This is a genomic window from Streptomyces sp. R-07 (assembly GCF_049913175.1).
Taxonomy (GTDB): domain Bacteria; phylum Actinomycetota; class Actinomycetes; order Streptomycetales; family Streptomycetaceae; genus Streptomyces.
Genome location: NZ_CP183978.1, coordinates 1,592,723 through 1,819,197, shown reverse-complemented (window position 1 = coordinate 1,819,197; position 226,475 = coordinate 1,592,723). Strand labels below are relative to the sequence as shown.

204 protein-coding genes, 3 rRNA genes, 1 pseudogene and 1 riboswitch (2 of these 209 running past the window's edge) are annotated in these 226,475 nt (G+C 72.9%); of the genes and pseudogenes, 126 read left to right on the top strand and 82 right to left on the bottom strand.

Annotated features, from left to right (window positions below):
* Positions 1–532, bottom strand: the 5' portion of a protein-coding gene (dapA, locus tag ACN9M0_RS08145) for a 4-hydroxy-tetrahydrodipicolinate synthase (RefSeq protein ID WP_426403362.1). The gene continues 353 nt to the left of window position 1, outside the view; 532 of the gene's 885 nt are visible here — the first part of the coding sequence; its start codon is at positions 530–532; its stop codon lies beyond the left edge, outside the window.
* 133 nt (positions 533–665) lie between these two features.
* On the opposite strand from dapA, the gene ACN9M0_RS08140 reads away from it, so the two are divergent.
* Positions 666–1,403, top strand: a complete 738-nt coding sequence (locus tag ACN9M0_RS08140) for an SDR family NAD(P)-dependent oxidoreductase (protein ID WP_426403361.1) — start codon at positions 666–668, stop codon at positions 1,401–1,403.
* Here ACN9M0_RS08140 and ACN9M0_RS08135 read toward each other — a convergent pair.
* The gene (locus ACN9M0_RS08135; protein ID WP_366037254.1) at positions 1,400–1,843 is read right to left on the bottom strand and encodes a GNAT family N-acetyltransferase; all 444 of its coding nucleotides are present in this window, start codon (positions 1,841–1,843) and stop codon (positions 1,400–1,402) included. The genes ACN9M0_RS08140 and ACN9M0_RS08135 overlap by 4 nt on opposite strands.
* 93 nt (positions 1,844–1,936) lie before the next feature.
* Between ACN9M0_RS08135 and ACN9M0_RS08130 the strand changes: the two genes are divergently transcribed.
* Positions 1,937–2,650: an antibiotic biosynthesis monooxygenase gene (locus ACN9M0_RS08130; protein ID WP_366037255.1), complete on the top strand. Its 714-nt coding sequence runs from the start codon at positions 1,937–1,939 to the stop codon at positions 2,648–2,650.
* A 16-nt stretch (positions 2,651–2,666) separates the two neighbouring features.
* Here the strand turns inward: ACN9M0_RS08130 and ACN9M0_RS08125 are convergent, their stop codons facing one another.
* A complete protein-coding gene (locus ACN9M0_RS08125) occupies positions 2,667–4,520 on the bottom strand; it encodes an endonuclease/exonuclease/phosphatase family protein (RefSeq protein ID WP_366037256.1) in 1,854 nt (617 codons plus the stop codon).
* Between the two features lie 210 nt (positions 4,521–4,730).
* Between ACN9M0_RS08125 and ACN9M0_RS08120 the strand changes: the two genes are divergently transcribed.
* From ACN9M0_RS08120 to ACN9M0_RS08105, 4 genes are all read left to right on the top strand, one after another.
* Positions 4,731–6,194, top strand: coding sequence for a hypothetical protein (locus ACN9M0_RS08120; protein ID WP_426403360.1), 1,464 nt, complete (start codon positions 4,731–4,733; stop codon positions 6,192–6,194).
* Between the two features lie 145 nt (positions 6,195–6,339).
* On the top strand, positions 6,340–7,770 hold the full coding sequence (locus ACN9M0_RS08115) for an alkaline phosphatase PhoX (RefSeq protein ID WP_366037258.1): 1,431 nt from the start codon (positions 6,340–6,342) through the stop codon (positions 7,768–7,770).
* Positions 7,771–7,824: 54 nt separating this feature from the next.
* Complete coding sequence (locus ACN9M0_RS08110; RefSeq protein ID WP_426403359.1) at positions 7,825–8,646, top strand: GntR family transcriptional regulator; 822 nt, start codon at positions 7,825–7,827, stop codon at positions 8,644–8,646.
* 54 nt (positions 8,647–8,700) lie between these two features.
* Positions 8,701–9,717 carry a 1-aminocyclopropane-1-carboxylate deaminase gene (locus ACN9M0_RS08105; RefSeq protein ID WP_366037260.1) on the top strand — a complete coding sequence of 339 codons (1,017 nt, stop codon included), beginning with the start codon at positions 8,701–8,703 and terminating at the stop codon, positions 9,715–9,717.
* Between the two features lie 14 nt (positions 9,718–9,731).
* Here the strand turns inward: ACN9M0_RS08105 and ACN9M0_RS08100 are convergent, their stop codons facing one another.
* Both ACN9M0_RS08100 and ACN9M0_RS08095 read right to left on the bottom strand, forming a co-directional pair.
* Positions 9,732–10,985, bottom strand: a complete 1,254-nt coding sequence (locus ACN9M0_RS08100; protein ID WP_399696381.1) for a TerD family protein — start codon at positions 10,983–10,985, stop codon at positions 9,732–9,734.
* A gap of 36 nt (positions 10,986–11,021) precedes the next feature.
* On the bottom strand, positions 11,022–11,261 hold the full coding sequence (locus tag ACN9M0_RS08095; protein WP_366037262.1) for a hypothetical protein: 240 nt from the start codon (positions 11,259–11,261) through the stop codon (positions 11,022–11,024).
* 96 nt (positions 11,262–11,357) lie between these two features.
* Between ACN9M0_RS08095 and ACN9M0_RS08090 the strand changes: the two genes are divergently transcribed.
* On the top strand, positions 11,358–12,296 hold the full coding sequence (locus ACN9M0_RS08090; RefSeq protein ID WP_366037263.1) for an AraC family transcriptional regulator: 939 nt from the start codon (positions 11,358–11,360) through the stop codon (positions 12,294–12,296).
* Between the two features lie 314 nt (positions 12,297–12,610).
* Here the strand turns inward: ACN9M0_RS08090 and ACN9M0_RS08085 are convergent, their stop codons facing one another.
* Positions 12,611–13,420, bottom strand: a complete 810-nt coding sequence (locus tag ACN9M0_RS08085) for an NAD-dependent epimerase/dehydratase family protein (RefSeq protein WP_366037264.1) — start codon at positions 13,418–13,420, stop codon at positions 12,611–12,613.
* Between the two features lie 228 nt (positions 13,421–13,648).
* Between ACN9M0_RS08085 and ACN9M0_RS08080 the strand changes: the two genes are divergently transcribed.
* Positions 13,649–14,581, top strand: a complete 933-nt coding sequence (locus ACN9M0_RS08080; protein WP_366037265.1) for a 5-dehydro-4-deoxyglucarate dehydratase — start codon at positions 13,649–13,651, stop codon at positions 14,579–14,581.
* Positions 14,578–15,711: a hypothetical protein gene (locus ACN9M0_RS08075; RefSeq protein WP_366037266.1), complete on the top strand. Its 1,134-nt coding sequence runs from the start codon at positions 14,578–14,580 to the stop codon at positions 15,709–15,711. Before ACN9M0_RS08080 ends, ACN9M0_RS08075 begins: the two co-directional genes overlap by 4 nt.
* Here ACN9M0_RS08075 and ACN9M0_RS08070 read toward each other — a convergent pair.
* Complete coding sequence (locus ACN9M0_RS08070) at positions 15,708–16,430, bottom strand: hypothetical protein (protein ID WP_426403358.1); 723 nt, start codon at positions 16,428–16,430, stop codon at positions 15,708–15,710. The genes ACN9M0_RS08075 and ACN9M0_RS08070 overlap by 4 nt on opposite strands.
* Positions 16,431–16,453: 23 nt before the next feature.
* Positions 16,454–17,149: a GntR family transcriptional regulator gene (locus ACN9M0_RS08065; RefSeq protein WP_366037268.1), complete on the bottom strand. Its 696-nt coding sequence runs from the start codon at positions 17,147–17,149 to the stop codon at positions 16,454–16,456.
* Positions 17,150–17,348: 199 nt separating this feature from the next.
* On the opposite strand from ACN9M0_RS08065, the gene ACN9M0_RS08060 reads away from it, so the two are divergent.
* Both ACN9M0_RS08060 and ACN9M0_RS08055 read left to right on the top strand, forming a co-directional pair.
* Complete coding sequence (locus tag ACN9M0_RS08060; protein ID WP_426403357.1) at positions 17,349–18,590, top strand: amidohydrolase; 1,242 nt, start codon at positions 17,349–17,351, stop codon at positions 18,588–18,590.
* Positions 18,587–20,059, top strand: coding sequence for an APC family permease (locus ACN9M0_RS08055; protein WP_426403356.1), 1,473 nt, complete (start codon positions 18,587–18,589; stop codon positions 20,057–20,059). Before ACN9M0_RS08060 ends, ACN9M0_RS08055 begins: the two co-directional genes overlap by 4 nt.
* A 42-nt stretch (positions 20,060–20,101) precedes the next feature.
* Here ACN9M0_RS08055 and ACN9M0_RS08050 read toward each other — a convergent pair whose 3' ends face one another.
* The 7 genes from ACN9M0_RS08050 to ACN9M0_RS08020 all read right to left on the bottom strand — a co-directional run bounded on the left by ACN9M0_RS08050 (position 20,102) and on the right by ACN9M0_RS08020 (position 31,674).
* The gene (locus ACN9M0_RS08050) at positions 20,102–21,313 is read right to left on the bottom strand and encodes an amidohydrolase (protein ID WP_366037272.1); all 1,212 of its coding nucleotides are present in this window, start codon (positions 21,311–21,313) and stop codon (positions 20,102–20,104) included.
* Positions 21,314–21,548: 235 nt separating this feature from the next.
* The gene (locus ACN9M0_RS08045; protein WP_366037273.1) at positions 21,549–24,335 is read right to left on the bottom strand and encodes a SpoIIE family protein phosphatase; all 2,787 of its coding nucleotides are present in this window, start codon (positions 24,333–24,335) and stop codon (positions 21,549–21,551) included.
* On the bottom strand, positions 24,332–26,401 hold the full coding sequence (locus tag ACN9M0_RS08040) for a SpoIIE family protein phosphatase (protein ID WP_366037274.1): 2,070 nt from the start codon (positions 26,399–26,401) through the stop codon (positions 24,332–24,334). Before ACN9M0_RS08040 ends, ACN9M0_RS08045 begins: the two co-directional genes overlap by 4 nt.
* A gap of 99 nt (positions 26,402–26,500) precedes the next feature.
* Entirely contained in the window at positions 26,501–27,694 is a 1,194-nt protein-coding gene (locus ACN9M0_RS08035; protein ID WP_426403355.1) for an MFS transporter, read from the bottom strand.
* A 52-nt stretch (positions 27,695–27,746) separates the two neighbouring features.
* Entirely contained in the window at positions 27,747–29,693 is a 1,947-nt protein-coding gene (locus tag ACN9M0_RS08030) for a HEAT repeat domain-containing protein (protein ID WP_426403354.1), read from the bottom strand.
* The gene (locus ACN9M0_RS08025) at positions 29,686–30,069 is read right to left on the bottom strand and encodes a hypothetical protein (protein ID WP_426405289.1); all 384 of its coding nucleotides are present in this window, start codon (positions 30,067–30,069) and stop codon (positions 29,686–29,688) included. Before ACN9M0_RS08025 ends, ACN9M0_RS08030 begins: the two co-directional genes overlap by 8 nt.
* 156 nt (positions 30,070–30,225) lie before the next feature.
* A complete protein-coding gene (locus tag ACN9M0_RS08020; RefSeq protein ID WP_366042815.1) occupies positions 30,226–31,674 on the bottom strand; it encodes a peptidoglycan D,D-transpeptidase FtsI family protein in 1,449 nt (482 codons plus the stop codon).
* Positions 31,675–31,819: 145 nt separating this feature from the next.
* Here ACN9M0_RS08020 and ACN9M0_RS08015 point away from each other — a divergent pair, with 145 nt between their 5' ends.
* Positions 31,820–32,902, top strand: coding sequence for a hypothetical protein (locus ACN9M0_RS08015; RefSeq protein ID WP_426403353.1), 1,083 nt, complete (start codon positions 31,820–31,822; stop codon positions 32,900–32,902).
* Positions 32,903–32,998: 96 nt separating this feature from the next.
* Here ACN9M0_RS08015 and ACN9M0_RS08010 read toward each other — a convergent pair whose 3' ends face one another.
* The 3 genes from ACN9M0_RS08010 to ACN9M0_RS08000 are packed head-to-tail and all read right to left on the bottom strand — an operon-like array spanning position 32,999 to position 35,882.
* Positions 32,999–33,616, bottom strand: a complete 618-nt coding sequence (locus ACN9M0_RS08010; protein WP_399696589.1) for a response regulator — start codon at positions 33,614–33,616, stop codon at positions 32,999–33,001.
* A 38-nt stretch (positions 33,617–33,654) separates the two neighbouring features.
* A complete protein-coding gene (locus tag ACN9M0_RS08005) occupies positions 33,655–34,890 on the bottom strand; it encodes a sensor histidine kinase (protein ID WP_426403352.1) in 1,236 nt (411 codons plus the stop codon).
* Positions 34,887–35,882: a hypothetical protein gene (locus tag ACN9M0_RS08000; RefSeq protein ID WP_366042811.1), complete on the bottom strand. Its 996-nt coding sequence runs from the start codon at positions 35,880–35,882 to the stop codon at positions 34,887–34,889. Before ACN9M0_RS08000 ends, ACN9M0_RS08005 begins: the two co-directional genes overlap by 4 nt.
* A gap of 197 nt (positions 35,883–36,079) precedes the next feature.
* On the opposite strand from ACN9M0_RS08000, the gene ACN9M0_RS07995 reads away from it, so the two are divergent.
* Positions 36,080–36,577: a cupin domain-containing protein gene (locus ACN9M0_RS07995; protein ID WP_189802450.1), complete on the top strand. Its 498-nt coding sequence runs from the start codon at positions 36,080–36,082 to the stop codon at positions 36,575–36,577.
* Positions 36,578–36,585: 8 nt separating this feature from the next.
* On the opposite strand, the gene ACN9M0_RS07990 is transcribed toward ACN9M0_RS07995, so the two are convergent.
* Complete coding sequence (locus ACN9M0_RS07990) at positions 36,586–37,356, bottom strand: IclR family transcriptional regulator (RefSeq protein ID WP_366042810.1); 771 nt, start codon at positions 37,354–37,356, stop codon at positions 36,586–36,588.
* A gap of 150 nt (positions 37,357–37,506) precedes the next feature.
* Between ACN9M0_RS07990 and ACN9M0_RS07985 the strand changes: the two genes are divergently transcribed.
* On the top strand, positions 37,507–39,000 hold the full coding sequence (locus ACN9M0_RS07985; RefSeq protein WP_426403351.1) for an aldehyde dehydrogenase (NADP(+)): 1,494 nt from the start codon (positions 37,507–37,509) through the stop codon (positions 38,998–39,000).
* Between the two features lie 3 nt (positions 39,001–39,003).
* On the opposite strand, the gene ACN9M0_RS07980 is transcribed toward ACN9M0_RS07985, so the two are convergent.
* Complete coding sequence (locus tag ACN9M0_RS07980) at positions 39,004–40,011, bottom strand: zinc-dependent alcohol dehydrogenase family protein (RefSeq protein ID WP_426403350.1); 1,008 nt, start codon at positions 40,009–40,011, stop codon at positions 39,004–39,006.
* A 90-nt stretch (positions 40,012–40,101) separates the two neighbouring features.
* On the opposite strand from ACN9M0_RS07980, the gene ACN9M0_RS07975 reads away from it, so the two are divergent.
* Positions 40,102–41,016: an AraC family transcriptional regulator gene (locus ACN9M0_RS07975; RefSeq protein ID WP_366041748.1), complete on the top strand. Its 915-nt coding sequence runs from the start codon at positions 40,102–40,104 to the stop codon at positions 41,014–41,016.
* 141 nt (positions 41,017–41,157) lie between these two features.
* Here ACN9M0_RS07975 and ACN9M0_RS07970 read toward each other — a convergent pair whose 3' ends face one another.
* Positions 41,158–41,571, bottom strand: a complete 414-nt coding sequence (locus ACN9M0_RS07970) for an SgcJ/EcaC family oxidoreductase (RefSeq protein WP_399696367.1) — start codon at positions 41,569–41,571, stop codon at positions 41,158–41,160.
* A 380-nt stretch (positions 41,572–41,951) separates the two neighbouring features.
* Here ACN9M0_RS07970 and ACN9M0_RS07965 point away from each other — a divergent pair, with 380 nt between their 5' ends.
* The gene (locus ACN9M0_RS07965) at positions 41,952–42,491 is read left to right on the top strand and encodes an EF-hand domain-containing protein (RefSeq protein WP_426403349.1); all 540 of its coding nucleotides are present in this window, start codon (positions 41,952–41,954) and stop codon (positions 42,489–42,491) included.
* A 146-nt stretch (positions 42,492–42,637) separates the two neighbouring features.
* On the opposite strand, the gene ACN9M0_RS07960 is transcribed toward ACN9M0_RS07965, so the two are convergent.
* Positions 42,638–43,999 carry an MFS transporter gene (locus ACN9M0_RS07960; protein WP_426403348.1) on the bottom strand — a complete coding sequence of 454 codons (1,362 nt, stop codon included), beginning with the start codon at positions 43,997–43,999 and terminating at the stop codon, positions 42,638–42,640.
* A gap of 70 nt (positions 44,000–44,069) precedes the next feature.
* Here ACN9M0_RS07960 and ACN9M0_RS07955 point away from each other — a divergent pair, with 70 nt between their 5' ends.
* The 3 genes from ACN9M0_RS07955 (at position 44,070) to ACN9M0_RS07945 (ending at position 47,024) form a co-directional block, all read left to right on the top strand.
* Entirely contained in the window at positions 44,070–45,071 is a 1,002-nt protein-coding gene (locus tag ACN9M0_RS07955; RefSeq protein WP_366041752.1) for a GlxA family transcriptional regulator, read from the top strand.
* A 79-nt stretch (positions 45,072–45,150) separates the two neighbouring features.
* Positions 45,151–45,858, top strand: coding sequence for a DsbA family oxidoreductase (locus ACN9M0_RS07950; protein ID WP_366041753.1), 708 nt, complete (start codon positions 45,151–45,153; stop codon positions 45,856–45,858).
* 107 nt (positions 45,859–45,965) lie between these two features.
* Complete coding sequence (locus ACN9M0_RS07945; RefSeq protein WP_366041754.1) at positions 45,966–47,024, top strand: aminotransferase class V-fold PLP-dependent enzyme; 1,059 nt, start codon at positions 45,966–45,968, stop codon at positions 47,022–47,024.
* A 9-nt stretch (positions 47,025–47,033) separates the two neighbouring features.
* On the opposite strand, the gene ACN9M0_RS07940 is transcribed toward ACN9M0_RS07945, so the two are convergent.
* On the bottom strand, positions 47,034–47,558 hold the full coding sequence (locus ACN9M0_RS07940; RefSeq protein ID WP_426403347.1) for a MarR family winged helix-turn-helix transcriptional regulator: 525 nt from the start codon (positions 47,556–47,558) through the stop codon (positions 47,034–47,036).
* Between the two features lie 114 nt (positions 47,559–47,672).
* Between ACN9M0_RS07940 and ACN9M0_RS07935 the strand changes: the two genes are divergently transcribed.
* Positions 47,673–48,743 (top strand): alkene reductase, encoded by a 1,071-nt coding sequence (locus tag ACN9M0_RS07935; protein WP_366041756.1) that lies wholly within the window; start codon positions 47,673–47,675, stop codon positions 48,741–48,743.
* A 94-nt stretch (positions 48,744–48,837) separates the two neighbouring features.
* Here ACN9M0_RS07935 and ACN9M0_RS07930 read toward each other — a convergent pair whose 3' ends face one another.
* Complete coding sequence (locus tag ACN9M0_RS07930; protein WP_366041776.1) at positions 48,838–49,935, bottom strand: pyridoxal-phosphate-dependent aminotransferase family protein; 1,098 nt, start codon at positions 49,933–49,935, stop codon at positions 48,838–48,840.
* A 211-nt stretch (positions 49,936–50,146) separates the two neighbouring features.
* On the opposite strand from ACN9M0_RS07930, the gene ACN9M0_RS07925 reads away from it, so the two are divergent.
* Both ACN9M0_RS07925 and ACN9M0_RS07920 read left to right on the top strand, forming a co-directional pair.
* On the top strand, positions 50,147–51,136 hold the full coding sequence (locus tag ACN9M0_RS07925) for an LpqB family beta-propeller domain-containing protein (protein ID WP_399696364.1): 990 nt from the start codon (positions 50,147–50,149) through the stop codon (positions 51,134–51,136).
* 76 nt (positions 51,137–51,212) lie between these two features.
* Positions 51,213–52,298 (top strand): amidohydrolase family protein, encoded by a 1,086-nt coding sequence (locus tag ACN9M0_RS07920; RefSeq protein WP_366041757.1) that lies wholly within the window; start codon positions 51,213–51,215, stop codon positions 52,296–52,298.
* 102 nt (positions 52,299–52,400) lie between these two features.
* Here the strand turns inward: ACN9M0_RS07920 and ACN9M0_RS07915 are convergent, their stop codons facing one another.
* Together ACN9M0_RS07915 and ACN9M0_RS07910 are read right to left on the bottom strand one after the other, a co-directional pair.
* Positions 52,401–52,961 (bottom strand): GNAT family N-acetyltransferase, encoded by a 561-nt coding sequence (locus tag ACN9M0_RS07915; RefSeq protein ID WP_366041758.1) that lies wholly within the window; start codon positions 52,959–52,961, stop codon positions 52,401–52,403.
* Complete coding sequence (locus ACN9M0_RS07910) at positions 52,958–55,282, bottom strand: penicillin acylase family protein (protein WP_426403346.1); 2,325 nt, start codon at positions 55,280–55,282, stop codon at positions 52,958–52,960. The genes ACN9M0_RS07915 and ACN9M0_RS07910 overlap by 4 nt, the downstream gene beginning before the upstream one ends.
* A gap of 393 nt (positions 55,283–55,675) precedes the next feature.
* Here ACN9M0_RS07910 and ACN9M0_RS07905 point away from each other — a divergent pair, with 393 nt between their 5' ends.
* Positions 55,676–56,665: an SCO1860 family LAETG-anchored protein gene (locus ACN9M0_RS07905; RefSeq protein WP_366041760.1), complete on the top strand. Its 990-nt coding sequence runs from the start codon at positions 55,676–55,678 to the stop codon at positions 56,663–56,665.
* 114 nt (positions 56,666–56,779) lie between these two features.
* On the opposite strand, the gene cobC is transcribed toward ACN9M0_RS07905, so the two are convergent.
* Positions 56,780–58,363, bottom strand: a complete 1,584-nt coding sequence (gene cobC / locus ACN9M0_RS07900; RefSeq protein WP_399696360.1) for an Rv2231c family pyridoxal phosphate-dependent protein CobC — start codon at positions 58,361–58,363, stop codon at positions 56,780–56,782.
* 66 nt (positions 58,364–58,429) lie between these two features.
* On the opposite strand from cobC, the gene ACN9M0_RS07895 reads away from it, so the two are divergent.
* A complete protein-coding gene (locus ACN9M0_RS07895; protein WP_426403345.1) occupies positions 58,430–59,158 on the top strand; it encodes a ZIP family metal transporter in 729 nt (242 codons plus the stop codon).
* A gap of 2 nt (positions 59,159–59,160) precedes the next feature.
* Here ACN9M0_RS07895 and ACN9M0_RS07890 read toward each other — a convergent pair whose 3' ends face one another.
* From ACN9M0_RS07890 to ACN9M0_RS07860, 7 genes are all read right to left on the bottom strand, one after another.
* The gene (locus ACN9M0_RS07890; protein ID WP_426403344.1) at positions 59,161–60,573 is read right to left on the bottom strand and encodes a cobyrinate a,c-diamide synthase; all 1,413 of its coding nucleotides are present in this window, start codon (positions 60,571–60,573) and stop codon (positions 59,161–59,163) included.
* Complete coding sequence (cobO, locus tag ACN9M0_RS07885) at positions 60,567–61,175, bottom strand: cob(I)yrinic acid a,c-diamide adenosyltransferase (protein ID WP_365321810.1); 609 nt, start codon at positions 61,173–61,175, stop codon at positions 60,567–60,569. The genes ACN9M0_RS07890 and cobO overlap by 7 nt, the downstream gene beginning before the upstream one ends.
* Positions 61,175–63,217 (bottom strand): putative cobaltochelatase, encoded by a 2,043-nt coding sequence (locus ACN9M0_RS07880; protein ID WP_426403343.1) that lies wholly within the window; start codon positions 63,215–63,217, stop codon positions 61,175–61,177. Before ACN9M0_RS07880 ends, cobO begins: the two co-directional genes overlap by 1 nt.
* Before the next feature lie 46 nt (positions 63,218–63,263).
* Positions 63,264–64,772, bottom strand: coding sequence for a cobyric acid synthase (locus ACN9M0_RS07875; RefSeq protein WP_366041765.1), 1,509 nt, complete (start codon positions 64,770–64,772; stop codon positions 63,264–63,266).
* Entirely contained in the window at positions 64,769–65,743 is a 975-nt protein-coding gene (locus ACN9M0_RS07870; protein WP_426403342.1) for a cobalamin biosynthesis protein, read from the bottom strand. Before ACN9M0_RS07870 ends, ACN9M0_RS07875 begins: the two co-directional genes overlap by 4 nt.
* A 35-nt stretch (positions 65,744–65,778) precedes the next feature.
* Positions 65,779–65,918: riboswitch (cobalamin riboswitch) on the bottom strand.
* 127 nt (positions 65,919–66,045) lie between these two features.
* Positions 66,046–66,267 (bottom strand): hypothetical protein, encoded by a 222-nt coding sequence (locus tag ACN9M0_RS07865; RefSeq protein WP_366041767.1) that lies wholly within the window; start codon positions 66,265–66,267, stop codon positions 66,046–66,048.
* A gap of 16 nt (positions 66,268–66,283) precedes the next feature.
* Entirely contained in the window at positions 66,284–67,549 is a 1,266-nt protein-coding gene (locus ACN9M0_RS07860) for an inorganic phosphate transporter (protein ID WP_366041768.1), read from the bottom strand.
* 431 nt (positions 67,550–67,980) lie between these two features.
* Between ACN9M0_RS07860 and ACN9M0_RS07855 the strand changes: the two genes are divergently transcribed.
* The gene (locus ACN9M0_RS07855; RefSeq protein WP_366041769.1) at positions 67,981–69,108 is read left to right on the top strand and encodes an alpha/beta hydrolase; all 1,128 of its coding nucleotides are present in this window, start codon (positions 67,981–67,983) and stop codon (positions 69,106–69,108) included.
* Between the two features lie 138 nt (positions 69,109–69,246).
* A complete protein-coding gene (locus ACN9M0_RS07850; protein ID WP_399696357.1) occupies positions 69,247–70,656 on the top strand; it encodes a hypothetical protein in 1,410 nt (469 codons plus the stop codon).
* A gap of 52 nt (positions 70,657–70,708) precedes the next feature.
* Here ACN9M0_RS07850 and ACN9M0_RS07845 read toward each other — a convergent pair whose 3' ends face one another.
* Positions 70,709–71,110 (bottom strand): VOC family protein, encoded by a 402-nt coding sequence (locus ACN9M0_RS07845; RefSeq protein WP_366041770.1) that lies wholly within the window; start codon positions 71,108–71,110, stop codon positions 70,709–70,711.
* A 58-nt stretch (positions 71,111–71,168) separates the two neighbouring features.
* Positions 71,169–72,059, bottom strand: a complete 891-nt coding sequence (gene ypfJ, locus ACN9M0_RS07840) for a KPN_02809 family neutral zinc metallopeptidase (protein ID WP_399696356.1) — start codon at positions 72,057–72,059, stop codon at positions 71,169–71,171.
* A gap of 269 nt (positions 72,060–72,328) precedes the next feature.
* On the opposite strand from ypfJ, the gene ACN9M0_RS07835 reads away from it, so the two are divergent.
* The 3 genes from ACN9M0_RS07835 (at position 72,329) to ACN9M0_RS07825 (ending at position 75,458) form a co-directional block, all read left to right on the top strand.
* Positions 72,329–73,927: an ABC-F family ATP-binding cassette domain-containing protein gene (locus ACN9M0_RS07835; RefSeq protein ID WP_366041772.1), complete on the top strand. Its 1,599-nt coding sequence runs from the start codon at positions 72,329–72,331 to the stop codon at positions 73,925–73,927.
* A 375-nt stretch (positions 73,928–74,302) separates the two neighbouring features.
* Positions 74,303–74,524: a helix-turn-helix domain-containing protein gene (locus tag ACN9M0_RS07830; RefSeq protein ID WP_006123601.1), complete on the top strand. Its 222-nt coding sequence runs from the start codon at positions 74,303–74,305 to the stop codon at positions 74,522–74,524.
* A gap of 133 nt (positions 74,525–74,657) precedes the next feature.
* On the top strand, positions 74,658–75,458 hold the full coding sequence (locus tag ACN9M0_RS07825; protein ID WP_366041774.1) for an enoyl-CoA hydratase/isomerase family protein: 801 nt from the start codon (positions 74,658–74,660) through the stop codon (positions 75,456–75,458).
* Between the two features lie 110 nt (positions 75,459–75,568).
* Here the strand turns inward: ACN9M0_RS07825 and ACN9M0_RS07820 are convergent, their stop codons facing one another.
* The gene (locus ACN9M0_RS07820; protein ID WP_426403341.1) at positions 75,569–76,258 is read right to left on the bottom strand and encodes a hypothetical protein; all 690 of its coding nucleotides are present in this window, start codon (positions 76,256–76,258) and stop codon (positions 75,569–75,571) included.
* Between the two features lie 93 nt (positions 76,259–76,351).
* On the opposite strand from ACN9M0_RS07820, the gene ACN9M0_RS07815 reads away from it, so the two are divergent.
* From ACN9M0_RS07815 to amaP, 5 genes are read left to right on the top strand one after another with little or no spacing between them, the layout of a single operon-like run.
* Positions 76,352–76,837, top strand: coding sequence for an Asp23/Gls24 family envelope stress response protein (locus ACN9M0_RS07815; RefSeq protein WP_366040788.1), 486 nt, complete (start codon positions 76,352–76,354; stop codon positions 76,835–76,837).
* Between the two features lie 42 nt (positions 76,838–76,879).
* Positions 76,880–77,071, top strand: a complete 192-nt coding sequence (locus ACN9M0_RS07810) for a hypothetical protein (protein ID WP_359679261.1) — start codon at positions 76,880–76,882, stop codon at positions 77,069–77,071.
* Between the two features lie 9 nt (positions 77,072–77,080).
* Positions 77,081–77,458 carry an Asp23/Gls24 family envelope stress response protein gene (locus tag ACN9M0_RS07805; RefSeq protein WP_366040787.1) on the top strand — a complete coding sequence of 126 codons (378 nt, stop codon included), beginning with the start codon at positions 77,081–77,083 and terminating at the stop codon, positions 77,456–77,458.
* Entirely contained in the window at positions 77,455–78,117 is a 663-nt protein-coding gene (locus ACN9M0_RS07800; protein WP_366040786.1) for a DUF6286 domain-containing protein, read from the top strand. The genes ACN9M0_RS07805 and ACN9M0_RS07800 overlap by 4 nt, the downstream gene beginning before the upstream one ends.
* Positions 78,114–78,701 carry an alkaline shock response membrane anchor protein AmaP gene (amaP, locus tag ACN9M0_RS07795; RefSeq protein WP_426403340.1) on the top strand — a complete coding sequence of 196 codons (588 nt, stop codon included), beginning with the start codon at positions 78,114–78,116 and terminating at the stop codon, positions 78,699–78,701. Before ACN9M0_RS07800 ends, amaP begins: the two co-directional genes overlap by 4 nt.
* A 3-nt stretch (positions 78,702–78,704) precedes the next feature.
* Here the strand turns inward: amaP and ACN9M0_RS07790 are convergent, their stop codons facing one another.
* From ACN9M0_RS07790 to ACN9M0_RS07765, 6 genes are all read right to left on the bottom strand, one after another.
* Entirely contained in the window at positions 78,705–79,460 is a 756-nt protein-coding gene (locus ACN9M0_RS07790) for an SDR family NAD(P)-dependent oxidoreductase (RefSeq protein ID WP_366040784.1), read from the bottom strand.
* 4 nt (positions 79,461–79,464) lie between these two features.
* Positions 79,465–81,249, bottom strand: a complete 1,785-nt coding sequence (locus ACN9M0_RS07785; RefSeq protein ID WP_366040783.1) for a glycoside hydrolase family 15 protein — start codon at positions 81,247–81,249, stop codon at positions 79,465–79,467.
* A 52-nt stretch (positions 81,250–81,301) separates the two neighbouring features.
* Positions 81,302–82,099 (bottom strand): SURF1 family protein, encoded by a 798-nt coding sequence (locus tag ACN9M0_RS07780; protein ID WP_426403339.1) that lies wholly within the window; start codon positions 82,097–82,099, stop codon positions 81,302–81,304.
* A gap of 73 nt (positions 82,100–82,172) precedes the next feature.
* The gene (locus ACN9M0_RS07775) at positions 82,173–82,406 is read right to left on the bottom strand and encodes a hypothetical protein (RefSeq protein ID WP_366040781.1); all 234 of its coding nucleotides are present in this window, start codon (positions 82,404–82,406) and stop codon (positions 82,173–82,175) included.
* 63 nt (positions 82,407–82,469) lie between these two features.
* Positions 82,470–83,456, bottom strand: coding sequence for a DEDDh family exonuclease (locus tag ACN9M0_RS07770; RefSeq protein ID WP_426403338.1), 987 nt, complete (start codon positions 83,454–83,456; stop codon positions 82,470–82,472).
* Complete coding sequence (locus tag ACN9M0_RS07765; RefSeq protein WP_366040779.1) at positions 83,453–84,121, bottom strand: TetR/AcrR family transcriptional regulator; 669 nt, start codon at positions 84,119–84,121, stop codon at positions 83,453–83,455. Before ACN9M0_RS07765 ends, ACN9M0_RS07770 begins: the two co-directional genes overlap by 4 nt.
* A 96-nt stretch (positions 84,122–84,217) precedes the next feature.
* Between ACN9M0_RS07765 and ACN9M0_RS07760 the strand changes: the two genes are divergently transcribed.
* The 8 genes from ACN9M0_RS07760 (at position 84,218) to ACN9M0_RS07725 (ending at position 91,964) form a co-directional block, all read left to right on the top strand.
* Positions 84,218–85,015: an acetoacetate decarboxylase family protein gene (locus ACN9M0_RS07760; RefSeq protein ID WP_366040778.1), complete on the top strand. Its 798-nt coding sequence runs from the start codon at positions 84,218–84,220 to the stop codon at positions 85,013–85,015.
* Positions 85,015–85,899, top strand: a complete 885-nt coding sequence (locus ACN9M0_RS07755; protein WP_366040777.1) for an SDR family NAD(P)-dependent oxidoreductase — start codon at positions 85,015–85,017, stop codon at positions 85,897–85,899. The genes ACN9M0_RS07760 and ACN9M0_RS07755 overlap by 1 nt, the downstream gene beginning before the upstream one ends.
* A gap of 11 nt (positions 85,900–85,910) precedes the next feature.
* On the top strand, positions 85,911–87,203 hold the full coding sequence (locus ACN9M0_RS07750; protein ID WP_366040776.1) for an amidohydrolase family protein: 1,293 nt from the start codon (positions 85,911–85,913) through the stop codon (positions 87,201–87,203).
* Complete coding sequence (locus ACN9M0_RS07745) at positions 87,200–88,426, top strand: amidohydrolase family protein (RefSeq protein WP_366040775.1); 1,227 nt, start codon at positions 87,200–87,202, stop codon at positions 88,424–88,426. Before ACN9M0_RS07750 ends, ACN9M0_RS07745 begins: the two co-directional genes overlap by 4 nt.
* A gap of 24 nt (positions 88,427–88,450) precedes the next feature.
* A complete protein-coding gene (locus tag ACN9M0_RS07740) occupies positions 88,451–89,164 on the top strand; it encodes a VIT1/CCC1 transporter family protein (protein WP_366040774.1) in 714 nt (237 codons plus the stop codon).
* Between the two features lie 203 nt (positions 89,165–89,367).
* On the top strand, positions 89,368–90,237 hold the full coding sequence (locus tag ACN9M0_RS07735) for a sterol desaturase family protein (protein WP_426403337.1): 870 nt from the start codon (positions 89,368–89,370) through the stop codon (positions 90,235–90,237).
* On the top strand, positions 90,234–90,902 hold the full coding sequence (locus ACN9M0_RS07730) for a lysoplasmalogenase (RefSeq protein ID WP_366040772.1): 669 nt from the start codon (positions 90,234–90,236) through the stop codon (positions 90,900–90,902). Before ACN9M0_RS07735 ends, ACN9M0_RS07730 begins: the two co-directional genes overlap by 4 nt.
* A gap of 18 nt (positions 90,903–90,920) precedes the next feature.
* Positions 90,921–91,964 carry a zinc-dependent alcohol dehydrogenase family protein gene (locus ACN9M0_RS07725; protein ID WP_366040771.1) on the top strand — a complete coding sequence of 348 codons (1,044 nt, stop codon included), beginning with the start codon at positions 90,921–90,923 and terminating at the stop codon, positions 91,962–91,964.
* Between the two features lie 24 nt (positions 91,965–91,988).
* Here ACN9M0_RS07725 and ACN9M0_RS07720 read toward each other — a convergent pair whose 3' ends face one another.
* Both ACN9M0_RS07720 and ACN9M0_RS07715 read right to left on the bottom strand, forming a co-directional pair.
* The gene (locus ACN9M0_RS07720) at positions 91,989–93,287 is read right to left on the bottom strand and encodes a CoA transferase (RefSeq protein WP_426403336.1); all 1,299 of its coding nucleotides are present in this window, start codon (positions 93,285–93,287) and stop codon (positions 91,989–91,991) included.
* Between the two features lie 74 nt (positions 93,288–93,361).
* Positions 93,362–94,894 (bottom strand): S8 family peptidase, encoded by a 1,533-nt coding sequence (locus tag ACN9M0_RS07715; protein WP_366040769.1) that lies wholly within the window; start codon positions 94,892–94,894, stop codon positions 93,362–93,364.
* A 273-nt stretch (positions 94,895–95,167) separates the two neighbouring features.
* Between ACN9M0_RS07715 and ACN9M0_RS07710 the strand changes: the two genes are divergently transcribed.
* The 3 genes from ACN9M0_RS07710 to moaA all read left to right on the top strand — a co-directional run bounded on the left by ACN9M0_RS07710 (position 95,168) and on the right by moaA (position 98,306).
* Positions 95,168–95,542 carry a DUF485 domain-containing protein gene (locus tag ACN9M0_RS07710; protein ID WP_366040768.1) on the top strand — a complete coding sequence of 125 codons (375 nt, stop codon included), beginning with the start codon at positions 95,168–95,170 and terminating at the stop codon, positions 95,540–95,542.
* On the top strand, positions 95,539–97,164 hold the full coding sequence (locus tag ACN9M0_RS07705) for a solute symporter family protein (protein WP_366040766.1): 1,626 nt from the start codon (positions 95,539–95,541) through the stop codon (positions 97,162–97,164). Before ACN9M0_RS07710 ends, ACN9M0_RS07705 begins: the two co-directional genes overlap by 4 nt.
* Before the next feature lie 152 nt (positions 97,165–97,316).
* Entirely contained in the window at positions 97,317–98,306 is a 990-nt protein-coding gene (moaA, locus tag ACN9M0_RS07700) for a GTP 3',8-cyclase MoaA (RefSeq protein WP_426403335.1), read from the top strand.
* Here the strand turns inward: moaA and ACN9M0_RS07695 are convergent.
* Both ACN9M0_RS07695 and ACN9M0_RS07690 read right to left on the bottom strand, forming a co-directional pair.
* Entirely contained in the window at positions 98,289–98,507 is a 219-nt protein-coding gene (locus ACN9M0_RS07695) for a hypothetical protein (protein ID WP_366040764.1), read from the bottom strand. The two genes, moaA and ACN9M0_RS07695, sit on opposite strands and share 18 nt — an antisense overlap.
* A gap of 134 nt (positions 98,508–98,641) precedes the next feature.
* Entirely contained in the window at positions 98,642–98,968 is a 327-nt protein-coding gene (locus ACN9M0_RS07690) for a DUF3099 domain-containing protein (protein WP_366040790.1), read from the bottom strand.
* Positions 98,969–99,137: 169 nt separating this feature from the next.
* Here ACN9M0_RS07690 and ACN9M0_RS07685 point away from each other — a divergent pair, with 169 nt between their 5' ends.
* On the top strand, positions 99,138–99,413 hold the full coding sequence (locus ACN9M0_RS07685) for a GlsB/YeaQ/YmgE family stress response membrane protein (protein ID WP_366040763.1): 276 nt from the start codon (positions 99,138–99,140) through the stop codon (positions 99,411–99,413).
* Positions 99,414–99,475: 62 nt separating this feature from the next.
* Here ACN9M0_RS07685 and tyrS read toward each other — a convergent pair whose 3' ends face one another.
* The 3 genes from tyrS to ACN9M0_RS07670 form a co-directional block, all read right to left on the bottom strand.
* Positions 99,476–100,741 carry a tyrosine--tRNA ligase gene (gene tyrS / locus ACN9M0_RS07680; protein WP_366040762.1) on the bottom strand — a complete coding sequence of 422 codons (1,266 nt, stop codon included), beginning with the start codon at positions 100,739–100,741 and terminating at the stop codon, positions 99,476–99,478.
* Between the two features lie 57 nt (positions 100,742–100,798).
* Positions 100,799–102,190: a metallopeptidase TldD-related protein gene (locus ACN9M0_RS07675; protein ID WP_399696351.1), complete on the bottom strand. Its 1,392-nt coding sequence runs from the start codon at positions 102,188–102,190 to the stop codon at positions 100,799–100,801.
* A gap of 82 nt (positions 102,191–102,272) precedes the next feature.
* A complete protein-coding gene (locus ACN9M0_RS07670) occupies positions 102,273–103,796 on the bottom strand; it encodes a TldD/PmbA family protein (RefSeq protein WP_366040760.1) in 1,524 nt (507 codons plus the stop codon).
* A gap of 1,899 nt (positions 103,797–105,695) precedes the next feature.
* Here ACN9M0_RS07670 and ACN9M0_RS07665 point away from each other — a divergent pair.
* The 6 genes from ACN9M0_RS07665 (at position 105,696) to ACN9M0_RS07640 (ending at position 114,164) form a co-directional block, all read left to right on the top strand.
* Positions 105,696–110,237: a hypothetical protein gene (locus tag ACN9M0_RS07665; RefSeq protein ID WP_426403334.1), complete on the top strand. Its 4,542-nt coding sequence runs from the start codon at positions 105,696–105,698 to the stop codon at positions 110,235–110,237.
* A 1-nt stretch (position 110,238) separates the two neighbouring features.
* Entirely contained in the window at positions 110,239–111,216 is a 978-nt protein-coding gene (locus tag ACN9M0_RS07660) for a hypothetical protein (protein WP_426403333.1), read from the top strand.
* Positions 111,125–111,931 (top strand): hypothetical protein, encoded by an 807-nt coding sequence (locus ACN9M0_RS07655; RefSeq protein ID WP_426403332.1) that lies wholly within the window; start codon positions 111,125–111,127, stop codon positions 111,929–111,931. Before ACN9M0_RS07660 ends, ACN9M0_RS07655 begins: the two co-directional genes overlap by 92 nt.
* A 150-nt stretch (positions 111,932–112,081) precedes the next feature.
* Positions 112,082–112,801, top strand: coding sequence for a 3-oxoacyl-[acyl-carrier-protein] reductase (fabG, locus tag ACN9M0_RS07650; RefSeq protein WP_030691676.1), 720 nt, complete (start codon positions 112,082–112,084; stop codon positions 112,799–112,801).
* Positions 112,802–112,806: 5 nt separating this feature from the next.
* On the top strand, positions 112,807–113,583 hold the full coding sequence (gene fabI / locus ACN9M0_RS07645; protein ID WP_366040757.1) for an enoyl-ACP reductase FabI: 777 nt from the start codon (positions 112,807–112,809) through the stop codon (positions 113,581–113,583).
* 158 nt (positions 113,584–113,741) lie between these two features.
* Positions 113,742–114,164 (top strand): hypothetical protein, encoded by a 423-nt coding sequence (locus tag ACN9M0_RS07640; protein ID WP_366040756.1) that lies wholly within the window; start codon positions 113,742–113,744, stop codon positions 114,162–114,164.
* On the opposite strand, the gene ACN9M0_RS07635 is transcribed toward ACN9M0_RS07640, so the two are convergent.
* Positions 114,097–114,822, bottom strand: a complete 726-nt coding sequence (locus ACN9M0_RS07635) for a FadR/GntR family transcriptional regulator (RefSeq protein ID WP_366040755.1) — start codon at positions 114,820–114,822, stop codon at positions 114,097–114,099. The two genes, ACN9M0_RS07640 and ACN9M0_RS07635, sit on opposite strands and share 68 nt — an antisense overlap.
* A gap of 63 nt (positions 114,823–114,885) precedes the next feature.
* On the opposite strand from ACN9M0_RS07635, the gene ACN9M0_RS07630 reads away from it, so the two are divergent.
* From ACN9M0_RS07630 to ACN9M0_RS07615, 4 genes are all read left to right on the top strand, one after another.
* Complete coding sequence (locus tag ACN9M0_RS07630; RefSeq protein ID WP_399696348.1) at positions 114,886–116,235, top strand: CynX/NimT family MFS transporter; 1,350 nt, start codon at positions 114,886–114,888, stop codon at positions 116,233–116,235.
* A gap of 17 nt (positions 116,236–116,252) precedes the next feature.
* The gene (locus tag ACN9M0_RS07625; RefSeq protein ID WP_366040753.1) at positions 116,253–116,369 is read left to right on the top strand and encodes an SGM_5486 family transporter-associated protein; all 117 of its coding nucleotides are present in this window, start codon (positions 116,253–116,255) and stop codon (positions 116,367–116,369) included.
* 136 nt (positions 116,370–116,505) lie between these two features.
* Positions 116,506–116,709: a hypothetical protein gene (locus ACN9M0_RS07620; RefSeq protein ID WP_366040752.1), complete on the top strand. Its 204-nt coding sequence runs from the start codon at positions 116,506–116,508 to the stop codon at positions 116,707–116,709.
* 35 nt (positions 116,710–116,744) lie between these two features.
* A complete protein-coding gene (locus ACN9M0_RS07615; protein ID WP_366040751.1) occupies positions 116,745–117,263 on the top strand; it encodes a SixA phosphatase family protein in 519 nt (172 codons plus the stop codon).
* Between the two features lie 76 nt (positions 117,264–117,339).
* Here ACN9M0_RS07615 and serB read toward each other — a convergent pair whose 3' ends face one another.
* Entirely contained in the window at positions 117,340–118,557 is a 1,218-nt protein-coding gene (serB, locus tag ACN9M0_RS07610; protein WP_366040750.1) for a phosphoserine phosphatase SerB, read from the bottom strand.
* Between the two features lie 197 nt (positions 118,558–118,754).
* Here serB and ACN9M0_RS07605 point away from each other — a divergent pair, with 197 nt between their 5' ends.
* A complete protein-coding gene (locus tag ACN9M0_RS07605; protein ID WP_426403331.1) occupies positions 118,755–121,355 on the top strand; it encodes an FHA domain-containing protein in 2,601 nt (866 codons plus the stop codon).
* Between the two features lie 74 nt (positions 121,356–121,429).
* On the opposite strand, the gene ACN9M0_RS07600 is transcribed toward ACN9M0_RS07605, so the two are convergent.
* The 3 genes from ACN9M0_RS07600 to ACN9M0_RS07590 form a co-directional block, all read right to left on the bottom strand.
* Complete coding sequence (locus ACN9M0_RS07600; RefSeq protein ID WP_366040748.1) at positions 121,430–122,206, bottom strand: transglycosylase SLT domain-containing protein; 777 nt, start codon at positions 122,204–122,206, stop codon at positions 121,430–121,432.
* A 288-nt stretch (positions 122,207–122,494) separates the two neighbouring features.
* On the bottom strand, positions 122,495–123,673 hold the full coding sequence (locus tag ACN9M0_RS07595; RefSeq protein WP_426403330.1) for an S-adenosylmethionine:tRNA ribosyltransferase-isomerase: 1,179 nt from the start codon (positions 123,671–123,673) through the stop codon (positions 122,495–122,497).
* Positions 123,670–124,368: an SDR family NAD(P)-dependent oxidoreductase gene (locus ACN9M0_RS07590; protein ID WP_426403329.1), complete on the bottom strand. Its 699-nt coding sequence runs from the start codon at positions 124,366–124,368 to the stop codon at positions 123,670–123,672. Before ACN9M0_RS07590 ends, ACN9M0_RS07595 begins: the two co-directional genes overlap by 4 nt.
* A 185-nt stretch (positions 124,369–124,553) precedes the next feature.
* Between ACN9M0_RS07590 and ACN9M0_RS07585 the strand changes: the two genes are divergently transcribed.
* The 3 genes from ACN9M0_RS07585 to ACN9M0_RS07575 all read left to right on the top strand — a co-directional run bounded on the left by ACN9M0_RS07585 (position 124,554) and on the right by ACN9M0_RS07575 (position 126,735).
* Positions 124,554–125,699, top strand: coding sequence for a GAF domain-containing sensor histidine kinase (locus ACN9M0_RS07585; RefSeq protein ID WP_426403328.1), 1,146 nt, complete (start codon positions 124,554–124,556; stop codon positions 125,697–125,699).
* Positions 125,692–126,336, top strand: coding sequence for a response regulator transcription factor (locus ACN9M0_RS07580; protein WP_366040743.1), 645 nt, complete (start codon positions 125,692–125,694; stop codon positions 126,334–126,336). Before ACN9M0_RS07585 ends, ACN9M0_RS07580 begins: the two co-directional genes overlap by 8 nt.
* A 153-nt stretch (positions 126,337–126,489) precedes the next feature.
* Entirely contained in the window at positions 126,490–126,735 is a 246-nt protein-coding gene (locus tag ACN9M0_RS07575; RefSeq protein WP_366040742.1) for a chaplin, read from the top strand.
* 115 nt (positions 126,736–126,850) lie between these two features.
* Here the strand turns inward: ACN9M0_RS07575 and ACN9M0_RS07570 are convergent, their stop codons facing one another.
* Complete coding sequence (locus ACN9M0_RS07570; protein WP_366040741.1) at positions 126,851–127,642, bottom strand: hypothetical protein; 792 nt, start codon at positions 127,640–127,642, stop codon at positions 126,851–126,853.
* A 135-nt stretch (positions 127,643–127,777) separates the two neighbouring features.
* Between ACN9M0_RS07570 and ACN9M0_RS07565 the strand changes: the two genes are divergently transcribed.
* The 4 genes from ACN9M0_RS07565 (at position 127,778) to ACN9M0_RS07550 (ending at position 130,978) form a co-directional block, all read left to right on the top strand.
* Entirely contained in the window at positions 127,778–128,575 is a 798-nt protein-coding gene (locus tag ACN9M0_RS07565; protein ID WP_366040740.1) for an ABC transporter ATP-binding protein, read from the top strand.
* Positions 128,576–128,651: 76 nt separating this feature from the next.
* Positions 128,652–129,080 carry an NfeD family protein gene (locus ACN9M0_RS07560; protein WP_426403327.1) on the top strand — a complete coding sequence of 143 codons (429 nt, stop codon included), beginning with the start codon at positions 128,652–128,654 and terminating at the stop codon, positions 129,078–129,080.
* A 93-nt stretch (positions 129,081–129,173) separates the two neighbouring features.
* Entirely contained in the window at positions 129,174–130,112 is a 939-nt protein-coding gene (locus ACN9M0_RS07555) for an SPFH domain-containing protein (protein WP_366040738.1), read from the top strand.
* A 92-nt stretch (positions 130,113–130,204) separates the two neighbouring features.
* Positions 130,205–130,978 carry a sulfite exporter TauE/SafE family protein gene (locus ACN9M0_RS07550; protein WP_366040737.1) on the top strand — a complete coding sequence of 258 codons (774 nt, stop codon included), beginning with the start codon at positions 130,205–130,207 and terminating at the stop codon, positions 130,976–130,978.
* A gap of 71 nt (positions 130,979–131,049) precedes the next feature.
* Here ACN9M0_RS07550 and ACN9M0_RS07545 read toward each other — a convergent pair whose 3' ends face one another.
* The 3 genes from ACN9M0_RS07545 to ACN9M0_RS07535 form a co-directional block, all read right to left on the bottom strand.
* Complete coding sequence (locus tag ACN9M0_RS07545; protein ID WP_366040736.1) at positions 131,050–131,556, bottom strand: HNH endonuclease; 507 nt, start codon at positions 131,554–131,556, stop codon at positions 131,050–131,052.
* Between the two features lie 164 nt (positions 131,557–131,720).
* The gene (locus ACN9M0_RS07540) at positions 131,721–132,257 is read right to left on the bottom strand and encodes a YbhB/YbcL family Raf kinase inhibitor-like protein (protein WP_366040735.1); all 537 of its coding nucleotides are present in this window, start codon (positions 132,255–132,257) and stop codon (positions 131,721–131,723) included.
* A 44-nt stretch (positions 132,258–132,301) separates the two neighbouring features.
* Complete coding sequence (locus ACN9M0_RS07535) at positions 132,302–133,084, bottom strand: sporulation protein (RefSeq protein ID WP_366040733.1); 783 nt, start codon at positions 133,082–133,084, stop codon at positions 132,302–132,304.
* 88 nt (positions 133,085–133,172) lie between these two features.
* Here ACN9M0_RS07535 and ACN9M0_RS07530 point away from each other — a divergent pair, with 88 nt between their 5' ends.
* The 6 genes and pseudogenes from ACN9M0_RS07530 (at position 133,173) to ACN9M0_RS07505 (ending at position 141,646) form a co-directional block, all read left to right on the top strand.
* A complete protein-coding gene (locus tag ACN9M0_RS07530; RefSeq protein ID WP_366040732.1) occupies positions 133,173–133,835 on the top strand; it encodes a DNA-3-methyladenine glycosylase in 663 nt (220 codons plus the stop codon).
* Positions 133,836–134,336: 501 nt separating this feature from the next.
* Positions 134,337–135,862, top strand: a 16S ribosomal RNA gene (locus ACN9M0_RS07525).
* Between the two features lie 287 nt (positions 135,863–136,149).
* A 23S ribosomal RNA gene (locus tag ACN9M0_RS07520) occupies positions 136,150–139,269 on the top strand.
* 106 nt (positions 139,270–139,375) lie between these two features.
* Positions 139,376–139,492 (top strand): 5S ribosomal RNA (gene rrf / locus ACN9M0_RS07515).
* The 16S, 23S and 5S rRNA genes sit together here, the layout of an rRNA operon.
* A 243-nt stretch (positions 139,493–139,735) precedes the next feature.
* A pseudogene (locus tag ACN9M0_RS07510) lies at positions 139,736–140,812 on the top strand (hypothetical protein); the annotation flags it as partial.
* 75 nt (positions 140,813–140,887) lie between these two features.
* On the top strand, positions 140,888–141,646 hold the full coding sequence (locus ACN9M0_RS07505) for a hypothetical protein (protein WP_366040565.1): 759 nt from the start codon (positions 140,888–140,890) through the stop codon (positions 141,644–141,646).
* 63 nt (positions 141,647–141,709) lie between these two features.
* Here ACN9M0_RS07505 and ACN9M0_RS07500 read toward each other — a convergent pair whose 3' ends face one another.
* A complete protein-coding gene (locus ACN9M0_RS07500) occupies positions 141,710–143,005 on the bottom strand; it encodes a DUF1015 domain-containing protein (RefSeq protein WP_426403326.1) in 1,296 nt (431 codons plus the stop codon).
* 78 nt (positions 143,006–143,083) lie between these two features.
* Here ACN9M0_RS07500 and ACN9M0_RS07495 point away from each other — a divergent pair, with 78 nt between their 5' ends.
* On the top strand, positions 143,084–144,160 hold the full coding sequence (locus ACN9M0_RS07495; RefSeq protein WP_426403325.1) for an HAD hydrolase-like protein: 1,077 nt from the start codon (positions 143,084–143,086) through the stop codon (positions 144,158–144,160).
* Between the two features lie 111 nt (positions 144,161–144,271).
* On the top strand, positions 144,272–145,138 hold the full coding sequence (locus tag ACN9M0_RS07490) for an ABC transporter ATP-binding protein (protein WP_366040521.1): 867 nt from the start codon (positions 144,272–144,274) through the stop codon (positions 145,136–145,138).
* A gap of 34 nt (positions 145,139–145,172) precedes the next feature.
* Here the strand turns inward: ACN9M0_RS07490 and ACN9M0_RS07485 are convergent, their stop codons facing one another.
* Entirely contained in the window at positions 145,173–145,520 is a 348-nt protein-coding gene (locus ACN9M0_RS07485) for an SCP2 sterol-binding domain-containing protein (RefSeq protein WP_366040522.1), read from the bottom strand.
* 42 nt (positions 145,521–145,562) lie between these two features.
* Here ACN9M0_RS07485 and ACN9M0_RS07480 point away from each other — a divergent pair, with 42 nt between their 5' ends.
* The 6 genes from ACN9M0_RS07480 (at position 145,563) to ACN9M0_RS07455 (ending at position 151,383) form a co-directional block, all read left to right on the top strand.
* The gene (locus tag ACN9M0_RS07480; RefSeq protein WP_399697994.1) at positions 145,563–145,832 is read left to right on the top strand and encodes a hypothetical protein; all 270 of its coding nucleotides are present in this window, start codon (positions 145,563–145,565) and stop codon (positions 145,830–145,832) included.
* A 7-nt stretch (positions 145,833–145,839) separates the two neighbouring features.
* Positions 145,840–146,655: a TlyA family RNA methyltransferase gene (locus ACN9M0_RS07475; protein WP_366040524.1), complete on the top strand. Its 816-nt coding sequence runs from the start codon at positions 145,840–145,842 to the stop codon at positions 146,653–146,655.
* Positions 146,652–147,575 carry an NAD kinase gene (locus ACN9M0_RS07470; protein ID WP_189805501.1) on the top strand — a complete coding sequence of 308 codons (924 nt, stop codon included), beginning with the start codon at positions 146,652–146,654 and terminating at the stop codon, positions 147,573–147,575. The genes ACN9M0_RS07475 and ACN9M0_RS07470 overlap by 4 nt, the downstream gene beginning before the upstream one ends.
* A gap of 96 nt (positions 147,576–147,671) precedes the next feature.
* Positions 147,672–149,414, top strand: a complete 1,743-nt coding sequence (gene recN / locus ACN9M0_RS07465; RefSeq protein WP_426403324.1) for a DNA repair protein RecN — start codon at positions 147,672–147,674, stop codon at positions 149,412–149,414.
* Positions 149,411–150,112: a hypothetical protein gene (locus ACN9M0_RS07460; protein ID WP_426403323.1), complete on the top strand. Its 702-nt coding sequence runs from the start codon at positions 149,411–149,413 to the stop codon at positions 150,110–150,112. Before recN ends, ACN9M0_RS07460 begins: the two co-directional genes overlap by 4 nt.
* Positions 150,113–150,303: 191 nt before the next feature.
* Entirely contained in the window at positions 150,304–151,383 is a 1,080-nt protein-coding gene (locus ACN9M0_RS07455) for a glycosyltransferase family 4 protein (RefSeq protein ID WP_366040527.1), read from the top strand.
* Positions 151,384–151,413: 30 nt separating this feature from the next.
* On the opposite strand, the gene ACN9M0_RS07450 is transcribed toward ACN9M0_RS07455, so the two are convergent.
* Positions 151,414–153,063 (bottom strand): PucR family transcriptional regulator, encoded by a 1,650-nt coding sequence (locus ACN9M0_RS07450; RefSeq protein WP_426403322.1) that lies wholly within the window; start codon positions 153,061–153,063, stop codon positions 151,414–151,416.
* A 161-nt stretch (positions 153,064–153,224) separates the two neighbouring features.
* On the opposite strand from ACN9M0_RS07450, the gene ACN9M0_RS07445 reads away from it, so the two are divergent.
* Both ACN9M0_RS07445 and ACN9M0_RS07440 read left to right on the top strand, forming a co-directional pair.
* Positions 153,225–154,739, top strand: a complete 1,515-nt coding sequence (locus ACN9M0_RS07445; protein ID WP_366040529.1) for an APC family permease — start codon at positions 153,225–153,227, stop codon at positions 154,737–154,739.
* A 27-nt stretch (positions 154,740–154,766) separates the two neighbouring features.
* Entirely contained in the window at positions 154,767–156,401 is a 1,635-nt protein-coding gene (locus ACN9M0_RS07440; protein ID WP_399697987.1) for a flavin monoamine oxidase family protein, read from the top strand.
* A 6-nt stretch (positions 156,402–156,407) separates the two neighbouring features.
* Here the strand turns inward: ACN9M0_RS07440 and ACN9M0_RS07435 are convergent, their stop codons facing one another.
* Both ACN9M0_RS07435 and ACN9M0_RS07430 read right to left on the bottom strand, forming a co-directional pair.
* Positions 156,408–157,790 (bottom strand): FAD-binding oxidoreductase, encoded by a 1,383-nt coding sequence (locus tag ACN9M0_RS07435; protein ID WP_366040531.1) that lies wholly within the window; start codon positions 157,788–157,790, stop codon positions 156,408–156,410.
* A gap of 68 nt (positions 157,791–157,858) precedes the next feature.
* Positions 157,859–159,661: a glycoside hydrolase family 15 protein gene (locus ACN9M0_RS07430; protein WP_399697981.1), complete on the bottom strand. Its 1,803-nt coding sequence runs from the start codon at positions 159,659–159,661 to the stop codon at positions 157,859–157,861.
* Positions 159,662–160,088: 427 nt separating this feature from the next.
* Between ACN9M0_RS07430 and ACN9M0_RS07425 the strand changes: the two genes are divergently transcribed.
* The 14 genes from ACN9M0_RS07425 to ACN9M0_RS07360 all read left to right on the top strand — a co-directional run bounded on the left by ACN9M0_RS07425 (position 160,089) and on the right by ACN9M0_RS07360 (position 174,926).
* Positions 160,089–161,738 (top strand): CTP synthase, encoded by a 1,650-nt coding sequence (locus ACN9M0_RS07425; RefSeq protein WP_366040567.1) that lies wholly within the window; start codon positions 160,089–160,091, stop codon positions 161,736–161,738.
* A gap of 76 nt (positions 161,739–161,814) precedes the next feature.
* Positions 161,815–162,441 (top strand): NUDIX hydrolase, encoded by a 627-nt coding sequence (locus ACN9M0_RS07420; protein ID WP_366040533.1) that lies wholly within the window; start codon positions 161,815–161,817, stop codon positions 162,439–162,441.
* A 161-nt stretch (positions 162,442–162,602) separates the two neighbouring features.
* Entirely contained in the window at positions 162,603–164,588 is a 1,986-nt protein-coding gene (locus tag ACN9M0_RS07415) for an AAA family ATPase (protein ID WP_366040534.1), read from the top strand.
* A 146-nt stretch (positions 164,589–164,734) separates the two neighbouring features.
* On the top strand, positions 164,735–165,850 hold the full coding sequence (ald, locus tag ACN9M0_RS07410) for an alanine dehydrogenase (protein ID WP_366040535.1): 1,116 nt from the start codon (positions 164,735–164,737) through the stop codon (positions 165,848–165,850).
* A gap of 459 nt (positions 165,851–166,309) precedes the next feature.
* Complete coding sequence (locus tag ACN9M0_RS07405; protein ID WP_037631020.1) at positions 166,310–167,335, top strand: ParA family protein; 1,026 nt, start codon at positions 166,310–166,312, stop codon at positions 167,333–167,335.
* Entirely contained in the window at positions 167,320–167,823 is a 504-nt protein-coding gene (locus ACN9M0_RS07400) for a hypothetical protein (RefSeq protein WP_366040536.1), read from the top strand. Before ACN9M0_RS07405 ends, ACN9M0_RS07400 begins: the two co-directional genes overlap by 16 nt.
* A gap of 45 nt (positions 167,824–167,868) precedes the next feature.
* Positions 167,869–168,936 carry a segregation and condensation protein A gene (locus tag ACN9M0_RS07395; RefSeq protein WP_426403321.1) on the top strand — a complete coding sequence of 356 codons (1,068 nt, stop codon included), beginning with the start codon at positions 167,869–167,871 and terminating at the stop codon, positions 168,934–168,936.
* A complete protein-coding gene (scpB, locus tag ACN9M0_RS07390) occupies positions 168,933–169,535 on the top strand; it encodes an SMC-Scp complex subunit ScpB (RefSeq protein WP_366040538.1) in 603 nt (200 codons plus the stop codon). Before ACN9M0_RS07395 ends, scpB begins: the two co-directional genes overlap by 4 nt.
* Positions 169,535–170,929, top strand: a complete 1,395-nt coding sequence (locus ACN9M0_RS07385) for a pseudouridine synthase (RefSeq protein ID WP_426403320.1) — start codon at positions 169,535–169,537, stop codon at positions 170,927–170,929. Before scpB ends, ACN9M0_RS07385 begins: the two co-directional genes overlap by 1 nt.
* A 130-nt stretch (positions 170,930–171,059) precedes the next feature.
* Positions 171,060–171,257, top strand: a complete 198-nt coding sequence (locus ACN9M0_RS07380) for a hypothetical protein (protein ID WP_426403319.1) — start codon at positions 171,060–171,062, stop codon at positions 171,255–171,257.
* On the top strand, positions 171,254–172,342 hold the full coding sequence (locus ACN9M0_RS07375; RefSeq protein WP_366040540.1) for an AAA family ATPase: 1,089 nt from the start codon (positions 171,254–171,256) through the stop codon (positions 172,340–172,342). Before ACN9M0_RS07380 ends, ACN9M0_RS07375 begins: the two co-directional genes overlap by 4 nt.
* A complete protein-coding gene (locus ACN9M0_RS07370) occupies positions 172,339–173,118 on the top strand; it encodes an NUDIX hydrolase (RefSeq protein ID WP_366040541.1) in 780 nt (259 codons plus the stop codon). Before ACN9M0_RS07375 ends, ACN9M0_RS07370 begins: the two co-directional genes overlap by 4 nt.
* The gene (locus ACN9M0_RS07365; RefSeq protein ID WP_366040542.1) at positions 173,115–174,146 is read left to right on the top strand and encodes an ADP-ribosylglycohydrolase family protein; all 1,032 of its coding nucleotides are present in this window, start codon (positions 173,115–173,117) and stop codon (positions 174,144–174,146) included. The genes ACN9M0_RS07370 and ACN9M0_RS07365 overlap by 4 nt, the downstream gene beginning before the upstream one ends.
* A gap of 3 nt (positions 174,147–174,149) precedes the next feature.
* Entirely contained in the window at positions 174,150–174,926 is a 777-nt protein-coding gene (locus tag ACN9M0_RS07360; RefSeq protein ID WP_366040543.1) for a nucleotidyltransferase domain-containing protein, read from the top strand.
* Here ACN9M0_RS07360 and ACN9M0_RS07355 read toward each other — a convergent pair.
* On the bottom strand, positions 174,923–175,612 hold the full coding sequence (locus tag ACN9M0_RS07355) for a nucleotidyltransferase domain-containing protein (protein WP_426403318.1): 690 nt from the start codon (positions 175,610–175,612) through the stop codon (positions 174,923–174,925). The genes ACN9M0_RS07360 and ACN9M0_RS07355 overlap by 4 nt on opposite strands.
* Positions 175,613–175,622: 10 nt before the next feature.
* Positions 175,623–176,066: a Rieske (2Fe-2S) protein gene (locus tag ACN9M0_RS07350; RefSeq protein WP_366040546.1), complete on the bottom strand. Its 444-nt coding sequence runs from the start codon at positions 176,064–176,066 to the stop codon at positions 175,623–175,625.
* A 162-nt stretch (positions 176,067–176,228) separates the two neighbouring features.
* On the opposite strand from ACN9M0_RS07350, the gene ACN9M0_RS07345 reads away from it, so the two are divergent.
* The 6 genes from ACN9M0_RS07345 (at position 176,229) to der (ending at position 181,580) form a co-directional block, all read left to right on the top strand.
* A complete protein-coding gene (locus ACN9M0_RS07345; RefSeq protein WP_426403317.1) occupies positions 176,229–176,666 on the top strand; it encodes a YidB family protein in 438 nt (145 codons plus the stop codon).
* A gap of 129 nt (positions 176,667–176,795) precedes the next feature.
* The gene (aroH, locus tag ACN9M0_RS07340) at positions 176,796–177,158 is read left to right on the top strand and encodes a chorismate mutase (protein WP_366040548.1); all 363 of its coding nucleotides are present in this window, start codon (positions 176,796–176,798) and stop codon (positions 177,156–177,158) included.
* On the top strand, positions 177,155–178,243 hold the full coding sequence (locus ACN9M0_RS07335; protein ID WP_426403316.1) for a prephenate dehydrogenase: 1,089 nt from the start codon (positions 177,155–177,157) through the stop codon (positions 178,241–178,243). The genes aroH and ACN9M0_RS07335 overlap by 4 nt, the downstream gene beginning before the upstream one ends.
* A gap of 502 nt (positions 178,244–178,745) precedes the next feature.
* Positions 178,746–179,420, top strand: coding sequence for a (d)CMP kinase (gene cmk, locus ACN9M0_RS07330; protein ID WP_426403315.1), 675 nt, complete (start codon positions 178,746–178,748; stop codon positions 179,418–179,420).
* Positions 179,421–179,473: 53 nt separating this feature from the next.
* Positions 179,474–180,061, top strand: a complete 588-nt coding sequence (locus ACN9M0_RS07325) for a lysophospholipid acyltransferase family protein (RefSeq protein WP_366040568.1) — start codon at positions 179,474–179,476, stop codon at positions 180,059–180,061.
* Positions 180,062–180,131: 70 nt separating this feature from the next.
* Positions 180,132–181,580 (top strand): ribosome biogenesis GTPase Der, encoded by a 1,449-nt coding sequence (gene der, locus ACN9M0_RS07320; protein WP_366040551.1) that lies wholly within the window; start codon positions 180,132–180,134, stop codon positions 181,578–181,580.
* 76 nt (positions 181,581–181,656) lie between these two features.
* Here the strand turns inward: der and ACN9M0_RS07315 are convergent, their stop codons facing one another.
* Complete coding sequence (locus ACN9M0_RS07315) at positions 181,657–181,977, bottom strand: hypothetical protein (protein ID WP_399697950.1); 321 nt, start codon at positions 181,975–181,977, stop codon at positions 181,657–181,659.
* Between the two features lie 140 nt (positions 181,978–182,117).
* A complete protein-coding gene (locus ACN9M0_RS07310) occupies positions 182,118–182,900 on the bottom strand; it encodes a hypothetical protein (protein ID WP_366040552.1) in 783 nt (260 codons plus the stop codon).
* A 227-nt stretch (positions 182,901–183,127) separates the two neighbouring features.
* On the opposite strand from ACN9M0_RS07310, the gene ACN9M0_RS07305 reads away from it, so the two are divergent.
* The gene (locus ACN9M0_RS07305) at positions 183,128–183,817 is read left to right on the top strand and encodes a transglycosylase family protein (RefSeq protein WP_366040553.1); all 690 of its coding nucleotides are present in this window, start codon (positions 183,128–183,130) and stop codon (positions 183,815–183,817) included.
* 5 nt (positions 183,818–183,822) lie between these two features.
* Here ACN9M0_RS07305 and ACN9M0_RS07300 read toward each other — a convergent pair whose 3' ends face one another.
* The 3 genes from ACN9M0_RS07300 to ACN9M0_RS07290 are packed head-to-tail and all read right to left on the bottom strand — an operon-like array spanning position 183,823 to position 187,522.
* Complete coding sequence (locus ACN9M0_RS07300) at positions 183,823–184,479, bottom strand: ATP-binding cassette domain-containing protein (RefSeq protein ID WP_366040554.1); 657 nt, start codon at positions 184,477–184,479, stop codon at positions 183,823–183,825.
* Positions 184,476–187,136: an ABC transporter permease subunit gene (locus ACN9M0_RS07295; protein WP_426403314.1), complete on the bottom strand. Its 2,661-nt coding sequence runs from the start codon at positions 187,134–187,136 to the stop codon at positions 184,476–184,478. The genes ACN9M0_RS07300 and ACN9M0_RS07295 overlap by 4 nt, the downstream gene beginning before the upstream one ends.
* Positions 187,124–187,522 (bottom strand): hypothetical protein, encoded by a 399-nt coding sequence (locus tag ACN9M0_RS07290; RefSeq protein WP_399697939.1) that lies wholly within the window; start codon positions 187,520–187,522, stop codon positions 187,124–187,126. Before ACN9M0_RS07290 ends, ACN9M0_RS07295 begins: the two co-directional genes overlap by 13 nt.
* A gap of 99 nt (positions 187,523–187,621) precedes the next feature.
* Here ACN9M0_RS07290 and ACN9M0_RS07285 point away from each other — a divergent pair, with 99 nt between their 5' ends.
* From ACN9M0_RS07285 to ACN9M0_RS07270, 4 genes are all read left to right on the top strand, one after another.
* Positions 187,622–188,131, top strand: a complete 510-nt coding sequence (locus tag ACN9M0_RS07285; RefSeq protein ID WP_426403313.1) for a hypothetical protein — start codon at positions 187,622–187,624, stop codon at positions 188,129–188,131.
* Positions 188,109–189,401: an ABC transporter substrate-binding protein gene (locus ACN9M0_RS07280; protein WP_366040557.1), complete on the top strand. Its 1,293-nt coding sequence runs from the start codon at positions 188,109–188,111 to the stop codon at positions 189,399–189,401. The genes ACN9M0_RS07285 and ACN9M0_RS07280 overlap by 23 nt, the downstream gene beginning before the upstream one ends.
* Positions 189,402–189,472: 71 nt before the next feature.
* Positions 189,473–190,747: a glycosyltransferase gene (locus tag ACN9M0_RS07275; protein ID WP_366040558.1), complete on the top strand. Its 1,275-nt coding sequence runs from the start codon at positions 189,473–189,475 to the stop codon at positions 190,745–190,747.
* A 389-nt stretch (positions 190,748–191,136) separates the two neighbouring features.
* Entirely contained in the window at positions 191,137–192,105 is a 969-nt protein-coding gene (locus ACN9M0_RS07270) for a helix-turn-helix transcriptional regulator (protein ID WP_366040559.1), read from the top strand.
* Here ACN9M0_RS07270 and ctaD read toward each other — a convergent pair.
* Entirely contained in the window at positions 192,062–193,756 is a 1,695-nt protein-coding gene (gene ctaD, locus ACN9M0_RS07265; RefSeq protein ID WP_366040560.1) for an aa3-type cytochrome oxidase subunit I, read from the bottom strand. The genes ACN9M0_RS07270 and ctaD overlap by 44 nt on opposite strands.
* A 309-nt stretch (positions 193,757–194,065) precedes the next feature.
* On the opposite strand from ctaD, the gene ACN9M0_RS07260 reads away from it, so the two are divergent.
* The gene (locus ACN9M0_RS07260; protein ID WP_366040561.1) at positions 194,066–194,281 is read left to right on the top strand and encodes an I78 family peptidase inhibitor; all 216 of its coding nucleotides are present in this window, start codon (positions 194,066–194,068) and stop codon (positions 194,279–194,281) included.
* A gap of 65 nt (positions 194,282–194,346) precedes the next feature.
* Here ACN9M0_RS07260 and ACN9M0_RS07255 read toward each other — a convergent pair whose 3' ends face one another.
* Positions 194,347–195,150 (bottom strand): phosphatase PAP2 family protein, encoded by an 804-nt coding sequence (locus tag ACN9M0_RS07255; RefSeq protein WP_366040562.1) that lies wholly within the window; start codon positions 195,148–195,150, stop codon positions 194,347–194,349.
* Positions 195,151–195,621: 471 nt separating this feature from the next.
* Here ACN9M0_RS07255 and ACN9M0_RS07250 point away from each other — a divergent pair, with 471 nt between their 5' ends.
* Positions 195,622–197,586: an MFS transporter gene (locus ACN9M0_RS07250; protein WP_426403312.1), complete on the top strand. Its 1,965-nt coding sequence runs from the start codon at positions 195,622–195,624 to the stop codon at positions 197,584–197,586.
* 43 nt (positions 197,587–197,629) lie between these two features.
* Here ACN9M0_RS07250 and ACN9M0_RS07245 read toward each other — a convergent pair whose 3' ends face one another.
* On the bottom strand, positions 197,630–198,064 hold the full coding sequence (locus ACN9M0_RS07245) for a cell division protein SepF (RefSeq protein ID WP_030315727.1): 435 nt from the start codon (positions 198,062–198,064) through the stop codon (positions 197,630–197,632).
* A 322-nt stretch (positions 198,065–198,386) separates the two neighbouring features.
* Between ACN9M0_RS07245 and ACN9M0_RS07240 the strand changes: the two genes are divergently transcribed.
* Positions 198,387–199,631: a DUF5685 family protein gene (locus tag ACN9M0_RS07240; RefSeq protein WP_366040564.1), complete on the top strand. Its 1,245-nt coding sequence runs from the start codon at positions 198,387–198,389 to the stop codon at positions 199,629–199,631.
* Between the two features lie 44 nt (positions 199,632–199,675).
* On the opposite strand, the gene ACN9M0_RS07235 is transcribed toward ACN9M0_RS07240, so the two are convergent.
* Together ACN9M0_RS07235 and ACN9M0_RS07230 are read right to left on the bottom strand one after the other, a co-directional pair.
* Positions 199,676–200,641 (bottom strand): ABC transporter substrate-binding protein, encoded by a 966-nt coding sequence (locus tag ACN9M0_RS07235; protein ID WP_366041351.1) that lies wholly within the window; start codon positions 200,639–200,641, stop codon positions 199,676–199,678.
* Positions 200,638–201,117, bottom strand: a complete 480-nt coding sequence (locus tag ACN9M0_RS07230; RefSeq protein ID WP_366041352.1) for a GNAT family N-acetyltransferase — start codon at positions 201,115–201,117, stop codon at positions 200,638–200,640. The genes ACN9M0_RS07235 and ACN9M0_RS07230 overlap by 4 nt, the downstream gene beginning before the upstream one ends.
* A gap of 446 nt (positions 201,118–201,563) precedes the next feature.
* On the opposite strand from ACN9M0_RS07230, the gene ACN9M0_RS07225 reads away from it, so the two are divergent.
* From ACN9M0_RS07225 to ACN9M0_RS07180, 10 genes are all read left to right on the top strand, one after another.
* A complete protein-coding gene (locus ACN9M0_RS07225) occupies positions 201,564–202,412 on the top strand; it encodes an amino acid ABC transporter permease (protein ID WP_426403311.1) in 849 nt (282 codons plus the stop codon).
* Positions 202,409–204,214: an FAD/NAD(P)-binding protein gene (locus ACN9M0_RS07220; RefSeq protein WP_366041354.1), complete on the top strand. Its 1,806-nt coding sequence runs from the start codon at positions 202,409–202,411 to the stop codon at positions 204,212–204,214. The genes ACN9M0_RS07225 and ACN9M0_RS07220 overlap by 4 nt, the downstream gene beginning before the upstream one ends.
* 48 nt (positions 204,215–204,262) lie before the next feature.
* A complete protein-coding gene (locus ACN9M0_RS07215) occupies positions 204,263–205,159 on the top strand; it encodes an amino acid ABC transporter permease (protein WP_366041355.1) in 897 nt (298 codons plus the stop codon).
* Positions 205,156–205,944: an amino acid ABC transporter ATP-binding protein gene (locus ACN9M0_RS07210; RefSeq protein WP_426403310.1), complete on the top strand. Its 789-nt coding sequence runs from the start codon at positions 205,156–205,158 to the stop codon at positions 205,942–205,944. Before ACN9M0_RS07215 ends, ACN9M0_RS07210 begins: the two co-directional genes overlap by 4 nt.
* A 31-nt stretch (positions 205,945–205,975) precedes the next feature.
* The gene (locus ACN9M0_RS07205; RefSeq protein WP_426403309.1) at positions 205,976–206,950 is read left to right on the top strand and encodes an ABC transporter substrate-binding protein; all 975 of its coding nucleotides are present in this window, start codon (positions 205,976–205,978) and stop codon (positions 206,948–206,950) included.
* Between the two features lie 244 nt (positions 206,951–207,194).
* Positions 207,195–208,223 carry an LLM class flavin-dependent oxidoreductase gene (locus ACN9M0_RS07200; RefSeq protein ID WP_426403308.1) on the top strand — a complete coding sequence of 343 codons (1,029 nt, stop codon included), beginning with the start codon at positions 207,195–207,197 and terminating at the stop codon, positions 208,221–208,223.
* Positions 208,220–209,530, top strand: a complete 1,311-nt coding sequence (locus tag ACN9M0_RS07195) for an NtaA/DmoA family FMN-dependent monooxygenase (protein ID WP_426403307.1) — start codon at positions 208,220–208,222, stop codon at positions 209,528–209,530. Before ACN9M0_RS07200 ends, ACN9M0_RS07195 begins: the two co-directional genes overlap by 4 nt.
* On the top strand, positions 209,527–210,324 hold the full coding sequence (locus tag ACN9M0_RS07190) for a DUF1684 domain-containing protein (RefSeq protein WP_426403306.1): 798 nt from the start codon (positions 209,527–209,529) through the stop codon (positions 210,322–210,324). Before ACN9M0_RS07195 ends, ACN9M0_RS07190 begins: the two co-directional genes overlap by 4 nt.
* Positions 210,325–210,524: 200 nt before the next feature.
* Positions 210,525–211,379, top strand: coding sequence for a S1 family peptidase (locus ACN9M0_RS07185; protein WP_426403305.1), 855 nt, complete (start codon positions 210,525–210,527; stop codon positions 211,377–211,379).
* Between the two features lie 56 nt (positions 211,380–211,435).
* Entirely contained in the window at positions 211,436–212,329 is an 894-nt protein-coding gene (locus tag ACN9M0_RS07180) for a S1 family peptidase (RefSeq protein WP_366041362.1), read from the top strand.
* 77 nt (positions 212,330–212,406) lie between these two features.
* Here the strand turns inward: ACN9M0_RS07180 and ACN9M0_RS07175 are convergent, their stop codons facing one another.
* Entirely contained in the window at positions 212,407–213,444 is a 1,038-nt protein-coding gene (locus ACN9M0_RS07175) for a DUF3533 domain-containing protein (protein WP_366041363.1), read from the bottom strand.
* A gap of 152 nt (positions 213,445–213,596) precedes the next feature.
* Between ACN9M0_RS07175 and ACN9M0_RS07170 the strand changes: the two genes are divergently transcribed.
* From ACN9M0_RS07170 to ACN9M0_RS07160, 3 genes are all read left to right on the top strand, one after another.
* Entirely contained in the window at positions 213,597–217,040 is a 3,444-nt protein-coding gene (locus ACN9M0_RS07170) for a DNA polymerase III subunit alpha (protein ID WP_426403304.1), read from the top strand.
* Positions 217,037–217,999, top strand: coding sequence for a DNA polymerase Y family protein (locus ACN9M0_RS07165; RefSeq protein ID WP_426403303.1), 963 nt, complete (start codon positions 217,037–217,039; stop codon positions 217,997–217,999). Before ACN9M0_RS07170 ends, ACN9M0_RS07165 begins: the two co-directional genes overlap by 4 nt.
* A gap of 179 nt (positions 218,000–218,178) precedes the next feature.
* Complete coding sequence (locus ACN9M0_RS07160) at positions 218,179–219,048, top strand: esterase/lipase family protein (protein ID WP_366041366.1); 870 nt, start codon at positions 218,179–218,181, stop codon at positions 219,046–219,048.
* Here the strand turns inward: ACN9M0_RS07160 and ACN9M0_RS07155 are convergent.
* On the bottom strand, positions 219,045–219,992 hold the full coding sequence (locus tag ACN9M0_RS07155) for a lytic polysaccharide monooxygenase (protein ID WP_366041367.1): 948 nt from the start codon (positions 219,990–219,992) through the stop codon (positions 219,045–219,047). The genes ACN9M0_RS07160 and ACN9M0_RS07155 overlap by 4 nt on opposite strands.
* Positions 219,993–220,114: 122 nt before the next feature.
* The gene (locus tag ACN9M0_RS07150) at positions 220,115–220,783 is read right to left on the bottom strand and encodes a response regulator (RefSeq protein ID WP_366041368.1); all 669 of its coding nucleotides are present in this window, start codon (positions 220,781–220,783) and stop codon (positions 220,115–220,117) included.
* 135 nt (positions 220,784–220,918) lie between these two features.
* On the opposite strand from ACN9M0_RS07150, the gene ACN9M0_RS07145 reads away from it, so the two are divergent.
* The 4 genes from ACN9M0_RS07145 (at position 220,919) to ACN9M0_RS07130 (ending at position 224,434) form a co-directional block, all read left to right on the top strand.
* Positions 220,919–221,902, top strand: coding sequence for a Bug family tripartite tricarboxylate transporter substrate binding protein (locus tag ACN9M0_RS07145; RefSeq protein WP_399697852.1), 984 nt, complete (start codon positions 220,919–220,921; stop codon positions 221,900–221,902).
* On the top strand, positions 221,899–222,405 hold the full coding sequence (locus tag ACN9M0_RS07140; RefSeq protein ID WP_366041370.1) for a tripartite tricarboxylate transporter TctB family protein: 507 nt from the start codon (positions 221,899–221,901) through the stop codon (positions 222,403–222,405). The genes ACN9M0_RS07145 and ACN9M0_RS07140 overlap by 4 nt, the downstream gene beginning before the upstream one ends.
* Positions 222,406–222,408: 3 nt before the next feature.
* A complete protein-coding gene (locus ACN9M0_RS07135; RefSeq protein ID WP_366041371.1) occupies positions 222,409–223,914 on the top strand; it encodes a tripartite tricarboxylate transporter permease in 1,506 nt (501 codons plus the stop codon).
* A 109-nt stretch (positions 223,915–224,023) separates the two neighbouring features.
* Complete coding sequence (locus ACN9M0_RS07130) at positions 224,024–224,434, top strand: DUF6299 family protein (RefSeq protein WP_366041372.1); 411 nt, start codon at positions 224,024–224,026, stop codon at positions 224,432–224,434.
* Positions 224,435–224,445: 11 nt separating this feature from the next.
* On the opposite strand, the gene ACN9M0_RS07125 is transcribed toward ACN9M0_RS07130, so the two are convergent.
* Both ACN9M0_RS07125 and ACN9M0_RS07120 read right to left on the bottom strand, forming a co-directional pair.
* The gene (locus ACN9M0_RS07125; protein ID WP_366041373.1) at positions 224,446–224,928 is read right to left on the bottom strand and encodes a DUF402 domain-containing protein; all 483 of its coding nucleotides are present in this window, start codon (positions 224,926–224,928) and stop codon (positions 224,446–224,448) included.
* Positions 224,909–225,832 carry a GNAT family N-acetyltransferase gene (locus ACN9M0_RS07120; RefSeq protein ID WP_399697847.1) on the bottom strand — a complete coding sequence of 308 codons (924 nt, stop codon included), beginning with the start codon at positions 225,830–225,832 and terminating at the stop codon, positions 224,909–224,911. The genes ACN9M0_RS07125 and ACN9M0_RS07120 overlap by 20 nt, the downstream gene beginning before the upstream one ends.
* Positions 225,833–225,906: 74 nt before the next feature.
* On the opposite strand from ACN9M0_RS07120, the gene ACN9M0_RS07115 reads away from it, so the two are divergent.
* Complete coding sequence (locus tag ACN9M0_RS07115; RefSeq protein ID WP_329855750.1) at positions 225,907–226,281, top strand: GntR family transcriptional regulator; 375 nt, start codon at positions 225,907–225,909, stop codon at positions 226,279–226,281.
* 18 nt (positions 226,282–226,299) lie between these two features.
* Here the strand turns inward: ACN9M0_RS07115 and ACN9M0_RS07110 are convergent, their stop codons facing one another.
* On the bottom strand, positions 226,300–226,475 hold the final stretch of the coding sequence (locus ACN9M0_RS07110; RefSeq protein ID WP_366041391.1) for a DUF5925 domain-containing protein. Its footprint extends 955 nt past the window's final position; 176 of the gene's 1,131 nt are visible here — the last part of the coding sequence; its start codon lies off the right edge, out of view; its stop codon occupies positions 226,300–226,302.

Here is a 226,475-nt window from a genome sequence, read left to right as displayed (position 1 = left end):
GCCGGGCCGAGCCGAGCAGGTCGTAGGAGCAGTCCTTCACCGCCACGATCCGCGGGTGCTCCGCGAGCCGCCGCATCGTCGCGGGCTCGACACGTGTCCCGGTCCGGCCCGGGATGTCGTAGACCATCACCGGAAGCCCGGTCGCGTCCGCGACCTTCAGGAAGTGCGCCTCGACGGCCGCCTGCGGGGGACGGCTGTAGTACGGGGTGACGACGAGCAGGCCGTCCGCCCCCGCCTCCTCGGCCTGCCGGGCCAGCTCCGCGGTGTGCCGGGTGTCGGCGGTGCCCACCCCCGCGAGGACCGAGGGGCCGGGGCCCACGGCCTCGCGGACGGCGCGGACGAGGGCGGCCTTCTCGGCGTCCGTGGTGGTCGGGGACTCGCCCGTCGTGCCGTTGAGGACCAGGCCGTCGCAGCCCTCCGCGACGAGCCGGGCGGCGAGGGCCCCCGCCGCGTCGGGGTCGAGCGCGCCGGCGGGGGTGAACGGGGTGACCATCGCGCAGAGGGCGCGGCCGAAAGGGCGTGCAGTGTCCATCCGAGAAGTCTGTGCGCGAACGACCGTGAAGGTCTACTTAGATCTGCTTGGTTCGAGAATTCAGTTTCTGTGAACGATGGTCGTCTGGCATGATCGGCCGGGCGCGACAGGGGGACATGGAGAACAGCACAGCATGAGCGAACAGCGCGTCGCACTCGTCACCGGCTCGTCCTCGGGCATCGGAGCAGCCGTCGCCCGACGGCTCGCCGACGCCGGCTTCCGGGTCGTCGTCAACTCCGCGCGGTCGGTCGAAGCGGGCAAGGCCCTCGCCGCCGAACTGCCGGACGCCGTCTACGTACAGGCCGACGTCTCCGACGAGACCCAGGCCACGGCCCTCGTCGAGGCCGCGGTGGAGGCGTACGGCCGCCTCGACCTCCTCGTCAACTGCGCGGGCACCACCCGGTTCATCCCGCACGACGACCTCGAAGCCGCCTCGCCCGAGGTCTGGCGCCACCTCTACGACGTCAACGTCATCGGCGTCTGGCAGACCGTCACGGCCGCCGTCCCCCACCTGCGGAAGACCCGCGGCAGCATCGTGACCGTCTCCTCCCAGGCCGGCGTACGGCCGGGCGGCAGCTCCATCCCGTACGCCGTCTCCAAGGCCGCCGTCAACCACATGACGAAGCTCCTCGCCAAGACCCTCGGACCCGACATCCGCGTCAACGCGGTCGCGCCCGGACTCATCGACACCCCCTGGTTCGACGGGGTGGAGGGCGCCGAAGCCGCCAAGGAACACGTGGCCGGGGTCGTCCCGCTGCGCCGGGTCGGCCGCCCCGAGGACATCGCCGGAGCCGTCTTCGACCTGGCCCACGCCTCGTACATCACCGGCGAGGTACTCCTCGTCGACGGCGGCGGGCACCTGCTCGGCTAGAGCGCCCGCTTGAAGCCGTCGTGGCTGCGCGCGAAGCCCAGCGAGGCGTAGAAGCGGTGGGCCTCCGTCCGCTGCTTGTTGCTGGTCAGCTGGACGAGCGCGCAGCCGCGCTCCTTCGCCCGCGCCACGGCCCGCTCCATCAGCTCCCGGCCGAGCCCGCCGCCGCGCCGGTCGGCCCTGATCCGGACCGCCTCGATCAGGGCCCGCTCGGCGCCGCCCTTGCCGAGCCCCGGGATGTACGTGGCCTGGAGGCAGCCCACCACCAGGTCACCGTCGACCAGGACCAGCATCTCGTTGCGCGGATCGCCCTCGATGTCCGCGAAGGCCCGCTCGTACGCCTCGGTGACGACGACCGAGCCGGGGTCCACGACCCTGTCCTCGTCGGCGAGCAGGGCGAGGACGGCGGGCAGTTCGGTGCGGGTGGCGGGGCGAAGGATCATGGCGCGAAGTCTCGCACAGGGAAACCCCTTGACCTCAAGCAAGGTTGAGGAGGGAGGGTCGAGCCATCCGAACCGACCAGGAGGAGACACTCCATGAACGCCGTCGCACGCCCCGATGCCCGTCCCGACCTCCACCGGCCCGGGGTCGGCGCCGTCCTCGTCAGCACCTGGAAGGTCGGTACCCCCGAGCGCCAGCGCGCCGCCGTCGAGGCCATCCGGACGGCCTGGGAGAGCCGCGCGTGGCCGGACCTCGGCCTGCTCTCGTACAGCGTCGCCATCGGGACCGACGGGGACACGCTGCTGCACTACTCGCAGTGGACCGAGCAGCAGGCCTACGACGACTTCGTCCGCACCTACCGCGACGACCGGAACGCCGAGATCGACGCCGCCGTGCCCGGCATCGAGCGGGTGGAGCTCCGCCGCTACGCGCCGATCCACCGTTCCGCCGTCCGCGGCGGGACGGGCACGGGGGAGCTGCCCGGGGTCGTCGTGGTCGTCGAAGCCGACTTCGACGGGCTCGGCGCGGGGCAGCGGGAGGACTGGGTGGACACCGTGTTCGCCGCCCTGGACGAGGACGCGGCGACGCGGTCGGCGTCCGGCGGGATCAGCGCCCAGTTCCATCTGTCCACCGACGGCGGCCGGGTCCTGAACTACGCCGAGTGGGAGAGCGGGCAGGCCCATGCGGAGTGGTCGGCGGACGACGCCCGGCTGAGCGAGGCCTGGAAGCGGGTGCACCACCACCCGGGGCTCGTGGGCGGCCGGGTGCGGCGGTACACGCCCGCGCTCAGTCTGAGCGCGGGCGTGTGACCGGGGCGTTCCGCGGTTACGGGCGGAAACGCAGGACCTGCGGGTCGTGGTCGCTGTCCTGGTCGGCGAACTCCGCGTTGATGTGGACGCTGTCGTACTCGAAGTGGTGGACGCCCGGGCTGGTCAGGATCTGGTCGAGGACCTGGCTGTTGCCCTGGTACACGTACGAGTAGCGCTCGCTGAGCGGCAGCGACTTCACGGCCGGGTACAGCGCGCCGCCGTCCGTCAGCGCCTGCGTCGTCCCGGAGAACTCGAAGTCGTTGATGTCACCGACGACGAGGACGTCGGCCTGCTTGTCGACCGCGACGATGTCCTTCACGAAGGCGTTGACGGCCTGCGCCTGGAGCAGCCGCTTGGCGTCGGAGGAACGGTTCGGCGGCTGGTGGTGCGAGACGATGGACTCGTCGCCGCCCTTCGAGCCGAAGTGGTTGGCGATCACGAAGACCGTGCGGCCGCGGAAGACGAACTCGCCCGCGAGCGGCTTGCGGCTGGACTCCCAGGCGGCGTTCGCCGGGTCGACGCGGCCGGGGGAGAGGGTCAGCGCGGCGTGGCCCTTCGTGCCCGTGACGGCGGTGGCGGTGGTCGCGTCGCCGCCCGCGCGGTCCGTGAAGGAGACCCGCTCGGGGTTGAAGAGGAAGACCTGACGGATGTTGCCGCCGGGCTCGCCGCCGTCCTTGCCGTTCTGCGGGTCGATCGAGCGCCACTCGTACGCCGGACCGCCGGCCGCCACGATCGCGTCCGTGAACTTCTTCACCGTCTGGTCGGCGGCGACCGTGCCGTCGTTCTTGGCGCCGTTGTTGTCCTGGATCTCCTCCAGGGCGACGATGTCGGGCGAGGCGAGGTTGTCGACGACCGCCTTCGCGAGCGCGTCGAACTTCTCCTGCGGGTCGGACGGGTCGAGGTTCTCGACGTTGTACGTCGCCACGGCCAGCTCGTTCTTGTGCTGCTTGTCCGTGGTCTCGCGCTCCAGGCCCTCGTCGACGACCGTGCCGAGCGTGCGGGCGGTCAGCGTGTAGCCGCCGAACTGGTTGAAGTCGAGCGGGCCCTCGGTGGTGCCGGTCAGCCGGTCGCCCACGTTCGCCTTCGGGAACGGCTGCTGGGCCAGCGGGGTCAGCGACTGGATCTGGAGCCGGCCGGTGTTCTGCGACTCGTACGAGCCGTAGACCGTGCCGCCGCGCTCGTCGTCGTTCTCCCAGGGCTTCACCGTCACCCAGAGCTCCGCGTACGGGTCGGTGGCGCCGACCACCCGCGAGGAGTCGATCCGGACGTTGGTGCCCTCCAGGGACTCGTAGTAGTCCAGGGCGTACGTCTCGGGGTCCAGCGTCAGGCCGTTGATCGAGCCGCCCGCGGCCGGGTCGCCCGCCGGGGTGTACTCCTCGGGGACCGACCAGGCCGAGATCGTCACCGGGGCCGGGACCGGGTTGCCCTTCGACACCACGGTGACGACGGGCTTGGAGATCTGGGTCAGCGACTGGTTGCCCGAGTTCAGGCCGCCGGGGACGTACTCGGTGACCGTGCCGTTCAGGCTGACCGCGTCGCCGACGGCGACGGTCGGGACGGAGCTGGTGAAGACGAAGATGCCCTCGCTGGTGGCCGGATCCGCGTCCGCCTCGGGGTCCTGGATCCAGAATCCGCGCGAGCCGTAGGTGCGGACGCCGGTGACGATGCCCGTCACGCCGGTGACCTGCTTGCCGACGAGGGGGGAGACGCGCGTCGTGCCCTGGATGTCGTGGACGCGGACGCCGGCGGCGGCGCTCTCGGCGGCGGTGCTCTCCGCGGCGGCGCTCGACGAACCCGCGAGGAGACCGGCGGCGAGGGCGGACGCGACGACGGCGGAGACCGCGGCGAATCTCGGTATGGACGAAGACATCAGAGGCTCCGAGGGTGCTTGGAGGATCGGCAGATGAATCTACGCGCGTCAATCTCTTGCGAGAGCAGTGCACTTGTCAAGAGTCGACGGGTGTACGAAGGCTGACGGAACCGTGAACCGACGGACGGGGCCCCGGATGCGTCTACCCTGAGGACCGCTCGTCGAGCCCCTTTCCCCTTCACCCACGCACGCGTCGAGGAGACCCCCCAGATGTCAGCGGAGCACCCCACCCTTCCCCCCGTTCGGCTGCGTGCGGACGCGGAGCTGGCGCGGGACGCCCTGGCCGCCCCCCTCCTCGCCCAGGCGGTACGCCTCGCCCGCTGGGCCGGGCCCGAGACCCGGGTCGACGCGGGCGGCGAACTCGTCGACGAACAACTCCCCGAGGCCGCCGAGGTCCTCGGCCTCGCCGACGACGAGGACGGCGAGACCTGGGCCGGCGACGCCTGGCGGCTCGCCGTCGACACCGGTCTCGTCGCCGTCGAGGACGGGGAGGCCCCGCAGGGCGCCGAGGACGAGGACCTTCCCGGGCGGGCCGGTCCCGGCGAGAACCTCGCGCTGGTCACGGGCGGTTCGCCGCAGGACGTCCTCGGCCTCTGGCTGGACGGTTTCGACGCCGTCTTCGCCGACGCCGTCGCCCCCGTCCTCGACGACCTGGACGCGATCGTCGGCGAGGACGGCGAGATCGACTTCGACGCGCTCGACTGGGACCCCGAGGTCGAGGCCGAGTTCCTGGAGGGCGTCCTCGGCAACCTCTACCTGCTGACCGTCAGCGAGGGCGGAGCCGGCGAAGGCCCCGTACCGCTGCCCGCGCTCGCCGCGTCGATGGTCGTCCCCGACGACATGGGCGAGCCCACCGACGACGTCCTGGAGCAGGTCTCGGACGCGATGATGCGGCTCGACGAGCAGTTCCGGCTGCTCGAACCGATCGGACTCGTCGAGTACCAGCCCGTCGACGAGGCCCTGATGGCCGAGGAGGGCGAGGAGCCCGCGCCGCCCGTCGACGACGAGGACGTCACCCGCTACGGCATGGTCCGGCTCACCCCGCTCGGGCTCTACGGCGTCCGGGCCCGGATGCTGGAGGCCGGCGTCGACGCGCCCGCCGTCGGCGACCTGACGGACAAGGGCGCCGACGCGCTCCTCGACGGCATCGCCGGCTACCCGGAGGCCGCGGCCCGCGAGGAGACCGCCGCGTGGCTGGCCGGCCGCGACGCGCTCGGTGCCGCCCGCGAGCTGCTGCACGCCGCCCGGGGCGCCGACGCCGGCTCCCCGCTCCGCCGCCTCCACTGCCAGCAGACGCTCTCCCTGGTCGGCGCCGAGGCGGAGCCCGCCGTGCGGGAGGTCCTCGACGACGCGGAACTCGGCGGCCTCGCGCGGGTCTGGCTCGCCGAGCGCGGCGCGGCGGACGTGCCCGCGCCGCCGGAGTCCATGATCTTCTGGCTGGCGATCGACACCATCGCGGCCCAGATCGACTCGGACGGAGACCTGGAGGAGCTCCAGGAGCTGATCGAGGGCCTCACCGGCCGCCACGGCGGCTTCTTCGAGGCGGCCTGGCGGGTCGAGCACCCGGCGACGGCGGAGGTCCTGGAGGCGATGGGCCGCCTGCACCGGGACAAGACCGTCGCGAAGGAGGCCCGCAAGGCCGCCTTCAAGGCCCGCTCCCGTTCGGGTTCCTGACCCGGGGTCGCCGGCCGCACGGGCGCCGGCGACGGGTGTCCCGTGCGGGATGCCCGGCGGTGTTCCCGTGGAGTTCAGGCGGTGTTCGCGGAGGCGCGGGAGGGTGGCCCGCGAGATCCGGCCACCACAGGGAGACCCCACCACCATGCCTCTCAACCGCAGAGAGTTCACCAAGCAGTCCGCCGTCGCCGGTGCGGGCCTCGCCCTCACCGGTGCCGTCGGGGCTCTCGCCACCGCGCCCGAGGCGCTCGCGTCCGACGAGCCGGAGGCGTACGGAGCGGGCCACGAGCACGGCCACGGGCACGCCCTCGGCTACGGCCCCCTGGTCGCCGACCCCGACGGGATGCTCGCCCTGCCCGAAGGGTTCTCGTACAGCGTCGTCACCCACAGCGGCGTGACCCGCCTCGAGTCGGGCGAGTTCACGCCGTCCAACCACGACGGCACCGCCGCCTTCGCCGGGCCGCGCGGCGCCACGTACCTGGTCAACAACCACGAGCTCAAGGGTCCCCGCGACAAGTGGGCCCACCCCGTCCCGCTCACCGAGGGGCTCGTCTACGACCCGGCCGCGGCCGGCGGCTGCACCGTCGTCGAGGTGCACCGCGACGGCACCGTCGCCGAGTGGGTCGGCCTCGCCGGCACCTCCACCAACTGCGCGGGCGGCCGCACCGCCTGGGGCACCTGGCTGACCGGCGAGGAGACCGAGGACCTCGCCGGCAAGAACGGCATGACCAAGGACCACGGCTACATCTTCGAGGTCGACCCGCACGACCGCCGCGCCAACCTCGCCCCGAAGCCGGTCAAGGCCTTCGGCCGCTACGCCCACGAGGCCGTCGTCGTCGACCCGAAGCACGGCCACGCCTACCTCACCGAGGACGCCTCCGGCCCCAACGGGCTGCTCTTCCGCTGGGTGCCGCCGCAGGACTTCGAGCACGGCCGCGGGAAGCTCCGTACCCTCGCCGACGACGCCGGCGTGCTCCAGGCCTTCAAGTGCATCGACTCCTCGGGCCGCTTCGTGGACGACCTGTCCCGCGCCACCCGGATCGGCACCGTCTACGGCGTCGACTGGGTCGACGTCCCCGACCGCGACGGCCGCACCACCTCCGTCCGCAAGCAGTTCACGGACGGCCAGGTCACCCGCGCCCGCAAGCTGGAGGGCATGTGGTGGGCCGACGGCGGCGCCTACGTCGTCTCCTCCTACGCGCGCGAGGAGAGCCCGGGCACCGCGCACGACGGCCAGGTCTGGTTCTACGACCCGAAGCGCCGCACCCTCACCCTCAAGGTGCTCCTCGGCGTGAACACGGCCCCGGACGAGGACGGCGCCTTCGACGGCCCCGACAACATCACCGTCTCCCCGTACGGCGGGCTGGTCATCGCCGAGGACGGCGAGGGCGTCCAGCACCTCTTCGGCGCGACCGACTCGGGCCGCACGTACCCGATCGCCCGCAACGACTTCAACGACAGCGAGTTCACCGGCGTGACCTTCTCGCCCGACGGCGACACGCTGTTCGCCAACATCCAGGACCCGGGCATCATGGTGGCGATCACCGGTCCCTGGCGCCGCCAGCCCCGTCGTTGAGGCCTGAACTGACCACTGGTCAGGTCCATGGACTGACATCTAACATGCCAGTCCATGGACGCACTGCGGCCCGTGGGCCGGACCCTGCTGCGTGACCGGGCGTACGAGGCGCTGCGCGAGGCCATCGTGCGCGGCGACCTCGCCCCCGGCGCCTCGCTGAAGGACGCCGATCTCGCCGAACGGCTCGGGCTCTCGCGCGCACCCGTGCGCGAGGCCCTGGCCCGGCTCGGCGACGAGGGCCTCGTCGAGTCCAAGCCGCAGAGCTACACCCGGGTCACCCGGCCCGTCAGCCGGGTCGTCCGGGACGCCGCCTCGGTGGTGCGGGTGATGCACGAGCTCGCCGCCAGGACCGGCGTGCCCCTGCTCGGCCCCGAGGGCATCCGGACCATGCGCGAGGCCAACGAGCGTTTCGCGGCGGCCGTCCGCGCCTCGGACGTGGAAGCCGCCCTGGACGCCGACGACGAGCTCCACCAGGTCCTCGTCGTCGCCAGCGGCAACCACGCCGCCGCCGCCACGATCGCGCGGTACACCCCCCTGATCCGCCGCGTCGAGCGGCGGCTCTTCGGCGACTCCGGCAGCTGCGGATCGGCCGAACTCCACGCCCGGCTCATCGAGGCGTGCGCGGCGGGGGACGCGGAGGCGGCCGTGCGGGTCACCACGGAGATCTGGGCCGCGCTCGAACAGCTCGCGGACGACGCCATCGAGGTGGCCGAGGTCACCGGCATCCCCGGGGCCGGGGCCGGAGCTGGAGCTGGAGCTGGAGCTGGGGTCGGAGCTGGGGCCGGAGCCGGGGCCGGGGCCGGAGCCGGGGAACCCGCAGCGCCCGAGGCCTTCGCCGCCGTGCGCCCCGCGCCCGTGGCCCCGGCGGACTCGTAGCGCCGCAGCGCGTCCAGGACCGTCGACCCGTCGCCGCACCCACCGGGAGCCGCTTTGCCGATCACCGACTTCGACCGCTACCCGCTCCTCTTCGGGCCCTCCCCGCTCCACCCGCTCGAACGGCTCACCCACCACCTCGGCGGCGCCGCCCTCTGGGCCAAGCGCGAGGACTGCAACTCCGGTGTCGCGTACGGCGGGAACAAGACCCGCAAGCTGGAGTACCTGGTCGCCGACGCCCTCGCCCAGGGCTGCGACACGCTCGTCTCCATCGGCGGGGTCCAGTCCAACCACACCCGCCAGGTCGCCGCCGTCGCCGCCCGCGCCGGACTGAAGTGCGTCCTCGTCCAGGAGAGCTGGGTCGACTGGCCCGACTCCGTCTACGACAAGGTCGGCAACATCCTCATCAGCCGCCTCGCGGGCGCCGACGTGCGCCTGGTGAAGGCCGGGTTCGGCATCGGCTTCAAGGAGAGCTGGGAGCAGGCCCTGCGGGAGGTCGAGGAGGGCGGCGGGAAGCCGTACGCGATCCCGGCGGGCGCCTCCGACCACCCGCTCGGCGGCCTCGGCTTCGCGAACTGGGCCTACGAGGTGGCCGGGCAGGAGCGGGAGCTCGGCGTCTTCTTCGACACGGTCGTCGTCTGCTCGGTGACCGGCTCCACCCAGGCCGGCATGGTCGCGGGCTTCGCCGCGCTCGCCGAGGAGGGTGGACCGGCCCGCCGGATCATCGGGATCGACGCCTCCGCGAAGCCCGTCCCGACCCACGAGCAGATCACCCGGATCGCCCGGAACACCGCCGCGCTCATCGGCGTCGAGCGCGAGGTGACGGCGGCCGACGTCGAGCTGGACGAGCGCTACCACGCCGGGGTGTACGGCGTCCCGGACGAGACCACCCTCGACGCGATGCGGCTCGCCGCCCGCACCGAGGGCATGGTCACCGACCCCGTCTACGAGGGGAAGTCGATGGCGGGTCTGGTCGACCTGGTGGACCGGGGAGAGATCGGCCGGGACTCGACCGTGCTCTACGCCCACCTCGGCGGCCAGCCCGCCCTCAACGCCTACAGCGCGCTGTTCTGAGGGGGCCCGGCCGCTCAGAGCGCCTGGGCGGCCGGCTTCACCATGCCCCGGACGGTCCGCGACTTCACGAACTCGCCCATCGCCGTCATCTCCCACTCGCCGGAGAACTGCTTGATCAGCTTGGCCATCATCACGCCGGTCTGCGGCTCGGCACCGGTCAGGTCGAAGCGGACCAGCTCCTCGCCCGTCGCCGCGTCGATCAGCCGGCAGTAGGCCTTGGCGACCTCGGTGAACTTCTGGCCGGAGAAGGAGTTGACCGTGAAGACCAGGCCGGTGGTGTCGGCCGGGAGCCTGCCGAGGTCGACCGTGATCACCTCGTCGTCGCCCGCGCCCTCGCCGGTGAGGTTGTCGCCGGAGTGCTTCACCGAGCCGCCCAGGATGGTCAGCTTGCCGAAGTAGCAGCTGTCCAGGTGGTTGCGCTGCGGGCCGTACGCGATGACGGAGGCGTCCAGGTCGATGTCCTTGCCCCGGAAGGCGGGCTCCCAGCCGAGGCCCATCTTGACCTGGGAGAGCAGCGGACGGCCGCCCTTGACCAGGGACACCGTCTGGTTCTTCTGGAGGCTGACCCGGCCCTTGTCGAGGTTGATCTTGCCGGTGGAGACGGGGGCGGCGGCAGCGGCCGGGGGAGCGGCCGGGACGGGGGGCACCGGGGCCGCGACGCGCGGGTCCACCGGGGCGACGGGCGGCGCGGGCGGGGCCGGCGGGGCGACGGGGGCGGCGGCGACGGGCGGGGCTACGGGCGCGGGGGCCTGTGCGGCGGCGGGCTCCTCGTCCACCGAGACGCCGAAGTCGGTCGCGATGCCGGCCAGCCCGTTCGCGTACCCCTGGCCCACGGCGCGGGCCTTCCACGCGCCGTTGCGCAGATAGATCTCGACGACCACCAGCGCCGTCTCCGTGGCCAGCCGCGGCGGGGTGAAGGTGGCGAGCACGCTGCCGTCGTCCGCGTTCCGGATGGTGGCGGTGGGCTCGATGCCCTGGAAGGTCTGGCCCGCGGCGTCCGGGCTCGCGGTGACGACGATCCTCTCGATGCCGGCCGGGACGGCGCCGGTGTCCACCAGGATCGCGTCGGGCGCGGCCCCGCCGCCGGAGCGGTAGGTGACACCGGGCCCGGCCGGCTGGTTGTAGAAGATGAAGTCGTCGTCCGAGCGCACCTTGCCGTTGGCGCCGAGCAGCAGGCCCGAGACGTCGAGCCGCACGGGGGCGGCCACGTCCACCGCCACGCGTGCGGCGGTGAGAGGGATGTTCGAGCCGGGGGTCATTGCGGTCATGCCAGGGCTAACGATCCGGGCCCCTTTGCCGTTCCCTTACCCGCGCGCGGTTCGGCCGGGTTGATTACGCGGGTGGTTCCTGGCCTGCCGTTCGTTGCCGAAGCGGTACGCGCCCGTCCAGCGGGCCATCACCAGCTGGGCGTCGCCCGCCTCCACCTCCGCCAGGAACTTCCCGGCCCGCCCGCCGCGCAGCACGCCCGCGGCGCGTCCCTGGTGGGTGAGGACGACCGAGCCGTCGCGGCGCCGCTCGTAGCTGAATCCATGGGGTCGTGGCATGACGGGCATCCTGCCGATCCCGGTCGGATTCGTCATACGAATATTCTTTGGGCCGTGATGGGTGCTATGGGTGGGAGCTCTTTCCGGACACGGGACGTGGACGAGGCGCGCGAGGAGCTCGACGCGCGGTACTACGCGAACCGCATGGCCGTCGTCGACCGGGAGCGGCGTCCCTTCGCGGCGCGGTTCGACACCGTGGCGCTCGGGCCGCTGGTCATCGGCGACCTGAGCTGCGGGGCCGATGTGCGGATGAGCTTCGGGGAGCTCGGCGCGTACCACCTCAACGCGCCGCTGAGCGGGACCATGGAGATGCGCCAGGGCGGCGGTTCCCGGGTCGTCGCGACGCCGAGCGAGGCCCTGCTGCTCGACCCGGCCGGGGACACCTTCCTCGACCGCTGGAGCGGGGACTGCCGGACCCTGTCCGTGAAGGTCGGGGCGGCCGAACTGCGCGACCGCCTCGAACAGCTGATGGGTCGGGTGCCACGCGGCCCGCTCGTCTTCGCGCCCCGCCTGGACATCACGCGCGGCCCCGGGCTCAGCTGGGTGCGCTTCGCCCGCCAGGTCGCCGCCGAGGCGCTCGCCGGGGAGGGGCTCGCCACGCACGAGCTGGTCGCCAGGCCCCTCCAGGAGGCGCTGCTCAACGGGCTGCTCCTGGCCGCCGAGCACCCCTGGCGCGAGGCGCTCGTCCACCCGGGGGAGGCGCGGCGCCCGGCCCCGGTCAAGCGGGTGATGGACGCGGTGCGGGAACGCCCCGAGCACCCGTTCACGACCACCGAACTCGCCGCTCTGGCCCGGGTGAGCGTGCGTCGCCTCCAGGAGTCCTTCCGTGAGTACGTGGGGATGTCGCCGATGGCGTACGTCCGGGAGGTCCGGCTCGACCGGGTCCACGAGGAGCTGCGGGCGGCGGCCGCGGACGAGGTGAGCGTGAGCGAGGTGGCCTGGCGGTGGGGCTTCGCCCACCAGGGCCGGTTCGCGGCCCGCTACCGGGAGAGGTTCGGCGAGGCACCGTCCCGGACGCTCCGGGCGGGCCGCTGACGGGAGCGCCGGGGGCCGCTCGGGCGGGGCGCCGACGGAAACGCGGCGCTCGGGCCGGCCGCCGAGAGAAGGGCCCGCGGCGCTCGGGCCGGCCGTGGCCGGGGCGCCCGGGGGCGCGTCCGCGGGGGCCTTGTGCTTCTTTGCGCCAACTCCCCGCGCAATCCGGACAGGTGCCGCGTTCCGCGGCTCGCGATGATCTTCGGCCGGGCCTACGGTGAGTCGGTCGGGTGCGCCAGCGCGCGCCGTGGCCCGGGCCCCGGCCGGCTCCCCCGTATCAGTCCGGCCGGGTCCTGCGTACGTCCCGCGGACCCCGTTCAGTGCGGCCAGCGGGGCGGGTCCGCGCAGAAGTGGCCGCCCAGGTAGAGGTCGTCGGGGCTGCCCTCCGCCGGGAGGCCCTTCTCGGCGATGACCTTCTCCGCCCAGGCCTCCGAGTCGTCCTGCGGTGCGTAGCCGAGCGCCCGGGCCGTGGAGAGGTCCCACCACGCGCGCGTGTTGGCGGACGAGCCGTACACGACCGTGTGGGCCACCTCCCCGGCCGTGAGCGCCGCGTGCAGGAGGCGGGCGCAGTCGGCGGGGCTGAGCCACATCGAGAGCATCCGCACCGAGGTGGGCTCCGGGAAGCAGGAGCCGATGCGCAGGGAGACCGTCTCGACTCCGTGCAGGTCCCAGTAGAGCTGCGCGAGGTCCTCGCCGAAGCACTTGGAGAGGCCGTAGAAGGTGTCGGGCCGGTGCGGGGTGTCGACCGGGATCGGCGGCTCGCCGTCGCGCGGGCGCCGGGTGAAGCCGACGGCGTGGTTGCTGGAGGCGAAGACCACGCGCCGGACGCCCTCCTCGCGGGCGGCCTCGTACAGGTTGTACGTCCCGGCGATGTTGGCGGCCATGATCTTCTCGAAGTCGGACTCCAGGGAGATGCCCGCCAGGTGCACGATCGCGTCGACGCCCCGGACCGCCTCGCGCAGCGCCGCGCGGTCCGCGAGGTCGGCGACGATCGCGTCCGGGGCCCCGGGCACGGGGGCGACGTCCAGCAGGCGGAGCTCGTGGCCGTACGGGGGCAGCAGCTCCCGCATCAGCGTGCCGACGCCCCCGGCGGCGCCGGTGAGCAGGACGGTGCGGGGTGCGGTCATGGAGCGGTTCTCCTCCGTCGAGCGGCATTCACATGAGGGGCATTCGTGAGCGGCATTCACATCCGTGGACACGCTAGGGACGCTGCCGACGGAGCGTCAAGATCCTTGACGCAGGTGCGCAATCGCCTTGACCAGCCGATCGGCGCTGCTCTAGCGTGCGTGAGGTCAGCGTTCATGCATATGGATGAAAGTCATAACTATGCACGACGGACTTCCCTGGGAGCGCCCGTGACCACTGCCCCGCTCGCCGGCCGGCTCGACGGCCTGCTGTTCTTCCCCGTCACCGCCTTCGCACCCGACGGATCCGTCGACCTCGGCACCTTCCGCGCCCACGTCCGCGCCGGCGTCGACGCGGGCGCCGCGGCCGTGTTCGCCTGCTGCGGCACCGGCGAGTTCCACGCCCTCACCCCCGAGGAGTTCCGGGACTGCGTCGCCGCCGCCGTCGAGGAGACCGCCGGCCGCGTCCCCGTCGTCGCCGGCGCCGGCTACGGCACCGCGCTCGCGATCCGGTACGCGCGCCTCGCCGAGGAGGCCGGCGCCGACGGACTCCTCGCCATGCCCCCCTACCTCGTCGTCGCCGACCAGGCCGGGCTGCTCCGCCACTACACCGAACTCGCCGCCGCCACCTCGCTCGACGTCATCGTCTACCAGCGGGACAACGCGGTCCTCACCCCCGACACCGCCGTCGCCCTCGCCCGCACCGACGGCATCATCGGCCTCAAGGACGGCCTCGGCGACCTCGGCCTCATGCAGCGGATCGTCAGCGCCGTCCGCGCCGAGGGGCTCGACCTGCTCTACTTCAACGGCCTGCCGACCGCCGAACTCACCGGCGCCGCCTACCGGGGCATCGGCGTCACCCTCTACTCCTCCGCCGTCTTCTGCTTCGCCCCCGACCTCGCCCTCGCCTACCACCACGCCCTCGCCTCGGGCGACGACACCACCGTGGACCTGCTCGTCGACGGCTTCTTCCGGCCGCTCGTCGAACTCCGCGAGCGGGGCCGGGGATACGCCGTCTCGCTCGTCAAGGCGGCGGTGCGCAGGGGCGGTCTGGACGTGGGAGAGGTGCGGCCCCCGCTCAGCGAGCCCGCCCCCGAGCACGTCGACGCGCTCGTGCTGCTCGTCGAGCGCGCCCGGGCGCTCCTCGAGGAGGCCGGGGCGTGAGAACCGGAGCCTTCCTCTACCCCTGGGACGTCGACGGCGACCCCGCCGCACCCGGGCTCCTCGCCGAGCTCGGCCTCGCGCAGATCACCCTCGCCGCCGCCTACCACTCCACCCGGGCCCTGAGCCCCCGTCACCCGGCCCACCGGATCGTCACCGCCGGGCACGCCGCCGTGCTCTACCCGCCGGACCCCGGCCGCTGGGCGGGCCGCGCGCTCCGCCCGTACCCGGCGGGGGAGTGGGCGACCGGCGACGCCTACGGACGGGCCGCCGAGGCCCTCGCCGCCACCGGCCTCGACGTGCACAGCTGGGTCGTCCTCGCGCACAACTCCCGCCTCGGCGCGGAACATCCCGAGACATCCGTCGTCAACGCCCACGGCGACCGCTACCCGTGGGCCCCCTGCATCGCCCGCCCCGAGGTCCGCGCCCTCCTCGTCGGCCTCGCCGCCGAGGCCGCCGTCCGGCCCGGCGCGACCGGCACGGAACTGGAGTCCTGCGGCTGGTACGGCCTCGCCCACCTGCACGCCCACGACAAGACCGCCGGGATCACCCTGGGGGAGCGCGAGCAGCTCCTGATGTCGCTCTGCTTCTGCCCCTCCTGCCGCGAGGGGTACGGGGACGAGGGCGCCGACCCCGACGAGCTGGCCGCCGCCGTGCGCGCCGCCCTGGAGCCGGTGTGGAGCGGCGCGGGACCGGCGGGCGGGCTCGGCGCCCTGGAGGCCCCCGCCCTCGCCTGGCGCGCCCGGGCAGCCCGGACCTTCCAGGAGGCCGCCGTCGCCGCCGTCCGCTCCGCCGCCCCGCCCGGCTTCCGCGTCCTGCTGCACGCCGACCCCGACCCGTACCGCTGCGGTGCCGACGCCGGTACGGACCCGGCGCACGTCCTGCGCCTCGCGGACGGCGTGGTCGCCCGCCCGCCGCGGGTCGCGGAGTTCGCGGCCCACGCCCGCCCGGACACCGTGCTCGCGGCGAACCTGTCCGTGGTCACCGGCATGGGCGGCGCCCCCGACCTGCTCGCCGACACCGCCGGGCGAGCCCGCGACGCGGGCGCGACCGAACTGCGCCTCTACCACGCCGGGCTGGCCTCGGACGCGGACCTGGACGCCGTCCGGAGGGCACTGCGGAAGCTGGGCTAGGGCACCTGCCCGGCTCCCCGGTCGGCCGTCCGGCGCTCCTCGCGCAGGCGCCGCCACGCCAGCGCGAAGCCGATCGCCGCGAGGAGCGCCGGAACGGCCGTCTGCGCCGTGAGGGCGGGCAGCCAGTCGGGGTTGAGCCGGGACGTCATTCCGCTCGTGTACCGGCAGGTGGCCTGCGGCGGGAAGAAGGAGTACTCCAGCGTCCTCGGCAGGTTGAACCGCCAGTCCCCGCCCCTGGAACAGGCCGACGCGGGTCCGGCGAGCAGCTTCCAGCCGGCCAGGGCGTACAGCATCAGGAACACGGAGCCCGTCACGAAGAGGGCCGTCGCCGTCCGGCGCAGCTTCTGGGTGCGGGACAGCGGCGTCACCCAGCGGCCGCCGGGGCGCGGTTCGAACCAGTCCGCGACGAGCGCCGCGAACAGGCAGACGACCAGGACCGCCAGGGCGAGCCAGAGCAGGGCGCCGAGGGCGGCCCAGTGGTCGAGGGAGGAGACCTCTCCGCGCTCGAACACGCAGACCGTGGCCGGGGGGAAGGCCTGGTTCCGCGTCCGCAGCAGCTCGCCCGGGCCCCGGATCAGCCCCTGCGTGCACCGCTCGTCGTACTCGAACATGGCGAACAGGGCCGGGCCCGAGCCGATCACCACCGCGCCGAACGCGACCCCCGCCGCGGCCCACAGACCGCCCGTCCGGTAGCCGCCGTGCGTCCGCGTGTCTGACATCCCGGAATCCTGGGGAGACACCCCTACGAGGCGTCCGTCAGGGCCGCGAGCAGCCGCTGCGTCGAGGCGCGGGTGTCGGCGACGTGGGCGCGGGCCAGGGCCTCCGCGCCGTCCTCGTCGCCGTCGCGGACCGCCTCGTAGAGCCGCTCGTGCGCCCCGCACATCGGCTCGCCGTCCGACTGTGCCGAGGTGAGCCGGAAGAGGCGGCGCAGCCGGGAGTCGAGCGGGGCCATCAGGTCCACCAGGAGTGGGTTGCCGGAGAGCTCGACGATCCGGCGGTGGAAGTCGGCGTTGAGCGAGACGGCCTCACGGAGCCGCCCGGTCTCCGCCGCCTTCCTGGCCCTGGCGAGGAGCCGCTCCAGGTCCCGCAGCTGGGCGGGGCTCGCGTGCCGGGCGGCGAGCCGCGCGGCCAGGCCCTCCAGGTTCTCCCGTACGTCGAAGAGGTACTCGGCGTCCTCGGGTCCGAACCCCGCCACCACCGAGCCCCGGCGCGGCTGCACCGAGAGGAAGCCCTCCGATTCGAGCCGCTGCATCGCCTCGCGCACCGGCACCCGGGAGACCCGCAGCTCGTCGGCGATCTCCCGCTCGACGAGGCGCAGCCCCGCCGGGTAGTCGCCCTCGATGATCCGCTCGCGCAGCTCCACGTACACCTGCTCCCGCAGGGACCGGTGGGTGTCCCCGATGGCGGTGCCGCGGGCGTCGGGGCGGGGGGTGGTCATCGGGAGGGCTCCAGCCGGGGGTGAGGAGGCGGTGGTTCCCCGATCTTCGCAGACCGGTTCACGAGGGTCCCGAACTGAGGGTCCTCAAGCCATTGCCTGGTATTCGGTATACCAGTTACCTTTGCGCCGCGCCGCGGTCACCAGGGGGATCCCGGCGCGCCCCCTGCGACCCGTACCTGCTTCTCGCGAAGGAGACACCATGAGCGAGGCCCCCGCCCCGCCCTGGCCCACCGCCCTCCTCGGGGCCGCCCTCCCCGACGGCCGCACCGCCGACGTCCACCTCCGGGACGGCCGCGTGAGCGCCGTCGAGGAGCACGCCCCGGGCCGCCCCGTCCCGCCCGGCGCGCTCCACCTCGGCGGCGCGCTCCTGCTGCCCGCCCTCGTCGACGGCCACGCCCACCTCGACAAGACCCTCCTCGGCGCCCCCTGGCGCCCGCACCGGGCCACCGTCACCCTGCACGAGCAGATCGCCGCCGAGCGCGACTCCCGGCGCACCGAGGAGGTGCCCGTCGCCGAACGGGCCGCCGCCCTCGCCCGCCGGATGGTCTCCCTCGGCACCGGACACGTCCGCTCCCACGTCGACGTCGACCCGGACACCGGCCTCGACCACCTGCACGCCCTCCTCGGCGTCCGCGAGACCTTCCGCGACAGGCTCGGCATCCAGCTCGTCGCCTTCCCGCAGTCCGGGGTCGTCACCGCGCCCGGCGTCGCCGACCTCCTCGACGCCGCCCTCGCCGACGGCGCCGACCTCGTCGGCGGCCTCGACCCGGTGGGCTTCGACGGCGACGCCGCCGGCCAGCTCGACACCGTCTTCGGCCTCGCCGAACGCCACGGCAAGGGCATCGACCTGCACCTCCACGACGGCGGCGAGACCGGCACCGCCCAGCTGCGGGACATCGCCGCCCGCACCGCCGCCCTCGGCCTCGGCGGCAAGGTCGCCGTCAGCCACGCCTACGCCCTCGGCGGCGTCGACGACGCCGAACTCGACCGCACCGCCGCCGCCCTCGCCGCCGCCGGGGTCGCGATCATGACCAACGGCCCGAGCGGCTCCGTGCCGCCCGTCCTCCGGCTGCGCGAGCGCGGCGTCCGGGTCTTCGCCGGCTCCGACAACATCCGCGACACCTGGTGGCCCTACGGCACCGCCGACATGCTCGAACGCGCCACGATCATCGGCCTCAGGACCGGGCTCATGACCGACCCCGAACTGTCCGCCGCCGCCTCCCTCGTCACCGACGAGGCCGCCGCCGCCCTCGGCCTCGGCGACTACGGCATCGCCCACGGCGCCCGCGCCGACCTCGTCGCCGTCGCCGCCGGATCCGTCCCCGAGGCCGTCGCCGCCCACCCCCGCCGACTGCTCGTGCTGCACGCGGGACAGGTCGTCGGCCCCTTCGAGGACACCACCTACCCCACGCTCGTCCCGTCCGCCGGAGGAACCGCGTGAGCACCGACACCACCCCTTCCCGTACGGCTCCGACGGCCCCGGAGGCGGCGGGGAAGCTCGCCGCCGGCCGGATCGGCACCTTCGACCTCGTCTTCTTCGTCGTGGCCGCCGCCGCGCCGCTCACCGTCCTCGCCGGCGTCGCCCCCTTCGCGATCGGCATCGGCGGCCCCGGCGCCCCGCTCGCCTACCTCGTCTCCGGCGCCCTGCTCGCCCTCTTCGCCGCCGGGTTCACCGCGATGAGCCTGCACGTCCGCAACGCCGGGGCCTTCTACGCCTACGTCGCCCGCGGCCTCGGCCGCACCCTCGGCGTCGGCACCGCCTACGTCGCCGTCGTCTCGTACAACCTCGTCACCCCCGGAGTCGCCGCCGCCTTCGGCTACTTCGCCGCCGGATCCGTCCGCGACGCCACCGGCACCGACGTGCCGTGGTGGCTGCTCTCCGGACTCTGCGTCCTCGGCGTCGGCGTGCTCGGCTGGCTCAAGGTGACGCTCAGCGCCAAGGTCCTCGGCATCGCCCTGGTCCTGGAGGTCCTCTCCCTCGTCGTCATGGACGGCGGCATCCTCGGCGAGCGCGGCACCGCAGCCCTCGACACCGCGTCCTTCGCCCCCTCCACCCTCGCCGCCGGCGGCGTCGCGGGCATGTTCGTCCTGGTCATCGGCGCCTTCACCGGCTTCGAGGCCACCGCGATCTTCGCCGAGGAGGTGCGCGAACCGCGCAAGACCGTGCCCCGGGCCACCTTCGTCGCCATCGGCTTCCTCGCCGTCTTCTACTCCCTCGGCTGCTGGCTGATCATGGGCGCCTTCGGCACCGACGAGGCCGTGGAGCTCGCCCGCGCGGCCGACGGACCCGAACTCACCTTCCGGGCCGCCGAGCTGTACGCGGGACCCTGGCTGGCCGACGCCATGCACGGGCTCGTCATCGTCAGCGCCTTCGCCGCCACCCTCGCCTTCCACAACGCCGGCGCCCGCTACCTCTACGCCCTCGGCCGCGAGGGCCTGCTGCCCCGCCGCCTCGGCACGGTCTCCGGGAAGCACGGTTCGCCCGGCGGGGCCGTCGTCGCCCAGACCGGCTTCAACCTGGCCGTCGTCGCCGCCGGGGCGCTCCTCGCCGCCGACCCGTACGGCGAGGTCTTCCTGTGGACCAACAGCGTCGGCGTCCTCGGCATCATGGGCATGCAGGCCCTCGCCGCGCTCGCCGTCTGGGCCTACTTCCGCCGCGACCGGATGGGCCTCTCCGCCGCCCGGGTCGTCTGGGCGCCGCTCCTCTCCTGTGCCGGACTCGCGCTGCTCACCGTCCTGGCCGTGGTCCACTTCGACCTGCTCACCGGCCGCACCGGCGCCGTGAACACGGCCCTCCTGGTGCCGCTGCCCGTGGTCCTGGCGGCCGGCCTGCTCGTGGCCCTGCGCATCCGGCGCACGGACCCGGAGCGGTACGCCTCGCTCACGACCGTGGACGTCGAGCGGGACTGAGCCGGGGTACGGGTACGGGCGCAGGGCCCGTACCCGTACGCCTCAGACCAGGCGGCCGTCCCGCGCCACCACCCGGCCCGCGCGGACCACCAGGTCGCGGCGGGGCAGGTCCACCACCGCCTGCGGCAGGCACTCGCCGTCGACGAGCATGAAGTCGGCGGGGGAGCCCGGCCGCAGGTCCGCCTTCGGCAGGCCGAGCAGCTCCGCGCCCCCGTCGGCCGCGAGCCGGAAGCAGCCCTCCAGCTCCTCGTCGAGCCGCGCGTCCAGGGCCCAGGCGGCGAGCCAGGCGCGGTGCAGCATGTCCGCGTCGCCGAACGGGCTCCAGCTGTCCCGGACCCCGTCCGAACCGAGCCCCACCGTCACCCCGCGCTCCGCCAGCCGCCGGAACGGCAGGATCGTCGTCGCGGACAGGGCGACCGTGGTCAGCGAGACCCCCGCCTCCGCGAGCAGGTCCGCCGTCGCGTCCAGCTCCCCGCCCGACAGACCGGCCACCGCGAAGGCGTGCGCCACGCTCACCCGGCCCTGGAGACCGAGGGCCCGGGTGCGGGCGGCGATGTCCCGCAGCGGCGCGAGGCCCTGCTCGCCCCGGTCGTGGAGGTGGATGTCGAGCCCGAGGCCGTGCTTCTCGGCGAGCGCGAAGACCGTCCCGAGCTGGTCGCCGTCGTCGCCCTCATGGCCGCCGCCCGCGTCGAAGCCGGCCGGGTCGATGCCGCCGATGTGGGTGACGAGCCCGCTCGCGGCGGCCTCCGCCAGGAGCTCGGCCACCCCCGGCGTCCGGACCACCCCGTGCTGCGGGAAGGCGACCAGCTCCACGTCGACGATCCCGGCGAGCTTCCCGGCCGCCTCGGCGACCCCCTCGATCCCGGAGAGCCCGTAGGCCGGAGCCACGTCCGCGTGGGCGCGCATGGCGCGGGTGCCCTGGGCGGCGGCGTGCGACATCAGCCGCAGCGCCCGCTCGGCCACCGGGGTCGGCAGGGCGCGGGCCAGCTCCACGTCACCGGCGACGTACTCGGCGATGCCGTGCGCGGGCCGGCGGCTGTGCCAGGGCTCGCCCCAGGAGGTCTTGTCGGGGTGGATGTGCGCGTCGACCAGGGTCGGCAGTGCGAGGCGCCCGCCCCCGTCGACCCGCTCGACCTGGGCGCCCGGGGGGACCTCCGCGGCGAGTCGGCCGTCCACGGAGATGAGGTCACGGGCCTGTTCCCCGAAGGGGCGGACGTCGTGGAAGACGGTGGCGGTGGGGGGCGGCGGGGTCACTGGGCGCTCCTCGGGGGCGGGTCAGCTGATGGCCCATTTGGTATACCATGAGCTTTGTGGGGCGTACCCGTGGTGCGGGTTCAGGCGCGGGAGCCTCTGGCGCCGGCAAGGGCGCCGTCCGTCGTGCCCACCCTCCCCCAAGCTCTCGGCTCCGCTCGAGCAGGGGGGACCCCCATCGCCCCGGCGGAACGTATGCCCACAGCGGGGGTGGCGGCGGGGCGACCGCCCACAACGTTCACCACGCCAGGTCCTCCAACGCGTCCAGGTCCGGTACGGCCATCGCCGCCGGTTCCCCGCCGTCCGCGCCCACCCGCAGCTCCGCCCAGATCGTCTTGCCGCGCCGGGCGTACCGCGTGCCCCAGCGCTCCGCGTACTGGGCGACCAGATAGAGCCCGCGCCCGCCCTCGTCCGTCGTCGCCGCGTGCCGCAGGTGCGGCGAGGTGCTGCTGCCGTCCGAGACCTCGCAGATCAGCGTCCGGTCGTGGAGGAGCCGTACGCGCACCGGGTCCGCCCCGTACCGCACCGCGTTCGTGATCAGTTCGCTCAGGATCAGCTCCGCCGTGAACGCGAGCCCGTCCAGCCCCCACTCCGACAGCTTCGCCGCCGCCGCGTTCCGTACCGGCGAGACCGCCGACGGGTCCCGCGGCACCTCCCACTCGGCGATCCGCTCCCGGTCCAGCAGCCGGGTCCGCGCCACCAGCAGCGCGATGTCGTCGCGCGGCGTCGGCGACAGGAGCGTCGCGAGCACGTCCGCGCACGTCTGCTCCGGGTTCCGGTCCGGCCGGGCGAGCGTCGACCCCAGCAGCCCGAGGCCCGTGTCCAGGTCCCGCCCGCGGTCCTCCAGGAGACCGTCGGTGAAGAGGACCAGCTTGCTCCCCTCCGGCAGCCGCAGCTCCGTCGACTCGAACGGCACGTCGCCCAGACCGAGACCCAGCGGCAGCCCCGGGGACAGCTCGGGGAACTCGACCCGCCCGTCGGAAGCCACGAGCGCCGGACCGGGATGCCCCGCACTCGCCACCGTGCAGATCCCGGACGCCGGGTCGTAGATGGCGTACAGGCAGGTCGCGCCGGTGATGCCCTCGTCCCGCCGCCGCGCCTCGCCGTCCGGCCCCTCCGACTCCCGGTCGTCGATCCGGCCGGTCAGCTCGTCGAGATGCCCGAGCAGCTCGTCCGGCGGCACGTCCAGGGTCGAGAAGTTGTGCACCGCCGTCCGCAGCCGCCCCATGGTCGCCGCCGCGTGCAGCCCGTGCCCCACCACGTCCCCCACCACGAGCGCCACCCGCGCCCCGGGCAGCGGGATCACGTCGAACCAGTCGCCGCCGACCCCGGCCTTCGCCGGCAGATAGCGGTACGCCACCTCCACCGCGCTCTGCTCGGGCAGCACCCGCGGCAGCAGGCTCCGCTGGAGCGTCACCGCCATCGCGTGCTCCCGGGTGAACCGGCGCGCGTTGTCGATCGCGACCGCCGCCCGCGCCGCCAGCTCCTCCGCGAACGACAGGTCCTCCTCCCCGAACGGCTCCGGGGTGTCCGCGCGCCAGAAGTTCGCCATCCCGAGGACCACCCCGCGCGCGAGCAGCGGCACCGTGAGCAGCGAGTGCATCCCGTACGCCAGGGCCTGCGCCGCCCCCTCCGGATCCTGCTCCCGCCAGCCCTCCGCCGCGGCCAGTTCCGGCTCCACCACCGCGTGCCCCGCGCGCAGGGCCGTCGCCATCGGGGTGCTGGACACGTCGAAGCGGACGGTGTCACCGACCGGCTGCAGCGGCTGGTCCGGCCGCAGCCCGCTCAGCGCCGTCCGCCGCATCTCCGTGGCCGCCGCAGCGGCCACCGGAGGCTCCTCCCCCCGCAGCACCGGTTCGAGCAGTTCCACCGTCGCGAAGTCCGCGAACCGGGGCACCGCCACCTCCGCCAGCTCCTCCGCCGTCCGCACGACCTCCAGCGTCGTCCCGATCCGCACCCCCGCCTCGTACAGCAGCTGCAGACGGCCGCGCGCCACCGCCGCCCGGCCGGTCACGGCCGCCAGCTCGGTGGTGTCCCGCATCGTCATCACGCACCCCGACTCCGAGCCGTGCGCCAGAGTGGGCCGCACGCTCACCGCGAGCAGCCGGTCGCCCGCCCGGTGCACCTCGTCCGTCGCCGCCCGCCCCGACTCCAGGAGCTCGACCGTCCGTGGATCGAGGCCGAGCTCCGAGACGTGCCGCCGCTCCGCCTCCGCCGAGAGACCGAGCAGCCGGCGCGCCTCGTCGTTCGCGAGCAGCAGCCGGTGGTCGGCGCCCACGATCAGGACCCCTTCCCGCACCGCGTGCAGCACCGCCTCGTGGTGCTCCTTCATCCGGGTCATCTCCGCGGGCCCGAGACCGTGCGTCTGCCGCCGCAGCCGCCGGCTCACGAGCGCCGCCCCGCCGACGGCCGCCGCCAGGGCGCCGCCCGCCGCGCCGACGAGCAGTGGCAGCCGGTCCTGCACCGAGTGCGCGATGCTCTCCACCTCGATGCCGCTGCTGACCAGGCCGACGATCTTGCCCTTGTCGCCCACCACCGGGACGACGGCCCGCACGGCGTCGTTGGGCGCGCCATGGAACAGTTCCGTGTACGACTCGCCGTCCACCGCCGCCCGCGAGAGGTCCCCGGTCGCCTTCTGGCCGATCAGCTGCGGCTGCGAGTCGGTGTACCGCACCCCGGACGGGCTCAGGACCGCGATGAAGTCCACGCCCGTGGCCCGCCGGGTCGCCTCCGCCCGGTTCTGGAGCTCCGCCGTCGGATCCGGCGAGATCAGCGCCGCGTCGATGCCGGGCGCGTGGGCGAAGGCCTCCGCGACGGCGAGCGAGCGGATCCGGGCGTCCCGCTCGGTGTCCCGCCGCTCCTGGTGGAACGTCACGAACGCCGCCGCCGCGATCACCAGGAGCGCGATCAGCGCCTCCAGGGCGAACACCTGCCCGGCGACGCTCCGCAGCCCCGTGCCGCGGCCCTTGCCCCGCTTGCCGTCCTGCGCCTTCCCTTGCGCCTCGGCATGCTTCCGGCCCGTCATCCCGTGCTCCTGGCGATCAGGAGCGCCACGTCGTCCGGCGCGCCCGGCCGTCGCAGCGCCCGCAGGAGCCGGTCACACGTCTCCTCCAGCGGCCCACGGTCCTCGTCGAGGAGGCGTACGAGCAGGGCGAGCCGCTCGTCGATCGCCTCGTGGCGGGTCTCGATCAGGCCGTCCGTGTAGAGCACCAGCAGGTCCCCGGGCCGGAACGGCACCCGGGCCGTCCGGAAGACCCCGCCGCCGACCCCGAGCGGCACCCCCGTGGAGAGCCGCACCAGCTCCGCCGGACCGTCCGCCGGGACCCGGACGGGCGGCAGATGGCCCGCGTTCGCGATCCGGCACCGCTGCCGCATCGGGTCGTGCACGGCGAAGAGACAGGTCGCGATGTAGTGCTCCAGGCCCGCCGTGATCCGGTCCAGATGCCGCAGGACCTGGGCCGGGGACAGGTCGAGGTCCGCGAACGCGCAGGTCGCGGTCCGCAGTCGGCCCATCGTCGCCGCCGCGTCGATCCCGCTGCCCATCACGTCCCCGACGACGAGCGCCGTCTTGTCGTCGGGCAGCGCGATCACGTCGTACCAGTCGCCGCCGACCTCGCTCGACGCGTGCGCCGGCTGGTAGCGGGCGGCGACCTCCAGGCCCGCCCGCTCCGGGGGAGCCCCGGGCAGCAGACTGCGCTGGAGCGTCACCGCCGAGTTCCGCACGCTCTGGTACCAGCGCGCGTTGTCGATGCTGACGGCCGCGCGGGCCGCCAGCTCCGTGGCGAGCAGGACGTCGTCCCCGTCGAACGGCAGCGTGTTGCGGTCCCGCTTGAGGTCGAGCGCCCCCAGCACCTCGCCGCGCGCGATCAGCGGCACCGCCAGGTACGAGTGGACCCCGGCGCGCGCGAGCAGCTCGGCGGCCTCGGGGTTCCGCGCGATCCGCGCCAGGTCGCCGGGGCCCACGTGCTCCACCAGGACCGGCAGACCCGTGTGCACGCACCGGGTGACGAGCCGGTCCGCGCCGTACATCGCGACCTCCCCGGGCGGGTCCGCCGCCGGGAGCGCCTCCGTGCGGCCCTCGGCCTTCACCGCGAGCGCGCGGAACAGCTCGGGCCCCTCCTCGGGCGCGCCGGGCCTGCGCAGCGCGAGGACGGAGTCGAGGACGTCGACGGCGGCGATGTCCGCGAGCTCCGGCACCACGACCGAGGCCAGCTCGTCGGCCGTCCGCTCCACCTCCAGGGTGGTGCCCACCCGGGCCGAGGCGTCCGCGATGAGCGCGAGCCGCCGCCGGGACCGGTCGGCGTCCGCGTCCGCCCGGTGCCGCGCGGTCACGTCGATCACCGAGGCGGCGACGCCCTGGACGCGGCCGTCGGACCCTTCCAGGCGGTAGAAGGAGAGGGACCAGGTGTGCTCCTGCTCCGCGTCCGCCGGGGTCCGGCCCGCCACGGAGTGGTCGAGCACGGGCGTCCCCGTGGCCAGCACCGTCCGCAGCGCCGCCTCCAGGGCCTCGGCGTCGACCTGCGGAAGCATCTCGCCGATCCGCCGGCCGAGGTGCTCCGCGGCCGGGAGGCCGTTGATCCGTTCCAGGGCCGGGTTCACCAGGACGTAGCGCAGCTCGGTGTCGAGGACGGCGAGGCCGATCGGCGACTGGGAGACGAGCCGGTCGGAGAGCGCGAGCTCGGTCTCGATCCGCTCGACCGCTGCGCCGTCCGCGGCGATCCCCAGCGCGTACAGGTCGCCCAGGTCGTCGGTGAGCCGCATGTTGCGGAACTCCACCCGCCGGACGGAGCCGTCCTTGTGCCGTACGGGGAAGGTGCCCGCCCAGGACGACGTGCCGCCGTGCAGCACCTCGCCGAAGAGGCGCATCGCCTCCTCCCGGTGATCCTCGCCGACGATCAGCCGGGCCACGTACCGGCCGAGGGCCTCGTCGGCGCGGAACCCGAAGAGGTTCTCCGCCTGCGGGCTCCACAGCACGATCCGGCCGCGGGCGTCGACGACGACGGCCGCGACCCCGAGCACGTCGAGGAGCCCCTTGCCGTCCAGCGGCACCCCGACCCGCCCCGTCGTACCAGGGAAGGAACCGGCCGTCACGCTGCCCTCCTCCCACTGCGCCCGCGCGCCTCCCTCCATGCTCCCCGCCCCCAGGCCCCGCCGCACCGCGAGACCCGCCGTCGCGAGCGGTGGCTCCGCTCAGTCGGGCGGTGGCCCGCACGGGAGGGTGGGTGCGGGCGCTCGGCGTGGGCCCCGCGTCGCGAGGCCCAGGGCCCAGACCGTCCCCGCCACCGCGAGCAGCGGCAGCAGCACCCGCACGTCGCCCAGCGCGACCAGGCCCGCGCCGAGCGCGATGGCCAGGGCGTTCGGGGCCATGACCAGGGTGTGCGCGGTCGCCGCCACCCGGCCGACCGCCTCCGCCGGGGCCTCCCGCTGGACCGCCGTCATCACCGCGACCAGGACCCACGGCAGCCCCAGGCCGATCACCGCGCTCGCCGCCAGGGCCGTCGCCTCGTACGGCAGCGCTCCCCGCACCCCCACCGCCACCGCGAACAGCGCGAGACCGGCGGCGGCGAGCTTCCGCTCCTGGACCCGGCGGAGCAGCGGGCCCGTGACCAGGCCCGCGAGGACCGAGCCCACGCCCTGGACCGCGTACAGCACGCCGGCGTACGCGGGCGCGTGCCCGAGCCCCCGGTCCACCACGGCGTAGATCGCGGCCCCGTTCACCCCGGCGAGCAGCATCGTGAACGCACCCGTCGCCACCAGCGGCCGCAGCACCCGCGAGGCCCGCAGCAGCCGCACGCCCTCGGCCGTCTCGCGCCACCAGTTCCGGGACTCCGGCCGGGCGGGCCGCGCCTCCCGGACCGGCATCAGCGCGAACACGCCGGCCGCGACCGCGAAGCTCGCCGCGTCCAGGAGGGCGACGGGTCCGCCCCCGTACCGGGCGAAGAGCCCCGCCGCGACCAGCGGGGCGATCAGCTTCATGGACTCGTTCGCCGTCATCCGCAGCCCGTTGAACGCGCCGCGCCGCCCCTCGTCGAGCACGGTCGCCACCAGCGCCTGCTCCGCCGCCTCGTGGACGGCGCCCTGCGCTCCGTACAGCACGAGGACCGCGAAGAGCAGCCACACCCGGTCCGCCGACTCCACCCACAGGAGGAGCGGCAGCAGACCCGCCATCGCCAGGTTCAGGACGACCAGGAGCGGCCTGCGCCGCACCCGGTCGGCGAGCGTGCCGAGCAGCGGCCCGAGGAGCACGGGCGCCCAGAGGGCGAAGGCGGCCAGGGCCGCCAGACTGTCGGAGCCCGTGAGGGACTTGACCCAGATCCCGGAGACCAGCCACATCGCCGTCGTCCCGAATCCGGACACGACGACACCTGTCAGATACCAGCGCATGGCCGCAGGCTGCCGTCTGAGGCGGGTCGCGCGGATCGGGAAGATGCCCTAATCAGACCCCCGAGACGGCGATCAGCGCCGCACGGGCCGCGGCGCACAGCTCGTCGTCCTCCGGTACGGACCGCCAGCTGCCGTGCTCCACCGGCCGCTCGTCCGCGTCGAGGAACGCGCGGAGCACGGGCACGGCGGACGCGGCCGCCGGGCCGATCGCGCCGAGCAGCCGGACCGTCTCGGTGACCGCCCGGGTGACGCCTCCGCGCGCGTACGGCTCGATCGCCGCCACCAGCGCCGGCACCACCTCCCCGGCCCGGCCGGTGATCCGCCACAGCGCCTCACCGGCGCGCAGCGGCAGCCAGCCCGTGCCGTCCCGGTGGAGCAGCTCCCGCAGCCGGTCCGCGTACGGGGCGCCCGCCGGGCCGAGCTCGCCCAGCAGGACCAGGGCCTGGTCCCTTCCGTACGGCTCCGCGAGCCCCGGGAGCAGCAGCCTGCGGGCCGGCTCCCGGTCACCCGTCAGCCGTCCGTACGCGACGGCCAGCATGGCCGGCGCGAACGGCTGGCCCGGGGGCCGGACGCGCAGCAGGGCCCGCAGCCGTGCCCGGTCCACGGCCGCCGCGGCCTCCGGGCCGATCGCCGCGAGCGCGTCCAGCGCCCAGACGGCGCCGTCGGTCTCCAGCAGTCCGATCAGCTGGGGAATCGCCGGCCCGGCGGCCGGGCCCCAGTCCGTCAGGACCTGGCAGAGGGCGCGCCGGGCGTCGAGGCAGTCGGCGGCGGCGAGGGCGGCCCGCAGCGGCGGCAGCAGTACCTCGGCGTGGGTGGCGAGGGGGGCGAGCGTCTCGTGGAGGCTCAGTTCGTGCGTCCACCAGCCCTGGGAGTGGACCGAGTACGTGGCGAAGCCGAGCCGCTCCCCGGCGAGGCGGCGGGCCAGCGGCTCCGCGCAGCGCGGGTCCCCGGTCCGGGAGAGCGCCCACAGGGCGTGGTCCTGCGCGGGTAGATAGGGCTCGCCCTCGTCCGTGACCATCGCGGCGAGCCGGTCCGCCCACGGCCGGGCGGCGGTCCCGCACATGCCGAGGACCCGGGCGGCGAAGAGCCGGTTCTCGGGTTCCGGGTCGCCGAGAAGGGCCGCCACCGCCGGAAGCAGGGCCGGTACGGCCGTGCGCCACCGGCTCAGCTCCCCGGCGGCCGCCTCCAGGGCGCCGCGCCGGGTCGTCACGTCCGCGTGTCCGAGAAGCTTCACCAGCAGGCCGGTGACGGTGCTGGCGTCGGCGCCGAGGAGCCGGATCGCCTGCGTGACCGACCGGCCGCCGAGGTCGCCGCCGGCCAGCACGTCGGCGACCACGCGCGCGTACCGTGGGTCGGCCGTGCCGGGCAGGGCGGCGCGCAGCGCCTCCACGGCCCGGAGCCGTACGCCGGGTTCGACCCCCGGCTCGGTCAGTTCCCGCAGCCGTCCGACGGTCTGCTCGCGCTCCCGGTCGGTGTGCGGAGCGAGGTCGCCCACGGCCTCCACGATCCGGTGCCGGACGGCGGGGTCGGTCTCCGTCTCCCAGCGGGCCCACAGCCGGGCAAGCACCTCGGCGGCCCGCGGCCGGGCCTCGCCGAGCACCTCGGTGACGGCGCGTCGTACTTCGGCGGACGGGTCGTGGAGAAGGGGGAGGAGAACCGTGACGGCCGAGTCCCAGGCCTCCGCCCAGCCGCGGGCGACCCAGCGGGGTTCGACGGTGTTCCCCGAGCAGGCGAGGCAGGCGACGAGGTCCAGGAGGTCCGCCCGGACCGTCACGGCCGGATCGGCGGCGGCCCGGACGAGGAACGGAAGGGCCGCCACGGCGGAGGAGGCCACGCAGCCGCCCGAGTGGTGGATGCTCGAGAGGAGTTCGTCGGCGGCCTCCGCCGCCTCGTCCGGCCGGTACAGGGCCCGGAGACGGCCGGGGACGTCCGTGGCCGCCCCGTACGCGTGCTCCAGAGCGCCCCAGGCGATGTCGTCGACGCCGTCCGGCTCAGGCATGCGCGACCGCCCGCTTCTCGTACCGCAGCGCCGCCCCCGTCGCCACCGCGCCGAGCCCCTCCCACAGGCCGACGCCGATGAAGCCGGCCGGGGCGCGGCCGGTGGCGACCGCGAGGGTGAAGACGGCGCAGGTGAGGAGACGGAAGGGGACCGTCCAGCGGAAGAAGGGCTTCCAGTCGGCCAGGGCGGCCAGGACGTAGTAGACGCCCATGTTGAGCGCGGCCATCGAGGAGGCCGTCAGGAAGACCAGGGTGTGGTCTCCGTCCGCGCGCCCGCCCTCGGGTACCGGCTCGAAGCCCATGACGGTGAGCAGGGCGTCCGGGGCGACCAGGCCCACCACACCCAGAGCGGCGGCTAGCACGCCGAAGACCGCCATGGTCCAGCCGGACAGGGAACGGGGCAGACGCACGGCGGTCCTCCGTGGAACGAGAGCAGGGGCACACCCCGCGATCCGAGTACGCATTCGAATCGTGGGGTGTGCCCCTGCATATCGTGCGGCGGGGGCCGACTGCCAGTCGGCCCCCGCCTCATGTCACTTCAGCGCCGCTTCCATCATCTTCTGCGCCACCGGGGCCGCGAGGCCGTTGCCGCTGACCTCGGAGCGGGCCGCGCCCGAGTCCTCGATCATGACCGCGACGGCGACCTGCTTCCCGGTCGAGGAGTCCTTGGCGTAGGAGGTGAACCAGGCGTACGGCGTCTTGCTGTTGTTCTCGCCGTGCTGCGCCGTGCCGGTCTTGCCGCCGACCTCGGCGCCGTCCACGGCCGCGTTGGTGCCGGTGCCCTTCTCCACCACGGTCACCATCGCGCTCCGCAGCTGCTCGGCCGTCGAGGAGGACACGATCCGCTCGCTGTCCCCGTCCTCGAACGAGGTCAGCGGGTCGCCGTCGGAGTCGACGACCTCCGAGACCATGTGCGGGGCGGCCAGCAGACCGTCGTCGGCGATCGCCGCCGACACCATGGCCATCTGCAGCGGGGTGGCCGTCACGTCGAACTGGCCGATGCCGGTGAGCGCCGTCTGCGCCTTGTCCATGCCGGAGGGGTACACGCTCGCGTAGGCGCGGACCGGGACGTCCAGCTCGGCGTCGTTGAAGCCGAACTTCTCCGCCATCGCCTTCACCTTGTCCTGCCCCAGGTCGGCGGCCATCTTGGCGAAGACGTTGTTGCAGGAGTACTGGAGCGCGGTGCGGATCGTGGCGTTCTCGCAGGGCGCGGAGGCGTTCTCGTTCTTCAGCACGGTCCGGGTGCCCGGCAGGGTGTACGGGTCGGGGCTCTTCGTCGCCGTGTCCACGGAGCCGTACAGGCCGTCCTCCAGGGCGGCGGCCGCGACGACCAGCTTGAAGGTGGACCCGGGCGGGAGCGGCTGCCGGAGCGCGCGGTTCACCAGCGGCTTGTCCTCGTCGGTGGTCAGCTCCTTCCAGACGCCGCCGTCGTTCGTCCCGGAGATCTTCGACGGGTCGTAGGACGGGGTGGAGACCATGGCGAGGATCCGCCCGGTCGCCGGGTCGACGGCGACGGCGGCGCCCTTCTTGCTCCCCAGCGCCCGGTAGGCGGCCTTCTGCACGTCCGGGTCGATCGTGGTCACGACCGTGCCCGGCTGCTGCTGCTTGCGGGTGACGGCGTCCACCGGGTTCTTCAGCCGGTCGTCGGTGCCGTCGAGGACATGGGAGTAGATGCCCTCCAGCTGGGTGGCGCCGTACGCCTGAGAGCTGTAGCCGGTGACCGCCGCGTACAGCTCGCCGTCCGTGTAGGTGCGCTTGTACGCGAGATCCGATCCCTCCGTCCTCTTCGAGCCGGTGACCGGGGAACCGGCCACGACGATGTTCCCGAGCGGCTGCGCGTACTGCGCGATGGTCTTCCGCCGGTTCTTCGAGTCGTCCGCGAGCGCCTTGCCTTCGTACGCCTGGACCCAGGTGGCCCGCCCGAGGAGGGCGAGCACCAGGACCAGGACGAAGACCGACGTGTGCCTGATCGTCTTGTTCATCGCACTGAGGGGGACGAACGGACCGGTGGGGGACGTTCCGGATGTGTCCCGTTTCTCAGCGAACCGTCATGTCAGGGCGCCGTGTGATCATCATCAGGAGGGGGCCCTGGGGAGGGGCCGGAGACGTACGGGGCGAGGAGTCGGCGTGACCGCGGGTGGAGAGAAGGACGGTTCGTCCGTGCCGGACGAGGTGTGGGCGGAGTTCCTGAGGACCTCCGCCGAGGGCGGGGCCGACGCGCCGAAGGAGCCGTCCGCGCGGGCCCGCGAGGTCGCGGGAGGGCTCCGGGACCGGCCCGCGGAGCCGACGGCCTGGCGCGCGCACACGCCCGCGCGGCCCCGGCGGGGGAAGGGCTGGTACGTGGCGGGGCTCGTGGCCTCGCTGGTCCTGCTGGTCGTGGCCGTGGACCCGGGCGGCTTCATCGGCTGGTCCGGCGGTGACGCGGACGGGACGCCCCTCGCGCAGGAGTCGGCGAGGCCCGAGCAGGCGCCTCCCGCAGAGCCGGGCGGGCGGGCCACCCTCGACGAGCCCTTCCGGGGCTCCCCGGCGGCGCGCTGGGCGGACGGCACGGCCGGCATCACCGTGCCCGCCGCGAGGGCGACCGGCTGGATGAGCAGGGCCGAGGTGGAGCGGGCGCTCGCGCGGACCCGCGACTTCCTCGCCACCTCCAACCTGGACCCGGCGGTCCGGCGCGGCGCCCGCCCGGAGAGGGCGATCGCCCTGATGAACCCGCACCAGAAGGACGTCAGGACCTTCGTGACGACCTCGCTGCGCACCCCGGACGCGGACCACGACCCGCTGCTCCTCTTCAGCCGCTTCGACCCCGCGCAGGCGCGCCCGGCCGGGGACGTGGTGAAGACCCGCGGCCGCCTCTCCTACCGCGAGGGGCGGCTCGGCGCCCTGGAGGTGACCGCCGACGTCACGTACGTCTACCCGGTCGCGCCGGCCGGCGGCGGCGACGAGGTCGTGCGGGTGATCGTGCGGCGGGAGACCGTGGTGAGCTGGGACGATCCGGCGAAGGTCATCACCGAGAAGGGGACCTTCAGCCTCCTGTCGTACAAGACCGACATGACGAACGGCGGCTGCGACAACACGACCGGATCCTTCCGGCCGGAGTTCGGCGTGGGAGGCGCGGACGCCGCCCCGAGCGGCGGGACGGTCGACCCGTACGACCGCACGGCCCCGATCACCGAGGGCCAAGGCGGCTGCGCGACCGCGACGCGCTCCTGAGCCGAGCGTCGCCCGGACCGCGCGTCCGCGGCTCCCCGGCCCCGCCCGTGCCTCGGGCGCCCGGGGGCTCGGCCGTCGTGGGTGGGGACAGGCGGCTCAGCCCGTCCGTACGAAGCCCGACTCGTACGCCAGGATCACCGCCTGGGTGCGGTCGCGGGCGCCCAGTTTCGCCAGGACCGCCGCCACATGCGTCTTCACCGTGGCGGGGCCGACGCCCATCCGGTCGGCGATCTCGGCGTTCGTGAGGCCCGTCGCCACCAGGCGCAGCACCTCCGCCTCCCGCTCGGTGAGCCGCCCCGCCCAGGGCGGCGCCACCGGCGGCCGGCGGCGGGCGTGCTCGGCGGCCAGGCCGCGTACCGCCGCCGGGTAGAGCAGCGAGTCGCTCCGGGCGACCAGGCGGACCGCGCTCACCAGCTCCTCCGCCGCCGCCCGCTTCAGCAGGAAGCCCGCCGCGCCCACCCGCAGTGCGTCGTACACGTACGAGTCGTTCTCGAAGGTCGTCACCACCACGATCCGCGGCGGCTCCGCCATCCCGGCGAGGATCTGCTCGGTCGCCCGGATCCCGTCGATCTCCGGCATCCGCACGTCCATGAGGACGACGTCCGGCCGCTCCGCCCGCACCACCGACACCGCCTCGGCGCCGGTGGACGCCTCGCCGACGACCTCCAGGCCGTCCTCCGCGTCCAGGATGACCCGCAGGGCCGTACGGACCATCCGCTCGTCGTCGGCGAGGACGACCCTGATCGGGGCGCTCACCGGGGGATCCTGACCGCGAGGCGCCAGACGCCGTCCGCCGGGCCCGCCCCGGCGGTGCCGCCGAGCAGCCGGGCGCGCTCGGCGATCCCGCGCAGGCCGCGCCCGCCGTCGGGCCGGGTGACCGCGGGACGGTCGGGCAGGGGGTTCTCCATGGTGATCTCCAACTCCTCGGTACGGGCGTCGAGCCGTACGGTCACGGGCGCGCCGCCCGCGTGCCGGGCCGCGTTCGTCAGCCCTTCCTGGACGATCCGGTACGCCTCCCGGGACAGCGCCTCCGGTACGGAGCCCAGCGCCCCATCGACCGTCAGCGCCACACGCGGCCCGGCGCCCCGCACAAGGGCGTCCAGGGCGTCGAGCCCCGGCCCGGGGCCCTGCTCCGGTCTTCCGTCGTTCCTCAGCAGGCCGAGGACCCAGTCCAGTTCGCCGACCGTGCGCCGGGTGGTCTCCTCGATCGCGGTCAGCGCCTCCCGTACGAACTCCAGGTCGGCCGCGCCGCCGTCCAGGACCCGGCGGGCCGCGCCCGCCTGGAGGGTGACCGCGCTCAGGGCGTGGCCGACCGAGTCGTGCAGTTCGCGGGCGAGGCGGTTGCGGGACTCGGCCTCGGCGGCGCGCCGTTCGGCCGCCGCGAGCCGGTCCGCCGGGCTCGGCCCGAGGAGCCGGGGCGCCTGCCGGGCGAGCAGCGCCCCGGTGGCGGCGGCGACGGCGGCGAGCGCGAGCAGCATCAGGAGGCCCGCGGGCAGCGCCGCCCACAGCCACCCGTTCCGGTCGAGTCCCCAGAACTCGCCGAGCTCGGAGGCCCGCAGCCCCGGCGAGAACGGCAGCGCGAGGACCGCGACCGCGAACGGCGGCAGGGCGAGCGTCGCCCCGCTGATCAGTGCCCCGGCGCCCAGGTGCAGGGTGAACCAGGCGGCCGTCCGGCCCCTGGCCTCCCGGCCGCGCGCCGGGCCGTCCGCGAACCGGTCGGCGTCCACCCCGCACAGCGCCCGCGCCGCCGCCACCGACATCGGCCGGGCCAGCGGGAAGAGCGCGACGACCGCCGCGAGCGGCAGTCCCACCCCGTACGCTCCGAGTTGCACCCCGAGGCCGCCGGTGAACATGCCGCCGTCGTCGAGGAACGGCCCCATGACCAGGGTGCCGACCAGCCAGAACGGCATGAACAGCGCGCCGCCCAGGATCAGATGGAGCCAGCGCAGCCTGGCCCGCTGCCCGAAGAGAGCCCGCACCGGTCTCACGCCTCGGCGCTCCGTCGCCGCAGGAACAGTGCCACGCACGCGGCGAGGAGGAACCCGGTGATCATGTCGCCAGCGTAGGACAGCTGTACGAGCCCGGGGACGTGCTTCGACGGATCCGGGTCCGGCAGCAGCGCGACGAGCGACAGGTAGGCGCCCCAGCAGCCCACGGCACCCGAGGCCGTCCAGGCCAGGGCGAGCGTGGTGCGGACCCGGAGCCGGGCGGGCCGGCGCAGCACCAGGAAGAGGGTCAGGACGACGGCGACGACGACGAAGACGAACCGGTCGGCCTCCAGGACGTAGTCGTCGGAGTCGCGTTCGGCGATCAGCCGGGCGGACAGGCCCGTGGTCGCACCGGTGGCCCACAGCAGGTGGAGCGCGGCGGGCACGAGGGCGACGACCGCGCCGGCCACGGCGAGGGCCCGCGCCCCGGGCCCGGACGTGCGGGCGGACAGCTCGCCGAGCCGGCCCTGCCAGAGGTGGCTCCAGCGGTCCCGGGCGTACAGGGCGAAGAGGGTGCCGAGGGAGAGGCCCTGGAGGATGAACCCGCCGTAGACGACGCCGAAGACCCACTCGTCCAGGAAGGGTTCGGCGGGTGCGGCGGCCTTGTCGTCGCCGGTGACGAGGGCGACCGCGAGCTGTCCGGGGTAGCCGGTCATGATCGGGGCGAGGAGCCCGGTCGCCGCCCACATGGGGAGGGCGAGCAGCCAGGCGGGGAACCTGCGGCCCCAGGCCTGGGTGAGCAGCAGGGCCAGGACGACGACGAGGACGTCGGCGACGACCGAGACCGCGTTGACGATCACCATCATCTGCGGGTGCTCCAGGAGCACGCTCCCGGCCGGGATGCCGAGCCTGCCGCCCGCCACCCAGACGACCTTGAGCGAGATGTACGGGAGGCAGGCGAGGATCGCGAGGGCGCGCAGCGCCCGGCGGGCGGCGCTCGCGCGGTGGCCGGCGGCGGGTGCCGGGGTGAGGGGGGACGCGGTCTGTGTCATGGCTCCACGCTCCCGTGCGGGCCCCGGTCGCCACCTCCTGCTCAGCGGTGAACCGCCTCCGCCGCACGGGGGAGGAGCCCTCCTCCCCGGATCCGCCGCCACGGGAATCGGCCCGTCGCCACCACGGGAATTGACCCGTGATTCTGATGATCGATTGACCCTCCTGCGCGGGTCAATGCGCCTCTAGAGTAGTGATCATGAACGAGATCGAGACCTTCGCCCCGCTCCTCACCCGCGCCGCCACCGCCGAGACCACGGCCGACCCGAGCAGCGTGATGACCCTCCTCGCCGACTCCGACACCACCGGCGGTCAGCTCACCAGCTACCGCTCCTCGTTCGCGAAGGGCGCGGTCGGCGCCCCGGCGCACTTCCACACCAAGGCCTCGGAGATGTTCTTCGTGCTCGGCGGCTCGCTCCAGGTCCTGGTCGGCGAGGAGCTGACGGTCCTGGAGCAGGGCGACTTCCTCCTCGTCCCGCCGCACACCCCGCACGCCTTCGCGGCGGCGCCCGGCGCCGAGGCCGACGTCCTCTTCGTCTTCACGCCCGGCATGGCCCGCTTCGACTACCTGCGGCTCCTCGGCCGCGTCATGCGCGGCGAGGCCAGCTTCGAGGAGATCAAGGCCTCCTCGGAGCAGTACGACAACCACTACGTCGACAGCCCGGTCTGGCAGAAGGCCCTCGCTGACCGGGCGTGACGGGCTGATCAGAGGCGGCGGGTCGCCAGCGTCAGCCGGTCCCGCGCGTCGAACAGCGCGTCCTTGATCATCTGCTCGTGGGCCGGGGTGAGCCGCGCCACCGGCACCGAGCAGCTGATCGCGTCCCGCGCCGGGGTCCGGTAGGGGATCGCGACGCCGAAGCAGCGCAGCCCCAGGGTGTTCTCCTCGCGGTCCACCGAGTAGCCCTGCTCGCGGATGACGCGCAGCTCCTCGATGAGCTTCTCGCGGTCGGTGATCGTGTGCTCGGTCAGCGCCGGGAGCGTCTCCGGGAGCAGCTTGCGCACCTGCTCGTCGCTGTGGGTGGCGAGCAGCGCCTTGCCCAGCGAGGTCGAGTGCGCGGGCAGCCGGCGCCCGACCCGGGTGAACGGCCGCAGGTAGTGCTGGGACTGACGGGTCGCCAGATAGACGACGTTGGTGCCGTCGAGCCGTGCCAGGTGGATGGTCTCGGTGGTGTCGTCGGAGAGCCGGTCGAGGGTGGGCCGGGAGGCCGCCACCACCTCGTCGCCGTCGATGTACGAGGTGCCGACGAGCAGCGCCCGCACCCCGATGCCGTACCGCGTGCCCGTGGCGTCCGTCTCCACCCAGCCCAGCTCGACCAGGGTGCGCAGCAGCATGTACAGGCTGGACTTGGGATAGCCGACGGCCTCCTGGACGGCGGCGAGGGAATGCATCCCGGGGCGTCCCGCGAAGTACTCGAGCAGCTCCACGGTCCGCACCGCGGACTTCACCTGTGCCCCACCCGCGTCGGCAGTCGCCATGGCCCTCGCCCCTTTTCCGTTGTCCGGCCGTCCACCGGCCACCCCGGCCGAAGGGGGCCCTTGTGGAGACGGCCGGGCCGTCAATAGAGTCCCGTCCAGATGCGTTCATCTACGGGAACTGTGTTCAGAATAGCGAACAGGGGCGTGGCGGTGGCGGCAGAACCAGTGTGGAGTGTGGACCCCCGGACGGGGAAGCCGCGCGAGCAGGTTGCGGTGGAGGCCACAACCGAGGAGGTCGACCGCGCCGTCAGGGCCGCGCACGCCGCCCGTGAGGCCCTCGCCGACCGTGCGGTGCGGGCCGCCTTCCTCCGTACCGCCGCCGACCTCCTCGACGCCTCGGGCGAGCACGTCGTCGAGGCGGCCGACGCCGAGACCGCCCTCGGACCCGTCCGCCTCACCGGCGAACTCGCCCGCACCACCGCCCAGTTGCGGGCCTTCGCCGAGGTCGTCGAGGACGGCTCCTTCCTCGACGTCCGGATCGACCTCCCCGACCCCGGAGCCACCCCGCCCCGGCCCGACATGCGCCGCTGGAAGATCCCGCTCGGCGTCGTCGCCGTCTACGCCGCCAGCAACTTCCCGCTCGCCTTCTCCGTCCCCGGCGGCGACACCGCGAGCGCCCTCGCCGCCGGCTGCCCCGTGGTGATCAAGGCCCACCCCGACCACCCGGCCACCTCCGAGCTCTGCGCCTCCCTGCTGCGCCGGGCCGCCGCCAAGGCCGGACTCCCCGAGGACGTCGTCGTCCTCGTCCACGGCTTCGACGCGGGCGTGGAGCTCGTCCGCCACCCGCTCGTCGCGGCGGCGGGCTTCACCGGCTCGATCCGCGGCGGCCGGGCCCTCTTCGACGCGGCCGTCGCCCGGCCCGTCCCCATCCCCTTCCACGGCGAACTCGGCTCCCTCAACCCGGTCGTGGTCACCGAGGCCGCCGCCGCGGAGCGCGCCGAGGACATCGGTGCCGGGCTCGCCGGCTCCATGACCCTGGGCGCCGGCCAGTTCTGCACCAAGCCCGGCTTCGTCCTCGCCCCCCGGGGCGAGGACGGCGACCGCTTCCTCCACGCCCTCACCGCCGGTGTCAGCGAGACCGAACCGGCCGTCATGCTCGACCACCGGATGCGGGACGCCTTCGTCGCCGGGGTCGCCGAGCGCGCCGCGCTCGCCGGAGTGGACACCCCGGTCACCCCCGGCGCGGGCGGCGCCCACACCGTCAGCGCCGGCGTCCTCGCCGTCGACGCGGCCGTGCTCGCCGACGGCGGCCACCGCCCCCTCCTGGAGGAGTGCTTCGGACCGGTCACCGTCGTCGCCCGCTACTCCACCCGGGAGGAGGTCACCGCCGTCCTCGGCCTGCTGCCCGGCAACCTCACCGCCACCCTGCACATCGCCGAGGACGACGAGGCGGCCGCCCCGCTGCTCGCCGCACTCACGCCGCTGGCCGGCCGCGTCCTCGTCAACGGCTGGCCCACCGGCGTCGCCGTCGCACCCGCCCAGCACCACGGCGGCCCCTACCCGGCCACCACCTCCACCTCCACCTCGGTCGGCGCGACCGCGATCGAGCGCTGGCTGCGACCGGTCACCTACCAGTCGACCCCCGGCCACCTGCTCCCGCCGGAACTCCGCGACGGCAACCCGCTGGGACTCCCGAGGCGCTGACCGTCACTGCCCCACACGCACCACGATCTTCCCGAAGTGCGTGTTCGACTCCATCAGCCGATGGGCGTCGGCGATCCGCTCCAGACCGTCGAAGGTCTCGGCGATCACCGGCGCCAGGGAGCCGTCCCGCAGCCCCGAGCCGATGAACCCGGCCGCGCGGCGGCGCCCCTCCTCCGTCCTGGCGAGCGCCCCGTTCGCGTACGTGTGCGTGGTCAGCGGCCAGTTCCGCGACAGCTCCGTCGGCCGCGGGTCCAGCCAGCCGTACAGCACGGCGGTGCCGCCGGTCCGCAGCGCGTCCCCGAGCCGGGCGAAACCGGGCCCGCCGATGGCGTCGAAGGCCAGGTCCGCGCCCGCCCCGCCGGTGATCCGCCGCACCTCCTCGACCAGGTCCTCGGTGTCCGTGGCGATCACGTGCGCCGCCCCGAGCTCAAGGAGCCGCTTCCGCTTGCCCTCGCCGCGCGTGGTGGCGATCGGCACCGCCCCGACCCGCAGCGCGATCTGGACGGCGGCGGTGCCCACGGAGCTGGACGCCCCCGTGATCACCACGTGCTCGCCCGCGCCGAGACCGCCGGTCAGCACCGTCCCGCCGTACGCGGTGAAGTACGAGAGCCAGACCGCCGCCGCCGTCACCGCGTCCACCCCCTCGGGCCGGGCCACCACGTACTCCTCCGGCAGCACCACCCGCTCCGCGTACACGCCGTACGTCCCGAAGTCGAAGTTGGCCGCCGCCATCACCGGATCGCCCGGGACGTACGCGGTGACCCCCGCGCCGACCGCCTCGACCACGCCCGCCGCCTCGTAACCGAGCCGCGAACCCGGCAGCGTCGGCGGGTAGTAGTAGGTGCCGGCGCGGAACAGCGCCTCGGCGCGGTTGAGTCCGATCGCCTCGACCCGGACGAGGACCTCCCCGGGGCCGGGGTCCGGCAGCGGCACCTCCTCCACGGTCAGCACCTCGGGACCGCCGAGCTCATGGAAGAGAACTGCCTTCGTCGTCATGCCTGTTGTCGTCATGAACTCGACGTTAGGGAGGGCGGAAGAGACGATCCATGTCCCCAGGACTCCCCACCATGTCCGATCGTCTCGCACGCTACGGTTCGGACCATGGACGTACTGAGCGATGCCATCGCCGCCATGCGCACCGGGCGCCCGCACTCCTCCCGCACCGTCCGGTTCGCCCCCTGGGGCTTCCGCTTCCCGCCGAGCAGGGGCGCCGGATTCCACGTCGTCCTCCAGGGGACCGCCTGGCTGCTGCCCCCGGACGACGCCGCCCCCGTCCGGCTCGGCCCCGGTGATGTCGTCCTCCTCGCCCACGGCACCGGCCACGGCCTCGCCGACCGGCCCGACACCCCGCTCGTCGACGCCCTCCCCGCCCCCGACGGCTCCTGGCCCACCCGCCCCGACCGGGGGCCCGTCGGCGCCGAGGAGACCCTGCTCCTCTGCGGCGCCTACCAGCTCAGCCGGGCCCGCGCCCACCCGCTGCTCACCGACCTGCCGCCCTACGTCCACCTCCCCGCACGGGTCGGATCCCACCCCCGGCTGCGCGCCGCCGTCGACCTGCTGGGCGCCGAACTCGCCGAGCCCCAGCCGGGATCCGACGCGATCGTCCCCGCCCTCCTCGACACCCTGCTCCTGTACCTGCTGCGCACCTGGTGGCTCGCCGAGCGCGCCGACCGGTCCACCGGCTGGTCGGCCGCGCTGAGCGACCCGGCCGTCGCGGGCGCCCTGCGCGCCCTCCACGGCGAGCCCGCCAGGGCGTGGACGGTCGAGGAGCTCGGCGCGCTCGGCGGCCTCTCCCGCGCCGCGTTCGCCCGCCGCTTCACCGCCCTGGTCGGACGCCCGCCCCTCGCGTACCTCACCTGGTGGCGCATGACCACGGCGGGCCGCCTCCTCCGCTCCGACGACCTGCCCCTCCGCGCGGTCGCCGAACGCTCCGGCTACTCCTCGGAGTTCGCCTTCGCCAAAGCCTTCAAGCGCGCGTACGGGGTGGCGCCGGGCCAGTACCGCAAGGGCGCCTAGGGCTTGTCAGGACGCTTTCGCCCACGGTCGAAGCGGCACCGGGCAGTGGCCACCCGCTACGACGAGCGCCGTTACGTCCACCTCGGCACCGCCACCGCGGCAGCCCTCACGGTCTGGCTCCGAACGTGATCCACGGGCGAACTAGTCGGCGACGACCCCGGTGTTCTGGCAGGCGGTCAGCAGCCAGCGGCCGTCGGCCTGCTTCGAGATCACGTACAGCGGGGCGCCCTCGCTCTCCTCGCCCGGGGCCAGGTAACGCTGACGGACCTTGACCGCCGCGACGTCGGGCCTGATGAAGAGCACGTGGACCACCTCGTAGGTGACCTGGCCGTCCCAGCTCGCCGCGGGGAGGACCTTGCGGGTGAACTCCGAGATCGCGTCGAGGCCGATGAGGACCTTGCCGTGGGCCGTCGTCCACATCGCGTCCGGGTGGAAGAGGCTGAGGAACTCCTCGGGGTCCTTGTTCTGCTGGGAGTGTTCGACGGTGGCGACGAGCCGGCTGATCGCTTCGATGTCCGCCGCGTGGGATGTGGATTCCGTGGTCATGTGGATCATCGTCACACCTCAAGTCCGATTGAGGTCAAGCGTGCGATCGCATGGCGCTGTTGAGCATGACCCGACATCCGGCGCGGTTCCCGCACAAGCTGCCCGGGGGCCCTGAGCCCAAGACGACGAGCTGGGCGCGAGACACCGCAGTGGTTCGCGGACGGCACCTGCTCGGTCGGTCCGCCCGTCAACCTGCGTCCCATCGCGGGGAGTGACTTTCCCGAGGGAGCGGAGCTTGGCGTAGCTCGCCCCCGCGGATGAGGCGGCCGGAGCCGCCGCACCCACACCGTCTCGCTGCGTTACCTTCTGGTTACTTTCCGTTGCGGGGCGGACCGGTTCCGTGACTCTGCGGGCGTGCCTGCCTCACCATCATCTGGAGGAGTTCCACCATGGCTACTTCCGTACAGCTCGACCGTGCCCAGAAGCGCTTCGACCTCTGGGACGTCAACGGCGACGGCCAGATCGACCGGTCCGACTGGCAGGCCGAGGCCCAGCGCATCCTCCAGGCTTTCGGTGAGGCCCCCGTCTCCCCGGCCGGCCGCGCGCTGACCGAGGCCTACCTGGGCATGTGGTCGTTCTTCGCCGACAAGGCCGGGATCGACGATCAGGACGGCGCGCTGACGCCCGAGCAGTTCAACCACATCGCCGAGGAGCACATCCTGGAGAACGGCGGCGCGGGCTTCGGCCGGGTCGTCAAGCCGACCATCCAGGCCATGGTCGAGCTGGTGGACGTGGACGGCGACGGCCAGGTCAACCCGGCCGAGTTCAAGATGTGGCTCGACGCCATCGGCGTCTCGAACATCGAGCCGGCCGAGGCCTTCCGGCAGATCGACGTCGACGGTGACGGCCGGCTCTCCGTCGAGGAGCTGGTGCAGGCCGTCCGCGCCTACCACCTGGGCGACATCGACGTGCCCCTGCTCGGGCGCTGAGCGCCGGTCGGCCCGAGCCGGGACAGTTTCCCTGCTCGGGCCGACCGGGCGTTTCCGGCACGGACCAGCCACATGATCGGCCCGCCGATCGGGCCGGGCTCGTGAGGCCCGGTGCCCCCGATCCGGCCTGATCGACAAGGCGCCGTCTAGACCGTCCTGCGGCGCGGCAGCCGCAGGGCGGCCAGGGTCGTCACGGTCAGCAGGCCGGCGCTGATCAGGAGGCTCGTGCGCAGGGCCGTCGTCATGTCCTGGGCCGCCAGCGAGCCGAAGACCGCGATCGCGAGCGCGCCCGCCGTCTGCCGGATCGCGTTCAGGAGGCCCGCCGCCGTACCAGCCCGCTCCGCCGGGACGGCCTCCATCATCGCCGCGATCAGCGGCGGCAGGGAGAAGCCCGCACCCAGCGCGAGCGGTACGAGGAGCAGGGCCTGCGCCACCCGCGAGGTGTCCGCGTCCACGGTGAGCAGACCCAGCAGCCCGGCCACGGCGACCGTCTGGCCCACCACGATCGGCAGCCGCGCCCCGTACCGCGCCGCCACCCTCGCCGACAGGATGTTCACCCCGGCGAGCAGTCCCGTCATCGGCAGGAACATCAGCCCCGCGCCGAGCGCCGAGAGCCCGAGTACCTGCTGGAAGAAGAGACCGAACACGAAGACCATGCCGTAGAAGGCCACGCTGTTCGCCGAGCCCGCCGCCACCGCCACCGCCACCGTCGTGTTCCGGAACAGCCCGAGCGGCACCATCGGGTGCCGGCGCCGCGCCTCGACGAGCAGGAACGCGGCGAAGGCGACCACCGCCACCCCGAGCGCCCACCAGGCCTCCGTGCCGCCCTCGATGGCGGCGAAGGTCAGCGCCCCGAGCGCCGTCATCGCCGTCAGCTGCCCCGGCAGGTCCAGCGGGGCCTCCCGGCGCGCCGAGCGGGCCACCCGGGTCAGCAGGGCGAGCGCGAGGAGCCCGAGGGGCAGGTTGATGAAGAAGATGCCGCGCCAGCTCCAGGCCGTGGTCAGCGCCCCGCCCGCGACCGGACCGAGCGCCACGGCGACCGTGCCGCCCGCCGCCCACAGCGACACCGCCCGCGCCCGCCGCCCCGGATCGCCGTACGCCTCCCGTACGAGGGCCAGCGAGGCCGGCAGCATCACGGCCGCCGCCGCGCCCTGCACCGTCCGGGCCGCGAGGAGCCCCGGGAGGCCCGGGGCCAGACCGCAGGCGGCCGAGGCGAGCGTGAAGACGACGACCCCCGCCCCGTACGCCCGGCTCGCCCCCACCCGGTCGGCCAGCGCCCCGCTGGAGAGCAGCAGCGCGGCGAAGGCGAGCGTGTAGGAGTCCACCACCCATTGGAGGCCCGTCATGCCGGCCCCGAGGGCGGATCCGATCGCGGGCAGGGCGACGTTGACGACGGAGGTGTCGAGGGTGATCAGGGCGAAGCCGAGCATGGCGGCCGCGAGCGCCGGGCCGGGGGAGGGGGTGTCGTGACGGACAACGGGGGCCTTGGCGAGGACTGTTGAGGACATGCGTCCAGCTTCGTGACCAGCGGGCCCGTACAGTAGTGGCGGGAATGCCATACGACCGGAGGTTCTGGCCATGATCGTCGAGTCCCGTGTCCGGGGCGTCCAGCGCGTCGCCGTGATCGCCGCCCCGCCCGTCTCGATGTTCAACCTGGCCATCCCGGAGATGCTCTTCGGCAAGGTCGAGGTCGACGGCGCACCGGGGTACGAGACGGTCATCTGCGCCCCCGACCCCGGGCCCGTCACCACCACCGGCGGCCTCGACCTGGTCGTCCCGCACGGGCTCGACGCCGTCGCCGGGGCCGACACGGTGATCCTCGCGGGCAGCGGCGCCTACACGGACCCCGACCCGCGCGTCCTCGACGTCCTGCGCGCGGCCGCCGCCGGAGGCAAGCGGATCGCGTCCATCTGCACCGGCGCCTTCGCGCTCGCCGAGGCCGGACTGCTCGACGGCCGGGCGGCGACGACGTACTGGGCGTACCGGCCGCTGCTCGCCGCCCAGTACCCGGCCGTCGACCTCCAGGACGACGTCCTCTTCGTCCAGGACGGCCCCGTCCTCACCTCCTCCGGATACGCGGCGGGCATCGACCTCTGCCTGCACGTCATCCGCACCGACCACGGCGCCGCCGTCGCCAACACCGTCGCCCGGCTCGCCCTCGTCGCCCCCGTCAGGCCCGGCGGCCAGACCCAGTTCACCCAGACCCCGCTGCCGCCCGAGCGCGGGGTCTCCTTCGCCGACACGCGCGCGTGGGCGATGGAACACCTCGACGAACCCCTCGGCCTCACCGACCTCGCCCGGCACGCCCGGGTCTCCGTCCGCACCCTCTCGCGCCGCTTCCACGCCGAGACCGGCGTCAGCCCGCTCCAGTGGCTGCTGCACCAGCGCGTCGAGCGGGCGAAGGAACTCCTGGAGGCCACCTCCCTCGCCATGGACCAGGTCGCCCGTGAGAGCGGCCTCGGCTCCGCGGACTCCCTCCGCCAGCACCTCCTGCGCCGCACCGGCCTCACCCCGAGCGCCTACCGGGCCTCCTTCAGCCGCCTGGTGCTCCGCCTCACACCGGGGGCCGGAACGGAATGAGGAGGCCGGGCGGGGCGTTGGCCCGTACGGAACACCCACCACGGAACCCCCCACCGGCAACCCCTCGGAGAGAAGTCACATGCGCGTCGAGATCTGGAGCGACATCGCCTGCCCCTGGTGCTACATCGGCAAGGCCCGCTTCGAGAAGGGGCTCGCGGCCTTCGCCCACCGCGACGACGTCGAGGTCGTGCACCGCTCCTTCGAGCTCGACCCGAACCGGGCCAAGGGCGACACCGGACCCGTCCTGGAGATGCTGGCGAAGAAGTACGGCCGCACCCTCGACGAGGCCCGCGCCATGGAGGCGCACGTCGCCTCGAACGCCCACTCCGAGGGCCTCGAGTACCTCACCGACGGCCGCGACCACGGCAACACCTTCGACATCCACCGGCTGCTTCACCTCGCCAAGGAGCGCGGCCGTCAGAGCGAGCTCCTGGACCTGGCCTACCGGGCCAACTTCGCCGAGGAGCGCTCCGTCTTCGACGCCGAGACCCTGGTGACCCTCGGAGTCGAGGCCGGTCTCGACGAGGCCGAGGTCCGGACCGTCCTCGCCGACGACTCCGCCTACGCCGATGCCGTACGCGAGGACGAGCGGGAGGCCGCCGAACTCGGCGCCAACGGCGTGCCCTTCTTCGTCCTCGACCGCCGCTACGGCGTCTCCGGCGGCCAGCCCGCCGAGGTCTTCACCCAGGCGCTCGAACAGGCCTGGCAGGGCCGCGTCCTCCAGCCGGTCGGCTCCGACGCGGAGGTCTGCGGCCCGGACGGCGCCTGCGAGGTCCCGCAGGCCTGACCGCTCTGCGCCGCACAGCGTCCGACCTGCGGAAATAAGCGCGACTTGGGTTTCCCCACGATCGAATCGCCATTGACGGGTGATCGTGGGGAAACCAGGGTGGGGGCATGGATTCCCTTGACCAGCCGCTCGGCGGCGCCGAGTTCGCGCCCAAGAAGACCTACCTGAACACCTCCGCCTGCGGACTGCTGCCCCGCCGGACCGTCGAGGCCGTCACCCTCCTCGCCCAGGAGACCGCCGACGGCCGCTCCGGCGGCGCCGGCAGCTTCGACATCGTCGACGAGGCACGCGCCGCCTTCGGCCGGATCGCCGGCGTCTCCCACGAGCGCGTCTCCGTCGGCAGCTCGGTCGCCGTCCACTGCGGGATGGTCGCCCAGTCGCTGCCCGCCGGGTCCGAAGTCCTCTTCCCCGAGGGCGACTTCTCCTCCGTCATCACCCCCTTCACGATCCGCGGCGACCTCAAGACCCGCTTCGTGCCCCTGGAGCAGCTCGCCGAGTCCGTCCGGCCCGGGACCGCGCTCGTCGCCTTCTCGGCCGTGCAGTCGGCGGACGGGCGTACGGCCGACTTCGCGGCGATCCGGGAGGCGGCGGCCGCCCACGGCGCCCGCACCCTCCTCGACGCGACCCAGTCGGCGGGCTGGCTGCCGCTGAACGCGGGGGAGTGGGACTACACGGTCGCCGGCGGCTACAAGTACCTGCTCTGCCCGCGCGGGGCGTCCTTCCTCACTGTCACCGAGGAGGCGCAGGACTCGCTCCTCGCGATCCACGCCAACTGGGTCAGCGGCGAGGAGCTGTGGGTGAACAGCTACGGCCCGGTCCGTGAACTGGCCCGTTCCGCCCGCCGGTTCGACGAGCCGGCGGCCTTCCTCTCGTACCACGGGGCGGCCCGTTCGCTCGCCCTCCTGGAGGAGATCGGCATCGAGCGGATCGAGGCCCACGACAAGGGGCTCGCGGCCCGCTTCCGCTCCGGGCTCCTCGCCCTCGGGCACGCGCCGGTCATGGACGACTCGACCGTCGTCGCGGTCCCCGGCCTCGGAGACCGCGCGGACGCGCTGCGCGAGGCGGGCGTCCTGCTCTCGGCCCGCGCGGGCAATCTGCGGGCCTCCTTCCACCTGTACAACACGGCGGCGGACGTGGACCACGTCCTGGAGGTCCTGGCGGGCTGATCCGACGCCCTAGCAGACGGCCCCCGCCCCCGGCGGGCAGGCGCCCTCCTCGCCCGCCTCCTCGGTCAGGTTCTCGCCCACGAGGCCGAGCAGGCGGGCGAGCTCCGCCCGGTCGGCGGGGGCGAGACCGGCCAGCGTGCAGTCCTCCAGGTCCCTCCAGGCGCCCTCGACGCCGGCGCGCAGGGCCAGGCCCTGCTCCGTCGCCTCGACCAGGACCGCGCGCCGGTCGGCCGGGTCCGGGCTGCGGCGGACGTAGCCGCACTGCTCCATGCGCTGGAGCATCTTCGTCACCGTGGACGGGTCGAGGCCGAGCGACTGGATGAGCTCCGACTGGCGGACCGCCCCGCAGTCCCACAGGCGCATCATCATCAGTTCCTGGCCCGGGTAGAGCCCGAGGTCCCGCAGCCGCCGGCCCATGGCGATCCGGTGCAGCCGCGCGACCCACGCAAGGGCGTGGCTGACGGTCCCGCCGCAGGCGGCGGGGGGCGACGGCTCGGCGGACGTGGTGGTACAGGCGGGGTCGGTTCCCGGCATGTGGACTCCTCGGGGCGGCTCTTGCCACAAGATTACCTTGGTCGGCCAATGAATGGGTTACAGTGACAGCGGCCCGATTAGTTGGCCGACCACATATTCATGTGAGGGACAGCCGTGACCACTGCATTCGACCCGATCGACCTCGCCGGAACCCGCCTCGCCAACCGCATCGCGATGGCCCCCATGACCCGCAGCCGTGCGAACGGCGAGGACGGCACCCCTCCGGCGATCGTCGCCGAGTACTACGCCCAGCGCGCCTCCGCCGGACTGATCATCACCGAAGGCATCCAGCCCGTCGCCGAGGGCCAGGGCTACCCCAACACCCCCGGACTCCACAGCCGCGAGCAGATCGCCGCCTGGCGCGAGGTCACCACCGCCGTCCACGAGCGCGGCGGCCGGATCTTCGCCCAGCTCATGCACTCCGGCCGGATCGGCCACCCCGACATCCTCGACGGCGACCTCCACCCCGTCGGCCCCTCGCCCGTCGCCGCCGCCGGCCAGGTCTACACCCACGAGGGCCCCAAGGCCTTCGTCGCCCCGCGCGAGCTCACCGGCGACCAGGTGCGCGAGGCCGTCGCCGGCTTCGCCTCCGCCGCCCGCAACGCCGTCGAGGCCGGCTTCGACGGCGTCGAGATCCACGGCGCCAACGGCTACCTGATCCAGCAGTTCCTGGCCTCCGGCTCCAACCACCGCACCGACGAGTGGGGCGGCTCCGTCGAGAACCGCATCCGCTTCGCCGTCGAGGTCGTGAAGGCCGTCGCCGCCGAGATCGGCCCCGAGCGCACCGGCCTGCGCATCTCCCCGGCCAACACCCTCAACGACATCAGCGAGACCGACACCGACGAGCTCTACACCGAGCTGCTCACCGCGATCGAGCCCGTCGGCATCGCCTACCTCCACGTCCTGGAGACCGGCCCCGAGCGCCGCCCGCTCGTCCTCGACCTGCGCAAGCGGTTCGCCGGCACCTTCATCCTCAACCCGTCCACCGGCGCCGACCCGACCGGCGCCGAGTCCCTCGCCCTGATCGAGGACGGCGTCACCGACCTCGTCGCGTACGGCAGGCTCTTCATCGCCAACCCCGACCTGCCCGCCCGCCTGCGGACCGACGGCCCGTACGCCACCCCGGACCCCGCCACCATGTACGCCGGCGGCCCCGCGGGCTACATCGACTACCCGGCGCTGTAGTCGCCGCGGTCCCCGGGCACGGAGAAGGGGCGGGCGTCCGGGCGTCCGGACCCCCGCCCCTCCCGCGTACGACATGCGTGACGGGTACGGATTCCTACCAGGCCTCCGTGACCGCCCGGCGCGCACCCTCCAGGTCCACCGCGCGGCCCGACTCGCCGAGCGCCGCACCCAGGGCGGCGAGCGAGGACTGCACGGCCCCCGGCGTCGCGTCCACCCCGTAGTGGTTGACCCGGATCATCTCCTTGGCCAGCGCCCCGCCGCCCGCGATCAGCGGCAGCGACGGATCGGCCGCGAGGGCCTTCGCCACCAGCTCCGAGGCGTCCAGGTCCGCGGGCGTGCGCAGCGTCGTCGCCACCGGGGCCGCGTCCCCCGCCTCGTACACATACGGCTCAAGACCGCCGCCCAGGGCCAGCGCGCCCGCACGGGTCGCGGCCGCCGCCGAGGCGTGCCGGGCCATCAGCGCGTCCAGACCCTCCGCCTCGATCCGCTCCAGGCAGGCCTCCAGGGCCAGCATCTCCAGCTGCGCCGGAGCGTGCAGCAGCGCCTTGCGGCCGCCGTCGATCCAGCGCTCCTTCCAGTCCAGGAGGGAGAGGTAAGAGCGGCGCGGCGCGGCCGGGTTGGCGGCGAACCGCTCCCAGGCCCGTGCGCTCACCGACACCGCCGACACGCCCGCCGGGCCGCCCATCGCCTTCTGCGCGCCGATGATGCACATGTCCACGCCCCAGGCGTCGGGCAGCACCGGCTCCGCGCCGATCGACGCCACCGCGTCCAGGTAGAACAGCGCGCCGTGCGCCCGCACGACCTCGCCGATCTCCGCCACCGGGTTCGTGTTTCCGGTCGCCGCCTCCGCGTGCACGAGCGACACGAAGTCGATCTCCGGGTGCTCGGCGAGCGCCCGCTCCACCTGCTCCGCCGTCACCGCCGTGTGGAAGGGCACCTCGAGGTCGACGACGGTCGCCCCGCAGTCCCGGAGCCAGTTCCCGAAGGTCTGCCCGTACGGACCGGTGACGACGTTCAGCGCGGTCGAACCGGCCCGCGCGCCGCTGCGGATGCACCCCTCCAGGGGCAGCAGCGCCTCGCCCTGGGTGATCACCACGTCCTGCTCCGTGGAGAGCAGGGCGGCCACCCGGCGCTCGATGGACGCGAAGTGCGCGGCGGTCAGCGGGGCCAGGTCCAGCAGCGGATGTGTCACGGTCACGGGGTTCCTTCTTCGGTGTCGCATGCGTGTCGCATACATCGGTTCGGGCTCGTGCCAGCGTAAGTGCTCGCCCGGAGGGATCCGCCGTCACGGTGCTGTCCGGAACGTGTCACAGGGCTCGGACCACCACTTCCCCCGGCGTCCCGGCGGTGGGATGTTTCGGGCCGGAGCGGCCCCTTGCCCGGGGCCGCCAGGAGGAGACGGGGTGGACACCATGGCTCGGAGCAGCGGGAGAAGCGGCAGAACCGGAACAGGGGCGAAGGGAAGGGCGCGGCTGCGCCGGGCGGCGGTGGCCACCGCGGCGCTCGCCGTCGCGGCACCCCTGACCCTCGCGGCCTCCGGAGACGCGGGAGCGGCGGAGACGGCGTGGGCGGCCGGGATGCGCTCGATCGTCTTCGCCCGCTACGACACGGCGGCGCCCGTCGAGGACCTGTACACGATCTCCCCGCTCGGCGGGACACCCGTCCAGCTCACCCACACCCCCACCGTCAGCGACGTGATGCCCAGCTGGTCCCCGGACCGCAAGCGGGTGGCGTTCCTCCGCTACGGTTCCGACGGCGCGATCGACGGCATCTGGACCATGGCGATCACGGGCGGCGACCTGAAGCCCGTGCCCGGCACCCAGGGCGCCTCCGACCCGGCCTGGTCCCCGGACGGCACGCGGATCGCCTACTCCAAGCCCGTCGGCAGCGAGCGCGAGATCTACGTGACCGACCTCGACGGCTCCCCGAACACCCGGCTCACCACCACCGCGGAGGACGAGTACCACCCGACGTGGTCCCCGGACGGCGGGCAGCTGGCGTACAGCCGCACGGACGGGGCCGGACACAGCCGGCTGATGCGGATCCAGCTCTCCACCCTGGCGCAGACGCCGGTCACGCTGGCCGGCTTCCAGGACTGGACGCCCGACTGGTCACGCGGCAACCAGATCGCCTTCAGCCGGGTGGACTCCACCGGCTTCACCCACCTCTTCGCCGTCCTCCCCGACGGCTCCGGAATACACCGCATCACCTCGGCCCGCGCCAACGACAAGTCCCCCTCCTGGTCGCCGGACGGCAGGCGCCTGGTCTTCACCCGGGGCGGCACCGACGACGCGGACCCCGAACACCTCTTCGTGGTGCGGGGCGACGGCACCGCGCTCCTCCAGCTCACCAAGACCGACTCGCACGATCTGGAGGCTGACTGGCGCCCGTGACGGCCCCGGGGGTGCCGCGCCGACCGTGACGAACACCGCCGCCCGGGACCCGGGCGGCGGCTCGTAGAGTGCAGACATGAGCGATCACGAGGTGCTGCACGTGAAGGGGCGGGTGCTCGTCGGCCCGGAGGACGTCCGCGACGAACTGTGGTGCGTCGACGGGCGGATCACCTTCGAGCGGCCCGCCGCCGAAGCGGTCACCGTCGAGGGCTGGGCGCTCCCCGGACTCGTCGACGCCCACTGCCACGTCGGCCTCGACCGGCACGGCCCCGTCGACGAGGCCACCAGCGAGAAGCAGGCCCTCACCGACCGGGACGCCGGCACCCTGCTCATCCGCGACGCGGGTTCGCCCTCCGACACCCGCTGGATCGACGAGCGCGAGGACCTCCCGAAGATCATCCGGGCGGGACGGCACATCGCCCGCACCCGCCGCTACATCCGCAACTACGCCCACGAGATCGAGCCCGCCGACCTCGTCGCGTACGTCGGCCGCGAGGCCCGCCGCGGCGACGGCTGGGTCAAGCTCGTCGGCGACTGGATCGACCGCGAGGCGGGCGACCTCACCGCCTGCTGGCCGCGCCCCGAGGTCGAGGCGGCCATCGCTGAGGCGCACCGGCTCGGCGCCCGGGTCACCGCGCACTGCTTCGCCGAGGACTCGCTCCGGGACCTCGTCGAGGCCGGGATCGACTGCATCGAGCACGCCACGGGCCTCACCGAGGACACCATCCCGCTCTTCGCCGAGCGGGGCGTCGCCATCGTCCCGACCCTCGTCAACATCGCGACCTTCCCGCACCTCGCCGACGGCGGCCAGGAGAAGTTCCCCCGCTGGTCGGCCCATATGCGCAGGCTCCACGAGCGGCGGTACGACACGGTCCGCGCCGCCTTCGACGCGGGCGTCCCGGTCTTCGTCGGCACCGACGCGGGCGGCTCGCTCGCCCACGGACTCGTGGCCGAGGAGGTCGAGGAGCTCACCCGGGCCGGGATCCCGCCGATCGACGCGCTCGCGGCCACCGCCTGGGGGGCCAGGGCCTGGCTGGGCCGCCCCTCCCTGGAGGAGGGCGCCCCGGCCGACCTCGTCGTCTACGGCGAGGACCCGCGCGCGGACGTCCGCGTCCTCGCGGCACCGCGCCGGGTCGTCGTCAACGGGCGGGTGGTGGGCTGACCCAGCCCGGGCGACCGGCCGGCCGTCGTCAACGGGCGGGTCGTGGGCTGACCCACCCCGGACGACCGGCCGGTCGTCGGCAACGGCCGCGTCCCGGCCTGATCAGCGGCTCAGGAACGCCAGCCGGGCACGCTTCTCCGGGATGAAGACCTCCGGCAGGTCCACCTCGGGGAGCACGACCTCCGGGCCCAGCTCGAAACCGGCCCGCACCATGCGGGCGATCGCCTTCTCGTTGGTGGCGTCGGGCTCGATCACGATCCGCGTGTGCTCCTTCAGCGAGAAGGCGACGAGCGCGGTGAGCAGCCGGCCCGTGAAGCCGGGCTCGGGGGCGAGGCCCGGCGCGACGAGCAGGTGCACGCCGATGTCGCCGGCCCGTACCTCGTAGCACTCGCTCACCCGGTCGGCCCCGGGGTCGTACGTCTGGAAGAGGCCGACCGGCTCCCCGTCCCGGCTCACCAGGTAACCGTGGTGCGTGGTCAGCGAGTCGAGGTGGGCGTAGATGTCCCGGACCTGCTCGACGGTGGTCCCGACCATGCCCCAGAAGCGGGCCCGCTCCTCGTTGACCCAGCCGTGGATGAGCGGGGCGTCCCGGTCGGGGGCGATCGGTGCGACGCGGACGGTGCCGAAACCCTCGACGGTCTCTTCGTGGACGGCGGTGGTCATCGTGGATCGTGCTCCTCGGTGAGGTGGTTCCAGTCGGTGGTGACGGGGGCGAGCTCGCCCCGCAGCCACAGGGGGAGCTGGTCGCGGTGGTGCGGGTCGCCGGGGACGCCGGACGCGCCGAACGGCACGATCCAGCGGCTCCGCTCCCGGTCGGCGAGGTCCCACACGTACCGGGCGGCGGAGGCCCGGGCGCTGCGGTCGGTCCACCCGGGCACGCTGGACGTGGAGAGCACGCAGTCGTGGTCCCCGCCGAGCCCCGGCCACCGGTCGTCGTCCGGGTCGGGCAGCGCCTGCCAGGGCGCGAGCCGGTGCGTCGCGCCCCAGGCGGCGGGCGGCGCTCCGGCGCCGACCTCGTCGAGCGCCTCGCGCACGATCCGGTCGACGTCCCCGGCGGGGACGGGCCCGGCCACGAGCAGCGTCTCCAGGGCGAGGGCGACGCGCGGCCCGAGCGCGAGCCAGGGCCCGAAGAGTTCGGGGTACGGGGCGGGCTCGCGCAGCGCCGCGAAGGCCTCGTGCCCGGCGAGCCGGCGCACGACGGCCCCGCGCACGGCCGCGTAGAGCCCGGCGTCGGTGCTCTCCGCGTCCATCCGCCGGTCCCAGGCGAGCAGCCGCGCCCGGACGTCCGAGGCGGCGGGGGAGAGGCGGGCGCCGTGCGCCCCCGGCTCCTCGCCCGCGCGTCGTACGGCTTCCAGGAGGCGGGCCGCCGAGGGGTTGTCGGTGTCCGAGTGGATCGCGGCCATCGTCTCCGGGGTCCAGGCCGCCGAGGCGCCCAGCAGCTCGCCGATCCGGGCCGCCCGGTGCGGCGGGGCGAACTCGACGCCCAGCGGCGCGGCCAGGCCCCGGGCGTTGGCCATCACGGCGTGGCCGCGGACCTCGACGCGGGGCAGCGGCGCCGGCGCGTCGCCCCAGGCGTGCGCGGGGTCCCAGGCGGGCACGATGCGCAGCGAGTTGGACCGGTCCCGTACGGGCACGTGGCCGGCGACCCGGTGCAGGAGACCGCCCCGGGTGTCGGCGGCCTGGACGACATTCACCGGCTCGACCCAGTCGCCGAGGGCCGCGTCCACGTCGGCGACGGTCCGGGCGCGCAGCAGCGCGGGCAGCGACTCGAACCCGAGACGCCCGGTCACCCGCGGCACGTACCGCAGACTCACCGCTTCCCACTCGCCGCAGGACCGGTCGCCCGCACCGGGAACCTCAGTGCCGGGGACCTCAGTGCCGGGGATTTCCGCGCCGGGGACCTCCGCGCCGGGATCCTCCGTGCCGGGATCCTCAGTGCCAGGGACCTCCGCGCCGGGATCCTCCGTGCCGGGACCGTCGTCCGGGGCCGCCGCGGCGCCCCGCACCGCCGCGTCCCGGTCGGCCGCCCCCGGACCGCCGTCTCCGCTCACGTCCCCGCAGGGGGCCTCCGTGCCGATGATCACCGGTCCCCGGGCCGTCTCGATCACCTCGATCGTCACCGGCTCCGCGCCCGCGACCTCGATCGTCTCCGTGTGCGCGGCCGCGGGGACCCAGCCGTCCGGGCCGAGGGCCTCCACGCTCCCGTCGGGGAGCCGGCGCAGCCGCTCCCGGTACAGGTCCTGGTAGTCCGCCATCGCGTTGGTGATCGCCCAGGCCGCCGGTCCCGTGTGGCCGAAGTGGGCGAGTCCGGGGACGCCCGGCACGGCCAGGCCCACCACGTCGTACGCGGGGCAGGCGAGCCGGATCTGCTGGTAGACGCCCGGCGCCTCGATGAACCGGTGCGGGTCGCCGGCCACCAGGGCCGCGCCGCTCGCGGTCCGCCCGCCCGCCACGACCCAGCCGTTGGAGCCGGCGGTGCCGGGGCCGTCGGCCGCGAAGAGTTCGGTCCACTCCTCGCCGAGCCGTCGGGCGACCTCGTCCCGCCACAGCTTGGTGGGGAAGCCGGCGAAGAGGATGTGGGTCGAGAGCCAGACGGCGAGCGGGGTCCACGGCTCCCACCGGCCGGGCGTGAGGCCGGTCTCCGCGAACTCGGGTGCGCGGCCCGCCCCTTCGGCGAGACCGGCGTTGACCCCGGCCACGTACGCGCGCACCCATCCGGCCGTCGCCGCGTCGGTCGCTTCGAGCCGCGCGAAGCAGCGGCGGGCGGTGTCGGCGAGCCGGGCCCGCCGGACGAAGGCGTCCCAGCCGAGCTCGGCGGCGCCGAGGAAGGCGGCGGTGGTGCCCTGGGCCCGGTGCCGCTCGACCTCCAGCTGCCAGGCGCGGTCGCGGGCGGTGACCCGCCCCTGGGCGCAGGCGAGTTCGTCCGGGTCCGCGGCGCGCAGATGGGGGACGCCCCAGGCGTCCCGGTAGACCTCGATGCTCACGCGACCCCGATCCCGTCCCTGTCCGACCGTACGTATGTCGCCACCCTTCTTAGGTTAGGCTGGCCTAAATTAATCTACAGCAGTCCGGGCAGGGGCTTGCCCGTGGGGCGCCGGGTTGACGATCCGTGACCCGAGGGCGTCGCGGATCGTTCTCACTGAATCCGCGTACACCTCCCCGTACGAAACACGCGGGACGGCCGAGAACGGTTGTGTCGAAAAAAATCGAAAATGAACACGGAAACCCCCCTTTGGAGTGAACTCACGTCAGGCGACTGTCGGTTCACTCTCCGTGCGTAAAGATTCCGGTGTCTCAAGTCGCCGAGGCCGCGCCGACCCACCGTCCCCGTGGTGAGCGGCCGGCGACGCCATGTCTCCTGTGGGGGTTCCACCATCTTGAACAGCAACACCTTCCGCATGCCCGTACGCCGTTCCGCCGCCGCTGCGACCGTCGCCGCCCTGGCCGTCGGACCCGTGCTCCTCGCGGCCCCGGCGGCGCACGCCACGGGCGGCGAAGGGCGCGCCACCGCCGCCGTCCTGCGGGCCGGCCTCGATGTCTCCCTCCTCGGCAAGACCGTGAACGTGCCGGTGCGGGCCTCCCTCAACGAGGTCAAGGCGCCGCAGAGCGAGAACGAGACCGCGCTCTCCGTGAAGGTGCAGGGAGCCGAGGGCGGGGAGCCGATCGACCTCCTCAAGGCCGACGTCGCCACCGCGGACGCGACCGTGGACGAGAAGAAGGCCGAGGGGTACGTCAACCTCGTCAAGGCCCGGGTCCACGTGCCCGGCATCCCGCTGCTCTCCCTCATCGAGGTCGAGAAGGTCACGTCCAAGGCGCTGTGCGAGGTGGGGAAGAAGCCGGTCGCCGAGTCCAACGTCCTCGGCCACGTGACCGTGTTCGGCAAGAAGACCACCCTGTCCGCGGCCGGCCGGACCCAGGTCGGCGTGCCGGGCGTCGGACAGGTCACCCTGGACCTCTCCCGTACGTCCACGACCTCCCGCACCGCCGCGGCCACGGCCCTCGAACTCAAGGTGGAGGTCGACCCGCTGAAGCTCGGCGTCGCCGAGGTCAACGGCACGGTGACCCTCGCCGAGGCCACCTGCGAGACGCCCGAGGGCACGGCCCCCACCGAGAAGCCCACCGCCACCCCGACCGACCACCCGACCGAGCGGCCCAGTGAGCAGCCCACGCAGCAGCCCTCGGTCGAGCCGAGCGACGCCGGCGGCGGCATCAAGACCAACAACGGCGGCACCACGCCCACCGAGAACCTCGCCGAGACCGGCGGCAGCTCCACCACCCCGTACATCGCGGGCGGAGCGCTCGCCCTCCTCGTCGCCGGCGGTGGCGCCCTCGTGGTGACGCGCTCGCGCGCCCGCTCGCGCGGCTGACGGCCCGAGGGGGAAGCGCCGGGGGGCGCCGGGAGGGAAAGCGAGGGTCCGGGGAGGGCGGCGGTGACGACACCGCCCTCCCCGGACCCTTCCGCGTACACCCCGGAGGCGCGGTCAGCCGCCGATCAGCAGCGCCTGGTCGAGCGCCTGCAGGAAACGGTTCGTCGTCGCCCGGTCCCGGACCGCGAGCCGCAGCCAGTTCCGGTCCAGCCCCGGAAACGTGTCGCCCCGGCGGACCGCGAACCCGAGCGACCGCAGCCGCTCCCGCACCGCGTCCGCCCCGTCGATCCGCAGCAGGACGAACGGACCCTCCGCCCCGGCCACCGTCCGCACCTCGTCGAACTCCGCGAGCCCGGCCAGCAGATGGGCCCGCTCCACGCCGATCCGGTGCGCCGCGTGCTCGGCCTCCGCGAGCGCCGCCCGCGACATGCACGCCTCCGCCGCCACCAGGGCCGGCGTCGACACCGGCCACAGCGGCTGCGCCCGCTCCAGGGCCGCGACCGTCTCCGGCTCGGCCAGCACGTAACCGATCCGCAGCCCGGCGAGCCCCCAGGTCTTCGTGAGGCTCCGCAGCACCACGAGCCCCGGCACGTCGGTCCGCCCGGCCAGCGACTCCCGCTCGCCCGGCACCGCGTCCATGAACGCCTCGTCCACCACCAGCGTCCGTCCCGGGCGGGCGAGCGCGGCGATCGCGGCGGCCGGATGCAGCACGGACGTCGGGTTCGTGGGGTTCCCGATCACCACCAGATCCGCGTCCTCCGGAACCGCCGCCGGATCCAGCCGGAAACCGTCCTCCTCGCGCAGCAGCACCCGGCCCACCTCGTGCCCGGCGTCCCGCAGCGCCGCCTCCGGCTCGGTGAACTGGGGGTGCACCACCACCGGCCGCCGCACCGGCAGCGCCCGCGCGAGCAGCACGAACGCCTCCGCCGCTCCGGCCGTCAGAAGCACCCGGTTCGACGACAGGTCGTGCCGCTCGGCGACCGCCGCCCGTGCGGCCCGGCCGTCGGGATAGGCCGCGAGACCGGTCAGCGAGTCGGCGATGCGCTTCCGCAGCCAGTCCGGCGGGGTGTTCGTCCGGACGTTGACCGCCAGATCGATGAGCTTCTCGTCCCGGACCTCGGCGTCACCGTGGTGGCGCAGGTCGTGGGCGTCGGATTGCGTGTGCGTGTCCATGGCCGCCGTCGTGTGGGGGGTGGGGATGGTGGGGGGTGAGCCAGGCTCGCCAGCGATGTACCCGTGCGTCAAGGGCAACAACCGTGCGACGGACGTCACTTCGTTCGGACGAAACGGGGCGAAAGTGGCGATCGCGCAGGTCGCGCGCCGGGATTTCCGCTTCGGCACGAGCAGCACGGCCCCGGCCGGGGCCTCCCCACCCGTCTCGGCCCGCCCGCCCGTACCCGTACCCGTACTCGAATCCGTATCCGTATCCATGGCCGCGCCCGCAGCCAGCAGCGCCGCCGCCTCCGCCACCGAGGCCGTGCCCGTCGCGGCCAGGGGCAGCTCCGAGGGATGCGGTACGGGTACGGCCGCCAGCTCCCCGGCCGTGAACCCGCGCACCGGCACGCCGAGCGCCGCCGCGGCAGCCACGATCCCCGGCTCCGCCGCCCGCGCGTCGAGCGTGGCGAGCGACCGGACGTCCGCGCCCGTCAGGCCCGCCTCCCGCAGGACCGCGCCGACCAGCGCGAGGATCTCGGCCACCGGCGTGCCCGGCCGGGCCCCGACGCCGAGGTGCGCGGACGCCGCCCCATCCGATAGCAAAGGCCCATGGCTGTAGTCGTCGCGCTCGGCGCGTTCCTCATGACGCTCTTCGGCGGCTGGGTCGCGCAGCGCGTCACCGACCGCCGCCACCTCGTCCTCGGCCTCGCCGGCGGACTCATGCTCGGCGTCGTCGGACTCGACCTCCTGCCGGAGGCCATGGAGGCCGCGGGGAAGAAGGTCTTCGGCGTTCCGGAGGCCCTGCTGCTCTTCGTCGGCGGCTTCCTTGTCGCCCACGTCGTCGAGCGGCTCCTCGCGGTCCGCCAGGTCGCCCACGGCGCCAGTGCCGACGAGAGGGTCCCGCAGGTCGGCCTCACGGCCGCTGCCGCGATGATCCTCCACAGCCTCATGGACGGCATCGCGCTCGGCGCCGCCTTCCAGGTCGGCGGCGGCATGGGCGCCACCGTCGCCCTCGCCGTCATCGCCCACGACTTCGCCGACGGCTTCAACACGTACACGATCACGAGCCTCTACGGGAACGCCCGCCGCAGAGCCCTCGCCATGCTCGTCGCGACCGCCGTCGCCCCGGTCGCCGGCGCCGGACTCGCCACCCTGTTCACCCTTCCGGAGGAACTGCTCGGCTGCTATCTCGGCTTCTTCGGCGGAGCCCTGCTCTACCTCGCCGCCGCCGAGATCCTGCCGGAGGCCCACCACGAACACCCGGCCCGCTCCACCCTGCTGTGCACGGTGGCGGGCGTGGCCTTCATCTGGCTCGTGGTGGGCGTCTCCGGCGGCTGATCTCACGCGCAGTGCTCCACGAACCGCGCGGCGGCCTCCGGGGACCCCGCCCAGTGGGTGTGCACATAGCTGGCGTGCACCCCGCCCTGCACGAAGCCCTCGACGCGCCGCTCGGGCTGCCGCAGGCCCCAGGCCGCCAGCGGCCCGGCACCCGGCTCGATCACCGTGCGGTGGAACTCGTGACCGCGCATCCGCGCCCCGGCGGGCGCGAGGACGCTGTCGCTGACGGCGACGGCGTCCCGGTACCCGAGGGTCAGCCGCTCCGACATCCGCGCGTCGGCGTCGAGCACCCCGCACATCGGCCGGCCGTCGAGCGACCGCGCCAGGTACAGCAGCCCGGCGCACTCGGCGGCGACCGGCGCGCCCGAGGCGGCGAGCTCGGCCACGGCCTTCCTGAGCGGCTCGTTGGCGGAGAGCTCGGCCCCGTACATCTCGGGGAACCCGCCGCCTATGACGAGCCCGCGGGTGCCCTCGGGAAGGGCCTCGTCGCGGAGGGGGTCGAACGTGACGACCTCGGCGCCGGCCGCTTGCAGCAGCTCTGTGTGCTCGACGTACGAGAAGGTGAACGCGGCCCCGCCGGCAACAGCCACACGCGGTGTGGGCATACCCCCCGCAAGGGCGACGGGGGTCCCCCCGGACGGAGTCCGGGCGAGGGTGGGCACACCGGAACCACCGGCGTGCAGCCGCCCGACGACCTCGGCCGACCACGGCTCGGCGTGCAGGTCAGGCGCACTGCGCGCGAGCGCGAGCAGCGCCTCCATGTCGCACCCGGCCAGCACCTGCTCCGCCTGCGCGGCCACCGCCTCCACGGCCTGGGCCTGCCGCTCGGCGACCGGCACGAGCCCAAGGTGCCGCGAGGGCGTGGCGACGGCGGGCGCCCGCCGCAGCACGCCGAGCACCGGCACCCCCGACTCCCCGAGCGCCTCCCGCAGCAGGTGCTCGTGCCGGTCCGTCGCGACCTTGTTGAGGATCACGCCCCCGATCCGCACCTCCGGGTCCCAGGACGCGAACCCGTGCACGAGCGCCGCCACCGACCGCGACTGCGAGGAGGCGTCCACGACCAGGACCACCGGCGCCTTGAGCAGCTTCGCCACCTGTGCGGTGGACGCCAGCTCGCCCTGGTCGGCGGCCCCGTCGTACAGGCCCATGACCCCCTCGACCACGGCCAGGTCGCAGCCGCGCGCCCCGTGCAGGAAGAGCGGCGCGATCAGCCCCGTACCGCACATGTACGCGTCGAGGTTGCGGCCCGGGCGGCCGGTCGCGAGCGCGTGGTAGCCCGGGTCGATGTAGTCCGGTCCGACCTTGTGCGGAGAGACCGCCAGACCACGGCCGGCGAACGCGGCCATCAGACCGGTCGCGACCGTGGTCTTGCCCGCGCCGGACGACGGCGCGGCGATGACGAGACGTGCTACCACTCGATACCCCGCTGGCCCTTCTGACCGGCGTCCATCGGGTGCTTGACCTTGGACATGTCGGTGACGAGATCGGCGAAGTCGACGAGCTCCTGCGGCGCGTTGCGGCCGGTGATGACGACGTGCTGCTGCCCGGGACGGTCGCGCAGCACCTCGACGACCTCCTTGACGTCGATCCAGCCCCAGTGCAGCAGGTAGGCGAACTCGTCGAGGACGTAGAACCGGTACTTCTCCTCGGCGAGGTCCCGCTTGACCTGCTCCCAGCCCTCGCGGGCCTTCTCCTCGTGGGACTGCTCGCCCTCGGCGACCTCGCGCTGGATCCAGGACCAGCCCTCGCCCATCTTGTTCCAGGTGACCGTGCCGCCCTTGCCGGTCTCGCCGAGCGCCTTGAGGGCGTTCTCCTCGCCGACCTTCCACTTGGCGGACTTGACGAACTGGAACACCCCGATCGGCCAGCCCTGGTTCCAGGCGCGCAGCGCCATGCCGAACGCGGCGGTCGACTTCCCCTTGCCGACGCCGGTGTGCACCATCACCAGTGCGCGGTTGCGGCGCTGACGGGTGGTGAGACCGTCGTCGGGCACGACGGTCGGCTGTCCCTGCGGCATTAAGCGGCCCTCCATGCTGTCTGCGTTGTCTGTCCTGCTGCCTGTACGTCTCTGACGAGGCCGGCGATCGCATCGGCGCGCAGCTCGTCCAAGGTCACGGCGGTGCCGCCGAGTTCGCGCGCCAGGGTCCCCGCGAGTCCGAGCCGCACCGGGCCGGTCTCGCAGTCCACGATCACCGAGGCCGTGCCGTCGGCGGCGTGCAGCCGCGCCGCGCGGGCCGCGAGCGCCACCGGGTCGGCGCCGCCTCCGGTGGCCCGCCCGTCGGTCACGACGACGAGCAGCGGGCGGCGCGAGGGGTCCCGCAGCCGTTCGACCCGCAGCACGTCATGGGCCTTGAGCAGCCCGGCGGACAGCGGCGTACGGCCCCCGGTCGGAAGCTTCTCGAGGCGGGCGGCGGCCGCGTCCACGGACGAGGTCGGCGGCAGCGCGACCTCCGCGTCCCGGCCCCGGAAGGTGACGAGACCGACCTTGTCGCGCCGCTGGTAGGCGTCGAGCAGCAGCGAGAGCACCGCGCCCTTCACGGCGCTCATCCGCTGCCGCGCCGCCATGGAGCCGGAGGCGTCCACGGCGAAGAGCACCAGGTTCCCCTCCCGCCCCTCCCGGGTCGCCTGCCGCAGGTCGTCGCGGCGGACCACCAGACCGGGCCCGGACCGTCCGCGCGCCCGCTGGTGCGGGGCGGCGGCCTGGACGGTCGCGGCCAGGTGCAGCTTGGTCAGCGCGCCCCGGGGCCGGGTCGAGCCGGTGGTACGGCCGTGCTCGGTGCGGGCCCGGGAACGGCGCCCGGCCGCGCCCTCGCCGACACCGGGCACGCTCAGCACCTTCGTACGGAAGGGCTCCGCGGCCTTGACGGCGGCACGCTCACCGGCACCGGAGCTCTGCGGCGCGGGCGCGGGTGACTCCTGGGGGGCCGGTACGTCGTCGGCCGCGGGCCCCTCGCCCTGCGGCGGAATGCCCCCGCCGTCCGGGCCACCGCCCCCGCCCGGACCACCGTCACCGGGACCGTCCGGCTCGGGATCGTCCTCCGGTTCGTCCCCCTTGAACTGCTCCAGGGTCTCGTCGAGCTTGTCCTCGTCGAGGCCGGGCGCGTCGAAGGGCGAGCGCCGGCGCCGGTGGGGGAGGGCCAGGAGCGCGGCCTGCCGCACGTCCTCCGAGGTCACCTCGGTCCGCCCCGCCCAGGCGGCGAGCGCGGTCGCGGCCCGGGCCATCACGATGTCGGCGCGCATGCCGTCCACCTCGAACGCGGCGCAGGTCGCGGCGATCTGGAGGAGCACCGCGTCGCCGAGCGTCACCTGGGGCAGCAACTCCCGGGCGGCGACGATCCGTTCGCGCAGCGCGGCCTCCTCGCCGGCCCAGCGCGCGGCGAAGGCGACCGGGTCGTCCTCGAAGGCGAGCCGCCGCCGGACGACCTCCACGCGCAGCTCCGGGTCCCGTGAGGCGGCCACCTCGACGGTCAGCCCGAACCGGTCGAGCAACTGCGGCCGCAGTTCGCCCTCCTCGGGGTTCATGGTCCCGACGAGCAGGAACCGGGCGGCGTGGCGCACGGAGACGCCCTCGCGCTCGACGTGGGAGGCGCCCATGGCGGCGGCGTCGAGGAGATGGTCGATGAGATGGTCGCTGAGGAGATTGACCTCGTCGACGTACAGGATCCCCCGGTGCGCGGCGGCGAGGAGCCCCGGCTCGAAGGCCTTCACGCCCTCGGCGAGCGCCTTCTCGATGTCGAGCGCGCCGACGAGCCGGTCCTCGGAGGCGCCGACGGGCAGCTCGACCATCCGCGCGGGACGGGAGGCCCCGGGCGCGTCGTCGTGCGGCCCGTCCGGGCAGCCGGGGTCGGGCGAGCCGGGGTCACAGCTGAACCGGCAGCCGGCGACCACGGGCACGGCGGGCAGCAGCTCGGCGAGCGCGCGCACGGCGGTGGACTTGGCGGTCCCCTTCTCACCCCGGACCAGCACACCGCCCACGGCCGGGCTCACGGCGTTCAGCAGCAGCGCGAGCCGCAGGTCGTCCATGCCGACGACGGCGGTGAACGGATACCGGGTACTCATCGGGTGATCGCTCCTTCGGTTCGGGTGTCTGCGGGTCCTGGGGTCCTCACGGCGCACCCGGCGGCACGAACGGCAGCCCCGTCGGGGCGCCCTGCTCGATCAGCCGCAGCAGCGCGTCCGTGTCCGCGTGCTCCTCGATCAGGTCGCCGAGCCGGTCGAGCTGCTCCTCGCGCAGCGCGCCGAACGACGTGTCCGGCGCCGGCACGAACCGCCGCCCGGCCGCCGCCGCGACCTCCCGCAGGAACGCCCGCCGGAAGCCGTCGCTCTCCAGCGAGCCGTGCCAGTGGGTCCCCCACACGGAGCCGACCCGGCACCCGTCGAGGAACGCGTCCCCGCCGAGCACCTCGGCCACGCCGTGGTGGATCTCGTACCCCTCGACCCGCTCGCCGAGCGCCTCGCCGACCGGCCGCGCGAGGGTCTTCTCGACCCCGAACCGGACCCGTACGGGCAGCAGCCCGAGCCCGTCGACGACGCCGGCCTTCGACTCGACCTCGTCCTCGATGCGCTCGCCGAGGGCCTGGAAGCCGCCGCAGATGCCGAGCACCGGCCGGCCCTCGGCCGCGCGCCGGACGAGGGCGTCCGCGAGCCCCCGCTCCCGCAGCCACGCCAGCGCCTTGACCGTGCCCCGGGTGCCGGGCACGACGACGAGGTCCGCGTCGACGAGCTCCTCGGGCCGGTCCACGAACCGGACGACGACGCCCGGTTCGGCGGCGAGCGCGTCGACGTCCGTGAAGTTGGACATCAGCGGTACGGCGCACACGGCGACCCGCAGCACGTCCGCGCCGACCGGCGGGGCGACGACCGACTCGCGGACGGTGCCCCGCAGGGAGACCCGGAGGCCGTCCTCCTCGTCGATGCCGAGCCCGTGCGCGTACGGCAGGACACCGAAGGTCCGGCGCCCGGTGAGCCCGAGCAGCATGTCGAGGCCCGGCTCCAGGAGCGTCACGTCGCCCCGGAACTTGTTGACCAGGTAGCCGGCGACGAGCGACTGGTCCTCGGGGCTCAGCAGCGCCGTCGTCCCGAAGAACTGGGCGAAGACCCCGCCGCGGTCGATGTCCCCGACGACGACCACGGGCAGCTTCGCGGCGCGCGCGATGCCCATGTTCACGATGTCCGTGCGCCGCAGGTTGATCTCGGCCGGACTGCCCGCCCCCTCGCAGATCACGGCGTCATACGTGCCCCGGAGTTCCTCCAGGCACGCGAGCACGGGCTCGAAGAGTTCCTTCTGCCGGCCGCCGTGGTAGCCGCGGGCGCTCAGTTCGCCGACCGGCTTGCCCATGAGGACGACCTGGCTGGAGCGGTCGCTGCCGGGCTTGAGCAGGACCGGGTTCATCAGCGCGGTCGGTTCCACCCGGGCCGCCTGCGCCTGCATGGCCTGGGCGCGGCCGATCTCCGCGCCCTCCCTGGTGACGAAGGAGTTCAGGGACATGTTCTGTCCCTTGAACGGCGCGACCTTGACGCCCCGCCGGACCAGCCAGCGGCAGATGCCGGCCGTGACGACGCTCTTGCCCGCGTCGGACGTGGTCCCGGCGACGAGCAGCCCCCCACCCCTCATGCGTTCCTCCGCTTCAGCGCGCTCGCGATCATGCGGCCGCCCACGCAGGCGGCCAGGGTCAGTCCGGTGATCCGGCGGGAGAGCCGGACCGCGCGGTCGATGTCGGCGACCTCGACGGGCCGCCCCTCCCCGTTGAGGACGGGCCGGTGCTCGACCCGTCCGGCGTACGAGAGGGTCCCCCCGAGCCGTACGCCGAGCGCGCCCGCGAAGGAGGCCTCGACCGGGCCCGCGTTGGGGCTCGGGTGCTTGGCGGCGTCCGCCCGCCAGGCCCGTACGGCTCCGCGCGGGTTCCCGCCGGCGACGGTCGCGAGCACGGCGGTCAGCCGGGCGCCCGGCCAGCCGGCCACGTCGTCGAGGCGGGCCGAGGCCCAGCCGTACCGCCGGTACCGGGGGGACTTGTGGCCGACCATCGCGTCGAGGGTGTTGACGGCCCGGAAGCCGACGAGCCCCGGCACACCCGCGACGGCGCCCCAGAAGAGGGCGCCGACCACGGCGTCGGAGGTGTTCTCGGCGACGGACTCGACGACCGCGCGGGCCATCGCGGGACCGTCCAGGGACTGCGGGTCGCGGCCGCACAGGTGCGGCAGCCGCTCCCGGGCCACCTCCAGGTCCCCGGCGGCGAGGGCTCCGCCGATCGCGCGGGCTTCGCGTCCCAGGGTCGTCCCGCCGACGACGGACCAGACGGCGGCGGCGGTGAGCGCGACGGATCCGGCGCGGCTGCCCCGTACGGTACGGGCGGCGAGGGCGCCGGCCGCGACGGTGGCGCCGGCGCAGACGGCGGTGTGCAGGGCGCCCCACCCGCGGTGGTCGCGCCACAGGGCCCGTTCGACCCGGCCGGCCGCCCGGCCGAACGCGGCGACGGGATGTCCGCGGCGGGGGTCGCCGACGAGCAGATCGACGGCGAGGCCCGCGGCCGCGCCGTACGCGAAGATTCCGGTGGCTCTGGAAGGTCTGGGGGTGCGGCCGGGCATGGCGCTGTGTCCTCACTCAGGGTCCGCGCCCTGGATCGACGTGACCGGCGGCGAGAGTTCCTGACTCCCGGACCCTTCGGATCCGGTCACAGTGGCGGGACCGCGCCGGATTCGCACCGGACTTCCTCTACTGCCGCCGTAATGGCCTCGGCAGTCCACCACGGCCCGAGACAGCCGTCAACTCACCCTTGACCTGCACCGCGTCACTGTGCGAAGCACCACAAACACGGCACCGGAAACGGAGACGGCCGGGCGGCCCGCACCCGAAGGTGCGGACCGCCCGGCCGAGGTACCGGGGACCGTCAGGCGACGATCAGGTAGATGCCGTACGCCACGGCCGCCAGGCACAGGGCGAATGAGGCGTAGGCGCCGGTGCGGGCCAGGACGGCGGAGCCTCCCTGGGCGGCGGCCTGCTCCTGCTTGGAGAGGCCGATGACACCGAGGGTGAAGAGGCCCACGAGGGCGACGGTCGCCACGAGGCTGACTCCGAAGACGGAGCCGAGGGCTGCCCAGTCGATCTTCATGCTTGGTTCCAGTTCCTTAGACCGCGGCGGCGGGGGCCGGGGGAGCGGCCGGGTCCGTGGGGACCGGCGCGGGGATGGTGGTCTTCAGGTCCTCGTCCGCGACGGCGGCGACGGAACCGGCCGGCGGCGGGGTGACGGCCGCGATCGCGGTGGTCACGACGCCGTCGGGCTCGGCCTCGGTCTCGACGTCGTTGACATTGGTGTGGTCGACCGGCTGGCGGCGGGAGACGAGCCAGATGCCGACGCAGGAGGCGGCGAGGAAGGCCGCGACGACGTAGACGCCCCAGGAGCCCTGACGGGCGACGTACTCGGCACCCGCGCCGACCAGGCCTGCGGCCGGCAGGGTCAGGCCCCAGGCGACGAACATGCGGGTGGCGGTCGACCAGCGGACGACACCGCCCTTGCGGCCGAGACCCGCACCCATGACGGCGCCGGAGACGGAGTGCGTGGTGGAGAGGGAGAAGCCCAGGTGGGAGGAGGCCAGGATGACCGTGGCCGCGCTGGTCTGGGCGGCGAAGCCCTGCTGCGGCTGGAGGTCGGTGAGGCCCTTGCCCATGGTGCGGATGATGCGCCAGCCGCCGAGGGCCGTGCCGAGCGCGATCGCCGTACCGGCGGAGACGATGACCCAGACGGGCGGGTTGGAGCCGGGGGCGAGGGTGCCGCCGGCGACCAGGGCGAGGGTGATGATGCCCATGGTCTTCTGCGCGTCGTTGGTGCCGTGGGCGAGGGAGACGAGACCGGCGGAGGCGATCTGTCCGACCCGGTAGCCCTTGGCGGTGTCCTTCTCGGAGGTCTTGGCGCCGATCTTGTACGTCAGCTTCGTGGCCAGCATCGCGGCGAGACCCGCGACGATCGGCGCGGCGACGGCCGGGATGAGGACCTTGCTGACGACGACCTCGCCGTTGACGCCACTGACGCCGATCGAGGCGACGGTCGCGCCGATGAGGCCGCCCATCAGGGCGTGGGAGGAGCTGGAGGGAAGTCCGACCAGCCAGGTCACCAGATTCCAGAGGATCGCGCCGACGAGCGCGGCGAGGATCACTTCGGGCTGGATGCCGTCCTCGTTGACCAGTCCTTTGGAGATCGTCTTGGCGACCTCCACGGACAGGAACGCGCCGACGAGGTTCAGCACGGCGGACATGGCCACCGCCGTCTTGGGCTTGAGTGCACCGGTCGAGATGGTCGTGGCCATCGCGTTGGCGGTGTCGTGGAAACCGTTCGTGAAATCGAACACGAGAGCTGTCACGACCACAATGGCGAGCAGCAGCGTGATGTGTTCCATTTACCCAGGCAATCGTTTGACGTCAGTGGCTCGTCGAACGTAAGCAACCTGGGTGAACGGAAGGTGAACTGGGGCGGGCGGCGTGGTGTCCCTATCCGGTGTCAAGGGATTCCGCTTGTGGCCCCGGAGTGCCCGGTGTCCACGATGCGGTCACCGGGCAAGCACGGGGAATCCCGGTCCTCCCGGGGCACATACGACCTGCCCCGGTTCCTCCCCGCCCACCCGGTTCCGCTCCCTGGACAGCACCATCCGACCGGGGGACCCCCCTGACGAGACCCATGTCACTCCCCGAGGCGACCCCGCCCCCGTTCCTCCCACCCGTTCCCACCCGGCTCGCCCCCGCCCGTTCCCACCCGGCTCGTCCCACCCGGTCTTCCCCCGCCCGGGTCCGTCCGGTGGCAGGCCCACCCCGCCCTGCCGACACTGGGAGCGTGCGCCCGGCTACAGCGACGGCAGTGGCCGTCACCACCCTGATCGGTGTCGGCGCGGCCGCTCTCGCGGCCGGCCGGTACGCCAGCGATGTCGCCCTCAGGGCGCCGTCCGGACGACCACTGCCCGGAGACCCCAGACTCACCGTGCACGCCACGGGACCCGAGCGGGTCACCCTCACCCGCAGCCTCGCCTCGCTGCGCCCCGGCACGTACGGGATGGAGGCCCCCGGACTGCACGCCGTCCTCGGCCCCGTCCTCGACCGGGTCCCGCACACCGCCGACACCGTCGTCCGCCGCCTGGAGCGGGTCGAGCTCGGCGCCCTCGGGCCCGGCGTCCACGTCCGGCTCACCCCCCAGCTCCACCGGGGCACGCCGATCAGCGCCCTCGGGCTCGCCCACGAGGACGTCGAGATCCCCGGCGAACTCGGCCCCCTGCCCGCCTGGCTCGTGGCCGCCCCCCGCACCACCTGGGTGATCGCCCTGCACGGCCTCGGCACCACCCGCGAGCACCCGATGAACCTGCTCCCCTTCTTCAACCGCCGCAAGATCCCCGTCCTCGTCCCCGCCTACCGCGGCGACGAAGGAGCGCCCGCCTCCCCCGACGGCCTCGTCCACCTCGGCGACTCCGAATGGCGGGACGTCGACGCCGCCATCCGCTACGCCGTCCGCCGCGGCGCCCGGAAGGTCGTCCTGCACGGCTGGGGGACCGGCGCCGCGATGGCCCTGCGCGCCGCCGCCGAGTCAGGCGTACGCGACCGGATCAGCGGCCTCGTCCTCGACTCCCCGGTCCTCGACTGGGAGGCCACCCTCCGCAACCTCGCGTCGGCCCGCCACGTCCCCGGCCCCCTGCTCCCGCTCGCCGTCCGCGCCGCCCAGGGCAGGACCGGCCCGCACGGCGACCTCCTCCAGACCGCCTCGGAACCGGACGCCCTGCGCGTCCCGGTCCTCCTCTTCCACGGCCCCGACGACACGATCGCCCCCTGGGAGTCCTCCGTCGAGCTCGCCGCCCGCCGGCCCGACCGGATCAACCTGCGGACCGTGCAGCACGCCCCGCACGCCGCGATGTGGAACGCCGACCCCGTCCGCTACGAGGAGTCCCTGCGCCGTTTCCTCACCCCGCTGCTCTGACGGCCCGTCCGGGGCGCCTTCCGGAACGCCGTCCGAGGCGCCCCCCGGCCTGCCCCCCCGAGGCCGTTCCGGGGCCCGTTCCGACGGGGCCTCCGATTCCGATTGGGCTTTCGGGCCGTCAGCGGGAAGACTGCCCCCGTGACGTCTCGAAAGCCCGATGAACCATTGGCGCGCAACTCCAGACTCCGACTCGTCCGCCCGCGGGCGCTGGCCACCGCCCGACGGGCCGTGACGACCCGGCGCACCCGGCCGGCGCCGCGGCCGCCCGAGGGCACTCCGCCCCGCGCGGAGCTCGCCCGCCAGGCCCGGCACGTCCTCGCCGACGCCGTACGGATCGCCCGCTGGGCCGCCGTCGAGCGCGGGGCCGACACGGCACCCCGTACCGGCCCCGGAGCCGGCCCCGCCCAGGAACGGGCCGCGGCCGCGCTGAACCTGACGCCCGGCCAGATCCGGGCCGGCTGGGACCGCGCCCGGCTCGCCGGACTCGTCGAGCTGCACGGCGACACCGCCCGCCCCGGGTGGCGGCTGAACGCCTGGGACCGCGACGACTCCGCCGTCCTGCGCGGCTGGGTCGCCCTCTTCGACGCCTGGTCCCTGGTGCACCCGGCCCCCGAGGGGGTCGCCCCCAGCGCCGTCGCCGAGGTCGTCGAGGCCGTCCCGCAGGTCCTCTCGCTGCTCCAGCTCTCCCAGGGCCCGGTCCTCGTCCCCGCCCTCCTCGACCTCCTCGGCCAGCGCGTCGAGGAGCTCCGCGAGGAGCGCTGCGAGGTCCCCGCGGCCGAGCAGGCGCCCGAGGCCGCGGACACCCCCGCCGGAGACGGGCTCCCGACGCTCCTCGACTGGGCCCTGGAGGGCCTGGCCGCCGTCGGCGCGCTCACCCTGGCCCCCGGCGCGGGCGAGCGCCACGCCACCCTTACCCCGCTCGGCAACTGGGCGGTCTGGGTCAAGCTGGAGCAGATCTGCGTCGCCGCGCAGAGCCCCGCGGGCAACATCGAGCAGTCCGCCGAGGACATGCTCCGCGGCTGCGCCCGGCTCACCCCGGGACCGGCCCGCGACGAGTACCGCGCCTGGCTCGCGGCCCGCACCCTGTCCAGCGCCGTGAGCGAGCTCCTCGCCGTCGCCCGGGGCGAGGACGCCCTCCTGCGCGGGCTCGCCTTCGAGGCGCTCCGCGTCGTCGGGGCGCCCGCCGAGGCCGAGGTGCGCGCCACCGTCGCCGAGCCCCCGCTGCGCCCGTACGCGCTGCTCTGGCTGGCCGAGTACGAGGGGGCCGACCCGGACGACGCCCAGGAGGTGCTGACCCGGGAGGAGTCGACCTGGCTCTGGGTCGACACCGCGGCGGCCGTCGCCGACCACGGCGAGAGCGAGCTGCTCGTCCGCCACCTCGACTCCGCCGTGCAGGGCACCGTCCCGGCGCTGCTCGACGAGGTCCGGGCGGTCGGCCACCCCCGTACCGTCCAGGTTCTGGTCGCGCTGGCCGCCGCCCACCCGGACCCGGCCCTGGCGAAGGCGGTCCGCCGAGCCGCGTTCCAGGTCCACACCGGTGGGGCCTGAGCCGCCGGACGGAAGGCCTGCCCGGTGGGGCCTGAGCGACCGGACGGAAGACCTACTCGGCGCCGCCGGGGGCGTACGTGCCGAAGCTCCACACGTTGCCCTCGGCGTCCCGGGCCGTGTAGTCCCGGGAGCCGTACTCCTGGTCCGTCGGCGGCATCACGATCTCGATGCCCTGGGCCACCGCCCGGGCGTGGTGCTCGTCCACGTCGTCCACCCGCACGTACACCGAGGCCGGTCCGCCGCCGGCCATGAGCTTGTCGAACGCGGTGCCGCTGCCCTTGCTGCCCAGCATCACCATCCCGTTCCCGCACGTGAGCTCGGCGTGCATCACACGGCCGTCCTCGCCCTCGTACACGGCGTGCTCGGTGAAGCCGAAGCCCTCCGTGAGCTGCCTGATCGCCCCCTTCGCGTCCTCGTACCGCAAGGTCGGACAGATGTCGGGTGTCTCGGCCATCCCGATCACTTCCTCTCGATGTGACCTGGATCTCAGTCTGGCAGTCACCACCGACAACTCAGCGGAAGGTGTTGCACCGGGCCATGTCGCCGGTCCGGTAGCCCTCGTAGAACCACTGCTGCCGCTGGGCCGCCGAGCCGTGCGTCCAGCTCTCCGGCGTCACCCGCCCCTGGAACCGCTCCTGGATCCGGTCGTCGCCCACCGCCGCCGCAGCGTCCAGGCCGTCCTTGATGTCCTCGTCGGTGAGCCGGGTCAGCAGCAGCCGGCCCGTCTTCTCGTCGGGCGTGGTGGTCGCGTGCCGCGCCCAGACCCCGGCGTAGCAGTCGGCCTGGAGCTCGACCCGCACGGCGTTGGAGTTCGCGCCGGTCCGCCCGTCCTGGGCGCGGCTCAGGGTCCCCATCAGGTTCTGGACGTGGTGGCCGTACTCGTGCGCCACCACGTACGCCTGGGCGAAGGGGCCGCCGCTCGACCCGAACTTGGTCCGCAGCTCGTCGAAGAAGTCCAGGTCCAGGTAGACCTGCCGGTCGCCGGGGCAGTAGAAGGGTCCGACCGCCGAGGTCGCCGAGCCGCACGCGGTGCCGACCCGCCGGCTGAACATCACGGTGGCGGCGTTCCCGTAGGTGCCGCCCCGGCGCGGGTACTCGCCCCGCCAGTAGTCCTGGACGCTGTTGACGACGGCGACGATCCGGCAGTCCTGGCGGGTGTTGGCGTCCGAGCCCTTCCTGCAGCTCTGGTTCACCTGGGCCGCGGACGAGGAGCTCGCGACGGGCTCGTCACCGCTGGAGGAGAGCCCGAGCTGGTCGGGGCCCACCCCGAAGAGCACGCCCAGGATCAGCGCGATGAGGCCGATGACGCCGCCGCCGACGGTCGCCTTGCCGCCCGGGATGCGGCTGTTCCGGACGTCCCGTACCTCCGAGGTGTCCAGATCGGCGTCGTCGTCGAACTGCACGGTCCACCACCCTCCGCGTCGCTGTCGCGGCGGTGGCCGCCGCCCTGCGCCGAGTATCGGCCGATCTTTCGCCTCTCGCCCCTTTTGTGGAGCAGTGGCGGGAATGTGAGAAAACTCCGACTGTGTCTGCCGTACCCCGCATGGCCGAAAACCAGTTGCAGACGCCCGTTAGACTGGCCGCATGGCCATTCTCCTTTGGGTGCATTAGCGGCGTCGAAGCCCGCCACCAGTCGTCCTTCCGCCGTTTCCCACCGCCCTGGAGTCTGTCCGTGATCACCGCTTCCGGCATCGAGCTGCGCGCCGGCGCCCGCATCCTCATCGAGTCCGCTTCCTTCCGCGTCGCCAAGGGCGACCGCATCGGCCTCGTCGGCCGCAACGGAGCGGGCAAGACCACCCTCACCAAGTGCCTCGCCGGCGAGGGCCAGCCGGCCGCCGGCAACATCGCCCGCTCCGGCGAGGTCGGCTACCTCCCTCAGGACCCGCGCACCGGCGACCTCGACGTCCTGGCCCGCGACCGCATCCTCTCGGCCCGCGGCCTCGACACCCTCCTCAAGAAGATGCGGGCGAACGAGGAGCGCATCGCGACCGGCTCCGGCGCCACCCGCGACAAGGCGATGCGGCAGTACGAGCGCCAGGAGACCGAGTTCCTCACCAAGGGCGGATACGCGGCCGAGGCCGAGGCCTCCACCATCGCCGCCGCCCTCGGCCTGCCCGACCGGGTCATGGGCCAGCCGCTGCACACCCTCTCCGGTGGTCAGCGCCGCCGCGTCGAGCTCGCCCGGATCCTCTTCTCCGACGCCGACACCCTGCTCCTCGACGAGCCCACGAACCACCTCGACGCCGACTCCATCGTCTGGCTGCGCGACTACCTGAAGACCTACCGCGGTGGCTTCATCGTCATCTCCCACGACGTCGACCTCGTCGAGACCGTGGTGAACAAGGTCTTCTACCTGGACGCCAACCGCTCCACGATCGACGTCTACAACATGGGCTGGAAGCTTTACCAGCAGCAGCGCGAGGCCGACGAGAAGCGCCGCAAGCGCGAGCGCCAGAACGCCGAGAAGAAGGCCGCCGCGCTCAACTCGCAGGCCGACAAGATGCGCGCCAAGGCCACCAAGACCGTCGCCGCGCAGAACATGGCGAAGCGCGCCGAGCGGCTGCTCTCCGGCCTGGAGGCCGTCCGCGCCTCCGACAAGGTCGCCAAGCTCCGCTTCCCGGACCCCGCGCCCTGCGGCAAGACCCCGCTGACCGCCGAGGGTCTCTCCAAGTCGTACGGCTCGCTCGAGATCTTCACCGACGTGGACCTGGCCATCGACAAGGGCTCCCGCGTCGTCATCCTCGGCCTCAACGGCGCGGGCAAGACGACCCTGCTGCGGCTCCTCGGCGGCGTCGAGCAGCCCGACACCGGCGAGGTCACCCCGGGCCACGGCCTCAAGCTCGGCTACTACGCGCAGGAGCACGAGACGCTCGACCCCGAGCGGACCGTCCTGGAGAACATGCGCACGGCCGCGCCGGACCTCGACCTCGTCGACGTGCGCAAGACGCTCGGCTCCTTCCTCTTCTCCGGCGACGACGTCGACAAGCCGGCCGGGGTGCTCTCCGGCGGCGAGAAGACCCGGCTCGCGCTCGCGACCCTGGTCGTCTCCTCGGCGAACGTGCTGCTCCTCGACGAGCCGACCAACAACCTGGACCCGGCCAGCCGCGAGGAGATCCTCGGCGCGCTGCGCACGTACAAGGGCGCCGTCGTCCTCGTCACCCACGACGAGGGCGCCGTGGAGGCGCTCGACCCGGAGCGGATCATCCTGCTCCCGGACGGTGTCGAGGACCTGTGGGGCGCGGACTACGCGGACCTGGTCGCCCTCGCCTGACCCCCGAGGGGCTCCCCGGAGACGCCCCGGGGCCTCCCGGGGCCCTGGGTGATCATCCCGGGCTGGATCATTCGGCTCATGGGTGATCCTTCATCTGAGTGAGGGTCTCTCGTACATTCCGGCGCGGTGCTCTGCCGAATCCTTCCGGCAGACCCGCGCCGTACGTGTGTTCCCCCGCCCGCGCTGACCTGGCACTTCCCGTACCGCGCGGTCCGCTGGAGCGTTTTCGATCCGGCGGAATCCAAGCTTCCGATCGTGTTGAAGGCGTACTCGTCCACAAACCCGGCGGCACGGACCTTGTCGAATGGGTGGCCAGGACGGACGGGAGGGGTGATCATGAGAAGTCCAGAGCGCACTTCCCATGAGGAGGCACGGGTGGCCGAGACTCTGAAGAAGGGCAGCCGGGTGACCGGCGCCGCGCGCGACAAGCTCGCGGCAGACCTGAAGAAGAAGTACGACTCCGGTGCGAGCATCCGGGCGCTGGCCGAGGAAACAGGCCGCTCCTACGGATTCGTCCACCGGATGCTGAGCGAGTCCGGAGTCACGCTGCGTGGACGCGGCGGAGCGACACGGGGCAAGAAGGCGGCCTCGGCCTGACATCGGGGCGGCTCGACCGGTCCACCGGGACCTCCCGGTGGGCACCCGGTCGGCCCTGCGGTCGGCCAGGTGGTTACTGTGCAGTCACTTAGCATTTCGCATGCAGTGCTGCACCGGAACCGGAGGCGCCCCCATGACTACGCTCGACGACTCTGAGCTCGTATTCGACAAGGACGGTGTACGGCTCACCGTCGAGGACGCCGTTGCCACGGTGACCCTGACCAATCCGGCGAAGCGCAACGCCCAGTCTCCCGCTCTGTGGCGGGCGTTGACGGAAGCCGGCCGGTCGTTGCCCGGCAGCGTGCGGGTCGTGGTGCTGCGCGGCGAGGGCAAGTCCTTCTCCGCCGGACTCGACCGGCAGGCGTTCACGCCCGAGGGCTTCGACGGCGAGCCGTCCTTCCTCGACCTCGCGCGCGGTTCCGACGCGGACCTCGACGCGGTCATCGCCGAGTACCAGGAGGCGTTCACCTGGTGGCGTCGCAGCGACCTCGTGTCGATCGCGGCCGTCCAGGGCCACGCCATCGGTGCGGGCTTCCAGCTCGCCCTCGCCTGCGACCTGCGCGTCGTCGCCGAGGACGTGCAGTTCGCCATGCGCGAGACCAGCCTGGGCCTCGTCCCGGACCTGACCGGGACGCACCCGCTCGTCTCGCTCGTGGGGTACGCCCGCGCGCTCGAGATCTGCGCCACCGGCCGCTTCGTCCACGCGGAGGAGGCCGAGCGCATCGGTCTCGCCAACCTGTCCGTGCCCGCCGACGAGCTCGACGCGGCGGTACGGGACCTCAGCGCCGCGCTCGTCGCGGCGCCCCGCGACGCGGTCACCGAGACCAAGGCGCTGCTCCAGGGCGTCTCCGGCCGCTCCTACGAGGAGCAGCGCACCGCCGAGCGCGCCGCCCAGGCCCGCCGCCTGCGCGACCTGGCGGGCCTCGGCGACTGACGCCCCCACGCGGGACCGGCCCGGCCGGCGCTCGCCGGGACCGAGCCGTCGGTCCCGCGCGCGGGACCGGCCGCCCGGGCCGACGCGTGGTCATGCCCGCGCTCGGCCCCTCAGCGCAGTTCCGACACCAGTACCGTGACCGCGGTCGCCCCATCGGCGGCCGCGGTCACGGCGCTCCGGGCGGCGCGGGCCACGTCCAGCGGGCGCCGGCCGGCGGTCACGGCCAGCTCCACCCGCACCTGGTCCGGGCGCCGGCTCACCGGCGGCCCCCACACGTCCGACACGCCCGCCACGCCCTCGACCCGCAGGACCGCCAGGGCCACCGGGTCGTCCGTCGCCGGAGCGGGCCGCCCCGGCGGGGGAGGCGGGGGAGCCGCCGCGGGCGGCGCCGTGTCGAGCAGCTCCGTCACCCGCAGGTCCACGGCCGTCACGCGCAGCCCGAGACCGTCGCGCGCCGCCCCGAGCAGGGCCGCCCGCAGTTCCTCGGCCAGCTCCGGCAGCGGACGGCCCGCCACCGCCCCGAAGTCCGCGGTGATCCGCAGCGCGCCCGGCCCGAGCCCGCCCGGCGGCACCGGAAGCGGCGCGGCCGGCGCCTCCCCGTCGTCCCCGGTCAGCGGATCGGGCCCGATCCGGATTTCGCCCGGCACCACTCCCCGTACCGCCGCGGCGGCCGGGCCGAGGACCCCGCGCGCCGCGCGCTCGGTGATCCAGGCGCCGTCACCGGCCGCGCCGAGCGGCAGCAGCCTGCCCGGCGCGAGGTGGTCCCGTACCGCAGCCGTCCAACCCTCAGCCGTCGTCATTCCCCCACCTTGCCGCATCCACGGAGCGGATCGGGGCAAGCGCCCTTAGTGTGGGCGAGGAACCCCGAAATGTGACAGAAGGGGCTGAATCTGATGACGGACACCACTCGTGCCGGAGACCTCGCGGCGGAAGACCCGCGAGAGCAGCGCCGGACCTCCGTGACCAAGCGGGGCGGCGGCGCACCGGCCTCCCGGGGCCGGACGACGATCGCCGACGGGGTCGTGGAGAAGATCGCCGGTCTCGCCGCGCGGGATGTCGACGGCGTCCACGCCATGGGCAGTGGACTCTCCCGCACCTTCGGCGCCGTCCGCGACCGGGTCCCCGGTGGAGGCGGCGGCAAGGCCAGCGTCACCCGAGGGGTGAAGGCCGAGGTCGGCGAGGTGCAGACCGCGCTCGACCTGGAGATCGTCGTCGTCTACGGCGTCTCCATCGCCGACGTGGCCGGCGACGTCAGGGAGAACGTGATCGCGGCCGTGGAGCGGATGACCGGACTGGAGGTCGTCGAGGTCAACATCGCGGTCAGCGACGTGAAGCTGCCCGAAGAAGAGGAAGAGGAGCCGGAGCCCCGGCTCCAGTAGTCGTCGGAACCCCGGCGACAGGCGCCAGGAAAGGGGCTCGGAATGAGCATGGCGGTGGTCGGCCTGGTGGCCGGCATGGCTCTCGGATTCGCCGGATACTTCGGCGGCTTCGGGGCGTTCCTACTGGTCGCGGCCCTCGGGGCGGTCGGCTTCGTGGCCGGTCGGTTCCTCGACGGAGACCTCGAACCCGGCGATCTGTTCCGGGGTCGCGAACGCGGCGACCGGCGGCGGTGACCCGGGGTGGTGACGGAGCCGGCAGAGGACCTGGCAGATGACCCGGTACGGGACGGGGTGCGGGACCGGGGGGCGACCACCATCGCCGACCGGGTCGTCGCGAAGGTCGCCTCCCAGGCGGCCAGAGAGGCGCTCGACGCCGTCCCCGAAGGGGGATCGAAACCGCACGCCTCGGTCGTCGTCCACCGGGAGATCGCCCGCGTCTCGGTGAGCCTCGACCTCGGTTACCCCTCCGACGTCGGCCGCCAGTGCGGCGCCGTCCGGAGCCGGGTACGCGCGCGCGTGGAGCAGCTCGTCGGGCTGGAGGTCCACGAGGTGACCGTCCACGTCGAGCGCCTCCACTCCGCGCACACCCGCCACGCCACGCCGAGGGGCCGCCTCACATGACCACCACCCCGGAACCGGACCCGACAGCCGGACCCGTCCTCGGGAAGGGAGACGGCGGAGGCGACGGCGGCGCGGCGCCCGTCCCCGCCGACGCGCCCCGATCCCCCGTCCGCCGTTTCTGGGCCGTACGCCGCATCCCCGCCGCCCTGCTCGCGGCCGTCGTCCTCGGCGGCGCCGGGCTGCTGCTCTACGACGTCGCGGCCGTGCGGGCCGACCGCTCCGCGATGTCCTGGCGGCGCGAGCTCGCCGACGCCCTGGCGACCCGGCCGCTCGACGACGTGGTGATCGTCGTCGGCGCGGTCGTCGCCGTCCTGCTCGGCGTCTGGCTCCTGATCCTGGCCGCCACCCCGGGGCTGCGCGACGTACTCCCGATGCGCCGCGAGCACACCGATGTACGGGCGGGACTCGACCGCGAGGCCGCCGCCCTCACCCTGCGGGACCGTGTCATGGAGGTCTCCGGGGTGCAGGCCGTACGGGTGCGCGTCCGCCGCGCCAAGGTCGCCGTCCGGGCGGTGTCCCACTTCCGGCCCCTCGACGAGGTCCGCGCCGACGTGGAGACGGTGCTCGCCACCGGCGTCAACGAGCTCGGCCTCGCCCACCCGCCCGCGCAGACGGTACGGGTGGCCAGGCCGCCCCGGAAGGAAGGGAAGGCCAAGTGACCGTCGTCCTCCGGCGCGTCAACCGCGTCCTGCTCGGTCTCGCCGGGCTGATCCTCGTCGTCTTCGGCGGCGCCGTCCTCGCCGCCGCCACCGACCTTGCCGTACCGTCCTGGTGGCCCTGGTCGGGCCCCTCCGACGTGCTGCTCTCCACCGCCCGGCGGCAGCGCTGGCGGGACGAGAGCTGGTGGTGGCCGGTGGTCATCGCCGTCCTCGGGCTCGTCGTCCTGCTCGCCCTCTGGTGGCTGCTCGTCCAGTTCCGGCGGGCCCGGCTCGCCGAGGTCCTCGTCGACACCGGCGACGGCGAGGAGGCGGTCCTGCGCGGCCGGGCCCTGGAGGGCGTCCTGGAGGCGGACGCCGCATCGCAGGACGGTGTCGCCCGGGCCCGGGTCGCCCTCACGGGCCGCCGGGGCGCCCCCCGGACCCGTATCGCGCTCCTCCTGGAGCCGCACGCCTCTCCGCGCGACGCCCTGACCACCCTCAGCACCCGGGCGCTCGCGGACGCCCGTACGTCGACGGGTCTGCCCGCGCTGCCCACCGAGGCGCGCCTGCGCGCGGTGAAGCACCGCGCCCGCCGGGTCACCTGAGGGTCAGAATTCGGCGCGGGCCCCGCCGTCCACCGGCAGCATCAGACCCGTCAGGTACGAGGCGGCCGGCGAGAGAACGAAGGCCGCCGTGCGGCCGAACTCCTCCGGGGTGCCGTAGCGGCGCAGCGGGATCGTGAGCTCGTTCGTCGCGCGGGCCGCGTCCGCGTCGCCGGAGAGCGCGTCCAGGAAGCGGACCCGGTCCGTGTCGATCCGGCTCGGCAGCAGACCGACGACGCGGATCCCGCGCGGGCCCAGGTCGTTGGCGAGGGACTTGGCGAAGCCGGCGAGCCCGGGGCGCAGCCCGTTGGAGATGGTGAGGCCGGGGATCGGCTCGTGGACGGAGCCGGACAGGACGAAGCCGATGACGCCGCCCTCGGTGAGCGTCTCGGCGGCCGCGCGGGCCAGCCGTACCGCCCCCAGGAAGACCGTACCGAAGGCGGCCGCCCACTCCTCGTCGGTGTTGTCCGCCGCGAAGCCGGGCGCCGGGCCGCCGACGCTGATCAGGATGCCGTCGAAACCGCCGAACCGGGCCCGCGCCTCGGCGATCAGCCGGTCCGGGGTCCCCGGGTCGTCGTTGTCGGCGGCGATCCCGGCCGCGCGCTCGCCCAGCTCGGCGACCGCTTCGGCGACGGTCTTCTCCTCGCGCCCGGTGACGAGCACCTTCGCGCCCTCCGCGAGCAGTGCTTCGGCCGAGGCACGGCCGAGCCCCCGCGTCGCGCCGGTCACCACGTACACACGGTCCTTCAGTCCCAGATCCATGGGCCTATCCTGCCGTCTCCCCGGCGGCGAGCGCGAGGGCGGTCCCGACGAGCCCGATGTGGCTGAACGCCTGGGGGAAGTTCCCCAGCTGACGTCCCGCCACCGGGTCGTACTCCTCCGCGAGGAGCCCCACGTCGTTGGTGAGCGCGACGAGCCGCTCGAAGAGCTCGCGGGCCTCCTCGACGCGTCCCGTCAGCCGCAGCGCGTCCGCGAGCCAGAACGAGCAGACCAGGAAGGTCCCCTCCTGTCCCGGCAGCCCGTCCACGGCCGTCGAGTCGGGGCTGTAGCGGCGCAGGAAGCCGCCGTGCATCAGCTCGTCCCGTACGGCGTCGACCGTCCCCACCACGCGGGGGTCGTCCGGCGGCAGGAAGCCGACCTGCGGGATGAGGAGGGTGGCGGCGTCGAGCCCGGACGAGCCGTACGCCTGGGTGAAGGTGTTCCGCACGGGGTCGTACGCCCGCGCGCACACCTGCGCGTGGATCTCGTCCCGCATGGCCCGCCACCGTCCCGCGTCCCCCGGCAGCGAGGGGTCGGCCTCCAGGGTGCGGACCGCGCGGTCGGCGGCGACCCAGGCCATCACCTTCGAGTGGGTGAAGTGGCGGCGCGGCCCGCGGACCTCCCACAGGCCCTCGTCGGGCTCCCGCCAGGTGGACTCCAGGAAGCCGAGCAGGCTCAGCTGGAGGTTCCAGGCGTGCCGCTCCGGCGGGATGCCGGCCTCACGCGCGCGGTGGAGGGAGTCCATGACCTCGCCGTACACGTCGAGCTGGAACTGGTCCACGGCCGCGTTCCCGGTCCGTACCGGCGACGAGTCGGCGTAGCCGCGCAGCCAGGGCAGGCTCGTCTCCGGCAGCCGGCGCTCCCCGGCCGGTCCGTACATGATCTGCAGGTCGGCGGGGTCGCCCGCGACCGCGCGCAGCAGCCAGTCCCGCCAGGCACACGCCTCCTCCTCGTATCCGGCGGCGAGCAGCGCGCCGAGGGTGAGGGAGGAGTCGCGGAGCCAGCAGGCCCGGTAGTCCCAGTTCCGCACGCCGCCGAGCTCCTCCGGCAGGGAGGTCGTGGGGGCGGCCATGATCCCGCCGGTGGGGCCGTACGTGAGCGCCTTGAGGGTGATCAGGGAGCGCAGCACCGTCTCCCGGTAAGGGCCCCGGTAGGTGCAGCGGGCCGTCCACTCCCGCCAGTCCGCGAGGCACTCCTCCAGGGCCTCGAAGGGGTCGACGAGGTCGGGGCGCGGCTCGTGCGAGGGGTGCCAGGTCAGCACGAAGGCCACCTTCTCGCCGGCGGCGACGGTGAAGGAGGAGCGGGTGGAGAACTGGTGGCCCCAGGTCTTCACGGGCGGCTCGCTGCGCAGCCAGACCGAGTCGGGACCGGCGATCGCGACCCGGTGGCCGTCGGACCTGCGCACCCAGGGCACGACCGAGCCGTAGTCGAAGCGGAGCCGCAACACGGCGGTCATCTCGACGCTGCCGCTGATCCCCTCCACGATCCGCATCAGGTCGGGGACCCTGTCCCGCTGCGGCATGAAGTCGGTGACCTTGACGGTGCCCGTACGGGTCTCCCAGTAGGTCTCCAGGACGAGGGAGTCCTCGGCGTAGCGGCGGGAGGCGCAGGTCGTGGCGCCCTTGGGCGCGATGGTCCAGTGGCCGTTGTCCTCGTCGCCGAGGATGGCGGCGAAGCAGGCGGCGGAGTCGAAGCGGGGCAGACACAGCCAGTCGACCGACCCGTCGCGGCCGATGAGCGCGGCGGTCTGGAGATCGCCGATGAGGGCGTAGTCGTCGATACGTTGCGTCACGCTTTGGGCTGTTCCCGGAAGCGGCGACGGTCAATCAGCGGGACGGGGTGGGCTACGCCTCCGCCGGGACCCGCTCCGGCGATCCGGGGACGTCGGAGGCACGGGCGGCCGCCCGGTCGCGCTTCTCGCGGCGGACCAGGATCACCCAGCCGACGGGTACCCCGGCCGTGAAGAGCCACCACTGCACGGCGTACGCCATGTGCGGGCCGATCGAGTCGTGGTCGGGCTCGGGGATCATCTCGGGGGTGCCGCCGGCCGGTTCCGGCGCGCTCTGCTCCAGGTAGCCGCCGAGCACCTCGCGGCCGATGAGCTCGGCCTGCTGCCGGCTGCTGATCAGCATGACCTGCCGGTCCGGCAGGCCCTTGAGGTCCTTGATGCCGCTGGCGCCCGTGGTCTCGTCCGCCTTGAGCCGGCCGGTGACGGTGACCTCGCCCCTGGGCGCGGGCGGCACCGGCGGGTAGGAGTGCTGGTCGGCGGCGGCCGGGACCCAGCCGCGGTTGACCAGGACGATCCGTCCGTCCCGGAGGACCAGCGGGGTCAGGACGTGCACGCCCACCCGGTCGTCGGAGGAGGTGCGGCGGCGGACGACCACCTCGTGGGTGGTGTCGAAGGTGCCGGTGGCGGTGACCTGGCGCCAGTAGTCGGCGCGCGGGACGGTGTGACCGGGGGAGGTGAGCTCCTCGACCGGGAGCGGCTTCGCCTTGAGGTTGTCCGCGATCAGGGAGTTCTGGGCCACCCGGTTCTCGTGCCGGTGGAACTGCCAGAAGCCCAGCTCGATCATCGTGGGGACGAGGACGAGGGCGACGAGGGTGAGGATCACCCACTGCCGGGACAACAGGAAGCGGTACACGCCGTCGACGGTACATTGCGGCGAAAGGCCCCCTTGCGGCGGGTGCCGCAGGGGGCCTGGAACGGTCCCGTTCTCACACCCTGTCGACGATGCCCACCTTTCCCTCGGCGCGGGCGCAGTGGCCGCCGCAGTACCACCTGCCCTCGACCTCGACGCCCTGTCCGATGATCTGGACCCGGCAGTGCTCGCAGATGGGCGCCATGCGGTGGATGGCGCAGGCGAAGCAGTCGAAGACGTGCACCGCGCCCTGCGCGTGCACCTCGAAGGACATGCCGTAATCGTTTCCGCAGACCTCACAACGTGCCATGCGCCACAGGGTGGAGCGCACTGCGGGCGCGCGCAGCTCGGCGCGCCCGCAGAGGCCGGGGTGTCACCCGTCTGCCGGGGCCACGTCCCGCAGCAGCTGGGTGTAGGCGGCCTCGTCCACGACGGGGGTGCCGAAGGTCCCGGCCTTGAGGGTCTTGGAGGTGGCGGCGTCCGGGTCGTTGGTGACGAGGAGGCTGGTGAGCCGGGAGACGCTGGAGGCGACGTGGAGGCCGGCCTCGACGGTGCGGTCCTCCAGGAGCTCGCGGTCGATGGAGGTGTCGCCGGAGAAGGCCACCCGCATGCCCTGCTTGAGCGGTTTGTCCGACTCGTAACGGCCGGGGTTGGGGTACGGGCACGGCGGGCGCTTCCGCGAGGGGCGCCAGCTGCCCGCCCGGTAGGAGGAGCCGTACGGGGGCTGCCGGCCGATCCGCGGCTGCGTGGGTGACGAGGCCCACTCCGTCAGCGGCCGGCACTCCAGGAGCGGCAGCCGTACGTTCCGCTCGGCCGCCGCGTGCAGGCTCGGCCGGAACGCCTCGGCGAGCACCCTCGCGTCGTCCAGCGCGTTGTGCGCGCGCTGCTGCACGACGCCGAAGTGCGCGGCGAGCGACTCCAGCTTGTGGTTGGGCAGCGGCAGCGACAGCTCCTTGGCGAGCGCGATCGTGCACAGCCGCTGGCGCACGGGCGCGGCGGACTCCGCGCGCGCGTACTCCCGGGCGATCATCTGCCAGTCGAACATCGCGTTGTGCGCGACGAGCACCCGCCCGTCGAGCCGCGCCGCGAACTCCGCCGCGATCTCCGGGAAGAGCGGCGCGCCCTCCAGGACGTCGCTGGTCAGCCCGTGGATCCAGACCGGACCGGGATCGCGCTCGGGATTGACGAGCGTGTACCAGTGGTCCTCGACGTTCCCCTGGGCGTCCAGCCGGTAGACGGCAGCCGACACTATCCGGTCGTCGCGGGCGAGTCCGGTGGTCTCCACGTCGACGACCGCGTACCCCTGCGGGTAGGCGGCCGGCCACATCGCTGCTGTCGTACGGTCGTCAAGCACGGTCACTGAGAATACGGCCCGCGACCGACAGCCCCGTCCCCGGTGCCCCCGGAGGCGCCCGCGAGGAGGCCGTCCACCAGGGCCCGTACGGAGTCCGTGAAGAGCCGCTCGGTGTCGATCGGCGCGGCCAGGGCGTGCGCGAGGGGCCCGTCGGCCTCGGCGTCCTCCCCGCGCCACAGCTCCTCCTCGGCGGGGGACTGGGCGGGCGCCCGCTCGCGGTTGCGCTCCACCAGGACGTAGCCCACGACCTGGAACTGCACGGCGCGCACGGCCCGGGCGGCGTGCGCCCCGCGCAGTCCGGCCGCGTGCGCCTCGTGGACCAGGGCGCGCTGGGCCGGCAGGAACATGCGCTCGGTCAGCCCCCGTTCGTGGACCATCGCCACCAGGTGCGGGCGCTCGCGCAGGGCGCGGCGCAGCGCGCGGGCGACCGAGACGATCCGCTCGGCCGGGGTCGCGCCCCGGGGGCGGATCGTGCCGAGGTCGGCGACCGTGCGGTCGACGAGGGCGTCGAGGAGCGACTCGCGGTTGCCGACGTGCCAGTAGATCGAGGTGACCGCGGTGCCGAGCTCGGCGGCGAGCCGGCGCATCGTGAGCGCGTCCGGGCCGTGCTCCCTCACCAGGGCGGCCGCGGTGTCCAACACCTCGTCGCGGGTCAGCGCGGAGCGTGCCATCGATTCCCCCAACTCCTCTGCGTGCAGACCTCTTTACCCTTCGGCGGCGGCGGTGTAACTGTGTTACAGGCCGACGATCCCGAAGGGTGGTACGTCATGGCACGAGTACGGTACGGGGCACGCAGCGACGCGGAGGCGGCGGCGGCCCGCGAGCGGTCCGCCAAGCTCCCCGACATCTGGTCCACCGGAGTGGTCGCCGTCTGGGAGACCGACCCGGACGTCGTGGCGGCGGTCCTGCCGCCCCCGCTCAAACCCACCGCGCGCCCCCTCGTGCGCGCCAACATCAGCAAGGTCGACCTGCCCGGCTATCCGCTCGGCGCCGGCTCGGTGGCCGTGGCAGCCGCCCACGGCGACCGGGAGGGCTGGTACCCGCTGGTCATGCCGATGACCCACGAGCGGGCCCTGATCGGCGGTCGTGAGGTCTTCGGTGAGCCGAAGAAGCTGGGCGAGGTCACCGTCGAACGGGACGGGCTCGTCGTGCGCGCCGCGCTCGCCCGGCACGGCATCGCCTTCGTGGAGGTGCGCGGCGCGGTCTCCGGACCGCTGCCGCTGCCGGAGCCCGTGGAGAAGACCGACTTCTACTTCAAGTTCCTCCCGGGCGTGGAGGGCACCGGCTTCGACGGCGAACCCGTCCTCGTCCACTGCGTCCGCAACGAGAAGGTGCGGAAGCTGGAGGGGATCACCGGCGACGTGGTCCTGCGCGAGTCCATGTACGACCCGGTCGCCGACCTCCCCGTGCGCCGGCTCGTCGAGATCACGATCGGCGAGAAGACCACCGACCAGAAGGGCACGGTCGCCGAGCGCGTCTCCGCCCGGGACCTGCTGCCCTTCGTCCACCAGCGGTACGACGACCCGCTCCAGATCCTCGACGGGCCCCCGGAAGGACGTGCCTGATGGAGCTGCGTGAGGGGCAGGTCGCCGTCGTCACGGGCGCGGCGAGCGGCATCGGGCTGGCGATGGCCCGCCGCTTCGCCGCCGAAGGCCTCGCCGTCGTCCTCGGGGACGTCGAGCGGGCCGCCCTGGAGGAGGCCGCCGACGAGCTGATGGCGAGCGGGGCGCAGGTCCTCGCCCGGACGGTCGACGTCTCCGACCCCGAGGAGGTACGGGCGTTCGCGGACGCCGCGTACGACACCTTCGGCGCCGTCCACGTCCTCTGCAACAACGCGGGCGTCGGCTCCGGCGCCGAGGGCCGCATGTGGGAGCACGAACCGAACGACTGGAAGTGGGCCTTCTCCGTCAACGTCTGGGGCGTCTTCCACGGCATCCAGGCCTTCGTCCCGCGCATGCTCGCGGGCGGCGAGCCCGGCCACGTCGTGAACACCTCCTCCGGCGACGGCGGCATCGCCCCGCTGCCCACCGCCTCCGTGTACGCGGTCACCAAGGCGGCCGTCGTCACCATGACCGAGTCGCTCTACGCCCATCTGCGCGCCGAGCACGCGCGCGTGGGCGCCTCCGTCCTCTTCCCGGGCCCGCACATGCTCCGCACCGGACTGTGGGAGTCGCACCGCAACCGGCCCGAGCGGTACGCCAAGCAACGGCCGCGCAGGAGCCCGTACCGCAGCCTCGACCAGTGGGAGGCGGCGATGAAGGAGGCCGGGCACGAGGTGGCCTTCACGCCGGTGGAGGAGGTCGCCGGGCACGTCGTCGACGGCATCCGCGCCGACCGCTTCTGGATGCTGCCGGAGAGCGAGCACAGCGACCGCCAGATCAAGGCGCGCTCCCGCTCGATGCTCGACCGCGCCAACCCGTCGTACCTGGAGAACTTCATCCTCGACTGAGGGGCTTCACGATGAGCAACGAGCGCCATGAGGACCCGTATCTGATCATCTCCTCCGACTGTCACGCCGGCCTGCCCACCGAGGAGTACCGGCCCTATCTCGACCCCCGCTTCCACCGGGACTTCGACGACTTCCTGGCGGGGCGCGACGCCCGCCGGGAGGCCATGACCCGGCTCGGGGTGCGCAACGAGGCCTTCGCGGACAAGTGGTTCAGCGACAACGAGGAGGGCCTGCGCGGCGGCTGGGACTCCGCCCAGCGCATCAAGGAGCTCGACGGCGACGGAGTGGCCGCCGAGGTCGTCTTCCCCGACGCGGACGCCGTCGACAGCCAGACCGCCGCGCCCTTCGGCGTCGGCCTCGGGCTCTCCGGCGACCAGGACCCGGAGCTCGGCATGGCCGGGGCCAAGGCGCACAACCGCTGGCTCGCCGAGTTCGTCTCCGCGAACCCGGCCCGCCACTGCGGGGTCGCCCTCCTCCCCGTCACCGCCGACGTCCGCGAGGTCGTCGCCGAGATCCACCGGGCCAAGGAGTCCGGGCTCGGCGCGCTCATGATCCCGTCCATGTGGGTGGACAAGGCGCCCTACCACGACCGGCGTTACGACCCGGTGTGGGCGGCGGCCGCCGAGACCGGCATGCCGGTCGTCACCCACTCCGGAGCGGCGCCGCGCGAGGAGTACGGCGACCACCTCGGGATCTACGTCTCCGAGGTCACCTGGTGGCCGGCCAGGCCGCTGTGGTTCCTGCTCTGGTCGGGCGTCTTCGAGCGCCACCCCGGCCTGCGGTTCGGGGTCGCCGAATCCGGCTGCTGGTGGCTGCCGAACCTGCTCTGGTTCATGGACCGGCTCTACCTCGGCGCGCACGGCGGCAAGAAGCTGTCCCCGTTCGCGGAGCTGAAGCGGCCGCCGAGCGAGTACCTGGACCGGCAGGTCTTCGTCTGCGCCACCAACACCAAGCGGCGCGAGCTCGCCCAGCGGTACGAGATCGGCGTCGACAACATCCTGTGGGGCTCGGACTTCCCGCACCCGGAGGGGACCTGGCCCGACACGCGCGCGTGGCTGCGGCGGACCTTCCACGACATCCCGGTCGAGGAGACCCGGCGGATGCTGGGCCTGGCCGCCGCCGAGGTCTTCGGATTCGATGTCCAGAAGCTGGATCCGATAGCCCGGCGGATCGGCCCCACCCCCGCCGACCTCGGCCAGCCCGCCGACCAGGCCGCCGTCGAGGCCTCCTGGGCCCGCTCGCGCGAGGTCGGCCGCCACTGGCTCACCGACCACGACTTCCCGGTCATGGGGGTGACGCCGTGACCGACCGCTACACCGTCGTCTCCGCCGACTGCCACGCCGGCGCCGACCTCCTCGACTACAAGCCGTACCTGGAGAAGAAGCACCACGACGACTTCGACGCCTGGGCGGCGACCTACGTCAACCCGTACGAGGACCTGCTCGCCGACACCGCCGACCGCAACTGGAACTCCCAGCGCCGGCTGCGCGAACTGGAGGCGGACGGCATCGTCGCCGAGGTCGTCTTCCCCAACACCATCCCGCCGTTCTTCCCCAAGGCCTCCCTGATGGCCCAGCCGCCCACCCGCGCCGAGTACGAGCAGCGCTGGGCCGGCCTCCAGGCGCACAACCGCTGGCTGGCCGACTTCTGCGCGGACGCCCCGGGACGCAGGGCGGGCGTGGCGCAGATCCTCCTCAACGACGTGGACGCGGCGGTCGCCGAGATCCGCCGCACCCGCGAGGCCGGACTCACCGGAGGCATCCTGCTACCGGGAGTCCCGCCGGGCTCGCCCGTACCGGAGCTGTACGCGGAGGCGTACGACCCGATCTGGGCCGTCTGCGCCGAGCTCGACGTCCCGGTCAACCACCACGGCGGCTCCGCGTCGCCGCCGCTGGGCGACGAACCGGCAGCCCGGGCGGTGTTCATGGTGGAGACCACCTGGTTCTCCCACCGGGCCCTGTGGCACCTGATCTTCGGCGGCGCCTTCCGCCGCCATCCGGGGCTCAAGCTGGTCCTGACCGAGCAGGGCTCGGGCTGGATCCCGGGCGTGCTCGACATGCTGGACTACTACCACCGGCGTCTCGTGTCGGCCGCGACGAGGGCCGCCACCGCCGAGTCCAAGTTCGGCGCCGGCCTCGCGGAGTCCATGGGCAAGGGCCCCGGCGAGGTCTGGCGGGACAACTGCTTCGTCGGCGCGAGCTTCATGCGCCCCCACGAGGTGCCGCTGCGCGACCGGATCGGCCTCGACAAGATCATGTGGGGCAGCGACTACCCGCACGACGAGGGCACCACCCCGTACTCCCGCGAAGGCCTCCGCATCGCCTACGCGGGACTGCCGCGGGAGGAGGTCGCCGCCATGGTCGGCGGGAACGCGGCCCGCGTCTACGGCTTCGACCTCGCCCTCCTCGACGCCCTGGCCGCCGTCCACGGCCCGACCGTCGAGGAGATCTCCCAGCCCCTGAAGGAGGTCCCCGCGGGCGCCACCAGCCCGGCCTTCGCCCCGGGCGGGTCGGTCCGCGTCTGGTGAGCCGCCGGGTGCGAACCTCCTGACGTGACCGAACCTCCCGCACACGACGAGGCCCACGGCGGCGGCCTCGGCTCCCGTCTCAACTGGCTCCGGGCGGCCGTGCTCGGAGCCAACGACGGCGTCGTCTCCACCGCCGGCCTCGTCGTCGGCGTCGCCGGCGCCACCGAGTCCCAGGGCGCACTGCTCACGGCCGGCCTCGCGGGGCTGCTCGCCGGTTCGATGTCGATGGCGGCGGGGGAGTACGTCTCGGTCTCCACCCAGCGCGACTCCGAGAGGGCCGCGATCGCCCAGGAGAAGCGCGAACTGCGCGAACAACCGGAGGCCGAACTCGCCGAACTGACCGGCCTGCTCGCCGCCCGGGGCCTCTCCCCGGAGGTGGCCCGGGAGGCCGCCGAGCAGCTCACCGAGCGCGACGCGCTGCGCGCCCACGCGCGCGTGGAGCTCGGCATCGACCCGGACGACCTGACCAACCCCTGGCACGCCGCAGGCGCCAGCTTCCTCGCCTTCACCGTCGGCGCCCTGCTCCCGCTCCTTGCGATCGTCCTCCCGCCGGCCTCCGCCCGCCTCTGGGTCACGGTCGCCTCCGTCCTCGCCGCCCTCGCCTTCACCGGCTGGTGGTCCGCCCGCCTCGGCGCCGCCCCGCCCGGCCGCGCGGTCCTCCGCAACGTCGCCGGCGGCGCGCTCGCGATGGCGGTCACGTACGGGGCGGGATCGCTGCTGGGAGCGGCGGGCGTCTAGGGGGTGTCTTGTCGATCAGGCCGGATCAGGGCGCGGTGCCAGGCGTCGCGAGCCCGGCCTGATCGGCAAGACGCCCCCTGGGGGCGTCCAGAGGACGTCCAGGGGCTTGTCGGAAGGTGCCAAAGCTTGCTGACAAGCGGTCTTACTTACTTGTAAGTAATGACGTCTAGCCGTGCCCGTCCGCCACCTCTACCGTCGACGGCATGCCGAACCTGCCCGATGTCGTGCTCTGGTCCATACCGGCGTTCGTCCTGCTCACCGTGGTGGAGATGGTCAGCCACAGGATCCACCCCGACGAGGACGCCGCCGGGTACGAGACCAAGGACGCCGCCACCAGCATCGGCATGGGCCTGGGAAGCCTCGCCTTCGACGCGCTGTGGAAGATCCCCGTGGTCGCGATCTACACCGCCGTCTACGAGCTCACCCCGCTCCGCGTCCCCGTCCTCTGGTGGACGATCCCGCTGATGCTGCTCGCGCAGGACTTCTTCTACTACTGGCAGCACCGCGGACACCACGTCATCCGCGTCCTCTGGGCCTGCCACGTCGTCCACCACAGCAGCCGGAAGTTCAACCTCAGCACCGCCCTGCGCCAGCCGTGGACCGGCGTGACCGGCTGGCCGTTCTACCTGCCGCTGATCGCCCTCGGCGTCCACCCGGCGGCCCTCGCCTTCTGCTACTCGGTCAACCTCGTCTACCAGTTCTGGATCCACACCGAGCGGATCGACAAACTGCCCCGCCCCTTCGAGTACGTCCTCAACACCCCCTCGCACCACCGCGTCCACCACGCCTCCCAGGGCGGCTACCTGGACCGCAACTTCGGCGGGATCCTCATCGTCTGGGACCGCGTCTTCGGCTCCTGGGTCGCCGAGACCGAGCGGCCCGTCTACGGCCTCACCAAGAACATCGAGACCTACAACCCGCTGCGCGTCGCCACCCACGAGTACGCCGCCATCGCCCGCGACCTGCGCGCCGCGGACGGCTGGCGCGAACGGGCCGGGCGGGTCTTCCGCGGCCCCGGCTGGCAGCCGGCGCAGGCCACCGGGGCCATCCCCGCTCCGGAGGCCGCCGCGTGAGCAGCGCCACCCCCGCGGCCGCCCGTGCCCTCCCGGCCACCGCCTCCCGCGCACTGCTCGCCGCCTTCGGGCTCGCGGCCGCCGTCGACCTCGTCTCCCTGCTCGCCGGCGCCGAGCTCGGCCACCAGATCGCCAAACCGCTCCTGATGCCCCTGCTCGCCGCGTACGCCGCCACCCGCGGCGCCCCCAGGCTGCTGACCGCCGCGCTCCTGTGCGGCTGGGGCGGCGACGTCCTCCTGCTCTCCGACGCGGACTGGGCCTTCCTCCTCGGCATGGGCTCCTTCGCCGCCGGACACGTCTGCTACCTGGTCCTCTTCGGGCGACGGCCCACGTCCCCGTTCCTCCTGGCCGTCTACTCCGTCGCCCTCGTCGGCACCGTGACGGCGCTCTGGCCCGACCTCCCCGCCGAGCTGCGGATCCCGGTCGCGGGCTACTCCCTGCTGCTCACCGCGATGGCCTACCGCTCCGGCTCCCTCGGGCTGCTGGCCGGCCTCGGCGGCGCCCTGTTCCTGCTGTCCGACACGCTCATCGCCACCGGGGTCGCCGAATGGCCCCAGCTGCCCGCGCCCGACTTCTGGGTCATGCTGACCTATATCGCGGCGCAGTACCTGCTGACGGCGGGAGTGCTCCGCGCGATGTACGGTGAACGTCGTACAACCGTCTGACAGCAAGGACCGCCCCCCATGCGCGCCACCACCATCCATGCCCCGTTCGACATGCGCGTGGAGGACGTGCCCGACCCGGTGATCCAGGACCCCACGGACGTCGTCCTGCGCGTCCTGCGCGCCTGCATCTGCGGCAGCGACCTGTGGGCCTACCGCGGCGAGGCCGCCCGACAGCCCGGCCAGCGCATCGGCCACGAGTTCCTCGGCATCGTCGAGGCGGCCGGCTCCGAGGTCAGCGGCTTCGCCGCCGGCGACCTCGTCGTCGCCCCCTTCGTCTGGTCCGACGGCACCTGCGAGTACTGCGCCGAGGGCCTCCAGACCTCCTGCCCGCGCGGCGGCTTCTGGGGCTCGGTCGGCTCCGACGGCGGCCAGGGCGAAGCCGTCCGCGTCCCCTTCGCCGACGGCACCCTCGTCAAGCTCCCCGCCGAGGCCGCGTCCGACGACCACCTGCTGACCGCGCTCCTCGCGCTCTCCGACGTCATGGGGACCGGCCACCACGCCGCCCTCGGCGCGGGCGTGAAGCCCGGCTCCACCGTCGCCGTCGTCGGCGACGGTGCCGTCGGCCTCTGCGGCGTCCTCGCGGCCAAGCGGCTCGGCGCCGAGCGGATCATCGCGCTCGGCCGGCACACCGCCCGCACCGACATCGCCCGTGCCTTCGGCGCCACCGACGTCGTGGCCGAGCGCGGCGAGGCCGCCGAGGCCGCCGTCCGTGAGCTCACCGGCGGCCAGGGCGCCCACGGCGTCATCGAGGCCGTCGGTACCGAGCAGTCCATGCGCACCGCCGTCGCGATCGCCCGCGACGGCGGCTCCATCGGCTACGTCGGCGTCCCGCACGGCAGCGGCACCGGCCTCGACCTGTCCGTGATGTTCGACCGGAACATCGCGCTGCGCGGGGGCGTCGCCCCCGTCCGCGCGTACATCCCGGAACTCCTCCCGGACGTCCTGGACGGCACCATCGACCCGTCCCCGGTCTTCGACCTGACGGTCGGCCTGGACGGCGTCCCGGGCGGCTACAAGGCGATGGACGAGCGCACGGCCCTCAAGGTCCTGGTCAAGCCGTAACCCGGGCGCGGGCCGCCCCGCGCCTCAGGCCCCCGGCCACTCCGGAGCATCCGCCCCGGCGAGGCCCGGGGGCCTGGACCAGCCCGCGGGGCCGCCCTCGTACGACACCGGTGACACCGCGTGCCGCAGTCGCCCCAGCGGCCCCTCCGACTCCGCGAGGTACCGCTCCGGCTCGTACCGCGGCAGCGCATGCGTCAGCCAGTGCCCCGTCTGCGCGAGCGCGAGCCGTACGAGCCGGCTGCCGCCCTCCGCGCGCTGCTCGGTCAGGGACCGCAGGACCGCCGCCGCGAGCAGATACCCCGTGCCGTGGTCCAGCGCCTGCGCCGGCAGCGCACCCGGCTCCTCCGCCGACCCCTCCACCGCGGCGATCCCCGTCGCCACCTGCACCAGGGAGTCGAAGCCGCGCCGCTCGCCCCACGGCCCGTAGTCGCCCCAGGCGGAGAGCCGGGCGGTCACCAGACCCGGCCGCTCCAGGCCGAACCGGTCGAGCGCGCCCGGCCGGTAGCCGGTCACCAGGACGTCGGCCGCGTCGAGGAGCTCGTCGAACGTCCGCCGGTCCGACGGCCGCTCCAGGTCGAGCGCGGACGTCCGCTTGCCGACGCCCGTGTCCGCGTGCTGGTCCGGGAGTTCGGGGTTGCCCGGCGGGTCGATCCGCAGCACGTCCGCGCCGAGCACCGCCAGCGAGCGCGTCGCGACGGGACCGGCGATCACCCGGGTCAGATCGAGGACCCGCAGCGGGCCCGCGCGCCGCCGGGGAGGGGCCTCGTCGAGCCGCTCCCGGGTCAGCAGCGGCCGCGCCGCCACCTCCCGGCCCTGCTCGCCCGCCGCCCACTCCCCGGGCGTGCGCAGGGCGACGGCCAGACCCCCGGCCGCGTACACCGCCGTCTCGACCTCGACGGCCTTCCGCTCGCCGATCGCCGCCGCGACGGCCTCGACGGAGTCCGGCACCCCCAGGGCAGCCAGCAACGCGGCCCTGTGGTGCGGGTAGTTGGCATGCGTACGGACCCAGCCGTCGGCCGCCCGCCAGAACCGCGAGAGGGGCGCGAAGTTCACCGGCGCCCGCCCGTCCACCCGAAGGTGACGCTCGCTCACGAAGGCGGTGGCGACGGCCCCGTCGTCCACCCGCACCGGCCCCGGAAGCCCCGCGTGCTCCACCGCGGCGAGCGAGCAGACCGCGACCGCCCCGCGGGCCAGGTCCATCACCGGCAGCCGCGCGGGCAGCAGCCCGGAGACCCCGCCGTACTCCACGCGGTCGACGAGGGCGGGATCGCCGCCCAGGGCCGACCACAACAACTCCGTACCCGTACGCACTGTGTTGTCCATGACCGCAGTGTGGCACTCGGTGCCATGCGAAAGGGCCCTGGTGTGGCACACCACACCAGGGCCCTCCCCACCGCTTACTTGACGGCGTCGAGCGCGTCGATCAGACCGGCCCCGTAGAAGCCGTTCTTGTTCTTGCCACCCTCACAGACGGCGTCGATCTTGCCGTCGCCCTCGATGTCGTACGGGTTGGTGCAGGCGAGGTCGTCGGCCTGCGCGTACAGCAGCGCCTTCAGCGCCGCCGGGCTGGCGTGCGGGTGCGTCGACTTCAGCAGCGCGAGCACACCGGCGGTGTGCGGGGACGCCATCGACGTACCGGCCTTGTAGTTGTAGCCGCCGTCGACCGTGGTCGACAGGATGCGGCCGTTGACCGCCGGGGCGTCCGGCGTCTGGTACTCGGTGCGGTCACCGCCGGGGGCGGCGATGTCGATCACGCCGAGACCGTAGTTGGAGTAGGACGCCTTGATGTTCTTGGCGCCGGTCGCGGAGACCGTCACGACGCCCGGCAGCATGGACGGGTAGTCGAAGCACTCCTTCGGGTCGATGTCACGGGTGACCGCCGTGGTGTCGTTCGGGCTGGTCGTGTCCGTGATCGTGTCGGCCGCCAGGTCGAACTTGGAGTTGCCGGCCGCGGCGACGTTGACCGTGCCCTTCTTCTCCGCGTAGCGGGTGGCCCGGGTGACCGCCTCGATGAGGGCCTTCTGGTCCTCGTCGTTCTTGCAGGCGAACATCCACGGGTCGGTGTAGTAGCTGTTGTTCGTGACGTCGACGCCGTGCTCGGCCGCCCACACGAAGCCGCAGACCACGGCCTCGGTGTAGAAGAAGCCGTCCGGGGTCGACACCTTGATGCCGGCGAGCTTCACGCCCGGCGCGACACCGGTGATGCCGATGCCGTTCTTGGCGGCGCCGATGGTGCCCGCGACGTGCGTGCCGTGGTCGCTCTCGCCCTTCATGGGGCGCCACGAGCCGGGGGTGGTGTCCGGCTTGCCGGACACGCAGTTGGCGGAGGCGGCGGCGTCGAAGTTCGGCGCCAGGTCCGGGTGGGTGTCGTCGACACCCGTGTCGATGATGCCGACGGTGACCTTGCTGCTGCCGAGCGTCTTCTCGTGGGCCTTGTCGGCCTTGATCGCCGGCATGTCCCACTGCAGGGGCTCGAACGGGTCCTGACCGTCCGTGGCGGCGGCCGCGGCGGCCTTCGCCTCGGCCGGGGACAGCGCCTGCGCGCCCTCGTCGACGGAGTCGTCGGACTGGGCGGAGAGCGGGGCGGTGCGGGTCGAACCGGCCGACACCACGCCACGCGCCTGACGGATCGTCTTCGCGAACTCGGGGTTCTGCGAGTGGACGACTATCACGCCTATCTGGTCGTACGAGATGACCACCTCGCCACCCGCGGCGGCGATCGCCTTCTTCACCGAGGCGGCGGTCCAGCGGCCACCCTCGACGTTGACGACGTACGAGAGCTTCGGGCCGTTCGTGGCCACGGTGGCCGGAGCGTCGCTCAGTTCCGCGGCGGAGGCGGCGCCGGGGGCCAGGAAGCCGAGCGAGGCCGTGAGCGCGAGACCAACCGGCAGAGCGAGAGCTCGGCCGCGCCTCGATCCCAGATGAGCCATGGGTTCTCCACATCATCCGTATGTACTGCCCCCGCGCGGGTTTGCGCGCGGGCAGGTGCATGACGAGTGAAGTTATCGCTGATCTTCCCGAAGCTTCAATGAGTTGAGAAGACTTCATGAAGATCTGTTCAAGAAAATCCCCCGTGTGAACCGCTTCGGTTCCGGCTCCGTGCCGTTGGTCAGGGGAGGAGCTCCGCTCGGAGCCCCGGCTCCCGCACCCCTGGTGAGGCCCCCTTGACCATGCCGTCCGCCCCCGCGTCACGAGGAGATTCCGTGGCTACCGAAGCACCGCCGCCGCCCAGAAACGGCACGGAGACCGACCACGGTCCCGCGTCGCCCACGACGGAGCAGTTCGTCGAGGTGCAGGAAGGGGCGGAGTTCGGCGAACTGCGCCGTACGTACCGCTCCTTCGCCTTCCCCCTCACCCTGGCCTTCATCGCCTGGTACCTGCTGTACGTGCTGCTCTCCAACTACGCGGGCGGCTTCATGGGGACCAAGGTCTTCGGCAACATCAACGTGGCCCTCGTCCTCGGCCTCGGCCAGTTCCTCACCACGTTCCTCATCGCCTGGCTCTACTCGCGGCACGCGGCGAACCGGCTCGACCCCAAGGCCGAGGCCATCAGAACCCGTATGGAGGGCGACGCATGAGCACCCCCGTCCTGCTCGCGGCGGGCAACGCCACCACCGAGCACCGGCCCCTGATCATCGCCCTGTTCGGCGCCTTCGTCCTCGCCACCCTCGTCATCACCGTCTGGGCCGGCCGCCAGACCCGCAGCGCCGCCGACTTCTACGCCGGCGGACGCCAGTTCACCGGCTTCCAGAACGGCCTCGCGATCTCCGGCGACTACATGTCCGCCGCGTCCTTCCTCGGCATCGCCGGAGCCATCGCCCTCTTCGGCTACGACGGCTTCCTGTACTCGATCGGCTTCCTCGTCGCCTGGCTCGTCGCCCTGCTCCTGGTCGCCGAACCGCTGCGCAACTCCGGCCGGTTCACCATGGGCGACGTCCTCGCCTACCGGATGCGCCAGCGGCCCGTCCGCACCGCCGCCGGCACCTCGACGATCGTCGTCTCGATCTTCTACCTGCTCGCCCAGATGGCGGGCGCGGGCGTCCTCGTCTCGCTCCTGCTCGGCATCACCAGCGACGGCGGCAAGATCGGGATCGTCGCCCTGGTCGGCCTCCTGATGATCGTGTACGTGACGATCGGCGGCATGAAGGGCACCACCTGGGTGCAGATGGTCAAGGCGGTCCTGCTCATCGCGGGCACGCTCCTGATCACCTTCCTCATCCTCCTCAAGTTCCACTTCAACGTCTCGGAGCTGCTCGGCGCGGCCGCCACCAACAGCGGCAAGGGCGCGGCCTTCCTGGAGCCCGGCCTCAAGTACGGCGCCACCGCCACCTCCAAGCTGGACTTCCTCTCGCTCGGCATCGCGCTCGTCCTCGGCACGGCCGGACTGCCCCACATCCTGATCCGCTTCTACACGGTGCCGACCGCCAAGGCCGCCCGTAAGTCCGTCAACTGGGCCATCGGCATCATCGGCGCCTTCTACCTGATGACGATCGTGCTCGGCTTCGGCGCCGCCGCCCTCCTCAAGAACAGCGACATCGTCGCCTCCAACAAGGCCGGCAACACGGCCGCCCCGCTCGCGGCCCTGGAGATCGGCGGCGGAGCCGACTCCACCGGCGGCGCGATCCTCCTCGCCGTCATCTCCGCCGTCGCCTTCGCGACCATCCTCGCCGTCGTCGCCGGTCTCACGCTGGCCTCCTCCTCGTCCTTCGCGCACGACATCTACGCCAACGTCATCCGGCGCGGCCAGGCCACCGAGAAGGAGGAGGTGCGGGCCGCCCGCTGGGCGACCGTCTTCATCGGCATCGTCTCCATCGCGCTCGGCGCCCTCGCCCGCGACCTCAACGTCGCCGGCCTCGTCGCCCTCGCCTTCGCGGTCGCCGCCTCGGCCAACCTGCCGACGATCCTCTACTCGCTCTTCTGGAAGAGGTTCACCACCAAGGGCGCGCTGTGGTCGATCTACGGCGGTCTGGTCTCCGCCGTCGTCCTCGTGCTGTTCTCGCCGGTCGTCTCCGGCAAGCCCACGTCGATGTTCAAGACGGCCGACTTCTACTGGTTCCCGCTGGAGAACCCCGGCATCGTCTCCATCCCGCTCGGCTTCCTGCTCGGCTGGCTCGGCTCGGTCCTCTCCAAGGAGGAGCCGGACAAGGGCAAGTACGCGGAACTGGAGGTCAAGTCCCTCACCGGAGTCGGAGCGCACTGAACCGTATACGGTGCGCGACCATCGGACGGCCGCGTCGTAGAGTTCTACGACGCGGCCGCGTCGGTCCTCGTGACAATCTGCCCTGCTCGTTGTCCGTGCGCTCACGTAGGCTCGACGTACACGCATCCGGAAATACGGGGAGGGGTCCCACAGTGCTCATCGACACCTACGGCCGTGTGGCCACTGACCTGCGCGTCTCGCTCACGGACCGGTGCAATCTGCGCTGCACCTACTGCATGCCGGAAGAGGGCCTCCAGTGGCTCGCCAAGCCGGACCTCCTCACCGACGACGAGATCGTCCGGCTGATCCGCATCGCGGTCACCGACCTCGGCGTCACCGAGGTCCGCTTCACCGGCGGTGAGCCGCTGCTCCGCCCCGGCCTCGTCGGGATCGTCGAGCGCTGCGCCGCCCTGGAGCCGCGCCCCCGGATGTCCCTCACCACCAACGGCATCGGGCTCAAGCGCACCGCCGCCGCCCTCAAGGCGGCCGGCCTCGACCGGGTCAACGTCTCCCTCGACACCCTGCGCCCTGACGTCTTCAAGACCCTCACCCGGCGCGACCGCCACCAGGACGTCCTCGACGGCATGACCGCCGCCCGCGAGGCCGGCCTCACCCCGGTCAAGGTCAACGCCGTCCTGATGCCCGGGCTCAACGCCGACGAGGCCCCCGACCTCCTCGCCTGGGCGATCGACGAGGGGTACGAGCTCCGCTTCATCGAGCAGATGCCCCTGGACGCCCAGCACGGCTGGAAGCGCGACGGCATGATCACCGCGGGGGACATCCTGGAGTCCCTGCGCACCCGGTTCACCCTGACGCCGGAAGGCTCCGAGGAGCGCGGCTCGGCCCCCGCCGAGCGCTGGACCGTCGACGGCGGACCGCACACGGTCGGTGTCATCGCCTCCGTCACCCGGCCGTTCTGCCGGGCCTGCGACCGTACCCGGCTCACCGCCGACGGTCAGGTGCGCACCTGTCTCTTCGCCACCGAGGAGACCGACCTGCGGGCCGCGCTCCGCTCGGACGCCCCGGACGCGGACGTGGCCGAGCTCTGGAAGAAGGCGATGTGGGGCAAGAAGGCCGGCTCCGGCCTCGACGACCCGAGCTTCCTCCAGCCCGAGCGCCCGATGTCAGCCATCGGCGGCTGAGTCCCAGTCGGCCAGCGGCACGACGTCCTTCAGGAAGCCCCGTACCCCCAGGAACTGGGAGAGGTGCTCGCGGTGTTCCTCGCACGCGAGCCAGGTCTTGCGGCGCTCGGGCGTGTGCAGCTTGGGGTTGTTCCACGCGAGGACCCAGACGGCGTCGGCGCGGCATCCCTTGGCGGAACAGATCGGCTTCTCTTCGCTCACCTGATCATTGTCCAGCAAGGTCGATGCCGGGCAGCCACGGGGGGAGCTGCCCGGCATCGGTCCGTCGCTCCGACGGGGGATGCGGAGCGCGTAGGCAGTATGTCACGGCACATGGGGTGCGGTGCACCGGATCGTCATGATTGATCTGAGGTTTTCTTGAGGTTCGGAGCGTCGAGTGCGGGGCGCTCCGGAGTGGGGACGAAGGTGGAGGGAAGGGACGGAGCTCTCTCGCGTCCCGCGTTGGCGATCACCACGGCGATGTAGGGGAGCAGGATGCCGAGGGCGAGGGCCACGACGGCCACGTGCCGCTCGACGTTCCACAGGACCGCCGCGGCGATCACGGAGAGCGTCCGCACCGTCATCGAGATGACATAGCGCCGCTGCCGGCCCCGGACGTCGTCCGCGAGCCCCTGCCGGGCCCCCGTGATCCGGAAGACCTCGGTCCCGCCATGCTTCGGCATCGCCGTCCACCACCCAGCGGTCATGCCGGACCCTCCCTGGTCCGGACCTCCTTCCACCGTACGCCCGCCGACCCGGGCCGACGAGACCGGGGCACGTACGGCGCTGTCCGACATGCGCCGTATGGGCGCCGGGTCGAGACTGGGCCCACATGCGCACTAGGAGGCGACGATGAGTTGGTTGTGGGCGATCATCGTGGGATTCGTCCTCGGTCTGATCGCGAAGGCGATCCTGCCGGGGAAGCAGCAGATCCCGCTGTGGCTGACGACCGTGTTCGGCATTCTCGGCAGCGTGCTCGGCAACGCGGTCGCGACCTGGATCGGAGTCAACGACACCCGGGGCATCGACTGGACCCGGCACCTGCTCCAGCTGATCGGCGCCATCGCCGTCGTCGGCGTGGGAGACATGCTATGGGCCTCGATCAAGGGCACCAAACAGCGCGCTTGAGAGACGAGGAGAGGCCCGGTACGGCGCACAGCGCACGTACCGGGCCTCTCCTCATGATCCCGCTAGCCTGCGAACTCGATCGCCGCCAGGTTCTTCTTGCCGCGCCGCAGCACCAGCCAGCGGCCGTGCAGCAGCTCCTCCGCCGACACCTCGGCGTCCTCGGCGGTCACCTTCACGTTGTTCACGTAGGCCCCGCCCTCCTTCACCGTGCGCCGCGCCGCCGACTTGCTCGCGACGAGCCCGACCTCGGCGAACAGGTCCACGACCTGGCCCAGCTCGGACACGCGCGCGTGCGGCAGCTCGGACAGCGCCGCGGCGAGCGTCGGCTCGTCCAGCTCGGCCAGGTCGCCCTGCCCGAACAGCGCCTTGGAGGCGTTGATGACGGCCGCGCACTGCTCGGCGCCGTGCACCAGGGTGGTGAGCTCCTCGGCGAGCGCCCGCTGGGCGGCACGCGCCTGCGGCCGCTCCTCGGTCTGCGCCTCCAGCGCCTCCAGCTCCTCGCGGGACTTGAAGGACAGGATCCGCATGTACGTCGAGATGTCCCGGTCGTCCACGTTCAGCCAGAACTGGTAGAACGCGTACGGCGTGGTCATCTCCGGGTCCAGCCAGACGGCCCCGCCCTCGGTCTTGCCGAACTTGGTGCCGTCCGCCTTCACCATCAGCGGGGTCGCGAGGGCGTGCGCCTCCGCGCCCGGCTCCAGGCGGTGGATCAGGTCGAGGCCGGCCACCAGGTTGCCCCACTGGTCCGAGCCGCCCTGCTGGAGCGTGCAGCCGTAGCGGCGGTACAGCTCGAGGAAGTCCATGCCCTGGAGCAGCTGGTAGCTGAACTCGGTGTAGCTGATGCCCTGCTCGGACTCCAGGCGCCGGGCGACGGAGTCCTTGGTCAGCATCTTGTTGACCCGGAAGTGCTTGCCGATGTCCCGCAGGAACTCGATCGCCGACATCCCGGCGGTCCAGTCCAGGTTGTTCACCATGACCGCCGCGTTCTCCCCCTCGAAGGAGAGGAAGGGCTCGATCTGCGAACGCAGCCGGTTCACCCAGTTCGCGACCGTCTCGGGGTCGTTCAGGGTGCGCTCGGCCGTCGGCCGCGGGTCACCGATCTGCCCGGTGGCCCCGCCGACCAGCGCCAGCGGCCGGTGCCCGGCCTGCTGGAGCCGGCGGACGGTGAGGACCTGGACCAGGTGGCCGACGTGGAGACTGGCCGCGGTCGGGTCGAAACCGCAATAGAACGTGACGGGACCGTCCGCGAGAGCCTTGCGCAGTGCGTCCTCATCGGTGGACTGGGCGAACAGCCCGCGCCACTTCAGCTCGTCGACGATGTCCGTCACGATCGTCCGTCTCCTCAGAAAGTTGTCAGTGCTGCTACGACGATCAGTCTAGGCGGGTCAGACCCCCTTGCTGACCGAGCTCATGTTGAAGTCCGGCACCCGCAGGGCGGGCATCGCGGCCCGGGTGAACCAGTCGCTCCACTCGCGCGGCAGCGTCTTCTCCGTACGGCCCGCCTCCGTGGCCCGCGACAGCAGGTCCACCGGGGACTCGTTGAACCGGAAGTTGTTCACCTCGCCGACCACCTCGCCGTTCTCGACGAGGTAGACGCCGTCCCGGGTCAGCCCGGTCAGCAGCAGCGTCGCCGGGTCGACCTCACGGATGTACCAGAGGCAGGTCAGCAGCAGGCCACGCTCCGTCGCGGCCACCATCTCCTCCAGGGAGCGCTCGCCGCCGCCGTCCAGGATCAGGTTCCCCGCTCCGGGCGCCACGGGCAAGCCAGTAAGCCCCGCCGTGTGCCGGGTGGTGATCAGGTGCGCCAGGCTGCCGGCCTTCACCCAGTCGACCGGCCCGACCGGCAGACCGTTGTCGAAGACGGAGGAGTCGTCGCCGGAGGAGTGCGCGATCACGAACGGCGAGGACTCCAGACCCGGCTCGTTCGGGTCGCTGCGCAGCGTGAGCGGCAGCGGGGACAGCGTCTCGCCGAGCCGGGTGCCGCCGCCGGGCTTCGAGAAGACCGTACGGCCCTCCACCGCGTCCCGGGCCGTCGAGGACCACAGCTGGTAGATCATCAGGTCGGCCACGGCGGTCGGCGGCAGCAGCGTCTCGTACCGGCCCGCGGGCAGCTCGATCCGCCGCTCCGCCCAGCCGAGGCGGGTCGCCAGCTCGGCGTCCAGCGCGGCCGGGTCGACGTCCTTGAAGTCCCGGGTCGAGCGACCGGCCCAGGCGGAGCGCGAGCGGTCGGGGGACTTGGCGTTGAGCTCCAGGGTCCCGTTGGGCTGGTCGTGGCGGAGCCGCAGGCCCGTGGACGTGCCCAGGTAGCTGGAGGTCAGCTCGTGGTTGGCGAAGCCGTACAGCTCACGGCCGCCCGCACGCGCGCGTGCGAACGCCTCGCCGAGCGCCGGGGCGAAGTCGGTGAAGACGGCCGAGGAGGTCTCCGCCGGGGCGTCCGTGAAGTCGGGCGAGGCGGGCACTCCCCCCACCAGCGGCTGCGCGTCCTCGGCGGGCCCGGCGGCCCGCGCGGCGGCCTCGGCGGCCCGGACCAGGGGCTCCAGGTCGTCGGCGGTCACGGCGGACCGCGAGACGACACCGGACGCGGTGCCCTGGGCGCCGTCGACGGTCGCGATCACGGTGAGCGTCCGGCCCCGGGTCACACCGTTCGTGGTGAGTGCGTTGCCCGCCCAGCGCAGATTGGCCGAGGACTCCTCGTCGGCGATGACGACACACCCGTCCGCACGGGACAGCTCAAGGGCCCGCTCGACGATCTCGTACGGCTTGCTGACGCGGCTCATCGACCGGCCTCCTGCGTCGTGTTCAGACTGTGCTTACCCGGGGGACGACCCCCGGACCCCCGGCAATTGTCGTGGCGGGCGCTCATCGACCGGCCTCCTGCGTCGTGTTCAGGATGTTGACGCCCCGGAAGAGGGCGGACGGGCAGCCGTGCGAGACGGCGGCGACCTGGCCCGGCTGGGCCTTGCCGCAGTTGAAGGCGCCACCGAGGACGTACGTCTGCGGGCCGCCGACCTGCTCCATCGAGCCCCAGAAGTCGGTGGTCGTCGCCTGGTACGCCACGTCCCGCAGCTGCCCGGCGAGCCGGCCGTTCTCGATGCGGAAGAAGCGCTGGCCGGTGAACTGGAAGTTGTAGCGCTGCATGTCGATCGACCAGGACCGGTCACCGACCACGTAGATGCCCCGCTCCACGCCCCCGATCAGGTCCTCCGTCGACAGACCGCCCGGGTCCGGCTGGAGCGAGACGTTCGCCATCCGCTGCACCGGCACGTGCGCGGGGGAGTCGGCGAAGGCGCAGCCGTTCGACCGGCCGAGGCCGGTGAGCTTCGCGATCCGCCGGTCCAGCTGGTAGCCGACGAGCGTGCCGTCCTTCACCAGGTCCCAGGACTGCGCCTCGACGCCCTCGTCGTCGAAGCCGACGGTGGCGAGACCGTGCTCGGCCGTCCGGTCACCCGTCACGTTCATGATCGAGGAGCCGTACGCCAGCTTGCCCAGCTGGTCGAACGTGGCGAACGAGGTGCCCGCGTACGCCGCCTCGTAGCCGAGCGCCCGGTCCAGCTCGGTCGCGTGCCCGATGGACTCGTGGATCGTCAGCCACAGGTTCGACGGGTCCACGACCAGGTCGTACCGGCCCGCCTCCACGCTCGGCGCCCGCATCTTCTCCGCGAGCAGCCCCGGGATCTCGTCGAGCTCCTTGTCCCAGTCCCAGCCGGTCCCGGTCAGGTACTCCCAGCCGCGCCCGACCGGCGGCGCGATCGTCCGCATCGAGTCGAACTCGCCGGTCGTCTCGTCCACGGCGACCGCCGTGAGCTGCGGGTGCAGCCGCACGCGCTGCTGCGTGGTCACGGTGCCGGCCGTGTCCGCGTAGAACTTGTTCTCGTGGACGGTCAGCAGCGAGGCGTCCACGTGCGCCACGCCCTCCGCCCCGAGCAGCCGCGCGCTCCAGTCGGCGAGCAGCGCGCTCTTCTCCTCCGCCGGGACGGAGAACGGGTCGATCTCGTACGAGGAGACCCAGGTCCGCTCCGCGTGCACCGGCTCCCCGGCCAGCTCCACGCGCTCGGTGGAGCCCGCCGCCGCGATCACCTTCGCCGACAGCTTGGCCATGGCGACCGCCTGCGAGGCGACCCGCGCGGCCCCGTCCATCGTCAGGTCGACGCCGGACGCGAAGCCCCAGGCCCCGCCGTGCACCACCCGCACCGCGTAGCCGAGGTCCGTGGTGTCCGAGGAACCGGACGGTTTGGCGTCGCGCAGCCGCCAGGAGGCGCTGCGCACCCGCTCCAGGCGGAAGTCCGCGTGCTCGGCACCGAGCGCGCGCGCTCGGGCGAGCGCCGCGTCGGCGAGCGCCCGCAACGGCAGCGCGACGAACGAAGGGTCGATCTGATGGACCACGAGCGGCCTCGCTCTCGGCGATCGGAATGCGGAGGTTGAACTGTCCCGGAAGTCAATCACGGGACGGGCTGCCGAGTCGGCGCATTGGAGTGCGCCCCCGGCGGAACCCGTCCCAACGGACCCCCGCACACCGGCCATTGAGCAATCGGAATAGGGCATTGGCATAGCCCCGCCATGGATCCGATGAGATGATCGACGCCATGCACGGGTGGGTGAACGGACTCAGGTCCTGGCTGTCGTCGCTGGACGAGGACGCCCTCCGGTCCCTGCTGACCTGGCATCAGTGCTTACGGAGCGACAAACACGCCCACGCACCCGACCGGCCCGCGCGCCGGACGCCCCCCACGCGCAAGGAACTGCACACCGCGCGCGTGCGGCTCGCCAAGGCCCAGCAGGGACAGCTGACGAGCATCGCCGCCTGCGGGCTCGTCTGGTCCGTGAAAGTGCTCCGCGACGAGTACGGATTCCCGGAGCGCGCCCTCACGGAACCCACCCTCGACGAACTCCTCGCCATGCTGCGGGTGCTCGACCCGCCCCTCGCGCGGTGCGCCCTCTACGGCATGCTCCTGCCCGGCACGAGCCGGCTGCCGGTGGGCCCGCTGGCGCGGGAGCACGAGGCCGCGTTACAGGCGGCCGCCGACAGCGGTCCGCCGTCCGACGCGCACACGATCGGCCCGGGCTTCGACGCCCCGCCCGATGCGCCGCCCGACTCCCCGCCCGATTTCCCACCCGGCGAGGCGCCCGACTCCCCGTTCGACGAGGCGCCCGACGAGGCGCCCGACGAGGCGCCCGACGAGGCGCCCGACGAGGCACCCGACGCGGCACCCGACGGGGTGCCCGACCCTCCGACGAAGACCTTCGAGTGTGAGGACGCCGCTCCCTTGACCGGAACCGCAACCGGAACACCGGTGGACCTGCCCGCCTCGCTCGTACGGCTCCGGGGGGCCGGCGAACGGCTGGCCGCCGACCTGCGCGCGGCGGCGGACGCCGTCGAGACCGGGCACCTCCCCACCGACACGGCCGAGGCGATCACGGCGTGGACCGAGGAGCGCGAGCGGCTCGCCTCCGCACTCGCCGTCGAGGGACTCATCTGGGGGCCGGACCTCGGATACGCCGACGCCGAGAGCGAGTTGACGCGACTTCGCGCGGTGCGCGCCGAACAGGCCGACGCCCTGCGGCGCAAGGCCGGCCGGTACGCCGAACTCCTCGAACTGGCCGACGACGAGGACGAGGCCTCCGACCTCCGCCGCCACCTGGAACGCACCGAGGCGCAGCTGCGTGAACTCGGCGTCCCGGCGGGGGAGGAGACACCGGCGGGGACGGGCGGACCGGAGCCCGCCGCCGAGGCCGCCGTCACGGCTGCCGGCGACCCCGTGTCCGAGTCCCCGGCCGGACCGACCGAGCACGCCACCGGCGACTCGACCGCGCTCACGGGCCGCACCGCCGACCGGGTCCGGGCGGGCGCCTCCGCGATCGAGGCCGTCCGCCGGGCGGTGGAACCGCCGCCCCCGGCCCTCCTGCCGTCCCAGACCGGCCCCCTCCCGGCCGCCCCGGCCCCCGCCACCGCACCCCCCGTCCACGCCGGCCCCCGCTCCCGGCGCCGCGTCCCCGGCCGCCCCGGCGTCCCCGGCCGCCCCGGCCGAGGTGGCCACGCCGACGGCCCCGCCCGCGCCGATCGCGGAGCCCGAGCCCGAACCGATCGTCGCCCCCGAGCCCGCCGCCGTACCCGCGCCCGCGCCCGCCGCCGCACCCGCGCCCGCGCCGGTCGCCGAGCCCGAGCCCACGCCCGTACCGGCGACCCATCCCCGGCCCCGGCCCGAGTCCGCCGCCCCGCCCGCCCCGGTCCCCGCGCCCAGGCCCGCCGGCACGCCGCCCCCCGTCGCCCCGCCGGCCCCCGTCGTGACGACGACCGCCCCCACGACGCCCGCCCCCACCCCGGCCGCACCCGTGTCCGCCGCGCCCGCTCCCGTCGAGGACGAGCCCTGGCCGAGCGGGGTCGAGGCGCCCGACTGGGACCCGTACGCGCCCTGGGACACCGGCAGTGAACCGCCCGTCGGGCGGCTGCTGCGCGAAGGCCGGCCGGCGGAGGCGTACTGGATGACCGTCGCCTCCCGCGAGAGCGACGTCCGGGCGCGGACGCTCGCCTTCGCCGCCGCCGCGTTCAGCTGCGTCTCGGACAGCGAGGCCACCCCCGTACAGATGGCGCACGAGCTCGACCCCGCGCTCGCCGGGCAGGACCGGGAGGCCCATCTGGTGGCCTTGGCGGCGGCCCTGCGCACCGGGCTCACCGCCCGCTGGCCGCACGGCCTGATCAGCGGGTTCGTCATGCCCTCGGGGCTCAGCGGCGCCTGGCAGCACCTCCTCAACGTGCTCGTGGCCGCCGTCCGCGACGGCCGCGCCTTCGAGCCCGGCATGCTCCAGGGCAGCGCGGAGGGCCTGGAGGCCGCCACCCGTGAGGAGATCGGCCTGACCGCCCGGCAGCTGCTCGACGACCTGCCGCGCCGCAAGATGAAGTACCAGCGGGCGTCCCAGGTGCTCCAGCACCTCCTCGGCCCCTCGGGCGCCGTGCGCCACGCGCTGAACGAGATCATCGAGTGGTCGGGCCAGAGCCCCGCGCAGTACACCGGCACGCCCGGCTTCCGGGCCCTGGGCGAGGCCCTGTGGCGGGCGGAGGACATCGACCGGCTCATCGAGGACACGGACGCCCTGTTCCGTACGTCGAAGCAGGCCAAGGAGCCGATCACCGCCGGCGCCCTCCGCCAGCTGCACACCGCCTGCCGCTGCGTCGGCGAGCTCCTCATGCGCGCCGAGGCCGCCCACGCCGCCGCCCGGCCGCACCAGGGCGTGAGCGACCGGGGCATCCCGGAACTGGCCTCGGTCCTGCGGGACGTCACCGACGAGCCCGCCCCGGCCGGGACGGGAGGCGCGGCGCTCGGACTGCTGCGCGCCTGGCTGACCGGCGAACCGGTCCGGCCCGCGGACACGGCGGCCGACCGGCTCCGTGAGAACGGCGGCCCCGTGCCGCCCGCCGACGCCCTCCTCCGGCTGCCCGACCTGCCCCGGGACGCCCTCGGCGACCCGGACCTCGCCGACCCCCGGGCGGCCCGCCGGATCGCCGCCCTGCTCGTCCCCGCCGACGCCGAGTACGCCCTCGCCCGGTACCTGGGCGACGGCGACCTGCACCTCGCCAGGGCCCTGATCGCCGCGGTCGAGAGCGAGCCGGAGGAGTACGGCTGCACCGACCCCGAGTGGGGTGAGACGGCGGCCCGGCGGCTCGCCCAGGGACACGAGGACTGGCGGCGGGAGGTCGCCGAGCACCACCGCACGGCGGCCGGACTGCTCGCCCAGATGCGGACGCTGAACCAGCTCGCGGCCGACCAGGAACGGGAGTTCGTGGGCCGGCTCCAGGAGTTCGCGGACGGCGAGGAGTCGGGTCGCTACCGCTTCGCCGTGGAGTCGCTGCGGGACCTGGAGAAGGAACTCGTCACCCTCGTCGACGACTACACCCGGCAGCTGCGGGTGAACCTGGCCCAGCTCCGCTCCCGCCCGGACCAGCCGCTGTCCGCCGGGGACCACGACCGCATCGCCCGCCTCATCGACGAGGGCGACACGGTCACGGCGCAGGAGTTCCTCGCGCTCGCGACCGGCCACACCCCGCTGCCCGAGCAGGGCGCCCGGTACGACGACGGCTCGGAACTCGCCGCCTTCCTCACCGGAGTCACCGCCCCCGACGCCCCGAAGGCCGGCGGCGAGGGCGTCGACGCCGGCTGGTGGGCGAGGCACTACGGCGACCCGGCCTCCTCGCTGACCCCGGCCGCCGTCAACGGCCTGGAGTCGTGGGCGGCCCTGTGCACCCCGCAGGGGCGGCGCGGCGAATGGCAGCAGCACATCCCCCGGCTGCTGCGCCTCCTCGGCCTCGAACTCTCCACGACCCAGGTCGTCGCCGAGCGGGTGGCCCTCGGGCAGGGCATGCGGCGCTTCAAGGTACGCGCGCGCGTGGCCGAGCGCCCCGGCTACGTCGCGGCGCTCGGCTCCCGCGCGTCCTCGTACACCGTCCTCCTCGTCTGGGAGGAGCAGCCGGCCGACGGCCCGCTCGCCCACCTGGAGGACGCCGACGTCGGCGCCAACATCGTGCTCTACCTGCACCCCCTCGGCCTGGAGGGACGCCGGGGCCTCGCCGAGTCCGCCCGCTCCTTCGCCCAGCAGGCGCTGGTCGTCGATTCCGCGGTGATGGGGTGGATGGCGGCGCGCGCGCCCGGCGCGTTCCGCTCGCTCCAGCGCGTGACCCTGCCCTGGGCGGCGTACAACCCGTACACGCCGTTCGTCGCCGGACTCGTGCCGCCCGAGGTCTTCTACGGCCGCGACGAGGAGATGCGGGAGGTGATGGGCCGCGAGGGCGGCATGTTCCTCTACGGCGGCCGGCAGCTCGGCAAGTCGGCGCTGCTGCGCCGGGTCGCGGAGATCTTCCCGAGCCGCACCGACACCCACGTCGCCGTCTACCTCGACCTCCTCAAGGCCGAGATCGGCCACGCCGAGGCCCCCGACCGGATCTGGAGCCGGCTGGTCGAGGACCTCAAGCGCAAGGGCGTCTTCAACAACAAGATGTCCGAACAGGCCGGTCCCGACGTCGTCGTGCGCAACATCCGGGCCTGGCTCGACCAGGACGACACCCGTCGGATCCTCGTCCTCGCCGACGAGGCCGACGCCTTCCTCAACACCGACTCGCGCCGCGCCTACCGCGTCGGCAGCGAGTCGACCTTCCCCAACGTCATGCACTTCCAGCGGCTCATGGAGCACACCGAACGCCGCTTCAAGATCGTCTTCGCGGGTCTCCACCAGGTCCAGCGCTTCGGACACCTCTCCAACGTCTCCACCGTGCACGGCGGCCCCGACGTCCTCGTCGGCCCGCTCGGCACCCAGGCGGCCGTACGGCTCGTCACCGAGCCCATGTCCGCGCTCGGCCACTTCTTCGAGCGCCCCGAACTGGTCTGGCGGATCCTCGCCATCACCAACTACCAGGCCAACCTGGTGCAGATCTTCTGCCGCGAACTCGTCCGCGTCCTCCACGACCGTCCGTACGCCTTCTCCGAGGGCCCGGTACGGATCACCGAGGCCGACGTCCAGAAGGTCGCCGCCTCGGAGACCGTGCGCCAGCAGATCGCCGAGCGGCTGCGCTTCACCATCAACCTGGAGGACCGCTACCGCGTCCTCGCCCTCGTCATCGCCCTGCGCAGCCTCGCCGACGGCTACCGCGGCGACTACTCGGCGGGCGAACTGCTCCAGGAGGCCCGGGAGGCCTGGCCCGAGGGCTTCGAGATGCTCAGCGCCAAGCAGGCGCAGATCTTCCTCACCGAGATGGTCGGCCTCGGCCTGCTCATCCAGCTCGGCGACCGCTCCCGCTTCGCCGTCCGCAGCCCCAACGTGGTCAACATGCTCGGCACCCGCGAGGAGCTCGAACTCGAACTGCGCGAGACCGAGTTCGGCCTGCCGTACGACTACAACCCGCACGCCGCCCGGCGCCTCCTCGGCCGCGACGCCCGGCACGTGCAGACCTACAGCCCGCTCACCGAGGAACAGCTCCACGAGACCGCCCAGTCCGGCGTCAGCCTCATCGGCACCACGGCCCTGCACCGGCCCGAACTGGTCCGCCGGGCCGTCACCGCGTTCGCCGAGAACCGGGGCGTCGACGTCGTCCCGTACACCCACGGCGAAGACCTCACCGCCCTCCTCAAGCGACGCCGCCGCAAGGCCCACGTGATCATGGCCGACCTGCGCGGCGCCGCCCCCGAGGAGCTGCGCGAGGCCGTCCGCTCGATGCTGGTCCACGCCGGACCGGCAGCCGACCGGATCGTCCGGCAGACCGAGCAGCGCAGCGGCGGCAACGAGAACCGCTCCGTCGTGGTCGTCGCCGACGCGGCCGTCCTCGCCGAACTCGCCGCCGACGACGGGCACGAGGAGCTCGCCGTACGGTGGCTGCGCCCCGAGCGGTGGACCGCGGACGCGCTGCGCGCCTGGTCGGAGTGCCCCTTCGTCTCCCGGGAGGACCGCGACCGGCTCGTCGCCGCGACCGGCGGCTGGCCCCGCTGGATGGAGGCCGCGGTGACGGACGTGTCCGTGCACGGGGCGACCCTGGACAACGCCGTCGAGCGCATACGCGCCCTCATCGCCGGCCCCCGCAACATCGAGGAGCACCTGCGGCTCTCCGGGCTCGACGCCCGCGACCTGGAGCTCCTCGCGGCCTGGACGGGGTACGTGGACGAGGGCGAGGGGGTGCCGCGCGACGACGTGGCGGCGGCGGTCGGACTCCCCGACGCCGACACCGACGCCTGGCTCCAGCACCTGGGCCTGCTCGGCGTCCTCGACGAGGCGCCCGAGGGCTTCGCGGTCGAGCCGGTGACCTACCGCGCGGTGCGGTCCCGGGCGGCCGCCGGGGAGAAGTGACGTGACGGACGCGGGGGCGCACGAGGCGGTCGCGCACGCCGTCGACCGGGCGGCCGCGCGGCCACCGGACCCGGCGGCCGCGCACGCCGTCCACCCGGGCGACCTGCCCGGAGTACGGGCACAGGTCCGGGCCGTCGCCGCCGACCTCGCGGCCGGGCGGAACTGCCTCTGGCTGGTCACCGACGCCCTGGTGGAGTCGGGGCTCGCGGACGAGCTGTACCGGGGAGCGCTCTTCGCCGGCCCGGTACGCGTCGACGTCCCCGCCCCGGCCGCGGCGTCCACGCGCGCGCGTGAACCGGAGCCCGGTTTCCGCGGGGAGGACGCCTGGGGCTGGGACGACGACAGCGACGAGCTGCCGTACCTGGACCTGCCCGACGACGGCTTCGACCTCGACCTCGGCTGGTCCCTGGAAAGCCGCCCGCCCCGCGTGCCGGCGCCCCGCCAGGAGCCCGCCGGCACCCGCCACGACCCGGAGGGCCTGCTCGCCCGGCTGGGCAAGGAGCTCTCGGTCGACGCCGACGAGGCCGTCGCCGCCCTGGTCGCCCCGGGCGGGCACCGACGCCCGGTCGTCGGGATCCGCGCGTGGACGGAGGAGCCCGCTGCCGTGGCCGATCGTCCCGCGGTGCGACGGGGGTACCCCCGGACGGAGTCACGGGGAGGGTGGGCACAGCCCCCGGTGCCGGGCACGGCAGAGCCGAGCCTCGCCATGGGCATCGGCCCCACGCCTGCACGCGGCGCAGCCGTGGCGCGGCTCTTCCGGGCGCTCGCCGCCGCAAGGCGGCCGCCTGCCGCCGGCCGAGCGCCCCCGGCTGCTCGTCGTCGCCCGGCTCCGCGACCTGCCGGAGAGCCTCCCGGACGAACTCCGGCACGGCCTCGGCGACACGGCCGTGCACTGGTGGTGGGGCACGCTCGGCCGGCTCGACACGGCCACCGCGATCGCCCCGGTCCTCGACCACGGGCCCGCCGCGACCGGCCGTGACCGCGACCCGCTGGGGGAGCGGATCCGCCGGGCGGTGCGCGCCGAGACCGTGGTCGAGGTCTGCGGCCCCGACCTGGAGCTCGCGCGGCTGCTCGCCCTGGAGTGGGACGGCTCCCAGCACACCCTCGCCGCCGCCCTCGGCCACTGCCTCGCGTCGACGGACGGCCCGCCACAGGGGGACTGCCCGCCCCTGCGCCGGATCGGCGCGCTCCCGCGGCCCGGCGCGGAGCTGCGCCAGGCGTGGGCCCGGGGCGCCGTCGTCTCCTGGGAGGGACGGCTGCGCCCCCACGTGGCCGTCTGGCACCCGGCGGGCCCGGCGGGCGCCCCCGGCGGAGACGTACGGGCCCGCCTCACCTCGCATGTCTCCCAGGCCCAGCAGCGCGTCCTGACGCCCTGGATCGAGGAGGCCCGGCAGCGCCTGGCCGCGCGGGCCCTCGGCCACCTCAACCGCCCGGCGGCCACCGTCGTCGCCGACTACGCCGACCGTCCGCCCGCGTACCTCGGCGGTGAGGCCGAGCGGGTGTTCCTGGAGCTCCAGGTGGGGGAACTCCTGCGCGCCCACATCAGCGGAGCCGTCGCCCTGCCCCAGGACGACGCCCGGCTGCTGCGGCTCCTCGTCACGGCGCGCAACGTCCTCGCGCACCGCGCGGTGCTGTACGACCGGACGCTCGACGACCTGTGCGCCGAACTCTCCCAGGCGGACCTCCGCGCCTAGGGGGGGGAACCACAGCCCGGCTCGTACCGTCCCCGAGCTGTAGGGATCCGACAGTGACGCCCGTACGCCACTGTCGGAGGTCGATTCCTCATGTCGGGAGCTATACCGATAGGTTTTCGGCTACCAGACCGCTATCGAAAGGGTGATCCGTTGAGCCGCTCGGTTCTCGTCACCGGAGGAAACCGGGGCATCGGCCTCGCCATCGCCCGCGCGTTCGCCGAGGCCGGCGACAAGGTCGCGATCACGTACCGCTCCGGCGAGCCCCCGGCCGCCCTGGTCGAGCTCGGCTGCCTCCCCGTCAAGTGCGACATCACCGACGCGGAGCAGGTGGAGACGGCCTACAAGGAGATCGAGGAGAAGCACGGCCCGGTGGAGGTCCTCGTGGCCAACGCCGGCGTGACGAAGGACCAGCTCCTCATGCGCATGACCGAGGAGGACTTCACGTCCGTCCTCGACACCAACCTCACCGGCACCTTCCGGGTCGTCAAGCGTGCCAACCGCGGGATGCTGCGCGCCAAGAAGGGCCGCGTCGTCCTGATCTCCTCGGTCGTCGGTCTGCTGGGCTCCGCGGGCCAGGCCAACTACGCCGCCTCCAAGGCCGGCCTGGTCGGTTTCGCCCGCTCCCTCGCGCGTGAGCTGGGCTCGCGCAACATCACCTTCAACGTCGTCGCCCCCGGCTTCGTCGACACCGACATGACCGCGGTGCTCACCGACGAGCAGCGCGCGGGCATCGTGTCGCAGGTGCCGCTGGGCCGTTACGCGCAGCCGGAGGAGATCGCCGCCGCGGTGAAGTTCCTCGCCTCCGACGACGCCTCGTACATCACTGGAGCCGTCATCCCGGTTGACGGCGGATTGGGCATGGGTCACTGATCACCATGAGCGGAATTCTCGAGGGCAAGCGCATCCTCATCACCGGTGTGCTGATGGAGTCCTCCATCGCCTTCCACGCCGCGAAGCTGGCCCAGGAGCAGGGTGCGGAGATCATCCTCACCGCCTGGCCCCGGCCGACGCTGACCGAGCGCATCGCCAAGAAGCTCCCCAAGCCCGAGAAGGTCAAGGTCCTCGAGCTCGACGTCTCGAACGACGAGCACCTCGCCCGCCTGGAGGGCCAGGTCCGCGAGCACCTGGGCGACCGCCTCGACGGCATCGTGCACTCCATCGGCTTCGCGCCGCAGGACGCGCTCGGCGGCAACTTCCTGAACACGCCGTTCGAGTCCGTGGCCACCGCCATGCACGTCTCCGCCTTCTCCCTGAAGTCGCTGACGATGGCGCTGCTGCCGCTGATGTCCGAGGGCGGTTCGGTCGTCGGCCTCACCTTCGACGCCAAGTTCGCCTGGCCGCAGTACGACTGGATGGGCCCGGCCAAGGCCGCGCTTGAGGCCACCAGCCGCTACATGGCGCGCGACCTCGGCAAGCAGAACATCCGCTGCAACCTGATCTCGGCGGGCCCGCTCGGCTCCATGGCCGCGAAGTCCATCCCGGGCTTCGGCGAGCTGGCCTCCGTGTGGGACAGCCGTTCCCCGCTGGAGTGGGAGCTCTCGGACCCGGAGCCGGCCGGCCGCGGCATCGTCGCGCTGCTCTCGGACTGGTTCCCGAAGACCACGGGCGAGATCATCCACGTGGACGGCGGTCTGCACGCCATCGGCGCGTAACCGCTCCGTACAGCAGAAGAGGGCCGTGTGCCCGCCCCCGTGGCGGACACACGGCCCTCGCCGTTCCGCAACTCCTGCACGATTCGAAAAGTAGCCCGAATGACCCCAGACTGAGGCAGAGCGTGATGGTCTGCTGCTGACGGGGAGGAGGTACGGGCATGCGCGCGATACGCCACGGCTTCGGGGCGATAGCCTCCGTCGCCGTCCTGGTCACCGGGACGGCCGTAGCCACCGAGGTGCGGGCCGCTCCCGCCCCCGCCGAGGAGCGCCCCGCCACCGCCCCGGCGGCCGAGGAGCCGGAGAACTTCGGGGCCTCCTGCCGCACCGTCGTCGAGGGCTCCCGCGTCACCGCCCACTGCAGCAACCCGTACCCCCGCACCGACCGGATCCGCCTCCACGTCGAGTGCGACCGCTGGTGGGACGTCGACAGCGACAGCGCCCCCGTGGAGGTCGGACCCGCCGACTACGCCCAGGTCACCGGCCGCTGCTGGAAGGAGGTCCGGTCCGCCTGGATCACGCACCAGCCCGCGGATCCGGCTCCTGCTCCCGCTCCCGGCCCTCTTCCGGTACGGGGCTCCTGAGGCACATGAAGGGGTAGCCGGCCGCCTCCGTGCCGGCCCGCTCGGCATCACCCTCGCGGATCGCGTCCACCAGGCGCGCGTGGTCCATGTGGTTCTCCGGCCGCAGCACCTGCCCGACGTCGTCGCGCAGCCAGTCCCGCAGCAGATCGCCCAGGTCCGCGTAGAGCTCCGTCAGCACCTCGTTGCCCGAGGCGGCGACGACCGCGTGGTGGAAGGCCGCGTCGACCGTCACGAACCGCTCCGCGTCCCCGGACTCCCACGCCTCCTCGCGGCGCCCGAGCAGGGCGTCCAGCTGCTTCAGGTCCCGCTCCGAGCGCCGCCCGGCGGCGAACCGGGCCGCCGCGGACTCCAGCGTCGAGCGCAGCTCGGCGACGTGCCGGGGGTCGGAGCCGGCGAAGCGCCGGTGCATGACGCCCGCGAGCTCGCTGGTGGCGACGACGTACGTCCCCGAACCCTGGCGGATGTCGAGAAGCCCGTTGTGGGCGAGCGCGCGGACCGCCTCGCGGACCGTGTTGCGGGCCACGCCGAGCTGCTCGACCAGTTCGGGTTCGGTCGGGATGCGTGAACCCACCGGCCACTCGCCGGAGGTGATCTGGTTCCGCAGCTCGGAGATCACCTGATCGGAGAGACCGGTGCGCCGGGGGTGACCGAGGGCCATGGAGCGCCTTCCCATTCGTTCGAGATTGGACAACCAATCATCCCATGATTCTATGATGGCCTCATGCCTGACGAGCCGAAGACCCTCGACCCCGCCGCACCACCGGCGGACACCACCGCGCGACCGGCCGGGACCACCAGGGCGGCGGCCACCACAGCCGGGGATTCTCCCGCACCGGACGGCGCCCGCGGATCCGGTACGACACCCCCGGGCGCCCCCGCGCGCACCTGGGCCCTCGGGCTCGTCGCCGTCGGACTCGTCCTGGCCGCACTCAACCTGCGCCCCGCCATCACCAGCCTCGGTGCCCTCCTCGAAGAGGTCAGCGCGGACCTCCACATGAGCGGCAGCGTCGCCGGCGTCCTCACCTCCGTCCCCCCGCTCTGCTTCGCGGTCTTCGGCATCACCGCCCCCCGCCTCGCCCGCCGCTTCGGCCCCGCCGCCGTCGTCTGCGCGGGCATGGCCGCGATCTTCACCGGCCTCGTCCTGCGGCCCTTCGCGAGCGGCACCGCCGCCTTCCTCGCCGCGAGCGCCCTCGCCCTCATGGGCATCGCCGTCAGCAACGTCCTGATGCCCGTCATCGTCAAGCGGTACTTCCCCGACCGCGTCGGCAGCATGACCGGCCTCTACTCGATGGCGCTCGCCCTCGGCACCTCCGTCGCCGCGGCGTCCACCGTCCCCCTCACCGACGCCCTCGGCGGCGGCTGGCGGCTCGGCCTGGGCGTCTGGGCGGTCCTCGCCGCGCTCGCCGTCCTGGCCTGGCTCCCGCTCCTGCGCGACCGGAGCGGGAACACCGTGCTCCCGGCGCCCGCGGCCCCGGAAGCCGGTGCCCCCGCGCCGCGCATCACCCGCAGCCGCACCGCCTGGGCGCTCGGCGTCTTCTTCGGCCTCCAGGCCACCGGCGCCTACATCACCATGGGCTGGATGCCGCAGATCTTCCGCGACTCCGGCGTCCCCGCCACCACCGCGGGTGTGCTCCTGGCCGTCACCATGGTCATGGGCGTCCCGCTCGCCTTCGTCATCCCCCGCCTCGCGACCCGGATGAAGAACCAGGGCCCGATCGTCGTCGCGCTCGGCCTGTGCGGCCTCACCGGCTACACCGGACTCTTCCTCGCCCCCGCCGCCGGGGCCTGGGTCTGGGCGGTGCTCCTCGGCATCTCCAACTGCTCCTTCCCGCTCGCCCTCACGATGATCGGCATGCGCTCGCGCACCGGCGCCGGCGTCGTCCGGCTGTCCGCCTTCGCACAGAGCGTCGGCTACCTCATCTCGATCCCCGGCCCCCTCCTCGTCGGCGTGCTCTACCAGCACAGCGGCGGCTGGGGACTGCCCATCGCGCTCATGGGCGGACTGATGGTGCCGCAGATGATCGTCGGAACCCTGGCGGGCAGGGACCGGACGGTCGAGGACGAATGCTGAGATGCGAGACTGTTCCCATGCCAGTCCTCGAACCCAATCCCCAGAACGGCCAGAAGAAGCTGCTCGTCGTGCTCGGCGCGATGCTCGGCATCACGGTCGTCATCGCCGTCATCGCCTCCTTCGCCTCCCCGTGAGGTGGGGGTAGCCCCCGCATCCCCTAGGGGGCGGGTCTCAGGGTGAAGTGGGTGGATCGCCGGATGGGCCGGAGGACGTGCCGTCCGTACGTTGGTGACAACGGCGAAAGCGCGGAACTCACCCACGGAGGCGGCCATGTCGGCCCCCACGCACCCCGGCATCCGGACCACGACCACCGGCGTCGACACCCGGCTGCCCTGGTGGGCACTCGCCCTCCCGGCCGCCGCGTTCCTCGCCCTCCTGGTGCTCATGGCCGGGTCCGGTGGGGCCCGGGCGGCCACGGGTGACCTGGCGGTCGGCAGGGTCCTGGAGCACCTCTGGCAAACGCTCTCTCTCTGAGTCGCGTCTGCCCGTTTCGTGGGAAGCTGTGGACCATGAGCGTCGATACACCCCGCAGCATCGTGCTCCTCCGGCACGCGAAGGCAGACTGGAACGACGATTCGGACCACGAGCGACCCCTCGCCGATCGGGGCCGCCAGGACGCCCCGGTGGCCGGCCGCCGGCTCGCCGAGAGCGGCATCGCCTTCGACCTGGCTCTCTGCTCGACCGCCGCCCGCACCCGCGAGACGTGGAAGCTGGTGGTCGGGGAGCTCCCGCACCGCCCGAAGACCACGTACGAGGAGCGGATCTACGAGGCCTCGCTCGGCGAGCTCATCGCCGTGATCAACGAGACCCCGGACGCCGTGAACGACCTCCTGCTCATCGGCCACAACCCCGGGATGCACGCGCTCGCCGACGCCCTGGCGGGCGAGTCCGAGGAGGACGCCCTGCCCCGGATGAACCGCAGCGGCTTCCCGACCTCCGCCTTCGCCGTCCTGACCTTCACCGGCTCCTGGAAGTCCGTGGAGCACGGCGTCGCACGGCTCGTCGACTTCTGGACCCCGCACGCCTGACCCGTACGCCTGATCCCGTACGCGGGAGGGCCCGGGTGTCGTCCGACGCCCGGGCCCTCCTCCGTCCTCCGGCCGCTCAGTGCAGCAGGTCGCCCTCGCCGCCGTCCGCGGCCTCGACCTCTTCGCGCGTGATGCCGAGCAGGTACAGCACGGTGTCCAGGAACGGCACGTTCACCGCCGTGTGGGCGGCCTGACGCACCACCGGCTTCGCGTTGAACGCCACCCCCAGCCCGGCCGCGTTCAGCATGTCCAGGTCGTTCGCCCCGTCGCCGATGGCCACGGTCTGCGCCAGCGGCACCCCCGCCTCCGCGGCGAACCGGCGCAGCAGCCGCGCCTTGCCCGCCCGGTCGACGATCTCGCCGGTCACCCGGCCGGTGAGCTTCCCGTCCACGATCTCCAGCGTGTTGGCGGAGGCGAAGTCGAGGCCGAGCCGCTCCTGCAGGTCATCGGTGACCTGGGTGAACCCGCCGGAGACGACGCCCACCTGGTAGCCGAGTCGCTTGAGCGTACGGATCAGCGTCCGGGCGCCGGGCGTCAGCCGCACCTCGGCCCGGACCTTGTCGACCACCGAGGCGTCGAGGCCGGCGAGCAGCTCCACGCGCGCGTGGAGCGACTGCTCGAAGTCCAGCTCGCCGCGCATCGCGGCCGCCGTCACCTCGGCGACCTTGTCCTCGCAGCCCGCGTGCGCGGCGAAGAGCTCGATCACCTCGTCCTGGATCAGGGTCGAGTCGACGTCCATGACCACGAGCCGCTGGGCCCGCCGGTGCAGACCGGCGGAGACGACGGCCACGTCGACCCCGACGGTGTGCGCCTCGATGGCCAGCGCGGTCCGCAGCGGCTCGGTCTCGCAACCGGAGACGGCGAACTCGACCGCCGTCACCGGGTACTTCGCGAGGCGGAAGATGCGGTCGATGTTGCCGCCGGTCTCCGCGATCCTGGCCGCTATGGCCGCCGTCTGCTCGGCGGTGAGCGGGTTGCCGAGCACGGTGACGTGCGAGCGTCCCTCACCACGGGGACGGTTGTCGCCCGTGCCGGAGATGATCTCGGCCTGCAGCTTCAGCGACTCGGCCCAGCTGTGGATGGTGGCCCGGAGTTCGCCCTGCGAGGCGACGGTCGGCTCGGTGACGAGCGCGCACAGCACGAGGCGGCCACGGGAGACCACCTGCTCGATGTCCACGACGTCGACGGAGTAGGCGGCGAGGGTGTCGAAGAGTCCCGCGGTGATCCCGGGACGGTCCTTCCCGAAGATCTTGACGAGAAGGGTGGGAACGTCTGAGGTCTGCGATGCGCTCATGGTGGTTCCACCGTATCGGGCACCGTGTGTCACCCGAGCGCCCGTCCCGCCCTGCGGACACCCGAGTGGTCCAGGCCCTGCACCGAAGGTCTTCACGCGGCCCGACTTTCCGAGACGGGACCGGGCCTGAAATAGTTCCCCAGGATGATTCGCCATCCCTGGACTCCCGACGACGGGGGTACATCGGGGGACAAGTAGTGGGGCATGGAGTGCCAGAACTCGTACTGGAATTGAACGGCAGGACCTGGACGCTCGACGCGTCCCGGTCGTACACCCTGGGCAGGGACCCTCAGGGTGACCTGGTGATCGACGACGCCAGGGTCTCGTGGCGGCACGCCACCATCAGCTGGGGAGGCCGGAGCTGGGTCATCGAGGACCACGGCTCCACGAACGGCACCTTCGTGCAGGGTCAGCGGATCCACCAGGTGGAGATCGGCCCCGGTTCGGCCGTCCACCTGGGGAACGCGACCGACGGCCCCCGGCTGAACCTCGCCGCCGCAGGCGCGGCCGCCGCGCCTCAGCAGCAGGCTCCGGCCCAGCAGGCCCCCGCCCACCAGGCCGCCGGCGCGCCCGCCGCCCAGGCCGACTGGGCCACGCACCAGGCGCCGCCGCAGCAGCAGGCGCCGCACCAGCCCCCGCAGCAGCAGGGCTGGCAGCAGCAGGCCCAGCAGCCGCCCGCCCATCCGCAGGTCCCGCACCAGCAGGTCCCGCACCAGCAGGCCCCGCACCAGCAGGGGCCCGGGCAGGGGCACCCCGGTGTCGCCGCGGGGGCGTCGTCGGCCTACGCCGACCGCAGCCCCACGACGTTCCACCAGCTGGCCCTCGGCCACGTCATGCGGATCGGCCGTGCCCTCGAGAACGAACTGGTCGTCTCCGACCTCCAGGTCTCGCGGCTCCACGCCGAGTTCCACGCGACGCCCGACGGCCGCTTCGAGATCCGCGACCTCGGCTCGCACAACGGCACGTACGTCAACGGTCAGCCGATCGCCAAGGGCGGCACGGCGCTCCTCGGCCCGCAGGACATCGTCGGCGTCGGCCACTCGACCTTCCGCATCGTCGGCGGCCAGCTGGAAGAGTTCGTCGACACCGGCTCGGTCTCCTTCTCGGCCCGCCACCTCACGGTCACCGTCGAGGGCGGCAAGCAGATCCTCAAGGACGTCACCTTCGGCGTCCCGGAGAAGTCGCTGATCGGCGTCATCGGCCCGTCCGGCTCCGGCAAGTCCACCCTGCTCAAGGCGCTGACCGGCTACCGCCCGGCCAACGAGGGCGACGTCCTCTACGACAACCGCAGCCTCTACAAGCAGTTCGCCGAGCTGCGCCAGCGCATCGGTCTGGTCCCGCAGGACGACATCCTGCACAAGGAGCTCACCGTCCAGAAGGCGCTGCGCTACGCGGCCAAGCTCCGCTTCCCCGGCGACACCGCCGAGACCGAGCGCGAGGCCCGCATCGACGAGGTGCTGCGCGAGCTCAAGCTCGACATCCACAAGGAGAAGAAGGTCACCTCCCTCTCCGGTGGCCAGCGCAAGCGCGTCTCCGTCGCCCTGGAGCTCCTCACCAAGCCCTCGCTGATCTTCCTGGACGAGCCGACCTCCGGCCTCGACCCGGGCATGGACCGCGATGTCATGCAGCTGCTCCGCGGCCTCGCGGACGACGGCCGCACGGTCCTCGTCGTCACCCACTCGGTGGCCGAGCTGGGCCTCTGCGACAAGCTGCTCGTCATGGCGCCCGGCGGCTCCGTGGCGTACTTCGGCCCGCCGGAGGAGGCGCTGAACTTCTTCGGCTACTCCACCTGGGCCGACGTCTTCTCGGCCTTCGAGAACTACCGCGACTACGACTGGGCGGGCCGCTGGAAGGGCTCGCAGCACTACCAGATGTACGCCGCGGACATCGACGCCGTCGCCGCGCAGCCCGTCCAGATGCCGGCGCAGGCGATGGCCAGGCCGCCGAAGCCGCAGGGCTGGGGCTCCCAGCTGTGGACCCTGATCCGCCGCTACGTGTCGGTGATCGCCTCCGACAAGGGCTTCATGGCCCTGATGGTGATCCTGCCGGCCGTCCTCGGCGCGGTGTCCGTCGTCATCCCGGCGGACTTCGGCCTGGGCAGGCCCAAGCCGCCGTCCCGCTTCAACGGCGACGCCGGCACGATCATGCTGATCCTCGCGGTCGGCATGTGCTTCTCCGGCGCGGCCAACTCCGTCCGAGAGCTGATCAAGGAACGGGTCATCTACGAGCGGGAGCGCGCCGTCGGCCTGTCCCGCTCCGCGTACCTCATGTCCAAGGTCATCGTCCTCGGCGTGATCACCGCCTTCCAGGGCGTGATCATCTGCGGCATCGGCTTCTCCACGCGTGAGCTGCCCGAAGAGGGCCTGTTCATGTCGCCGGCCGTCGAGCTCTGCGTCCAGGTCATCGGACTCGGCCTGACCTCGATGATGGTGGGCCTGGTCATCTCCGCGCTGGTGAAGACCGCCGAGAAGACCATGCCGCTGCTCGTCATGTTCGCGATCATCCAGGTCGTGTTCACCGGCATCCTGTTCCAGGTGTACGGCTCGCCCGGCCTGGAGCAGTTCGCCTGGCTCATGCCCTCCCGCTGGGGCATCGCCGGCGCCGGCACCACGCTCGACCTGGCCCACCTGATGCCGCCGTGGGACCACAAGGACCCCACGAACACCGACCCGCTGTGGGAGCACACGATCGGCCAGTGGAGCCTCGACCTCGGCATCCAGCTGCTCATGGCCACGGTCTGCTGCGTCTTCGTGGCACGACTGCTGCGCCGCCACGAGCCCGAGGTCATGCGCAAGTAACAGCTGCCCCGACAGCAGCCCTGAAGGGCGGCACCCCGCACGGGGGTGCCGCCCTTCGGCGTGTCCGAGGCGACTCAGTACGCGCTGTTGACGTTGTCGATCGAGCCGTAGCGGTCGGCCGCGTAGTTGGCGGCGGCGACGATGTTGGCGACCGGGTCGTACTGGTCGAACTTGGTGCCCGCGACGTGGTACGTCTTGAAGGTCGGGTAGATCACCTGGAGCAGGCCCTTGGACGGGATGCCGTTGATGGCGTTGATGTCCCAGTTGTTGATCGCGTACGGGTTGCCGCTGGACTCGCGCATGATGTTCCGGTGCAGGCCGTTGTAGGTGCCCGGGATGTCGTGCTTGTCCATGATGAAGAGCGCCTCGCGGATCCAGCCGTCGAGGTTGTTCGCGAAGACCGGGGTGCGGGCGACGGAACGGCTCGCGGCCGCCTTCTCCGCGGCGCGCTTCTTCGCGGCGGCCTTGGCCTTCGCCTCGGCCTTCGCCTTCGCGGCGGCCTTGGCCTGGGCGGCGGCCTTGGCCTTCGCGTCAGCCTTCGCCTTCGCGGCGGCCTTGGCCTTGGCGGCGGCCTTGGCCTTCGCCTCCGCCTCCTGCTTGGCCTTCAGGCTGATCGCGTCCTGCTGCTTGTCGAGGCTGGCGGCCAGCGCCTTGGCCTGCGGGCTGTTCGCGTCGTACGACCAGGCGACCTGCTGCGTACCGGCCAGAGCCTGCGGCTCGGTCTCGGTGCCGCCGTTGCCGGGCACGAGGGAGAAGGTGAGGGCTGCGGCGCTCAGAGCGACGACGCCGGCGATCGTGGCCTTGTGGGTCTTCTTCAGACCACGATAGTGGCCAGGGGTGTTCGCAGACATGCAGGACTACCTCTTCGAATCGCTGGGGGTCGCTCGGCCGGGGCGGCGCTGCGCCTGCTCGGCGGCGACGGGGGCAATTCTTAGCGGCAGCAAAATGCCGTGGCAAAGGTGTGACGTACGATCCCGGGTAGTGGATCAGGGGCTTGTGCACGGGCCACATAAAGCCCCCTGTGGCCCGTTTCCTCCGCCCAAATCGGGCGTCGTGGATCCACTAGGGGGCTTCGTAAGTGATGTGCGTCCTATGCGCGGCCTCACATCGGGCACGTAACAAGCTGACCAGGCGTTGCGTCAGCAATGCGGACGGTGAGGCTCCTCCTCCGGGAGGAGGAGATGGACGTCGCCGAACTCGTGCCAGAGGTAGCGCTCCCGCACCGCGGCGGCGTACGCGCTCCGCAGCGCCGGCCGCCCGGCGACCGCCTCCAGCATCAGCAGATGCGAGGCCTCCGGCTCGTGCAGCCCGGTGAGCAGCCCGTCCACCACCCGCACTCCGCGCGCCGGCGTCACCACCAGATCGGTCCACCCCCCGACGGCCCGCACCCGCCCGCCGGCCCCGACGGCCGTCCCCTCTCCCGACGCGCCATCGCTCGGCCCCGGGGGGCCTCCCGGGCGGCCGGCCGTCGCGCCGGACCCCGTACGCCGAGGTGCCCCGACCGCGGCCGACTCCAGCGCCCGCACCACCGTGGTCCCCACCGCGATCACCCGGCCGCCCCCGGCGCGGCCCGCGTTCACGAGGGCCGCCGTCGCCGCCGGGACCTCGAAGCGCTCCGGGTACGGCGGCTCGTGGACCTCCGCCGACGCCACCCCCGTATGAAGGGAGAGCGGAGCGATCCGCACGCCCCGGTCGATCAGCTCCGCGACCACCCGGGCCGTGAAGGGCCTCCCCGCGCTCGGCATCTCCGCCGAGCCCGCCCCGTCGGGGGAGGGGCGCGCGAAGACCGTCCTGTACGCCGACAGGGGCTGGTCCCGCTCCGTGTACCCGTACCGGATCGGCCGCCCGTACCGCCCGAGCAGCCCCGGCACGTCCACGTCCACGCGCGCCCACCACAGACGCCCGCTCCCGGGCACCAGCGGCTCCGCGAGCACCAGCCGCGCCCCGCCGGGCAGCCGTACGACCGCGGCCGGGGGACCGCCTCCACGCGGGCGCGTACTCCCCGACGGCTCCGGCGTCCGCAGCTCCACGGCCCACCGCCCGTCGTCCCCACGGGTCGAGAAGTGCACCACCACCCGCTCCCCGCCGGGCTCCGGGCCCAGCCGCCCGTCCACGGCCGCCGCGAGCGTCAGGGACGTGTTGACGACGAGTACGTCCCCCGCCCGCAGCAGCGCGGGCAGCTCCCCGAAGGAGTGGTGCGACACCGCCTCGCCCCGCGACACGAGCAGCCGCACGTCGTCCCGGCCCCGCCCGGGCCCCCGCTGCTCGGCCGGCACCCGCGCGGACAGCTCCGCCGGCACCCCCGCCACCGGAGTCATCGCACGTCCAGGAGGGCCGGCACCGCGTACCGGCCGCTCTCCGGGCGCTCGTCGAGCAGCCGGAGGAAGACGGGAGCGACATCGGCCGGCGTGGGCGTGCCGGACAGGTCCTCGCCGGGCTCCGCCGCCGCCAGCATGTCCGTACGCATGCCACCCGGGTCCACCCACCAGACCCGCAGCTCCGGCTCCTCCACGGCCAGCACGGCCGACAGCTGGTCAAGGGCCGCCTTCGTGGCCCCGTAGGCGCCCCACGTCCGGTACGGCTCGGTCGCCGCGTCCGAACTCAGGTTGATCACCGCACCTGCCGGAGCCGTCCGCAGCAGGGGGAGCGACTCCTGCAGCAGCCCCAGCGGCGCCACCACGTTGACCTCCAGAGCCGCGCGGAAACCGTCCAGCGAGTGGCGGTCCAGCGGTACCAGCGGCTCGGCGCCCAGGATCGCGGCGTTGTTCACCAGCAGGTCGAGCCCGCCGAGCTCCCGCGCGGCCGCCACCAGATCCGCCCGGTGCCCCGGGTCCGTCACGTCCCCCGGCACCGTCACCACCCGTGCGCCACGGGCGCGTGCCGCCTCCGCGCTCTCCTCCAGTGCGCCCGCCTTCCGGGCGTCCAGGACGAGGTCCCAGCCCTCCGCGGCCAGCGCGTGGGCCAGTGCCCGCCCCAGACCCTTCGACGCCCCCGTCACGATCGCGACAGCCATGCCACCCATCCCCTTGTTCTCAGCCGTACGGAATCCGACAGCTCCACCCTCCGGCCGTCCCCCCACCCGCCGCCTCGTCCCCGGGCCCCGACCGCCGAGGGCACTTCGACCTAGGCCTCCGGTCCTGGTCCGCCGCCGTCCACAGACGGATACGCACCGTCACACCCCGCCGGTACGGTGAACACATGAGCCATCGACCCAGCTCCGGCCTCGCCGCCGTGAGCACCGCCCTCCTGGCGATGAGCCGCCATCTGGAGGTCCGCGACGTCCTCAAGACGATCGTGGCCTCCGCCCGCGAGCTGCTCGACGCCGAGTACGCGGCCCTGGGCGTCCCCGACGATCACGGCGGCTTCGCCCAGTTCGTGGTCGACGGCGTCAGCGACGCGCAGTGGAAGGCGATCGGCCCGCTGCCGCGCCAGCACGGCATCCTCGCCTCGATGCTCCACAGGGCCGAGCCCGAGCGGCTCGCCGACGTCCGCAAGGACCCCCGCTTCGAGGGCTGGCCCGACGCGCACCCCGAGATGTCCGACTTCCTCGGACTGCCCGTCAGGGACGGCGACGAGATCCTCGGCGCCCTCTTCCTCGCCAACAAGCGCTGCCCGAAGGAGGGCGGCGGCTGCGGCTTCACCGCCGAGGACGAGGAACTCCTCTCGATCCTCGCCCAGCACGCCGCCATCGCCCTCACCAACGCCCGTCTGTACGAGCGCAGCCGCGAGCTCACCATCGCCGAGGAGCGCTCCCGCCTCGCCCACGAGCTGCACGACGCCGTCAGCCAGAAGTTGTTCTCGCTCCGGCTGACCGCCCAGGCCGCCGCCGCTCTCGTCGACCGCGACCCGGCCCGCGCCAAGGGCGAGCTCCAGCAGGTCGCCGCGCTCGCCGCCGAGGCCGCCGACGAGCTGCGCGCCGCCGTCGTCGAGCTCAGGCCCGCCGCCCTCGACGAGGACGGCCTCGTCCACACGCTCCGCACCCAGATCCAGGTCATGGACCGCGCCCACTCCGCCAAGGTGACCTTCGAGAGCCCGGGGACCAGGGCCCTGCCGGCCGCCCAGGAGGAAGCCGTGCTCCGGGTCGCCCAGGAGGCCCTGCACAACGCCCTGCGGCACGCGGACGCGGAGCTCGTCACGGTCTCCCTCACCCGCAGCGGCCAGGGCGCGCGGCTCACCGTCACCGACGACGGCAAGGGCTTCGACCCGCGCACGGTCCGCCGCGCCGGCCGCCACCTCGGCCTGGTCTCCATGCGGGACCGGGCGAGCGGCGTCGGCGGCAGACTCACGGTGACCTCGGCCCCGGACCAGGGCACCACGATCGAGATGGAGGTCCCCGGTGGCTGACAAGCCCATCCGCGTGCTCCTGGTCGACGACCACCAGGTCGTCCGCCGAGGCCTGCGCACCTTCCTGGAGGTGCAGGACGACATAGAGGTCGTGGGGGAGGCCTCCGACGGCGCCGAGGGAGTCGCCAGGGCCGAGGAGCTCCGCCCCGACGTGGTCCTCATGGACGTGAAGATGCCGGGTACGGACGGCATCGAGGCGCTCAAGCGGCTGCGCGAGCTCGCCAACCCCGCCAGGGTCCTGATCGTCACCAGCTTCACCGAGCAGCGGACGGTCGTCCCCGCGCTCCGCGCCGGAGCCTCCGGATACGTCTACAAGGACATCGACCCCGACGCGCTGGCCGGCGCGATCCGCTCCGTCCACGCGGGGCACGTCCTGCTCCAGCCCGAGGTCGCCGGCGCGCTCCTCGCCCAGGAGGACTCCCACGGGGGCGGCGGGCGGGGCTCGACCCTCACGGAGCGGGAGCGGGAGGTCCTCGGCCTGATCGCGGACGGCCGGTCCAACCGGGAGATCGCCCGCGCCCTCGTCCTCTCCGAGAAGACGGTCAAGACGCACGTCTCGAACATCCTGATGAAGCTCGACCTCGCGGACCGCACCCAGGCGGCCCTCTGGGCGGTACGGCACGGCCTCACCAACTGACGCGCCCCCCTCGCGCGCCGGGCGCACGACCGTTCAGTCCTTCATACCGTCGTGTGTATGTCCCCCGTTCGGCGTAACCGGACGGGGGGTACGGAGTTCTCCATGGCGTGCTGCGGCGGACCTGCCGCAGCGATGACCAGGAGGATGTACCAAGTGAAGAACCTCAAGAAGGCCGCTGCCCTCACCATGGTCGCCGGTGGCATCGTCGCCGCCGGCGCGGGTGTCGCCTCCGCCCACGGCGGCGCCGAGGCCACGGGCAAGGCCCTCAACTCGCCGGGCGTCGCCTCCGGCAACCTGGTGCAGGTCCCGGTCCACGTCCCCGTGAACGTCTCCGGCAACACGGTCAACGTGATCGGCCTGCTCAACCCGGCCTTCGGCAACGGCGCCCACAACGGCTGACGCCCCCCGAACGAACCCCCGGCCCGGACGATCCCCCTGGGCCGGGGGTTTGCCTTGCGGCCAAGGTGTGGACAGGGGGCCCCGGCCGACGAGGGCCAGACCGACGCGGCCCGCGTCAGAACCCCCGATCCCGCTCCCGCTCCTCCACATACGCGTTGTACGCCGCGACCTGCGCCCGCCGAGCCACCCGCTCCACCGGCCGCAGCGCCGCCCCCCGCGCCGCCATCTCCGAGGCGCTCACCGCGCCCCCGTGCCCGTGGTCGTACGCCAGGTCCACCAGCAGACCGATCCGCTGCGCCAGCTCCAGGACCCGCACGGCGCGCGGCGGGTAGCCCGGGGCCAGCACCTCGCGCCCCACCTCCGCCCGCGCCCGGTACGCCTCACGCGCCACGTCCGCCGCCGGGCCCGAGGCCGCCACGTCGAGCCGGGTCAGGACCGCCGTCGCGTCCCGCAGCGCCTCCGCCAGCTCCCGCTCCGCCTCGCCGAGGGACGGCACGTCCGCCGGCGGAGCCTCCCGCACCGCGAGACAGTGCCAGACCACCTCCACGTGCACGTCACCCGCCGGACCCGCCTCGGAGACCTCCGGCACGAGACCGTACGGCGCGCCGAAGCCCACCGCCGCCTCCTCCGCCTCCAACGCGCGCGCGTTGAAGTCCGGCGGCCCGCTCAGCCCCAGCGGATGCCCCGGCGCGGGCAGCGCCACCCGCCACCCGGTCACCCCGAGCCGCCGCAGCCGGCCCAGCGCCAGAGTCAGCCCCACCGGCCCCGCCTCACCCGGCAGCCCCTCGACGCGGTGCACCGCGTCCTCCCCGACAATCGCCATCGCCGCCTCGTCCGGCGACACCGCCCCCGCCAGCAGGGCATTGCCCCAAGCGGCCAGGCGTCCTGAGCGTGGTTCCGAAAGCATCCCCCCAGACTAAGGACTCAAGGGAAGCCCTAGGGACCGGCCCGCTCCGTCGATAACGTAGGTTTTCCCCTGGACGCCGCGCCCATCGGCGCAAGGCGACGACAAGACTCGACCGCAAGGGGAGACAACGCGCTCATGAGCGATGTACTGGAGCTGGTGGACGTATCCGTGGTCCGCGACGGACGGGCTCTGGTGGACGAGGTCTCCTGGTCGGTCAAGGAGGGCGAGCGCTGGGTGATCCTCGGACCCAACGGCGCCGGCAAGACCACCCTTCTGAACATCGCCTCCAGCTACCTCTTCCCCACCAAGGGCGAGGCCCGCATCCTGGGCGAGCAGCTCGGCGGCGTCGGCACGGACGTCTTCGAGCTCCGCCCCCGCATCGGCATGGCCGGCATCGCCATGGCGGAGAAGCTCCCCAAGCGCCAGACCGTCCTGGAGACGGTCCTCACCGCCGCGTACGGCATGACCGCCACCTGGCACGAGGACTACGACCCGGTCGACGAGGAGCGCGCCAAGGCCTTCCTCGACCGGCTCGGGATGAGCGACTACCTGGACCGGAAGTTCGGCACCCTCTCCGAGGGCGAGCGCAAGCGCACCCTGATCGCCCGCGCGATGATGACCGACCCCGAGCTCCTCCTCCTCGACGAGCCCGCCGCCGGTCTCGACCTCGGCGGCCGCGAGGACCTGGTCCGCCGTCTCGGCCGCCTCGCCCGCGACCCGTACGCCCCCTCCATGATCATGGTCACCCACCATGTCGAGGAGATCGCGCCCGGCTTCACCCACGTCCTGATGATCCGTCAGGGCAAGGTTCTCGCCGCCGGCCCCGTGGAGACCGAGCTCACCTCCCGCAACCTCTCCCACTGCTTCGGCCTGCCGCTCGTCGTCGAGCGCGTCGGCGACCGCTGGACCGCCCACGGCCTGCCCCTGAAGTGACCGGCAGGGGCACCGGCGCCCCGCACAGCCGCCCGCGCCCTGTCCCGGACGGACCCCACCGCCCTACCATGACCACGTGGACATCGACGCGTGGGTCTGGTGGCTGATCGGCGCGGTGGGGCTCGGCATTCCGCTGGTCCTGACCGCGATGCCGGAGTTCGGCATGTTCTCCGTCGGAGCGGTCGCCGGGGCGGTGACCGCGGCGCTCGGCTTCGGCATCGTCGCCCAGGTGCTCGCCTTCGTCGTCGTCTCCGTGGCGCTCATCGCGGTGGTGCGCCCGATCGCCGCCCGCCACCGCGACGGCAGACCCGGACTCGCCACCGGCGTCGACGCCCTGAAGGGCCGTCAGGCCGTCGTCCTGGAACGGGTCGACGGCAATGGAGGCCGCATCAAGCTCGCCGGCGAGGTCTGGTCCGCCCGCACGCTCGACACCGGGCAGAGCTTCGAACCGGGCGAACAGGTCGACGTCGTGGACATCGACGGGGCGACCGCGGTGGTCATGTGACCGAACCTCGCCCATGACGCTCCGCCGTCTGGGAAACTCGATCATCGAAAGCAACCCGGCAGACAACCGGCAGCGAAGGGCACGGGGAACACGATGTCAGCAGTCATCATCGTCCTGATCATTCTGGTGGTGCTCGTCTTCATCGCCCTGATCAAGACGATCCAGGTCATCCCGCAGGCGAGCGCGGCGATCGTGGAGCGCTTCGGCCGCTACACCCGCACACTCAACGCCGGACTGAACATCGTCGTCCCGTTCATCGACTCGATCCGCAACCGGATCGACCTCCGCGAGCAGGTCGTCCCCTTCCCGCCGCAGCCGGTGATCACCCAGGACAACCTGGTCGTCAACATCGACACGGTCATCTACTACCAGGTGACCGACGCCCGCGCCGCGACCTACGAGGTCGCCAGCTACATCCAGGCCATCGAGCAGCTCACCGTCACCACCCTGCGCAACATCATCGGCGGCATGGACCTGGAGCGGACCCTCACCTCCCGCGAGGAGATCAACGCGGCCCTGCGCGGAGTCCTCGACGAGGCCACCGGCAAGTGGGGGATCCGCGTCAACCGCGTCGAGCTGAAGGCGATCGAGCCGCCGACCTCCATCCAGGACTCGATGGAGAAGCAGATGCGCGCCGAGCGCGACAAGCGCGCCGCGATCCTCACCGCCGAGGGCACCCGCCAGTCCGCGATCCTCACCGCCGAGGGCGAGAAGCAGTCCGCGATCCTGCGCGCCGAGGGCGAGTCCAAGGCCGCGGCCCTGCGCGCCGAGGGCGAGGCCCAGGCCGTGCGTACGGTCTTCGAGGCCATCCACGCCGGCGACCCCGACCAGAAGCTGCTCTCGTACCAGTACCTCCAGATGCTCCCGAAGATCGCCGAGGGCGACGCCAACAAGCTCTGGATCGTCCCCAGCGAGATCGGCGACGCCCTCAAGGGCCTCTCCGGGGCCCTGGGCAACGGGAGCGGGGGAGTCCCCGGGTTCAACGTCAAGGGCGGATCGACCGAACGGCGAGACGAACCGCCGGTTGACTGACGCGTACACGTAACCCTCGTGCATGATCGGTGCGAGCCCCTCGACCCCGACGACCTCGGGGCGGGGAGGTGAGCCACTGACCATGTAAGGAGATGGCGTTGTCCATCTGGGAAGCTCTGGCAGTCTTCGCCGCCGGTATCGGCGCCGGCACCATCAACACCATCGTCGGATCGGGAACCCTGATCACCTTCCCGGTCCTCCTCGCGACCGGACTCCCCCCGATCACCGCGAACGTCTCCAACGCCCTCGGCCTCGTCCCCGGTTCCATCAGCGGGGCCATCGGCTACCGCCGCGAACTCAAGGGCCAGAAGGCCCGCATCCTGCGACTCGGCGGCGTCGCCCTCCTCGGCGGCCTCATCGGCGCGATCCTGCTCCTGGCACTGCCGTCCGAGGCCTTCGACGCGATCGTCCCCGTCCTCATCGGCCTCGCGCTCGTCCTGGTCCTGTTCCAGCCCCGCATCGCGGCCGCGGTGAAGCGCCGCCGCGAACAGACCGGCACCGAGGCCCACCCCGACGGCGGCCCCGTCCTCCTCGGCGGCCTCTTCCTCGCCAGCATGTACGGCGGATACTTCGGCGCCGCCCAGGGAGTCCTCTACCTCTCCCTCATGGGCCTGCTGCTCCACGACGACCTGCAGCGCATCAACGCCGTCAAGAACATCCTCGGCGCCCTGGTCAACGGAGTCGCCGCCGTCTTCTTCCTCTTCGTCGCCGACTTCGACTGGACGGCCGTCCTGCTCATCGCCGTCGGCTCCACCCTCGGCGGCCAGCTCGGCGCCAAGGTCGGCCGCAAGCTGCCCCCCACCGTCCTGCGCGGGGTGATCATCGCGGTCGGCATCGTGGCCATCCTCCAGCTGACCCTCGGCTAGCCACGGCAACGGAAGGGCCCGTCTCCCCACATGGGGAGACGGGCCCTTCCCTACGACTGCGGATCACGCGTCTACGCGGCCGAGTCGGCCAGCCACGCCGGAAGCTCCGACCGCTCGCTCGCCCGCATCGCGAGCAGCATCGCGTCCGCCGGGGTCGGCTCGAACGGCTGGTGCAGCAGCGGCATCCCCGCCTGCTCCGGCGTCCGGTCGGCCTTGCGGTGGTTGTCCTCGGCACAGGAGGCGACCGTGTTCAGCCAGCTGTCCCCACCACCCTGCGCCCGCGGCACGACGTGGTCGACCGTCGTCGCCCGCCGCCCGCAGTACGCGCACCGGTGCTGGTCCCGGACCAGCACCCCCCTCCTCGACCACGGTGCCTGTCTTCGGAACGGCACCCGTACGTAACGGCAGAGCCTGATCACCCGGGGCACCGGGAGGTCGACGGCGGCACCGCGCACCCTCAGCTCGGGATGGGCCTGCTCGACGACGGCCTTGTCCTGCAGGACGAGCACCACCGCACGGTTGAGTGTGACCGTCGAAAGCGGCTCGAAGCTCGCGTTGAGTACCAGCGTGTCCCGCATGTTGCCCACCTCCCGTGTGCCGGCCCCAGCCCCCGTACGGGGCTTCGGGCTTGGATCAACGATGGCCGGGCCGGCCGGGTCGGACAACGCAATTTCCCGCGCAACAAAAGATGCCCGCTTCTGATCTCTCCAAGACCAGAAGCGGGCAAACAACAAACGAACGATCAGACCGCCGCAGGAGCCGCGTACTCACCGACCAGCTGGGCACGGCCGAGCGTGTGGAACCGGAGATGGAAACCGACGGCCGCCGGCGAGGTGTCGGCGTCCGGACCGAGCTTCTCCTTGTCCACCGCGTACACGGTGAAGACGTACCGGTGCGACTCCCCCGCCGGGGGAGCGGCGCCGCCGAAGTCCTTCGAGCCGTAGTCGTTCCGCGCGTGCACGGCACCGGCCGGCAGCCCCTCGAACGACCCGGACCCGGCACCGGCCGGCAGCTCCGTCACCGACACCGGGATGTCGAACAGCACCCAGTGCCAGAACCCGCTGCCCGTCGGGGCGTCCGGGTCGAAGCACGTGACGGCGAAACTCCTCGTCTCCGCCGGGAAGCCCTCCCAGCTCAGCTGCGGCGAGGTGTTCCCCGCCGCGTACACCTGAGCGTCCTTCAGGACCCCGCCCGGCGCGATGTCGTCGCTCACCACGGTGAACGCCGCCACCGGCGGATGGAAGTCGTGGGGGAGCGGCGCCCTCTTGCCCTCGGACACGTCGAGTACCTCCGAATCGTCCGTCAACGCTGACGGAGCCGAGCCTAGAGCCAGTTGCGACGGCCGCCGACCTCGGCGAGCCACTGGTTCAGATACGCCGCCCAGTCGGTGGTGTGGAAGTCGTGCAGCCCCACCTTGAACGCGCGGAAGGAGTCGCTGCCCTCGGTGAAGAGACCCGGCTTCTTGTCCATCTCCAGCACGACGTCCATCTCACGGTCGTCCGCGACGAAGCTGACCTCGACCTGGTTCAGCCCCCGGTACTGCTGCGGCGCGAAGAACTCGATCTCCTGGTAGAAGGGCAGCTTCTGCCGCGTCCCCCGGATGTGCCCGCGCTCCATGTCCGCGCTCTTGAAACGGAAGCCCAGCTGGAGGAAGGCGTCCAGGATCGCCTGCTGCGCCGGCAGCGGGTGCACGTTGATCGGGTCCAGGTCACCGGAGTCCACGGCCCGGGCGATCTCCAGCTCGGTCGTCACCCCGATGTTCATCCCGCGCAGCTGCTGCCCGGCCACGGCGGTGACCGGCGTCTCCCACGGGATCTCCAGACCGAACGGCACCACGTGCACCGCGCCGGCCCTGACCTCGAAGGCCCCGCCCAGGCGCACCTTCACGAACTCGATGTCCTGCTTGTGCTCCTGGTCGCCGCCCTCGACCTCGACGCGCGCCTGCAGCCCGACGGAGAGCCCCTCGATCTGCTGGTCGACGCTGCCGCCCTGGATCCGCACCTCGCCCTGGACGACCCCGCCCGGGACGACGTTCTCCTCGGTGAGCACCGTCTCCACGGTGGCCCCGCCAGCGCCCAGGCTCGCGAGCAGCTTCTTGAATCCCATGACTTCCACTCCTTCTCGGGTCCTGACCCCTACTTACGCGCGACGACCGTAGCCGGTTCCCCATCGGGCCCCACTACGCTCGGACGGCATGAGCGAGAGCCCCGACCGTACGCCGCTCCCGCGGGCCTTCTTCGACCGCCCCGTTCTGGAGGTGGCCCCCGACCTCCTGGGCCGCACGCTCGTCCGCAACACGGACGAGGGCCGGATGGAAGTGCGCCTCACGGAGGTGGAGGCGTACGCCGGCGCGATCGACCCCGGCTCGCACGCCTTCCGGGGCCGCACGGCACGCAACGCGGTCATGTTCGGACCGCCCGGCCACGCGTACGTCTACTTCACCTACGGCATGTGGCACTGCCTCAACCTGGTGTGCGGCCCAGAAGACCACGCGAGTGGTGTCCTGCTGCGCGCGGGTGAATTCATCGAGGGCGCCGAGCGGGCCCGCCCCCGCCGCCGCTCGGCCCGCTCCGACCACGAGCTGGCCAAGGGCCCGGCGCGCCTGGCCACCGCCCTCGACATCGCCCTCTCCCTGAACGGCACGGACATCTGCGCGGGCCAGGACGCCCCGCTCGCCCTCCTCACCGGCCGGCCCCCGGCCCCGGACCGCGTCCGCAGCGGCCCCCGCACGGGCGTCGGCGGCGACGGCGCCCCGCACCCCTGGCGCTTCTGGATCAGCGAGGACCCGACGGTCAGCCCCTACCGCGCCCACACCCCCCGGAAGCGCCGCCTTGACTCGGGCCGCCCGACCTCGTAACGTAGCCCGAGCCGCTGGAAACGGTCTGCTTGTTCAAGCACCCCGCAGCGGCCACCCACTACTTGAGATGACTCCCCAGCAGGGGCTTATTTCGGCATGCCGGAATTCGAATTCGATTGACTCGATTATGAGTCGCCGAAGAAATCAGCTAACGTAGTGGACACGCCGAGAGGCGAAAGGCAGCCAACAGGCCGCCGGAATCGAATTCCGAACCGGAAACGGAACGGAAAACGGATCTGGTAGAGTTGGAAACGAAGGAAGCGCCCGGAGGGCCTGGAAACAGGAACGAAGGAAGCGTCCGCACCTTGAGAACTCAACAGCGTGCCAAAAATCAACGCCAGATTAGTTGATACCCCGTCCATCTTCGGATGGTCGAGGTTCCTTTGAAAAAGTCCACCCCTCGGGGTGGCACACTACAGCGAGGACGCTGTGGACGGTCGGCCATATTCCGGCATGACTGTCCCGCTCAACGCGAGTGTCTCACCGGATTACCGGTAAACATTCACGGAGAGTTTGATCCTGGCTCAGGACGAACGCTGGCGGCGTGCTTAACACATGCAAGTCGAACGATGAAGCCCTTCGGGGTGGATTAGTGGCGAACGGGTGAGTAACACGTGGGCAATCTGCCCTTCACTCTGGGACAAGCCCTGGAAACGGGGTCTAATACCGGATAACACCGGCTCCTGCATGGGGGCTGGTTAAAAGCTCCGGCGGTGAAGGATGAGCCCGCGGCCTATCAGCTTGTTGGTGGGGTAATGGCCTACCAAGGCGACGACGGGTAGCCGGCCTGAGAGGGCGACCGGCCACACTGGGACTGAGACACGGCCCAGACTCCTACGGGAGGCAGCAGTGGGGAATATTGCACAATGGGCGAAAGCCTGATGCAGCGACGCCGCGTGAGGGATGACGGCCTTCGGGTTGTAAACCTCTTTCAGCAGGGAAGAAGCGAAAGTGACGGTACCTGCAGAAGAAGCGCCGGCTAACTACGTGCCAGCAGCCGCGGTAATACGTAGGGCGCAAGCGTTGTCCGGAATTATTGGGCGTAAAGAGCTCGTAGGCGGCTTGTCACGTCGGGTGTGAAAGCCCGGGGCTTAACCCCGGGTCTGCATCCGATACGGGCAGGCTAGAGTGTGGTAGGGGAGATCGGAATTCCTGGTGTAGCGGTGAAATGCGCAGATATCAGGAGGAACACCGGTGGCGAAGGCGGATCTCTGGGCCATTACTGACGCTGAGGAGCGAAAGCGTGGGGAGCGAACAGGATTAGATACCCTGGTAGTCCACGCCGTAAACGTTGGGAACTAGGTGTTGGCGACATTCCACGTCGTCGGTGCCGCAGCTAACGCATTAAGTTCCCCGCCTGGGGAGTACGGCCGCAAGGCTAAAACTCAAAGGAATTGACGGGGGCCCGCACAAGCAGCGGAGCATGTGGCTTAATTCGACGCAACGCGAAGAACCTTACCAAGGCTTGACATATACCGGAAAGCATTAGAGATAGTGCCCCCCTTGTGGTCGGTATACAGGTGGTGCATGGCTGTCGTCAGCTCGTGTCGTGAGATGTTGGGTTAAGTCCCGCAACGAGCGCAACCCTTGTCCTGTGTTGCCAGCATGCCCTTCGGGGTGATGGGGACTCACAGGAGACCGCCGGGGTCAACTCGGAGGAAGGTGGGGACGACGTCAAGTCATCATGCCCCTTATGTCTTGGGCTGCACACGTGCTACAATGGCCGGTACAAAGAGCTGCGATGCCGTGAGGCGGAGCGAATCTCAAAAAGCCGGTCTCAGTTCGGATTGGGGTCTGCAACTCGACCCCATGAAGTCGGAGTTGCTAGTAATCGCAGATCAGCATTGCTGCGGTGAATACGTTCCCGGGCCTTGTACACACCGCCCGTCACGTCACGAAAGTCGGTAACACCCGAAGCCGGTGGCCCAACCCCTTGTGGGAGGGAGCTGTCGAAGGTGGGACTGGCGATTGGGACGAAGTCGTAACAAGGTAGCCGTACCGGAAGGTGCGGCTGGATCACCTCCTTTCTAAGGAGCACAGTACCGATTGCAGGCAAATGTTCTGCACGGTCAGCTCATGGGTGGAACGTTGATTAGTTGGCACGATCGCAAGGTTCACTTCACCAGTACTGCTTCGGCGTGGAACGTGATGATGATCCGAGGGGTCGTGCTTGGCACGTTGTTGGGTGTCTGAGGGTACGGCCGTCATGGTCATGCCTTCGAGGATGCCGGCCCCAGTGAACTTGATTCTTTGGATCAGGGTGATGGGTGGCTGGTCGTTGTTTGAGAACTACACAGTGGACGCGAGCATCTGTGGCCAAGTTTTTAAGGGCGCACGGTGGATGCCTTGGCACCAGGAACCGATGAAGGACGTGGGAGGCCACGATAGTCCCCGGGGAGCCGTCAACCAGGCTTTGATCCGGGGGTTTCCGAATGGGGAAACCCGGCAGTCGTCATGGGCTGTCACCCATGCCTGAACACATAGGGCATGTGGAGGGAACGAGGGGAAGTGAAACATCTCAGTACCCTCAGGAAGAGAAAACAACCGTGATTCCGGGAGTAGTGGCGAGCGAAACCGGATGAGGCCAAACCGTATGCGTGTGATACCCGGCAGGGGTTGCGCATGCGGGGTTGTGGGATCTCTCTTTCACAGTCTGCCGGCTGTGAGACGAGTCAGAAACCGTTGATGTAGGCGAAGGACATGCGAAAGGTCCGGCGTAGAGGGTAAGACCCCCGTAGCTGAAACATTGACGGCTCGTTTGAGAGACACCCAAGTAGCACGGGGCCCGAGAAATCCCGTGTGAATCTGGCGGGACCACCCGCTAAGCCTAAATATTCCCTGGTGACCGATAGCGGATAGTACCGTGAGGGAATGGTGAAAAGTACCGCGGGAGCGGAGTGAAATAGTACCTGAAACCGTGTGCCTACAAGCCGTGGGAGCGTCGGACGTAGCTTGCTATGTCTCGTGACTGCGTGCCTTTTGAAGAATGAGCCTGCGAGTTTGCGGTGTGTTGCGAGGTTAACCCGTGTGGGGAAGCCGTAGCGAAAGCGAGTCCGAATAGGGCGATTCAGTAGCACGCTCAAGACCCGAAGCGGAGTGATCTAGCCATGGGCAGGTTGAAGCGGAGGTAAGACTTCGTGGAGGACCGAACCCACCAGGGTTGAAAACCTGGGGGATGACCTGTGGTTAGGGGTGAAAGGCCAATCAAACTCCGTGATAGCTGGTTCTCCCCGAAATGCATTTAGGTGCAGCGTCGTGTGTTTCTTGCCGGAGGTAGAGCACTGGATAGGCGATGGGCCCTACCGGGTTACTGACCTTAGCCAAACTCCGAATGCCGGTAAGTGAGAGCACGGCAGTGAGACTGTGGGGGATAAGCTCCATGGTCGAGAGGGAAACAGCCCAGAGCATCGACTAAGGCCCCTAAGCGTACGCTAAGTGGGAAAGGATGTGGAGTCGCAGAGACAACCAGGAGGTTGGCTTAGAAGCAGCCACCCTTGAAAGAGTGCGTAATAGCTCACTGGTCAAGTGATTCCGCGCCGACAATGTAGCGGGGCTCAAGCGTACCGCCGAAGTCGTGTCATTGCAGCATATAGCCCCAACGGGTGCTGTGATGGGTAGGGGAGCGTCGTGTGCCGGGTGAAGCAGCCGCGGAAGCGAGTTGTGGACGGTTCACGAGTGAGAATGCAGGCATGAGTAGCGATACACACGTGAGAAACGTGTGCGCCGATTGACTAAGGGTTCCTGGGTCAAGCTGATCTGCCCAGGGTAAGTCGGGACCTAAGGCGAGGCCGACAGGCGTAGTCGATGGACAACCGGTTGATATTCCGGTACCCGCTTTGAAACGCCCAATATCGAGCCCATTAATGCTAAGGCCGTGAAGCCGCCCCGGAGCCTTCGGGCAAAGGGGAGTGGTGGAGCCGTCGACCCAAGGTGGTAGTAGGTAAGCGATGGGGTGACGCAGGAAGGTAGTCCAGCCCGGGCGGTGGTTGTCCCGGGGTAAGGGTGTAGGGCGTGTGATAGGCAAATCCGTCACACATGAAGCCTGAGACCTGATGCCGAGCCGATTGTGGTGAAGTGGATGATCCTATGCTGTCGAGAAAAGCCTCTAGCGAGTTTCATGGCGGCCCGTACCCTAAACCGACTCAGGTGGTCAGGTAGAGAATACCGAGGCGTTCGGGTGAACTATGGTTAAGGAACTCGGCAAAATGCCCCCGTAACTTCGGGAGAAGGGGGGCCACGTCTGGTGATGGAGTTTTCCTCCTGAGCTGGGGGTGGCCGCAGAGACCAGCGAGAAGCGACTGTTTACTAAAAACACAGGTCCGTGCGAAGCCGTAAGGCGATGTATACGGACTGACGCCTGCCCGGTGCTGGAACGTTAAGGGGACCGGTTAGTCACATTTCGGTGTGGCGAAGCTGAGAACTTAAGCGCCAGTAAACGGCGGTGGTAACTATAACCATCCTAAGGTAGCGAAATTCCTTGTCGGGTAAGTTCCGACCTGCACGAATGGCGTAACGACTTCTCGACTGTCTCAACCATAGGCCCGGTGAAATTGCACTACGAGTAAAGATGCTCGTTTCGCGCAGCAGGACGGAAAGACCCCGGGACCTTTACTACAGTTTGATATTGGTGTTCGGTTCGGCTTGTGTAGGATAGGTGGGAGACTTTGAAGCCGTGACGCCAGTCATGGTGGAGTCGCCGTTGAAATACCACTCTGGTCGTGCTGGATGTCTAACCTCGGTCCGTGATCCGGATCAGGGACAGTGTCTGATGGGTAGTTTAACTGGGGCGGTTGCCTCCCAAAGGGTAACGGAGGCGCCCAAAGGTTCCCTCAGCCTGGTTGGCAATCAGGTGTTGAGTGTAAGTGCACAAGGGAGCTTGACTGTGAGACCGACGGGTCGAGCAGGGACGAAAGTCGGGACTAGTGATCCGGCGGTGGCTTGTGGAAGCGCCGTCGCTCAACGGATAAAAGGTACCCCGGGGATAACAGGCTGATCTTCCCCAAGAGTCCATATCGACGGGATGGTTTGGCACCTCGATGTCGGCTCGTCGCATCCTGGGGCTGGAGTCGGTCCCAAGGGTTGGGCTGTTCGCCCATTAAAGCGGTACGCGAGCTGGGTTTAGAACGTCGTGAGACAGTTCGGTCCCTATCCGCTGCGCGCGCAGGAATATTGAGAAGGGCTGTCCCTAGTACGAGAGGACCGGGACGGACGAACCTCTGGTGTGCCAGTTGTCCTGCCAAGGGCATGGCTGGTTGGCTACGTTCGGGAGGGATAACCGCTGAAAGCATCTAAGCGGGAAGCCTGCTTCGAGATGAGTATTCCCACCTCCTTGAGAGGGTAAGGCTCCCAGTAGACGACTGGGTTGATAGGCCGGATGTGGAAGCCCAGTAATGGGTGGAGCTGACCGGTACTAATAGGCCGAGGGCTTGTCCTCAGTTGCTCGCGTCCACTGTGTTAGTTCTGAAGCAACGAACAGTTGCTGGTTTCTTGAGCTAGAACACAACTACAGAGTGTGCTTGTTCGCTCGAAACCGATAGGGTTTCGGTGGTCATAGCGTTAGGGAAACGCCCGGTTACATTCCGAACCCGGAAGCTAAGCCTTTCAGCGCCGATGGTACTGCAGGGGGGACCCTGTGGGAGAGTAGGACACCGCCGAACAATTCTTCAGGACCCCTGGTCCCAGCGTTCACGCTGGGACCAGGGGTCCTTTTGTTTTTTTGCTTGACTTTTCCGATGCGCGGCCGAGTGCCGGCTGCGCGAGAATGACTGCAGTACCCGAAGACAGGAGTCACACCGATGTCCACCAACTCTCCCGACGACCGTCCGGAGCGCGAGCCGCGTCGCAGGGACGGTGCCGGTGGCGACCGGGGCGGCTTCCGTGGGCCGCGCCGTGACGACAACCGTGGCGGTGGCGGCTTCCGTCGCGACGACAACCGCGGTGGTGACAACCGTGGTGGCGACAACCGCGGTGGTGGTTTCCGCCGTGACGACAACCGTGGTGGCGACAGCCGTGGCGGTGACAACCGCAGTGGCGGCTTCCGTCGCGACGACCGTGGCGACAACCGCGGTGGTGACAACCGCGGCGGTGGCGGCTTCCGTCGTGATGACCGCGGTGGTGACAACCGTGGCGGTGGTGGCTTCCGTCGCGACGACCGCGGTGGCGACAACCGCGGTGGTGGCTTCCGCCGTGACGACCGGCGCGATGAGCGTCCGTCGTCGTTCCGTCGGGACGACCGTCCCTCCTCCGGGCAGCGTGACGACAACCGCGGTGGCGGCTTCCGCCGGGACGACCGACGCGATGAGCGTCCGTCGTCGTTCCGTCGGGACGACCGGCCCTCGTACCCCCCGCGTGACGACAGCCGTGGTGGCGGTGGCTTCCGTCGCGACGACCGCGGTGGTGACAACCGCGGTGGTGGTTTCCGCCGTGACGACAACCGTGGTGGCGACAGCCGTGGCGGTGACAACCGCGGTGGTGGTTTCCGCCGTGACGACCGCGGTGGCGACGGCCGTGGTGGCGACAACCGCGGCGGTGGCTTCCGCCGCGATGACAACCGTGGCGGCGGGTTCCGTCGTGACGACCGTGGTGGCGACACCCGCGGTGGGGACACCCGCGGTGGTGGCTTCCGGCGCGATGACCGTCGTGACGAGCGTCCGTCGTCGTTCCGTCGGGACGACCGGCCGTCGTACCCCTCGCGGGACGACCGGCCGTCGTACCCCTCGCGGGACGACCGTGCCGGCGACACCCGCGGTGGTGGCTTCCGCCGGGACGACCGTCGTGACGAGCGTCCCTCGTCGTTCCGTCGGGACGACAGCCGTGGTGGCGGTGGCTTCCGCCGCGACGAACGTGGTGGCGACAGCCGTGGCGGCGGCTTCCGCCGTGACGACCGCGGCGACCGGGGCGGCGACCGCGGTGGGTACCGCGGTCGCGACGACCGCGGTGGTTTCGGGCGTCGTGACGACCGGGACCGTGGCGACCGCGCGCCCATCAAGCGTCTGCCGATCCCGCCGGAGGTCACCGGTGAGGAGATCGACCCGGACGTGCGCCAGGAGCTCATGAGCCTGCCCAAGGGGCTCGCCGAGGACGTCTCGCGCAACCTCGTGATGGTCGCCCAGCTGATCGACGAGGACCCGGAGAAGGCGTACGGCTACTCCCGCGTCGCCCTGCGGCTCGCGTCCCGCGTCGCCGCCGTCCGCGAGGCGGCCGGCTTCGCCGCGTACGCGACGCAGAAGTACTCCGAGGCGCTGGCCGAGTTCCGGGCCGCGCGGCGGATGAGCGGCGGGGTCGAGCTGTGGCCCGTCATGGCCGACTGCGAGCGCGGCCTCGGCCGGCCCGAGCGGGCCCTCGCCATGGCCGGTGAGCCCGAGGTGCAGAAGCTGGACAAGGCGGGGCAGGTCGAGATGCGGCTCGTCGCCGCCGGCGCCCGCCGGGACCTGGAGCAGCTCGACGCGGCCATCGTGACGCTGCAGAGCCCCGAGCTCGCCTCCAGCGCCGTGCACCCGTGGACCGCCCGTCTGCGCTACGCGTACGCCGACGCGCTGCTCGCCGCCGGCCGTGAGCGCGAGGCGCGGGAGTGGTTCGCCAAGGCCCTGGAGGCCGACAAGGACGGCGCCACGGACGCCTCCGACCGGCTCGCCGAGATGGACGGCGTCGAGTTCGTCGACGCGTTCGACGAGGACGAGTCCGAGGAGGAGTCGGAGGAGTCGCTGCCGTCGGACGTCGTCGATGTCGAGCTCGAGATCGACGAGGACGAGGTCGACGACGAGGACGACGACGAGGATGACGAGGACGACCGCGACGCCGACAAGGGCTGATCCGGTCGAGTAACGAAGAAGGGCGGCACCCGCTGGGTGCCGCCCTTCTTCGTTTCGGTGCTCTCAGTCCAGCGCGAGGCTTCGCAGGACCAGGCCCGTCGCGGGCTTCGGGCCGAAGGAGGTCGACTTGCGGGGCATCGTGACGCCCTGGCGGGCGAGGTCGCGGACGACCTCCTCCCGTACCGGGTGCATGAGGACCGCCGTACCGCCGCGGCGTTCCGCCTGGGCGACCGCCGCCTCCGTGTCGTGGATGTAGGCGATGTCCTCGGGGGCGTCCGGGATGCGCCAGACGTGCTCCAGGAGGGTGGAGTGCAGGACCGTCGCGTCCAGGGTCCGCCAGGCCTGGGGACGGTCCGTGCGGATCGTGCGGTCCAGGAGGACGGAGTCCGGGCGGTCGAGGAGGTGGAAGGCGCCGTCGCCGGCCAGGAGGAAGGCGTTGCCCTCGGCCGCGGCGGCCTCCAGGGCCTCCAGGGCGACCGGCAGGGGCCGGTCGATCCGCCGGACCCGGAAGGAGTCCCCGAGGGCGGCGAGCGCGTCGGCGACCGGCAGGCGGTTGAGGAGGCGGTGGATGGCGCGGACCCGCAGGGGATAGCGGGCGGTGTCGATGAGGAGGACCAGGCCGTAGTTCCAGGGGCCGGGTGCCGCGTGCTCCTCGCGGAGGCGCAGGTAGGTCGCCCAGCGGTGGTGGCCGTCGGCGATGAGGGCCTGGTGCCGGGCCAGTTCACCGGCGATCGCGGCGAGTTCGGCGGGGTCCGTGACCGACCAGAGGCGGTGCTGGAAGCCGTCCTCCGTGGTGGTGGCGAGCAGCGGCTCGCGCCGGATCGTGCGCTCGATGACCGCGTCGGCGCCGCCCTCGCCCTCTCCGACGTACGTGAGGAGCAGCGGCTCCAGGTTGGCGGCCGTGGTCCGCATCAGGGCGGCGCGGTCCTCGACGACGTGCGGCATGACGTCCTCGTGGGGGAGGACGATGCCCTCGGCCGGGGTGGAGAGCTCCAGGGCGCCGATGATGCCGCGCTGGAGGATGCCGTCGCCGTGCTGCTCGTACACGTAGAGCGCGGGCTCCGGGTCCGGGGCGAGGACGCCGTCCGCGAGCCAGCGGTCGAGGGTGACGGCGGCCTTGCGGTGGCGGGTGCCGGCGGTGATCGCCTGCGGCAGGATCAGCCGGACGATGTTGTGCGGATCCGCGGACTCCAGATGGAGCAGTCCGTCAGGTCGTACGACGACGTCGTAGGGAGGGGACGTCACGGCGGCGAGGCTGCCGACCCGCTCGGGGACGTAACGCAGTCCGCGGAACGGGGCCAGGCGCAGCCCTGTGGCGTCGTCGCGGACGTCGTCGGCCGCGTGACCTGATGTGTTCATCCCGTCATCGTATGTGGGCGGGCATACGCGATGATCGGGGGAGTGGGGGAATTCACCCGGTGATCTGAGGAGTGTGCGGTGACGGTGCGGAACGGCCAGGGACAGCGTGGCGGCGGCAGGAAGTGCCCGGGAAGCAGCGCGGTCGCGCTGAGCGAGGCGTACGACACGGCGCTCCTGGACCTGGACGGTGTCGTGTACGCGGGCGGGGAGGCCGTCGCGCACGCGGTGGAGGCGCTCGGGGTGGCCCGCGCCGGCGGGATGCACCTGGCGTACGTCACCAACAACGCGCTGCGGACGCCCGGTGAGGTGGCGGAGCACCTGACGGAGCTCGGGGTGCCGGCGGAGGCCGGGGACGTCGTCACCTCGGCGCAGGCGGTGGCCCGGCTGATCGCGGACGAGGTGCCGGCCGGGTCCAGGGTCCTCGTGATCGGCGGCGAGGGGCTGCGGGTGGCGCTGCGCGAGCGGGGTCTGGTGCCGGTGGAGTCGGCGGACGACGACCCGGCGGCGGTCGTGCAGGGGTACGGCGGGCCGGGGATGCCGTGGGCGCGGTTCGCGGAGGCGGCCTACGCGGTGGGGCGGGGGGTTCCGTGGTACGCGTCGAACACGGACCTGACGATTCCCGGGGCGCGCGGGATCGGTCCGGGGAACGGGGCGGCCGTGGAGGTCGTGCGGATCGCCACCGGGGGCCGGTTCGAGCCCCAGGTCGCGGGGAAGCCGCTGCCGCCGATGCACAGGGAGACCGTGCTGCGGACGGGGGCCGAGCGGCCGCTGGTGGTGGGGGACCGGCTGGACACGGACATCGAGGGCGCGTTCAACGGCGGGGTGGACTCGCTGCTCGTCCTCACCGGGGTGACGGACGTGGCGCAGCTGCTCACGGCCGTGCCCGAGCACCGTCCCACGTATGTGGCGGCCGATCTGCGGGGGCTGCTCGTGGGGCAGCCCGAGGTCGTGGCGGACGGGGACGGGGGCTTCGTGTGCGGGGGGTGGAGGGCCTTCGTGAGCGGTGGTGAGCTCGTCCTCGACGGCACGCCGGGCGAGGGCGCGGACGTGATGGACGGGGTCCGGGCGCTGTGCGGGGCGGCCTGGTCGGAGGCGGACAGGCCGGGTGGGGGCGTGCCGGACGCGGGGAAGGCGCTCGCACTGCTCGGGGTGTGAGCCGCCTGCGCCCGGGGCAGTGAGTGAAGTTGGGTAGGCTAACCTAACTTCGCGTGGGTCGGGGTCGTCACCGCCGGACATGACCACGGACGAGACAGCGGGAGTGCGGGTATGGACGGTCGGCAGCAGCAGCGCCTGAGCGCGGAATCGGTCACCCTGGCGTACGAGCAGCGGGTCATCGCCCGCGAGCTGTCCGTCGCGATCCCCGACAACTCGTTCACCGTCATCGTCGGGCCCAACGCCTGCGGCAAGTCCACCCTCCTGCGCGCCCTCTCCCGGATGCTGAAGCCCAGCGAGGGCCGCGTCCTGCTCGACGGGCAGTCGATCCAGACCATGCCCGCCAAGAAGGTCGCCAGGACCCTCGGGCTGCTGCCCCAGACGTCCGTGGCCCCCGACGGCATCACCGTCGCCGACCTCGTCGCGCGGGGCCGCTACCCGCACCAGGGGCTGCTCCGCCAGTGGTCCCCCGAGGACGAGCGGATCACCCGTGAGTCCATGGAGGCGACCGGTGTCGCCGAGCTGGCCGAGCGGTACGTCGACGAGCTGTCGGGCGGTCAGCGCCAGCGCGTCTGGATCGCCATGGCGCTCGCCCAGCAGACCCCGCTGCTGCTGCTCGACGAGCCGACCACGTACCTCGACATCCAGCACCAGATCGACGTCCTCGACCTGTGCGCCGAGCTCCACGAGACGCAGGGGCGGACGCTCGTCGCCGTCCTCCACGACCTCAACCACGCCGCGCGGTACGCGACCCACCTCATCGCCGTCCGCGACGGCGAGGTCGTCGCCGAGGGCCCGCCGTCGGAGGTCGTGACCGCCGAGCTGGTCGAGCGGGTCTTCGGGCTGCGCTGCCAGGTCATCGATGACCCGGAGACGGGGACGCCGCTGGTCGTGCCCGCGGGGCGCAAGGCGCGCGTCCGGCCGACCGCGGAGGCGCGGGCCGAGGAGCCCGCGCCTCAGGAGCCCGCGCTGCAGAAGTGACCGGAGGCTCGGGCGCCGGTCACCCGGGAGCCGGTCACAGGAGTGACCGGAGGCGCAGGAGGTCGCGGAAGCCGGCCTCCAGTCTGACCCGGCCGGCGGCCCAGGCCTTCGCGAAGTTCAGCTCGCCGGCCACCATCGCCACCAGGTCGTCGCCGGTCATCGCGAGCCGGATCTGCGCCTTGGCCGGCGGCGGGCCCTCCACCGCGGAGTCGACCCGGATCCGGCCGTCCGCGAGACGGCCCGTGAAGGTCGTGTCGAGGTCGGTGATGTGGCAGCTCAGGCTGCGGTCGAGCGCGGCCGCACCGCGCACGCCGTCGTCGGCCCGCGCGAGATTGTCCGAAAGTCTGTCCAGTGCGTCGCGGCACTCCGTGATCGTCGCCATCGCCGTCGACGGTACCCCAGGGCTTCGCGGTAGCGTCGGGGCATGAGCGACGAGACGCCGGCCCCCTCCGACCAGGACGCCCAGGCCGCCGAGGAGACGTACGAGCCCGCCGCGGCCGCGCCGCTCGGTGTCGCCCTGGAGCCCACCGGCCATCCCGCCGTCGACGCCGGCCTCGCGCGTCTCGCCGAGCTGGACCACCTCCCGGCGGACGGACACCTGGAGGTGTACGAGGATGTACACCGTGGACTGCGCGACGAGCTGACCTCGCTCGACACGCACCCCGCCCCCCGTCCGTACGACAACAGGAGCTGAACCGAACGTGGCAGGAGTGGCACGCCGCCGTCTCGACGCCGAGCTGGTCCGGCGCAAGCTCGCGCGCTCGCGCGAGCACGCCAGCCAGCTGATCGCCGCGGGCCGGGTGACCGTCGGCAAGACCGTCGCCACCAAGCCCGCCACCCAGGTCGAGACCGCCGCGGCCATCGTCGTCGTCCAGGACGACGACGACCCCGACTACGTCTCGCGCGGCGGCCACAAGCTCGCCGGGGCCTTCGCCGCCTTCGTGCCGCGGGGACTGAAGGTCGAGGGGCGGCGCGCCCTGGACGCCGGAGCCTCCACCGGCGGCTTCACCGACGTCCTGCTGCGCGCGGGCGCCGCCCATGTCGTCGCCGTCGACGTCGGCTACGGGCAGCTCGCCTGGTCGCTGCAGAGCGACGAGCGCGTCACCGTGAAGGACCGCACGAACGTACGCGAGTTGACGCTCGACGCGATCGACGGCGTGCCGGTCGACCTCGTCGTCGGCGACCTGTCCTTCATCCCGCTCGGTCTCGTCCTGCCCGCCCTCGCGGCCTGCACGGCGCCCGGAGCCGACCTCGTCCTCATGGTCAAGCCGCAGTTCGAGGTGGGCAAGGAGCGGCTCGGCACCGGCGGAGTCGTGCGCTCCACCGAACTCCGCGCGGACGCCGTGAAGAACGTGGCCCGGCGGGCCGCGGAGCTCGGCCTCGGCGTCCTCGGCGTCACCGCCAGCCCGCTGCCCGGCCCCTCCGGCAACGTCGAGTACTTTCTGTGGCTGCGGGCAGGCGCGCCCGCGCTGGATCCGGCGGATGTCGACCGCGCCGTGGCGGAGGGACCTCGTTGAGCTCAACTGCAGCAGCACCATCGGGAACAACACGCACCGTCTTCCTGCTCGCGCACACCGGCCGGCCGGCCGCCGTGCGCAGCGCCGAACTGGTCGTCCTGGGGCTGCTGCGCTGCGGCATCGGCGTCCGCGTCCTGGAGGCCGAGGCCGCGGACCTGCCGCTGCCGCCGTCCGTCGAGAAGGTGCCGGAGGCCTGCTCCGACGCGCTCGACGGCTGTGAACTCCTCGTCGTCCTCGGCGGCGACGGCACCCTGCTGCGCGGAGCCGAGTTCTCCCGCGCCTCCGGGGTGCCCATGCTCGGCGTCAACCTGGGGCGCGTCGGCTTCCTCGCGGAGGCCGAGCGCGACGACCTCGACAAGGTCGTCGACCGGGTCGTCACCAAGGCGTACGAGGTCGAGGAGCGGATGACCCTCGACGTCGTCGTGTACGAGAACGGCGACGTCCTGCACCGCGACTGGGCGCTCAACGAGGCCGCCGTGCAGAAGGTCTCGCCGGAGCGGATGCTGGAGGTCGTCCTCGCGATCGACGGGCGCCCGGTGACCGGCTTCGGCTGCGACGGGGTGATCTGCGCGACACCCACCGGCTCCACCGCCTACGCCTTCTCGGCGGGCGGTCCCGTCGTCTGGCCCGAGGTCGAGGCGCTGCTCATGGTCCCGATCGGGGCCCACGCCCTCTTCGCCAAGCCGCTGATCACCACCCCCGAGTCGGTGCTCGCGGTCGAGGTCGAGCCGCACACCCCGCACGGGGTGCTGTGGTGCGACGGGCGGCGGACCGTGGAACTCCCGGCGGGAGCGCGCGTCGAGGTGCGGCGGGGCGCCGTGCCGGTCCGGCTCGCCCGGCTGCACCACGCCTCCTTCACGGACCGGCTCGTCGCCAAGTTCGCCCTTCCGGTCTCGGGCTGGCGGGGCGCGCCGCGCTGACGTTCCGTGCCACCGGCCGCCCGGACTCCTCGAACGATCGCCGCGCCGGAGGGTTACGCCCGGGGGCGATGTCGCATCGGACCGGGGAAACCTCGTATGGTCTGGGGCGTGCTGGAGGAGATGCGGATACGGTCACTCGGGGTCATCGACGACGCGGTGGTCGAGCTGTCGCCCGGCTTCACCGCGGTGACCGGTGAGACCGGTGCGGGCAAGACCATGGTCGTGACCAGCCTGGGGCTGCTGCTCGGCGGACGTGCCGACCCGGCCCTGGTGCGGATCGGCGCGGGCTCGGCCGTCGTCGAGGGGCGGATCAGCGTGCCCGCGGGCGCGCCCGCCGCCGTACGCGCCGAGGAGGCCGGTGCCGAGCTCGACGACGGCGTGCTCCTCGTCAGCCGTACCGTCTCCGCCGAGGGACGCTCGCGCGCCCACCTGGGCGGCCGCTCCGTGCCCGTCGGACTCCTCGCCGAGCTCGCCGACGAGCTCGTCGCCGTCCACGGCCAGACCGACCAGCAGGGCCTGCTCAAGCCGGCCCGGCAGCGCGGCGCGCTCGACCGGTACGCGGGCGAGGGCGTCTCGGTGCCGCTCGCCGCCTACGGCGAGGCGTACCGGCGGCTGCGCGCCGTCACCACCGAGCTGGACGAGATCACCACCCGGGCCAGGGAACGCGCCCAGGAGGCCGATTTGCTGCGCTTCGGCCTCGGCGAGATCGAGGCCGTCGCCCCGCTCCCCGGGGAGGACGCCGAACTCGCCGCCGAGGCCGAGCGGCTCGGACACGCCGAGGCCCTCGCCTCCGCCGCCTCGCTCGCCCACGGTGCGCTCGCCGGCAACCCCGAGGACCCGGAGTCCGTCGACGCGACCACGCTGGTCGCGGGCGCGGGCCGGGCCCTGGAGGCCGTACGCTCGCACGACCCGGCGCTCGCCGGGCTCGCCGACCGGATGGGCGAGATCTCCATCCTGCTGTCCGATGTGGCGCAGGAGCTGGCCGGATACGCCGACGACCTGGACGCCGACCCGCTGCGGCTCGCCGCCGTCGAGGAGCGGCGGGCGGCCCTCACCCAGCTGACCAGGAAGTACGGCGAGGACATCGGCGCCGTCCTCGCCTGGGCGGAGGAGAGCGCGGGCCGGCTCGGCGAGCTCGACGGCGACGACGACCGCATCGAGGAACTCACCGCCGAGCGGGACCGGCTGCGCGACGAGCTCTCGGTGCTCGCGCAGCGGCTCACCGACGCCCGTACGGAGACCGCCGCCCGGTTCGCCGACGCCGTCACCGCCGAACTCGCCTCGCTGGCCATGCCGCACGCGCGCGTGTCCTTCGCCGTCGCCCAGACCGAGGACCCCGAGGGCGTCGAGGTCGGCGGCCGCCGGGTCGCCTACGGCCCGTCCGGGGCCGACGAGGTCGAGCTCCTGCTCGCCCCGCACCCCGGCGCCCCGCCCCGGCCCATCGCCAAGGGCGCGTCCGGCGGCGAGCTGTCCCGGGTCATGCTCGCCGTGGAGGTCGTCTTCGCCGGGGTCGACCCCGTGCCGACCTACCTCTTCGACGAGGTCGACGCGGGCGTCGGCGGCAAGGCGGCCGTCGAGATCGGCCGCCGGCTCGCCAAGCTCGCCAAGTCCGCGCAGGTCGTGGTCGTCACCCACCTCCCGCAGGTCGCGGCCTTCGCCGACCGGCAGCTGCTCGTCGAGAAGACCAACGACGGCTCCGTGACCCGCTCCGGCGTCACCGTCCTGGAGGGCGAGGAGCGCGTCCGGGAGCTGTCCCGGATGCTCGCCGGCCAGGAGGACTCCGAGACCGCCAGGGCCCACGCGGAGGAGCTGCTCGCCACGGCCCGGGCGGACGGGTGAGGCGCCTCGCCGCCTTCGGGACCGCCGCCGGGGTGTCCAGGGCGGTGTACGAGGGTCTCCGGCGGGGGCCCGGCGGCACGCACTGGGAACGGACCAACCACGCGGGGCGGAGCGTCGATCTGTACGCCGGGCCCGCCGCCGCCGTCGGCGCGGCGCTCGGGACGGGGAGCGAGCCCGCCGCCTTCGCGGTGCTCGCCGCCGGGGCCTGCGGGGCCTACGACGACATGAAGGGCGACCACCGGCGGGGCTTCCGGGCACACCTGGAGGCCCTGCGCGGCGGCGAGGTGACCAGCGGGGCGGTGAAGCTGTTCGGGATCGGTGCCGCCTCTCTCGTCGCCGGGGCGCTCCTCAAGGAGAAGCCGGTCGACAAGGTCCTCGCCGGGGTCGTCATCGCCGGCACCGCGCACCTGGTGAACCTCGTGGACGTACGGCCGGGACGCGCGGGCCTTCTCGTGCTCGGGCTCTCCGCGCCCGGGCTGCCGCGCGGGCCGCTCGCCGCCGCGCCGATGGGGGCCGTCGCGGCTCTCCTCGGTGACGACCTCGGCGAGCGGACCATGCTCGGCGACACCGGCGCGCACGCCCTCGGCGCCGCCGTCGGCAGCGCCGTCGCCGCCTCCAACGGGCGCCTCGGACTCGCCGCGCACGCGGCCGGGCTGATCGCGGCCGCCGTGTGGGGCGAGCGGGCGGCCTCCGCCTGAGGGGGCGTGAACTTCGCGCGGGGCGTGTGCTGTCGTGTGCCGGGGAGCGTTCGGTACCTCGTGCGCTCACCCGGGTGGGTGAACCCGGGGTGTGAGTCCCCGCGCCGTACGCCTTCCGCACAGGGGAACGACGCCACATCCGTGCCGGAACGTGCGTACGGTCGGGGGCACGGACTGGCATCCTTGGGCGCGTGACACAGCTCCGTACGGTCCAAGTGCTGGGCGGCGGCGGCGCGGGCAGTAGCGCGCACGTCCGATCACTTGCCTCGGGGCTGGTGGCGAGGGGCGTGCGGGTGACCGTGTGCGCCCCGGCCGAACTCGACCGCGCATACGACTACCTGGGCGCCGGCGCGCACTTCGTGCCCCTGCCGCGCCTCGGCGACCCCGCGACCGTCACCGCGCTCCGCAACGCCTGCATCGGCGCGGACGTGGTTCACGCGCACGGGCTCCAGGCCTCCGTACGGGCGGCGCTCGCGCTGTCCGGCGGCGGCAGGGCGCCCCTCGTGACCACCTGGCACAGCCGCAACCACGTGGACGGGGCGCGCGGCGGGGTCCTGCGGCTCCTGGAACGGAAGGCCGCGCGGGCCGCGACCGTCGTCCTCGGCACCTCCTCCGAACTCGTCGACCGGGCCCGGCGGCGCGGGGCCCGGGACGCGCGCCTCGCCCCCGTCACCGTGCCCCCCGCGCGCGGGCCCGTCTGCCTCCACGACGGCAAGGCCCGCGCCGAACTCGGCGCCGTCGACCGGCCCCTGGTCATGGCCGTCGGAGCGCTCGAACGGGGCCGGGGGTACCGGACGCTGCTCGACGCGGCCAGGTCCTGGCGGGAGCTCGACCCGCAGCCGCTGCTCGTGATCGCCGGGGAAGGGCGCGAACGGGCCGCCCTGCAGAGGCGGATCGTCGACGAGCGGCTCGCCGTACGGCTCATCGGGCGCCGGGACGACGTCGCCGAGCTGCTCGCGGCCGCCGACGTCGCCGTCCTGCCCTCGCGCTGGGAGGCCCGCTCCCTGCTCGCGCAGGAAGCCCTCCGGCTCGGGGTGCCGCTCGTCGCGACGGCGGTCGGCGGCGTACCGGAACTCGTCGGGGACGCGGCGGAGTTGGTGCCGTACGGGGACGCGGGGGCCCTGGCGGGGGCGGTGCGGGATCTCCTCGAGGACGTGGATCGGCGGATGGACCTGGCGGCGGCGGGGCGGGTGCAGGCGGGGTCCTGGCCCACGGAGGACGAGACGGTGGCGCATGTGTTGTCGGTGTATGACGAGTTGGCGGGGCGGTGACCCACACGGGCGCGGGCCTGTGCCGGTGGACTACGGCGTGTGGCGGCGGGCTCTGAAAGCCAGGGAGAGGGCCAGGACCGTTTGGGGGTCGTCCAGGTCCGTGCCCAGGAGTTCCGAGATGCGGGCCAGGCGGTTGTAGAGGGTCTGGCGGTTGAGGTGGAGCTCGCGGGCCGTCTCCGCCTTGCGGCCCGCGTGGGCCAGGTACGTCTCCAGGGTCGGCAGGAGCGGCGGGCGGGACGTGCGGTCGTGGTCCCGCAGCGGGCCGATCGCCCGGTCCACGAAGGCCGCCAGGTCCGGATGCTCCCGCAGGCGCCACAGGAGCAGGTCGATGTCCAGGCGCCGGGCGTCGTACCAGGGGAGGTCCGAGAGGCCCTGCGCCGCCGTCGCCGTCTCCGCCGCGTGCCGCAGGCCCGCCGAGGCCGCCGCCCAGCCGCCCGCGACGCCGACCACGACGACCGGCGGGTGCACACCCGAACTCCCCCAGGCTCCGCCCGGGGGTGCCCCCATCAGGCCGGCCCGCTCCACGCCCGCGCGCAGCGCCGCCGCGACCCGGTCCGCGACCGCCGTGCGTTCCGATTCCGAGCGCAGGCCCAGGAGCAGCGGGACACGGCCCTCGACCGGGCGGACGCCGAGGAGGGCCGGGACGCCCACCGAGGACAGCTCCTCCAGGACCGCGCGGGCCAGCAGCGCCCAGTTGCCCGAGGGGGAGAGTTCCGAGGCCAGGCGCATGACCACCGGCAGAAGAGGCCCGTCGCCCGGCTTGAAGCCGAGGACCCTCGCCTGGGCCGGGGCGTCCTCCGCCGAGATCCGGCCCTCCGCGAGGTCCGTCAGGAAGTCGCCCCGGCCGCGCGCGGCCAGCTCCTCCTCCTGGCGTGCCTGCATGAGGACGACCGCGAGGAGTCCCGCCGCCCGCTCGGCCGCCATCCGGTGGACGGGGGAGAGGGCGCCGGAGACCGCGAGGAGGACGAGGCGGGCCCGTACCGATCCCGTACCGGGGCCGCCGCCGGGCACGTCGACGAGGACCGTGCCGGAGGGCGGGCCGGACTCGCGGGCCGCCCGCTGGCCGCGCAGCCCGTCCCACACCTGGAGCGGGTCGGCGGGCGCGGACTCGGTGCCCGCCGCGTACAGCAGCTGTCCGTCGGCGGTCTCCAGGAAGACCGGGTTCGCCGCGAAGTCGGAGAGGATGCGCAGGACCTGAGGGACCCCGCCGCCGCCGAGCAGCGCCTCGGTGCACTGCCGGTGGACCTCCTCGGCCTGCCGCTGGAGGGCGTAGTGGCCGTTGACGATCTCGGTGTGGATCTCCTCCGTGACGGCGACGAAGGGGACCTCGCGGTGGAGCTGGACGAGGGGGAGCCCGGCAGCCCTGGCCGTCTCCACTATCGTCGCGGGCAGCCGTGCGAAGCGCGGGCCCAGTTCGACGACGAGCGCCGCGATGCCCCGGTCGGCGAGCCGGCGGACGAAGGCCCGCTGCTCGGCCGGGCGGGTGCCCAGGCCGAGGCCCGTGGTGAGGAGCAGCTCGCCGCCCTTGAGCAGCGAGGCGATGTTCGGCACTTCGCCCGCGTGTACCCAGCGCACCGTGCGGTGCAGCCGGTCCGCGCCGGCCACGACCTCCGGGAGCCCGCCGCGCAGGCCGGGGAGCTCGAGCGCCCGCTGCACGGTGATCCCGCCCTGATTGTCCATGGAGCCGGACGCTACCCGCGTCCGTGTTTCGGCGACATCACCCCACGGTCACGGGACCGGACAGTTCGTACACCAGGGCGACAACTCGTCGCCCCGTGGCGGGAATTGTGCGACCGCTTGTCGATTGTGGCCTACGTCACTCGCGAGGATCCTCTCGGCCCATGGCAGAGAACCCCACCCCAGAGGTCCACCGGCTCAAGGCGAACTCGGTCGGACTCGTCGGCGTCGTCTTCATGGCCGTCGCCACCGCCGCCCCGATCACGGCGATGACCGGAAACCTTCCCATCGCCGTCGGCTTCGGCAACGGCACCGGCGCACCCGCCGGATATCTCTTCGCGACGGTCGTGCTGACCGTCTTCTCGGTCGGATACGTCGCCATGGCCAAGCGGATCACGGCCGCCGGCGCCTTCTACGGCTACATCTCGCACGGCCTGGGCCGGATCGCCGGCATGGCCTCCGGCATGCTCGCCGTCCTCGCGTACATCGTCTTCGAGGCCTCGATCGTCGGCGTCTTCGCCTACTTCGCCAAGACGACCGTCGCCGACCAGCTCGGCGTCGACGTGCCGTGGATCCTGTACGCGGCGGTCATGCTGGCCGTCACCGCCGTCCTGTCGTACTTCGACATCAACCTGACCGCCAAGGCGCTGGGGGTGATGCTGATCGCCGAGATCGCCGTCCTCTTCGCGGTCGCCACCGCCGTCCTGATCGCCGGCGGCGGCCCCGACGGCATCCCCGTCGAGCCGATCAACCCCAAGAACGCCTTCACCGGCACCTCCGCCGGACTCGGCCTCTTCTTCGCCTTCTGGTCCTGGGTCGGCTTCGAGTCGACCGCGATGTACGGCGAGGAGTCCCGCGACCCCAAGCGCGTCATCCCGCGCGCCACTCTGATCTCCGTCGTCGGCGTCGGCCTCTTCTACATCTACGTGTCGTGGATGACGATCGCCGGGAACGGGCTCGCCGGATCGGTGAAGCTCTCCGCTTCCGCCTCCCCGCTCGACCTGTTCTTCGCGCCCACCCAGACCTTCATCGGCGCCTGGGCCGTCGACGCCTTCCAGTGGCTGCTGCTCACCGGCTCCTTCGCCTGCGGCATGGCCTTCCACCAGTGCGCCTCGCGCTATCTGTACGCCATCGGCCGGGAGGGCTTCCTCCACCCGGCGCTCGGCCGCACGCACGCACGGCACGGCTCGCCGTACATCGCCTCGTACGTGCAGAGCGTGATCGCCGTCGCCCTCGTCGCCGCCTTCTGGCTCACCGGCCAGGACCCGTACATCCACCTCTACACACTGCTCGCGATCCTCGGCACGATGGCGATCCTCATCGTCCAGACCCTCTGCTCCTTCGCCGTCATCGGCTACTTCCGCAAGAACCACCCCGAGGACCGGCACTGGTTCAGGACCCTCACCGCCCCGCTCCTCGGCGGCGTCGGGATGATCGCCGTCGTCGTCCTGCTGGTCCTGAACATGGAGACGGCGGCCGGTCTCGCCGCCGACTCCCTCTTCTTCAAGGCGATCCCCTGGATCGTCGGCGCCGTCTTCTTCGGCGGCCTCGGCCTCGGCTTCTACCTCAAGGCCAAGCGGCCCGAGCGCTACGAGATCATCGGCCGGATCGTCCTGGAGGACGCCACCGAGCGCCCCGCCGAAGGAGCACCCGTCCCCGCCTCCGTACCCCAGAGCTGAATTCCCCCTCACCTCCAGGAGCGCCCCATGGCACGCACCAACCCGATGCACCTCCTGAAGAACCTCGCCGCCGAGCACGCCGACGCCCGGCGGCTGAACCTCCCCGTCGACGAGCTGCGCGGCATGAGAGCGGACGCCCTCGGGCGCCGGTCCCTGCTCAAGTACGCCACCGCCGCCGGCATCGCCGTCGGCGTCGGCTCGGCCGTCCCCGCCGCGGCCGCCACCACCACCCCGCCGGTCAGGAGCACCGCCCGGATCGCCGTCGTCGGCGCCGGGATCTCCGGCCTCACCGCCGCCCTCACCCTCCAGGACGCCGGTCTGAGCCCGGTGCTCTACGAGGCGAACCCGTCCAGGGTCGGCGGCCGCATGTGGACCCAGCGGGACCACTGGGCGTACGGCCAGACCTCCGAGATCGGCGGCGAGCTGATCGACACCAGCCACAAGAAGATCCTCGAACTCTGTCGCCGATTCGGCCTCGCCACCGAGGACTTCCTCGGCGGCGGCCCCAACGGCGCCGAGGAGGTGCTCTGGTTCGGCGGCGCCTACTACCCGCGCGCCCAGGCCGACGAGGACTTCAACGCCGTCTACCAGGCCCTCCACCGCGACCTGCTCGACGCGGGGGAGGTGAAGTGGAACCAGACCACCCCCACCGGCACCGCCCTCGACAACATGTCGCTGTACGAGTGGATCGAGACCCGGGTCCCCGGCGGACACTCCTCGCCGCTCGGGAAGTTCATCGACGTCGCCTACAACGTCGAGTACGGCGCCGACACCACCGAACAGTCCTCGCTCGCCCTCGTCCTGCTCATGGGCTACCAGACCAATCCGGGCCACTTCAACATCTGGGGCCTCTCCAACGAGCGCTACCACGTCGTCGGCGGCAACGACCGGCTCCCGAACGCCGTCGCCGGGGCACTCGCCCCCGGCACCCTGAAGATGGGCTGGTCGCTGACCGCCGTACGGGCCAACGCCGACGGCACCCAGACGCTCACCTTCACCGAGGGCGGCTCCACCCGGACCGTCACGGCCGACCACACGATCCTGTGCGTCCCGCTGCCGATCCTCCAGCAACTCGACACCTCCCAGGCCGGGTTCGACCCGCTCATGCGCAATCTCCTGCGGGACGCGCGCATGGGCTACTGCACCAAGCTCAACATGCAGTTCGGCACCCGGCCCTGGCGCGGCACCGGAGCCTGGCCCGGGGTCTCCGCCGGCGACTGCTTCACCGACACCGAGGTCCAGCAGACCTGGGACACCACCAAGGTCCAGGGCGGCACCGGCGGGATCCTCCTCCAGTACGGCGGCGGCAGCCTGGCCCGGAACCTGAACCCCGCCGGGCCGTTCTCCACCGAGTCCGACCCGTACGTCCGGAACCTGGTCACCCGCTACCTGGCCGGCATCGACGCCTTCTTCCCCGGCACCTCCCGGGCGTACACGGGCCGCGCCCAGCTCTCCGCCTGGCACAAGAACCCGTACTCCCTCGGCGCGTACTCCTGCTGGCCCGTGGGCTACCTCCACCGGTACGCCGGGTACGAGGGCACCGCCCAGGGCAACGTCCACATCGGCGGCGAGCACTGCTCCTACGACTTCCAGGGCTTCATGGAGGGCGGCGCGACCGAGGGCGAGCGCGCCGCCCAGGAGGTGATCGCCGTGCTGCGCTGAGCCGGCTCAGCCGGCCGGCACGATGTTCTGGTTGAAGCGGAACACGTTGTCGGGGTCGTAAGCGGCCTTCACGGCGGCGAGCCGGCGGTAGTTCTCCTCACCGAAGGAGGAGACGATCCGCTGCCCGCCCTCGGCGCCGACGAAGTTCAGATACGTCGCGTCGAGCGCCCACGGCCGCACATCGGCCCGTACGTCGTGCACCCACTGCTTCGCCTGCTCGTCGAACGCGGGGTCCTCCCAGGTCGCGAACGGGTGCACCGCCCACGGCGCGGTGCGCCACGGCTGCGGATATTCGGACGGCCCCGCGGCCACGGCCCCGCCCATCAGGAACAGCACGTGCTGGGTGGCGGTCCCCGCCGGGATCCCCGCACCGCGGTCGCAGAAGACGTCCACGGCCTCGTCGGAGAACTCCCGCAGGTACTCGGCCGACCAGTAGTTCCGCAGCCCCGGCGGGTCGTCCATCATCGACTGCAGGTCCACGTACGGGATGTCCGTGACGATCTCGACCACGGGCTTCAGCGCGAACAGCGGCGCCGCGAACTCGCGGAGCTCCTCGACCGGACCCGCGTACGTGAACAGCGCCCCGCAGACCAGCTTGCCGACCAGCTCCTCGGGGATGAACGGCTCCGGGGGCGCCGGCATGTAGATGGCGCCGCCGCCCATCTCGTCGGGCGCGACGGCGCCGAGATCACGGAAGGTGCGCACCACCTCGGGCGCGTTGTCGGGCAGGAACAACAGCATCGACACGCTCATCCGGGGCAGCGGGTGCAGCCGCATCGTCAGCGAGGTCGCCACCCCGAAGTTGCCGCCGCCGCCGTGCAGCGCCCAGAACAGGTCCGGATTCTCCTCCGCGTCCGTGTGGACGTGCTTGCCCTCGGCGGTGATCAGGTCGGCGGCCAGCAGGTTGTCGCTGGCGAGACCGAACTTCCGCTCCAGCCAGCCCGATCCGCCCCCCAGCGTGAATCCGCCGACGCCGGTGGTGGACACCCGCCCGCCGGTGGTCGCCACGTGGAACGGCTGGCAGGCGTGGTCCAGGTGTGCCCCGGTCGCCCCGCCCTCGATCCGTACCGTCATGGCCTCGGGGTCCACGACGACGCCGTGCATCCGGCGGAGGTCGACGATCAGCGCGCCGTCGATCATGGAGGTGCCGGCGACGCTGTGCCCGCCGCCGCGCACCGCGATCGGCAGCTCGGCCTCGCGGCCGAACAGGATCGCGTTGGACACGTCGGCCTGGGTGGCGCACTGGGCGATCACCGACGGGCGCCGGTCGATCATGCCGTTGTGCAGGGCACGCGCCTCGTCGTACCCCGGACCGCCCGGGGTGATCACCTCACCGGCCAGGTCGTCGACCAGTCCGGCCAGGGCGCTTTCGGACACGTGGGGACCCATGGGAGCCCCCCTTTCGTGCGGGGGGACGGGACCTTCTCATCGTAGGTCCGGCCCCCCTGGGGCGCCCCTCAGCCCCCGTACGCGCCGCTCGCCGTCAGCCGCAGCGCCGTGTCGATCAGCGGGACGTGGCTGAAGGCCTGCGGGAAGTTCCCCACCTGACGCTGGAGCCGCGGGTCCCACTCCTCGGCGAGCAGCCCCAGGTCGTTGCGGAGCGCGAGCAGCTTCTCGAAGAGCGTGCGCGCCTCGTCGACCCGGCCGATCATCGCCAGGTCGTCCGCCAGCCAGAACGAGCAGGCGAGGAACGCGCCCTCGTCGCCCTCCAGGCCGTCGACGCCGGCCTCCTCGCCGGCCGTCGGGTAGCGCAGCACGAAGCCGTCCTCGGTGGACAGCTCGCGCTGGATCGCCTCGATCGTGCCGATGACCCGCTTGTCGTCCGGCGGCAGGAAGCCCATCTGCGGGATCAGCAGCAGCGAGGCGTCCAGCTCCCTGGAGCCGTACGACTGCGTGAACGTGTTCCGCTCCTTGTCGTAGCCCTTCTCGCAGACGTCCCGGTGGATCTCGTCACGCAGCGCGTGCCAGCGCTCCAGCGGGCCGTCGGCGTCCCCGGACTCGATCAGCTTGATCGTGCGGTCGACGGCCACCCAGGCCATCACCTTGGAGTGGACGAAGTGACGGCGGGGGCCGCGGACCTCCCAGATGCCCTCGTCGGGCTGGTCCCAGTGCTTCTCCAGGTAGTTGATCAGCTTGATCTGGAGCAGGGAGGCGTAGTCGTTGCGGGAGAGGCCCGTCATGTGCGCGAGGTGGAGGGCCTCGGTGACCTCGCCGTAGACGTCCAGCTGGAGCTGGTTCGCCGCGCCGTTGCCGACCCGGACCGGGCCGGAGTTCTCGTACCCCGGGAGCCAGTCGAGCTCCGCCTCGCCGAGCTCCCGCTCGCCCGCGATGCCGTACATGATCTGCAGGTTCTCCGGGTCGCCCGCGACGGCGCGGAGCAGCCAGTCCCGCCAGGCGCGGGCCTCCTCGCGGTAGCCGGTGCGCAGCATCGAGGAGAGCGTGATCGCCGCGTCCCGCAGCCAGGTGTAGCGGTAGTCCCAGTTGCGGACGCCGCCGATCTCCTCGGGCAGCGAGGTCGTCGGCGCGGCGACGATCCCGCCGGTCGGCGCGTACGTCAGCGCCTTCAGGGTGATCAACGAGCGGATCACGGCCTCCCGGTAGGGGCCGTGGTACGTGCAGTGCTCGACCCACTCGCGCCAGAAGTCGGCGGTCGCCTCCAGGGAGCCCTCGGGGTCCGGCAGCGCGGGCGGCTCCTTGTGGGAGGGCTGCCAGGAGATCGTGAACGTGATCCGCTCGCCGGGCGTGACGGTGAAGTCGGAGTACGTCGTCAGGTCCTTGCCGTGGGTCTCCACGTCGGTGTCCAGCCACACCGAGTCCGGTCCGGCGACCGCGACCGTGCGCTCCCCGACCTTGTGCACCCAGGGCACGATCCGGCCGTAGCTGAACCGCATGCGCAGCGAGGAACGCATCCGCACCCGGCCCGAGACGCCCTCGACGATCCGGATCAGCTGCGGCGCGCCGTCGCGCGGCGGCATGAAGTCGGTCACCCGGACCGTGCCGCGCGGGGTGTCCCACTCGGACTCCAGGATCAGCGAGTCGCCCCGGTAGCGGCGCCGGTCGGCGGGGGCCGGTTCGGCGTCCGCCGGACCGGCCGGGCCCACCCGCCAGAATCCGTGTTCCTCCGTGCCGAGCAGCCCGGCGAAGACCGCGTGCGAGTCGAAGCGGGGGAGACACAGCCAGTCGACGCTGCCGTCCCGGCAGACCAGTGCGGCGGTCTGCATGTCTCCGATGAGTGCGTAATCCTCGATGCGCCCGGCCACGTGCTTCACTCCAGTCGAACGGCCACGTCCGCCCCTGAGGGGCGCTTGCTACTGATGTGCGTGATGTCTGTGCGGTGTCAGCCAGACCAGTGTGCGGGACGAGCCGGCCTGCCCGGCGGGCGATGTCCGAGCAGGATACGTGCCACCCCCGTGACCGTAGTGATCACACGAGCGACGCGCTGCTCCACCCGGGTGAGCTGCACCTTCCCCCGGCCCCCACCGCCGCGTCGCCGTCCGTGAACACCCGACTGCCGCGTGTGGCCGGAAGCGGTCTCCCGATGTCGCTGATACCCTGGTACCCCGTGGACCGGTGGGAAACGGCGACAGCCGAGGACCCCGAAACCGCAGCGACGGCACCCCCCGATTCTTCCGGAGGGGACGCCGGTACGCACCTCCAGAACGCGACCACGGGAGCCCCCTCTTGGCGATGCCGCCCAACACCACGACGACCAAGCACATCTTCGTCACCGGGGGTGTCGCCTCCTCGCTCGGCAAGGGGCTCACCGCCTCCAGCCTGGGTGCGCTCCTCAAGGCCCGCGGCCTGCGGGTCACGATGCAGAAGCTCGACCCGTACCTGAACGTCGACCCGGGCACGATGAACCCCTTCCAGCACGGTGAGGTGTTCGTCACCAACGACGGCGCCGAGACCGACCTGGACATCGGCCACTACGAGCGCTTCCTCGACGTCGACCTCGACGGCTCGGCCAACGTCACCACCGGCCAGGTCTACTCGCAGGTCATCGCCAAGGAGCGGCGCGGCGAGTACCTCGGCGACACCGTGCAGGTCATCCCGCACATCACCAACGAGATCAAGGGCCGCATCCGCCGCATGGCGACGGACGACGTCGACGTCGTCATCACCGAGGTCGGCGGCACGGTCGGCGACATCGAGTCGCTGCCCTTCCTCGAGACCGTCCGCCAGGTGCGCCACGAGGTCGGCCGCGACAACGTCTTCGTCGTGCACATCTCGCTGCTGCCCTACATCGGCCCCTCCGGCGAGCTGAAGACCAAGCCGACCCAGCACTCGGTCGCGGCCCTGCGCAACATCGGCATCCAGCCCGACGCGATCGTGCTGCGCGCCGACCGCGAGGTCCCCACCGCCATCAAGCGCAAGATCTCGCTGATGTGCGACGTCGACGAGGCCGCGGTCGTCGCCGCCATCGACGCCCCGTCGATCTACGACATCCCGAAGGTGCTGCACACCGAGGGCCTGGACGCCTACGTCGTCCGCAAGCTCGACCTGCCCTTCCGCGACGTGGACTGGACCGTCTGGGAGGACCTCCTGGACCGCGTCCACAACCCCGACCACGAGGTCACCATCGCGCTCGTCGGCAAGTACATCGACCTGCCCGACGCCTACCTGTCGGTCACCGAGGCCATGCGCGCCGGCGGCTTCGCCAACAAGGCGCGGGTCAAGGTCAAGTGGGTCACCTCCGACGACTGCAAGACCCAGGCGGGCGCGGCCAAGCAGCTCGGCGACGTCGACGGCATCCTCATCCCGGGCGGCTTCGGCGACCGCGGCGTGTCCGGCAAGGTCGGCGCCATCCAGTACGCCCGCGAGAACAAGGTGCCGCTGCTCGGCATCTGCCTCGGTCTGCAGTGCATCGTGATCGAGGCCGCCCGGAACCTGGCCGACATCCCCGAGGCCAACTCCACCGAGTTCGACCCCGCCACCGCGCACCCCGTCGTCTCCACGATGGAGGAGCAGCTGGCGTACGTCGAGGGCGCCGGCGACCTGGGCGGAACGATGCGCCTGGGCCTCTACCCGGCGAAGCTCGCCGAGGGCTCGGTCGTCCGCGCGGTCTACAACGACGAGCCGTACGTCGAGGAGCGCCACCGCCACCGCTACGAGGTGAACAACGCCTACCGCGCGGAGCTGGAGAAGAAGGCCGGTCTGGTCTTCTCCGGCACCTCCCCGGACAACAAGCTCGTCGAGTACGTCGAGTACCCGAAGGAGATCCACCCCTACCTGGTCGCCACCCAGGCGCACCCGGAGCTGAAGTCCCGCCCGACCCGCCCGCACCCGCTCTTCGCGGGCCTGGTCAAGGCGGCCGTCGAGCGCAAGACGGGCAAGTAGCAGCCAGGCGTTAACGTTGCCGGGGTACGGGTCCTGACGGATCCGTACCCCGGTTTTCGTGTGTGGGAGGACGCAGATGGAGTTGCAGGACACCCCGGAAGAGTGGCGGGTCGTCGCCACCACCACCCCCTTCACGGGCAACAAGACGAGTGTCCGCACGGACGACGTGGTCATGCCGGACGGCACGGTCGCGCGCCGCGACTACCAGGTCCACCCGGGCTCGGTGGCCGTCCTGGCCCTGGACGAGGAGGACCGCGTGGTCGTCCTCCGGCAGTACCGGCACCCGGTCCGCCAGAAGCTCTGGGAGATCCCGGCCGGACTCCTCGACGTGCCGGGTGAGAACCCGCTGCACGGCGCCCAGCGCGAGCTGTTCGAGGAGGCGCACGTCAAGGCGGGGGACTGGCGGGTCCTGACCGACGTCTACACGACCCCCGGCGGCTGCGACGAGGCCGTACGGATCTTCCTCGCGCGGGACCTCGCGGAGGCGGAGGGCGAGCGCTTCGAGGTCTCCGAGGAGGAGGCCGACATGGAGCTCGCGAGGGTGCCGGTCGCGGAGCTCGTGCGAGGGGTCCTCGCGGGGGAGCTGCACAACAACTGTCTGGTGGTGGGGGTGCTGTCGCTGGTGGCGGCGCGGGCGGGCGAGGGCCTCGACGCACTCCGCCCGGCGGACGCCCCTTGGCCGGCCCGGCCGTTCCAGCCGTAGGTCCCCCGGATACGGCCGGTGTGACGATCGGCTGATCCGATCGGGGGATCTGTCCGCCCTGCTCCGCCGGGTCCGTGTCCCGCGCTGAACTACGCTCGGAATCGCCCGTGCGGAGCCCCCCGCGGGATCGGCTCGTGCGCAGGTGGACGGGAGCGTGGCCCGTGACGGATCAGGCGGTGGCGGCGGCCGGCAGCCGGCAGTTCTTCGGCCGGCAGCGGGAGTTGAAGGCCCTGCGCGCCGACATCGAGCGGACCGGCCTCGACACCCTCACCGGCCGCAAGGCGCCCCGCGCGCGGGTCCTGCTGATCGCCGGCAAGCCGGGCTCCGGACGTACCGCTCTCGCCGAGGAGCTCACCGCCGGACTCGCCGACCGCTACCCCGACGGCGTCTTCCGCGCCCGGCTCACCGAGCCCGGCGGCGACCCGGTTCCCACCGGTCGGGTCGCGCAGGAACTCCTCGCCGCGCTCGGGGTCGCCGAACCCCCCGGGGCCGGCGAGGACGAGCTGACCGAGCTGGTCCGCGGCGCCCTGGCCGAGCGCCGGGCCGTCCTGGTCCTGGACGACGCCGTCGACGCCGAGCAGGCCGACCCGCTGATCCCCGACAACCCCGACGCCCTGGTGGTCGGGGTCTCCCGCGGCCCCCTCACCGGCATCCCCGACGTCCGGCCCTGCACCCTCGGCGGGCTCGACCCGAAGTCGGCCATCGAGCTGCTGACCGCCTTCACCGGATCCGTCCGGATCACCGTCGACCCGCAGGCCGCCGAGGCCCTCGTCGAGGAGTGCGGAGGACTGCCCGCCGCGGTCGTCCTCGCCGGCGGCTGGCTCTCCACCCAGCCGAAGGCCTCCGTCGCCGACCTCGCCAAGCGGCTGCGCGGGCTGAGCGGCGATCCGCTCACCCGGACCTTCCTGCTCGCCCACGAGGCGCTGCCCGCCACCGCCGCCCGGATACTGCGATTCCTCGCCCTGGCCCCGCTCGGCCGGGCCGACGCGCACACCGCCTCCGCCCTGGCCGGCTGCTCGGTCTCCGCTGCCGCGACCACCCTCGCCGACTTCGCCGCCCTCGGGCTCGTCACGGTCGGCGAGGACGGACAGTACGAGGTGCGCGCGCACCTCGTCCCCCTGCTTCGCGCCCAGCTGGAGGAGCGCGACCGGCCCGCCGAGGTGCAGCTCGCCCGGGCCCGGATGCTGGAGCGGACCGTACGGCTCCTCCAGTCCTGCCGTGCGGTCACCGAACCCGAGGGCTCGCCCGCCCGCCGGAAGCTGGCCGGTCTGCCGCGCGCCCTGCGCTTCCCGAGCGCGGAAGCGGGCGCCGCCTGGCTGGACTCCCGGCAGCCCGTGCTCCTGGCCTCCGCCCGGCTGGCCGTCGCCGACGGGGAGCTCGACACCCTCGCGCGGCGCCTGGTCGCCTCCCTGGTCAGGGCGCTCGCCGCGCACCGGGGCGCGGAGGCGGCCGCCCCCCAGCTGTACGGCCTCCACGGGCTGGTCCTGGACGTGGCCGAGCGGCGCGGGCTGCACCGCGAGCGGGCCGCGGCCCTGCTCAACCTGGCCGATCTCGACGCGAGGACCGGCAGGACGAAGGACGCTCTGCTGCGATATCGGTCGGCTTTGGAGGCCGGACGCAAAGCAAATGACCCGTATGCGACCGGTCGCGCAATGGAATCCGTAGGTGGCTCGTATCAGGAGCTGGGGGACTGGCAGCGGGCCGGCGACTGGTACGGGCGGGCCCTCGCGCAGCGCCTCGCCCGGGACGAGCGCGCCGACCAGGCCCGGCTGTACGCCCGCCTCGGCGCCGTACAGACCTATGCGGGGCGGTACGGGGAGGCCCTGCGGAGCTGGCGCGCCGCCGCGGCCGGCTACCGGAGGCTCTCCGATCTCCCGGGCCACGCACGGGCGTTGAGCGAGGCGGCGCGCGTCCAGGAGTACGCCGGACGGCCCGAGGAGTCCCTGCGGACCTGCGAGGAGGCGGTGGAGTGGGCCCGCCGGGCCCAGGACACACGGCTCCAGGCCGCGCTCCAGCTGCGCCTCGCCGACACCCTCGACCGGCTCGGCGACCCCGCGGCCGCCGGTCTGCACCGGTCGGCGGCCGAGAGACTGCTGGAAACGGAACCATCCGCCTACGAAATCCGCAGTGGCTCCGTCGAAGATTAGTACTTTGAAAGGCTAGACACCGGGAACTCCTTCATTAGACTGGGTGCGCCGCGTTCGAACGTGGTCTGCCCCGGTGCGCCGCAGTGCATCCGGGTATGTATCGCAGTGCCCCAGATATCCCCCTGATTCAAGGACCGTGATCGACGATGAAGGTCGGCATCCCCCGCGAGGTCAAGAACAACGAGTTCCGCGTGGCCATCACCCCTGCTGGTGTCCACGAGCTCGTCCGCCACGGCCACCAGGTCTTCGTCGAGCAGAACGCCGGTGTCGGCTCCTCGATCACGGACGAGGAGTACGTCGCCGCCGGCGCCGAGATCCTCGCCACCGCCGACGAGGTCTGGGCCACGGCCGACCTGCTGCTCAAGGTCAAGGAGCCGATCGCGGAGGAGTACCACCGCCTCCGCAAGGACCAGACGCTCTTCACCTACCTGCACCTCGCCGCCTCCCGCGAGTGCACGGACGCGCTGCTCGAGTCCGGCACCACCGCCATCGCGTACGAGACGGTGGAGACCGCGAACCGCGCGCTCCCGCTGCTCGCCCCGATGTCCGAGGTCGCGGGCCGGCTGGCCCCGCAGGTCGGCGCGTACCACCTGATGCGCTCCGTCGGCGGCCGCGGTGTCCTCCCCGGCGGCGTCCCCGGCACCCACGCCGGCGAGTGCGTCGTCATCGGCGGCGGCGTCTCCGGCTGGAACGCCACGCAGATCGCCGTCGGCATGGGCTTCCACGTGACCCTGCTCGACCGCGACATCAACAAGCTCCGCGAGGCCGACAAGATCTTCGGCACCAAGGTGAAGACGATCGTCTCCAACGCCTACGAGCTGGAGAAGGCCGTCATCGAGGCCGACCTCGTCATCGGCGCCGTCCTCATCCCGGGCGCCAAGGCCCCGAAGCTGGTCACCAACGAGCTCGTCGCCAAGATGAAGCCCGGAAGTGTCCTTGTCGACATTGCGATCGACCAGGGCGGCTGCTTCGAGGACTCGCACGCGACCACCCACGCCGAGCCGACCTTCCAGGTCCACAACTCGGTCTTCTACTGCGTCGCCAACATGCCGGGCGCGGTCCCGAACACCTCCACCTACGCCCTCACCAACGCCACGCTGCCCTACATCGTGTCGCTGGCGAACAATGGCTGGGTCGAGGCGCTGCGCCGCGACTCCGCCCTCGCCCTGGGCCTCAACACCCATGACGGCAAGGTGGTTTACAAGGAGGTCGCCGAGGCGCACGGCCTCGAGCACCTCGAGCTGAGCAGCCTCCTGGCCTGATCCCGAAGGCTCGTCGACGGCGGCCCCGTCAACGCCGCCGTCAATATCACGCACCCGGCCGGACCTTGTTCGACAAGGTCCGGCCGGGTGCGTCTCGGGGGCTGCCGGAACGTTCGGGCAACTCGCCTCGAACGTAACCCTTTAACCGTTTCGCGCACCCCTGAAACGTGTGGATGCATGCCTGCGCACCCTTGACAGAGACGTGTTCGGTTGCCGACACATCGGGCCGGGTCCGGCGGATTGTGTTGCTGCGGAGCGGTGACACGCCATAGAGTCGCCAACCGTCGGCATGGTGCCACGCTGACCTATCGATAAATGTTCCTGGTGACATCCAAGGAGGTAGGACGACTTGTGAATGAGTCGACAATTACTCCCGGGAGCGGTGCGCCAGGTGCCCCGATCGGCTCCGTCGCGGTGCGGACCTTCGCGACGCACCAGCCCATGACGAGTGCCCACACGATGAAGACGATGGACGGCCTACACGTGAACGCCACGGCCGGCAACGAGATGGGCCGAGAGTCCACCCACTTCGCCGCCTTTGACGAGGTGCCCGAGGGGCACTTCTACGACCCCGACGCCGAGTACGAGCCCGACCCGGAGTACGCGGCCACCCTCGCACCCGACGCTGCCCGCCAGCGCCGCGAGCGGATCGGCCCCACCGGACGGCCCCTGCCGTACTTCCCGATCCCGGGTCCACTGACCGACCACGGACCCGCGAAGATCATCGCGATGTGCAACCAGAAGGGCGGCGTCGGCAAGACCACGTCGACCATCAACCTGGGTGCCGCGCTCGCCGAGTACGGACGACGGGTGCTGCTCGTCGACTTCGACCCGCAGGGAGCCCTGTCGGTCGGCCTCGGCGTGAACCCGATGGAGCTCGACCTCACCGTCTACAACCTGCTCATGGAGCGGGGCATGTCGGCGGACGAGGTGCTCCTGAAGACCGCCGTGCCCAACATGGACCTGCTGCCGAGCAACATCGACCTCTCGGCCGCCGAAGTCCAGTTGGTCAGCGAGGTCGCGCGCGAGTCCACGCTCCAGCGCGCCCTGAAGCCGCTGATGAACGACTACGACTACATCGTGATCGACTGTCAGCCCTCGCTCGGCCTGCTGACCGTGAACGCCCTGACGGCCGCTCACAAGGTCATCGTGCCGCTGGAATGCGAGTTCTTCGCGCTCCGCGGAGTCGCGCTGCTCACCGAGACCATCGAGAAGGTCCAGGAGCGGCTCAACCCCGACCTGGAGCTCGACGGCATCCTCGCCACGATGTACGACTCCCGGACCGTGCACAGCCGTGAGGTCCTCGCGCGCGTCGTCGAGGCCTTCGACGACCACGTGTACCACACGGTCATCGGGCGGACCGTGCGCTTCCCGGAGACCACAGTCGCAGGCGAGCCCATCACCACGTACGCCTCCAACTCCGTGGGTGCCGCCGCATACCGTCAGCTCGCCAGGGAGGTGCTCGCCCGGTGTCACGCCGAGTGAGTCTGCCCGGAGCCGACGAACTCTTCCGTACGACCGGGGGGACGGCGCTCCAGGCGTCCGCACCCCGCCGGGCCGTCCCGGCACCCGCGGCCGAGAGCGACCCGGCGGCCGCCGAGGGCTCCGCGGAGCACGCGTCGGCGGACTCCGAGGCCGCGGAGCCCCGCGCCCGGACGGCCGAGAATGAGGGACCGGCGAAGGCCGCGCCCTCCGCCACGGTGCCGGCCCCCGCGTCGGCGGCCCGGCGGCGCGGCGGCCGTACGCCGAACCGGCGGCCCAGCGGCCGTGAGCGCCACGACGAGAAGATCACGGTCTACGTCTCCGCGGAGGAGCTGATGGACCTGGAGCACGCCCGGCTCGTGCTCAGGGGCGAGCACGGTCTCGCCGTCGACCGGGGCCGGATCGTCCGGGAGGCCGTCGCGGTCGTCCTGGCGGACCTGGAGTCCCGCGGCGACGCGAGCATCCTCGTCCGCCGCCTGCGCGGCCGCTGACGGTAGCCTGCGGGCTGCCGTCCTCCTCGTTCCCCCTGGACCCTCATGCACCACGCCCCTGACGAAACGTCCCGCCCGCCGCGCCGCCGCCCCCTGGGCAGCGGCCCGGGCGAGCCGGAGGGGCCGGTGCGCGGCGCTGAGCCCGCACCCGCACCCGCCGCACCGGCCGAGACTCCTGAAGGGGCCGAGGCTTCTGAGGCGGCCGAGATTCCTGAGGTGACCGAGGTCCCTGAGGTGACCGAGGTCCCTGAGGTCCCTGAGGTCCCTGAGGTCCCTGAGGTCCCTGAGGCCCCTGAGGTCGGTGAGGTCCCTGAGGCCGCCGGGGACGGGCGGTTCACCGTGCGGCTCTCGAACTTCGAGGGGCCCTTCGACCTGCTCCTCCAGCTGATCACCAAACACAAGCTCGACGTCACCGAGGTCGCCCTCTCCCAGGTCACCGACGAGTTCATGGCGCACCTGCGGGCCCTCGGGCCCGACGGGGACCTCGACCAGACCACCGAGTTCCTCGTCGTCGCCGCCACCCTGCTCGACCTGAAGGCCGCCCGGCTGCTCCCCGCCGCCGAGGTGGAGGACGAGGCCGACCTCGCCCTCCTGGAGGCCCGCGACCTGCTCTTCGCCCGGCTCCTCCAGTACCGCGCGTACAAGCGCATCGCGGAGATCTTCGAGGAGCGGTGGGAGGCCGAGGGCCACCGCCACCCCCGTACCGTCGGGCTCGAACCGCACCACGCCGAGCTGCTCCCCGAGGTCGTCATCTCCATCGGCGCCGAGGGCTTCGCCAGACTGGCCGCCAAGGCCATGCAGCCCAGGGCCGAGCCCCAGGTGTACGTCGACCACATCCACGCCCCGCTCGTCAGCGTCCGGGACCAGGCCGCGGTGGTCGTCGCGCTGCTCCGCGAGCGCGGGACGGCCGTCTTCCGGGAGCTGATCGAGGACGCCGGCGACACCCTCACCGTCGTCGCCCGCTTCCTCGCCCTCCTGGAGCTCTACCGGGAGAAGGCCGTCGCCCTCGACCAGGAGACCGCCCTGGGGGACCTCACGGTCTCCTGGACCGGCGGGGAGAGGGACCCGTCCGGGGCCGTGACCGACGAATTCGACCAGGAGGCCACCCCATGAGCGATCTCAAGCCCGCCCTCGAAGCCGTCCTCATGGTCGTCGACGAGCCCGCCACCGAGGCCCACCTCGCCAAGGTCCTGGACCGCACCCCGCGCGAGGTGGCCGACGCCCTGCACGAGCTGGCCGACGAGTACACCTCCCAGGGCCGCGGCTTCGAGCTGCGGCAGGTGGCCGGGGGGTGGCGCTACTACACCCGCGCCGCCTTCGCCCCGGCCGTCGAGGCCTTCGTCCTGGAGGGGCAGCAGGCGCGGCTCACCCAGGCGGCCCTGGAGACCCTCGCGGTCGTCGCGTACCGCCAGCCGGTCAGTCGTTCCCGGGTCTCCGCGGTCCGCGGAGTCAACTGCGACGGCGTGATGCGGACCCTCCTCCAGAGGGGTCTGGTGGAGGAGGCGGGCGCGGAACCCGAAACAGGTGCGATCCTGTACAGGACGACGAACTACTTCCTGGAGCGGATGGGCCTGCGCGGTCTGGACGAACTCCCCGAGCTGGCTCCCTTCCTCCCAGAGGCGGAGGCGGTCGAGCCGGACTCGCTGGAAGGGGTTCCGTCGTTCGATCCGGATGCGCCGGATCGTGAGGACGACGACAAGACGGAAGTTTGATGCGAAGCAGCAGCGGCAGGAACAGCAGCGGAAACAACGGCGGGAGCCGTGGTGGCAACAGCGGCGGCCGCGGCGGCAGCAGCGGTGGCGGCTCCCGTGGTGGCAGCTCGGGCGGTGGTTACCAGGGTGGTGGCTCCCGTGGTGGCAGCTCGGGTGGTGGCTCCCGTGGTGGCAGCTCAGGTGGCGGCTACCAGGGTGGTGGCTCCCGTGGTGGCAGCTCGGGTGGCGGCTACCAGGGTGGTGGCTCCCGTGGTGGCAGCTCGGGCGGTGGTTACCAGGGTGGTGGCTCCCGTGGTGGCAGCTCGGGCGGTGGTTACCAGGGTGGTGGCTCCCGTGGTGGCAGCTCCGGTGGCGGCTACCAGGGTGGCGGCGCCGGCCGCGGCGACCAGGGCCCCAGCAACCCGCGTCGTCCGCGCCCCGAGGAGCGCTCCTACGACGTAGGCGGCCCCTCCGAGGCCCCGAAGAAGGGCCGCGGCTCCGCGGCCCGCGGCGGCGCCAAGGGCGGCCCCAAGGCCCCGCAGGGCGGCACCCCGCCCCGTCGCGGTCCGCACGGCCAGCGGCAGGCGCCCGCCCGCTCGCGCGAGCTCGACGCCAAGATCGAGCAGCGCAACCGGGAGCGGTACGAGGGCCGTCCGGAGATCAAGACCCCGAAGACCTTCCCCGGCGCCGAGCAGGAGGGCGAGCGCCTGCAGAAGGTCCTCGCCCGCGCCGGCATGGGCTCGCGGCGCGCCTGCGAGGAGCTCGTCGAGCAGGCCCGCGTCGAGGTCAACGGAGAGATCGTCCTGGAGCAGGGCAAGCGCGTCGACCCGGAGAAGGACGAGATCAAGGTGGACGGCCTGACCGTCGCCACCCAGTCCCACCTCTTCTTCGCGCTGAACAAGCCGGCCGGTGTCGTCTCCACCATGGAGGACCCGGACGGCCGCCAGTGCCTCGGCGACTACGTCACCAACCGCGAGACCCGGCTGTTCCACGTCGGCCGGCTCGACACGGAGACCGAGGGCATCATCCTGCTCACCAACCACGGCGAGCTGGCCCACCGCCTCACGCACCCGAAGTACGGCGTGAAGAAGACCTACCTGGCGGCCATCACCGGCCCGCTGCCCCGCGAGGTCGGCAGGCGGCTGAAGGACGGCATCCAGCTGGAGGACGGCTACGCGCGCGCCGACCACTTCCGCGTGGTCGAGCAGACCGGCAAGAACTACCTGGTCGAGGTCACCCTCCACGAGGGCCGGAAGCACATCGTGCGCCGGATGCTCGCCGAGGCGGGCTTCCCGGTCGAGAAGCTGGTCCGCACGGCCTTCGGCCCGATCTCCCTGGGCGACCAGAAGTCGGGCTGGCTGCGCCGGCTCACCAACACCGAGGTCGGCATGCTGATGAAGGAAGTCGGCATGTAAGCCCCCCTCCGCTGTACCGGAGAAGCCCGTGACCGCCCGGCGGTCACGGGCTTCTCCGCGTTTCCGCGACGGGCCTTGTGGCTGCGACCCGCCGACCTTTATAGTCAAGGTGACTCTTAAGGAGGCGGGTGTGAGCCTCGCAGACCTCTTCACCACCCTCGCCGTGCACGGCCGGTGGACCTGGACCCACGGGGGTGGACCAGGTTCCGACGACCTCCCGGCGCGCCGCACCACGCGCGCCGCGAGGACGAGGCCGCGCACGGCGGGGGTGGTGGGGGTCCAGGAGTCGACCGCACGGGAGGCGACGGCGGTGGTGGTGGTGGCGTGAAGCGCTACGGCCACGGCCTCGTCCCCGGCAGGTTCCACCCGCCGCACGCCGGCCACCACCACCTCGTCCGCACCGCGCGCGACCGCTGCGAGCGCCTCACCGTGCTCGTCCGCGCCTCCTCCGCGGAGACCCTGCCCCTGGAGGACCGGGTCGCCTGGATGCGCGAGATCCACCCCGACGTCCTCGTCGTCGGCGCCCTCGACGACACCCCCGCCGACCTCCGCGGCCCCGACGCGTGGGCCGCCCGCACCGCCGTCCTGCGGGCCGCCGTGCCCGAGCGCGTCGACGCCGTCTTCACCTCGGAGCCGTACGGGGAGGAGCTCGGCCGGCACCTCGGAGCCGAGGCCGTCCTCGTCGACCCGGAGCACACCCGCTTCCCCGTCTCCGGGACCGCCGTCCGCGCGGACCCCGCCGGATTCTGGGACTTCCTGGAGCCGCCCGTACGGGCCGCGCTCACCCGGCGGGTCGTCGTCCTCGGCGCCGAGTCCACCGGCACCACCACCCTGGCCCGCGCCCTCGTCGACCACTACCGGCGACGCGGCGGCGTCTGGGCCCGCACGGGCTACGTACCGGAGTACGGACGCGAGTACGCCGAACTCAGGCTCGCCGAGCTCCGCGCCGAACGCCCCGGCGCCGACCGGGCCGAGCTCGTCTTCCGCTCCTCCGACTTCCCCGTCATCGCCCAGCGCCAGGCCGAACTGGAGGAGGAGGCCGCCCGGGACGGCTCACCCGTCCTCTTCTGCGACACCGACGCCTTCGCCACCACCATCTGGCACGAGCGGTACATGGGCACCACCAGCCCCGCCGTCGGTGAGATCGCCGCCCTCGGCCGGCAGCACCTCTGGCTGCTCACCGACCACCGGGGCGTCGACTTCGAGTACGCCGACGGTGCTGCACTGCGCGACGGGGAGTACCTGCGGCCCTGGATGACCGCGCGCTTCCTCACCCAGCTCGCGCACAGCGGCCGCCGCACCGCCGTCCTCACCGGCCCCCACGAGGAGCGGCTCGCGGCCGCCGTCGCCGCCGTCGACGCGCTGCTCGCCGAGGGCTGGCACCTCACCGACCCCCCGACGGAGCGCCGATGACCGCTCACCAGGCACCCGAGGGCTACGACCCGTACGCCTTCGAGCCGTTCGCCGTCACCGTCGACCTCGCCGTCCTCACCCTCCGCGAGGAACGCCTGCACGTCCTGCTCGTCGAGCGCGGCCAGGAGCCGTACGCCGGATCCTGGGCCCTGCCCGGCGGATTCGTCCTGCCCCGCGAGTCCGCCGAACGGGCCGCCCGCCGCGAACTCGCCGAGGAGACCGGGCTCTCCGAGACCACCGTCGCCGGACTCCACCTCGAACAGCTCCGCACCTACACCGAACCGGACCGCGACCCGAGGATGCGGGTCGTCTCCGTCGCCTTCACCGCGCTCGTACCGGACCCTCCCCCAGACTCCGTCCGGGGGGACCCCCACCTCGCCACGTGGCTCGAACCGCGCGGTGGCGGCGACGCGGCCGAGGCCCGCTGGATGCCGTACGACACGGTCCCGGGTCTCGCCTTCGACCACGACCGGATCCTCGCCGACGCCCACGAAAGGGTCGGCGCCAAGCTGGAGTACACCTGTCTCGCCACCGCCTTCTGCCCACCCGAGTTCACCCTCGGCGAGCTGCGGCAGGTCTACGAGACGGTCTGGGGCGTCGAACTCGACCGCCCCAACTTCCGGCGCAAGGTCCTCACCACGCCCGGCTTCGTCCAGGCCGTGGAAGGACCGCCACGCCTCACCGGCGGACGGGGGAAACCGGCCGCTCTCTACCGGGCGGGCGGGGCCACCACCCTCCACCCGCCCCTCCTGCGACCGGAAGGACGCCCCGCATGAACCTCGCACGACACGCCACCAAGCAGGCCGCGACCGGCTCCCTGATCGGGCTCGCGCTCGGCGACGCGCTGGGATTCCCCACCGAGTTCAACGACGTGCCGTCGATCCTCGCCAAGGTCGGACCCTGGCGGCAGATGGCACTGCCCGTCAGGAACGGGACGGCGTACGTCACCGACGACACCCAGATGACCCTCGCCTTCGCCCGCGGCATCCGCACCGCCATGGACCGGGGGGTGCTCGCCCCGCTGCGGCTCGCCAGGCCCGTCCGCGACGAGTTCGTCGACTGGTACCACTCGCCGGAGAACAACCGCGCCCCCGGCAACACCTGCCTGCGCGCCTGCATGCTCCTCGACGGCGACCGGCTCTGGCAGGACGCCTCCCAGATCCACTCCAAGGGCTGCGGCGCCAACATGCGCGTCGCGCCCATCGGGCTCGTCCCCGGGCTCAGCGAGGAGCAGCGGGCGGGCGCCGCGCAGCTCCAGTCGGGCCTGACCCACGGGCACCCCACCGCGCTCGCCGCCTCCGACCTCACCGCCCGCGCCGTGTACCTGCTCGCGCAGGGCGTGGACCCGGCCGGGCTCGTCGGACAGCTCCGCTCGTACGCGTACGAGAACCGCTCCCGCTACCACGAGCACTGGCTCGGCGACCTGTGGACCCGGTCCCAGGACCCCAGCGCCCTCCACTTCGTCCAGCGCGGCTGGGACGAGTGCCTGGCCGTTCTGGAGCGCCTGGACGCCGTCCAGCGCACGGCCGACCCCGAGCTCGACCCCTGCGAGTACACCGGCGACGGCTGGATCGCCGAGGAGGCCCTCGCGACCGGCCTCCTCTGCTTCCTGCTCTTCCCCGAGGAGCCCCTCACCGCCCTCCGCCGCGCCGCCTGCACCCGCGGCGACTCCGACTCGATCGCCGCCCTCGCGGGCGCCTTCGCCGGCGCCCACCTCGGCGCGGACGCCTGGCCGAAGGAGTGGGCGGAGCGCGTCGAGTACCGCAGCGACCTGCTGACCTTCGGCGCGCTCTGGGACGCGTGACCCATGACCCTCACCCTGGACCTGGACCTCTCCGCCGTCGTCGCGGAACAGCCCGATCCCCTGCTCTTCGCGACCGTCTCCGGCGCGCACCTGTACGGCTTCCCGTCCCGCGACTCGGACGTCGACCTCCGCGGCGCGCACCTCCTGCCCGTGGACGCCCTCGTGGGCCTCCGCGAGCCGGAGGAGACCCGCAGCCGGATGTGGGACCGGGACGGCGTCGAGATGGACCTCGTCACCCACGACCTGCGGAAGTTCGCCCGGCTGATGCTGCGCCGCAACGGCTACGTCCTGGAGCAGCTCACCTCCCCGCTCGTCGCCCACACCACGGACACCCACGCGGAGCTGGTCTCCCTCGTGCCCGAGCTGCTCACCCGCCACCACGCCCACCACTACCGCGGCTTCGCGGCGACGCAGTGGCGGCTCTTCGAGAGCAGCGGTGAGCTCAAGCCGCTGCTCTACACCTACCGGGCCCTGCTCACCGGCATCCACCTGATGCGCTCGGGCGAGGTGCAGGCCCATCTGCCGACCCTGGTGGGAGAGGTGGCCGAGGCTCCCGCCCGGCTGCCCGACCTCGTCGCGGCGAAGGCGGCGGCCGAGCACGGGCGGGCCGAGACGGACCCGGAGGCCGTACGGGCCGAGACGGAGGCCCTGCACGGAGTCCTGGACGCGGCGCAGGCGGTCTCGGGGCTCCCCGAGTCGGTCCGCGTCCACGACGCGCTGCACGACCTCGTCGTACGGGCCCGCCTGGAACGCCTTCAGGGGGCGTACGGTCCCGGTTAGAGCGTCTTCAGGGCTGACGCGCGGCGGGCGCGGATCAGGAAGTCCTGGATCCGGGGCTCGTCCGGGGCGGCGGGGAGGGGAGTCGTGTCGTGGGCGCGGTCCGCCTCCTCCTGGAGGCGGTTCATCCAGGACTCGACCTCCGGCCAGGGCACCTCACCGGCCTTGACCTCGAGGAGGCGGTCGCGGTCCTCGCCGACGTCGATGCGGAGCTCGCCCGTGCGCAGCAGGTCGCGGCAGCTCGTCAGGAGCCGCAGCAGGTGCATGGCGTGCTTCCAGCGCGGCAGGCCGTACTGGCGGACGTCCGCGTCGAGCTTGCGGCGCTGACCGCCCGCGTAGCGCACGAAGGTCTGGTGGGCCCGGCGGGACAGGAAGGCCCCGCGAAGGGAGAGCAGCTCGCGGCCCCATTCGTCGGTGTGCTCGACCACGGGGGAGTGGAGGCACTCCAGGACGTTCGGGTTGTTGCGCAGGGCGAGCTCGCAGAAGCGTTCCAGCTCCCAGCTGAACTGCTCCTCGGCCGGCCCCTCCACATGCGCCGGGGGCTTGTCGAACTGCCAGAAGAGCGGCGTCGGGGCGAGGTAGACACCCCGTACGTCCATGTCGCTGTCCTCGGTCGCCAGACCGAAGGCGCGCGAGCCCATCACGCAGGAGTAGATCGTGTGCTCGCGCACCAGCTCGTCGGGAGTCATGCGGGGCAGATTACGCCAGGGTGATCGTTTCCCCCGAGACAATAATCCGCTCGGCAGGCAGCGCCCGGGGGGCGGGTCCCGCCGCGACCGAACCGTCGGCGACGCGGTACTTGGAACCGTGGCAGGGGCAGTCGATCGTGCCGTCCGCGACCTTGTTCACCGTGCAGCCCTGATGGGTGCAGATCGCGGAGAACGCCTTGAACTCGCCCGCCACGGGCTGGGTCACGACCACCTTCTCCTCCGGGAAGACCATGCCCCCGCCGACCGGGATCTGGGAGGTCCTGGCCAGCGGCGCGGGGCCGCTCCCGGCGGCGCTCGGGGCGGTCGCGGGAGACGTGACGGTCGAGGCGCTCGTGCCCGTACCGCCGTCACCCCCGCCGTCCGAGCCGCAACCCGTCGTCAGAGCCGCTGAGGCGAACAGGACCGTACGGCGTGTGGTGGGGCGTGAGGTCATGCCGCCAGCTTGGCCGCGCGCCGCCCCCGGGGCCCGCAACACGCCTGCACGCGGCGCCCGCCTCCCTCGCACGGCCGCCCCGCCCACCGCGTACACCGAGTGGTGGAACACCCCGGTTCGGGTGAGATTGGGCGTGTTCCGTACCGGACGAAAGGCAGGACCATGGCGGGTAACGACCTCGGCAGTCTCCTCGGGAGCCTCCTCGGCGGCGCCGGCGGCGCCGGCGGACAGAACAGCGGCGCCGGAGGCATCCTCGGCTCCCTGATCGGGGCCCTCGCCGGCGGCAAGGGCGGCGCGGGCGCCAACGGCGGCAACCCGCTCGGCGGACTCCTCGACATGCTGACGAAGTCGGGCCTCACCGACCAGACCCGGTCCTGGGTCGGCACCGGCGAGAACCAGACCGTCAGCGGCGCCCAGATCGCCGAGGCCCTCCCCGACGACACCCTCCAGAAGGTCGCCGCGGAAGCCGGCGTCAGCCCGCAGCAGGCCGCCGACGAGATCGCGCAGTCGCTGCCGCAGGCCGTCGACAAGCTGACCCCGAACGGCTCGCTGCCCCAGGGCGCCTCCCTGGAGGAGATCATCCGCCAGCAGCGGCTCTGACCCCGCCCCGCACGCCCGCCCACCGACCCGGACCGTCCCGGTCCGTCTCGGAGGGCGGGCGCCGCGGCGCGCCGTCCCCGCCGCTGACTAGGCTGATCGGAGCACTGAACGCAGGCGAAGGAGCACGACGTGGCGGTACGAGCGGTCCGAGGAGCCGTCCAGCTGGAGCGGGACGAGGCCGGACACATGCGCGAGCAGGTCGAGGAACTCCTCACCGCCGTCCTCGAGCGCAACGGGCTCACCGCCGACGACCTCATCAGCATCTGGTTCACGGCCACGCCCGATCTCCACAGCGACTTCCCCGCCGCCGCGGCCCGGCACATCGGGATCGTCGACGTCCCCCTGATCTGCGCACAGGAACTCGACATCGAGGGTGCGATGCCGAGGGTCGTCCGGCTCCTCGCCCACGTCGAGACCGAACTGCCCAAGTCGTCGATCGCGCACGTCTACCTCGGCGCCGCGGCCGCCCTGCGCAAGGACATCGCCCAGTGAGAACAGCGCTCGTCATCGGAACCGGCCTGATCGGCACCTCCGCCGCCATTGCCCTGGCGGGCCGGGGCGTCACCGTCCACCTGCGCGACCACGACCCGGCGCGCGCCAGCACCGCCGCCGCACTCGGCGCGGGCACCGACGAGGCACCCGAAGGCCCCGTCGACCTCGCCATCGTCGCCGTGCCCCCCGCGCACGTGGCCGCCACCCTCGCCGAGGCCATGACCGCCGGCCTCGCCCGCGGCTACCTGGACGTGGCGAGCGTCAAGGGCGGACCCAAGCGCGAGCTGGAGGCGCTCGGCCTCGACCTCACCGCCTACATCGGCAGCCACCCGATGTCCGGCAAGGAACGCTCGGGCCCGCTCGCCGCCACCGCCGACCTCTTCGAGGGCCGGCCCTGGGTCCTCACCCCCACCCGGGACACCGACACCGAGGTCCTCAACCTCGCCCTGGAGCTCGTCGCCCTCTGCCGGGCCGTCCCCGTCGTCATGGACGCCGACGCCCACGACCGGGCCGTGGCCCTGGTGTCCCACACCCCGCAGCTGGTGTCCTCCATGGTCGCCGCGCGCCTGGAGGAGGCCGACGAGTCCGCCGTACGCCTCTGCGGGCAGGGCATCCGCGACGTCACCCGGATCGCGGCCTCCGACCCGCGCATGTGGATCGAGATCCTCTCCGCCAACCCCGGGCCCGTCGCCGACGTCCTCTCCGGCGTCGCCGCCGACCTCGACGAGACCGTCCGCGCCCTGCGGTCCCTGCAGTCCGCCGACGAGTCCGAGCGGCGCGACGGCGCCTCGGGCGTCGAGGACGTCCTGCGGCGCGGCAACGCCGGCCGGGCCCGCGTCCCCGGCAAGCACGGTGCCGCCCCCACGGCCTACGAGACCGTCGCCGTCCTCATCAGCGACCAGCCGGGCGAGCTCGCCCGCATCTTCGCCGACGCGGGCCGCGCGGGCGTCAACATCGAGGACGTCCGCATCGAGCACGCGACCGGCCAGCAGGCGGGCCTGGTCCAGCTGATGGTCGAACCGGCGGCGGCGGCGGTGCTGGGCGCGGCGCTGCAGGAACGCGGCTGGGCACTCCGCATGAGCTGACAGGCCCGTTCGGCTGCGGGCGCTCGCCCCGCTGGGCGGCCGTGTCCGTCGCGGGCGCTCGCCCCGCTGGGCCCCGTCCGTTGTGGGCATGCCTTCCGCTGGGGCGATGGGGGTCCCCCCCTGCTCGAGCGGAGCCGAGAGCTTGGGGGAGGGTGGGCACCACGGACGGCGCCCGTTGCCGGGCCTAGGCTTCCGCGCCTGGACCCGCACCGCAGGTACGGCGCGCATCGTGGTGCGGGTCCAGGCACAGGGGGCGGAGGCGCCGCCGAGGGCGCCGTCCCGTGTGCCCACCCGTCCCGCCCCAGCGGGACGATTGCCCACACGGGGGTGGGTGCGGGGCACCGCCCCGCAGGTGCGTGCCCACAAGGGGGCGGGCGGCGGCCGGTCGGTGCGGCCCCGTGTACGGGCGGGGCCGAACGGGTGCCGGGGACTCGGTAACCTTGTGGAGGTGCCCGCGTCCCGCCGGGCGTCCTGCCGCTCACCCCAGGAAGGTTCTCCCACCGTGGAATCCGTGATCGTCGCCATCGACGGGCCCTCCGGCACGGGCAAGTCCAGCACCTCGAAGGCGGTCGCCGCCAAGCTGGGGCTGAGCTACCTCGACACCGGCGCCCAGTACCGGGCGATCACCTGGTGGATGATCAGCAACGGCGTCGACGTCACCGACGCCGAGGCCGTCGCCAACGCCGCCTCCAAGCCGGTCATCGTCTCCGGCACGGACCCGGCCCGCCCCACGATCACCGTCGACGGCGCGGACGCCTCCGGCCCGATCCGTACCGAAGAGGTCACCTCCAAGGTCAGCGCCGTCAGCTCCGTCCCCGAGGTGCGGAGCCTGATCACGGAGCTGCAGCGGTCCATCGCCCGCAGCGCCGAGCTCGGCATCGTCGTCGAGGGCCGGGACATCGGCACCACCGTCCTGCCCGACGCCGATCTGAAGATCTTCCTCACCGCCTCGCCCGAGGCCCGTGCCGCCCGCCGCTCCGGTGAGCTCAAGGGCGTCGACGTGCACGCGACGAAGGAGGCCCTGATCAAGCGGGACGCGGCCGACTCCAGCCGCAAGACCTCCCCGCTCGCCAAGGCCGGCGACGCCGTCGAGGTCGACACCACCGACCTCACCCTGGACCAGGTCATCGAGTGCGTCGTCACCCTGGTGGACGAGAAGAGGACGGCCGCCAAGTGACCCTGCCCTCCGCGAAGGGCGCCGTCGTCGGCCGACGCATCGGCATCGGGCTGATGTACGGCTTCTGGAAGCCGCGCGTCCTCGGCGCCTGGCGGGTGCCGGCCTCCGGCCCCGTCATCCTCGCCGTCAACCACGCGCACAACATCGACGGCCCCATGCTCATGGGCACCGCCCCGCGCCCCGTGCACTTCCTCATCAAGAAGGAAGCCTTCGTCGGGCCCCTCGGGCCCTTCCTGGAGGGCATCGGGCAGGTCAAGGTCGACCGCGACAGCACCGACCGGAACGCGATCGGCAACGCCCTGGGCGTCCTGGAGCAGGGCGGCGTCCTCGGGATCTTCCCCGAGGGCACCCGCGGTGACGGCGACTTCGCCTCGCTGCGCGCGGGCCTGGCGTACTTCGCCCTCCGCAGCGGCGCGCCGATCGTCCCGGTCGCCGTGCTGGGAAGCACCGAGCGCCGCGGACGGTTGGTCAAAGCACTGCCTCCGCTGCGCGGCCGCGTGGACGTCGTCTTCGGCGACGCCTTCGAGGCGGGGGACGGCTCCGGCCGGCGCACCCGCAAGGCCCTCGACGAGGCCACCGTACGGATCCAGGGACAGCTCACCGCCCACCTGGAAAACGCCAGGCGCCTCACCGGGCGCTGAGCGAGACTCTCAGTAGTGGGCCCCGCCGCCCGGGGACCCACCGACCACGAATGATCAAGGAACGGACTTCATGAACGACCAGCACGACCACGGGGCACTTGGCGACGCCGAGTACGCGGAGTTCATGGAGCTCGCCGCGGAAGAGGGCTTCGACGTCGAGGACGTCGAGGGTGCGATCGAGGAGGCCGGCCACGGCCCGCTCCCCGTTCTCGCCGTCGTCGGCCGCCCGAACGTCGGCAAGTCGACCCTGGTGAACCGCATCATCGGCCGCCGCGAGGCCGTCGTCGAGGACAAGCCGGGCGTCACCCGCGACCGCGTCACCTACGAGGCCGAATGGGCCGGCCGCCGCTTCAAGGTCGTCGACACCGGCGGCTGGGAGCAGGACGTCCTCGGCATCGACGCCTCCGTCGCCGCCCAGGCCGAGTACGCCATCGAGGCCGCCGACGCCTGCCTCTTCGTCGTGGACGCCACCGTCGGCGCCACCGACACCGACGAGGCCGTCGTCAGGCTGCTCCGCCGTGCCGGCAAGCCGGTCGTCCTCGCCGCGAACAAGGTCGACGGCCAGTCCGGCGAGGCCGACGCGGCCATGCTGTGGTCCCTGGGCCTCGGCGAGCCGTTCCCCGTCTCCTCGCTGCACGGCCGCGGCACCGGCGACCTCCTCGACGAGGTCCTGCGGAAGCTGCCCGAGGCCCCCGAGCAGCGCTTCGGCAACGCGGTGGGCGGCCCGCGCCGCATCGCCCTCATCGGCCGCCCGAACGTCGGCAAGTCCTCCCTCCTGAACAAGGTGGCGAACGAGGACCGCGTCGTCGTCAACGAGCTGGCCGGCACCACCCGCGACCCGGTCGACGAGCTCATCGAGCTCGGCGGCGTGACGTGGAAGTTCGTCGACACGGCCGGCATCCGCAAGAAGGTCCACCTCCAGGCGGGCGCGGACTACTACGCCTCCCTGCGGACCGCCGCCGCCATCGAGAAGGCGGAGGTGGCCGTCATCCTCATCGACACCACCGACAACATCTCGGTCCAGGACCAGCGCATCATCACGATGGCGGTCGAGTCGGGCCGCGCCATCGTCATCGCCTACAACAAGTGGGACGAGCTCGACGAGGAGCGCCGCTACTACCTCGAGCGCGAGATCGAGACCGAGATGCAGCAGGTCGCCTGGGCGCCCCGGGTCAACGTCTCCGCCAAGACCGGCCGCCACATGGAGAAGCTGGTCCCGGCCATCGAGACCGCCCTCGCCGGCTGGGAGACCCGCGTCCCCACCGGCCGGCTCAACGCCTTCCTGGGCGAGATCGTCGCCGCCCACCCGCACCCGGTCCGCGGCGGCAAGCAGCCCCGCATCCTCTTCGGCACGCAGGCCGGCACCAAGCCGCCGCGGTTCGTGCTCTTCGCCTCCGGCTTCCTCGAGGCCGGCTACCGCCGCTTCATCGAGCGCCGGCTGCGCGAGGAGTTCGGCTTCGAGGGCACCCCGATCCACATCTCGGTGCGGGTGCGCGAGAAGCGCGGCCGCAAGAAGTAGCACCCGCGGAGTGACACACGGCTGAGGGCCGGGGCTCGATCGAGCCCCGGCCCTCAGCCGTATGCCTTGCCGTGTCTCAGAGACCCCTGCGGGGCCCCGGTGGCAGCGCCGCCTGGGCGGGCGGGTGCGGCTGCGCCGACCACGCCGTCGGATACGCCGCCGCGTGGCGGTGCCCCTGCCCGTACACGCCCGTGCTCAGGACCGTGCCGAAAGCCCGGAAGCTCAGCTCCTCCTCGCCGCTGCGGTCGCCCGGCAGCGTACGGAACGACCTGCGGTACTCCGAGTACAGGGCGTCGAAGATCGGTGTGGGCGAAGGGCCCGCCGCGACGTCCTGCGCGGGGCGCATCGAAGGGATCGGGCTCGGATTCGGCTGGAGGAAGGGGTCGTATGGGTGCACATAGGTGCCAACGACACCGCCGCCCGTCGGATGCGGGCGGCTCTCCGAAAGGGGAGCGCCCCGGGGCCGCGGCACGGTCGGAACACCCGCCCCCGCCCCGGGGAACCGCGCCCGCCCTATGCCCGGCCGGCCGTCCTCCATCAGGTGCCGGCCAGCGGCATCGCGGCGGCCACCAGACGGCCGTTCGCCGCGGCCTTCTCCAGGGCGTCGCGCAGCAGGTCCTCGCGCGGCTGCTGGCCGATCGAGCCCACCGGGGCGGCGAAGACCAGGACCGTGTGCGACTTGTTGGCCGCCGCGCGCCAGCCCTCGGTGACCTGGAGCGGCTGGTGCGCCTGCCACCAGGCGGCCTGACCGGCACCGCCCGGCCCCGGCTGGAGCACGGAGTGCAGCTGGCCCATGGCGACCAGGACCGACCAGCCCGGCAGCACGGCCGGCTTCTCGCCCAGGTCCATGACCGGGCGGAAACCCTGCTCGGCCAGGAGCGGAAGGAACTCGTCGGTGAGGCCGTCCGAACCCGGACGGGCCACCGGGGCGGTCGGCTCCACGACGAGCGCCGGGTGCAGCTCGCCCTCGATCAGGACGAGACCGCTGGTGACCCCGAGCACGGCCTGCTCGGGGTGGGAGGCGGACAGCGCGTCGGCGGCGTCGGAGGCCGCGATGGAGGCGACGGCGCCCTGGAGCTGCTCCTCGGCGACCCGGACGACCTGCGACGGGATGCAGCTGGCGTGGGCGAACGCGAGGACCGCGGTCTCGTCGCCGACGAACAGCACCGTGCTGGTGCGCTCCTGGTCGGAGTCTCCCGGCGTGCGGCAGGAGGTGCAGTCGTAACTGCCCGGGGCGTTGTCGCCGGCCAGCAGCCGGTCCGCTTCTTCGTCGCCGATCTCGGCGCGTACGTCCTCGCTGACGTCGAGCATGCGCGGCACGGGGGGCTCCCTGGACTCGGTACGGGGGGACGCCGGGCCGATCCCGGGCGTCTCATGCCGAGTTCAACGGGCCAGCCTCGGCCGGGGTCACGCGCGAAGCCGAGGCAACTTGCCACCGGCGTGTGCGGGCCGGGGTCCGGGGGGCCGTGACTCCGACCGGGTGGGGTGTGAACAGTGTTCCGCGCGGCACGGGCCGGGGGCGCCGGGGGGCTGCCTAGCCTGCCTCGATGTCGAAGATCCGATTTTGGGCAGCCGGTTCCCTCGTGGCGGCGTCCGCGGCCGCGCTCCTGGCCCTGGCCCCGGCGCCCGCCCAGGCCCGGGACACGTCCGCCGGGCCCGTCCCGGAGGCGGCCGGTGCCGTCCGGGACGTACCCGGCTCGGTCGAGGACGCGGCCGGGGTCGTACGGGACGTGCCGGACGGGGTCCGGGAGGCCTCCGCCGCGCTCCTGGGCGCCTCGGACGCGCTCCGGGAGGCGGCTTCCGTCCCCTCGTACGCCTGTGCGCAGGACCAGTGGCCGTGGGGATGCGTCGCCGAGTGCGAGAGCAGCGGGCGCTGGCACACCAACACCGGCAACGGCTTCTACGGCGGGCTCCAGTTCTGGCACCCCACCTGGGTCGAGCACGGCGGCCTGAAGTACGCCCCCCGCGCCGACCTGGCGACCCGGCAGCAGCAGATCACCGTCGCCGAGGAGGTGCTCCGCACCCAGGGATGGGGGGCCTGGCCCGTCTGCTCCAAGCGGTACGGCCTGTACGGGCGCGTCCACACCGTCCAGGCCGGCGACACGCTCGCCTCCATCGCCCGCCGCTTCGCGATCAAGGGCGGGTGGCAGGCGCTGTACGCGGCGAACCGGAGCCTCATCGGGGCCGACCCCAACCGGATCGTCGTCGGCACCATGCTGCGGATCGACGTTCCCTAGGGGGCTCAGAGGTACTCGGCCGGCTCCCCGCTCGACGCGCGGGAGCCGCGCCGCAGCTCGTGCACCAGCGAACCGGGCGGCAGGCCGTCCGGTACGCGCTGCTCGGCCAGGACCACGGCCGCCCCGCGCTCCACGGCGAGCGCCGCGAGCATCCGGTACGTACGGGCCGCGACCGGCGGGGCCATGCCGAGCGACGGCTCGTCGACGAGCACCACGCGCGCGCGTGCGAGGAACGCGCGGGACAGCGCCAGCATCCGGCGCTCCCCGCCGGACAGGGTCCCGGCCGTCCTCGACAGGAGAGGAACCAGCTCCGGGTACGGGGCGGTGGCGTCGGGCACGGGAACCCCGGGCGCGGCGAGCGCGAGGTTCTCGGCCACCGTGAGCCCCGCGTACACCGCCCGCAGATCCGGTACGAAGCACAGCCCGTGGCGCGCCCGCCCGTGCGCCGGCATGCGGGTCACGTCGGCCCCGCGCCACTCCACCCGGCCCGCCGAGAGGCCCACCGTGCCGGCGAGGGCCCGCAGCGCGGTCGTCCGGCCCGCGCCGTTGCGGCCCAGGAGAACCGTGACCGTCCCGCCCGGCACGGGCAGGTCGAGGCCGTGCAGGGCCTCCAGGGGGCCGTAGCGGACCCGGGCGGCGCGCAGGGCCATCTCGACGCTCACGACAGGATCCGGCCCCCCTCCATGGTGTGCACCGTGTGCGCGATCCCGGCGACGAGGTCCGGGTCGTGCTCGACGACGAGGACGGTCAGGCCGTCCGCCGAGAGGGCCGCCAGGATCCGGGCGAGCGCGGCCGTCTCCGTGGCGTCCAGTCCGGCGGCGGGCTCGTCCAGGAGGAGCGTGTGCGGCCGTCCGGCCAGCGCGCGGGCCAGCTCGACCCGGCGCAGCGTTCCGGTGGGCAGGTCCGCCGCCGCGCGGTGCCGTACGGGCCCGGCGAGCCCGAGCAGCCGCAGGCTCCGCTCCACGCCGCCCGGGTCCCCGCGGACATGGCCCCGCTCCGCGCCGAGGCGGACGTTCTCCTCGACGGTCAGCGACGGGAACACGGCGAGCCGCTGGAACGTCCGGGCGATGCCGAGGCGGGTCCGGGCGTGGGCGGACCGAGAGGTGATGTCCGTGCCGTCGAGCGTGATCCGGCCCTGGCCCCGGCGGGGGCGGAGGGTCCCGGCGAGACAGTCGAAGAGGGTGCTCTTGCCGGCGCCGTTGGGGCCGACGAGGGCGGTGACGCGGCCGGGGGAGAGGCCGAGGGTGACGTGGGAGAGGGCGGTGACCCCTCCGGGGTAGGTGAGAGTGAGGTCGTGCGCGTGGAGTCCGGTGTGGGGTGCGGGTCTTCGTGCGGGGGACCTGGCGCTGTCTGCGGCCGGCGGGCCGTGGGGGTGCGTCCGCCCTTCGGGCGGACCAGGGTTCCCACCCGCACCGCGCGTGCCGCTTGTCGACAGAGGTGCGGGTCTTCCCGTGGGGGTTTCCGCGCCGTCGGCGGCCGACGGCCCGTGGGAGGGCGGTGGGCTGTGCCCCACAGACGCCGGGCCAGGAGCGCCCGCAGCAGCCGCCCAGCCGCTCGGTCTCCCCTGCGGCAGCAGCGTCATCAGGGGCGGTACTCGGCCCGTCAACGCCGCCAGGAGGCCTATCAGGGCCGCTGCCGTGCCCGCCTGGGGGCCCGCGTCCAGGGTCGTCAGGAGGGCCGCCGCGGCCAGCGGGGTGAGGAGGCTGTCCGCGCCGAGGACCAGGACCGCGGCGAACCAGAGCAGGCCGCGGACCGGGTCGTACTGCTCCGGGTCGAAGGCGCGCAGGCCGAGGCCGAGGAGCCCGCCGCCGAGGGCCGCCAGCGCCGCGCCCAGGACGAAGGCGAGGAGCTTGAGGCGGGGCACCGGGACGCCCGACGCCTCGGCGCCCGGCTCGTGGTCCCGCAGCGCGGCGAGCGCGCGGCCCGTGCGGCCCCGGCGGAGGGCGGCCACCAGGGCGAGGCAGCAGGCCAGCACGACCAGCTCCAGGGCGTAGAAGGCGCGGTCGTCGGCGAAGCCCGCCGGGCGGCCGAGGGCCAGGCCCGCCGTCGCGTACGGCTGGGTGAGGACGAAGCGGCTCACCGCCACCCCCACGGCGAGGGTCGCCAGGGCGAGGGCCAGGCCGTGCCGCCGGATCGCCGGACGGGCCGTCACCAGGCCCGCCACCGCCACCATCGGCACCGCGAGACCCAGGGCCAGGAGGGTCGGGAGCCCGGCCGCCGCCAGGAGCGCCGTGAAGAGGGCGCCCAGGCCCGCGTACGCCGCCTGGCCCAGCGCGATCTGGCCGCCCCGGCCCGCCACCACGACCAGCGACAGGAGGATCACGGCGAGCGCGGGGACCTGGACCGCCGTGTGCAGGTCGGAGCCCGCGAACCCGAGGGGCAGGAGCAGCAGGACGCCGACCACGAGCCACACGGCCGTCGGCACGCGCGTGGCGCGCGACGGCGGCGGCAGCGCGTCCCGGCCCTTGCCGCCGACGCCCGGCAGGACGAGCGCCGCCACCAGGAGCGCCACCACGAACAGGTTCGCCCCGACGGCCTGGAGCAGCGGTCCCGCCCAGCCCTCCGGGTGCAGCCGGGTCAGCTGCGCCTGGGCCACCCCGATGGCGAGCGCGGCCGCCACGGCCACTGGCAGGGACCGCATCCGGGCGATCACCGCGACCGCGATCACCTCGACGACGAGCAGCGGCATCCCGTACGGGTCGAGCCGTACGTACGGGGCGAGCAGCACACCCGTGAGCCCGGCCGTGAACGAGCCGAACGCCCAGCCCGCCGCCGCGACCCGGTCGGCGTCGATGCCCGCCAGGACGGCGAGCGGCCGGTTGTCCACCACCGCCCGCAGCTCCCGGCCGAACCGCGTCCACCGGGTCACCGCCCCCACCAGGCAGGCCAGCGCCACCACCGCGGCGAGCTGCGCCCACGGATCGTCGCCGAGCAGCACCGGCGCGTCGTCCCGGGCCCCCGGGCCCCACAGCAGCACCGCCCCGCCCACCAGGAGGACGAAGACGCCGATCGTCGCCACCAGGGTCTGCGCCGGGTTCGAGCCGAGCAGCGCGAGCGGGCGGAAGACGCCCCGGTCGAGCGCCAGGCCGATGGCGGGGGCGACGAGAAGGAGCGTGACCAGGGCGCCCAGGGGCAGCGGCCAGCCCCATTCGACCACCAGCTGGCGGAGCACGTACGCGCAGACCATGGCGACGGCGCCGTGCGCCAGGTTCAGGACCCCCGTCGCCCGGTAGGTGACGACCAGGCCGATGCCGGTGAGCGCGGCGGCGCTGCCCACCGCGAGGCCGGCGAGCGTCAGCTCGTACGTCAGGGAGGCCACGGCTCACACACCGGGCAGGGGGCGAGCTCCGCGTCCCCCGCCTCCACGGCCTCCGCCTTCCCCTCCACCAGCGGGCAGTCCGGGCGGTGCGCGAGGGTCCCGCCGGGGACCCGCAGGAGGGGGCCGTCCGAGGACGGCGGAGGAGTCTCCTCCGGCTCGGGGAGGCGCGGCTCCGGAGGGCCTACGGGAAGCAGCGCCGCCGCACCGACGAGGACCGCGCCCACCACCAGCAGCGCGGCCCCCGGCACCGTGCACGAGGCCAGATAGGGCAGCTGGCGCTCCGCGAAGCGCTCGCCGGAGATCCCGTACCAGCCGAGCACGCAGAGCACCGCGCCCCCGGCGGCCGCCGCGAGACCGCCCCACAGCAGGATCCGGGATGTCGGCACGGAGGCCTCCCTCGTCTCTTCCTTGCACTATGCCCCGATCCGTCCCACCCTGGTAACACCAGCCGCTCCGGACTGGCGAGACACCCGGTGGTGAGCCAGATGGTCCTCGAACGACGCGGTGGACGCTCCCGCCTCGCGGTCCTCGGGGCCGTCGCCGTCCTCGGCCTGGCGCCCGCCCTCGTGAGCTGCTCGGACGACGGCGGCGGGAAGACCGGCGGCACGGTCTCGTCCTCCCCGCCACCGGCCGACCAGCCCGCCGATCCGGCCGCCGCCAAGGCCCAGATCACCAAGAACTGGACGGCGTTCTTCGACCCGAACACCCCCGTGGCCGAGAAGGTGAAGCTCCTGGAGAACGGGGAGCAGATGCGGCCGGTGCTCGGAGCCTTCGCCGGCGACAAGAACGCGGCCATGACCTCCGCGAAGGTCACCGGCATCGAGTTCACCTCGGCCACCGACGCGAACGTCACCTACGACCTGCTGGTCGGCGGGGCCCCGGCCCTGCCCGGCTCCCAGGGCACCTCCATCCTCCAGAACGACACCTGGAAGGTCTCCGTGAAGACCCTGTGCGGCCTGGTCGAGCTGAGCGGTGTCACCGTTCAGGGCTGCTGAGGCGGTCGCGGCGCTGCTCCTGGCCGTGCTGCTCGCCCTCCTCGCGGGGTGCGGCAGCCGGCTCCCGGAGCGCGCCTTCGAGACGCGGCCCACCGCCAACCCCTCCGGCGGTGAGCCGCTCCGCGTCGGGATCATCACCAGCACCACCAGCCCGGTCGGCGGCCAGACCTTCACCGGCCCGCGCGACGGAGCCCGCGCCTGGTTCGACGCCCTCAACGCGCGCGGTGGCCTCGACGGACGCCGGATCGAGGTCGAGACCTGCGACGACGGCGGCAGCGGCGTCGGCAACAACGCGTGCGTGCACCGGCTGATCGACGAGCGCGGGGTCTTCGCACTCGTCGCCACCACCGCCCTGAACTACGCCGGCGCTCCCCTCGTCGCCCGCGCCGGAGTCCCCGACATCGGCGGCCAGCCCCTCACCCCCGCCTACGACACCTACCCGCACCTCTACGGGATCTACGGCAGCTCCGCACCGCGCACCGGCCGGCAGCCCGGCTGGGGCGGCACGCTGTACGGCGGGACCGAGGTCTACCACTGGTTCCGCGAGAAGCTCGGCGCGCGGACCGCCGCCGTCGTCTCGTACAACCAGGCCGCCTCCGCCGCCTACGCCCGGCTCGTCACGCGGGGGCTGCGCGCCGAGGGCTACCGGGTCGTCGAGGAACAGGTCGACTTCGCGCTGCCCAACTTCCGTGCGGTCGCCGCCGATCTGCGGGCCGAGCACGTCGACCTCCTCTTCGACGCGATGGACACCCACGGCAACGTGCGCCTGTGCGAGGCGATGGAGAGCCTCGGCGTCCGGGTCGCCGCCAAGGTGACCAACGTGCAGAACTGGTCCTCGGCCGTCTCCCGCGACTACGCCCGGGCGCCCGGCTGCCGGGCCGCCCTGTGGGTGACGGGCTCCAGCCGCAACTACGAGGACACCGGGCAGCCGGCCGTCCGCGCGTTCCGCACGGCGATGGGGGACCGGCCCCTGTCGCAGTGGCAGCTGGAGGGGTGGGCGGCGGCGATGTGGTTCACCGACGCGGCCCGCTCCTGCCTGGCGCGGGGCGCGCTCACCCGCGGTTGCGTGGAGGAGTTCATGAATCGTCCGGAGCCGTACACCGCGCGCGGACTGCTCCTCCCCGTCCGGTTCGAGCACCTGGCCAGGCCGCCCGCGACCCGGAACACCTGCCTGTCGGTGGCCCGTTGGCAGGACGGGCGGGGCTGGGTGAGCCAGGGCGACATGACACAGAACTGCGCGACCGTCCCGCAGCTCGGCTACCGCCCGTGAGCGGCGCCCGCGCACCGGCAGTACAGTCGGGCGACCGACCAAACGACTGACCGGGGGGAACCGGCAGCGCGATGCGTATCTCCTTTCTGCTCCACAACGGCTACCACTACGGCGGCACGATCCGCACCACCTTCACGCTCGCCGAGGAACTGGCGGAACGTCACGAGGTCGAGATCGTCTCGGTGTTCCGTCACCGTGACCGCCCGTTCCTCGGCCTGCCCGCGGGGGTGACCCTGCGCCACCTCGTCGACCTGCGCAAGGACAGCCCCGGATACGACGGCGACCACCCCGACTTCCACCGCCCCGCCGAGGTCTTCCCGCGCGGCGACGGCCGCTGGAAGCAGTACAGCGCGCTCACCGACACCCGGATCGGGGAGTACCTGCGCGGCGTGGAGGCCGACGTCCTCGTCGCCACCCGCCCCGGGCTCAACGTGCACCTCACCCGGCAGGCCCGGCGCGGCCCCGTCCTCGTCGGCCAGGAACACCTCATCCTGGACGGCCACAGCTACCGGCTCCGCCGGGACATCGCCCACGAGTACGCGCTCCTCGACGCCGTCACCACGGTCACCGAGGCCGACGCCCGCGCCTACCGGAAGCTCCGCCTGCCCGGCGTACGGATCGAGGCCGTGCCCAACAGCGTGCCCGCGCCCTCGGTGCCGCCCGCCGACCCCGCGGCGAAGACCGTCGTCGCGGCGGGCCGGCTGACCCGCGTCAAGCGGTACGACGTGCTGATCGACGCCTTCGCGTCCGTGGCCGCGGACCACCCCGACTGGAAGCTGCGGATCTACGGCTCCGGCGACGCCGTCCAGGACCTCAAGGGCCCGCTGACCCGGCAGATCAAGGACCGCGGCCTCGGCGAGCAGGTCTTCCTCATGGGGACCGTCACCCCCATGGAACCGGAATGGGCCAAGGGCTCGATCGCCGCGGTGACCTCACAGCGGGAGTCCTTCGGCATGACGATCGTCGAGGCCATGCGGTGCGGGCTGCCCGTCGTCTCCACCGACTGCCCGAACGGGCCGCGCGAGATCATCGAGGACGGGGTCGACGGGCGGCTCGTGCCGGTCGACGACGTGGCCGCCGTCGCGGCGGCGCTGCGCTCGTTCGTCGAGGACGAGGAGCTCCGGGCCAAGGCCGGACGGGCGGCACTCGCCGCGTCCGAGCGCTTCGACCCGGCGCGGATCGCCGCGCGGCACGAGGCGCTGTGGTCGGAGCTCGTCGCGCGCGGCGCGGGGCGGCGGGTCCATGCGGCGGGGCGGGTGCGGGTGCATCGGGTGGTGGGGCGGGTGATCGACGCGGTGTACGCCCAGAAGGCGAGGGCGGGCCGCCTGATCCGCCGCTTCCGCTGACGCGACCTCACGGGGGCCCGCCTCGACGCGACCGCGCAGGGGGGCGGTGCCCGCGCCCACCACCCGCCCGTGTGGGGCCCGCTCCCCGCTGCGCGGCCGCCCCGCCCACCTGCCGTGTGGGCATACGTTCCGCAAGGGCGGGACGGGTGGGCACACGGGACGGCGCCCTCAGCGGCGCCTCCGCCTTCCGTGCCTGGACCCGCACCCCAGGAGCGCCGCACAACGGGTGCGGGTCAGGGCTCGGGAGCCTAGGCCCGGCACGGGGCGCCGTCCGTTGTGCCCACCCTCCCCCGAGCTCTCGGCTTCGCTCGAGCAGGGGGGACCCCCATCGCCCTTGCGGAACCTATGCCCACAACGGGGGTGGTGGGGTGGCTGGCAGACTCGGGGGCATGTTGGAGACCTCCGCGCGGTTGTTGCGTCTGCTGTCGTTGCTTCAGGCTCATCGCGAGTGGTCCGGGGCCGATCTCGCGGAGCGGCTCGGGGTCACCTCGCGGACCGTGCGACGGGACGTCGACCGGCTGCGCGAGCTCGGTTATCCCGTGCACGCCAGTCCCGGTACCGGCGGCGGCTATCAGCTCGGCGCCGGGGCCGAGCTGCCCCCGCTGCTCCTGGACGACGAGGAGGCCGTCGCGGTCGCGGTCGGGCTGCGGTCCGCCGCCGGGCAGGGCGTCGAGGGCATCGGCGAGAGTTCCGTACGCGCCCTGGCGAAGCTGGAGCAGGTCCTGCCGGGCCGGCTCCGCCGGCGGATCGGGGCGCTCAACGCCTTCACGGTGCCCCTGCTGCGTACCCCGAACGAGCGGGTCGACCCGGCGGTCCTCACCGAACTGGCCAACGCCTGCCGGGACAGCGAGCGGCTCCGCTTCGCCTACCGCGACCACGGCGGCGCGGCCACCCGCAGGACCGTAGAACCGCACCGCCTGGTGTGCACGGAGCGGCGCTGGTATCTGGTCGCCTGGGACCTGGACCGGGCCGACTGGCGTACGTTCCGGGTCGACCGGATCGAGCCGACGCCCCCGCACGGCCCCCGCTTCCCGCCCCGCGAGCCGCCCGCCGAGGACCTGGCCGCCTATGTGGCGAAGGGCGTGTCCGGCACCGCCTACGCGGCGGAGGCGACGGTCCGGCTCTTCGTCCCGCTCGCCGAGGCGGCCGCCGTCGTCGCCCCGCTGGACGGCGTCCTGACGGCGGACGGCGAGGACGCATGTCTGCTGCGGACGGGGGCGCGGACCCTGGACATGATGGTGTTTCACGTGATGTTCATGGGCTTCGACTTCGAGGTGGTCGAGCCCAAGGAGCTCACGGATGCGGTCCGGGTGCTCAGGGACCGCCTGTCCCGGGCCCTCGACCGCGCGGAGGGCTGATCCGCATCCGCTCGTACGCGGCGAACTCCGGGTGGTGGACGTCGAAGGCGGGCGCCTCGGAGCGGATCCGGGGCACGGCGTCGAAGTTGTGCCGGGGCGGCGGGCAGGAGGTCGCCCATTCCAGGGAGCGCCCGTAGCCCCAGGGGTCGTCGACCTCGACCTTCTCCCCGTACCGCCAGGTCCGCCACACGTTGTAGAGGAACGGCAGGGTGGACGCGCCGAGCAGGAAGGCGCCGATGGTGGACACGGTGTTGAGCGCGGTGAAGCCGTCGGCCTCCAGGTAGTCGGCGTACCGGCGGGGCATGCCCTCCGCGCCGAGCCAGTGCTGCACCAGGAAGGTCATGTGGAAGCCGGTGAAGAGGGTCCAGAAGTGGATCTTCCCGAGGCGCTCGTCGAGCATTCGGCCGGTGAACTTGGGCCACCAGAAGTAGAAGCCCGCGAAGGTCGCGAAGGCGACCGTGCCGAAGACCGTGTAGTGGAAGTGGGCGACCACGAAGTACGAGTCGGTGACCTGGAAGTCCATCGGCGGCGAGGCGAGGATGACGCCGGTGAGCCCGCCGAAGAGGAAGGACACGAGGAAGCCGACGGACCAGAGCATCGGGGTCTCGAAGGAGAGCGAGCCGTGCAGCATCGTCCCGGTCCAGTTGAAGAACTTCACTCCGGTGGGCACGGCGATGAGGAACGAGAGCATCGAGAAGAACGGCAGCAGCACCGCGCCGGTGACGAACATGTGGTGGGCCCAGACCACCACGGAGAGCCCGGTGATCGCCATGGTGGCGCCGACCAGCGTCGCGTACCCGAAGATCGGCTTGCGGGCGAAGACCGGGATGATCTCGCTGATGATCCCGAAGAACGGCAGCGCGATGATGTAGACCTCGGGGTGGCCGAAGAACCAGAAGAGGTGCTGCCAGAGCAGTGCTCCGCCGTTCTGGGGCTGGAAGACCACGGCGCCGAGGCGCCGGTCGGCCTCCAGGACGAGCAGCGCCGCCGCGAGGACGGGGAAGGCGACGATCACCAGGACCGCGGTGAAGAGGATGTTCCACGTGAAGATCGGCATCCGGAACATGGTCATGCCCGGCGCCCGCATCCCGATGATGGTGGCGAGGAAGTTGACCGAGGTCAGGATCGTGCCGAAGCCGGAGAGCGCGAGTCCCATGATCCACAGGTCGGCGCCGATGCCCGGCATCCGTTCCAGGCTGTTCAGCGGGGCGTAGGCGGTCCATCCGAAGGCCGGTGGCCCGGTCGGGGTGAAGAACGAGCCGAGGACCATCAGGCCGCCGAAGAGGAACAGCCAGTACGAGAACATGTTCAGCCGCGGGAAGGCGACGTCGGGGGAGCCGATCTGCAGCGGCACGAGCTCGTTCGCGAAGCCGGCGAAGGTGGGCGTGGCGAAGAGCAGCAGCATGATCGTGCCGTGCAGGGTGAAGGCCTGGTTGAACTCCTGGTTCGTGATGAGCTGGAGTCCGGGCCGGGCCAGTTCGGCCCGCATCAGCATCGCCATGAGCCCGGCGAGCAGGAAGAAGACGAACGAGGTGGCCAGATAGAGGTGGCCGATCTTCTTGTGGTCGGTCGTGGTGAGCCAGTCGATCAGGACGCGGCCATGGCGTTGCCGGCCCGATTCGGCGGTCGCGGTCGCTGTCCCGTTGCTCATCGCTGCCTCCGCCTCGCCGTCCTCCCGGCTCCGCGTCTCCGGGCGTTCGGACAGCGTAAGCATTGTGTAAGGGAAGAGTGCGTGCCTGGGGTGCGCGTCGCCGACGCAATTCGGGCCGGGCCTGCGGGAAGAGGCGAATTGAACGCGCCTTACCTGCGCTTCCGCACCCTTCGTGCGAACTGATGGACGTCGATTCGAATTACTGGAGAAACGGCCGGAAACACTCCCCGCGACCGGCGCCGGGCAGGCCAAACTTATGTCGAGAACTTGTGACACAAGCGTGACCGCCAAGGGACTAACGTGAGGTTCATGTCACCCACTTCGCGCACTCCCGAACCGCCCCGCGACGCTCCCGAGTCCTATGTGGGCCTCGACGCCGAAGGCGCCGAGCGGCTCGCCAGGACCCGGGGCTGGAGCGTCGTCCGGTCCCTGCCGCCCGGCTCGATCATCACCATGGAGTACCTGCACGGGCGCATCAACTTCGAGGTCGAGGACGGTTCCGTCACCCGCTGCTGGGTCGGCTGAGGAGCCGGCGGGACCGCACGCGGAAGGGCCCCGGCCGAGATGGCCGGGGCCCTTCCGTACGCGTGTCAGCCGCGGGTCGCCGGGGCGCGCCGGGCGCCGGCCACCCCCACGGGTTCCCGTACCGGCTCGCGGGCCGGCTCCCGGACCGGACGCGGGCCCCCGGAGGCCACGGGCAGCGAGGGCACGAGCCGGCGGCGGTCCCGCAGCCGCTCCCGTACCCGGTCGCGCGCGGCGAGGATCCAGGACTCCGCCACGGCCAGGACCGGCTCGCACCAGGGCAGCGCGAGCAGGACGAGGAGCCCGGCGGCCCAGCCGAGCAGCACGTCGCTCAGCCAGTGCGTGCCCAGGTAGACGGTGGTGAGTCCGACACCGAGCGCGACCACCGCCGAGAGGGCCGACAGATAGCGCCGGGCCCTCGGGGTGGTCGCCAGGTAGGCGAGGATGCCCCAGGTCACGACCGCGTTGGCGGTGTGCCCCGAGGGGAATATGTCGCCCCCCGCGAAGAGCTCCGCGGAGCCCACCTGGGTCGCGTAGTGGGGTCCGAGACGGCCGAGCCCGAGCTTGACCGCGCCCACCGAGACGTTGAGCAGCAGAAGGGCGGCGCCGAGGCACAGCAGGGGGCGCAGGGTGTGCTGGCGCCAGGAGCGCCAGCCCAGCCAGGCGGCCACCATGACGGCCGTGGGGCCGCGCTGGCCGAGGACGACGTAGTAGTCGAGGAAACCGTGGATCTCGGGCCACTGCTGGTAGGGACGGAAGAGCATGATCTTCCAGTCGAGGGTCACCAGCCACGTCGACAGCAGGACGGCCACGATGATGGCGAGATAGAACGCCGACGTCCCGCCGAAGAGGGCGAGACGCGTGCGGGTCATCCGCGGGACCTCTATCTTCGGCGGTTCCGGCTCCCGGTCCAGCCGGGCAAAGATGTCGGTACGCACCCAATGGACGTTACAGGGAGTGAGAAGCAGACCCGGTCGATCCGGTCCCTTCGTGATGACCATGTGATGTGGAGTGGGTCTCACCGACCGGTCTATTCCGGGCGTCCGTCGGGAAATCCGATGACCTTCAGCCCTATTCCGTACGGGAAGATTCCGGAAGCGTGTTTGAACGCCCGTGAATTTCCTCAAACAGACGTCCGTGCGGAATTCCATGCGACGCGCGGTCGGCGCGGAGTGGCGTACGCCACACCGCGAGCCTCGCCGGGGTGAGAGCTGCACCACGCGCTCGGGCCTTGAACTCGCGTACGCTGACGGCTCACTCGCCCGTCGATGCCGGGCCGCCCCAGGGGCATACGCCCTGGTCGGGGCCCGCCGAGCGCGAGAGCTTCACTGGGAGGTACGTACATGTCGCGGACGAACACGGCCCAAGGGCGCCCCAGTGCCGCCGTCGGCGGTGGAGCCAACCGCGGTGGAACCGACCGCGGTGGAGCGAACCGCTGGGTCGTCCTCGTCGTGCTCTGCGTCAGCCTTCTCCTGGTCGCCCTCGACGCGACCATCCTCCACGTCGCCGTCCCCTCGCTCACCGAGGACCTGCGCCCCAGCTCCACCGCCCTGCTCTGGATCGTCGACGCCTACCCCCTGGTCTGCGCGTCGCTGCTGATCCTCTTCGGCACCCTCGGCGACCGGATCGGCAGACGGCGGGTCCTCCTCCTCGGCTACGCGCTGTTCGGCATCGCCTCGGCGGTCGCCGCGCTCGCCACCGAGCCCTCGGTCCTCATCGGGGCCCGCGCGCTGCTCGGCGTCGGCGGCGCCATGATCATGCCCGCCACGCTCTCCATCCTCCGGACGGTCTTCCCCGACCGGCGGGAGCGCGCCACCGCGATCGGCGTCTGGACCGCCACCGCCGCGATCGGTGCCGCCACCGGGCCGGTGCTCGGCGGCTTCCTCGTCGAGAACTACTGGTGGGGCTCCGTCTTCCTCATCAACATCCCGCTGATGGCGCTCATCCTGCCGCTCGGCCGCCGCCTCCTCCCCGAGTCCCGGGGAGCCGCCGGCGGCCCCTGGGACGTCCTCGGCGCGCTCATGGCCGCGGCCGGCATCCTCGGCTGCGTCCTCGGGATCAAGCGCGCGGGCGCCGGCGACCCGCTGCTCGCCCTCCCGACCGCCGGGCCGCTGCTCGTCGGAGCCGCGCTCCTCGTCCTCTTCGTACGACGGCAGAAGCGGCGCCCGCACCCGCTGATCGACATACGGCTCTTCTCCCGGGCGGCCTTCACCACCTCGGTCGGCTGCATCGTGATCGCCATGCTGGCCCTGGTCGGCCTCCAGCTGATCGCCGTCCAGTACCTCCAGCTGGTCATCGGCCTCAGCCCCCTGGAGACCGGGCTCCGGCTCCTCCCGCTGACCTTCGCCGCCATGGCGGCCGGCGCCACCGGCTCGTACACCCTGCGCAGGGTCGGGCCGCGCCGGATGGTCGGCTGGGGCTTCCTGCTCACGGCCTCCGCCGTCCTGCTGCTCACGCTCATGGGGCAGCACGACCGGCCGCTGCTGCTCACGGTGGGCTTCGTGCTGCTCGGTTTCGGCCTGCAGACAACGCTCTTCTCGGCGTACGAGTCGATGCTCAGCGAGGCACCGCCGCGGAGCGCGGGCGCGGCGGCGGCGATCGGCGAGACCTCGTACCAGCTGGGAGCCGGCATGGGCACCGCCATGCTCGGCAGTGTGATGAACGCGGCCTACGCCCCCGGGCTCGGCGGGGTCCCCGGGGTGCCCGCGGAGGCGAGCCGGGCCGCCGCGAACTCGCTCGGCGAGGCGTACAAGGTGGCCGATCAGCTCGGCGGCACGGCCGGTGACGCGCTGCACCACGCCGCCCGGCACTCCTTCGTGACCGGCCTGCACGTCACGCTCTTCGTGAGCGCCGCGCTGCTGATCGTCGGCGCGCTGATGGCGCGGCGACTGCCCCGGATCATGGAGTGTCCGGTGGATCAGGAAGAGGCCTTCGACGCGGCGGTGACGCCGGATGCGTTCATGGCCCCGGAGGGCCCGGAGGGCCCGGACCGGGATGCGGAGCCCCGGGGCACGGAGCCGGCCGGGGCGACGGGGGCGGGAGCGCCTGATGCGGCGCCCGCCGGTCCGGCGGAGCGCGCGGGTGCCTCGGCGACGGCCGGCCTTCCGGAGCAGCCCGGTACTTCGGAGCGGCCCGGTCCGTCGGAGCGGACCGTTTCTCCGGAGCCGCCCGGTTCCTCGGAGCGGACCGTTTCTCCGGAGCGATCCGGTACTTCGGAGCGGTCCGGTTCTCCGGAGGCGTCCGAGCCGCGGGTGCCCGCGACCCGGGAAGCGATCGAGTCCGCCGGCTCGGGACGTCCGGCGCACTGACCCGACCCCGTCGGGAGATGCCCGGCCGGGCCGGCGGACCCGCTCAGCTCTGGTTGAAGAAACCGTCCTGCTGACGCCGGCCCGTCTCGCCGGTGACGATCTGGGTGTCGGCGGGGGTCAGCAGGAAGACCCGCGTCGCGACGCGCTCGATCGAGCCGCGCAGACCGAAGGCGAGACCGGCGGCGAAGTCCACGACGCGCTTGGCGTCGTTCGGCTCCATCGCGGTCAGGTTCACGATCACCGGAACCCCGTCGCGGAAGAGCTCGCCGATGCCCCGGGCGTCCCGGAAGCCGTCCGGGGAGACGGTGGCGATCCGGCGGCCCCGATCCTCGGCGGTGTCCGTGGCCACCCGGACCCGGGGGTCCGTCACCCAGGCGTCGCCGCCCTCGGCACCGTCGGCGTACTCGTCGTCGTAGTAACGCTCGTCGTTGTCCTCGACGAGTCCCAGCCAGGCACTCGCCTTGCGCACCGATCCCATGGACGCCTCCTTTCAGCGCGGTCACTTGTGGTTCCGCAATCCCTATCGTCGTCCATGATGCGGATCGCGCGCCAAGTGGATAGGCGCCGCGCAGGGGATTCGTGACGGTACTGGTGCAGAACGTGAGGGCCGTTTCCTGGCGATTCGTCAGGAAACTTGCGGTATGCGGGGCCTGATGGAGGGCCATGTAGCTGAAAATATGAAAGTCGGGCCACAAGGGTGACGATGGGCGCGTACGGGTGAACGGCACCGCTCGCTACGATGCCGCGAGGCCGCTCGGCGGACCTTCGCCCGCCACAGCCCACGACTCACGGGGGAGTCCTTGTTCGGAATCGTCAGGCCCTGCACCCACCGTCTCACCGACGGACTCAAGACCGAGTGGATGGCCCACCTCTGCGGCCTCTGCCTGGCACTCCGCGCCGACCACGGGCAGTTCGCCCGGGTCGTCACCAACTACGACGGGCTCATCGTCTCCGTCCTGACGGAGGCTCAGACCGGCGTGACCGAGGCAGGCCGCCGCACGGCCGGGCCCTGCGCGCTGCGCGCCATGCGGACCGCGCCCGTCGCCCGCGGCGAGGGCGCCAGGCTCGCCGCCGCCGTCTCGCTCGTCCTCGCCTCGGCGAAGGTACGGGACCACGTCGCCGACCGGGACGGCCTGTTGGCCCGCCGGCCCGTCGCCGCCGCGGCCCGCCGCGTCGCCCGCTCCTGGGACAAGGCCGGGGCCAGGACCGGCCGGGCCCTCGGCTTCGACACGGCCGTCCTCGTCGACGCCGTCGACCGCCAGACCGGGATCGAGTCCCTCGCCGGCATCGGCACCCCCCTGCTCGCCGTCACCGAACCGACCGAGACCGCGACCGCCGCCGCCTTCGCGCACACCGCCGTCCTCGCGGGCCGGCCGGACAACGCGGCGCCGCTCGCCGAGGCCGGCCGCCTCTTCGGCCGCCTCGCCCACCTCCTCGACGCCGTCGAGGACCAGACCGCCGACGCCGCGACCGGCGCCTGGAACCCGCTCACCGCCACCGGCACCTCCCGCGAGGAGGCCCGCCGGCTCGCCGACGACGCCCTCCACGGCATCCGCCTCGCCCTGAAGGACGCCGAGTTCGCCGACGCCAGGCTCGCCCACGTCCTCCTCGCCCACGAGCTGCGCTCCTCGGTCGACCGCGCCTTCGGCACGACCAGCTGCTCGCACGGGGCGCCGGGAGCGGGGCAGGGGCCGGTGCCGGGGAATCCGTACGGGGGCGGGGCCCCCGGCCCGTACGGGTCGCAGAACCCCTACGGGGGGAACCCGTACGGGGGCGGAAACCCCTACGGTGGTGGCCCCATGGGTCCTGGCGGACCCGGCGGCCTGCCGCCGCAGTTCGGCGGCGGTGCGCCCCAGGCCCCCAAGCCGCGCGGCTTCCTCGCCGGGTGCGCCATGTTCACCTGGCTGTTCTGCACCTGCCAGATCTGCTGCGCCAAGGAATACGAGGGGCCCTGGTCCCGCAAGAAGCGCGAGGGCTGCTGCTACGACTGCGACTGCCCCGACTGCTCGGGCTGCGACTGCTGCTGTCCCTGCGACGGCTGCTGACGGCCCGTCGGCCGGCGGGGCACGCCGCCCCGCCGGCCGGCCCGCTACTTCTTCGGCGCCGGGATCTCCGGCGGGGAGATCCGTGACGTGGCGATGCCCGAGCCCGTCACTCCCCACTTCCTCAGGATCCGGTCGTACGTCCCGTCGGCCTTCAGGCCGTTCACCGCGGCCTGGAAGGCCGGCGCGAGCGGGGTGCCCTTCCTGAAGGCGAAGCCGACGTCGAGGCGCCGGTACTCGTTGAGGAACTTCAGGTTCTTCTGCTGCGTCACCGCGTACCGCACGCCGTTGATCGTGTTCATCACGACATCGCTGCGGCCCTGCTGGAGAGACATCCAGATCGCCCCCGTCTCGCTGTAGACGTTCACCTCGTACGCCGGCTTCCCGGCCTCCGCGCACCGGCCCTTGTTCTTCTCCAGGGTCTGCTCGAAGGTGGTGCCCGCGTTCACGGCCACCTTCAGGCCGCACAGCTGGGTCAGGTCCGTGACCGCCTTCAGTTTGCTGTCCGCCCGGGCGGCGAAGCCCTGCCCGTCGTTGACGTACGTCACGAAGTCGATGGTCTTCCGCCGCTCCTCGGTCACGCCGAAGTTCCCGGTGCCGACGTCGTACTTGCCGCTGCCGAGCGCCGGAAGGATCGCCTCGAAGCCGACCACCTCGCGCTTCAGCTCCAGACCGAGGGCCTTCGCCACGGCGGCCGAGAAGTCGGCGTCCACGCCCACGACGGTCCTGCCGTCCGGCAGATAGGCCGAGCTGGGCGGAGTGCCCACCGAGGAGGCGAGCGCCAGGCTGCCGCGCTGCCGCACGTCGGCGGGGAGAAGCTTCGCCGCCGCCTCGTTCTTCTTCACCGCCGCGACCACGTCCTCGGCCGGGAGCGCGCCCTGCGCTCCGGTGGCCCCGGCCGGGGCGGTCGCGGGCTCGCCGCCCGCGCAGGCGGTCAGGCCGAGCGCGGCGGCGGTGATCAGGGCGAAGGCGAGGGCGGTGCGTGCGGTGCCGGAACTCGTGCGCGTACTCATGGCTTCGGGTTCTCCAGGAATTTCTCGAACGGCAGCGGGCCGATCGACTCGGGATCGGCGGACACGTCGAAGAGCGGGCGGTAGCCGCTGGCCAGGTAGAGGCCCTTGGCCTCCGGCTGGCGCGGCCCCGTCGTCAGATAGATCCGGGAGTAGCCGCGGGCGGCGGCCTCCCGTTCGAGCACGGTGAGGACACGGCGGGCGAGGCCGCGCCTGCGGTGCGCCGAATGCGTCCAGATCCGTTTCAGTTCGGCGGTCGTGTCGTCGTAGCGGCGGTAGGCGCCGCCCGCCACGGGCCTGCCCTGCTCCAGGAGGAGCAGGAAGGCGCCGTGCGGCGGGGCGAACTCCGCCGCCGGGTAGCGGCTCAGATCGTGCGCGGAGCCGTACCGGCTCGTGTACTCGTACGCCAGCTCGTCGAGGAGCGGGCGCGCCAGGGGGTCGGTGGTCGTGGTCCGGTGCACGGACAACGCGAAGGTCATGACGGTCCTTCACGGCGAAGGAGGGCAGGAGAGAGCTGCTCGAAGAAGCTCGAAGAAGCTCGACAAAAGGGAAGGGCAGAGCGAGGGGAGGGAGAGCTCAGGCGCTCACGAGGGGCCTGGGTGTGAAGGCGCCGCGGAAAACAGCACGCGGGCGGGGCGAAGCGGCGGGTCGGCTCAACAGGAAGAGGACCACACGCGACCGAAGTCGATGTGGGAGCGCGTGACCAGCTGCTGCGGATGCATGGCCCCAGTGGAACAGGCATCCGTGACCGCGTCAACCACGATGAGACGTACGGCTCACAGTGCGGACACCCTTGACAGCGGGGCGTGTTGACCGCATAGCCTCGAGGGGCGGATCGGGCTGAGGGGCCCGGATCCGCGGCTCAGCGCGTGTGAAGGCGCACCCCCGTGTTCGATCCGCCCTCTGGCATCCACGGAGCCCTCGCATGTCCGCGACCCTCGTCAAAACCCCCTCCACGGCCCCGCCGGCCGAACCACCCCCGCGCGTCGTCCCCGCCCGCCGCACCGGCCAGTGGACCGCCGCAGCCGTCGTCCTCGTCCTGATCGCGCTCGCCCTCGTCTCGGTCGTCCGCAACAAGGCCTTTCAATGGGACGTCGTCGCCGAGTACTTCACCTCCGCGTCCGTCCTGCGCGGCCTCGGCCTCACCCTGTGGCTGACCGCCCTCGTCATGGCCCTCGGCTTCGTCCTCGGCACCCTGCTCGCCGCCCTCAGGCTCTCCGCCAACCCCGTGCTCCGCGCGGTCAGCTGGGGCTACGTCTGGTTCTTCAGGTCCACCCCGATCCTGGTCCAGCTGCTCTTCTGGTTCAACATCGGCGTGCTCTACCCGCAGATCCTCGGCGTGAACACGGTCAACCTCCTCGGACCCGTCGCCGTCGCCGTCATCGGCCTCACCCTGCACGAGGCCGCCTACGCCGCCGAGGTCGTCCGCGGCGGCATCCTCTCCGTCGACCGCGGCCAGATCGAGGCCGCCCAGTCCCTCGGCCTCGGCCGGTGGCGCCGGCTCTCCCGGATCGTGCTGCCGCAGGCCATGCGCGCGATCGTCCCGCCCGCCGGGAACATGCTGATCGGCACCCTCAAGGGCACCTCGATCGTCTCCGTCATCGCCGTCCAGGACCTGCTCTACTCGACCCAGCTCGTCTACCACCGCACGTACGAGATCATCCCGCTGCTGCTCGTCGCCACGCTCTGGTACGTCGCCGTCACCTCGGTCCTCGGCATCGGCCAGTACTACGTCGAGCGGCACTACGCACGCGGCACGGCCGGTGCGCGATGAGCCCGCGCCCCTCCCTCGTCATCGTGGGCGCCGGGCCGCGGGGGACCGGCTTCCTCGAACGGCTCGCCGCCAGCCTCCCCGAGCTGTACGGCGACCACCCCCTCGACGTCCACCTCGTCGACCCGCACCCGCCAGGCCCCGGCCGGATCTGGCGCACCGAACAGTCCCCGCTGCTCTGGATGAACTCCCAGGCCGAGGACGTCACGATGTTCACCGACGAGACCGTGGACCTCGCAGGACCCGTCCGCCCCGGCCCCACCCTCGCCGAATGGGCCGGCATCGACGGCCGCACCTTCCCCACCCGCCCCCAGCAGGGCGCCTATCTCCGCTGGGTGTACGAGCGGGCCCGCGACGCCCTGCCCGCCTCCGTCACCGTCCACGAGCACCGCACCACCGCCCTGCGGATCGGCGGTCCCCGCGACGGACGCCAGCGGGTCTGGCTCCAGGGCGGCGCCGAGCCCCTCCTCGCCGACCTCGTCGTGCTCACCGTCGGCCACCTCGACGCCGCACCCGACCCGGAACAGCGCGAGCTCGCCGCCTTCGCCGCCCGCCACCGGCTCGTCCACCTCCCGCCCGACTTCACCGCCGACACCGACCTCGCCGCGCTGCCCGCCGGTGAACCCGTCCTCGTCCGCGGCTTCGGCCTCGCCTTCGTCGACCTCATGGTGCTGCTCACCGAGGGCCGCGGCGGACGGTACGAGGACGAGGACGGCGAACTCGTCTACGTGCCCTCCGGCAAGGAGCCGGTGCTCCACGTCGGATCGCGGCGGGGCGTCCCGTACCACTCGAAGATCGGCTACGTCCTCGACGGCGAACGGCCCCCGCTGCCCCGCTTCTTCGGCACCGAGCAGACCGACGCCCTGCTGAAGCGGACCGGACCGGTCGACTTCCGGCGCGACGTCTGGCCGCTCATCGACAAGGAACTCGGCTGGGCCCACTACCACCGGCTCTTCTCCACCCACCCCGAGCGGACCGCGCTCGCCTGGAGCGACTTCGCGAAGGCCTACGAGGAGGCGCCGCCGCGCGGGGCCGAGATCGCCGCGGTCGTCGCCGCCGCCGTCCCCGACCCCGCCGACCGGCTCGACCTCGACGCCCTCGACCACCCCCTGGACGGCATCCGCTACGCCTCCGCGGAAGCCCTCCAGCAGGGCCTGCGCGACTACATCACCGACGACCTGACCCGCCGCCACGACCCCGCCCACAGCCCCGACGCCGCCGTCTTCGCCGGACTGCTCTCCGTCTACGGCCAGCTCCTGCGGCTCGGCAAGCGTCTGGACCCCGGCGCCTGGTGGCACGGCTTCTTCAGCTACCTCGCCTCCGGACCGCCCGGCCCCCGGCTCCGGCAGCTCCTCGCACTCTCCCGCGCCGGCGTCGTCCGCTTCCTCGGCCCCCAGGTCACCGTCGAGACCGACGAGGAACGCGGCCTCTTCCGGGCCGCGTCCGCCGCCGTACCGGGGGAGTGGACCGAGGCCCGCGCCCTCGTCGAGGCCCGGATCCCCGACCCCACCCCGGAGCTCACCGGCAGCCCGCTCCTTCGCGCCCTGTACGAGGAGGGGACCAGGACCACCACCGGCGGCCTGCTCGTCGTCGACCCCGTCGACGGCCGGATCCTGGAGCACGACGGGCGCCCGCACCCGCGCCGCTTCGCCCTCGGCCCGCACACCACCGCCCGCACCGGGAGCGCCTTCACCCGGCCCCGTACCGGCGGGGTCGCCTTCGGGCAGAACGACGTCGCCGCGCGGGCCGCCCTGGCCTTCCTGCGCGAGCGGGAGTGTCGGCTCCCCGCCCCGCTGAGCGCCTGAACCGCGCCGCCCTTCTCCTCTTCCGTGCCCCGTTCCCGAGGAACCGCCATGTCTCTCACCAGCGATCCGCCCGCCACCGTCCGGCCCACGAAAGACCCCGTCGCCACGCCGTCCGCGTCCGCCGCACTCGTGGTCGTCCCGGTGCGGCACCCCTGGCGCTGGGCCGCCGTCGCCGTCACCGCCGTGCTGCTCACCCAGTTCGTCCACGGGCTCGTCACCAACCCCGGCTGGGAATGGGACGTCTTCGCCGCCTTCTTCACCACCGACACGATCCTGCGTGCCGTGTGGGTCACCCTCCAGCTCACCTTCCACGGCACCGCGCTCGGCTTCGCGATCGGCATCGTCCTCGCCTTCATGCGCCTGTCCGCCAGCCCGTTCCTGCGGTCGGTCGCCTTCGGCTACATCTGGGCCTTCCGCTCCATCCCGCTCATCGTCCAGCTGCTCTTCTGGTTCAACCTGGCCTACCTCTACAAGGAACTGAGCATCGGCATCCCCTTCGGGCCGAGCTTCCTCTCCTTCGACACGATGGGCCTCGTCGGCGAGATGAGCGCCGCCGTCCTCGGCCTCGCCCTCCACCAGGCGGCCTACGCGGCGGAGATCGTCCGGGGCGGGGTACTCGCCGTGGACGAGGGCCAGCTGGAGGCCGCGGCCTCCCTCGGCATCCCCCGGCTCCGGCAGCTGCGGCGGATCGTGCTGCCGCAGGCGATGCGCTCGATCCTGCCCAACGCCGCCAACGAGATCATCTCGCTCTTCAAGGGCACCTCGATCGTCTCCGTCATGGCGATCGGCGAACTCTTCTACCAGGTCCAGGTCGTCTACGGCCGCAACGGACGTGTCGTCCCGCTGCTCATGGTCGCCACCGCCTGGTACGTCCTGCTCACCACCGCGCTCTCCGTCGTCCAGCACTACGTCGAACGCCACTACGCGAAGGGGAGCGCCCGATGAGCTCCGTCACCGCCACCGCCACCGCCACCGCCAAGGTCGAGATCCGCGCCGTCCACAAGCGCTTCGGCGCCCTCCACGTCCTGCGCGGCATCGACCTCGACGTCCGGGCCGGCGAGGTCACCGTCGTCCTCGGCCCCTCGGGCTCCGGAAAGTCCACCCTGCTGCGGACCATCAACCACCTGGAGAAGGTCGACAGCGGCACGGTCGGCGTGGACGGCGTCCTCGTCGGCTACCGCCGCTCCGGGAACAAGCTCTACGAGCTGCGCGAACGCGAGATCCTCAGGCAGCGCACCCGGATCGGCTTCGTCTTCCAGAACTTCCACCTCTTCCCGCACCTCACCGTCCTGGAGAACATCGTCGAGGCCCCCGTCTCGGCCCTGAAACGCCCCCGCAAGGACGCCGAGGCCGCGGCCCGGAAGCTCCTCGAACGCGTCGGACTCGCCGACAAGGCGGAGGCGTACCCCAAGCAGCTCTCCGGCGGGCAGCAGCAGCGGGTCGCCATCGCCCGCGCGCTCGCCCTGGAACCGGGCCTGCTCCTCTTCGACGAGCCGACGTCCGCGCTCGACCCCGAACTCGTCGGCGAGGTCCTCGACGTCATCAAGGACCTGGCCGCCTCCGGCACCACCATGATCGTCGTCACCCACGAGATCGGCTTCGCCCGCGAGGTCGCCGACACCGTGGTCTTCATGGACGAGGGCCGGATCGTCGAGCAGGGCCCGCCCGCCGAGGTGCTCGACAGTCCGCGCCACGAGCGGACCCGCGCCTTCCTCTCCAAGGTCCTCTGACCCGCCTCTCATCCACAGGAGCAGTACTGCCATGAAGACCCGTCGCATCCTCCTCACCGCCCTCGCCCCGCTCACCGCCCTCGGCCTCCTCACCGCCTGCGGCTCGGGCGACGCCGCCGTCGGCGAGATCAGGCCGGAGGGGCAGAAGGACACCGGCATCAACGTGGGCCCGAACCAGAACCGCGTCCACACCGCCGAGGTCGACGCGATCGCCGCCAAGCTCCCCGAGGCCGTCCGCGAGAGAGGCACCCTGATCCTCGGCGTCTCCGCGAAGAGCAACCCGCCGCTCGCCTTCCGCGCCACCGACGACACGACGCTGATCGGCGTCGAGCTCGACCTGGCCACCCTGGTCGCCGACACCCTCGGCCTGAAGCCCGAGTTCAACCCGGTCTCCTGGGAGAACCTCTTCGTCGGCCTGGACAGCGGCAAGTACGACGGCGTCTTCTCCAACGTCACCGTCACCGAGGAGCGCAAGGACAAGTACGACTTCGCGACCTACCGCCTCGACGACCTCGCCTTCGAGGCGAAGAAGGGCTCCGGCTGGACGGTGAAGGGCCCCGAGGACGTGTCGGGCAAGCGGATCGCCGTCGGCAGCGGCACCAACCAGGAGAAGATCCTCGTCGACTGGTCCCGGCAGAACGAGAAGGCCGGCCGCAAGGGCGTCGACATCAAGTACTACGACAACACGACCGACTACTACCTCGCCCTCCAGTCCGGCCGCATCGACGGCTACCTCGGCCCCAACCCCACCGTCGCGTACCACGTGGCCTCCGCCGGACAGACCGAGGCCGTGGGCAAGTTCTCCGGAGCGGGCGCCGGACTCCAGGGCAAGATCGCGGCCACCACGAAGAAGGACAGCGGCCTGGTCGCCGCCTACGCGGCCGCCATCGACCACATCGTCGAGAACGGCACCTACGCGCAGGTCCTCAAGCGGTGGGGGCTGAGCGCGGAGGCCGTGCCGAAGTCGGAGATCAACCCGCCCGGCCTGCCCCGCACCCAGAACTGACCCCAGCCCCGACTGTTCCGAGAGAACCGGACCGGACGACCCGCCGGGCGACCCGAGGTACGACCCGCCGGGCGACCCGAGGTACGAACCGACGGACGACCCGAGGTGCGACCCGACGGACGACCCGCTGACGAACCGACGGACGACCCGCGGACGAACCGACGGACGACCCGCGGACGAACCGACGGACGACCCGCCCCGGAACCGCCCCGGAACCGCCCGGAACCGCACCGAGAGAGACCGCATGACCACCAGCACCCGACCGCTCCACCTCGCCGCCGAGCTCGCCCCGGGCCCCGGCCGGGCGGCCCGCCCCGGCCCGGACACCGCCGCCCGTACGGTCGCGCTCGCCCGGCTCGCCGAGGCCGCCGCGCTCGACTTCCTCACCCACGACGACTCCTTCGCCGGGCCGGGCCTCGACGCGCTCGCCGTCCTCGCCCGGGTCGCCCCCGAGACCCGCTCCATCGGCCTCGTGCCGACCGTGACCACCACCCACACCGAGCCCTTCCACGTCCAGGCCGCCGTCGCCACCCTCGACTGGGTGAGCCGGGGCCGGGCCGGCTGGCGGATCGCGGTCTCCCCGACCGGGGCCGAGGCCCGGCTCCTCGGCCGCCGCCCGGCGCCGCCCACCGCCGAGCTCTGGCAGGAGGCGGGCGAGGTCGCCGAGGTCTCCCGGAAGCTGTGGGACAGCTGGGAGGACGACGCCGAGATACGGGACGTGGCGACCGGACGGTTCGTCGACCGCCGCAAGCTGCACCACGTCGACTTCCAGGGCGCGACCTTCTCGGTCAAGGGCCCTTCGACCGTGCCCCGGCCTCCGCAGGGCAACCCGGTGACCGTCGTCGACGCCACCCGCCCCGCCGCCCGGGACACCGCCGCCCACCACGCCGACGTGGCCCTGATCCGGGCCGCCTCCGCCGAGGAGGCCGCCGCCCTCCGCGCCGCACTGCACCGGGCGGCCCGCGCCCACGGCCGGGACCCCGGGCAGCTGCGCGTCCTGCTCTCGCTGGCCGTCGACCTCGACGCGTACGAGGGCGGGCCCGGGGCGCTCGCCGAGCTGATCGCCGGCTGGCACGGGGGCGGCGCGGTCGACGGCTTCCACCTCGTGCCGGCCGTGCCGGAGCGGGACCTGGAGCGGTTCGCCGCGGGGACCGCGGCCCGGCTCAGGGACCGCGGCCTGTTCCGTACGGCCTACGAGGGCGCCACCCTCCGCGACCACCTGGGGCTCGCCCGACCGGTCAGCCAGTACGCGACGGCGGGAGCATCCGCATGAGCCGGGGCAGGAAGCAGATCCATCTCGCCGCGCACTTCCCCGGCGTCAACTCCACCACCGTCTGGGCCGATCCGCGCTCCGGCTCGCAGATCGACTTCTCCTCCTTCGAGCACCTGGCCAGGACCGCGGAGCGCGGGCTCTTCGACTTCTTCTTCCTCGCCGAGGGGCTGCGGCTGCGCGAGCACGCGGGGCGGATCCACGACCTGGACGTCGTCGGCCGGCCCGAGTCGATCACCGTCCTGAACGCGCTCGCGGCCGTCACCGACCGGCTCGGCCTGGCCGCCACGGTCAACGCCACCTTCAACGAGCCGTACGAACTGGCCCGGCGGCTCGCCTCGCTGGACCACCTCAGCGCGGGCCGGGCCGCCTGGAACGTGGTCACCTCGTCCGACGCGTTCACCGGCGAGAACTTCCGGCGCGGCGGCTACCTGGACCGCGCCGACAGGTACACCCGGGCCGCCGAGTTCCTCGGCACCGTCCGGGAGCTGTGGGACTCCTGGACCCCGGACGGCGGGCCGAGGCCCTTCGCGCACAGCGGGCCGCAGTTCCGGATCGAGGGCGAGTTCCCCGTACCGCGCTCCCCGCAGGGGCAGCCGGTCGTCATCCAGGCCGGGGACTCCGCCGAGGGGCGGGAGTTCGCGGCCTCGGCCGCCGACGTGATCTTCACCCGGCACTCCACCCCGGAGGCCGGCCGGGAGTTCTACGCCGACGTCAAGGGGCGCCTCGCCCGGTACGGGAGGGACCCCGGCGACCTGAAGGTCATGCCGGGGGTGACGTACGTCCTCGGCGACACCGACGCCGACGCGCAGGAGCGGGCGACCGGGATCCGCCGGCAGCAGGTCTCCCCGCAGAACGCGATCCTCGCGCTCGAACAGGTCTGGGGCCGCGACCTGTCCGGCTACGACCCCGACGGGCCGCTCCCGGACATCGACCCCGACCCGGACTCCGCGCTCGTCCAGGGCCGGGTGCGGGTCGCCGACCCGGTCGCGGTGGCCAGGAAGTGGCGGGCGCTCTCCGAGGCCAAGGGGCTCTCGATCCGGCAGACGGTCATCGAGTCGACGACCCGGCAGTCCTTCGTGGGCTCCCCCGCGACGGTCGCGGCGGCCCTGGAGGAGTTCGTCGCCACGGACGCCGCCGACGGCTTCATCCTCGTCCCGCACCTCACTCCCGGCGGCCTCGACGACTTCGTCGACCGGGTCGTCCCGCTGCTCCAGGAACGCGGGGTCTTCCGTACGGAGTACACGGGCACCACGCTGCGCTCGCACCTCGGCCTGGCCGAACCCGTATGGAAAGGTGGAACACCATGAGCAACGATCCCCAACAGGACGCGCTGGACTGGCAGCACTGGCACGAGCAGCGTGAGGCCGCGGTCGCCTCCTCGTACGGCCCGCTCTCCCTCACGGGCACCCACTGGCTCGCGGACTTCCCCCAGGGGCGCATTCCGGCCGTTCCCGGCGAGTGGCGCGAGGACGGCGACGAGGTGGTCCTGACGGCGGGCGCCGAGGACGGGCTCACCGTCGACGGCAAGCCCTTCACCGGCACGGTCCGGCTCACCGCCGACCACGCCCCGATCCACGAGTCCCGGGTCGAGTCGGCGGGCCGGCGGCTCGTGGTGCTGCGGCGCGAAGGGCTCTGGGCGGTACGGGACTTCGACCCCGGCTCGGAGGCGCGCCGGGCCTTCCGGGGGATCGAGGCCACGCCGTACGACGCGCGCTGGGTGGTGCCCGGCGTGTTCCGTCCGTACCCGGAGACGCGCAGCGTACGGGTCGAGAACGCCGACGGCCGGGAGCGCGGTCTCGGCCTCGCCGGGGAGCTGGTCTTCGAGCTGCACGGCGGCGTGCACGTCCTCCAGGTGGCCGTCGAGGACGACGGCTCCTTGTGGGCGGTCTTCGCGGACTCCACCAGCGGCCGGGACAGCTACCGCTTCCGTTTCCTGCGGCCCGGGGCCCCGGCGGCGGACGGCTCGGTGACGGTCGACTTCAACCGTGCGCTGCTGCCGCCGTGCGCCTTCGCGGACCACTTCATCTGCCCGTTCCCGCCGCCGGGGAACACGCTCGACACCGCGGTGGCGGCGGGGGAGCGGCGGCTGAGCCCGGCCTGACCAGGGCTTCTTCTGGTGGGTGGCGCCCCCGGCCGCGATGGCCGGGGGCGCCCGTCCGTACGGCGGTCTTGTGCGTCCGCTCCGGGAGGGCCACTATCACAGGCGGTGCATGTCAGGAACACGTCACCTGATGGCGCCTCACGGGCCCGCCATCCACGGGCCCCTCCGCTTTTCCCAGAAGGAGAATTGTGAGGAGCACAGTGAGGAACACCCGCACCCGACTGCTCGCCGTCGCCGCCGGTCTCGCCGCCGCGACCGCCCTCGGACTCCCCGGTGCCCAGGCCGCCCCCGTGCCCGGCCCCGCCGGAGCCGCCCAGCTCGCCCGCGCCGACGCCGCCGTCGAGGCCGCCGGGGTCGGCGGCACCGCCTGGTACGTCGACGAGACGTCGGGCCGGGTCGTCGTCACCGCCGACTCCACCGTCACCGACGCGGGACTCGCGAAGATCCAGAGAGCGGCCGGCGCCGACGCCGGGGCGCTCCGCGTCCAGCGCACCCCCGGCGTCTTCAGGCCGCTCCTCGGCGCCGGAGACGCCATCTACGGCGGCGGCTACCGCTGTTCGCTCGGCTTCAACGTGCGCAGCGGCTCCACCTACTACTTCCTGACCGCCGGCCACTGCGGCAACGTCGCCAACACCTGGTACACCAACTCGGCGCAGTCGACCCTGATCGGCGCCACCGTCGGCTCCAGCTTCCCGGGCAACGACTACGCCCTCGTCCGCTACGACAACACCTCGCTCACCCACACCGGCGGCTTCACCGCGGCCGACGCCTACGTGGGCGAGTCCGTCAAGCGCTCCGGCTCCACCACCGGCACCCGCGGCGGCACGGTCACCGGCCTCAACGCCACCGTCCACTACTCCAGCGGCGGCACGGTGAAGGGCCTGATCCAGACCAACGTCTGCGCCGAGCCCGGCGATTCGGGCGGCGCGATGTACGACGGCACCAAGGCGCTCGGCCTCACCTCCGGCGGCAGCGGCAACTGCTCGACCGGCGGCACCACCTTCTTCCAGCCGGTGCCGGAGGCCCTCGCCAAGTACAACGTCAGCCTCTTCTGACTCTTCTGATCCCCGCACGGACACCCACTCATCCCCCCCCACAGGAGGAACAAGAAGTGAGGACCACGCGCACCACCCCCACGAAGAAGTTCCGGCTGCTCGCCCTCACCGCCGGTCTCGTCGCCGCCGCCGCGACGCTCGGCGTCCCCACCGCGAACGCCGACTCCGCCCAGACGTTCAGCGCCACCCAACTCTCCGCCGCCGGTGACGCCGTCCTCGCCGCCGACGTGGCGGGCACCGCCTGGCGCGTCGACGACGCCACCGGCACGCTCGTCGTCACCGCCGACTCCACCGTCTCCCAGGCCGAGATCGCGAAGATCAAGCACCGGGCCGGGGCCAACGCGGGGGCGCTGCGCATCGAGCGCACCCCGGGCACCTTCAACAAGCTGATCTCCGGCGGCGACGCCATCTACGCGAGCAGCTGGCGCTGCTCGCTCGGCTTCAACGTCAAGGACAGCGCGGGGAACTACTACTTCCTCACCGCCGGCCACTGCACCGACGGCGCCGGCACCTGGTGGTCCAACTCGTCCCACACCACCGTGCTCGGGTCCACGGCCGGGTCGAGCTTCCCGACCAACGACTACGGCATCGTGCGCTACACCAACACCTCGGTGACCAAGTCCGGCACCGTCGGCAGCGTCGACATCACCAGCGCCGCCAACGCCACCGTCGGCATGTCCGTCACCCGTCGCGGCTCCACCACCGGCATCCACAGCGGCTCGGTGACCGGCCTCAACGCCACCGTGAACTACGGCGGCGGCGACATCGTCTACGGCATGATCCAGACCAACGTCTGCGCCGAGCCCGGCGACTCCGGCGGCCCGCTCTACTCGGGCAGCAAGGCGATCGGTCTCACCTCGGGCGGCAGCGGCAACTGCTCCTCGGGCGGGACGACCTTCTTCCAGCCCGTGACGGAGGCGCTCAGCGCGTACGGGGTCAGCGTCTACTGATCCCTGCTCCGCGTCCCTGCTCCGAACGGTCCCTCCGGCTGCCGACGGCGGCCGGAGGGACCGTGCTTTCCAGGCTCTCAGGTTTTGACGTCGCCCAGCTCCGCGGCGATCGGCTCCCCGTTCGGCTTCCGCTTCAGCGAGGACATCAGCAGCGTCACGGCCGAGCCGACGACCGCCCAGGCCGAGAGGACCAGCATCGAGGCGGTCATGTCGTTGCCCTTGAAGTACGCGATGGAGCGCGCCGCCCAGGTGCCCGCGCCCGGCGGCAGGGCGGGCCCGATCGCCTTCCAGAACGGCGGCAGCATCGGGAGCGGGAAGGCGCCGCCCGCGCTGGGGTTGCCCGCGACGACGATCAGCAGGATCGCGAGGCCGATGCCGACGATCCCGAAGACGGACTGGAGGGCGAGGGTGGCGGCGCCGACGGCGAAGACCACCAGGGCGCCGAGCCCCCACAGCGCCGGGATGCTGCCGGGCAGGGCCCCCAGGATCGGGCCGACGATGACCGCGCCGCCGATGCCGCTGAGCACCGAGTAGAGCGCGAGGACACCGAGCCGGATGATCGCCCGGTGGAGGTTCGCGGGGCGCGATCCCGCGCTGATCGCCAGGATCGCCGCGCAGATGTAGCCGCCGACGCACCAGCCGACGACGAGGTAGAAGGCCGAGAGCCCGTCGAAGTCCTCGGGGGAGGCGGGGGCCACGTCGACCGTCCGCAGGGCGCGCCCCTGGGTCGCCTCCAGCTTGGTGAAGATCGAGTCCAGGGCGGAGGAGAGCACGGTGCCGCCGCCGGAGGCGACGAGCAGGGTGTCGGTGCGGCCGGTGACGTCGACGAGGAGGGCGCCGTCGATGTCCCGGTTCAGGATCTGCGTCCGCGCCTCGGCCTCGTCGGTGACCGTCCGCGGGTCGAGCGGGTCGCCGGGGAGCTTCTCCAGCTGCCCGGTCACCTGTTCGGCGATCCGCTGGGGAGCGACCACGCCGAAGGGCACGTCGGTCGGTTTCGGGTGGTGCAGGGCGCCGACGTACGAGGTGATGAAGAGGAGCTGGAGGGCGAAGACGCCGACGACCAGCAGGAAGGCTCGGGGGGTGACGGCGCTTTTCAGTTCGTCGACGAGGCTCATGCCCCCCAGGCTCCGGGCCGGGGGGTGTTTCCGCAGGTGGGATGGGGCCGAACGAGTTATCGCACGAACGTTCGAAAGTGAGCTAAGGTGGGAACGAGGGGGTGGGAACGTGTGTACGAATTCGATGCGGGAGTGCGGGAGGTGCACCGGCCATGCCAGGTTTCACGCACCTGCACACCGCCTCGGGCTACTCCCTGCGCTACGGCGCCTCGCATCCCGAGCGCCTCGCCGCCCGCGCCGCCGAGCGGGGCATGGACGCGCTCGCCCTGACCGACCGCGACACCCTCTCCGGCACCATCCGCTTCGCCAAGGCGTGCGAGAAGGAGGGCGTCCGCCCGCTGTTCGGCGTGGACCTCGCCTACGAGATCCACGAGGCCCCCGCCGACCAGGGCTCCGCCGACCGGGGATCCACCCGCCGGGTGCCCGTCCGGGGCGGGGCCTTCGTCGACGAGTCCGCGCCCCGCGCCCTCTTCCTCGCCCGCTCCCGCACCGGCTGGGCCGCCCTCTGCGCGATGGTCACCGCCGCCCACGCCCAGGGAGGGGAGCACCCCCTGCTCCCCGGGGACGCCCTGGGTGGCGACGGCGTGTCCGTCCTGCTCGGCCCCGCCTCCGACGTCGGCCGCGCCCTCGCCGCCGGCCGCCCCGACCGGGCCGCCCGGCTGCTCGCCCCCTGGCGCGAGCGGTACGGCGACGCCCTGTGCCTGGAGGCCGTCCACCACGGGCGCGCCGGCACCGGGCCCGGCTCCCTGCGGCTCGCCGCCCGCACCGTCGGCTTCGCCGCCGAACAGGGCGTCCGTCCCGTCCTCGGCAACGCCGTCCGCTACGCCGATCCCGGCCAGGGCCCGGTCGCCGACGTCCTCGACTCCGCCCGCCGCCTCGTCCCCGTCGACCCCCGCAAGGAGCTCGACAGCGGAGAGGCCTGGCTCAAGGGCGCCGGTGACATGCTGGCCGCCGCCGAGCGGATCGTGGAGGCCGCCGGCTTCCGCCGGGACGCCGCCCACCGACTGCTCGACCGGACCGGGGAGGTCGCCGCCGCGTGCCTGGTCGACCCCCAGGACGACCTCGGCATCGGCTCCGCGCACTTCCCGGAGGCGTACCTCGTCGGCGCGGAGCACCGCACCGCCCAGCGCGTCCTCGCCTCCCGGGCCGCCGCCGGCATGGTCCTGAAGGGGTACGAGGGGCGGCGGGACTACTGGGACCGGATGCACCGCGAGCTGGACGTCATCGCCCACCACGGCTTCGCCACCTACTTCCTGACGGTCGCCCAGGTCGTCGACGACGTCCGGTCCATGGGCATCCGGGTCGCCGCCCGCGGCTCCGGCGCCGGCTCCCTCGTGAACCACCTCCTCGGCATCGCCCACGCCGACCCGGTCGAGCACGGCCTGCTGATGGAACGGTTCCTCTCCAAGCGCCGCACCGCCCTGCCCGACATCGACATCGACGTGGAGTCCGCCCGCCGCCTCGAGGTCTACCGGGCGATCATCGACCGCTTCGGCACCGAACGGGTCGCCACCGTCTCCATGCCCGAGACCTACCGGGTCCGCCACGCGGTACGGGACGTGGGCGCCGCCCTCTCCCTGGACCCCGCCGAGACCGACCGGATCGCCAAGGCCTTCCCGCACATCCGCGCCCGGGACGCGATCGCCGCCCTCGACGAACTGCCCGAACTGCGCGAACTCGCGGGCGAGCGCGAGAAGTTCGGCCGGCTCTGGGAGCTGGTCGAGGCGCTCGACGCGCTCCCGCGCGGCATCGCCATGCACCCCTGCGGAGTGCTGCTCTCGGACGCCTCGCTGCTCACCCGTACCCCCGTGGTGCCCACCAGCGGCGAAGGATTCCCCATGTCCCAGTTCGACAAGGAGGACGTGGAGGACCTCGGACTGCTCAAACTCGACGTCCTCGGGGTGCGCATGCAGTCCGCGATGGCCCACGCCGTCGCCGAGGTCGAGCGCGCCACCGGCACCCGGCCGGACATCGACGCGGTCCCGGAGGGCGACCCCGAGACGTACCGGCTCATCCGCTCCACCGAGACCCTCGGCTGCTTCCAGATCGAGTCCCCGGGCCAGCGCGACCTGGTCGGCCGGCTCCAGCCCGCGACCTTCCACGACCTCGTCGTCGACATCTCGCTCTTCCGGCCGGGACCGGTCGCCGCCGACATGGTCCGCCCCTTCATCGAGGCCCGGCACGGCCGCGCCCCCGTCCGCTACCCGCACCCCGACCTGGAGGAGACCCTGAAGGAGACGTACGGCGTGGTCGTCTTCCACGAGCAGATCATCGAGATCGTACGGATCATGACCGGCTGCGACCGGGCCGAGGCCGACCAGGTCCGGCGCGGGCTCTCGGATCCCGGCTCGCAGGGCCGGATCAAGCTCTGGTTCGCCGGGCGGGCCTCGGCCCGGGGGTACGCCGACGAGGTCGTCGCCCGCACCTGGGAGATCGTCGAGGCCTTCGGCTCGTACGGCTTCTGCAAGGCGCACGCGGTGGCCTTCGCCGTGCCGACCTACCAGTCGGCCTGGCTCAAGGCGCACCACCCGGCCGCCTTCTACGCGGGACTGCTCACCCACGACCCCGGCATGTACCCCAAGCGGCTGCTGCTCGCGGACGCGCGGCGGCGCGGGGTGCCGGTGCTGCCGCTCGACGTGAACCGGTCGGCGGTCGCCCATCGCATCGAACTGGTGTCCGATACTCCTGCGGTGTGGGGCCTCCGGCTCGGCCTCACCGACGTCCACGGCATCAGCGAGGCCGAGAGCGCCCGCATCGAGAACGGACAGCCCTACGCCTCCCTGCTCGACTTCTGGGAACGGGCCCGCCCGCGCACCCCCGTCGCCGAACGGCTCGCCCAGGTCGGCGCCCTCGACGCCTTCGGCGCCAACCGCCGCGACCTCCTGCTCCACCTGACCGAACTCCGGCGCATCCACCGGGGAGCCGCCTCCCACGGCGGCCAACTGCCCCTCGCCCAGGGCGGGAAGACCGCCCCCGTCGGCCTGCCCGACCTCGACGAGACCGAACGCCTCAGCGCCGAACTCGGCATCCTCGGCATGGACGCCTCCCGCCACCTCATGAGCGACCACCACGCCTTCCTCCGCGAACTCGGCGTCGTCTCCGCCCAGCGGCTGCGCTCCGTGCGGCACGGCCAGGTCGTCCTGGTCGCCGGAGCCAAGGCCGCCACCCAGACCCCGCCCATCCGCTCCGGGAAACGCGTCATCTTCAGCACCCTCGACGACGGCACCGGCCTGGTCGACCTCGCCTTCTTCGACGACGCCCACGCGGCGTGCGCCCACACCGTCTTCCACTCCTGGCTGCTCCTCGTCCGGGGCGTCGTGCAGCGGCGCGGCCCGCGCAGCCTCAGCGTCGTCGGCTCCGCCGCCTGGAACCTCGCCGAACTCGTCGAACTACGGTCCTCCGGCGGCCTGGACGCGGTGGGGGAGCGGCTCGCGGAAGAGGCGTCCACCCCCGGGGAGAGCACCGACGACGGCCGCCGCATCCGCATGGAGACCGGCTACGAGATGAACCCCTGGGCCGACCTCCAGCCGGCCGGGGAAGGCGCCGCCACCCCGGCGCGGAAGCTCTGGCACAGCAGCCCGGGGAGTGCGGGATGATCCTCTGCGTACGGTTCCGGCTGGAATCCACGGCCGAGGCGGCGACACTGCCCCGACTGGTCGACCTGCTCGGCGAGTTCACCCCCGTCGTCGAGGCGTCCCCGCCCCGCGAGGCGCTCGCCGACGTGCGCGGCGCGCTGCGCTACTTCGGCCGGAGCCCCGCCGAGCTCGCCTCGGTCATCCGGGTCCGCGCGCTCGCCCTGTACGGCGTCGACTGCGTCATCGGCGCCGGGCCCAACCCGATGCTGGCCCGCCTCGCGGCCCGCGAGGCCCGGCCCGGCGCCACCCTGGTCGTCGAGGACCCGGCGGCCTTCCTGCGCGACCGGCCGGTCGTCGCCCTCGACGGCGTCGGCCGCGCCACCGCCCGCACCCTCTGCGGCTACGGACTCGACACCGCCGGCCGCGTCGCCGACGCGCCGCTCGCCGTGCTCCAGCGGCTCGTCGGCGCCAAGGCCGGCCGCGACCTGTGGGAGAGGGCGCGGGGCATCGACCGCACCCCCGTCGTCCCGAACGCGGTCTCCCGGTCGATGGCCGCCGAGCGCGCCTTCCCGCGCGACGAGACCGACCGGACCGAACAGCGCAGGGCCCTCCTCTCGCTCGCCGAAGAACTCGGCGCCCGGCTCCGCGCGGAACGGCAGGTCTGCCGCTCGCTCGCGGTCACCGTCCGGTACGCCGACCGCAGCACCACCACCCGGAGCCGCACCCTGCCCGAACCGACCGCCCACTCGGCGGCCCTCGCCGCCCTCGCGTACGCCGTCCACGACTCCTTCGGCCTCCAGCGGGCCCGGGTACGGGGCATCGCGCTGCGCGCCGAGGGCCTGACGGACGCCGAGGGGGCCGCGCACCAGCTGTCCCTGGATCCGGCGGACGAGAAGACCCGCCGGATCGAGGCGGTGGCCGACCGGGCACGGGCGAGATTCGGCCCGCGAGCGATCCTCCCGGGCTCTCTGGCGGCCTGACAGGCCTTTCACCAGGCTCTTGTGACGACACATCACTTTTTACCGACGCGTAACTTCCCAGCCAGGCTACTCGTGCGTAGCTTGGCTGAAGCGCATCCCCACCGCGCATCCCCACTTGTGGTCCGGACCGCAGGGCACAGCACCCCCACCTTCCCCTTGAGCCGCAAGGAGATCGCCCGATGCTGCCCCGGAAGTCCTGGAAGCACGCCGTCAGAGCGCTGTCCGTCCTGCTCCTGACCGCCGCCGCCACCCTCGCCCCCACCACCGCCGCGCAGGCCGACACCGCCCCCAGCCGCGGCTGGAACGACTTCTCCTGCAAGCCGTCCGCCGCGCACCCGCGGCCCGTCGTCCTCGTCCACGGCACCTTCGGGAACTCCGTCGACAACTGGCTGGCCCTCGCGCCCTATCTGGTCAACCGGGGCTACTGCGTCTTCTCGCTCGACTACGGCCAGCTGCCGGGCGTGCCCCTCTTCAACGGGCTCGGCCCCATCGCCGCGTCCGCCGGACAGCTCGACACCTACGTCGACCAGGTCCTCGCCGCCACCGGTGCCCCCGAAGCCGACCTGGTCGGACACTCGCAGGGCGGCATGATGCCCCGCTGGTACCTCAAGTTCCTCGGCGGGGCCGAGAAGGTGAACACGCTCGTCGGCATCGCCCCCGACAACCACGGCACCACCCTGCTCGGCCTCACCAAGCTCCTGCCGTACTTCCCCGGCGCCGAGGACGTCATCAGCTCCACGACCCCGGGCCTCGCCGACCAGATCGCCGGCTCGGCCTTCATCACCAAGCTCAACGAGGGCGGCGACACCGTGCCGGGGGTCCGGTACCACGTCATCGCGAGCCAGTACGACGAGGTCGTCACCCCGTACCGCACCCAGTTCCTGACCGGCCCGAACGTCACCAACGTCCTCATCCAGGACAAGTGCGCGCTCGACCTGTCCGAGCACGTGGCGATCGGCACGGTGGACCGGGTCACCTTCCACGAGGTGGCCAACGCCCTCGACCCGGCCCACGCGACCCCGACCACCTGCCTCTCGGTCGTCGGCTAGCCGCGGGTCCGGCGCCGCCGGGCCGTCCCGAAGAGCACCACCGCACCGAGCGCGAGCACGGCGGCGCCACCGACCGCGAGATACGGGGTGGTGGCGTCGCCGCCCGTCTCCGCCAGCTCCACACCGGAACCCGAACCAGCGGCGGGGGCGGGCGCGTTGGGCGACGGCTCATGGCGGGGCGCGGTGGTGGCCGCCGCGTCACCGCCGCCATCCCCGTGCCCTCCGTGCCCGCCGTGCTCGACCGAGGACTCGTCCTCGCCGGCCTCGATCTGCTCGTCGGTGGGCGCGGAGGCCGTGGGCGCCGGGGCCGTACCACCGTTGTCCTGCCCGAACACCACGTCCGAGCAGGTGTAGAACGCCTCGGGGGAGTCGGAGCGCTGCCAGATCGAGTAGATGAGATGGCGGCCGGACTTCTTCGGCACGTTCCCCTGGAACACGTAGTCGCCGTTCTGCATCCCCGGGTCGGTCACCGTCACGAACGGCTGCTCCTCCAGGTCCGACCACTTCAGCGGCTTCGACGGGTCGTACCCGTCCTTCGTCACGTACAGCGCGAACGAGCCCTTGTGCGGGGCGGTCCCCTTGTACCGGAAGGTGTGGGATCCGGAGGTCATGCTGCTCGCCGGCCAGTCGGCCCGCGCCAGGTCGAGCCCCCGGTACTTGTCGTTGCCCGCACTGCACAGCTTGCCGTCCGGGATCAACTGCTCGTGCTGCCCCGCGGCGTTGGCGATGTTCACCGCGTTCCAGTCGTAGAACGCCTGCGCCCCGCTCGCCGCCACGGCCGCCTTGCAGGCCGCCGACTTCGGCGCCTCGGGCCCCTCCGCGTAACAGGCCGAGACCCGGCTCACCGGGTCGGTCATCGACCCGTGCGCGAGAGCGGGAGAGACGGCGAGTCCGGACAGGACCAGAGCGGCGGCGGTGACCGCGAACGTACGGCGAGAGGTCATGGGGGGACAGCTCCTTCACGAGGGTGTGTGGGGGGTTGCCGAGCAAACTAGCCCCGGAAGAAGCACGGAAGACGGCCTTTAGGGCCGCGTTAAGGCGGAGGTAAGAGGCGGCTGAGGAACAGCTAGCCGCGCCGTCGGTAGCGGCGCTCCGGGCGGCCCGTTCCGCCGTACCGGAGGGTGACCTCCGCCCGGCCCGTCTCCGCGAAGTACTCCAGGTAGCGGCGGGCACTCACGCGGGAGAGGGAGCCCGCCTCGGCGCACTCCGTCGCCGACAGGCCCTCCGGGTGCGCGCGCAGGACGGAGTCGACCAGGTCGGCCGTGTGGGCGGCGAGGCCCTTCGGGAGTTCGCGGGACCCGCGGGGGCGGGCGCCGAAGATCTGGTCGACGTCCTCCTGCCGGGCCTCGTCGAGCTCGTCGAGGCGGTGGCGCAGCGAGGCCACGTGCCGCAGCTGTTCGTGCAGCGCGGCCTGGGTGAACGGCTTGATCAGATAGTGCAGGGCCCCGGCGCGCAGCGCCGAGCGGATCGTGCCCGCGTCCCGCGCCGCCGTGATGAACAGCGCGTCCGTGGCCAGGCCCGCCGCGCGCAGCTCCCGCAGCACCCGGATGCCGTCCATGTCCGGCAGGAACACGTCGAGGAGCACCAGGTCGGGGCGGAGCCGCTCGGCCGCGCGGAGCGCCTCGGCGCCGCTGTGCGCGACCCCGGACACGGTGAACCCCGCCACCGCCGACACATAGCGGCTGTGCAGCTTGGCGACCATGAAGTCGTCGTCCACGACCAGCACCTTCGTCACGCCGACCCACGCTAGGTCCCGACCACAACGACCACAACGTCCGTTGATTGCGGAAGAGAGACAGCTTCCTCACGCGAGGGCAACATGTGGGCCACCTCACACCCCCCTTCCCCTTCTACCTGAGAGGCGGCACACGTGCGGTTGCGCACCCCCTTCGCCCTCCTCGGGGCGGCCCTCCTGGTGCTCGTGGGTCCGCCGCTGCTCAGCCCGGGCACCGGCTCCGACACCGGCACCGCGATACCCGGCCTGCGCTTCATGGTCCCCAACACCCCCGGCGGCGGCTACGACATCACCGCCCGCACCGCGGCGAAGAACGCCGAGGAAGCCGGCCTCACCGGCGACGTCGAGGTCTTCAACCTGCCCGGCGCGGGCGGCACCGTCGGCCTCACCCGGCTCGTCGGCGAGCGCGGCAACGGCCGCCTCGCCATGTCCATGGGCCTCGGTGTCGTCGGCGCCGTCCACACCAACAAGACGCCCAGGACCCTCGCCGACACCACCCCGATCGCCCGGCTCACCGAGGAGCAGGACATCGTCGTGGTCGGCAAGGACTCCCCGTACAAGACGATCCAGGACCTCCTCGCGGCCTGGAAGAAGGACCCCGGCAAGCTGCCCGTCGGCGGCGGCTCCTCGCCCGGCGGACCGGACCACCTCGCCCCGATGCTGATGGCCCAGGCCGCCGGGATCGCCCCCAAGGACGTCAACTACGTCCCCTTCGACGGCGGCGGCGAACTCCTCGCCTCCATCCTCGGCAACAAGGTCGGCTTCGGCGTCTCCGGCGTCGGCGAGTACCTCGACCAGATCAAGGCGGGCGAACTGCGCCTCCTCGCCGTCACCGGCCCCGAGCGGGTCGCCGGCCTGGACGCCCCCACGCTCCGCGAGGCCGGCCTCGACACCGAGTTCACCAACTGGCGCGGCATCGTCGCCCCGCCCGGCCTCTCCGACGCCGAGCGCGAGAAGCTCGTCACCCTCGTGACCGAGCTGCACGGCTCCCCGCAGTGGCGCGAGTCGCTGAAGACCCACGGCTGGAACGACGCCTTCCTGCCCGGCACGGAGTTCGGCACCTTCCTCACCGAGCAGGACCGGCGGGTCGGCTCCGTCCTCAAGGAGCTCGGACTGTGACCACCACGCTCAAGAGCCTGCTGCGCGGGCGCTCCGAACTCGGCGTCGGCGCACTGCTGTTCCTCCTCGGCGTCCTCGTCCTCACCGACACCCTCACCCTCGACGCCGACCTCGCCGGACGCGGCCCGGTCGGCCCCGCGACCGTCCCCCTCGTCGTCGGCTGCGGCCTCCTCGTCGTCGCCGTCCTCCTCACCGTCGACGTGCTGCGCGGCGGCCGGGGCGAGGCCGAGGGCGGCGAGGACGTCGACCTGACGGAACCCGCCGACTGGCGCACCGTCCTGCTCCTCGCCGGCGTGTTCCTCGCCTTCGCCGTCCTCATCGGCCCCCTCGGCTTCCCCGTGGCCGGCGCCCTCCTCTTCTGGGGCGCGGCCTACGCCCTCGGCAGCCGGCACCTCCACCGCGACCCGCTGATCGCGGCCGCCCTCTCGCTCCTCACCTACGCCGTCTTCGACAAGCTGCTCGGCGTCCCGCTGCCCGGCGGCCCGCTGATGGGAGTGATCTGACCCATGGATTCCCTCAACTCCCTCATCGACGGCTTCGGGACCGCCCTCACCCCGATGAACCTGCTGTGGGCCGCCATCGGCGTGCTCCTCGGCACCGCCATCGGCGTCCTGCCGGGCATCGGCCCCGCCATGGCCGTCGCCCTGCTGCTCCCGGTGACCTACGGACTCGAACCGACCGGCGCGTTCATCATGTTCGCCGGCATCTACTACGGCGCCATGTTCGGCGGCTCCACCACCTCGATCCTCCTCAACACCCCCGGCGAGAGCGCGGCCGTCGTCGCCGCCATCGAGGGCAACCCGATGGCCAAGGCCGGGCGCGGCGCACAGGCCCTCGCGGCCGCCGCGATCGGCCACTTCGCCGGCGGCATGATCGGCACGATCCTGCTCGTCGTCCTCGCCCCGACCGTCGCCGCGCTCGCCGTCGACATCGGCGCCCCCGACTACCTCGCCCTCATGGTCCTCGCCTTCATCGCGGTGACCTCCGTCCTCGGCTCCTCCCGCATCCGCGGCCTCGCCTCGCTGCTCATCGGCCTCACCATCGGCCTGGTCGGCCTCGACCAGATGACGGGGCAGCAGCGCCTCACCTTCGGCTCGCTCCAGCTCGCCGACGGCATCGACGTCGTCATCGTCGCCGTCGGCCTCTTCGCGATCGGCGAGGCCCTGTGGGTCGCCGCGCACCTGCGCCGCACGTCGGGGGAGGCCATCCCGGTCGGCCGCCCCTGGCTCGGCAGGGACGACGTGGGGCGCACCTGGAAGTCCTGGCTGCGCGGCCCCCTCATCGGCTTCCCGTTCGGCGCGATCCCGGCCGGCGGCGCGGAGATCCCGACCTTCCTCTCGTACGTCACGGAGAAGCGGCTCTCGAAGCACAGGGACCAGTTCGGCAAGGGCGCCATCGAGGGCGTCGCCGGGCCCGAGTCCGCCGCCTCGGCCTCCGCCGCCGGCACCCTCGTCTCCATGCTGACCCTCGGGCTGCCCACGACCGCCGTCGCCGCCGTGATGCTGGCCGCGTTCCAGCAGTACGGCATCCAGCCCGGCCCGCTGCTCTTCGAGCGGGAACCGGAGCTGGTGTGGGGCCTCATCGCCTCGCTGTTCGTCGGCATGGTGCTGCTGCTCGCGCTCAACCTGCCGCTCGCCCCCGTCTGGGCCAAGCTGCTGCGGATCCCGCGCCCGTACCTGTACGCCGGCATCCTGTTCTTCGCCGCCGTCGGCGCGTACGCGGTGGGCGGCGAGGCGCTCGACCTCGTCGTGCTGCTCGTCATCGGCCTGATCGGCCTCGGGATGCGGCGCTACGGCCTTCCGGTGCTGCCGGCCGTCATCGGCGTCATCCTCGGCCCGGCCGCCGAGCAGCAGCTGCGCCGCGCCCTCCAGATCAGCGACGGCGCCCTGACCGGCCTGGTGAACACCCCGTTCTCGGTCACCGTGTACACGGTCGTCCTCGTGCTGCTCGCGTGGCCGCTGGTGCGGAAGGCGACCGGCCGCGCACGGCGCACCGACCGTACGACGGTATGAGTGCCATCCTGTCCAACTCGCCCCCGATGGGGTGAGATTCGGCCCGTCGGCGGCCGGATCCGGTATCCCTGGCGGGCAGCGTCTTCCCCCCACCCCCGAAGGGACCCCCATGCGCGTCCGACTCGTCCTCGCCGCGGCAGCCCTGCTCACCGCCGCCGTCGCCCCTCTCGCCCACGCGGGAGGGGCCGACGGCCTCACCGTCGACGGGTACGGCACCGTCGCCGCCGACAGCACGGTCACCGTCTCCGGCACGTACCGCTGCCTCGACGACAGCGAGGGCCCCGTCTTCGTCAGCTCCACCGTCAAGCAGGGGAACCGTTCCACGGGAATCGGCGGCACCCGCGCCGTCTGCGACGGGCACCTCCACACGTGGACCAACAGCGCGGTCGTGAAGGAGCCCGCCTACACCCCGGGCGCCGCCCGGGTGGAGGCCACCCTCATGCAGCTCACGGCCGGCGCGTCGGGCCTGCCGCTGCCCGGCTTCCTCGCCACCGAGGCCGCGGACGTCGAACTGCGCTAGGCCGACACCCCCTAGGGGGCGAGCAGGTCGAGCAGGCCCTCCCGGCCGAGCACCTCCAGTTCGTCGAGGGCCACCACGGCACGGGCCGCCGCCTCCGGGTCGGAGGCGGCGAGACCGCTCGCCGCGAACTCGTCCTCGTCGAGCCGCAGCACCTCGCTGCCGTCCGCCGACACCCACAGGTCCAGGTCGAGGTCCTCGACCACCACCCCCGAGCCGTCGATCACGGCCGGCCGGGTGATGTCGCAGTACCAGCCCTTCAGGGCGCCGTCGGCCGCCCACACCTCCTTGACCGTGAACCAGCGGTCCCGCCAGTAGTGCTCGACGAACACGTCACCCGGCTCGAACCGCACGAAGCCGAAGTCCCGCACCCCCTCGGCCGCCCACGGGGCGCGCACCGAGAGCCGGGCACCCTCCTCCGTCAGCACCTCGGCCGGGTAACGGATCTTCGTCCGGCCCGCCTTCGTCAGGGTGATCTCAACCGACCGTCCGGACATACCGCACCTCTCGCGCTCCGACCTCGTAACCGAACCACTCGTTGATCGCCAGCATCGGCTCGTTCCCGGTGTCGTTCCCGGTGAACGCCTCCGTGCAGCCCGCCGCGCGGGCCCGGTGCAGCGACGTGTTCTTGGCGAGCTTGGCGAGCCCGCGGCCCCGGAAGGCCGGCGCGGTGCCCGTCATCCCGGAGTTGTACCGGCCCAGTCCGTCCGTCTGTGCCGCGCTGAACGCCGCCGGTACGCCGTCCACCACCGCGACCGTCGTCAGCGCGCGGTCGAACAGGGGATGCTCCCAGATGGTCGCCCGCCAGTGCGCGTAGTCGTCCAGCTCCGTGCCCACGTCACCCGGCTCGTCCGCCGTCGTCGCCGCGTCCAGCTCGAAGAGCGGCCGGGGATCGGCCGCGAAGTCCTCGGCCGTGAGCAGCTCGACACCGGCCGGCGGGGCCTGGAGCGGCGGCAGTTCGGCCCTGGTCAGGTCGAGCCGGAGGAAGTACGCGGAACGGCTCGGCGCGTACCCCCGCCGCTCGGCCCACGCGTGGTGCGCCGGCTCGTCCAGGACCCAGCTGTACAGGGTCCGCGCGCCCCGCTCCACGAGGTGCTCCTCGGCGGCCCGCAGCAGCAGCGTCCCGGCGCCCCGCCCCAGGTGGGCGGGGTCCACGTACACATTGGCGTAGCCGATGCCGGGCCCCGGGGCGTCGTGCGCGATGCCCACCTGCGCCGTCCCGATGATCCCGCCGTCCTCGGTCGCGGCGACCAGCGGGCGGTAGTGGCTGTCGGGGTGCGCGTGCGCCCAGTCGAAGACGAGCTGCTCGGCGGTCGCGAGCATGAAGGGGAGCGCTGCCCGGCGGACCCGGGCGAAGCCCTCGGCGTCCGGGGCCCGTACATCACGGACGATCACAGTCATGTGGTGGCACGCTACGGGCGCGGGACGCACCGCCGCCTCCCATTTTCCGGTGGGGTGGGGGCAGAATCGGCGGGGTGACACTCACCATCGCCGTGGACCACGGATCCACCACCGCTCCCTACGAACAACTGCGTGCCCAGATCTCGGAGCGGGCCCGGTCGGGCAGACTGCCGGTCGGTTACAAGCTGCCGACGGTACGGGGGCTCGCGGAGCAGCTGGGCCTCGCCGCGAACACGGTCGCCAAGGCCTACAAGGCCCTGGAGGCGGACGGAGTCATCGAGACGCGCGGGCGCCACGGCACCTTCGTCGCCGCCGCCGGTGACGCGGCGACCCGCCGGGCCGCCACCGCCGCCGCCCAGTACGCCGAGGAGGCCCGCCGCCTGGGCCTCAGCCGCGAGGCCGCGGAAGCGGCGCTGAACGAGGCCCTGCGGGCGGCGTACGACGACTGACGTCCCCTCCCGCACCCCCTAGAGGTACAGACCCGCCCCCGACGAGCGGGGCTCCGGGAGGTCCGCCGAGGGCGTGCCGCGGCGCAGCGCGAACAGCTCCGCCAGCGTCGCGCCCTCGCGCGGCACGTCCTCCGCGCGGCCGAGCCACTCCACCGACTCGGCCCGGCTCAGCGGACCGACCTCGATGCGGGCCA

Coding starts and splice junctions, on each gene's coding strand:
- ACN9M0_RS07165 (WP_426403303.1), top strand. CDS start 217,037: ATGATCCTCTGCGTACGGTTCCGGCTGGAATCCACGGCCGAGGCGGCG.
- ACN9M0_RS07820 (WP_426403341.1), bottom strand. CDS start 76,258: ATGACGACGGCTGAGGGTTGGACGGCTGCGGTACGGGACCACCTCGCG.
- ACN9M0_RS07155 (WP_366041367.1), bottom strand. CDS start 219,992: ATGACCTCTCGCCGTACGTTCGCGGTCACCGCCGCCGCTCTGGTCCTG.
- ACN9M0_RS07215 (WP_366041355.1), top strand. CDS start 204,263: ATGTCTCTCACCAGCGATCCGCCCGCCACCGTCCGGCCCACGAAAGAC.
- ACN9M0_RS07205 (WP_426403309.1), top strand. CDS start 205,976: ATGAAGACCCGTCGCATCCTCCTCACCGCCCTCGCCCCGCTCACCGCC.
- ACN9M0_RS07235 (WP_366041351.1), bottom strand. CDS start 200,641: ATGAGTACGCGCACGAGTTCCGGCACCGCACGCACCGCCCTCGCCTTC.
- ACN9M0_RS07535 (WP_366040733.1), bottom strand. CDS start 133,084: ATGGGATTCAAGAAGCTGCTCGCGAGCCTGGGCGCTGGCGGGGCCACC.
- ACN9M0_RS07200 (WP_426403308.1), top strand. CDS start 207,195: ATGACCACCAGCACCCGACCGCTCCACCTCGCCGCCGAGCTCGCCCCG.
- ACN9M0_RS07960 (WP_426403348.1), bottom strand. CDS start 43,999: ATGTCCTCAACAGTCCTCGCCAAGGCCCCCGTTGTCCGTCACGACACC.
- ACN9M0_RS07720 (WP_426403336.1), bottom strand. CDS start 93,287: ATGGACAACACAGTGCGTACGGGTACGGAGTTGTTGTGGTCGGCCCTG.
- cobO (WP_365321810.1), bottom strand. CDS start 61,175: ATGCCGCAGGGACAGCCGACCGTCGTGCCCGACGACGGTCTCACCACC.
- ACN9M0_RS07285 (WP_426403313.1), top strand. CDS start 187,622: ATGGTCCTCGAACGACGCGGTGGACGCTCCCGCCTCGCGGTCCTCGGG.
- ACN9M0_RS07775 (WP_366040781.1), bottom strand. CDS start 82,406: ATGGCACGTTGTGAGGTCTGCGGAAACGATTACGGCATGTCCTTCGAG.
- ACN9M0_RS07920 (WP_366041757.1), top strand. CDS start 51,213: ATGAGCGATCACGAGGTGCTGCACGTGAAGGGGCGGGTGCTCGTCGGC.
- ACN9M0_RS07995 (WP_189802450.1), top strand. CDS start 36,080: ATGAACGAGATCGAGACCTTCGCCCCGCTCCTCACCCGCGCCGCCACC.
- ACN9M0_RS07365 (WP_366040542.1), top strand. CDS start 173,115: ATGAACCTCGCACGACACGCCACCAAGCAGGCCGCGACCGGCTCCCTG.
- ACN9M0_RS08035 (WP_426403355.1), bottom strand. CDS start 27,694: ATGCGCTGGTATCTGACAGGTGTCGTCGTGTCCGGATTCGGGACGACG.
- ACN9M0_RS07450 (WP_426403322.1), bottom strand. CDS start 153,063: ATGGACAATCAGGGCGGGATCACCGTGCAGCGGGCGCTCGAGCTCCCC.
- ACN9M0_RS07955 (WP_366041752.1), top strand. CDS start 44,070: ATGATCGTCGAGTCCCGTGTCCGGGGCGTCCAGCGCGTCGCCGTGATC.
- ACN9M0_RS07565 (WP_366040740.1), top strand. CDS start 127,778: ATGAGCGATGTACTGGAGCTGGTGGACGTATCCGTGGTCCGCGACGGA.
- ACN9M0_RS07435 (WP_366040531.1), bottom strand. CDS start 157,790: ATGGGTCCCCACGTGTCCGAAAGCGCCCTGGCCGGACTGGTCGACGAC.
- ACN9M0_RS07615 (WP_366040751.1), top strand. CDS start 116,745: ATGAGCGTCGATACACCCCGCAGCATCGTGCTCCTCCGGCACGCGAAG.
- ACN9M0_RS07570 (WP_366040741.1), bottom strand. CDS start 127,642: ATGCTTTCGGAACCACGCTCAGGACGCCTGGCCGCTTGGGGCAATGCC.
- ACN9M0_RS07685 (WP_366040763.1), top strand. CDS start 99,138: ATGAGTTGGTTGTGGGCGATCATCGTGGGATTCGTCCTCGGTCTGATC.
- ACN9M0_RS07970 (WP_399696367.1), bottom strand. CDS start 41,571: ATGATCCACATGACCACGGAATCCACATCCCACGCGGCGGACATCGAA.
- ACN9M0_RS07815 (WP_366040788.1), top strand. CDS start 76,352: ATGACGGACACCACTCGTGCCGGAGACCTCGCGGCGGAAGACCCGCGA.
- ACN9M0_RS07405 (WP_037631020.1), top strand. CDS start 166,310: ATGAAGACGATGGACGGCCTACACGTGAACGCCACGGCCGGCAACGAG.
- ACN9M0_RS07250 (WP_426403312.1), top strand. CDS start 195,622: ATGTCGCGGACGAACACGGCCCAAGGGCGCCCCAGTGCCGCCGTCGGC.
- ACN9M0_RS07545 (WP_366040736.1), bottom strand. CDS start 131,556: ATGCGGGACACGCTGGTACTCAACGCGAGCTTCGAGCCGCTTTCGACG.
- ctaD (WP_366040560.1), bottom strand. CDS start 193,756: ATGAGCAACGGGACAGCGACCGCGACCGCCGAATCGGGCCGGCAACGC.
- ACN9M0_RS07130 (WP_366041372.1), top strand. CDS start 224,024: ATGCGCGTCCGACTCGTCCTCGCCGCGGCAGCCCTGCTCACCGCCGCC.
- ACN9M0_RS07500 (WP_426403326.1), bottom strand. CDS start 143,005: ATGAACACATCAGGTCACGCGGCCGACGACGTCCGCGACGACGCCACA.
- ACN9M0_RS07625 (WP_366040753.1), top strand. CDS start 116,253: ATGCCAGTCCTCGAACCCAATCCCCAGAACGGCCAGAAGAAGCTGCTC.
- ACN9M0_RS08010 (WP_399696589.1), bottom strand. CDS start 33,616: ATGGTCCGTACGGCCCTGCGGGTCATCCTGGACGCGGAGGACGGCCTG.
- ACN9M0_RS07260 (WP_366040561.1), top strand. CDS start 194,066: ATGTCACCCACTTCGCGCACTCCCGAACCGCCCCGCGACGCTCCCGAG.
- ACN9M0_RS08045 (WP_366037273.1), bottom strand. CDS start 24,335: ATGACGGGCCGGAAGCATGCCGAGGCGCAAGGGAAGGCGCAGGACGGC.
- ACN9M0_RS08065 (WP_366037268.1), bottom strand. CDS start 17,149: ATGACCACCCCCCGCCCCGACGCCCGCGGCACCGCCATCGGGGACACC.
- serB (WP_366040750.1), bottom strand. CDS start 118,557: ATGAGCGCATCGCAGACCTCAGACGTTCCCACCCTTCTCGTCAAGATC.
- ACN9M0_RS07170 (WP_426403304.1), top strand. CDS start 213,597: ATGCCAGGTTTCACGCACCTGCACACCGCCTCGGGCTACTCCCTGCGC.
- ACN9M0_RS08110 (WP_426403359.1), top strand. CDS start 7,825: ATGGACGCACTGCGGCCCGTGGGCCGGACCCTGCTGCGTGACCGGGCG.
- ACN9M0_RS07595 (WP_426403330.1), bottom strand. CDS start 123,673: ATGACTCCGGTGGCGGGGGTGCCGGCGGAGCTGTCCGCGCGGGTGCCG.
- ACN9M0_RS07975 (WP_366041748.1), top strand. CDS start 40,102: ATGGACGTACTGAGCGATGCCATCGCCGCCATGCGCACCGGGCGCCCG.
- ACN9M0_RS07555 (WP_366040738.1), top strand. CDS start 129,174: ATGTCAGCAGTCATCATCGTCCTGATCATTCTGGTGGTGCTCGTCTTC.
- ACN9M0_RS08095 (WP_366037262.1), bottom strand. CDS start 11,261: ATGCCACGACCCCATGGATTCAGCTACGAGCGGCGCCGCGACGGCTCG.
- ACN9M0_RS07355 (WP_426403318.1), bottom strand. CDS start 175,612: ATGACTCCCGACGAGCTGGTGCGCGAGCACACGATCTACTCCTGCGTG.
- ACN9M0_RS08020 (WP_366042815.1), bottom strand. CDS start 31,674: ATGAACAAGACGATCAGGCACACGTCGGTCTTCGTCCTGGTCCTGGTG.
- ACN9M0_RS07125 (WP_366041373.1), bottom strand. CDS start 224,928: ATGTCCGGACGGTCGGTTGAGATCACCCTGACGAAGGCGGGCCGGACG.
- der (WP_366040551.1), top strand. CDS start 180,132: ATGAACGACCAGCACGACCACGGGGCACTTGGCGACGCCGAGTACGCG.
- ACN9M0_RS07590 (WP_426403329.1), bottom strand. CDS start 124,368: ATGGCTGTCGCGATCGTGACGGGGGCGTCGAAGGGTCTGGGGCGGGCA.
- ACN9M0_RS08070 (WP_426403358.1), bottom strand. CDS start 16,430: ATGTCAGACACGCGGACGCACGGCGGCTACCGGACGGGCGGTCTGTGG.
- ACN9M0_RS07845 (WP_366041770.1), bottom strand. CDS start 71,110: ATGGCCGAGACACCCGACATCTGTCCGACCTTGCGGTACGAGGACGCG.
- ACN9M0_RS07190 (WP_426403306.1), top strand. CDS start 209,527: ATGAGCAACGATCCCCAACAGGACGCGCTGGACTGGCAGCACTGGCAC.
- ACN9M0_RS08025 (WP_426405289.1), bottom strand. CDS start 30,069: ATGGCGGTCTTCGGCGTGCTAGCCGCCGCTCTGGGTGTGGTGGGCCTG.
- recN (WP_426403324.1), top strand. CDS start 147,672: ATGGTCTGGGGCGTGCTGGAGGAGATGCGGATACGGTCACTCGGGGTC.
- ACN9M0_RS07750 (WP_366040776.1), top strand. CDS start 85,911: ATGAGCAACGAGCGCCATGAGGACCCGTATCTGATCATCTCCTCCGAC.
- ACN9M0_RS07690 (WP_366040790.1), bottom strand. CDS start 98,968: ATGCCGAAGCATGGCGGGACCGAGGTCTTCCGGATCACGGGGGCCCGG.
- ACN9M0_RS07600 (WP_366040748.1), bottom strand. CDS start 122,206: ATGTCTGCGAACACCCCTGGCCACTATCGTGGTCTGAAGAAGACCCAC.
- ACN9M0_RS07725 (WP_366040771.1), top strand. CDS start 90,921: ATGCGCGCCACCACCATCCATGCCCCGTTCGACATGCGCGTGGAGGAC.
- ACN9M0_RS07385 (WP_426403320.1), top strand. CDS start 169,535: ATGCGAAGCAGCAGCGGCAGGAACAGCAGCGGAAACAACGGCGGGAGC.
- ACN9M0_RS07120 (WP_399697847.1), bottom strand. CDS start 225,832: ATGACTGTGATCGTCCGTGATGTACGGGCCCCGGACGCCGAGGGCTTC.
- ACN9M0_RS07505 (WP_366040565.1), top strand. CDS start 140,888: ATGAGCCTGCCCAAGGGGCTCGCCGAGGACGTCTCGCGCAACCTCGTG.
- ACN9M0_RS07420 (WP_366040533.1), top strand. CDS start 161,815: ATGGAGTTGCAGGACACCCCGGAAGAGTGGCGGGTCGTCGCCACCACC.
- ACN9M0_RS07195 (WP_426403307.1), top strand. CDS start 208,220: ATGAGCCGGGGCAGGAAGCAGATCCATCTCGCCGCGCACTTCCCCGGC.
- ACN9M0_RS08140 (WP_426403361.1), top strand. CDS start 666: ATGAGCGAACAGCGCGTCGCACTCGTCACCGGCTCGTCCTCGGGCATC.
- ACN9M0_RS07675 (WP_399696351.1), bottom strand. CDS start 102,190: ATGAGCCGCGTCAGCAAGCCGTACGAGATCGTCGAGCGGGCCCTTGAG.
- ACN9M0_RS07345 (WP_426403317.1), top strand. CDS start 176,229: ATGGCGGGTAACGACCTCGGCAGTCTCCTCGGGAGCCTCCTCGGCGGC.
- ACN9M0_RS07245 (WP_030315727.1), bottom strand. CDS start 198,064: ATGGGATCGGTGCGCAAGGCGAGTGCCTGGCTGGGACTCGTCGAGGAC.
- ACN9M0_RS07800 (WP_366040786.1), top strand. CDS start 77,455: ATGACCACCACCCCGGAACCGGACCCGACAGCCGGACCCGTCCTCGGG.
- ACN9M0_RS07715 (WP_366040769.1), bottom strand. CDS start 94,894: ATGGCTCATCTGGGATCGAGGCGCGGCCGAGCTCTCGCTCTGCCGGTT.
- ACN9M0_RS07530 (WP_366040732.1), top strand. CDS start 133,173: ATGAGCGAGAGCCCCGACCGTACGCCGCTCCCGCGGGCCTTCTTCGAC.
- fabI (WP_366040757.1), top strand. CDS start 112,807: ATGAGCGGAATTCTCGAGGGCAAGCGCATCCTCATCACCGGTGTGCTG.
- ACN9M0_RS08000 (WP_366042811.1), bottom strand. CDS start 35,882: ATGACACAGACCGCGTCCCCCCTCACCCCGGCACCCGCCGCCGGCCAC.
- ACN9M0_RS08100 (WP_399696381.1), bottom strand. CDS start 10,985: ATGACCGCAATGACCCCCGGCTCGAACATCCCTCTCACCGCCGCACGC.
- ald (WP_366040535.1), top strand. CDS start 164,735: ATGAAGGTCGGCATCCCCCGCGAGGTCAAGAACAACGAGTTCCGCGTG.
- ACN9M0_RS07325 (WP_366040568.1), top strand. CDS start 179,474: ATGTACGGCTTCTGGAAGCCGCGCGTCCTCGGCGCCTGGCGGGTGCCG.
- ACN9M0_RS07220 (WP_366041354.1), top strand. CDS start 202,409: ATGAGCCCGCGCCCCTCCCTCGTCATCGTGGGCGCCGGGCCGCGGGGG.
- ACN9M0_RS07620 (WP_366040752.1), top strand. CDS start 116,506: ATGTCGGCCCCCACGCACCCCGGCATCCGGACCACGACCACCGGCGTC.
- ACN9M0_RS07860 (WP_366041768.1), bottom strand. CDS start 67,549: ATGGAACACATCACGCTGCTGCTCGCCATTGTGGTCGTGACAGCTCTC.
- ACN9M0_RS07870 (WP_426403342.1), bottom strand. CDS start 65,743: ATGCCCGGCCGCACCCCCAGACCTTCCAGAGCCACCGGAATCTTCGCG.
- ACN9M0_RS07225 (WP_426403311.1), top strand. CDS start 201,564: ATGTCCGCGACCCTCGTCAAAACCCCCTCCACGGCCCCGCCGGCCGAA.
- ACN9M0_RS07895 (WP_426403345.1), top strand. CDS start 58,430: ATGGCTGTAGTCGTCGCGCTCGGCGCGTTCCTCATGACGCTCTTCGGC.
- ACN9M0_RS07135 (WP_366041371.1), top strand. CDS start 222,409: ATGGATTCCCTCAACTCCCTCATCGACGGCTTCGGGACCGCCCTCACC.
- ACN9M0_RS07485 (WP_366040522.1), bottom strand. CDS start 145,520: ATGGCGACGATCACGGAGTGCCGCGACGCACTGGACAGACTTTCGGAC.
- ACN9M0_RS07550 (WP_366040737.1), top strand. CDS start 130,205: ATGGCGTTGTCCATCTGGGAAGCTCTGGCAGTCTTCGCCGCCGGTATC.
- ACN9M0_RS07230 (WP_366041352.1), bottom strand. CDS start 201,117: ATGACCTTCGCGTTGTCCGTGCACCGGACCACGACCACCGACCCCCTG.
- ACN9M0_RS07425 (WP_366040567.1), top strand. CDS start 160,089: ATGCCGCCCAACACCACGACGACCAAGCACATCTTCGTCACCGGGGGT.
- ACN9M0_RS07915 (WP_366041758.1), bottom strand. CDS start 52,961: ATGACCACCGCCGTCCACGAAGAGACCGTCGAGGGTTTCGGCACCGTC.
- ACN9M0_RS07980 (WP_426403350.1), bottom strand. CDS start 40,011: ATGACGACAACAGGCATGACGACGAAGGCAGTTCTCTTCCATGAGCTC.
- ACN9M0_RS07395 (WP_426403321.1), top strand. CDS start 167,869: ATGCACCACGCCCCTGACGAAACGTCCCGCCCGCCGCGCCGCCGCCCC.
- ACN9M0_RS07755 (WP_366040777.1), top strand. CDS start 85,015: ATGGAGCTGCGTGAGGGGCAGGTCGCCGTCGTCACGGGCGCGGCGAGC.
- ACN9M0_RS07865 (WP_366041767.1), bottom strand. CDS start 66,267: ATGAAGATCGACTGGGCAGCCCTCGGCTCCGTCTTCGGAGTCAGCCTC.
- ACN9M0_RS08085 (WP_366037264.1), bottom strand. CDS start 13,420: ATGACCGCACCCCGCACCGTCCTGCTCACCGGCGCCGCCGGGGGCGTC.
- ACN9M0_RS07480 (WP_399697994.1), top strand. CDS start 145,563: ATGAGCGACGAGACGCCGGCCCCCTCCGACCAGGACGCCCAGGCCGCC.
- ACN9M0_RS07275 (WP_366040558.1), top strand. CDS start 189,473: ATGCGTATCTCCTTTCTGCTCCACAACGGCTACCACTACGGCGGCACG.
- ACN9M0_RS07940 (WP_426403347.1), bottom strand. CDS start 47,558: ATGCCGGGAACCGACCCCGCCTGTACCACCACGTCCGCCGAGCCGTCG.
- ACN9M0_RS07160 (WP_366041366.1), top strand. CDS start 218,179: ATGCTGCCCCGGAAGTCCTGGAAGCACGCCGTCAGAGCGCTGTCCGTC.
- ACN9M0_RS07175 (WP_366041363.1), bottom strand. CDS start 213,444: ATGAGCCTCGTCGACGAACTGAAAAGCGCCGTCACCCCCCGAGCCTTC.
- ACN9M0_RS07760 (WP_366040778.1), top strand. CDS start 84,218: ATGGCACGAGTACGGTACGGGGCACGCAGCGACGCGGAGGCGGCGGCG.
- ACN9M0_RS07255 (WP_366040562.1), bottom strand. CDS start 195,150: ATGACCCGCACGCGTCTCGCCCTCTTCGGCGGGACGTCGGCGTTCTAT.
- ACN9M0_RS07630 (WP_399696348.1), top strand. CDS start 114,886: ATGCCTGACGAGCCGAAGACCCTCGACCCCGCCGCACCACCGGCGGAC.
- ACN9M0_RS07825 (WP_366041774.1), top strand. CDS start 74,658: ATGACTACGCTCGACGACTCTGAGCTCGTATTCGACAAGGACGGTGTA.
- ACN9M0_RS08125 (WP_366037256.1), bottom strand. CDS start 4,520: ATGTCTTCGTCCATACCGAGATTCGCCGCGGTCTCCGCCGTCGTCGCG.
- ACN9M0_RS07735 (WP_426403337.1), top strand. CDS start 89,368: ATGCCGAACCTGCCCGATGTCGTGCTCTGGTCCATACCGGCGTTCGTC.
- scpB (WP_366040538.1), top strand. CDS start 168,933: ATGAGCGATCTCAAGCCCGCCCTCGAAGCCGTCCTCATGGTCGTCGAC.
- ACN9M0_RS07585 (WP_426403328.1), top strand. CDS start 124,554: ATGAGCCATCGACCCAGCTCCGGCCTCGCCGCCGTGAGCACCGCCCTC.
- ACN9M0_RS07350 (WP_366040546.1), bottom strand. CDS start 176,066: ATGACCTCACGCCCCACCACACGCCGTACGGTCCTGTTCGCCTCAGCG.
- ACN9M0_RS07210 (WP_426403310.1), top strand. CDS start 205,156: ATGAGCTCCGTCACCGCCACCGCCACCGCCACCGCCAAGGTCGAGATC.
- ACN9M0_RS07640 (WP_366040756.1), top strand. CDS start 113,742: ATGCGCGCGATACGCCACGGCTTCGGGGCGATAGCCTCCGTCGCCGTC.
- ACN9M0_RS07875 (WP_366041765.1), bottom strand. CDS start 64,772: ATGAGGGGTGGGGGGCTGCTCGTCGCCGGGACCACGTCCGACGCGGGC.
- ACN9M0_RS07305 (WP_366040553.1), top strand. CDS start 183,128: ATGTCGAAGATCCGATTTTGGGCAGCCGGTTCCCTCGTGGCGGCGTCC.
- ACN9M0_RS08115 (WP_366037258.1), top strand. CDS start 6,340: ATGCCTCTCAACCGCAGAGAGTTCACCAAGCAGTCCGCCGTCGCCGGT.
- ACN9M0_RS07490 (WP_366040521.1), top strand. CDS start 144,272: ATGGACGGTCGGCAGCAGCAGCGCCTGAGCGCGGAATCGGTCACCCTG.
- ACN9M0_RS07270 (WP_366040559.1), top strand. CDS start 191,137: ATGTTGGAGACCTCCGCGCGGTTGTTGCGTCTGCTGTCGTTGCTTCAG.
- ACN9M0_RS07790 (WP_366040784.1), bottom strand. CDS start 79,460: ATGGATCTGGGACTGAAGGACCGTGTGTACGTGGTGACCGGCGCGACG.
- ACN9M0_RS07765 (WP_366040779.1), bottom strand. CDS start 84,121: ATGGCACGCTCCGCGCTGACCCGCGACGAGGTGTTGGACACCGCGGCC.
- ACN9M0_RS08120 (WP_426403360.1), top strand. CDS start 4,731: ATGTCAGCGGAGCACCCCACCCTTCCCCCCGTTCGGCTGCGTGCGGAC.
- ACN9M0_RS07880 (WP_426403343.1), bottom strand. CDS start 63,217: ATGAGTACCCGGTATCCGTTCACCGCCGTCGTCGGCATGGACGACCTG.
- ACN9M0_RS08130 (WP_366037255.1), top strand. CDS start 1,937: ATGAACGCCGTCGCACGCCCCGATGCCCGTCCCGACCTCCACCGGCCC.
- ACN9M0_RS07360 (WP_366040543.1), top strand. CDS start 174,150: ATGACCCTCACCCTGGACCTGGACCTCTCCGCCGTCGTCGCGGAACAG.
- ACN9M0_RS07445 (WP_366040529.1), top strand. CDS start 153,225: ATGGCAGAGAACCCCACCCCAGAGGTCCACCGGCTCAAGGCGAACTCG.
- ACN9M0_RS07950 (WP_366041753.1), top strand. CDS start 45,151: ATGCGCGTCGAGATCTGGAGCGACATCGCCTGCCCCTGGTGCTACATC.
- ACN9M0_RS07705 (WP_366040766.1), top strand. CDS start 95,539: ATGAGCACCCCCGTCCTGCTCGCGGCGGGCAACGCCACCACCGAGCAC.
- ACN9M0_RS08030 (WP_426403354.1), bottom strand. CDS start 29,693: ATGCCTGAGCCGGACGGCGTCGACGACATCGCCTGGGGCGCTCTGGAG.
- ACN9M0_RS07990 (WP_366042810.1), bottom strand. CDS start 37,356: ATGGCGACTGCCGACGCGGGTGGGGCACAGGTGAAGTCCGCGGTGCGG.
- ACN9M0_RS07810 (WP_359679261.1), top strand. CDS start 76,880: ATGAGCATGGCGGTGGTCGGCCTGGTGGCCGGCATGGCTCTCGGATTC.
- ACN9M0_RS07370 (WP_366040541.1), top strand. CDS start 172,339: ATGACCGCTCACCAGGCACCCGAGGGCTACGACCCGTACGCCTTCGAG.
- ACN9M0_RS08060 (WP_426403357.1), top strand. CDS start 17,349: ATGAGCGAGGCCCCCGCCCCGCCCTGGCCCACCGCCCTCCTCGGGGCC.
- ACN9M0_RS07635 (WP_366040755.1), bottom strand. CDS start 114,822: ATGGCCCTCGGTCACCCCCGGCGCACCGGTCTCTCCGATCAGGTGATC.
- ACN9M0_RS08135 (WP_366037254.1), bottom strand. CDS start 1,843: ATGATCCTTCGCCCCGCCACCCGCACCGAACTGCCCGCCGTCCTCGCC.
- ACN9M0_RS07965 (WP_426403349.1), top strand. CDS start 41,952: ATGGCTACTTCCGTACAGCTCGACCGTGCCCAGAAGCGCTTCGACCTC.
- ACN9M0_RS07440 (WP_399697987.1), top strand. CDS start 154,767: ATGGCACGCACCAACCCGATGCACCTCCTGAAGAACCTCGCCGCCGAG.
- ACN9M0_RS07945 (WP_366041754.1), top strand. CDS start 45,966: ATGGATTCCCTTGACCAGCCGCTCGGCGGCGCCGAGTTCGCGCCCAAG.